The organism is Xanthomonas sp. 3793 (assembly GCF_024806835.1).
GTDB lineage: Bacteria > Pseudomonadota > Gammaproteobacteria > Xanthomonadales > Xanthomonadaceae > Xanthomonas > Xanthomonas arboricola_F.
In genome coordinates this window covers 1-182,027 of sequence record NZ_JANTYU010000005.1, presented here as the reverse complement: position 1 = coordinate 182,027, position 182,027 = coordinate 1, and the positions used below count along the sequence as shown (strand labels likewise).

Annotated in this window: 158 protein-coding genes, 1 tRNA gene, 1 other RNA gene and 3 pseudogenes; 77 read left to right on the top strand and 86 right to left on the bottom strand. The window is 65.2% G+C overall.

The genetic code is table 11. The annotated features are described in order from the left end of the window. Positions 1 to 563: 563 nt before the first annotated feature. The 3 genes from panE to FHY18_RS17465 form a co-directional block, all read right to left on the bottom strand. A complete protein-coding gene (gene panE, locus FHY18_RS17475) occupies positions 564 to 1,502 on the bottom strand; it encodes a 2-dehydropantoate 2-reductase (RefSeq protein WP_259157342.1) in 939 nt (312 codons plus the stop codon). Positions 1,503 to 1,702: 200 nt separating this feature from the next. Beyond that, positions 1,703 to 2,515: an ABC transporter permease gene (locus FHY18_RS17470; RefSeq protein WP_259157341.1), complete on the bottom strand. Its 813-nt coding sequence runs from the start codon at positions 2,513 to 2,515 to the stop codon at positions 1,703 to 1,705. After that, a complete protein-coding gene (locus FHY18_RS17465) occupies positions 2,512 to 3,507 on the bottom strand; it encodes an ABC transporter ATP-binding protein (RefSeq protein WP_259157340.1) in 996 nt (331 codons plus the stop codon). The genes FHY18_RS17470 and FHY18_RS17465 overlap by 4 nt, the downstream gene beginning before the upstream one ends. Positions 3,508 to 3,542: 35 nt before the next feature. Between FHY18_RS17465 and FHY18_RS17460 the strand changes: the two genes are divergently transcribed. Next, on the top strand, positions 3,543 to 4,370 hold the full coding sequence (locus FHY18_RS17460) for a ferredoxin--NADP reductase (protein ID WP_259157339.1): 828 nt from the start codon (positions 3,543 to 3,545) through the stop codon (positions 4,368 to 4,370). A gap of 78 nt (positions 4,371 to 4,448) precedes the next feature. Here the strand turns inward: FHY18_RS17460 and dmeF are convergent, their stop codons facing one another. After that, entirely contained in the window at positions 4,449 to 5,444 is a 996-nt protein-coding gene (dmeF, locus tag FHY18_RS17455; RefSeq protein WP_259157338.1) for a CDF family Co(II)/Ni(II) efflux transporter DmeF, read from the bottom strand. Positions 5,445 to 5,509: 65 nt separating this feature from the next. On the opposite strand from dmeF, the gene FHY18_RS17450 reads away from it, so the two are divergent. Continuing rightward, the gene (locus tag FHY18_RS17450) at positions 5,510 to 5,782 is read left to right on the top strand and encodes a metal/formaldehyde-sensitive transcriptional repressor (protein ID WP_259157337.1); all 273 of its coding nucleotides are present in this window, start codon (positions 5,510 to 5,512) and stop codon (positions 5,780 to 5,782) included. Positions 5,783 to 5,907: 125 nt separating this feature from the next. Here FHY18_RS17450 and FHY18_RS17445 read toward each other — a convergent pair whose 3' ends face one another. From FHY18_RS17445 to FHY18_RS17430, 4 genes are all read right to left on the bottom strand, one after another. Next, complete coding sequence (locus FHY18_RS17445) at positions 5,908 to 7,467, bottom strand: beta-xylosidase (RefSeq protein WP_259157336.1); 1,560 nt, start codon at positions 7,465 to 7,467, stop codon at positions 5,908 to 5,910. A gap of 533 nt (positions 7,468 to 8,000) precedes the next feature. Next, positions 8,001 to 8,411, bottom strand: a complete 411-nt coding sequence (locus FHY18_RS17440; protein WP_259157335.1) for a nuclear transport factor 2 family protein — start codon at positions 8,409 to 8,411, stop codon at positions 8,001 to 8,003. A gap of 4 nt (positions 8,412 to 8,415) precedes the next feature. Continuing rightward, the gene (locus FHY18_RS17435) at positions 8,416 to 9,315 is read right to left on the bottom strand and encodes an MBL fold metallo-hydrolase (RefSeq protein ID WP_259157334.1); all 900 of its coding nucleotides are present in this window, start codon (positions 9,313 to 9,315) and stop codon (positions 8,416 to 8,418) included. A 35-nt stretch (positions 9,316 to 9,350) separates the two neighbouring features. Continuing rightward, complete coding sequence (locus FHY18_RS17430; protein ID WP_259157333.1) at positions 9,351 to 9,989, bottom strand: DsbA family protein; 639 nt, start codon at positions 9,987 to 9,989, stop codon at positions 9,351 to 9,353. 78 nt (positions 9,990 to 10,067) lie between these two features. On the opposite strand from FHY18_RS17430, the gene FHY18_RS17425 reads away from it, so the two are divergent. After that, complete coding sequence (locus FHY18_RS17425) at positions 10,068 to 11,027, top strand: LysR family transcriptional regulator (RefSeq protein ID WP_259157332.1); 960 nt, start codon at positions 10,068 to 10,070, stop codon at positions 11,025 to 11,027. Here FHY18_RS17425 and FHY18_RS17420 read toward each other — a convergent pair. The 7 genes from FHY18_RS17420 to FHY18_RS17390 all read right to left on the bottom strand — a co-directional run bounded on the left by FHY18_RS17420 (position 11,012) and on the right by FHY18_RS17390 (position 18,769). Beyond that, positions 11,012 to 12,058 carry an LLM class flavin-dependent oxidoreductase gene (locus FHY18_RS17420; RefSeq protein WP_259157331.1) on the bottom strand — a complete coding sequence of 349 codons (1,047 nt, stop codon included), beginning with the start codon at positions 12,056 to 12,058 and terminating at the stop codon, positions 11,012 to 11,014. The two genes, FHY18_RS17425 and FHY18_RS17420, sit on opposite strands and share 16 nt — an antisense overlap. 102 nt (positions 12,059 to 12,160) lie before the next feature. Continuing rightward, positions 12,161 to 13,090, bottom strand: coding sequence for an amidohydrolase family protein (locus tag FHY18_RS17415; RefSeq protein WP_259157329.1), 930 nt, complete (start codon positions 13,088 to 13,090; stop codon positions 12,161 to 12,163). A 114-nt stretch (positions 13,091 to 13,204) separates the two neighbouring features. Beyond that, a complete protein-coding gene (locus tag FHY18_RS17410) occupies positions 13,205 to 13,951 on the bottom strand; it encodes an SDR family oxidoreductase (RefSeq protein WP_259157327.1) in 747 nt (248 codons plus the stop codon). 184 nt (positions 13,952 to 14,135) lie between these two features. Beyond that, positions 14,136 to 15,602: an aldehyde dehydrogenase family protein gene (locus FHY18_RS17405; RefSeq protein WP_259157326.1), complete on the bottom strand. Its 1,467-nt coding sequence runs from the start codon at positions 15,600 to 15,602 to the stop codon at positions 14,136 to 14,138. A gap of 107 nt (positions 15,603 to 15,709) precedes the next feature. After that, positions 15,710 to 16,477, bottom strand: a complete 768-nt coding sequence (locus FHY18_RS17400) for an SDR family oxidoreductase (protein WP_259157324.1) — start codon at positions 16,475 to 16,477, stop codon at positions 15,710 to 15,712. 156 nt (positions 16,478 to 16,633) lie between these two features. Continuing rightward, positions 16,634 to 17,056, bottom strand: coding sequence for a nuclear transport factor 2 family protein (locus tag FHY18_RS17395; protein WP_259157322.1), 423 nt, complete (start codon positions 17,054 to 17,056; stop codon positions 16,634 to 16,636). Between the two features lie 33 nt (positions 17,057 to 17,089). Further along, positions 17,090 to 18,769 (bottom strand): GMC oxidoreductase, encoded by a 1,680-nt coding sequence (locus FHY18_RS17390; protein WP_259157320.1) that lies wholly within the window; start codon positions 18,767 to 18,769, stop codon positions 17,090 to 17,092. A gap of 51 nt (positions 18,770 to 18,820) precedes the next feature. Between FHY18_RS17390 and FHY18_RS17385 the strand changes: the two genes are divergently transcribed. The 4 genes from FHY18_RS17385 to FHY18_RS17370 all read left to right on the top strand — a co-directional run bounded on the left by FHY18_RS17385 (position 18,821) and on the right by FHY18_RS17370 (position 23,982). After that, positions 18,821 to 19,747 (top strand): LysR family transcriptional regulator, encoded by a 927-nt coding sequence (locus tag FHY18_RS17385; RefSeq protein ID WP_259157318.1) that lies wholly within the window; start codon positions 18,821 to 18,823, stop codon positions 19,745 to 19,747. Positions 19,748 to 19,863: 116 nt separating this feature from the next. Further along, entirely contained in the window at positions 19,864 to 20,310 is a 447-nt protein-coding gene (locus FHY18_RS17380) for an Rrf2 family transcriptional regulator (protein WP_259157316.1), read from the top strand. A 148-nt stretch (positions 20,311 to 20,458) separates the two neighbouring features. Next, positions 20,459 to 21,103 carry an NAD(P)-binding domain-containing protein gene (locus FHY18_RS17375; protein WP_259157314.1) on the top strand — a complete coding sequence of 215 codons (645 nt, stop codon included), beginning with the start codon at positions 20,459 to 20,461 and terminating at the stop codon, positions 21,101 to 21,103. A gap of 1,061 nt (positions 21,104 to 22,164) precedes the next feature. After that, positions 22,165 to 23,982: a DUF885 family protein gene (locus FHY18_RS17370; protein WP_259157312.1), complete on the top strand. Its 1,818-nt coding sequence runs from the start codon at positions 22,165 to 22,167 to the stop codon at positions 23,980 to 23,982. 283 nt (positions 23,983 to 24,265) lie between these two features. Here the strand turns inward: FHY18_RS17370 and FHY18_RS17365 are convergent, their stop codons facing one another. Beyond that, the gene (locus FHY18_RS17365) at positions 24,266 to 25,174 is read right to left on the bottom strand and encodes a LysR family transcriptional regulator (RefSeq protein WP_259157310.1); all 909 of its coding nucleotides are present in this window, start codon (positions 25,172 to 25,174) and stop codon (positions 24,266 to 24,268) included. A 111-nt stretch (positions 25,175 to 25,285) separates the two neighbouring features. Here FHY18_RS17365 and FHY18_RS17360 point away from each other — a divergent pair, with 111 nt between their 5' ends. From FHY18_RS17360 to FHY18_RS17330, 7 genes are all read left to right on the top strand, one after another. Further along, the gene (locus tag FHY18_RS17360) at positions 25,286 to 26,206 is read left to right on the top strand and encodes an alpha/beta hydrolase (RefSeq protein WP_259157309.1); all 921 of its coding nucleotides are present in this window, start codon (positions 25,286 to 25,288) and stop codon (positions 26,204 to 26,206) included. Between the two features lie 333 nt (positions 26,207 to 26,539). Beyond that, a complete protein-coding gene (locus tag FHY18_RS17355) occupies positions 26,540 to 28,783 on the top strand; it encodes a glycoside hydrolase family 3 protein (protein ID WP_259157308.1) in 2,244 nt (747 codons plus the stop codon). Between the two features lie 591 nt (positions 28,784 to 29,374). After that, entirely contained in the window at positions 29,375 to 29,962 is a 588-nt protein-coding gene (locus tag FHY18_RS17350) for a hypothetical protein (protein ID WP_259157306.1), read from the top strand. Then, positions 29,959 to 30,159 carry a helix-turn-helix transcriptional regulator gene (locus FHY18_RS17345; protein ID WP_259157304.1) on the top strand — a complete coding sequence of 67 codons (201 nt, stop codon included), beginning with the start codon at positions 29,959 to 29,961 and terminating at the stop codon, positions 30,157 to 30,159. Before FHY18_RS17350 ends, FHY18_RS17345 begins: the two co-directional genes overlap by 4 nt. A 55-nt stretch (positions 30,160 to 30,214) precedes the next feature. Then, positions 30,215 to 31,798 (top strand): alpha/beta hydrolase, encoded by a 1,584-nt coding sequence (locus FHY18_RS17340; RefSeq protein ID WP_259157302.1) that lies wholly within the window; start codon positions 30,215 to 30,217, stop codon positions 31,796 to 31,798. Positions 31,799 to 31,829: 31 nt separating this feature from the next. Further along, a complete protein-coding gene (locus FHY18_RS17335; protein ID WP_259157300.1) occupies positions 31,830 to 32,576 on the top strand; it encodes an ATP-binding cassette domain-containing protein in 747 nt (248 codons plus the stop codon). Continuing rightward, positions 32,573 to 33,766 carry an ABC transporter permease gene (locus FHY18_RS17330; protein WP_259157299.1) on the top strand — a complete coding sequence of 398 codons (1,194 nt, stop codon included), beginning with the start codon at positions 32,573 to 32,575 and terminating at the stop codon, positions 33,764 to 33,766. The genes FHY18_RS17335 and FHY18_RS17330 overlap by 4 nt, the downstream gene beginning before the upstream one ends. Before the next feature lie 404 nt (positions 33,767 to 34,170). Here FHY18_RS17330 and FHY18_RS17325 read toward each other — a convergent pair whose 3' ends face one another. From FHY18_RS17325 to FHY18_RS17305, 5 genes are all read right to left on the bottom strand, one after another. Further along, positions 34,171 to 35,181, bottom strand: coding sequence for an energy transducer TonB (locus FHY18_RS17325; RefSeq protein WP_259157298.1), 1,011 nt, complete (start codon positions 35,179 to 35,181; stop codon positions 34,171 to 34,173). 136 nt (positions 35,182 to 35,317) lie between these two features. Beyond that, positions 35,318 to 36,883, bottom strand: coding sequence for a tryptophan halogenase family protein (locus tag FHY18_RS17320; RefSeq protein ID WP_259157297.1), 1,566 nt, complete (start codon positions 36,881 to 36,883; stop codon positions 35,318 to 35,320). 10 nt (positions 36,884 to 36,893) lie between these two features. Further along, positions 36,894 to 37,907, bottom strand: coding sequence for a cupin-like domain-containing protein (locus tag FHY18_RS17315; RefSeq protein ID WP_259157295.1), 1,014 nt, complete (start codon positions 37,905 to 37,907; stop codon positions 36,894 to 36,896). Further along, positions 37,897 to 38,598 (bottom strand): SapC family protein, encoded by a 702-nt coding sequence (locus tag FHY18_RS17310; protein ID WP_259157294.1) that lies wholly within the window; start codon positions 38,596 to 38,598, stop codon positions 37,897 to 37,899. The genes FHY18_RS17315 and FHY18_RS17310 overlap by 11 nt, the downstream gene beginning before the upstream one ends. A gap of 152 nt (positions 38,599 to 38,750) precedes the next feature. Further along, positions 38,751 to 41,762, bottom strand: a complete 3,012-nt coding sequence (locus tag FHY18_RS17305; RefSeq protein WP_259157293.1) for a TonB-dependent receptor — start codon at positions 41,760 to 41,762, stop codon at positions 38,751 to 38,753. A gap of 490 nt (positions 41,763 to 42,252) precedes the next feature. Here FHY18_RS17305 and FHY18_RS17300 point away from each other — a divergent pair, with 490 nt between their 5' ends. From FHY18_RS17300 to FHY18_RS17285, 4 genes are all read left to right on the top strand, one after another. Beyond that, complete coding sequence (locus tag FHY18_RS17300) at positions 42,253 to 42,942, top strand: glutathione binding-like protein (protein WP_259157292.1); 690 nt, start codon at positions 42,253 to 42,255, stop codon at positions 42,940 to 42,942. 690 nt (positions 42,943 to 43,632) lie between these two features. Next, complete coding sequence (locus tag FHY18_RS17295) at positions 43,633 to 45,870, top strand: S9 family peptidase (protein WP_259157290.1); 2,238 nt, start codon at positions 43,633 to 43,635, stop codon at positions 45,868 to 45,870. Between the two features lie 63 nt (positions 45,871 to 45,933). Then, positions 45,934 to 46,407: a cytochrome c oxidase assembly factor 1 family protein gene (locus FHY18_RS17290; protein WP_259157289.1), complete on the top strand. Its 474-nt coding sequence runs from the start codon at positions 45,934 to 45,936 to the stop codon at positions 46,405 to 46,407. Positions 46,408 to 46,475: 68 nt separating this feature from the next. Then, entirely contained in the window at positions 46,476 to 48,266 is a 1,791-nt protein-coding gene (locus tag FHY18_RS17285) for a DUF885 domain-containing protein (RefSeq protein ID WP_259157288.1), read from the top strand. A 73-nt stretch (positions 48,267 to 48,339) separates the two neighbouring features. On the opposite strand, the gene FHY18_RS17280 is transcribed toward FHY18_RS17285, so the two are convergent. Then, positions 48,340 to 48,795 carry a hypothetical protein gene (locus tag FHY18_RS17280; protein WP_259157286.1) on the bottom strand — a complete coding sequence of 152 codons (456 nt, stop codon included), beginning with the start codon at positions 48,793 to 48,795 and terminating at the stop codon, positions 48,340 to 48,342. A 275-nt stretch (positions 48,796 to 49,070) separates the two neighbouring features. Between FHY18_RS17280 and FHY18_RS17275 the strand changes: the two genes are divergently transcribed. From FHY18_RS17275 to FHY18_RS17265, 3 genes are all read left to right on the top strand, one after another. Continuing rightward, the gene (locus tag FHY18_RS17275; RefSeq protein WP_208621455.1) at positions 49,071 to 49,313 is read left to right on the top strand and encodes a hypothetical protein; all 243 of its coding nucleotides are present in this window, start codon (positions 49,071 to 49,073) and stop codon (positions 49,311 to 49,313) included. A gap of 88 nt (positions 49,314 to 49,401) precedes the next feature. Continuing rightward, the gene (gene hemB / locus FHY18_RS17270; RefSeq protein ID WP_259157285.1) at positions 49,402 to 50,391 is read left to right on the top strand and encodes a porphobilinogen synthase; all 990 of its coding nucleotides are present in this window, start codon (positions 49,402 to 49,404) and stop codon (positions 50,389 to 50,391) included. A gap of 374 nt (positions 50,392 to 50,765) precedes the next feature. Continuing rightward, entirely contained in the window at positions 50,766 to 53,312 is a 2,547-nt protein-coding gene (locus tag FHY18_RS17265; RefSeq protein ID WP_259157283.1) for a sulfite reductase flavoprotein subunit alpha, read from the top strand. 864 nt (positions 53,313 to 54,176) lie between these two features. On the opposite strand, the gene FHY18_RS17260 is transcribed toward FHY18_RS17265, so the two are convergent. Beyond that, positions 54,177 to 55,058 (bottom strand): TolB-like protein, encoded by an 882-nt coding sequence (locus FHY18_RS17260; RefSeq protein ID WP_259157282.1) that lies wholly within the window; start codon positions 55,056 to 55,058, stop codon positions 54,177 to 54,179. A 52-nt stretch (positions 55,059 to 55,110) separates the two neighbouring features. Here FHY18_RS17260 and aroE point away from each other — a divergent pair, with 52 nt between their 5' ends. The 7 genes from aroE (at position 55,111) to FHY18_RS17225 (ending at position 62,908) form a co-directional block, all read left to right on the top strand. Next, positions 55,111 to 55,962 carry a shikimate dehydrogenase gene (gene aroE, locus FHY18_RS17255; protein ID WP_259157281.1) on the top strand — a complete coding sequence of 284 codons (852 nt, stop codon included), beginning with the start codon at positions 55,111 to 55,113 and terminating at the stop codon, positions 55,960 to 55,962. A gap of 10 nt (positions 55,963 to 55,972) precedes the next feature. Continuing rightward, a complete protein-coding gene (locus tag FHY18_RS17250; RefSeq protein WP_259157280.1) occupies positions 55,973 to 56,326 on the top strand; it encodes a hypothetical protein in 354 nt (117 codons plus the stop codon). Next, on the top strand, positions 56,323 to 56,550 hold the full coding sequence (locus tag FHY18_RS17245; RefSeq protein ID WP_259157279.1) for a hypothetical protein: 228 nt from the start codon (positions 56,323 to 56,325) through the stop codon (positions 56,548 to 56,550). Before FHY18_RS17250 ends, FHY18_RS17245 begins: the two co-directional genes overlap by 4 nt. A gap of 281 nt (positions 56,551 to 56,831) precedes the next feature. Further along, positions 56,832 to 58,967, top strand: coding sequence for an ATP-dependent DNA helicase DinG (gene dinG, locus FHY18_RS17240; protein ID WP_259157276.1), 2,136 nt, complete (start codon positions 56,832 to 56,834; stop codon positions 58,965 to 58,967). Between the two features lie 531 nt (positions 58,968 to 59,498). Then, positions 59,499 to 61,004: a catalase KatB gene (katB, locus tag FHY18_RS17235; protein ID WP_259157275.1), complete on the top strand. Its 1,506-nt coding sequence runs from the start codon at positions 59,499 to 59,501 to the stop codon at positions 61,002 to 61,004. A 57-nt stretch (positions 61,005 to 61,061) separates the two neighbouring features. Further along, on the top strand, positions 61,062 to 61,646 hold the full coding sequence (locus tag FHY18_RS17230) for an ankyrin repeat domain-containing protein (RefSeq protein WP_259157272.1): 585 nt from the start codon (positions 61,062 to 61,064) through the stop codon (positions 61,644 to 61,646). Positions 61,647 to 62,683: 1,037 nt separating this feature from the next. Next, positions 62,684 to 62,908: a hypothetical protein gene (locus FHY18_RS17225; protein ID WP_029221791.1), complete on the top strand. Its 225-nt coding sequence runs from the start codon at positions 62,684 to 62,686 to the stop codon at positions 62,906 to 62,908. 34 nt (positions 62,909 to 62,942) lie between these two features. Here the strand turns inward: FHY18_RS17225 and FHY18_RS17220 are convergent, their stop codons facing one another. Beyond that, on the bottom strand, positions 62,943 to 63,248 hold the full coding sequence (locus FHY18_RS17220) for an NIPSNAP family protein (RefSeq protein ID WP_259157270.1): 306 nt from the start codon (positions 63,246 to 63,248) through the stop codon (positions 62,943 to 62,945). A gap of 125 nt (positions 63,249 to 63,373) precedes the next feature. Between FHY18_RS17220 and dusA the strand changes: the two genes are divergently transcribed. The 6 genes from dusA (at position 63,374) to FHY18_RS17190 (ending at position 70,185) form a co-directional block, all read left to right on the top strand. Further along, on the top strand, positions 63,374 to 64,378 hold the full coding sequence (gene dusA / locus FHY18_RS17215) for a tRNA dihydrouridine(20/20a) synthase DusA (protein WP_259157269.1): 1,005 nt from the start codon (positions 63,374 to 63,376) through the stop codon (positions 64,376 to 64,378). A gap of 335 nt (positions 64,379 to 64,713) precedes the next feature. Continuing rightward, entirely contained in the window at positions 64,714 to 65,016 is a 303-nt protein-coding gene (locus FHY18_RS17210; RefSeq protein ID WP_039427763.1) for a hypothetical protein, read from the top strand. 71 nt (positions 65,017 to 65,087) lie between these two features. Continuing rightward, positions 65,088 to 65,771 carry a response regulator transcription factor gene (locus FHY18_RS17205; protein ID WP_002808458.1) on the top strand — a complete coding sequence of 228 codons (684 nt, stop codon included), beginning with the start codon at positions 65,088 to 65,090 and terminating at the stop codon, positions 65,769 to 65,771. A gap of 75 nt (positions 65,772 to 65,846) precedes the next feature. Next, positions 65,847 to 67,217 (top strand): sensor histidine kinase, encoded by a 1,371-nt coding sequence (locus tag FHY18_RS17200; protein WP_211287651.1) that lies wholly within the window; start codon positions 65,847 to 65,849, stop codon positions 67,215 to 67,217. Between the two features lie 111 nt (positions 67,218 to 67,328). Next, on the top strand, positions 67,329 to 68,930 hold the full coding sequence (locus FHY18_RS17195) for a DUF1800 domain-containing protein (protein WP_259158300.1): 1,602 nt from the start codon (positions 67,329 to 67,331) through the stop codon (positions 68,928 to 68,930). Positions 68,931 to 68,997: 67 nt separating this feature from the next. Then, on the top strand, positions 68,998 to 70,185 hold the full coding sequence (locus tag FHY18_RS17190) for a DUF1501 domain-containing protein (protein ID WP_259157199.1): 1,188 nt from the start codon (positions 68,998 to 69,000) through the stop codon (positions 70,183 to 70,185). Positions 70,186 to 70,555: 370 nt separating this feature from the next. Here FHY18_RS17190 and FHY18_RS17185 read toward each other — a convergent pair whose 3' ends face one another. Together FHY18_RS17185 and FHY18_RS17180 are read right to left on the bottom strand one after the other, a co-directional pair. Continuing rightward, positions 70,556 to 71,311: a M90 family metallopeptidase gene (locus FHY18_RS17185; protein ID WP_259157197.1), complete on the bottom strand. Its 756-nt coding sequence runs from the start codon at positions 71,309 to 71,311 to the stop codon at positions 70,556 to 70,558. A gap of 8 nt (positions 71,312 to 71,319) precedes the next feature. Then, entirely contained in the window at positions 71,320 to 71,634 is a 315-nt protein-coding gene (locus tag FHY18_RS17180) for a hypothetical protein (protein ID WP_259157196.1), read from the bottom strand. 75 nt (positions 71,635 to 71,709) lie between these two features. Between FHY18_RS17180 and birA the strand changes: the two genes are divergently transcribed. The 4 genes from birA (at position 71,710) to FHY18_RS17160 (ending at position 74,608) form a co-directional block, all read left to right on the top strand. Beyond that, on the top strand, positions 71,710 to 72,690 hold the full coding sequence (gene birA / locus FHY18_RS17175; protein ID WP_276577330.1) for a bifunctional biotin--[acetyl-CoA-carboxylase] ligase/biotin operon repressor BirA: 981 nt from the start codon (positions 71,710 to 71,712) through the stop codon (positions 72,688 to 72,690). Then, entirely contained in the window at positions 72,687 to 73,415 is a 729-nt protein-coding gene (locus FHY18_RS17170) for a type III pantothenate kinase (protein WP_259157195.1), read from the top strand. Before birA ends, FHY18_RS17170 begins: the two co-directional genes overlap by 4 nt. Before the next feature lie 242 nt (positions 73,416 to 73,657). Next, the gene (locus tag FHY18_RS17165; RefSeq protein WP_259157193.1) at positions 73,658 to 74,500 is read left to right on the top strand and encodes an SPOR domain-containing protein; all 843 of its coding nucleotides are present in this window, start codon (positions 73,658 to 73,660) and stop codon (positions 74,498 to 74,500) included. 32 nt (positions 74,501 to 74,532) lie between these two features. Next, positions 74,533 to 74,608, top strand: a tRNA-Thr gene (locus FHY18_RS17160). 463 nt (positions 74,609 to 75,071) lie between these two features. Here FHY18_RS17160 and tmk read toward each other — a convergent pair. The 5 genes from tmk to FHY18_RS17135 form a co-directional block, all read right to left on the bottom strand. Beyond that, entirely contained in the window at positions 75,072 to 75,752 is a 681-nt protein-coding gene (gene tmk / locus FHY18_RS17155; protein ID WP_259157192.1) for a dTMP kinase, read from the bottom strand. Between the two features lie 476 nt (positions 75,753 to 76,228). After that, positions 76,229 to 76,768, bottom strand: coding sequence for a GTPase (locus tag FHY18_RS17150; protein WP_046965241.1), 540 nt, complete (start codon positions 76,766 to 76,768; stop codon positions 76,229 to 76,231). Continuing rightward, entirely contained in the window at positions 76,765 to 77,682 is a 918-nt protein-coding gene (locus FHY18_RS17145) for a hypothetical protein (RefSeq protein WP_259157190.1), read from the bottom strand. The genes FHY18_RS17150 and FHY18_RS17145 overlap by 4 nt, the downstream gene beginning before the upstream one ends. 94 nt (positions 77,683 to 77,776) lie before the next feature. After that, the gene (locus tag FHY18_RS17140) at positions 77,777 to 78,136 is read right to left on the bottom strand and encodes a roadblock/LC7 domain-containing protein (protein ID WP_259157189.1); all 360 of its coding nucleotides are present in this window, start codon (positions 78,134 to 78,136) and stop codon (positions 77,777 to 77,779) included. 68 nt (positions 78,137 to 78,204) lie between these two features. Continuing rightward, positions 78,205 to 78,657 carry a roadblock/LC7 domain-containing protein gene (locus FHY18_RS17135; RefSeq protein WP_259157187.1) on the bottom strand — a complete coding sequence of 151 codons (453 nt, stop codon included), beginning with the start codon at positions 78,655 to 78,657 and terminating at the stop codon, positions 78,205 to 78,207. 319 nt (positions 78,658 to 78,976) lie between these two features. On the opposite strand from FHY18_RS17135, the gene rocF reads away from it, so the two are divergent. From rocF to FHY18_RS17100, 7 genes are all read left to right on the top strand, one after another. Then, the gene (gene rocF / locus FHY18_RS17130) at positions 78,977 to 79,900 is read left to right on the top strand and encodes an arginase (RefSeq protein WP_259157185.1); all 924 of its coding nucleotides are present in this window, start codon (positions 78,977 to 78,979) and stop codon (positions 79,898 to 79,900) included. 109 nt (positions 79,901 to 80,009) lie between these two features. After that, positions 80,010 to 80,162 (top strand): entericidin A/B family lipoprotein, encoded by a 153-nt coding sequence (locus FHY18_RS17125; RefSeq protein ID WP_039421598.1) that lies wholly within the window; start codon positions 80,010 to 80,012, stop codon positions 80,160 to 80,162. A gap of 78 nt (positions 80,163 to 80,240) precedes the next feature. Next, positions 80,241 to 80,375 carry an entericidin A/B family lipoprotein gene (locus tag FHY18_RS17120; protein WP_005989324.1) on the top strand — a complete coding sequence of 45 codons (135 nt, stop codon included), beginning with the start codon at positions 80,241 to 80,243 and terminating at the stop codon, positions 80,373 to 80,375. 246 nt (positions 80,376 to 80,621) lie between these two features. Further along, a complete protein-coding gene (locus tag FHY18_RS17115) occupies positions 80,622 to 80,831 on the top strand; it encodes a CsbD family protein (RefSeq protein WP_016904514.1) in 210 nt (69 codons plus the stop codon). 173 nt (positions 80,832 to 81,004) lie between these two features. Then, positions 81,005 to 82,294 (top strand): tryptophan--tRNA ligase, encoded by a 1,290-nt coding sequence (locus FHY18_RS17110; RefSeq protein ID WP_259157164.1) that lies wholly within the window; start codon positions 81,005 to 81,007, stop codon positions 82,292 to 82,294. A gap of 199 nt (positions 82,295 to 82,493) precedes the next feature. Continuing rightward, positions 82,494 to 83,432, top strand: coding sequence for an MBL fold metallo-hydrolase (locus tag FHY18_RS17105; protein WP_259157163.1), 939 nt, complete (start codon positions 82,494 to 82,496; stop codon positions 83,430 to 83,432). Between the two features lie 551 nt (positions 83,433 to 83,983). Continuing rightward, entirely contained in the window at positions 83,984 to 85,636 is a 1,653-nt protein-coding gene (locus tag FHY18_RS17100; protein WP_259158284.1) for a M28 family metallopeptidase, read from the top strand. A gap of 112 nt (positions 85,637 to 85,748) precedes the next feature. Here FHY18_RS17100 and FHY18_RS17095 read toward each other — a convergent pair whose 3' ends face one another. Further along, positions 85,749 to 86,144, bottom strand: coding sequence for a Rap1a/Tai family immunity protein (locus FHY18_RS17095; RefSeq protein ID WP_259157162.1), 396 nt, complete (start codon positions 86,142 to 86,144; stop codon positions 85,749 to 85,751). Positions 86,145 to 86,278: 134 nt separating this feature from the next. On the opposite strand from FHY18_RS17095, the gene FHY18_RS17090 reads away from it, so the two are divergent. The 3 genes from FHY18_RS17090 to rarD all read left to right on the top strand — a co-directional run bounded on the left by FHY18_RS17090 (position 86,279) and on the right by rarD (position 88,469). Next, a non-coding RNA gene (locus FHY18_RS17090) (sX9 sRNA) lies at positions 86,279 to 86,355 on the top strand. Between the two features lie 303 nt (positions 86,356 to 86,658). After that, positions 86,659 to 87,555 carry a drug/metabolite exporter YedA gene (yedA, locus tag FHY18_RS17085; protein WP_046965234.1) on the top strand — a complete coding sequence of 299 codons (897 nt, stop codon included), beginning with the start codon at positions 86,659 to 86,661 and terminating at the stop codon, positions 87,553 to 87,555. Beyond that, positions 87,552 to 88,469 (top strand): EamA family transporter RarD, encoded by a 918-nt coding sequence (gene rarD / locus FHY18_RS17080; protein WP_259157161.1) that lies wholly within the window; start codon positions 87,552 to 87,554, stop codon positions 88,467 to 88,469. Before yedA ends, rarD begins: the two co-directional genes overlap by 4 nt. Positions 88,470 to 88,517: 48 nt before the next feature. Here rarD and FHY18_RS17075 read toward each other — a convergent pair whose 3' ends face one another. The 5 genes from FHY18_RS17075 to FHY18_RS17055 all read right to left on the bottom strand — a co-directional run bounded on the left by FHY18_RS17075 (position 88,518) and on the right by FHY18_RS17055 (position 94,622). Then, positions 88,518 to 89,633: an alpha/beta fold hydrolase gene (locus tag FHY18_RS17075; RefSeq protein ID WP_259157160.1), complete on the bottom strand. Its 1,116-nt coding sequence runs from the start codon at positions 89,631 to 89,633 to the stop codon at positions 88,518 to 88,520. 176 nt (positions 89,634 to 89,809) lie between these two features. Continuing rightward, positions 89,810 to 91,135 (bottom strand): ABC transporter permease, encoded by a 1,326-nt coding sequence (locus FHY18_RS17070; protein WP_259157158.1) that lies wholly within the window; start codon positions 91,133 to 91,135, stop codon positions 89,810 to 89,812. A gap of 7 nt (positions 91,136 to 91,142) precedes the next feature. After that, positions 91,143 to 92,303, bottom strand: coding sequence for an ABC transporter permease (locus tag FHY18_RS17065; protein ID WP_259157156.1), 1,161 nt, complete (start codon positions 92,301 to 92,303; stop codon positions 91,143 to 91,145). A 12-nt stretch (positions 92,304 to 92,315) separates the two neighbouring features. Beyond that, on the bottom strand, positions 92,316 to 93,005 hold the full coding sequence (locus FHY18_RS17060) for an ABC transporter ATP-binding protein (protein ID WP_259157154.1): 690 nt from the start codon (positions 93,003 to 93,005) through the stop codon (positions 92,316 to 92,318). Between the two features lie 372 nt (positions 93,006 to 93,377). Further along, positions 93,378 to 94,622: an efflux RND transporter periplasmic adaptor subunit gene (locus FHY18_RS17055; protein WP_259157153.1), complete on the bottom strand. Its 1,245-nt coding sequence runs from the start codon at positions 94,620 to 94,622 to the stop codon at positions 93,378 to 93,380. A 433-nt stretch (positions 94,623 to 95,055) separates the two neighbouring features. On the opposite strand from FHY18_RS17055, the gene FHY18_RS17050 reads away from it, so the two are divergent. The 3 genes from FHY18_RS17050 (at position 95,056) to FHY18_RS17040 (ending at position 98,076) form a co-directional block, all read left to right on the top strand. Then, on the top strand, positions 95,056 to 96,243 hold the full coding sequence (locus FHY18_RS17050; protein WP_259157151.1) for a sensor histidine kinase: 1,188 nt from the start codon (positions 95,056 to 95,058) through the stop codon (positions 96,241 to 96,243). Positions 96,244 to 96,331: 88 nt separating this feature from the next. Beyond that, positions 96,332 to 96,934, top strand: a complete 603-nt coding sequence (locus FHY18_RS17045) for a response regulator transcription factor (RefSeq protein ID WP_259157149.1) — start codon at positions 96,332 to 96,334, stop codon at positions 96,932 to 96,934. Between the two features lie 353 nt (positions 96,935 to 97,287). Continuing rightward, positions 97,288 to 98,076 (top strand): ThuA domain-containing protein, encoded by a 789-nt coding sequence (locus FHY18_RS17040; protein ID WP_259157147.1) that lies wholly within the window; start codon positions 97,288 to 97,290, stop codon positions 98,074 to 98,076. 325 nt (positions 98,077 to 98,401) lie between these two features. On the opposite strand, the gene FHY18_RS17035 is transcribed toward FHY18_RS17040, so the two are convergent. Together FHY18_RS17035 and FHY18_RS17030 are read right to left on the bottom strand one after the other, a co-directional pair. After that, the gene (locus FHY18_RS17035) at positions 98,402 to 98,944 is read right to left on the bottom strand and encodes a cytochrome b (protein ID WP_259157145.1); all 543 of its coding nucleotides are present in this window, start codon (positions 98,942 to 98,944) and stop codon (positions 98,402 to 98,404) included. Then, a complete protein-coding gene (locus FHY18_RS17030; RefSeq protein WP_259157144.1) occupies positions 98,941 to 100,032 on the bottom strand; it encodes a catalase family peroxidase in 1,092 nt (363 codons plus the stop codon). The genes FHY18_RS17035 and FHY18_RS17030 overlap by 4 nt, the downstream gene beginning before the upstream one ends. 148 nt (positions 100,033 to 100,180) lie before the next feature. Here FHY18_RS17030 and FHY18_RS17025 point away from each other — a divergent pair, with 148 nt between their 5' ends. Both FHY18_RS17025 and FHY18_RS17020 read left to right on the top strand, forming a co-directional pair. Beyond that, positions 100,181 to 100,711 (top strand): sigma-70 family RNA polymerase sigma factor, encoded by a 531-nt coding sequence (locus tag FHY18_RS17025; RefSeq protein WP_259157143.1) that lies wholly within the window; start codon positions 100,181 to 100,183, stop codon positions 100,709 to 100,711. Next, entirely contained in the window at positions 100,708 to 101,466 is a 759-nt protein-coding gene (locus FHY18_RS17020; RefSeq protein WP_259157141.1) for an anti-sigma factor, read from the top strand. Before FHY18_RS17025 ends, FHY18_RS17020 begins: the two co-directional genes overlap by 4 nt. A gap of 85 nt (positions 101,467 to 101,551) precedes the next feature. Here the strand turns inward: FHY18_RS17020 and FHY18_RS17015 are convergent, their stop codons facing one another. The 8 genes from FHY18_RS17015 to FHY18_RS16980 all read right to left on the bottom strand — a co-directional run bounded on the left by FHY18_RS17015 (position 101,552) and on the right by FHY18_RS16980 (position 108,245). Then, positions 101,552 to 101,911 (bottom strand): hypothetical protein, encoded by a 360-nt coding sequence (locus FHY18_RS17015; RefSeq protein WP_259157139.1) that lies wholly within the window; start codon positions 101,909 to 101,911, stop codon positions 101,552 to 101,554. A gap of 17 nt (positions 101,912 to 101,928) precedes the next feature. Then, entirely contained in the window at positions 101,929 to 103,299 is a 1,371-nt protein-coding gene (locus FHY18_RS17010) for a leucyl aminopeptidase family protein (RefSeq protein WP_259157137.1), read from the bottom strand. Positions 103,300 to 103,338: 39 nt separating this feature from the next. Continuing rightward, entirely contained in the window at positions 103,339 to 104,076 is a 738-nt protein-coding gene (locus tag FHY18_RS17005; protein WP_259157136.1) for an HAD family hydrolase, read from the bottom strand. 109 nt (positions 104,077 to 104,185) lie between these two features. Further along, complete coding sequence (locus FHY18_RS17000) at positions 104,186 to 105,292, bottom strand: AI-2E family transporter (RefSeq protein WP_259157135.1); 1,107 nt, start codon at positions 105,290 to 105,292, stop codon at positions 104,186 to 104,188. Between the two features lie 169 nt (positions 105,293 to 105,461). Continuing rightward, on the bottom strand, positions 105,462 to 105,845 hold the full coding sequence (locus FHY18_RS16995) for a hypothetical protein (protein ID WP_259157134.1): 384 nt from the start codon (positions 105,843 to 105,845) through the stop codon (positions 105,462 to 105,464). Further along, the gene (locus FHY18_RS16990; protein ID WP_259157132.1) at positions 105,842 to 106,327 is read right to left on the bottom strand and encodes a phage holin family protein; all 486 of its coding nucleotides are present in this window, start codon (positions 106,325 to 106,327) and stop codon (positions 105,842 to 105,844) included. The genes FHY18_RS16995 and FHY18_RS16990 overlap by 4 nt, the downstream gene beginning before the upstream one ends. 3 nt (positions 106,328 to 106,330) lie before the next feature. Beyond that, positions 106,331 to 106,693 carry a hypothetical protein gene (locus tag FHY18_RS16985; protein ID WP_046965216.1) on the bottom strand — a complete coding sequence of 121 codons (363 nt, stop codon included), beginning with the start codon at positions 106,691 to 106,693 and terminating at the stop codon, positions 106,331 to 106,333. 115 nt (positions 106,694 to 106,808) lie between these two features. Further along, complete coding sequence (locus FHY18_RS16980; RefSeq protein WP_259157128.1) at positions 106,809 to 108,245, bottom strand: Do family serine endopeptidase; 1,437 nt, start codon at positions 108,243 to 108,245, stop codon at positions 106,809 to 106,811. 242 nt (positions 108,246 to 108,487) lie between these two features. On the opposite strand from FHY18_RS16980, the gene FHY18_RS16975 reads away from it, so the two are divergent. Next, positions 108,488 to 109,327, top strand: coding sequence for a histidine biosynthesis protein HisIE (locus tag FHY18_RS16975; RefSeq protein WP_259157127.1), 840 nt, complete (start codon positions 108,488 to 108,490; stop codon positions 109,325 to 109,327). 456 nt (positions 109,328 to 109,783) lie between these two features. Here FHY18_RS16975 and FHY18_RS16970 read toward each other — a convergent pair whose 3' ends face one another. The 8 genes from FHY18_RS16970 to FHY18_RS16935 form a co-directional block, all read right to left on the bottom strand. Next, positions 109,784 to 110,446 carry a DUF3313 domain-containing protein gene (locus tag FHY18_RS16970; RefSeq protein WP_259157124.1) on the bottom strand — a complete coding sequence of 221 codons (663 nt, stop codon included), beginning with the start codon at positions 110,444 to 110,446 and terminating at the stop codon, positions 109,784 to 109,786. Between the two features lie 55 nt (positions 110,447 to 110,501). Beyond that, positions 110,502 to 110,792 (bottom strand): hypothetical protein, encoded by a 291-nt coding sequence (locus FHY18_RS16965; RefSeq protein WP_259157123.1) that lies wholly within the window; start codon positions 110,790 to 110,792, stop codon positions 110,502 to 110,504. A gap of 298 nt (positions 110,793 to 111,090) precedes the next feature. Further along, positions 111,091 to 112,281, bottom strand: coding sequence for an ATP-binding protein (locus FHY18_RS16960; protein WP_259157121.1), 1,191 nt, complete (start codon positions 112,279 to 112,281; stop codon positions 111,091 to 111,093). Further along, positions 112,278 to 112,943, bottom strand: coding sequence for a response regulator transcription factor (locus FHY18_RS16955; RefSeq protein WP_104612320.1), 666 nt, complete (start codon positions 112,941 to 112,943; stop codon positions 112,278 to 112,280). The genes FHY18_RS16960 and FHY18_RS16955 overlap by 4 nt, the downstream gene beginning before the upstream one ends. 147 nt (positions 112,944 to 113,090) lie before the next feature. After that, positions 113,091 to 113,978: a TIGR01777 family oxidoreductase gene (locus tag FHY18_RS16950; RefSeq protein WP_259157118.1), complete on the bottom strand. Its 888-nt coding sequence runs from the start codon at positions 113,976 to 113,978 to the stop codon at positions 113,091 to 113,093. Positions 113,979 to 114,262: 284 nt separating this feature from the next. Then, positions 114,263 to 114,856: a DUF4142 domain-containing protein gene (locus FHY18_RS16945; protein WP_259157116.1), complete on the bottom strand. Its 594-nt coding sequence runs from the start codon at positions 114,854 to 114,856 to the stop codon at positions 114,263 to 114,265. A 76-nt stretch (positions 114,857 to 114,932) separates the two neighbouring features. Then, on the bottom strand, positions 114,933 to 115,199 hold the full coding sequence (locus tag FHY18_RS16940; protein ID WP_259157115.1) for a hypothetical protein: 267 nt from the start codon (positions 115,197 to 115,199) through the stop codon (positions 114,933 to 114,935). Between the two features lie 44 nt (positions 115,200 to 115,243). Then, complete coding sequence (locus FHY18_RS16935; protein WP_003486531.1) at positions 115,244 to 115,525, bottom strand: hypothetical protein; 282 nt, start codon at positions 115,523 to 115,525, stop codon at positions 115,244 to 115,246. 408 nt (positions 115,526 to 115,933) lie between these two features. On the opposite strand from FHY18_RS16935, the gene FHY18_RS16930 reads away from it, so the two are divergent. The 3 genes from FHY18_RS16930 to FHY18_RS16920 all read left to right on the top strand — a co-directional run bounded on the left by FHY18_RS16930 (position 115,934) and on the right by FHY18_RS16920 (position 118,156). After that, positions 115,934 to 116,098, top strand: a complete 165-nt coding sequence (locus tag FHY18_RS16930; RefSeq protein WP_259157079.1) for a hypothetical protein — start codon at positions 115,934 to 115,936, stop codon at positions 116,096 to 116,098. An 88-nt stretch (positions 116,099 to 116,186) separates the two neighbouring features. Further along, positions 116,187 to 117,293, top strand: coding sequence for a DUF3182 family protein (locus FHY18_RS16925; protein WP_259157078.1), 1,107 nt, complete (start codon positions 116,187 to 116,189; stop codon positions 117,291 to 117,293). After that, positions 117,293 to 118,156, top strand: coding sequence for an alpha/beta fold hydrolase (locus FHY18_RS16920; protein ID WP_259157077.1), 864 nt, complete (start codon positions 117,293 to 117,295; stop codon positions 118,154 to 118,156). The genes FHY18_RS16925 and FHY18_RS16920 overlap by 1 nt, the downstream gene beginning before the upstream one ends. Before the next feature lie 225 nt (positions 118,157 to 118,381). On the opposite strand, the gene FHY18_RS16915 is transcribed toward FHY18_RS16920, so the two are convergent. From FHY18_RS16915 to fabR, 4 genes are all read right to left on the bottom strand, one after another. Next, positions 118,382 to 119,182 (bottom strand): hypothetical protein, encoded by an 801-nt coding sequence (locus tag FHY18_RS16915; RefSeq protein ID WP_259157076.1) that lies wholly within the window; start codon positions 119,180 to 119,182, stop codon positions 118,382 to 118,384. Positions 119,183 to 119,398: 216 nt separating this feature from the next. After that, on the bottom strand, positions 119,399 to 120,622 hold the full coding sequence (locus FHY18_RS16910) for an RtcB family protein (protein ID WP_259157074.1): 1,224 nt from the start codon (positions 120,620 to 120,622) through the stop codon (positions 119,399 to 119,401). A gap of 57 nt (positions 120,623 to 120,679) precedes the next feature. After that, positions 120,680 to 121,801 (bottom strand): slipin family protein, encoded by a 1,122-nt coding sequence (locus FHY18_RS16905; protein ID WP_259157073.1) that lies wholly within the window; start codon positions 121,799 to 121,801, stop codon positions 120,680 to 120,682. Between the two features lie 1,490 nt (positions 121,802 to 123,291). After that, on the bottom strand, positions 123,292 to 123,939 hold the full coding sequence (gene fabR, locus FHY18_RS16900; RefSeq protein ID WP_005989260.1) for an HTH-type transcriptional repressor FabR: 648 nt from the start codon (positions 123,937 to 123,939) through the stop codon (positions 123,292 to 123,294). A gap of 92 nt (positions 123,940 to 124,031) precedes the next feature. Between fabR and FHY18_RS16895 the strand changes: the two genes are divergently transcribed. Both FHY18_RS16895 and FHY18_RS16890 read left to right on the top strand, forming a co-directional pair. Beyond that, complete coding sequence (locus FHY18_RS16895; protein ID WP_259157065.1) at positions 124,032 to 125,108, top strand: ferredoxin reductase; 1,077 nt, start codon at positions 124,032 to 124,034, stop codon at positions 125,106 to 125,108. A gap of 9 nt (positions 125,109 to 125,117) precedes the next feature. Next, positions 125,118 to 126,239: an acyl-CoA desaturase gene (locus FHY18_RS16890; protein ID WP_259157063.1), complete on the top strand. Its 1,122-nt coding sequence runs from the start codon at positions 125,118 to 125,120 to the stop codon at positions 126,237 to 126,239. Positions 126,240 to 126,781: 542 nt separating this feature from the next. On the opposite strand, the gene FHY18_RS16885 is transcribed toward FHY18_RS16890, so the two are convergent. Further along, entirely contained in the window at positions 126,782 to 128,359 is a 1,578-nt protein-coding gene (locus FHY18_RS16885) for an EAL domain-containing protein (RefSeq protein ID WP_259157061.1), read from the bottom strand. A gap of 380 nt (positions 128,360 to 128,739) precedes the next feature. Here FHY18_RS16885 and FHY18_RS16880 point away from each other — a divergent pair, with 380 nt between their 5' ends. Next, a complete protein-coding gene (locus FHY18_RS16880; RefSeq protein WP_005989247.1) occupies positions 128,740 to 128,916 on the top strand; it encodes a hypothetical protein in 177 nt (58 codons plus the stop codon). A 472-nt stretch (positions 128,917 to 129,388) separates the two neighbouring features. Here the strand turns inward: FHY18_RS16880 and FHY18_RS16875 are convergent, their stop codons facing one another. Next, complete coding sequence (locus FHY18_RS16875; RefSeq protein WP_259157057.1) at positions 129,389 to 129,898, bottom strand: lipocalin family protein; 510 nt, start codon at positions 129,896 to 129,898, stop codon at positions 129,389 to 129,391. 383 nt (positions 129,899 to 130,281) lie between these two features. After that, positions 130,282 to 131,166: pseudogene (locus tag FHY18_RS16870) on the bottom strand (YifB family Mg chelatase-like AAA ATPase); the annotation flags it as partial. A gap of 33 nt (positions 131,167 to 131,199) precedes the next feature. Here FHY18_RS16870 and FHY18_RS16865 point away from each other — a divergent pair. Beyond that, on the top strand, positions 131,200 to 133,044 hold the full coding sequence (locus tag FHY18_RS16865) for a recombinase family protein (RefSeq protein WP_259157056.1): 1,845 nt from the start codon (positions 131,200 to 131,202) through the stop codon (positions 133,042 to 133,044). A gap of 399 nt (positions 133,045 to 133,443) precedes the next feature. On the opposite strand, the gene FHY18_RS16860 is transcribed toward FHY18_RS16865, so the two are convergent. Both FHY18_RS16860 and FHY18_RS16855 read right to left on the bottom strand, forming a co-directional pair. Beyond that, positions 133,444 to 134,139, bottom strand: coding sequence for a hypothetical protein (locus FHY18_RS16860; protein ID WP_259157054.1), 696 nt, complete (start codon positions 134,137 to 134,139; stop codon positions 133,444 to 133,446). A gap of 92 nt (positions 134,140 to 134,231) precedes the next feature. Beyond that, positions 134,232 to 134,453 carry a helix-turn-helix transcriptional regulator gene (locus FHY18_RS16855; RefSeq protein ID WP_259157053.1) on the bottom strand — a complete coding sequence of 74 codons (222 nt, stop codon included), beginning with the start codon at positions 134,451 to 134,453 and terminating at the stop codon, positions 134,232 to 134,234. 84 nt (positions 134,454 to 134,537) lie between these two features. On the opposite strand from FHY18_RS16855, the gene FHY18_RS16850 reads away from it, so the two are divergent. Beyond that, positions 134,538 to 135,485 carry a hypothetical protein gene (locus FHY18_RS16850; protein ID WP_259157051.1) on the top strand — a complete coding sequence of 316 codons (948 nt, stop codon included), beginning with the start codon at positions 134,538 to 134,540 and terminating at the stop codon, positions 135,483 to 135,485. A 785-nt stretch (positions 135,486 to 136,270) separates the two neighbouring features. Here the strand turns inward: FHY18_RS16850 and FHY18_RS16845 are convergent. The 3 genes and pseudogenes from FHY18_RS16845 to FHY18_RS16835 all read right to left on the bottom strand — a co-directional run bounded on the left by FHY18_RS16845 (position 136,271) and on the right by FHY18_RS16835 (position 140,498). Next, the gene (locus FHY18_RS16845; RefSeq protein ID WP_259157049.1) at positions 136,271 to 137,971 is read right to left on the bottom strand and encodes an N-6 DNA methylase; all 1,701 of its coding nucleotides are present in this window, start codon (positions 137,969 to 137,971) and stop codon (positions 136,271 to 136,273) included. A 1,540-nt stretch (positions 137,972 to 139,511) separates the two neighbouring features. Continuing rightward, positions 139,512 to 140,198 (bottom strand): annotated as a pseudogene (locus tag FHY18_RS16840) (magnesium chelatase domain-containing protein); the annotation flags it as partial. A 15-nt stretch (positions 140,199 to 140,213) separates the two neighbouring features. After that, complete coding sequence (locus FHY18_RS16835) at positions 140,214 to 140,498, bottom strand: accessory factor UbiK family protein (protein WP_259157047.1); 285 nt, start codon at positions 140,496 to 140,498, stop codon at positions 140,214 to 140,216. A 151-nt stretch (positions 140,499 to 140,649) separates the two neighbouring features. Between FHY18_RS16835 and FHY18_RS16830 the strand changes: the two genes are divergently transcribed. Beyond that, on the top strand, positions 140,650 to 141,024 hold the full coding sequence (locus FHY18_RS16830) for a P-II family nitrogen regulator (protein ID WP_276577329.1): 375 nt from the start codon (positions 140,650 to 140,652) through the stop codon (positions 141,022 to 141,024). A 706-nt stretch (positions 141,025 to 141,730) separates the two neighbouring features. Beyond that, positions 141,731 to 143,698, top strand: a complete 1,968-nt coding sequence (locus FHY18_RS16825; protein WP_259157043.1) for a beta-N-acetylglucosaminidase domain-containing protein — start codon at positions 141,731 to 141,733, stop codon at positions 143,696 to 143,698. A 27-nt stretch (positions 143,699 to 143,725) separates the two neighbouring features. Here FHY18_RS16825 and FHY18_RS16820 read toward each other — a convergent pair whose 3' ends face one another. Continuing rightward, positions 143,726 to 144,382, bottom strand: a complete 657-nt coding sequence (locus FHY18_RS16820) for an RIO1 family regulatory kinase/ATPase (protein ID WP_259157040.1) — start codon at positions 144,380 to 144,382, stop codon at positions 143,726 to 143,728. A gap of 612 nt (positions 144,383 to 144,994) precedes the next feature. On the opposite strand from FHY18_RS16820, the gene FHY18_RS16815 reads away from it, so the two are divergent. Next, positions 144,995 to 145,798, top strand: a complete 804-nt coding sequence (locus FHY18_RS16815; RefSeq protein WP_259158275.1) for a porin family protein — start codon at positions 144,995 to 144,997, stop codon at positions 145,796 to 145,798. Between the two features lie 189 nt (positions 145,799 to 145,987). Then, a complete protein-coding gene (locus tag FHY18_RS16810; RefSeq protein ID WP_259157039.1) occupies positions 145,988 to 146,599 on the top strand; it encodes a PH domain-containing protein in 612 nt (203 codons plus the stop codon). 412 nt (positions 146,600 to 147,011) lie between these two features. On the opposite strand, the gene speE is transcribed toward FHY18_RS16810, so the two are convergent. After that, entirely contained in the window at positions 147,012 to 147,869 is an 858-nt protein-coding gene (speE, locus tag FHY18_RS16805) for a polyamine aminopropyltransferase (RefSeq protein WP_259157038.1), read from the bottom strand. Positions 147,870 to 148,106: 237 nt separating this feature from the next. Between speE and speA the strand changes: the two genes are divergently transcribed. The 4 genes from speA to FHY18_RS16785 all read left to right on the top strand — a co-directional run bounded on the left by speA (position 148,107) and on the right by FHY18_RS16785 (position 157,784). Next, positions 148,107 to 149,993, top strand: coding sequence for an arginine decarboxylase (speA, locus tag FHY18_RS16800; RefSeq protein WP_259157037.1), 1,887 nt, complete (start codon positions 148,107 to 148,109; stop codon positions 149,991 to 149,993). A gap of 1,089 nt (positions 149,994 to 151,082) precedes the next feature. Then, positions 151,083 to 155,069, top strand: a complete 3,987-nt coding sequence (locus tag FHY18_RS16795; RefSeq protein WP_259157036.1) for an amino acid adenylation domain-containing protein — start codon at positions 151,083 to 151,085, stop codon at positions 155,067 to 155,069. Further along, positions 155,062 to 156,393: a glycosyltransferase gene (locus FHY18_RS16790; RefSeq protein WP_259157035.1), complete on the top strand. Its 1,332-nt coding sequence runs from the start codon at positions 155,062 to 155,064 to the stop codon at positions 156,391 to 156,393. The genes FHY18_RS16795 and FHY18_RS16790 overlap by 8 nt, the downstream gene beginning before the upstream one ends. 263 nt (positions 156,394 to 156,656) lie before the next feature. Beyond that, positions 156,657 to 157,784 (top strand): acyltransferase, encoded by a 1,128-nt coding sequence (locus FHY18_RS16785; protein WP_259157034.1) that lies wholly within the window; start codon positions 156,657 to 156,659, stop codon positions 157,782 to 157,784. Positions 157,785 to 157,949: 165 nt separating this feature from the next. Here FHY18_RS16785 and FHY18_RS16780 read toward each other — a convergent pair whose 3' ends face one another. The 5 genes from FHY18_RS16780 to radC all read right to left on the bottom strand — a co-directional run bounded on the left by FHY18_RS16780 (position 157,950) and on the right by radC (position 163,156). Further along, positions 157,950 to 158,705 (bottom strand): SDR family NAD(P)-dependent oxidoreductase, encoded by a 756-nt coding sequence (locus tag FHY18_RS16780; protein ID WP_259157032.1) that lies wholly within the window; start codon positions 158,703 to 158,705, stop codon positions 157,950 to 157,952. Between the two features lie 170 nt (positions 158,706 to 158,875). Beyond that, positions 158,876 to 159,409, bottom strand: coding sequence for a hypothetical protein (locus FHY18_RS16775; RefSeq protein ID WP_259157030.1), 534 nt, complete (start codon positions 159,407 to 159,409; stop codon positions 158,876 to 158,878). Between the two features lie 5 nt (positions 159,410 to 159,414). Continuing rightward, positions 159,415 to 160,281 (bottom strand): SPOR domain-containing protein, encoded by an 867-nt coding sequence (locus tag FHY18_RS16770; RefSeq protein ID WP_259157028.1) that lies wholly within the window; start codon positions 160,279 to 160,281, stop codon positions 159,415 to 159,417. Positions 160,282 to 160,449: 168 nt separating this feature from the next. Then, positions 160,450 to 162,138 (bottom strand): arginine--tRNA ligase, encoded by a 1,689-nt coding sequence (argS, locus tag FHY18_RS16765; RefSeq protein WP_259157026.1) that lies wholly within the window; start codon positions 162,136 to 162,138, stop codon positions 160,450 to 160,452. Positions 162,139 to 162,433: 295 nt separating this feature from the next. After that, a complete protein-coding gene (radC, locus tag FHY18_RS16760) occupies positions 162,434 to 163,156 on the bottom strand; it encodes a DNA repair protein RadC (RefSeq protein ID WP_259158272.1) in 723 nt (240 codons plus the stop codon). A gap of 60 nt (positions 163,157 to 163,216) precedes the next feature. Between radC and coaBC the strand changes: the two genes are divergently transcribed. From coaBC to FHY18_RS16745, 3 genes are read left to right on the top strand one after another with little or no spacing between them, the layout of a single operon-like run. Continuing rightward, on the top strand, positions 163,217 to 164,476 hold the full coding sequence (coaBC, locus tag FHY18_RS16755) for a bifunctional phosphopantothenoylcysteine decarboxylase/phosphopantothenate--cysteine ligase CoaBC (protein WP_259157023.1): 1,260 nt from the start codon (positions 163,217 to 163,219) through the stop codon (positions 164,474 to 164,476). Beyond that, positions 164,473 to 164,940, top strand: a complete 468-nt coding sequence (gene dut, locus FHY18_RS16750) for a dUTP diphosphatase (protein ID WP_228323229.1) — start codon at positions 164,473 to 164,475, stop codon at positions 164,938 to 164,940. Before coaBC ends, dut begins: the two co-directional genes overlap by 4 nt. Positions 164,941 to 164,956: 16 nt before the next feature. After that, complete coding sequence (locus FHY18_RS16745) at positions 164,957 to 167,302, top strand: phosphomannomutase/phosphoglucomutase (RefSeq protein ID WP_259157016.1); 2,346 nt, start codon at positions 164,957 to 164,959, stop codon at positions 167,300 to 167,302. An 82-nt stretch (positions 167,303 to 167,384) separates the two neighbouring features. Here the strand turns inward: FHY18_RS16745 and FHY18_RS16740 are convergent, their stop codons facing one another. The 10 genes and pseudogenes from FHY18_RS16740 to pyrE form a co-directional block, all read right to left on the bottom strand. Continuing rightward, the gene (locus FHY18_RS16740; protein WP_259157014.1) at positions 167,385 to 167,963 is read right to left on the bottom strand and encodes a hypothetical protein; all 579 of its coding nucleotides are present in this window, start codon (positions 167,961 to 167,963) and stop codon (positions 167,385 to 167,387) included. Between the two features lie 262 nt (positions 167,964 to 168,225). Next, on the bottom strand, positions 168,226 to 168,567 hold the full coding sequence (locus FHY18_RS16735; protein WP_005995568.1) for a lipid-A-disaccharide synthase N-terminal domain-containing protein: 342 nt from the start codon (positions 168,565 to 168,567) through the stop codon (positions 168,226 to 168,228). After that, positions 168,567 to 169,289, bottom strand: a complete 723-nt coding sequence (locus FHY18_RS16730; RefSeq protein WP_259157013.1) for a glycosyltransferase family 2 protein — start codon at positions 169,287 to 169,289, stop codon at positions 168,567 to 168,569. Before FHY18_RS16730 ends, FHY18_RS16735 begins: the two co-directional genes overlap by 1 nt. A gap of 245 nt (positions 169,290 to 169,534) precedes the next feature. Then, a complete protein-coding gene (locus FHY18_RS16725; RefSeq protein ID WP_259157012.1) occupies positions 169,535 to 170,500 on the bottom strand; it encodes an SDR family NAD(P)-dependent oxidoreductase in 966 nt (321 codons plus the stop codon). A 19-nt stretch (positions 170,501 to 170,519) separates the two neighbouring features. Then, positions 170,520 to 170,663, bottom strand: a complete 144-nt coding sequence (locus tag FHY18_RS16720; protein ID WP_259157011.1) for a hypothetical protein — start codon at positions 170,661 to 170,663, stop codon at positions 170,520 to 170,522. Between the two features lie 124 nt (positions 170,664 to 170,787). Continuing rightward, positions 170,788 to 171,075: pseudogene (locus FHY18_RS16715) on the bottom strand (helix-hairpin-helix domain-containing protein); the annotation flags it as partial. A gap of 26 nt (positions 171,076 to 171,101) precedes the next feature. After that, a complete protein-coding gene (locus tag FHY18_RS16710; RefSeq protein ID WP_259157010.1) occupies positions 171,102 to 172,031 on the bottom strand; it encodes a ParB/RepB/Spo0J family partition protein in 930 nt (309 codons plus the stop codon). Then, a complete protein-coding gene (locus FHY18_RS16705) occupies positions 172,031 to 172,828 on the bottom strand; it encodes an AAA family ATPase (RefSeq protein ID WP_064507740.1) in 798 nt (265 codons plus the stop codon). Before FHY18_RS16705 ends, FHY18_RS16710 begins: the two co-directional genes overlap by 1 nt. A gap of 114 nt (positions 172,829 to 172,942) precedes the next feature. Next, positions 172,943 to 173,608, bottom strand: a complete 666-nt coding sequence (locus FHY18_RS16700) for a hypothetical protein (protein WP_259157009.1) — start codon at positions 173,606 to 173,608, stop codon at positions 172,943 to 172,945. A 22-nt stretch (positions 173,609 to 173,630) separates the two neighbouring features. Then, entirely contained in the window at positions 173,631 to 174,290 is a 660-nt protein-coding gene (gene pyrE, locus FHY18_RS16695) for an orotate phosphoribosyltransferase (RefSeq protein ID WP_259157008.1), read from the bottom strand. A gap of 125 nt (positions 174,291 to 174,415) precedes the next feature. On the opposite strand from pyrE, the gene FHY18_RS16690 reads away from it, so the two are divergent. The 3 genes from FHY18_RS16690 to FHY18_RS16680 all read left to right on the top strand — a co-directional run bounded on the left by FHY18_RS16690 (position 174,416) and on the right by FHY18_RS16680 (position 177,039). Continuing rightward, a complete protein-coding gene (locus FHY18_RS16690) occupies positions 174,416 to 175,216 on the top strand; it encodes an exodeoxyribonuclease III (RefSeq protein WP_259157007.1) in 801 nt (266 codons plus the stop codon). A 241-nt stretch (positions 175,217 to 175,457) separates the two neighbouring features. Beyond that, entirely contained in the window at positions 175,458 to 176,753 is a 1,296-nt protein-coding gene (locus FHY18_RS16685; protein ID WP_259157006.1) for an MFS transporter, read from the top strand. A 58-nt stretch (positions 176,754 to 176,811) separates the two neighbouring features. Continuing rightward, positions 176,812 to 177,039 (top strand): hypothetical protein, encoded by a 228-nt coding sequence (locus FHY18_RS16680; RefSeq protein ID WP_259157005.1) that lies wholly within the window; start codon positions 176,812 to 176,814, stop codon positions 177,037 to 177,039. A gap of 214 nt (positions 177,040 to 177,253) precedes the next feature. Here FHY18_RS16680 and FHY18_RS16675 read toward each other — a convergent pair whose 3' ends face one another. Next, complete coding sequence (locus FHY18_RS16675) at positions 177,254 to 178,387, bottom strand: anhydro-N-acetylmuramic acid kinase (RefSeq protein WP_259157004.1); 1,134 nt, start codon at positions 178,385 to 178,387, stop codon at positions 177,254 to 177,256. A gap of 479 nt (positions 178,388 to 178,866) precedes the next feature. Then, entirely contained in the window at positions 178,867 to 180,285 is a 1,419-nt protein-coding gene (locus FHY18_RS16670; protein ID WP_259157003.1) for a M23 family metallopeptidase, read from the bottom strand. Between the two features lie 170 nt (positions 180,286 to 180,455). Between FHY18_RS16670 and tyrS the strand changes: the two genes are divergently transcribed. Then, positions 180,456 to 181,667: a tyrosine--tRNA ligase gene (gene tyrS, locus FHY18_RS16665; RefSeq protein ID WP_259157002.1), complete on the top strand. Its 1,212-nt coding sequence runs from the start codon at positions 180,456 to 180,458 to the stop codon at positions 181,665 to 181,667. Positions 181,668 to 182,027 lie beyond the last annotated feature (360 nt).

Below are 182,027 nucleotides of genomic sequence, written 5' to 3'. Positions count from 1 at the left end.
TAGGGAAGGGATCTGCGGGGAGCAGGCGGTGGGGTTGCGAGGAGGTCGCTGTGGCGGCGTGACGGCTGCGGCGAGCAGACGCGCCCTCATCCGGCGCCTTGCGCCACCTTCTCCCGCTGGCGGGAGAAGGGAAGGGATCTGCGGGGAGCAGGCGGTGGGGTTGCGAGGAGGTCGCTGTGGCGGCGTGACGGCTGCGGCGAGCAGACGCGCCCTCATCCGGCGCTTTGCGCCACCTTCTCCCGCCAGCGGGAGAAGGGAAGGGAGTTGCGGGGAGCACGCGGTGGGGTTGCGAGGAGGTCGCTGCGGCGGCGTGACGGCTGCGGCGAGTCGGCGCGCCCTCATCCGGCGCCTTGCGCCACCTTCTCCCGCTGGCGGGAGAAGGGAGCTGCGCCAGCGGGAGCAGGGATTTGTTGGTGCCAAGCGGCGCAGGAGCACCTGGGAGCGCTCGTCAGGTCACGCAGCGGTCGCTACTACCTTCCTTCTCCCGCCTGCGGGGGAAGGTGCCCGAAGGGCGGATGGGGGCAATGCATGCGCAACATGCGCACGGTCGCCCGCCCTACGTGTCAGCTCTGCCGCAACACCTGATACGCCTGCAGATGCACATTCGCCGCCATCAGCAGCGGCGCGTTGCGCCCTGTCTCGCGCACCCGCTTCAACATGTCGCCGACGATCTGCGCCGCTTCCACCTCCTGGCCGGCTTCCAGGTCGCGCAGCATCGAGGCCTTCAATGGCGAGTCGACCTGCAACAGCGTCTGCAACGCCTTGGCGCGCGCGGCTTCCGGAATCGACTGGCCGGCTGCGTCGGCGGCCCACAGGCATTCGTTGTACAGGCCATTGATCAGCGCACGTCCATCGTCGGTGGCCACAATCGCCCCGACCGGCGCACGCATCAGGCAGGTGGCCGCCGCCAGCGCGGTGAGGAAGCTGTACTTGATCCACTGTTCCTGCGCGATCTGCGCGCTGGCCACATGATCGATGCCTGCCTGCGCGCACAGCGCAGCAATCGCCTGCACGCGCGCCGATGCGGCATTGCCATCGCGCTCGCCGAAAGTGATCGCCGCCGGCTTGCCCAGGTGCAGGATCTCGCCGTGCGCGCCCTTGGTCGCGCTGATAAAGCACAGCCCGCCCAACACCCGCGCCGCACCGAAACGTTCGTCCAGTGCCGCGTAATGGCGCAGGCCGTTGAGGATCGGCAGCACCGTCGTGTGCTTGCCGACCGCCGGTGCAATCGCCTCGAGCGCGCTGTCCAGGTCGTAGGCCTTGCAGCTGAGGATCACCAGATCGAACGGACGCTGCGCCACCAGCGCCGGCAGATCCTGCGCGGTGATGGTTGCCACCGGCAGATCCGCATCGCCCAACGGACTGCGGATGCGCAGGTCATCGGCCTGCAGCTGCGCCGCCCGCGCATCGCGCACCAGGAAGGTGACATCGACACCTGCCTGCGCCAGGCGTCCGCCGAAATAGCCGCCGGTACCGCCGGCACCCAGGATCAAGATACGCATGAAAAATTCCTTTCAACTTAATTCGAACGCGCAGACGTCAGCTGTTATTTCAGCCGGATCGGGGATCCTCGGTCGGCATCAGGCTCTGGCGGAATCGCCGGAGCCTTTGTTTTTACGGGAAGCACTTCAACCCATAGCCGAGATAACGGCCAGCCGCATCCTTGGTCTAACTTCCACGATGTCGTCGCTGAACTGCACGCTCAGCTCCGCAAACCCACGCCACGGCGCAGCAGCCACAGCGCCAGTGCGCTGAGCACCGCGACAAAGCCCAGCATCAGCGCATAGGCCACCCAGATCGGCACGTCGGAGCTGCCGAGCAGGCCGTAGCGGAACGCGTTGACCATGTAGAAGATCGGGTTGGCGTGGGTGGCCGCTTCGGCCCACGGCGGCAGCAGCTTCACCGAATAGAACACCCCGCCCAGGTAGGTCAGCGGGGTCAGGATGAAGGTCGGCACGATTGCCACGTCGTCGAACTTCTTGGCGTAGACCGCGTTGACGAAGCCGGCCAGCGAGAAGATGGTCGCGCCCAGCAGCACGGTGGTCAGCGTGACCAGCGGATGCGGGATGCGCACCGGGGTGAAGAACATCGCGATGATCAGCACCAACGCGCCCACCATCACCCCGCGCAGCACCGCGCCGGACACGTAGCCCCACAGGATCACCCAGTTGGGCATCGGGCTGACCAGCAGCTCTTCCACATGCCTGCCGAACTTGGCGCCGAAGAAACTGGAGGAGATGTTGCCGTAGCTGTTCTGGATCACGCTCATCATCACCAGGCCCGGCACGATGAACTGCATGTACGAATAGCCGCCCATGTCGCCCACGCGCGAGCCGATCAGCCCGCCGAAGATCAAAAAGTACAGCGTCATGGTGATGGCCGGCGGTACCAGGGTCTGGCCCCAGATGCGCAGGATGCGCTGCACTTCGCGGCGCACGATGGTGCCCAGCGCAATCCAGTTGCGTTGGCGGGATGTGGCGGGCGTGACGGACATCGACGGCTCCGAAGGGCTCATGGGTGACCTGCCGGGCGCATAGGCGCCGCTGCAGCAGGGGCCGGGGTGGCGAGGGTCTCGCCGGGCCCGGTCAGGCGGACGAACAATTCTTCCAGCCGGTTGCTCTTGGTGCGCATCGAGCGCACCCGGATGCCGGCATCGCCCAGCGCGGCGAACACGCGGTTGAGGTCCATCGCGCGCGGCATGTCCAGATCCAGCGTGTGGCCGTCGATGGCGGTGAGCGTGGTGCCTTCGATCGCCGGCAACTGCGCCGGCAGCTCACCGTCGATATCGAACAGGAAGCCTTCCACGTCGAGCTTGGCCAGCAGTTCGCGCATCGGCCCCTGGGTGACGATCTGGCCGTGGTTGATGATGGCCAGGTTGCGGCACAGGTGCTCGGCTTCTTCCAGGTAATGCGTGGTCAGGATGATGGTGGTGCCCGACGCGTTGATCTCCTTGAGCACGCGCCACATGTCGCGGCGGATCTCGATGTCCACGCCGGCGGTGGGTTCGTCCAGGATCAGCAGGCGCGGCTGGGTCATCATGGCGCGGGCGATCATCAACCGCCGCTTCATGCCGCCGGACAGCGTTCGGCTCATCACCTGGGCCTTTTCCCACAGATGCGCCCGGCGCAGCTCCGCTTCGGCCAGGCGCTCGGCTTCCGCACGCGGCATGCCGTAGAAACCGGCGTAGTTCACCAGGATGTCGAAGGGTTTTTCGAACAGGTTGAAGTTGACCTCCTGCGGCACCAGGCCGATCAGGCGCATCGCCTCGCTGCGATGGGCGACCAGATCGGTGCCGAACACCTCCACCTGTCCGCCGGACAGGTTCACCAGCGAGCTGATGATGCCGATCAGGGTGGATTTGCCCGCGCCATTGGGGCCGAGCAGGGCGAAGAAGTCGCCCGGCGCCACATCCAGCGAGACGCCCTTGAGCGCCTGGGTGCCGTTGTCGTAGGTCTTGCGCAGATCGCACACGCGCAGGGCGGGCGCACTGGGAGAGGGTGAATTCAAGATGGTCCTTCGCGCCGGGGTGCCGGCGCAGCGAGTTGCAGCCCGTTATTATAGAAGCCCGTGGGGGTTCGCCCCGATCACAGACTGTCCCAAATACGTTCGTGCCCGTTCAATTCCCCCTCAAGCTTGTCGACCGGCGCATGATTGCGCCCACCGTGGCCCACTGCCAGTTCGTGCGTGACGACGGGCTGCCGCTGGATTTCCAGCCCGGGCAGTTCATCCAGATCCACTTCAACGGCGCCGATGGCACCCCGACCAAGCGCAGCTATTCGCTGGCGACCATCCACGATCACGCGTTCGGGCCGGGCGAGGCGGTGGATATCGCGGTGAGTTTCGTGCCCGGCGGCTCGGCCACCGCGCTGTTCGAAGGCCTGCAGATTGGCGACCAGGTGCAGGCAAGCGGCCCCTACGGGCGTTTCTGCCTGCCACCGGGCGATGCCAACCAGCGTTATGTGCTGATCGCCACCGGCACCGGCGTTACCCCGTACCGCTCGATGTTGCCGCTGCTGGCCGAGGCGATCGCCACCCGCGGCGTGCAGGTGCTGCTGCTGCAGGGCGCACGCACGCCGGCCGAGCTGTTGTACGGCGACGACTTCCGCGGGTTTGCCGATGCGCACCCGCAGTTCCGCTACGTGCCGTGCTTGTCGCGCGAGCTGCCTGCCGCGCCGCATGCCGATGTCCGGCATGGCTATGTGCAGCAGCATCTGCCCGAATTCGCGCCCGATGCGCAGACCGATATCGCCTACCTGTGCGGTAACCCGGACATGGTGGATACCTGCGTCGAGACGCTGAAGGCTGCCGGCCTGACGAATGCGCAGATCCGTCGCGAGAAATACGTCAGCCCGACGCCGCCGAAAACCTGAGCACCCAGGTCTTCGGCGCAGCGGTACCCTCGGCAACTGCACCGCATGCAACGTGCATGCGGTTGCGAACATGCGGTGCTATGCCTGCGCTGCATGCAGCGCAGGGCGCTGCAGCTCGACGGTGATGTGCACCAGTTCTTCGTGGATCTGCAAGGCGTTGCGCACCGTATCGGCGTCGATGTCGGCAGCAGTCACCAGGCTGACGATGCAGGCGTAGCGGTCGCTTCCGACCCGCCAGACATGCAGGTCGGCGATGTCGATCGCATGTGGGAGCTCGGCGATGACCTGCCTCACTTCCGCCACTACCGGCGCATCCATCTCCGCATCCAGCAGCACGCCGCCGGTGCTGCGCAGCAGCCCCCACGCCCACGCGGTGACCAGTACCGCACCGACGATGCCCATGATCGGGTCCAGCCACGTCACGCCCCAATGCATGCCCGCGACCAAGGCCACGATCGCCAGCACCGAGGTGGCGGCATCGGCCACCACGTGCAGATACGCCGCGCGCAGATTGAGATCGGCGTGACCGTGGTGGTGGGCATGATCATGCTCACCATGACCATGACCATGACCATGACCATGACCATGACCATGGTCGTGACCGTGATGATGCCCATGCGAGTCGCGCAACCACCACGCACAGATCAGATTCACCAGCAGGCCGACGACCGCGATGACCGTCGCTTCCTGATAGTGAATGGGCTTGGGCGAAAACAGCCGTTCCACCGACTGGAACGCCATCAGGCCGGCGACGCCCAGCAGCAGCATCGCGCTGGTATAGCCCCCCAGCACCTCGACCTTCCAGGTGCCGAAAGTAAAGCGCACGTCGCCGGCATGGCGCCGCGCGAAACGGTAGGCGAACAACGCCAGTCCCAGCGCAAGCGCGTGCGAGCTCATATGCCAGCCATCGGCGAGCAGGGCCATGGAGTTGAGCGTCCAGCCGCCGACGATTTCCACCACCATCATGGCCACGGTCAGGATCACCGCCTTGCGGGTGCTGCGCTCTGCCAACGGGTTGGTGCCGGCAAAGCGGTGCGACTGCGCGCAGTGGGGCGCGGTGTGCGTGGTCGACATCGGTGGGAGCTCTGGCTACGATACCCCCATAGGGTATCTGATATACCCCCATGGGGTATAGCGCGATGTCACATCTGAACCACGACAAATCCAAGCTGCTGGCGCGCGTGCGCAGGATCCGCGGCCAGGTGGAAGGGCTGGAGAAAGCCTTGGCGCAAGACGTGGACTGCACCGCGCTGTTGACCCAGGTCGCCGCTTTCCGTGGCGCGGCACAAGGGCTGATGGTCGAGCTGCTCAGCGAGCACCTGCGGCATCACGTGGCCGCGCCGGACGGGCTGGGCGACAGGGAGCTGGCGGTCGACGATGTCGCCGCCATCCTCAAGACCTATCTGAAGTGACCTCGCCGCTGGCGTGATGGCGCGCCACCGATTGCCTGCGCACCAGCGTCCATCGCTGCGCTGCCAGCCACAGCCACAGCCACAGCCACAGCGATGGCGTGGCTGCAGCCTCGATTGCGCATCGCTCAGCGCGGTTGCAAGGTCACCAGCACGACATCGTTGCTACGCATCGGCACGCTGACCTCCACCACGCCATCGGCGCCGACACGGATGCGTTTGTTCTGTTCGGGCGTGTCGCGCGTTGCCTGCTGCAGTTGGCTCAACTGTTTCTGGTTCAACGCCTTGGGCAGGCCCATGTCGATGTACAGCGACAGCGGGTCGTTACGCCGGTAGCCGGTCTTGCGCACCTGCAGCTGGTATGTGCCCGCTGGCACATGCGTCACGCGCATGCGCAACGGTGCGCTATCGGTGGCGGCGACCAGCTTGGTATAGAACGGGGTATTGCTCACCGCTTGCACCGGCTGCTGCCAATCCCACACCAGCGCGGCGATGCGCTTGCCATCCACCGCAGCCAGCGCATGCGCATCGGCCAGCGGAATCTCGCGGCCTTGCAGCGCGTTCAAATACTTGTAGGCAAACCATGCCGGCTTGCGAATGCCTTCGCGATTCATCAGCCCGAAACCGCCGTGGAACGGCGTCGGTGGCGGGCCAGGTTCTTCGAACAGATCGGTATAGGTCCAGTAACTCATGCCCTGCACCAGGCCTTGCACCTGCTTGAGCTTGGTCAGGATATAGGGCGCATTGACATAGCTGTCGTGGACATAATCGCGCGGCGTGTAGCTGCTGCTCCACTCGGTGAAATACAGCGGCAGATCCGGAAATGGCGAGGCCTGGATCTGCGCGTGCACGCGGCGCACATCGCCGACGATGGCATCCGGCGATGCGGACAGTTTGACGTCCTGCTTGCCGTCTTCATCGAGAAAACCGCCGTCCACGCCATAGGTATGCGTGGTGACGAAGTCGATGGGCAACTTGTTCCTGGCAACGAAAGTCAGCAGTTCCGGCACCCAGTCCGCACCGGCCGTCGATGGGCCGCCAACGCGCAGCTGCGGGTCGATCGCCTTGATCGTGCGTGCGGTGTTGGCATACAGATCGAAATAGGCCTGCTGGTCGGCGTTTTCCCAGAAATCCTTCAGATTCGGCTCGTTCCACACCTCGAAATACCACTGCCGCACCTCATCGGCACCGTAGCGGTCGCGGATGTGCCGCACATACGCATCGATCAACTGGGTCCATTTGGCCGGATCCGGATGCGAGGTATTGCCCTTCCAGTAGAACAGCGTTTGCTCGGAGGTCTTCATCGCAGCTGGGGTAAAGCCCAGCTCGACAAACGGGCGGATGCGCTTGGCCAGCAATGCGTCGTAGAGCTGATCCAGCTTGGTCCAGTCGTAGACCAGTTTGCCGTCCACTTGCTTGACGGTGCCAAGCGCATCGTGGAAGACATCGTGGAAGCGGAGATAGCGAAATCCCAATTCCTGCACGGCAGGCACCAGGTGCGCCTGCGTATCGGCGCGGATCAGCGTGCCCGGAAAATCCGAGCCTACCGACAGCGTGGCGAAACGATCCACCGGTGCGCCGGCGGTGGAAAGATCCACCTGAACGTCGCGCGCTGCGGCGGCGTGCGCGAGTGCCGGCAATCCGGTGCTACAGGCCAGTGTCATCGCAAGCAAGGTGCGTAACCGCATCGTCTCTCCTGATGTGTGTATGCAACGACCCATGCGCTACGTGCGTGCGCAAGGACTGCGCGTAGGCGTTCTGCGGGCGGTCGTCGCCGGAACTCAAGAATAACGGAATGCGTGGGATAACCATCGCTGCCAGCTGGAGTCCGCGTGCGCCAGCAGGCGCGCAGTCGCGTTCGTTCGCGGTCGCATCGGTTGCATGAGGCAAGCAGCGGCGGTAGCGGTGGCAGCGTGGCGCGACTGTGCGTGAGTGCAGCGCGGTCTGGCGCTCTTCGCAGGAACGAGTGCTTGGCAGCGGGGCCGCACCTGGTCGCAATCACTGCCGCAGTCCTGACGCAGCTGATCGATTTCCGCCACAGCAGTCAGTGCTCAGCGCCCAGGCGAGACATCAGCGCGATCCCGGGCGGGCATCACTTGCCCAGTGTGATCTGGCTGAGTCGGGCCCAGCTGCGCGCGGCCGTGGTGTTTCCAATGTGGTCTTGACGATGCGACACATCGTCAAGACCACTGCCTGCGTCAACGCATCCGCAGAGGGTTTGCTAGCCCTGCTGTTCTTCGACTCCTGCGATCGCTTGGTGAACCATCAGGCTATCGACATACTGCTCCATGCTCAGGATCTTGCCGTCCTTGAGCCGATACAGATGCGCGAAGGTGGCGCGCATGAACTTCCCGGTCTTGGCGTAGGTGCCGGAATAGGTACCAAACGCTGCGACATAGTCCCCGTCGGCCAAGTAAGTGTGGACCTCGGCCTTGTAGCCCACCCACTCGGTCGCGAGCCGATGAAAGACATGCTCGAAGACTTCTGCCGGACCGGTGTAGGTCCCTGCGTATGGGAAGCCGGCCGCCTCTGTCCAGGTGGCGTCAGGCGCTAACGCGGCAGACAGGTGCTTGCCGTTGTCTTCCGAAGAACCCTCATAGGTTGCTCGGATGATGTCCAGATTGGTCTTCATCGGATCAACCCCACTTCATCTCACCCTTGGCGACCTTGGCACCAATCTGCAGTGCCGTGCCCATGCCGGCTCCCGGATAGCGCTTGGTCATGGCCTCGATGAGCGCGGCACTATCGGATGCCTTGCCCAGCTCTTCCTCGAATGCCAGCAGGTAATCGCGCGTGTAGCGGATCGCCGAGGCGTCGGTCGCTGCGCCCGGTGCCATATGTCCAGGAATCACCACCGCCGGTTTGCGGGCCGCCATTGCATCGAGTGTCTTGATCCAGGCCTGGCGGCCCTGGGCACTCGGTGTGTCGGCTGTCCATACATGCACCCCAGAGAACACCAGCACGCCACCGAAGATCGCGTCCAGCGATTTGAGCGCGAGGTAACGGCGGTTGGCCAGGCCGTCTGCATCCACGATGGCGATGGACTGGCCTTCCAGCGAGAGCGCGTTGCCGTCGAATGCGTCCGGCATCACGATGTCTGCAAGCGTCTGCGGCCCGTTGTCCTTGAGCTGGGGCCCCCAGGTCGCAAGCTTCTTCTCGACGCTGCTCTTGATGGCCGCGACGGTGGCAGATGCCGCGATGATGCGCGCATCGGGAAACGCAGCCTTGATCGGGCCCAGGCTGAAGTAATAGTCAGGGTCGCTTTGGCTGACGTAAATCGTGGTCAGTGTCTTGCCACCGGCCTTGATTGCATCAACCAGCGCCTTGCCATCGGGTAGCGTGAAGCCGCCATCGACCAGCACGGCGTCGCGCTTGCCGGAGATCAGGACCGGGGCACGGAAAAACCCGTTCTCACCCGCGGGAAAGTGCTGCAGCTTTAAGGGCGCCTGTGCGGCCATGGCGCTGTTGACGGAAGGGGCAGCTGAGGCGATACCTGCCACGGCAATGGTTTTAATGACTTCTCTGCGTGTGGTCATGATCCGTTCCTTTTAGGAGAGATGAAGCGTTGTCTTCAAGCGGCCTGAAGTTGACGTTTGAATGCACTTGGATCGGTGTAGGCGGCATGTGCGTCTATCAGCCATCGCTTCCCGCCGGATTCAGCGATGAACGTCGGTACGCCTTGGGCGCCGAACTCACGCATCAGCGCTTGCGCACCTTCGATGCGCGTTCGATTCGCGGCCAGAAGCTGTGCATCTGCCTGCGCCAGCCGCGTGGCGGCGTCCGCAAGGTGCAGCTCTTCCAGAAGCCTGACCAGCCCGGCAGTGGTGGTCACGTCTTTCCCGTCCACGTAGCGAGCCTGCTGAATGGCCGTCAGCGTCTTCAGTTGCTGTGCCGGTGCTGCCAGGGACACAGCGGTCAGCGCCAATGTGGCTGCACCACTATCGAAGCGCTGCTGGCGATCGCCGAGAACCTCCTGGCGATAACGTTCGGTGAAGCGCTGCCCGGTCAGATGTTCAATGCGTTGATCGTTAGCCCAGGCAAAGCCGGCGAAGTGATCGCCCATCGCCCGCGCACCCATGCCGGCGAACAAACCGGAAGGCCGAAGCTCGATCGCGATGCCGGGCTCGGCGGCCAGTGCGGAAACGGTCGCCGCTGCGCCATAGCACCAGCCGCATAACGGGTCGAACAGATAGTGCAAGGTGGTGTTCATGGGCATTCCTTGTGACTGCCGGACACATCCTAGAGACCCATAATTGATCGATAAATACATACGTGATAAATACATCGTATGTTGAAAGCATCCAATCAAGCGGGGGACAGGCCAGGCGACCTTGGCAATCTTCGTCGCCTGGCCTACTTCGTCGCCGTGGTGGAAACCGGGTCGTTCACCGCGGCGGCCGAGCGCCTGGGCATCACCAAGGCGGTAGTGAGCCAACAGGTCGCCCGACTGGAACACGAGTTTCGGACCTCTCTACTGGTGCGTACCACGCGTAAGGTGCAAGCCACCGAGGTGGGGCAGGAGTTCTACGAGCGCTGTGCGTTGATCCTGCGCCAGGCGGAGCATGCATTTGACGGTTTGGCCGATCGATCTGCCGAGCCATCGGGCGTGTTGCGGCTTACCGCACCGTTCGACTATGGCGTGGGAGTGGTTGTGCCTGCGATCGCTGCATTCACTAAGCGCTACCCCGCCTGCAAGGTAGATGCCATGCTCAGCGACCAGACGCTGGATTTGATGTCCAGGAACATCGAGGTTGCCATCCGTGTCGGATGGCTGGCCGAAACAAGCGAACAAGCGCGAAAAATCGGTACCTTCCGCCAGCTGCTTGTCGCTTCCTCATCCATGGCAGCAGAGCTTGCAACGCTCCAGAGCCCGGCCGACATCGTCTCGTTACCCTTCGTCGCCAACACTGCGTTGCATGATCATTTGCGATGGACCTTCTCCTCGGACCAGCAGCACACCCAGGTGGTGCACGTGCAGGCATCCATTTTTCTCGATGCCACGATGGCTGTGCGCGAAGCGGTGTGTCAGGGCGCCGGGCTGTCCGTGCTTCCAGACTATGTGGTTGCTAACGACCTCGCCGCAGGGCGTCTGATTGAGGTGCTTCCGCATTGGTGCCTGCCGTCCGGAGGCATCCATGCGGTATTTCCTGCTGCACGGTATCGCCCGTCCAAGGTGCGTGCATTTGTGGATTTGCTCATCGAGCGAGAAGCCTTGCGACAAGCCACGCAAGGCTATATCCGCGGTTGAGCAAGGACGGCCTTGATGGCAGGCGCCACCTCGGTGCCCAGCAACACGATTGAACGTTGCATGGCCTCGGTCTGCAGCATGGCCGAGCTCATCTGGAAGGTAAGGCGCGCAATACCGCTGAGCGCTGCGTTTGCAGCAAGAATCTTCTCGCGCACCGTATGCGGGTCGCCGATGAGAAAGGCACCGCCAGGGCCGCACATCGCGTCGAACTGAGCGCGTGTGGCGGTCGACCAGCCCCGCTCGCGGCCTATCTCGGTAAACATGTGTGCCCAACCCGGGAAAAACGCATCTCGCGCATCGGCGTCGGTGTCGCCCACAAAACCCATGGCGTGGATGCCAACCTTGAGGACATCGGGTGCATGCCCCGCGTTGCGGCCTGCTTCCCGGTACAGATCGACGAGCGGACGAAAGCGCTCGAAGCTGCCACCGATGATCGCCACCATCAGTGGCAAACCCAGGCTGCCCGCGCGAACGAACGATTGCGGCGTGCCGCCAACGCCAAGCCAGATCGGCATCGTTGCCTGTTGCGGTCGCGGGAAGATGCCCTGGCCATTGAGCGGTGGTCGAAAGCGTCCGCGCCAGGTGAGGTGGGTGTCGGCGCGCAGTTTCAACAACAGGTCGAGCTTCTCGGCGAACAGCGCGTCGTAGTCTTCCATTGCAAAGCCGAACAAGGGATAGGCTTCGCCGAAGGAGCCGCGCCCCACGACGATCTCTGCGCGCCCCTTGGCGATCAGATCGATCGTTGCGAACTCCTGGAAAACCCGCACCGGATCAGCTGCACTGAGCACCGTGACGGCACTGGCGAGCCGGATGCGTTGCGTGCGTGCCGCCGCCGCCGCAAGAATGACCGTGGGCGCGGAATCCAGAAACTCCCGACGGTGATGTTCGCCGATACCGAAGACGTCGAGCCCGGCGCGATCGGCAGTTTCCACCTCTGCAAGCAGGGCAGCCATCCGCTCGGTGGGCGATACCATCTGTCCTGTCGCAGGGTTGGGGATGGTCGCGGCAAAACTGTCGATTCCGATTTCCATCGAAAATCCTCTTGGTCGAGTTGTACAGCCAATTTGCAACGCAGTGCGCACACCCCCACCTGCCATGTGACAGTGCGTCCGGCGGCAGGTGACCAGCAAGCATCACGGCGTTCTTCCAAGCAGGCGAGCTGCGTTCTGGCGGTAGATCGCCGGACGCGACAGCCCGGTGACGTCCATGGCTTCCAGCGCCGCGCTGAACGTGTCGAGTCCGAAGTCCGGTGCCATCGGGAAATCGGTCCCGAAGACGATGCGCTCAGGATCTGCCACCTGGGCCAGGGCGGCAAACGTCGCCGCGCCCGCCGCCAGTGCGGTGTCGTAATAGAACGCCCGAAATGCGCTGGCAGGGTCGCCGATCCGGTCGATGACGCCCGGCATCATCTGCAGGCTGAGCGCGATGCGCGGGAACAGGAACGGCAGCGCACCGCCTGCGTGCGACAGGATGAAACGGATCCCGGGAAAGCGCGACAGAACCCCGGTGATGATCAGGCTTGTCGCGGTCCGCGTGGTTTCGAACGGAAATTCCAGCACGGACGCCGGCGCAACGCGGGGCAAGCTGTAGGACGGCTCGTTGGGATGAATCAGCACCACCGCGCCACGGCGGTCGAGTTCTTCCCACAGCGGGGTGAACCGTTCGTCCCCAAGGTAGGCTCCCTCGTAACTTGTGAACACGATGAAACCGTCGGCCTTGAGCGTATCCAGGGCATAGGCGGCTTCGGCAAGGCTGGCGTCCATGTCGGGCAAGGGCAGGCTGGCAAACGCACCAAAACGGCCTGGATATTTCTGGCGTAGATCGGCCGCAGCGTCATTGCAGCCGCGTGCGATCGTTCCCTGATGGTCCGTCATCGGGACCGAGGAGACCGACAGGATGCCTTCGGCGATGCCGGCGGCGTCCATCATGGCGATCGCCTTGTCAGGCGACCATTCTGGTGCACGCTTGTTCGGCATCTGCGCTGCAAGCACGTCCATGCCGACCGCGTCGACATAGGCCTTGGGGAAGAAGTGCTGGTGCGTGTCGATCTTGTTGAATGACATGATGGCTCCCTGATTGGCATACGCCGCGACGCGCAGCGCTGGATGAATCGGCGCGGCCTGGCGTCGAGCATCCGAAGGGTCGTCACCTGATCGGTGGCGAGAAGGGCGGGCTGCTCAGGAAATCTTGTACTGCCCGCCGTCCACCGGAAGCGCCTGGCCAGTAATGAACGCTGCATCGTCGCTGGTCAGAAAACAGACCGAGCCGGCGATATCCTCAGGCTCGGCAAAACGCTTGATCGCCTGGTGCTGCCAGGTCTGGCGTTTCTCCTGCTCGGGCATCTCCCGGGTCAGGCGCGTATTGGTGATGGAGGGGAGCACCGCATTGACGGTGATGCCGGAATCGGCAACATCGTTGGCCAATCCCCGCACGAACCCGATGACTCCCATCTTCGAGGCCATGTAGTGGCTCATGCCCGGGATGGCCAGTCCGATGGAGTTGGACGATATGTTGACGAACCTGCCCCAGTTGTTCTTGCGCATCTGAGGCACGAACTGTTTGGCGCTCAGAAAGTGCGCGTCGAGATTGATGGAGAAGGTCCTTTTCCATTGCTCCCAGTCAAGCTCGTCGATCAGCTTCGGGCTGCCGATGCCGGCATTGTTCACCACGATGTCGGTGCGGCCGAAGCGGTGCTGTACCTGCTGGTCGATCCGCTCCCAATCCGCAGCGCTGGTGACATCGCCGGTAACGATCAGGCTGTCGCCGCCGAGCATGCCGGCGGTGTCGTGTGCTTGCTCGATGTCCACCAGCACCAGCCGGGCACCATGCGCGGCGAGCTTGACTGCAATGGCCTGACCAATCCCGCGGGCGGCGCCTGTCACGACGGCAACGCGGCCATCGTGGCTCAATTTCATCGGTGTCATGTCGGTTCCTTGAAAGTCAATTAGGTACGCAACGCAAGCGACGCGGTGGTGCTGTGCCTTCCGCCCGAGGGGCGGCCAACACAACACCTGCTCAGTGCGCGGTGCGGCACGCACCGCGCTGGCGGTGGGCGCCACATGTCCGCGACCTGACGCCGCGTGCGACGCTCTGCCGGTCGCGCTGCGCTCAGAACGGGTATTGCTCTTCGTTCTTGCTGTGCCGGGCGTTGATCCAGATCGTATCGGTGAAATCGTTCATGCAATCCGGCCCGGTGCGACCCCAGCCGCTGTCGCGCACGCCACCCATCGGCACATGCGCCTCGTCGTTGACGGTTGCGGTATTGACGTTGACCACGCCGGCCTGGATCCGCGGCGCCAGCTCCAGGCCACGGTAGGTGTCGCCACTCAGGATCGAGGCAACCAGGCCATACGCGGTACGGTTTGCGACCCTGACAGCGTCTTCGACGCTATCAACGGGTTCGACGATGACCACCGGACCAAAGGTCTCTTCATTGGAGATCGTCGCCTCATAGGGAACATTGGTCAGGATGGTCGGTTGATAGACCTGGCCTTCGAACGTCCCGCCTGTCTCTATCCGCGCGCCCATCGCGACGGCTTCCTGCACACCTTTATGGACTTTTTCGATCGCGGCCTTGTTGATCAGTGGCCCGATCAGGGTGGCAGGATTGGACGGGTCGCCCATGGGGAGCTTGCGGGCGCGCTGGACGAACTTTTCAAGGAATTCATCGTGCAGCTTGCGTGCAATGATGATCTTGCGCGTGTTCATGCAGATCTGTCCTTGATGGAAGAATGCTCCGAACGTCGCAGTGCGCACTGCGAAATCGACATCCACATCGTCCAGCACGATCAGCGGGTTGTAGCCGCCCAATTCCAGCACGGTACGCTTGAGCGTGCGCCCGGCACGCTCGGCCAGTATGCGCGCAGTCTGTACGCCGCCGATCAGGTTGATACCACGCACATGTGCCGATGCGAACACCGCATCGGAGATCGCGCCGGCGCCGCCAGGCGCATGCGGCACGACGTTGATGACACCGGCCGGAAAGCCGGCTTCTTCGGTAATGCGCGCAACCATCAACCCTGCCGAAACCGGCGCAAATTCCGACGGTTTGATAATGACCGTATTGCCGGCAGCGAGCGGCCCAAGCGCTGCACGCCACGACAGGATATTGGCCCCGTTCCAGGGCGTGAAGCAGGCGATTACGCCGAGCGGGCGGCGAATGCTGAAGGACAGGCGGCCGGTGACATCGCTTGGAAAGGTCTCGCCCTTGGGGTTGTAGATCCAGCCCGCCGCCGCTTCCAGGTTCTGGACGACCAGGCTTTGCTGGAAGCGCGCAAAGGAAATGGTGCTGCCCGTTTCGCGCGACAGGATATCGGCGATTTCTTCCGAGCGTTGGCGATAGATGGCGGCGGCCTTCAGAAACAACGCAGCCTTCTTCGCAGGCGGCATCGCTGCCCAGGCCGGAAACGCCTGCTGAGCCGCTTCGATGGCGGTATTGGCTTCCTCCGCGCCACAGTTGGCAACATGCGACATCAGTTTGCCGCTGTAAGGCTCGAACACATCGAAGCTGGTGTTGCCGGACGACTGTTTCCATTGGCCACCGGAAAAGTAGCCATGATCTTGAATCGTGCTCATTTCACACCTTTATTGGGTTGGTCAGATGCTTGATTGCGGACGTCGAGATCCATCGCGCCACGGGTCTGCCGCAGCGCGTTGGTTTTTTCCACAGTGATTGCGAGGTTTTAGATGAACATGCCGCCGGAGGCTTCGATACGTTGTGCGTTGATCCAGCCATTGCCGTCTGACAGCAGTCCGGCAATCACCGGTCCAATGTCATCTGGCAGGCCCACACGACCAAGCGCGGTCTGCGTGGAGATCAGCGTGTTGAGTGCTGCGTTGTCGCGCACCAAACCACCGCCAAAATCGGTCTCGATGGCGCCTGGCGCCACCGCATTGACGGTGATGCCGCGTGGGCCAAGTTCCTTTGCCAGGTAGCGGGTGAAGACCTCGATGCCGCCTTTCATCATCGCGTAGGCCGCATACCCTGGCAGCGCGAAGCGGGTCAGCCCACTCGACAGGTTGACGATGCGGCCACCGTCTGCGATGAGCGGCAGCAACGCTTGGGTCAGGAAAAACACGCCCTTGAGATGAACCGCCATCAATTGATCGAACATGGCCTCCGTGCTCTGTCCGATTGGCGCTGCCAGCCCGATACCTGCATTGTTGACCAGGAAGTCGATGTGGTCGCGCGACCAGGTTGCAGTGAGACTTGCGCGTAATCTGGCGACGAACTCGGGAAACGCGCTGATCTCTGCGGTATCGAGGCGAAGCACGGCTGCTTTTCTGCCAAGCTGCTCCACTTCGCGCGCGACCTCACGCACGCTGTGTTCCTGCGACGTGTAGGTCAGCACGACATCGACCCCGTTGCGTGCAAGAGCCAGTGCCGTACTGCGGCCGAGCCCGCGGCCGCCGCCGGTGATCATTGCCAACTTGGGTGTATTTTCCGCCATTGTCCTTTCCTTCGGGCGTGCGCCGTCACACCGCGGTGCCGCAGGCTACTTTGGCGCTGACATTCATGGAGAGACGTTGAATCCAGGCCGCTGCGGCCTGTGGCAACCTGCACGCCTTGCCTGGGCGATGCGTGCAGGCTCCCAGCGATCGCGCGCTTAGAACTTTGCGTCGCTCAATGCGGCAAGAAACGCCATCGGATTCCAGTACTCGCGGTAATTGACCACCAGGCCATTCTTGAACGTCACCACCGTGGCATAGCTCATTTCATACGGGTTGCCGTTGGAGATGACCGTACCCGATGCACTCCACTCGGCGATCGCCACGTTGGGGTCGTCGGTGGCATGGATCTTCAGGCTCGGGATGGTCTTGACGTCGATTACGTTCGGGTAATTGCGCAGGTACTCGTAGATCGCTGCGCGACCGACCAGTTTCCTGGACGACACATCGGGTGCGAACGGGAACTCGACGACGACATTCTCGTCGCACAGTTCTGACCAGCCTTTCATGTCCTTGGCCAGAAACGTGTCCAGGGTGCGCTTCAGAAGCTGGACGGCGGTGTGGGTGTCTGGGTGGCTCATGCGTTGCTCCGGTGGGTTTGTGGTGTGGCTGGGTCAGGCGTTGGGCCAGACCCAGTTGGACGCGATACGTTCGGCCAGCATCATGGTGGGAAACGCTGTCGCGACCGAAGGGACGTCTGGCCAGATCGATGCATCGACGACGCGCAATCGCTCGACGCCGCGGACGCGGCCATCGGTATCGACCACGGCAGTCGGATCGCGCTCACCGCCCATCGGCACAGTGGAGGTTGGATGTTGATAGGTCGCCACGCTGGCAGGCAGCGTGGCATCCAGAGCGGCGCGATCGCTGGCAGCCGCGCCGGGCGCGAGCTCGCCGCCGACGACATCTGCAAATGGTTGATGCCGCGCGATGTCGCGGATCATCTCCACGCCGTCGATCAAGCGTTCCCGATCGCCAGGATCACTGAGGAAGCCAAGATCGATGATGGGTGCCGCCTGAGGGTCGCGGCTGGCGATGGTCACAGAGCCGACCGACCGCGGACGCACCAAGGCCGCGAACAGCAGGAACATCGCGGTGTCGGATGACTGCCCATTGGCGGGCAACGCCGCGGTGCTGATATTGAGGTCGGCCTCATCCCCGACCGCATGCTGCGATTGCGTCCACAGCATGGCGCCGATGGGCGGGTACGGCAGCCCGACCGCCTCCTTTTTGATCGACCACACGGTCGGTACCAGCGGGTGGTCCTGCAGGCGACGGCCAACCGGCAGGTCGGCAACGACATCGATACCGAGGCCGCGCAGCGTGTCGCCAGGGCCGATGCCAGAGCGCATCAGGATCGCAGGACTGGCGTAGGTGCCTGCCGACAGAACGACGGTGTCAGCACGAATCACCTCGCCACCGGCCAGACGGACTCCGATGGCGCGCCTGCCTTCCAGCACGACGGCATCGACCAGCACCTGGTCGCGAATGGTCAGGTTGGTGCGCGCACGCACCGCCTCGCTCAACAGCGTCATACCGGTCGTCAGCCGCACCCCCATGCGCGTGTTCATGACATAAGGACCGACGCCCAGTGGATCTGCGGACGCAAACCCGGCCGAGCGTTGATGGCCGGCGGCGAGGGCGGAGGCAATGAAGGCGCGATGCTGGTCCGACACTTCCTCGTCGCCGAGCTGATGGACGGGGAAAGGACCGTCGTGGCCGGTGCCACCGCTGCCGGAGGTACGCTCCAGCGACTGGTAGAACGGCTGGGTGGCGTCCCAGCTCAATGCCTGCAGATCGTAGTCCCGGGCCCAGCGCTCGTGGTCCGACTTCGGCAACCGCATCGCCACTGCACCGTTGATCGCCGACGAGCCACCGAGCACCTTGCCGCGATTGAGCGGCATGCTTCTGCCAAGCAGCCCGGGCTGCGATTGAAAGCCCCAGTCGTGCTGCGAGTCGCCGCCCACCAGGTCCTGACGCCGCACGGCGTCCGGATAAGCGTCGGGTGCATAGGCCACGCCTGCCTCGATCAGCAGAACGCGACGCGAGGAATCGGCACTCAGCCGGTTGGCCAGCACGGCGCCGGCGGAGCCACCCCCAACGATGATCAGGTCGTAGGGGGAACCCGACGAATCGACGACGCCCGCCTTGTTGGAACGAGGCTGCGATAGCTCCTCACCGGTGCTTCCTGCGGCGTTACGATCGATCATCGGCAGTGGCTCCCAAACGTGTGGCGGCGATGCTGACATCCGCGCGTTGTAGTCAACAAGCCTGTATTTTTCGATGCGATCCATCGGTTAATCCGTTGGATGAGCCGGTAAGCACAAATCACAGAAGGCGCCAACATGCTGGATGGTCTATCGCTCGATCAATTGAGAACTTTCATCGCTTCAGCCGAAGAAGGCAGCTTTTCTTCGGCGGGCAGACGCCTTCGACGCACCCAGTCCGCCATCTCGGAAACCATGAACAATCTTGAACGGCAGCTTGGCGTGCGCCTGTTCGATCGGCAGGGGCGATATCCCAAGCTGACCCCGGAAGGGAAGGTGCTCCTGGCGGACGCGAGAACCATCATGGCGGGCGTGGAGAATCTGAAAGCCCGGGCGAAAGGGATATCCGCGGGGCTGGAGCCTGAGCTCGTTGCAGTGATCGACGTCTTTTTCCCGATCACTGCCATGGCAGAGGTTGCCCACGAATTTCGGATCCAGTTTCCGGATACGCCGCTGCGGCTATTTGTCGAGGCGCTGGGTGGCGCGATGCAGCCGGTTGTCGATGGACGGGCCAGCTTTGGTGTTGTCGGGTCCTTGCAGATGTTGCCCAGTGGCCTGGAGTCGGAACAAGTTGCCACCATCGACTTTGTCAGGGTGGCCGCCAGTCATCATCCGCTTGCCAGCTATGACGGGCCGATCCCGCGCGAGGAGCTTGCCAAGCATGTGCAACTGGTGTTGACGGACCGATCGAGCATCTCGGAAGGGCAGGAGTTCGGTGTGCTGTCTCCGCTGACCTGGCGGCTGGCGGACCTGTTTACCAAGCATGCTTTTCTTGTCAGCGGTCTGGGTTGGGGCGGCATGCCGTTTCACGCGGTTTCAAAAGACATCGCTGAAGGACGGCTGGTTGTGCTCCCGATCGAGGGGACGCCGGTAGGAGGGCATCGGATGCCCATCTCGGCGATCTATCGCATGAGCGCCCCGCCGGGGCCTGCAGGTCGCTGGATGATTGAGCGTCTGAAGCAGTGCACCAGGGGCCGGCAGGTCGCAACGGACCTGCCGCAGTAGCCGGGCATGGGCGATCGGTGTGTCGAATGACGCCCGGACGAGCAGAAAAAAGCTGGACACACCCAAAAAAGTGTATTAGTGTTTGTTACACACATTCACTAGATCGACCTCAGGACATGCCGACCAGCAGCCGTTTCGCCGTTGCCACCCACATCCTCACTGCGCTTGCAGTGGGCGACGGCACGCCGATGCGTTCGGACGATCTGGCGTATTCGGCCAACACCGGTGCTGTTGTCATCCGTGGGCTGCTGTCGCGCCTCAGCGAGGCAGGGTTGACGCGCTCGCAACTTGGCGCCGGTGGTGGCGCGATGCTGGCCAAACCGGCGAAACAGATCAAGCTGTTGGACGTCTATGCGGCTGTGGAGGACACGGAGCTGTTTTCGGTGCATCGGACGCCGCCCTGCGAGAACTGTGCAGTGGGCGGCAACATCCTGGCCGCGCTTGAACCGACATTGACCCGAGCTCGCAAAGCACTGGAAGGCGAGCTTGGGAAAACCACCATCGCGGATTTGGCCCGCGACGTCGCTCGGCTGGGAAACTTCTCGATTCCCCTGGTCTGGTAATGTTTTGGTCTTAAATGTCGTTAAGTCGACGACACACATGCACTTTGCGGAGGCAAGGCGACAACAGAGCTGCCAGTGGCTTGGGGTGCTGGCGACTTCACTCACTTCTACAACCCCTCACTTCAATCACTTCAACAGGATATAGATCATGAGCATCGGCATTATTGGTTCTGGCGCGCTGGGCGCCAACGTCGCACGTGCACTCGCTAAAAAAGGAATTGCAGCATCGATTTCAAACAGCCGTGGGCCGGCTTCGCTCGCTGCGCTGGTCAATGAGCTTGGCCCCTCGATCACCGCAGTCACCACAGCCGAAGCGGCGAGCGCCGACATCGTGATTGCTGCGATACGCTGGGTCGATGCCGAGAACGTCATGACTGGCCTGCCGGCGTGGAATGGACGCATCGTGATCGACGGCACCAATCCGGTGGAGTTTATCGATCCGGCTTCTCCGGACGCCAACGATCCGAACAATCCACTGGCAGCCTACGGCATCAAGGCAGTGGATCTGGCGGGCAAGCACTCGAGCGAGGTCTTCAAGCAGTTCGTGCCAGGGGCAAGGGTGGTCAAGGCGTTCAATCACCTCGACGTCAATGTCCTGGCCGAGCCCGAAGTCGCCGGTGGCAAGCGGGTGCTGTTCTATTCCGGGGACGACGCTGCCGCCAAGGCCGAGGTCCACGCACTCATCGACGCGATGGGCTTTGCGCCGGTCAACCTCGGATCGCTCGATGTCGGCGGGCCGCTTGCATCGCTTCCTTTCGGCTCGCTATCCGCACAGAACTTCGTAAAGCTCTGAGCGTATCGCACAAGGTTGCGGACGGATCGAGTTCCATTTCATCCGTCCGGGCTGTGTTGCAAGTCGCTAAGACTTGCACACAGCTGAGTCGCTGCTGAAATACCAACGCCCATCTGCTGCTGGCTGGAGCATTGCCAATATCTGTGACCCCTGCCGATCGGGCATGTCAGCGAAAAAAGCACTGTTCCCCTGCACTATGGCATCCAGGCTTCCCGGTATGCTCCGCTTGATGCCCTTGCCCGGGTTGGCAGGGCCTGCGGCCATCTGGCGTCGCTGAGATGGCCACACCATTTTGAGAGTGCATCTGTCAGCATGTCTGCCCGGAGCTGCGCGTCAACGCAGGTCTCTCTCAGCCGTCGATTCTCCTACGGTAGCTCTTCGAGCCGGGACACCATCGAGGCGTCCATGTCGCCAAAGCTGGTGCCATGTCTAAGACGTCAGCGAGCTGATCCCTTCTTGTCAGCATAGGGCAGACGGTAAGCCACCCTCGGCTGCTTGAAAGCGGCGATGATCTGGCTGTCGGTGAAGCAGACCTTTCATGGGATATGTTCGTTTCAGCCCGCCAAGGGATTGACCGCCGGCGTGGTCCAGATTTCCGCAGCAACCCGCTGCAGCGCCTGCAGACGCCGCCCACCGCCGTGCAACTGATCGACGCGCTAATTGGACCTTCGCAGCGCCCGCGCGCCATTGACGCGTTTTCGCGGTCAATGGCGCTCAACGCGAAGCTGCACCGAGGACGACCCGCCATACGATGGCACGGCCATATATGCTCCTGCGACCGAACACCGCATGCGGTGCTGCGACGATTGGTGCGTGTGAATGAACAGGTGTCTCAGGCAGGCGTGCGCTTGGTAGAACCCGGAAATGCACAGGTTGGAAGCAGAAATTGCATGCTCATTAGGTTGTACTGCGCCCGGCCGCGCATGGATCGTGCAGGGCGCAGGTCTGCCTTTATGAGGCTGCGCTCCAGCGCAGCGACAGGAGCAGATTCCATGCAATCAGCGACGTCGCCGTAATGCAAGGCTCGATCCAGCCTTTTTCTCGTCAATTGGAACGACTACATGAAGCTTGTGCGCCCTTTTACCATCGGTCTGCTTGCAGCTGCAGCGTTCACCGCCTGCAAGCCGGCGCCGCCCGCGGCGGACAAGGCGGCCACCGCAACGCTTGCACCCACTGCCGAACAAGCCGCCAAGGCCTTCGATGCGCTGCTCGACATGCAGTGGCAACAGCAGTTGAAACAATCGCCGGAGTTCGCAAGCACCATCGGCGACAGGCGCTATAACGACCGATGGAGTGACTATTCAGCGCAGGGAATGCAAAAACAGCGCGCCGACGTCGCGGATCTGCTCAGGCGGTTCGAGGCGGGGGATGGCCGAGTGCTGGACGAACAACGTCAACTCAGCCTGCAGATGATGATCGGGCAATTGCGCGATACGCTGGAAGGTATCGACCTGAAAACATACGAAATGCAGCTGGATCCCATCGTCGGCATCCAGCTGACACTGGCGGGGTATGCCGACAGTTTTCCCTTCGAAACCGTGAAGGACTATCAGGATTACATCAAGCGACTGCAGACGCTTCCCACCGTGGTCGATCAGATCATCGATGTCTCGCGCCAGGGTGCGAAGGATGGTCTGATGCAGCCGCGCTATTTGCTCGAGCGTGTGCCTGAGCAGATCGACAGCATGGTGGCCCAGGCTGGAGAGAAAAATCCGTTTGCCTCGCCGCTGAAGAATCTCGATGGCGTGGTGCCGGCAGAGAAGCGCGAGGCGCTGAGGACACAACTGGTGGCAGCCATCGATCAGCAGGTCCGGCCGGCCTATGCCAAGCTATCTGCCTTCGTCCGCAACGAATACGCCCCGCAGGGGCGTCTGCAGGAAGGACTGTGGTCGCTTCCCGACGGTGAGCGACGCTATCGTTACGCCATCCATACCGAAACCACTACCGATCTGTCGCCAGAGGAGATTCACCAGATCGGGCTGAAGGAAGTCGCGCGCATCGAACAAGAGATGACCGCGATCGCCAAGGCCCAGGGCTATGCGGATCTGGGCAGCTTCCGCAAGGCGGTGGCGACCGACAAGCGCCACTTCGCTACTTCCTCCGAGCAGATCTTGGAGCAGTACCGGCACTATGTTGCAGGAATGCAGCAAGAGCTACCCAAGCTGTTCGAGAAGTTGCCGGAACAGTCTCTCGGTGTTGAGGCCATGCCGGGATTCCGGGGCAGATCTCCCCCCGCCATGTACCTGCAGAGCAGTCCGGATAGCAGCAAGCCGGCAATGGTGAGTGTCAACGTCAGCGATGTCGCCCAACGTACCCTGATCAACATGGAGGTCATCGCTTACCACGAGGGCGTGCCGGGCCATCATCTGCAGGTCTCGCTTGCGCAGACCCTGCCGTTGCCGCCGTTCCGTCAGCAGGGTGGTTACAACGCCTACGGTGAAGGTTGGGCAATGTATGCCGAGCGACTGGGCAAGGACGTCGGGTTGTTCAAGGACCCCTATAGCGACTACGGCAGGCTGTCGGCCGATCTGTTGCGCGCCAATCGCCTGATTCTGGACACGGGCGTGCATTACAAGCGCTGGAATCGTCAGCAGATGATGGCGTTCTTTCACGCCCACCCGTCGGACGACGAGGGCAGCATGCAGGCCGAAACGGATCGTTATATCGCGTGGCCGGGCCAGGTGCTGGGATACAAGCTGGGCCAATTGCAATTCATGACGCTTCGTGAGGAAGCCCAAAAGGAGCTGGGCGATCGCTTCGACATACGCGCGTTCCACACAGCGGTGCTGGGCGACGGCGCAATGCCGCTGACGATCCTGCAACAGCGCGTACGCCAGTGGATTGCAGAGACCAAGGCCGAGCAAGAGCCGCGCCGATGAGCGGCAGCTCGGCCTTGGTACGGGAAGCCTCTGCGCAAGGCGCCACAGATCCGCCACACGATCTGCTCATGTCGGCGAGCGAGCCAAGCAACTGACGCTGGATGACGAGCAGGGCCTGATCGGCCATGTCGCGCAGCGCGATGCCGATCACCAAGGCCGCATCGCTCATCCTGCATTGGCGACCGTGTCCAGCGCCGCGAGCGCACTGCCAATGGATGGATACCCTTGGGCGCTAGCCACGCCCAAGGCTGCGACCTTAGCCATTGGGCAGGTGCCTGAGCCCTTAGCCCCCTGGTGGATCAGCTGTCCATTCGTCGCTCAGTAGATCAATGAAGCGACGGATCTTGGGCGAAAGGTGGCGCTTGCTCGGGTACACGATGCGGATGGGCTCAGGAGGGGGCTCGAATTTTTCCAACACCCTGACCAGCCTTCCCGATTCGAGGTCGTCTCGGATGAGATAGTCAGGAAGTTGGGCGACTCCCACACCTGCGCAGGCCGCGTGTTGCAAGGCTTCCCCGCTATCCATGACAAGCCTGCTTGCATCCGAAAAGGAGACATCGCCTTCTTCTGTTCGGAATGTCCACGGTCTTGGGCGTCCTTCGTCCAGGAAGAAACAGCAATGGTGCAGAGACAGATCAGCGGGGGTGGCTGGCTCGTCGTGCTTGGCCAAGTAACCGGGCGATGCGCAAGTGAGCATGCGTTGGTGAGTGACGGTGCGACTGAAGATGCGAGAGTCCTCGCGCGCAGGGCCGGTGCGTACCGCAATGTCGATACCATCTTCAATCAGGTCCACAAAGCGATCGGAATACTGCACAACTGCGCTGACGTTGGGCCACGCCTCGATGAACCGCTCCAGCACAGGAAGCACATACCGCACGCCTAATGTCACAGGGACACTCAGGGCAAGGCTGCCATAGGGGGCTTCCGAGCGAAGCGCCATCGCAGTCTCGGTCTCCTTCAGGTCCTCGAGGATCAGAGAGCTTCTGGCATAGAGCACTTGTCCATCGTCTGTCAGGCTCAAGCTCCTGGTTGTCCTGTTCAACAGCCGCATACCCAGTCGTTCCTCCAAGCGAACGACACGCTTGCCGACGGCCGAGCGCGTCAACCCCAGGCGTTTGGCGGCCAGCGTGTAATTGCCGCTATCGACGGCCGTAACGAACGCGATAATGTCGTTTATGTTTGTGAATTCCACGCAGGCCTCTAGGGATCGATCGCCGGAACAGTAGGGAACCCCATTCCCCAATCATGCGCCTAATCTTGGCATTCGGTTTTTTAAGAACCAATTACCAATGAGGGAAATCCCATGAACGAGAGCGTCAAGGCAAGTGTCAAAGATTGGGCTGAGAGCTTGGCAGAGCTTGCCCCGGTGGTGACCGGGGAAAACCAAGCGCTCACGATGGAAGAAATTCGCAAAAGCTACGTGAGCATGCTCGCCAGGCAGCTTCCGCCAGCAGGCGTGAGCTTTGAGAAGATCGAGCTGGGCGGCGTGCCCACAACCTTGGTGACGCCACCAGCGCAGACAACGGACGCGGTGCTGTTCTACATCCACGGCGGCGCCTACATCGTCGGTGCGCCTGATGGATATCATGGAATAGGTGGCAACTATGCGCAGATGCTGGGCGCCAGGGTCTACATGCCCGATTACAGGCTTGCTCCCGAATATCCTTTCCCTACGCCAATCGAAGACACGCTGGCGGCCTACAAGGGGCTTCTTGCGTTGGGCATCCCGGCGCAAAAGATCGTTTTTGCCGGCGAGTCGGCTGGCGGCGCCATGGTGGTTTCGGTCATGGTGGCGGCGCGCAACGCAGGCCTGCCTCTTCCTGCAGCCGGCACCGCCATTTCGCCGTGGGCGAATCTGGAGCACACCGGAGCATCGGTCACCAATCGCGAAGGACTCGATCCGCTGAACACCGCGGCGGGACTGCGTTTCCTGGCTCGCACCTTCCTGGGCGATGCGTTGCCCAATCATCCGATGGCATCTCCCGTATTCGCCGATGTCACCGGCCTGCCACCGATCCAGATTCAGATCGGCGAGAACGAGTTGATGCTGAGCGACGCGATGCGCCTGGCGACTCATCTTGGAGACAACCGTGTCCGGGTCGACCTCGAAGTCTGGCCGGGCATGTTCCATGCGTGGCACTTCTTTGCCAACGCACTTCCCGAGGCGCGCGAAGCACTTGCAAGCTCGGTGCGTTTCTTGAGTGCGCAGCTCGAAAGGAGCTGAGCCTAGCGATGTAGTGATGGCCTGGCAGAAGTGTCGGTACGCGCTATCTGCCGATGCTGTTCCTTGAACACTGTGCTATCGGCTACAAGGCAGATAGCACAGTGGCGTTGGGTAAGGCTGCTGCGAAGTCGCGTCGCTCGCCGTGTCGGCGACCCTCGCCATCTGCTGTTCGCCGGTCCGGGCAAGCGATCTTTCATTGAGTGCCAACGCGCAGCTTTGCCTTGCGCGTCAAGCGGTCCGATGCTCGCGTCAGGCGCGTATTCGAGAGCCGCGCTTCATCACCTCCATACTCCCGGAAGCGTATTTTTCAGGGAAATTTTCAGGAGTTCCATCTTGGACAACACCCGTCACCGCGATACGCCTGGAGCCACGGATAGCGCGAGCGTCACGCGCAAGGGCCATGCTCGATCGGTCGCTACCCGCGCGCAGCAATTTCCCTGGTCCGACGCAAGCCTGCCACCTGAGACGCGGGCGTCTCTGGTGGTTCAGGCGATGACCGAAGACGAAAAATTTGCATGGTTGTCCGGGCCAATGGCAATTCCGATTGCGGGCAGCGGCAAGCCGGAAGGTGCGCTCGGATCAGCGGCCTACTACCCGGCAGTGCCGCGTCTGGGGATTCCTGCGCAACAGCAAACCGATGCAAGCCTGGGTGTGGGAAATCTGGCGAATGTGCGTCCTGGCGATAACGCCACGGCGCTTCCATCGTCGTTGTTGCTGGGAGCCACCTTCAATCCCGTCATGGCGCGCGAAACGGGTGCGATGGTCGGGCAGGAAGCCAGGGCCAAGGGCTTCAATGTGCAGTTGGCAGGCGGGGCGAACCTGGTGCGGGAGCCACGCGGTGGACGCAACTTCGAGTATGTCTCCGAAGACCCGCTACTCACCGGTGTGATCGCCGGCAACTCGGTCGCGGGTATTCAGTCGCAAGGGGTGGTGTCCACCGTCAAGCATTTTGCGATCAATCCGCAAGAAACAGGGCGCGTGGTGGTGAGCTCGGACATCGCGGATCAGGCGCTCCATGAGTCGGACCTGCTTGCCTTCAAAATCGCCATCGAGATCGGTGAGCCAGGTGCCGTGATGCCAGGCTACAACCTGGTCAACGGAGAGTGGGCCAGCGAAAATGCTTACCTCATCAACACTGTGTTGAAAGGAGAATGGGGGTATCCGGGTTGGGTGATGTCCGACTGGGGGGCGACCCATTCGGTCGAAAAGGCCGCACTTGCCGGACTGGACGTCCAATCCGGAGCGAACCTGGACCCTGAACCGTATTTCGGCGAGCCGCTGCGAACGTCCGTCGGCAAGGGCCTGGTTCCCCAGCCGCGTATCGACGACATGGTGCATCGTCAGCTGCGAAGCCTCTTCGCTGTGGGGGTCATCGACAATCCGCCCCAGCCTGGCGCTGCAATCGACTACTCCGCGCATCGACTGTTGGCACAGCGGTCTGCCGAGCAGGGCATCGTGTTGCTCAAGAACCAGGCAGATGCACTGCCTCTTGCCAGAGGCGCCAGCCGCATCGTCGTCATTGGCACCCAGGCGGACATCGGTGTCGTGGCAGGGGGCGGCTCGTCTGCCGTCACTCCGGTCGGGAGTGTGACCAAGCCGGGCTTCGAGTTCATGGGAACGGTGATGGAGAAGGTCTACCACCCCAGTTCGGTGTTGCACGCGATCAAGGCCGAAGCGTGTGCGGCGCAGGTCGACTATGTGAGCGCGAACGATGCGGACGCCGCCGTCAAAGCGGCGCACGCTGCCGATGCGGTCATTGTCGTGGCCGAAGAATGGCGCTCGGAAGGTCAGGATGCCCAGGGTCTCTCATTGCCTGATGGGCAGGATGCGTTGATCGGTGCCGTGGCCCAGGCCAATGCAAACACGGTGGTGGTGCTCGTCTCCGGCGGACCGGTCACGATGCCTTGGCTTGCCGACGTCGTTGGCGTGGTCGCAGCGTTCTACCCCGGGCAGGGCGGCGGGGAAGCCATCGCTGGCATCCTGTTTGGCCGCGTCAACCCGTCCGGGCGGCTGCCGATCACCTTCCCACAGCGCGTCGAACAGTTGCCGCACCCTGAGCAGCGAGATCCGGCAACCACGACCTCCAATCCGGGGGAGCCGATCAAGGGTGAGATCTTTCATATGGATTACAACGTCGAGGGCGCGGACGTCGGTTATCGCTGGTTTGCCTCTCGCGGCCTGACCCCCCTGTTTCCGTTCGGATACGGGTTGTCGTATACGCGCTTTGAAACCCATGACCTGCACGTGCGCGATGAAGGTGGCAGGTTCGTGGCGCGGTTTGTCGTCTGCAATTGCGGCGACCTTGCCGGGGCGTATGTGGCGCAGGTGTACGTGGCGGGTGTGGGTGCGATTGAATTTGCGTACCGGCTTGGCGCCTTCGAGCGCGTCGAACTTGCGCCTGGCGAGAGCAGGCAGCTGGAACTGGAAATCGATCCCAGGTTTTTCGCCAGGTTCGATACGACATCGCGTCAGTGGGCGATTGCGCAAGGCACCTACAGCGTGCGCGTAGCGGACAACGCAGCCGATCCAGGGCTGTCGGTTGCGCTGGACGTGGTAGCTCGCACATTCATGCGTTAGCGAACTGTAATGGCTCGCGGTGTTCCGCTCAGGTCATGCGATCAATCAGCGGCTAATGCCGCATCGGGCCCGTCCTCCTCACTAACGGGGGGACGGCGCCTGCCGTTGTAGAACCCGGTCCCATACGTTCCAGCGCGATGGGCGGTGCTGCATGTCAGTCCTACCGGGAGCTCGGGCCGCCCCTGCCAGTGACGTGGTGCCGGCACGCGATGCACACGCAATCAACAAGCTCCCAAGGCGGGAATGGCAAGCTGCAGGCGTCACAGATGGGCCGCGCGACATGGGCTGCAGGCGCGCGTGTTGGGCGTATTGCATCGCCGAGTGGGGGTGTCCGGCAGATCTGCGGCGATGGTCCATCTCTGCATCCATCTGCTCTCGGGACGTTGTAAAGGACGCTTGACACATCGCAGATCTGCGCGCACTCTGCATGTCAAGGAAACTTGACACAGGGTGTGCGGTGAACAACAGCGCAAACATGTCGCCGGTGCAGGCAGTGTCTTGCCGTGCTGCGACGCTTGAGGAATCTGCTTGTGCTGCCGTGCAGTGCGCAGTGTTCCACGCGCAGGCATCCACGTTGCCGCTGGACGCACGATGAGCGCCAAGACAACGGCGTTGCGTGTACTGCCGGTCGGCAGCGTTGTCCTCATATTGCTGGGCGCCTTGCGGCGCTGGCTGCCGTGGCAGGTAAGCGACTACACCCAGGGGCTGCTGATCGGCTGCGGCTTGGGTGGTCTGCTGGTGGCGCTGGTGCTGCACGTCGCAGGCGATAGCCTGCGCGACAGTGCGCCGCCTGCGTTGGTCCGCCGCTACCACATGGAGCTTGCGCCGCCGATGCTGGCCTACGTGGTGGTGATGCTGTGCTGGCGGTATTTGCTGGCCAGCGTGCACGCCAACTGGATCCGGGTTCTGGTCGCGTTGCTGCCTGCATTGCTGCTGATGTTCGTGGTCCGCGCCGTGGCACGTTTTGTGCGCGATTCGGATGAAATGCAGCGTCGCATCGAGCTTGAATCGATCGCCATTGCCGCGGGTCTGGTGAGCTTGGCGTACATGACCGCCGGCTTCCTGGAATCGGCGCAGCTGATTGCGGTGCCGGCATCGGCGGCGATGATCTGGGTGTTTCCGGTGCTGTGCATCACCTATGGCCTGACCAAGGCCATCAATGCACGCCGCTATCAATGAACAGCCGTGTGCGTGCCTTGCGCGAAGCCAGCGGCTGGTCGCAAGGCGAGTTGGCCGAGCAGCTGGGCGTGTCGCGGCAAACCGTCAATGCGTTGGAGACCGGCAAATACGATCCCAGCCTGCCGTTGGCGTTCCGCATCGCACGCCTGTTCGGCGAGCCGATCGAGCACGTGTTTCTTTACGAAGATGGTCAGTAGTTGCGGCGGTCACACGCGACCGTCGGCAACGTCAGGGAATGGGCACCAGGAGAGGATGGACATGCTGAAACAACTGAATGTGGCCGCCGCGGTGCTGGCTGCGCTGCTGGCGGCAGGATGCCAGCGTGCAGAGCTGCCTGCTGCCGGCAATGCCGGCGCATCCAAGCCGGGTGTGGCACAGCCGCACACGACGGACACGCATGAAGGCAGTGCGGCCGGCAATCGTTATGGCCGCCTGCAATTTGCACCGTGCACGCTGAGTTCCGGCAGCGCGGCGGGCAACATCGAAGCGCAATGCGCGCAGTTGCACGTGGCGGAAAATCCGGCCGCGCCGAAGGGGCGGCAGATTGCCTTGAAGATCGCCTGGCTGGAAAGCGACGCCGGTGGCGGCAGCAAACCGGATCCGGTGTTCTTCATCGCCGGCGGGCCGGGGCAATCGGCGACGCAGGTCGCCGCGATCGTGGACATGGGTTTGCATGAGGTACGCAAGCAGCGCGACATCTTCCTGGTCGACCAACGCGGCACCGGCGGTTCGCACCCGCTGGAATGCCGCGATGCGGCCGGCAAGCCGCTGGAAATGGACGGTGGCGCCGCAGCCAGCGTGACCCAGCTCACCGACTACGCGCGGCAGTGCGCAGACGGTTTGCGCAGCGACGCCGACCCGCGTTATTTCACCACCACCGAGGCCATCGCCGATCTGGATGCGGTACGCGCAGCGCTGGGTGTTCAGCAGCTCAACCTGATCGGCGGCTCCTACGGCACGCGCGTGGCACAGCAGTACGCAATGCATTATCCGCAGCACACGCGCAGCGTGGTGCTCGATGGCGTGGCGCCCAACGATCTGGTGATCGGTGGCGAGTTTGCGCGCACCTTCGAAGATGCGATCGCGTTGCAGACCAAGCAATGCGCATCCACGCCGGCATGCGCCAAACGCTTCACGGTCGATACGCGCAGCCAGCTGCGACAGGTGGTCGAGCGCTTGCGCCAGGCGCCGGTGGTCGTGGACTATCGCGACCCGCGCACCGGCGCGCTGCGTCACGAGCAGGTGACCGCCGACACGGTGGTGGGGTTGGCGTTCGGATTTTCGTATGCACCGGAAACCGCGTCGCTGCTGCCGCTGGTGCTGGACGAGGCTGCCGCAGGCCGCTATGCGTCGCTGATGGCATTGGCGCAGATGAGTGCGTCGGGCATGTCCGATCAGATGAATCGCCCGATGCAATGGTCGGTGTTGTGCAGCGAGGACGCCGGGCGCTATCGCGTGCCCACGGACAAGGACGCCACGTTGCTGGGCAACGAGGTGGCCGAGATGTTCTTCGCCCCGTGCAAGGTCTGGCCCTCCAAGCCTGCACCGGCCGATGCCGCCAGGCCGTTCGTATCGACGCTGCCGGTCTTGCTGCTGTCCGGCGAGCTCGATCCGGTGACACCGCCACGCTACGCGCAACGCGTCTTGCAGGGTCTGCCCAACGGCCGCCACATCATCGCGCCCGGGCAGGGGCATGGCGTGTTCCGACTCGGCTGCATGCCCAAGGTGTTGAGCCAGTTCTTGCAGAGTACCGACGCCAAGGCGCTGGATGCCAGCTGTGTGGCCAGCCTCAACAACGTGCCCGCGTTCACCTCGTTCAACGGATGGGAACCATGAGCCGCATCGACCACGCCACGGAGGCGCACGTATGATCGTCGTCGAGAATCTGCACAAGTCGTTCAAGACCAAGACCGGGCTGGTGAAGGCGGTCGATGGGGTCAGTTTCAGCGCTGCCGACGGCCAGATCACCGGGCTGCTCGGTCCCAACGGTGCGGGCAAGACCACCACCTTGCGCATGCTCTACACCTTGATGTCGCCGGACCAGGGGCGCGTCGCCGTGGATGGCGTGGACGCCGCGCACGACCCGGTGACGGTACGCCGTGCACTGGGCGTCTTGCCGGACGCACGCGGTGTGTACAAGCGGTTGAGCGCACGCGAGAACATCGCCTACTTCGGCGAGTTGCACGGCATGTCGCGCAGCCAGATTGCAGAGCGCACGCGGGTATTGTCCAGCGCATTGGACATGGACGACATTCTCGACCGCCAGACCGAAGGGTTCAGCCAGGGGCAGCGCACCAAGACCGCCATTGCACGCGCGCTGGTGCACGACCCGCGCAACGTGATTCTGGACGAGCCCACCAATGGCCTGGACGTGATGACCACGCGCGCGATGCGTGGCTTTCTGCAGCAGCTGCGCGCAGAAGGGCGCTGCGTGATCTTTTCCAGTCACATCATGCAAGAGGTGGCGGCGCTGTGCGACCGCATCGTCATCATCGCCAAGGGCACGGTGGTGGCATCCGGCAGCGCCGACGAACTGCGCGCGGCGACCGGTGAAGACAACCTGGAAGACGCCTTCGTCAAGGCGATCGGCTCGGAAGAAGGACTGCACGCATGAGCAAGCGTTCCCTGTTGGCCACGTTGTGGACGGTGCTGCGCAAGGAACTGCGCGACATCTCGCGCGACCGCCGTACCCTGGCATTGGCGTTGCTGCTCTCGCCGTTGCTGTATCCGATCCTGATCCTGGGCATGGGCGCGCTGAGCGAAAGCCGCGTGCGCACGCAGATCGACAAGCCGCTGGACATCCCCACCCTCGGCCGCGAACACGCTCCCAACCTGGTGCGGTTTCTGGCCGCGCAGGGACTCAACGCGGTGGACGCACCGGCCGATCTGACCGCGGCGATCCGCAACCAGGATGTGGACGTGGCGCTGCGCATCAGCGACAGCTATGCCGACGATTGGCGCGAAGGCCGTCCGGCGCTGGTGGAAATCATCAAGGACAGCACCCGTCGCGAGGCCGACGTGCCCAGCATGCGCCTGCAGGCAGCGCTGAGCGGCTACAGCCAGCAGGTCGGTGCGTTGCGTCTGTTGGCGCGTGGCATCGATGCGCAGGTAGGCCGGCCGCTGGAAATCGCTGCGCAGGACCTGGCCACCGCCGAAGCCAAGCGCGGCCAGATGATGGCGATGCTGTTGCCGGTGTTGCTGGTGATCACCTCGTTTCTGGGTGGCGCCTCGCTGATCCTGGATGCCACTGCCGGCGAGCGCGAACGCCAGTCGCTGGAGCCGTTGCTGGCCACACCGGCGCCGCGCAGTGCGATCGTCAGCGGCAAGATCGTCGCCGCCTGCGTGATCGGCATGGTGTCGTTGTTGCTCACGCTGCTGGCGTTCAAGCTGAGTGCGCAGTTGTCCACCTCGAACCTGGGACGCCAGCTCAATGTCGGTTTTTTGCCGATGCTGCAGATGCTGTTCATCCTGGTGCCGATGCTGTTTATCGGCACCTCGCTGCTGACCTATCTGGCCGCCGCTGCCAAGAGCATGAAGGAAGCGCAGGCGCACATGACCTGGCTGCTGCTGCTGCCGATGCTGCCGGGCTACGCGCTGATGGCGTATCCGCTGAAGACCCAGCTATGGCACTTTGCGGTGCCGTTCCTGGCGCAGAACCAGATGCTGCTGAAGGTGATTCGCCACGAGCAGATCAACGCGCAGACCTGGGCGGTGTATCTGTTGGCGGGCTTCGGTGTGGCCGCAGTGTTGTGGTACGCGGCGGTGCGTCGTTATCACCAGGAGCGGCTGGCGATTTCCGGCTGATGTGTCCTTCTCCCGCCGGGAGAAGGTGGCGCGCAGCGCCGGATGAGTGGACGGATTGCCAATACGAATGCACGGTGACGCATGTTGATGTTGAATGATTGAACGTCCTTGTTGTCTGCTTGGGGCGTGACGTCCACTTGGTCGCCGTATCCTCACCCCAACCCCTCTCCCGCAGGAGAGGGGCTTTACTCCTTCTCCCCTCGGGAGAAGGTGCCCGAAGGGCGGATGAGGGGACGGATGCCCAGCCAACAAAAAGCCCGCATCGCTGCGGGCTTTTTGTTGGGCGCCTGGCATTTGCCAGAAGTGCAGTGCATCAATCGTCAGCAACCATCAATCATCAACTGTCAACAACCAACGCACCAACTCGGCCGCGTGCAGAGCCGCGCAATCGCCCAGCCACCCACTCAACCACCTGGATTGAACGACAACGTACGCCGCGTGGTCACCGGTGCGGCCACCGGCTCGAAGCGCCAGCGCTTGACCGCGTTGAGCGCTTCGCGGTCGAACACGCGCGGCGGGTTGGCGCGCAGCACGCGCGAGGCGGTGATCGAGCCGTCGGTACCGACCGTGAGCTCGACCAGCACTTCGCCCGATGTGCCGGCGCGCAGCGCTTCGGGTGGATAGCGCGGTGCCGGAGTGCTGATCGGACGCAGCGATTGCGCAGCCGGCGCCGCAGCGGCGGCGGCCGCTGCCGGGCGTGGTGCGGCCGGGGTCGGGGCAGGGGCCTCCGCCTGACGGCGGGCGGCGGCCTGGCGCTCGGCTTCGGCGGTCTGCTGGCGGGCGGCTTCCTGCTGGGCGGCAATCTGCTGGGCAGCGGCGGCTTCGCGGGTCTGCTGTTCGGCCAGACGCTTCTGCTCGGCGGCCTGCTTGGCCTTGTCCTCGACCAGCTTCTTGGCCTGCTCGGCGTCCTGCTCGGAGCGGTTGGCGGCGGTCTTCATGCCCGTCTCCAGGCCCGACTTCAGGCGCGGCAGTGCCGGTGCCTTGGGATCGACCTTTTCGATCAGTGCGATCAGGCGCTGCGCCTCTGGAAATTCTTCGCGGCTGATGCCTTGTTCGGCGGCGATCAGCGTGTACGGCAGCAGATCGGTCAGCGCGCTGTTGACGGTGGCGTCCTGCGGCTGCTTCTCGCGCAGGGCCAGGTAGTACTCCACCGCGTTGTCGCCGGCCGGGGCGTACATGCGGTTGTCCTGCAGCGCCTTGGTGGCCGATTCGCGCAACTGGTCGGCGGCCATCGACTGCACCTGTGGCGACACCGCGGTGGCGGGCGTCGGTGCCGCCGGTGCCGACGGCGTGGCGCCGGTGGCAGGCGCGGTGGTGGCGGCCTTGTCTTCCTGCTTGGAGCAGGCAGCCAGGCCAACCAGCAAAATGACCGGCGCGATCCGGCGTGCCATACGGCCCTGTGTCAGATCCAACATGCGTCCCCCTTACCCCGAGTGCGAAAGATAACGTTGCGGCGAGCGCCGGCCATTGTTCCCGCAATGGACGGCAATGCCGCAATCTAGCATTGCTGGGGCGGTGTAAGCCAAGGGTTGCCGCAGCCGGATGCGAAATTTATCCCGCCGGGGCCGCCAGCGCCGCATCCGATGGCATGCGCTGGGCCGGGTCGGGCAGCGGCGGGGCCGGGCAGTGGCGGCGCAGGAAGTCCGCATGCGGCGGCAACGTGGCCACGGTCGCGTCCACGCGCTGGCGGATGCTCTGCAGAAAATGGCTCAGCTCCGCATCGCCCATCAGGTCGGCGACCGGGTGGTGCTGCTGCGGGGTGATGCCCTGGCCCAGCATCACCTGCACCCAGGAGTTCTCCGCAAACAACTCGTTGCCCTGGTGGAACACGCGCCCGCTCTGGCGGAACAGCTCCATGCGGTGGCGCAGCGAGTCGGGAATCTCCATCGCCGCGCAGTCGCGCCAGAACGGCGTGTCGCGACGATCGGTGGCGTGGTAATGCAGGATCACGAAATCGCGGATATGCGAGATCTCGTTGGCCGCCTGGCGGTTGTACTCGGCGATGTCGACCGCGTTGACCACCTGCGGGAAGGTCTGCAGCAAGCGGACGATGCCGCGCTGGATCAGGTGGATATTGGTCGACTCGATCGGCTCCAGAAACCCGCTGGCCAGCCCCAGCGCCACGCAGTTCTTTTCCCATACGCGGTGACGCTGATTGGGGGTGAAGCGCAGCGCCCGCGGTTCGGTCAGCGCGCGCCCCTGCAGGTTGCGCTGCAGCACCGCCCGGGCACTGTCCTGATCGGTATAACGGCTGGAATACACGATGCCGTTGCCCACCCGGTGCTGCAGCGGAATGCGCCACATCCAGCCCGACTGGTCGGCACGCGACCGCGTATAGGTCACCGGCGGGCCCACCGATTCGGTCTGCACCGCCAGCGCGCTGTCGGCAAACAACCAGCGCGACCAATCCTCGCTGCCCACGCCCAGCGTCTTGCCGATCAGCAATCCCGCAAAGCCGGTGCAATCGATGAACAGGTCGCCTTCCACGCTGGTGCCGTCCTGCAGCGTCAGCGCAGTGAGATAACCGCTGTCCGGGTCGGTCTGGACCTGGCCGATGCGCCCTTCGAGACGCTTGACGCCAAAGCCTTCGCTGAAGCGGCGCAGGAAGCGCGCATACAGGCCCGCATCCAGGTGGTAGGCGTAATTCATGCCGCCGTTGGGCAGGTGCGCAAAGCGTCCTTCCTGGGCGGCGCGCAGTTCCAGGCAGTAGTCGCCGAAGTCGCGTGCCACCCCGCGCTGGCGGCCCTTCAACCAGAAATGATGGAACCCCGCGCTCCAGTGATCGGTGCCGGTGTGACCGAAGGAGTGGATGTAGTGCCTGTCCACATCGCGCCAGTGCTCGAAGCCGATGCCGAGCTTGAAGGTGGCCTGGGTGGCGGCCATGAAGGTCGCCTCGTCGATCTCCAGCAGCCGGTGGAAGGTGACCAGGCTGGGGATGGTGGCTTCGCCCACGCCCACCGTGCCGATCTCGTCCGACTCCACCAGGGTGATCTGCAACTGCCGGCCCAGCAGCTTGGACAAGGCCGCGGCAGCCATCCAGCCGGCGGTGCCGCCACCGGCGATGACCACGCGCCGTACCGGGCGCTGCTGGGGGGGCAAGGGGGCGGCGTGCGACATGGTCAGTCCTTCAGCGGTTCAAGCGTTGCAGCAGGCGCGCACGCAGGCTGCGGGCGCGGTTGTCGTCCATCGGGGCCAGCACACCGCGCGCTGCGTCGGGCACATGCGCGGCAGTGTCGGCATCGGCGTCGAACACGTAATGCCGGAACACCTCCTGCCAGGTGGCGCGTTGCTCGGCCGGCAGGTCGCGGACGGTCAGCAAGGCCAGCATCAGTGCGTTCATCGGCGAATCCATGTAGGCCGGGCTTTGTCGCCACCAGAAATTAACCAGCACGTTGAAGCTCTCCAGCGCCTGGACGTGGTGCCACCACATGCTGGGAATGAACAGCGCATCGCCCGGTTCCAGCTCGGCCACCAGCGCCTGCTGCAGCGCCTGCGCATAGCGCGGAAAGCGCTGCAGATCCGGTGCGGCGATATCCACCAGGCTGACCGGCTGCCCGGCCGGGGTCAGATCCAGCGGGCCGATGTACAGATTGCGCAACTGCTCGGGCGGAAACAGCGTGAAGCGGCGGCGCCCGGCGACCACGCAGGCCAGGTTGTCCGGCAGATCCTGATGCGCGGCGATACGGGTGCGGTTGCCGATCCAGATGCTGGCCAGCGGCTCGGCCTGCGGCAGCGCGATGGGATTGGCCGCACGCAGGCCGGGCAGGTAGGTGTCCAGCGTGGTGGAGCCGACATAGATCGCCGGCGGCTGCGCGTTGTGCAGGTCGCGCAACAAGGTGTCCAGCACCACCGCCAGCGGCACGCGCTCGGGGCGGAAATTGAAGCCGCTCATGTCCGGGTTATAGAAGAACCGCCCGTCGATCTCCGGCGGCCCGACCTGCGCCACCACTGCCTCGCCGCGATCGAACCCACGCAGGTACGCAGCGGCCGCCTGCGCGGATTGCGCACCGGCGCGAGCCAGCGGCCAGTCGCGCACCAGCCCGCGCAACACCAGCGGCGTGGTCGAGCGCAGCAGCGCCGGATCCAGCTGCTGCGGGTCCAGGCCGTGGCGCTCGTCGATGGCGCGCGGCTCAGCGGGCATGGCGGCGATTCAGGCGTTCGAGCAGGGGGCGGAATTGCGCCACCGAGGCCACCGCCATGTATAGCGGCTCCAGATCGCCATGCCGGTGCAGGTCCAGCAGCGCGGTCTTGCCGAGCGCGCGCAGGCGTTCTTCGTGCACGGTGTGCAGACCGGCCAGCCGGCAGTCCAGGCCGTTGTCGAGCGTGGCTTCGAACACGAACGGTTCCAGCAACTCGTAGCGCAACAGGCGCTCGACGAAGGCATCGCTCGCCGCCAGCCCGTCGTGCAGCGTGCGCAGCAATTGGCTGATGTGATACAGGAAATCGGTGGTGCCGCCGTGTTCGCGGAACAGTAGCTCGCCTTCCTGGGTGCTGACGCGCGGGCTGTCCAGATCCACGTGCACCATCGGCCCTTCCGGTTGCTGGCCGATCAGGAACGGTTGGCGCTGAATCGCCAGCGGGACATACGGCGCATCCCAGCGCGCGCCATCCAGAAACAGGTTCTCGCCCAGGCGCAATCCCAGCAGGGCCAGCGGCTGAAAACGCCCGCTATCGCTGCGGTGGAACACGATCGGGTACTGGCCCTGCAGCTGGCGGAATTCCTGCGGAAACGTCGCCGCCGACATCACGTCATCGCCATAGGCGGCGCCATGGGCGGTGATCACGCGCAGATCGCGGTGATCGAGATTGTTCAACAACACGGCATTGGTCATGGGGGTCGCCACATCACGCGGGGGCGCGTGGCCCATGCTTGGACAGTTACCCCTCGCGCGGCAAGTGCCGGTGCAGTGCTGCACCTGTCGCAGGAAGGTCGTGCAAGCCCCCCGGCAGACGCGCTGCCGGGGGGCTCGGTACCGCAGTTACATCACCAGAACTTGTAGCGCAGGCCCAGCATGTAGCGCGGGCCGGTCTGGGTGGCGTAGACGATCTGGTTCTTCTGCCTGCCGTGCTGGCGCTGCACCTCGTCGGTGAGGTTGATCGCCTCCAGGCTCAGCGACAGGTTCTCGTTCCACTGGTAGCCGATGCTCAGATCCAGCTGGCCATAGGCTTCGGTGTAGACCGGATTGGGCTGGCCGCTACCGTCGAAACGCGCGGCCAGGAATTCGTCGCGCCAGTTGTAGGCCGCACGCACCTGCCACTTGTCCTTGTCGTAGAAGCCGACCACGTTGGCCGAATCGCTGAGCCCTTCCAGCGCGAACTGCTCGCCGATCACCGCGTTGTCGTAGGTCAGCCCGGAATCGACCTTGGTGTAGTTGGCCGACACGCCGAAGCCGCTGGCGCCGAACATGTGCTGAAGGTTGAATTCCCAACCGTCCAGCGAGGCCGAGCGTTGGTTGGCTGGCGCGGTGATGGCGAAGTTGGCCACCGGGTCGCCCGGCTGCCCGCTGATCACACCGGTGGCGTTGCCGTTGGCATCGGCCGCGCGCACTACGCCCGGCGAACCGTTGCGATTGCGGAAGATGTAGTTGCGGATACAGGTCAGGTCGGCCGAGGCGCATCCATTGGCCAGCGCTTCGTTCCAGTAGGTGCCGCCAATCGGGGTATTCAAGCCCAGCGAGGTATCGTTGCGCGTGGTCACGCCGATGTAATTGTCGATGTTCTTGCGGAAGAAGCCTACCGAGGCGTAGCTGGCATCGCTGTAGTACCACTCCAGCGACAGGTCGATGTTGTGCGACAGCAGTGGCTTCAGGCCCGGGTTGCCTTCCCGGCCGGTGCCGCCTTCCACGCGCGCGATCTCGCTGAGCGTCTGCCCGCCCTGGATATCGCCCCAGCCGGGACGGCCGATGGTTTCGCCGTAGCTGCCGCGCAGCACCAGGTCTTCGGTGAGCTTGAAGCTCAGGTCCAGGCTGGGCAGCCAGTATTCGTACTTGCCGCTGTCGCTGGCGAACGCCGAATTGGCCACACGAATCGGCAACTCGTTGTTGGCGACCCAGTCGATGCCGACCGCCACCGGCACCAGCGCCTGTGCGTCCACCTTGGTTTCTTCGTAGCGCACACCGGCGGCCAGGCTGATCGGCACGCGCAGATCGTCCCAGCTGTTGTTCCACTGCAAATAGGCGTTCTTGGATTTTTCGGTCACGCGGCGGTCGGTGGTGAACACCGGCGAGGTGCGGTACAGCGCATCGTCGCCGGCGGCTTGCGCGGCGGCCTGACGTGCGCGCTCGAAGTCGAACAGGAACAGCTGGTTGAATTGCGCCGGGTTGCCGCTGCCGTCGATCGCGTCGAAGTACTGCGCAAACGCACTGGGGATCCACAAGTCGTCCGGATAGTCGGCTGCGGTGCCGTTGCCGTTCCAGGTATCGCGCTGCACGTTGGAGAACGCCGAGCGGTTCTTGACCTCGGTGCTGCCGATGCCGAACTTCAACTGCGAATAGTTTTCGAAGGTGAAGTCGCCGTTGACCTGCGCCTGGTCGATCTCGGATTTCATGTAGCTGTTGCGGAACGCCGAGCCGGTGACCAGCGTGCGCGAGGGGTCCAGCCCGTTCAGGCCGAAGCCCAGCTGCTGCTGCAATACCGGGAAATCCTTGCTGAAATCCACCACCGAGGTGCCGCGGTAGAAACCCGACACGCCCAGCGAGTTGCTCGACCCATACGGGCTGTCCGCGCCGGCTTCGGCGGTGGAGCGGTGGATGTCGAAGTTGAGCTTGAACTGGTCGTTCACCGCCCAATCCACGTTGAAGCCCAGCGACTTGTTCTGGTTGCGCGTGGCCGCGTTGGAGCCGGCGGTGGCCAGATCGCTGGTGGCCGGGTTGACGATTTCCGAATACGTGATCGGACCGGCCACCGGGCCGTTGGTCCAGGCGCTGGCCGACGGGCCGTAGTTGAACCACACCGACATTTCGTTGCGCTGCTGCTGGATCTTGTTTTCCGAATAGGTGTAATCCAGCGTGGTGGTGATGTTGTCCAGCGGCTTGTACTGCAGTACCAGCTGGCCGTTGGTGCGCTGGCGTTCGACGCCGACCACGCGGTAGTTGAGGTTCTGCGGCACCGAATAGATATCGTTCGGGCCGGGGCGGTTGACGATGTTCTCCGAACCCGGCGTACCCGGCTGCGGAATGGTGCCGTAGGCGGTGGAATCGCCACGGAATGCGCGCCAGCCATTGGGCACGCCGACCTGGCTGTAGCCGAAGTCGCGCTCCTGGTAGCTGCCGCTCAGCGACACGCCAAAGCGGCCATCGTCCGAGGTGGTGCTGAAGATGCCGGAGATTTCCGGCGTCAGCGAATCGCCCTGCAGGCGGCCGGGCAGGTTCTCGTTGGACGCATCGTGCACGCCCTTCAGGCCCACGTTGGCATGCATGCCCGGGTTGTCCAGCGGCCGGGCCGTCTTGATGTTGATGGTGGCACCGATGCCGCCGGTGGGCGTGCTGGCGCGGCTGGTCTTGAACACCTCGATCCCGGAGATCGACTCCGACGCCAGGTTGGCGAAGTCGAACGCACGCGAGTTGGAGGCGTTGGATTCTTCGATGCTGGCGCCCGGCATCTGCCGGCCGTTCAACAGCACCAGGTTGAAGTCCGGGCCGACGCCGCGCACGGTGACGCGCGAGCCTTCGCCCAGCGAGCGGTCGATCGACACGCCGCTGATGCGCTGCAGCGACTCGGCCAGGTTGGTGTCGGGGAACTTGCCGATGTCCTCGGCCACGATGCCATCGACGATGCCTTGCGCATCGCGCTTGACGTTCATCGACGAGGTGAGGCTGCCGCGGATACCGCTGACCTGGACGGTATCGAGCGTGGCAGGGTCGGCCTGGCTGGAGCCGGGGACAGTGGATGCCGACTGCGGCGCAGGCGCGGTCTGCGCGGCAAGCGGCGTCGACAATGCGAATAACAAGGCAGACGTCAAGCGCCGCGTGCGCGGCAGGGTGCGTAGCTCTCTCACGATGATTCCATCCCCAAGCAAGGAAAAGCCGGCCCCAGGCGGGACAGGCAAAAGGTCGACCAGCAATCGCGCATTTGTTAGCGCCGGCTTAACGAAGTCAATTTGCAGTGCAGCATCGGCCGCGAGCCACTGGCGTCACACATCGTTCCAGTCAGGGCATCGACCGATACACGCGCACGCAACGGCTTGGCCGTACCATCGAGCGGCGATGGGGCAGTGCCTCACCGCTGGGACGTGGCAGTGGTCATTCGGAATCGGCGACGGCTCGCAGCCCTTGGGCTCGCGCGAATCCCCGATTCCACTGCTGCACCCTGTTGCGAAGGACATCGCTGCGACCGACAGGACGGCCCCGCGTGCACCGGCGAACACGGCCGGCGCACAGGTCGGCCTGGCCGCAAGGTCGTTGCCGATCTCATGACGCGTGCCTGCGCGCGTCGATGGCCGCCTCGTTGTCCCTGTCGCGCATCACCCCTCACGTACCGGAGCACGCATGATCGACCTGTATTACTGGCCCACCCCCAACGGCCACAAAGTCACCTTGTTCCTGGAAGAATCCGGGCTGGACTACACCCTCAAGCCGGTCAATATCGGCAAGGGCGAGCAGTTCGAGCCGGCGTTCCTGCAGATCTCGCCCAACAACAAGATGCCGGCCATCGTCGACCATGCCCCGGCCGATGGCGGCGGGCCGCAGAGCGTGTTCGAGTCCGGCGCGATCCTGCTCTATCTGGCCGAGAAGACCAGCCGCTTCCTGCCGCGCGACGCCCGCGGCCGCATCGCCGCACTGGAATGGCTGTTCTGGCAGATGGGCGGGCTGGGCCCGATGACCGGCCAGATGGGCCACTTCAACGTCTACGCCCCCGAAAAGATTGCCTATGCAATCGACCGCTACAACGCCGAGGTACGCCGCCTGCATGGCGTGCTCGACAAGCGTCTGGCCGATCATGCGTTCCTGGCCGGTAACGATTACGGCATCGCCGACATGGCCAGCTATCCATGGATCGAGGTCTATGCCGACATTCGCCCCGATTACGCCGACTTCCCTCACCTGAAGCGCTGGCACGACGCCATCGCCGCGCGTCCGGCAACCCAACGCGCGTATGCGCTCAAGGAGCAGGTCAACCCCAACGCCGGCAAGCCGCTCAGCGACGAAGAGCGCAAGCACCTGTTCGGCAAGCGTTGAGGCAAAGCGGCAGGAGCGCTCGCGCAACAGGCCATACGGCGAGAGCGGCGACTGTTGCAGCTGCGCAGCAAGAACCAACGCAAAACCGCATCAGCAAGCAACAAAGACAAGCAGCAACAGCAAGCAGCAACAGCAAGCAGCAACAGCAAGCAGCAACAGCAAGCAGCAACAGCAAGCAGCAACAGCAAGCAGCATCACGGGTTGGTAGCGGCGCGCGCATGCATTATCCGCGCACGACGCAAACCCGGCAGCTCGAGCCCCTCTCCCCCGGGGAGAGGGGTTGGGGTGAGGGTACGCAAGTAGCGCCAGCAAGCAGCATCAAGCGTTTGCAGCGGCACGCGCATGCATCATCCGCGCGCGGCACAAGCCCGGCGCCTCGAGCCCCTCTCCCCCGGGAGAGGGGTTGGGGTGAGGGTACGCAAGTAGCGCCAGACCCACCGCCCCCGCAAGCTGCGCCGCATGAAATGCGCACCTCTCATCGGCAGCGCGCCAACTGCAACCACCAGTCCACAGGCACCTCTGCTCGCAGGAAAGCAGCGTAACCAACAACCCCAGCACCACGCTGCAGCACACGCGCACCGCCGCGCGTACATCCCTCATCGCGCGCGCGCGCCATCGCCGCCCATCGCCGCGCTTCTCAAACACCCCACGCGCCCGCATCCTGTGCGCTATCCCAAGACAGGATCTTCGATGCGCGCCCTGTTCGCCGCCCTTGCCCTCATGCTCAGCACCGTCCCCATGGCCCACGCCGAAAAACTCACCCTGGAGGCCATCACCGGCCCGTTGCCGCTGTCCGGTCCGACCTTGCTCAAGCCCAAGGTGGCTCCGGATGGTTCGCGCGTGACCTTCCTGCGCGGCAAGGACAGCGACCGCAACCAGCTGGACCTGTGGGAATACGACATCGCCAGCGGCCAGACCCGGCTGCTGGTCGATTCCAAGGTCGTGCTGCCCGGCACCGAAACGCTCAGCGATGTCGAAAAGGCCCGCCGCGAGCGCCAGCGCATCGCCGCGTTCAATGGCATCGTCGATTACCAGTGGGCGCCGGATGCGCAGGCGCTGTTGTTCCCGCTTGGTGGCGAGTTGTATCTGTACGACCTGCACAGGACCGGCGCTGCCGCAGTGCGCCAGCTGACCCACGGCGAAGGCTTCGCCACCGATGCCAAGCTCTCGCCCAAGGGCGGCTTTGTCAGCTTCGTGCGCGAGCGCAACCTGTGGGTGATCGACCTGGTCAGCGGCAAGCAGCTGCAGCTCACCAGCGACGGCAGCCAGACCATCGGCAACGGCGTGGCCGAGTTCGTCGCCGACGAAGAAATGGATCGCCACACCGGTTACTGGTGGGCGCCGGACGACTCGGCGATCGCCTTTGCGCGCATCGACGAATCCGGCGTGCCGGTGCAAAAGCGCCCGGAGGTCTATGCCGACCATACCGAGGTGATCAGCCAGCGCTATCCGCAGGCCGGCCAGCCCAACGTGGCGGTGCAGTTGGGTGTGATCGCACCACGCACCGGTGCGGCGCCACGCTGGATCGACCTGGGCGACAACGCCGATATCTACCTGGCACGCGTGGATTGGCGCGATGCACAGCGCCTGACCTTCCAGCGTCAATCGCGCGATCAAAAGACGCTGGAGCTGATCGAGACCATGCTGGCCAGCGGCAGGCAACGCACGCTGATCACCGAAACCTCGCCGACCTGGGTGCCGCTCCACAACGATCTGCGTTTTCTCAAGGACGGCCGCTTTGTCTGGAACTCCGAACGTAGCGGTTACGAACATCTGTACCTCGCCTCCGAAGACGGCGCCACGCTCACGCCGCTGACCTCCGGCGCCTGGGTGGTGGACGCGCTGCTGGCCGTCGACGAGCAGGCCGGCCTGGTGTACTTCGCCGGCAGCAAGGATTCGCCCACGCAAACGCAGCTCTACGCGGCGCCGCTGGCCGGGGGCGTCATCGAAAAACGCTCGGCCTCCAACGGCACGCATGCGGCCAGCTTCGCCAACAACGCCAGCGTGTATGTCGACAGCTGGTCCAACACGACCACACCACCGCAGATCGAGCTGTTCCGTGCCAATGGCGAAAAAATCGCCACGTTGCTCAAGAACGACCTGGCCGATCCGCAACATCCCTATGCCAGGTACCGTGATGCACAGCGCCCGATCGGTTTCGGCACGCTGACCGCAGCCGATGGCAAGACTCCGTTGCACTACCGGCTGACCAAGCCGGACAACTTCGACCCGAGCAAGCGCTACCCGGTCATCGTCTACGTCTACGGCGGTCCCGCGGCACAAACCGTGCTCGATGCCTGGCCCAGCCGTGGCGATGCGTTGTTCGATCAATATCTTGCGCAGCGTGGCTACGTGGTGTTTTCGCTGGATAACCGCGGCACCCCGCGACGCGGCCGCGACTTCGGTGGCGCGCTGTACGGCAAGCAGGGCACGGTGGAAGTGGACGACCAGCTGCAAGGCGTGGCCTGGCTCAAGGCGCAGCGTTGGGTGGACCCGGCCCGCATCGGCGTACAGGGCTGGTCCAACGGCGGCTACATGACGCTGATGCTGCTGGCCAAACACAGCGACGTCTACGCCTGCGGCGTGGCCGGCGCACCGGTCACCGATTGGGGCCTGTACGACACCCACTACACCGAGCGTTACATGGACCTGCCGGCCGGCAACGCCGCCGGCTATCGCAACGCGCGCGTCGCCACCCATCTGGATGGCCTGCACGCCAGGCTGCTGCTGATCCACGGCATGGCCGACGACAACGTGCTGTTCACCAACTCCACCGCGCTGATGAGCGAGCTGCAGCAACGCGGCACGCCGTTCGAGTTGATGACGTATCCAGGCGCAAAGCACGGCCTGTCCGGCAGTACTGCGTTGCACCGTTACAAGACCGCCGAGGCGTTCTTGCAGCGCTGCCTGATGCCGTCGCAGCAGTAGACGCTCGCCGCTTCGTTCCAGGTCTCGCCTGCCGTTTTCCCCTGCATCTGCGCAAGGAGTGCCATGTCGCTGCCGCCACCCATCCCCGCTGCATCGCCGCAGCGCCCGCGCGCTGTCGATGTCTGGAGCCGGCATTGGAAGTGGGTCGTGCCCGGTATCGGCGTGGCGTTGTTCGTGCTGCTGGCATTGGTGATCGGCGCGCTGATCTACGCGATTGCCGCGGTGGTGAAATCCAGCGATGTGTACCGCGACGCGCTGCGCATCGCCAAGGCCGATACGCAGGTCGTGCAGACCCTGGGCACGCCCATCACCGACGCGCTCCTACCCGATGGCAGCATCAGTTACGTCGGCGACATGGGCGAGGCGCATTTCAGCGTGGGCCTGCATGGGCCGCGCGGGAACGGCAGCGTGCAGGTGGATGCCACGCGCCGGCATGGCCGTTGGACCTACCAGACACTGACCTTCGCCGGCACCCATGGCGGCCAGATCGATATGTTGCCGGCCACACCATCGCCACCGCAGCCCTGCCTGCCATGACCTAAGGCAGATTGCCGCGGCCGTTGCAGATGGGTAGGGTCGCGCTACTCAATTCGCGGATCTGCCTCATGAAGCCACTCGTTCTCGCCGTTGCGCTGGCGCTCGGTTCCTCGTTGCCGTTGCAGGCACAGACCGGCAAGACAGCGCCGACACAACCCGCCAGCCCGGCCTGGGTACAGATCAGCAACGGCTACGCGCAGATCCTGCTCAACGCGCAGGCACCGTTCCAGCCCGAATACGCCAGTTTCTTCGGCGTGCCCGGCTATGACGACCAGGTCGTCGACCTGGGGCCGGACAACGCCGCGCGTTATCGCGATGCCATGCGCAAGGCGCGCGCCACGCTGCAAACCAAGCTGACCACCGAGCGCGATGCCAACGTGCGTCAGGACCTGCAGATCATGATCGGCGCCGCCGAGCAGAATATCGAAGGCAGCGAGCTCAACGAGCGCTATCTGTTGCCCTGGAGCGACGCGCCTGAGGCGGTCTTCAGTGGCCTCAACGGTCTGCTGTCCGACCAGACCGTGCCTGAGCGCCGCGCCAAGGCGCTGGACCGCCTCAAGCGTTACGTCGGCCTGGTGCCGGGCAGCACACCCACCACCACGCTGGCGCGCCAGCGCTACGAGGAAAAGCTGGGCAACAAGGCGTTGCTGCAGCCCACCCAGCGCGAAGTGGAGCAGGCGCTGGCCAACGTGGACACCTACGTCGCAGGCATCGGCGAGCTGTTCGCCAAGTACAAGATCGCCGGCGCCGACGAGGCGCTCAAGGCCATGTCCACCCAGCTCAAGGACTATGCCGCCTGGACTCGCAGCACCGTGCTGCCCAAGGCACGCAAGGACACCCGCCTGCCGGAACCCCTGTACGCGTATCAACTCAAGCAGGTCGGCATCGACATCGCTCCGCAGCAGCTGATCCAGCGCGCGCAACTGGAATTCATGGAGACCCGCTCGGCCATGCGCCAGCTGGCCCCGCTGGTGGCCAAGGCCAAGGGCGTGCAAGGCGAGGATTACGTGCAGGTGATCCGCGCGCTCAAGGGCAACAAGATCGCCGACGACCAGCTGGAAACCCACTACCGCGGCGTGATCGACCAGATCGACCCGATCATCCGTCAGCAGCGCATCGTCGATGTGCCCAACCGCCCGATGCAGATGCGCCTGGGCAGTGCCGCCGAAAGCGCTGCGCAACCTGCGCCGCACTTCCTGCCCGCGCCGTTGATCGGCAATACCGGCCAGCAGGGTCAGTTCGTGCTGCCGCTGGGCAACCCATCCGCCGAGGGCGGCAAGAAAGAGCAGTACGACGACTTCAACTTCGGCTCGGCCGCCTGGACGCTCAGCGCGCACGAAGGTCGCCCCGGTCACGAACTGCAGTTCACCGCCATGGTCGAACGCGGCGTGTCGCTGGCGCGCAGCATGTTCGCGTTCAACTCGGTCAACGTCGAAGGCTGGGCGCTGTATGCCGAAGCCGAAATGGTGCCGTACGAACCGCTGGACGGCCAGCTGATCGCCCTGCAGTTCCGCCTGTTGCGCGCTGCCCGCGCCATGCTCGACCCGATGCTCAACCTGGGCCTGATCGACCGTGAACGCGCACGCCAGGTGCTGGAAGACGACGTCGGCCTTTCGCCGGCGATGACCCGCCAGGAACTGGACCGCTACACCGTCCGCGCCCCCGGCCAGGCCGGCAGTTACTTCTACGGCTACACCCGCATCCTCGAACTGCGTATGCGCACCGAACTGGCCCTCGGCAAGAAGTTCGATCGCCTGGCCTTCAACAACTTCCTGCTCGACCAGGGCCTGCTACCACCAGATCAGCTGGCCAAGGCGGTGGAAACGCAGTTCATTCCGGCGCAGCAGAAAAAGCGCTGAGCAGGGGGCGTGACACGGGCATGAGGCAGCCGTCGCCAGCAGCCCCATGCCGCTGCCTGAAGCAGCTGGCGGGTTAGCGTGCTGGCGGCGGCGCGTCCGAGTCCGGCCCGGCCTGCGCTCCCGCCGGCACCCAGATCGCCATCCCGGCTGCGCGTTTTTGCGTGGTCGGGATGCCGATGCCCAGGCCGCCACCGACGCGGCCGCCGTAGCTGCCGCCGCCGACCGACAGGCCGCCGCCGGAGCGTTCCGAGCCGACGCCGACAATGACCACGCCGTTGGCGCCCAGCTTGGCGGCTTCGCGCTTGAGGCGCTGCACGGCGGCATCGGTCTGGCCCTGGGTGCCGAAACCGGCGGCGCTGGTGGATTCGAGCTGGGCGATCTCCACCGAGCCGACCGGGGCATGCGAATAGACCTGCACCTGGGCGGGGTCGATCGGGGCGCGTGCCTGGCCGAGCATCACCTTGGAGCTGCTGGCACAGCCGGCCAGCAGCAGGGCCAGCGCGGCGCCGACGACGAAATGCCTGTTCATGATGTGGCCCCCTGAAAGATGGTGATGACGGCGATGATCCGGCGCCCTAACTGAAGAGTGGCTAACACGACGCGGCAAGCCGACGTGCCACCTGGTGGCGGCGACGCCATGGTCCTGGCAGCACTCTGAAACCCATCGGACGCTGTCTCACACTAGCCACGCCCGTGTGAGGCTGCCGCCAAGCCGCCATTGGTCAGGGTGACCACCTGCCCACGCCGTGCGGACGGTCGCGCCGGTATGCTCGCGCTTTGTTCAAGGAGAGGTGGCACGTGGGATTGATCAGTCTGTTGTGGGGGATCGTGGCGCTGCTGTGGATGGTGCTGGCCTTCATTCCGCTGCTGGGCTGGGGCAACTGGTTCCTGATTCCGTTCGCGGCAGTGGGTGCGCTGATCGCGGCGATCGCGCTGTTGTTTACCTCGGCCGGCCATCGTGGCCGCGCCAAGACCGGCCTGCTGCTCAACGGTCTGGTGATCGTGGTCGGGGTGATCCGCTTGAGCCTGGGCGGCGGCGTGATCTAGCCGTTGCAGCGCTGCGACAGTGCGTCGCAGCGGCGTCTGCAGCAAGGTGGCGGGCGTAGACTTGTGGGCTGTCACAAGGAGCCTTGTCATGGCCCACCCGCACTATCGTCCCCGCCGCATGCGCCACGATGCGTTTTCGCGCCGCCTGATGCGCGAAAACACCTTGACCACCGATGACCTGATCTGGCCGGTGTTCGTGCATGAGTTGTCCGGCCGCGCGCCCATCGCCTCGATGCCGGGCGTGGAGCGGCTGTCGCTGGACGAGCTGCTGCGCGAAGCGGAAAACGCGCTGGAACTGGGCATTCCGGTGATCGACCTGTTCCCGGTGATCGACCCGGCCGGCAAGAGCCTGGATGCGGCCGAGGCCTGGAACCCGGATGGCCTGGCGCAGCGTGCGGTGCGCGCGCTCAAGGCGCGCTTCCCGGAGCTGGGGGTCATGACCGACGTGGCGCTGGACCCGTACACCACCCACGGCCAGGACGGCATCATCGACGCCAAGGGTTATGTGCTCAACGAGATCACCGTCGAAGCGCTGGTCAGGCAATCGCTGTCGCATGCCGAAGCGGGTGTGGACATCATCTCGCCGTCGGACATGATGGATGGCCGCATCGGTGCGATCCGTCGCGCGCTCGATGCCGACGACCATCTCAACGTGCGCATCATGGCGTATTCGGCCAAGTACGCCTCGGCGTTCTACGGCCCGTTCCGCGATGCGGTCGGCAGCGCCGGCAATCTGGGCAAGGCCGACAAGACCACCTATCAGATGGACCCGGCCAACAGCGACGAGGCCATGCGCGAGATTGCGCTGGACCTGGAGGAGGGCGCGGACATGGTGATGGTCAAGCCGGGCATGCCGTACCTGGATGTGGTGCGCCGGGTGAAGCAGGAATTTCGCGTGCCGACCTTCGCCTACCAGGTCAGCGGCGAGTACGCGATGCTCAAGGCGGCCGCCGCCAACGGCTGGCTGGACGAACGCCGCTGCGTGCTGGAAGCGCTGATGGCCTTCAAGCGCGCCGGTGCCGATGGCGTGCTGACCTATTTCGCGCCGCAGGTGGCGCGCTGGCTGCGCGAAGGCTGAGCGCGTCTAGACGTGCTGCGTGAGAGGCGTTGGGGTGGCATCTTTCCTGGATGCCGTTCAACGCGCATTCGATGCGGTGAAGAGGGCATCCGATGGTCGTGTCGGATCTTCCGCGTTGTTGCACGGACCGGCAGCGCCGGCCTGTTGTGCGCTGTAGCGGTTCGATCTGATCCACGCGATCTGCTTCTATTTCCTGGCACATCGCCGGCCTAGGGCCGCAGGCCAGCCACCAGGCGCCTGATCGCGATGCGCAAGCAGCGTGGCCGGCCAGGGCTGCCGGCAAGACGACGCATTCGCCATCGGTCCAGGCGCGCCGACTGCGATAACGATTCTCATCTACAATAGCGAGCCCTGCCGCTTCAGGTTGTTCGCGCGTGTTCAAGACGGTTCTGTTCCAACTGCACTGGCTGCTCGGCATCACGGCCGGCTTGGTGCTGTCGGTGATGGGCGTGACCGGCGCGCTGATGTCCTTCGAAAACGAGATCGTGCGGCTGGCCAATCCGGCCATCGCGCAGCTGGCCGTGCGGCATGCCGCCGGCGAGCGTGCGTTGCCGGTGGATGTGTTGTTGCAGCGGCTCGACCTGACTCCGCGCGATGCAGGAAAACAGCAGGCGGTGACACGCATGCTGATCGACCCCACCGGCGCGCGGCCTTCCACTGCACGTCTGGCAGGCAAGGGCGGCGGGCGCGTGTACTTCGACCCTTACACCGGCGAGCGCGTCGCCGCGCCGCGCTTGAGTGGCGCGTTTGCGTTTATCGAAGACCTGCACCGCCATCTGACTGCGGGCAAGCGCGGCCAGGCAGTGACCGGGGCATGTACCTTGATCCTGCTGTTTTTCTGCGCGTCCGGGCTGTATCTGCGTTGGCCGCGGCGCTGGTGGAGCCTGCGGACCTGGTGGGCGGTGGAATGGCGGCGGCAGGGGCGCAGTTTTCTGTGGAGCCTGCATGCGGTGTTCGGCACCTGGTGCCTGCTGGTCTACCTGCTGGTCGCGCTGACCGGGCTGACCTGGTCGTACGACTGGTATCGCGACGGCATGGTGGCCTTGCTCGGCAAGGAGCCGGCCATGCGCGGCGACGGGGGCGAGCATCGGCCGGCGACGGTGGATTTCGCGCGCGTGCAGCGCACTCTGGACGGTATCCCGGGCACCCACCACGCCGCGTTGGATCTGCGGGTCCCCACCCGTGCCGGGCAGCCGATGAGCGTACGGTTCTTGCCGGACCGGCCCGACCACGACCGCGCCTACGACAATCTGGAAATCGACGCCGCCAGCGGCGCCTTGCTGCGTCGCCAGGATTACGCGCAGTTGCCGCGCGGCCAGCAGTGGCTGGTGAGCATGTTCCCGCTGCACTCGGGCAGTTTTTTCGGATTGCCGGGGCGCATCGTGGTGATGCTGGCGAGCGTCGGCATGTCGGTGTTCTTCATCAGCGGCTGGATGCTGTACCTGGATCGCCGCCGCAAGAAGCGCGAGTTGCGCGCCGCGCGCGTGCTGCTGCAGGGCGCGCCGCCGGCCTCGCAGGCCGAGCCGTGGTTGATCGCCTTCGCCAGCCAGAGCGGTTTTGCCGAGCGGCTGGCCTGGCAGGCGGCCGGGCATCTGCAGGCGGCCGGCCTGCCGGTGCAGGTGCGCGCGCTGGCGCAGGTGGATGCGCCGCGGTTGCAGGCCACCCGGCACGCCTTGCTGGTGATCAGCACGTTCGGCGATGGCGAGCCGCCGGACGCGGCGCGCGGATTCGAGCGCGAACTGCTGCGCCAGCGCATCGCCTTGCCGCAGCTGGCTTACGCGGTACTGGCACTGGGCGACCGCCAATATGCGCAGTTTTGCGGATTTTCGCGGCGCATCGAGCAGTGGCTGGACGCGCAGGGCGCACGCGCGTTGTTCCCCGCCGTGGAAATGGACAACGCCGACCCGCAGGCGCTTGCGCAATGGCATGCGCAGCTGGCGCAGATTGCCGGCGCGCCGGTGGCCGCTGTCGCGCTGACGCGGCCGCGCCTGACGCAGTGGACGCTGTCCTCGCGCACGCATCTCAACCCGGGCAGCGAGGGGGCGCCGATCTGGCGCATCGACCTGCAGCCATCGCTGCAGGCGCACTGGCAGGCGCACTGGCAGGCGGGCGATATCCTCGAGGTGCAGCCTGCGCACGCCGATGCGCAGGTGCGTGCATGTCTGGCGGCGTGGGGCCTTTCGCCCGATGCATTGGTGCATGTCGATGCGCAGTTGCTGCCGCTGCATCAGGCCGCCGCCGAGCGGGTGCTGCCGCCGCCGCCGGCCGTGCCGCCAGCGCCGTGTCCCGATCCACAGGCCTGGCTGGATGCCTGCGACTGGCTGCCTACGCGCGACTATTCGATGGCCAGCGTGCCGGCCGATGGCGTGGCCACGGCGGTGGTGCGCCTGACCGCCCGCAGCGATGGCAGTCCAGGGCTGGGCTCGGGCTGGCTGATCTGCCATGCGCCGATGGGTGCGGCGGTGCGCGCGCGGTTGCGCACCAATCCCGGCTTCCATCGCGTCGAGGCGGCGCCGATGGTATTGATCGGCAACGGCACCGGCATCGCCGGTTTACGTGCCTTGTTGCGCGAGGCCGAGCTGGCCGGCGTGCACGGGCATTGGCTGCTGTTCGGCGAACGGCAGGCCGCGCACGATGGTCTGTTTGCCGACGAACTCCAGGCCTGGCATGCACGTGGCCATCTGCAGCAGCTGGACCGGGTGTTCTCGCGTGACCAGGCGCACAAGCGCTACGTGCAGCATCACTTGCGCGAGACCGGCGACACCTTGCGCCACTGGATCGATCGCGGTGCGGTGATCCATGTCTGCGGCAGCCTGGACAGCATGGCGCGTGAGGTCGATGCCACGCTGCGCGACTTGCTGGGCGAGACGCGGCTGGAGTCGCTGACCGCAGCGGGACGTTATCGGCGCGATGTGTATTGAGCGCGGTCATCGCCACTGCATCGCTGCGTTGGAGCGGCTAGTAAAACGTGGCGTGCGGTCGCTAAGCGGGTGCGAGCGGTTTGGAGAAATCGCGGTGAACGACCGATACATGCTGCGTCCTAGCTAGTCTCGACCATGCACTCCTTGCAGCGTGCGCGGTGGTTTTGTGAGCTGCCAACCATGGCGGCGTCTAAGCGCGGTCCGATGCTTGAATCGAAAGCCTGGTTGATCGAGGGCGCGATGCCCTCACCACTTCCGGGACACGCCGTGAATCCGTCCATGCAGGCTCCTTGGCGGCATCCATGCCGCCAAGGGTCCCGGAACCGGTAAGGACATCACGCCTGCCAAGTTGGTCGTGCGCTGATGGAACCGCACAAGCGGGATGACTTAAGCGAGAGGACTTAACGCAGCGGCCTGGCTGCTTGTATGCATGTGTGGATGACGATTAGCGATAGGGGGAAAACCCCATCCACTTGCTGCCCGCCTTCGACGGAAAGTTTTGGCAATCAGACCACGTCTGCCAGATCACAAGGATCATGCAACCACCGCTGCATCTGACCCGCTTGCTGCCGCTCCCGCTTTTGACCATGCACACCGACCATCTCGACTGGCCCTTGTCCGCCTACCGGCGCGGGACCTTACGCGGCACGGATGCCGCGCAAGAGCCTAGCAGGACGTACTTGCGGCGTATCCTGCGATGGTAGGCGGGCAAGGGCCCTGCGACCAAGCCTCAGATCAGCAGCCCTACAGTCACACCGCAGATCAGCGCCCTGCAGCGTGACCCAGATCATCCGCTCTGCAACAGCTTGGCGTGAAGTAGTGTCCCAGGCAGCCCCTGGCAAGAGTTTGCGCATCCATCCGCCTTCAACGGCAGCTGGCATCTCCCTCCACCGCCGGCGCCTTCATCCGGTAGATATCCAGTTGCCCCGCGCGTGGTGCGCGCGCGCTGCCGGTGACCAGCAGCTCGCCCGGTTTGGCCGCATCCACCACTGCGCCGAACGTGCGCTCCTGCGGCCCGTTGAACGACAGCGGCAAGGCCTGGTCCTGGGCGTAGTGCCCGTTGCTGCATGTGGCCAGCAACAACTGGCTGGGGCCATCGACTGCACCGCGCGCCCATACCAGGCCACGCCCGTCGCCAAGCCAGGCCGCATCCAGTTCGTCGGCACCGGTATTGATGTCGCGCAGTGGCGCAGGTGCGGTGAACGCGCGCCCATCCCAGCGCGCCACCAACACATCCAGGCCGCCGGCGCCGCCGTGGCCATCGCTGGCGAACAGCAGGCGCGTGCCGTCCAGCGACAGGCTGGGCGCGCGCTCGTTGCCGCGGCTGTTGATCGCCGCGCCCAACGATTGCACCGCGCCCAGGCCGCCCTGCGTATCGACCGGCACGCGGTACAGGTCGCTGCCACCGGTGCCGGCCGGCCGCGACGAGGCGAACAGCAGCCAGCGCCCATCGGCACTGAACAGCGGCGTGATCTCGTCCTGCGCGGTATTGAGCGGCAGCGGCTGCGCGTCCTGCCAGCGCCCGCCGCGCAGATGCGCCTGCCACAGGTCCCAGCCACCGGGGCCCCCGGCGCGGTCGCTGGCCCAGACGATGCGTTGCCCATCCGGGCTGAGCGTGGCGTGCGCCTCGTTGGCCGGTGTGGACACCACGCCCATGCCTTCGATGCCGAACTCGGCAAGTCCCGACGCGGACGGGACGAAGAGTAAACTCGCCGCCAGCGCGAGCGGCGTCCATCGAAGTTGCATGCGGTGTTCCTGCTCCAGGTCGCGCACAGTCTAGTCAACCAGAGAGCGTTTCATGCCCGTATCCCGTTATGCCGTGTTCGGTCACCCTGTCGCCCATTCGCTGTCGCCGGCCATCCATGCCGACTTCGGCAAGCAGACCGGCATCGCGCTGGACTACACCGCCATCGATGCGCCGCCGGAAGCGTTCGCCAGCACGCTGCAGCGCTTCGCCGACGAAGGCGGCAAGGGCGCAAACGTCACCTTGCCGTTGAAAGAGGCCGCCTTTGCGCTGGCCGCCAGCCTGAGCGATCGCGCGCAGCTGGCCGGGGCGGTGAACACGCTGGTGCGCAACGATGGCCAGTGGCAGGGCGACAACACCGACGGCATCGGCCTGGTGCGCGATCTCACCGATCGCCACGGCCTGGATCTGCGCGGTCGTCGCGTGTTGCTGCTCGGCGCCGGTGGTGCCGCCCGCGGCGTCGCGCCGGCCTTGCTGGAAGCGGGCATCACCGAAATGGTGGTGGTGAACCGCTCGCCCGAGCGCGCCGATGCGTTGTGCGATGCGCTCGGCGAACCCGCTAGGGTGGTATCGCGTTACATCGAAGACCTGCGCGAGCTCGGCGACTTCGAGCTGATCGTCAACGCCACCGCCGCCGGACGCGACCGTGACGCCGGTGCATTCGCGCTGCCGCTGGGCCTGGTCAACAGCCTCACTGCCGCGGTGGATCTCAACTACGGGCAAACCGCCATCGCGTTCCTGGCCTGGGCGCGCGCGGCGCAATGCCGTTACGCCATCGACGGCCTGGGCATGCTGGTGGAACAGGCTGCCGAAAGTTTCGCGCTGTGGCACGGCGTGCGCCCGGACACCGACCCGGTCTACGCCGCGCTGCGCGCACGCGATGCCGTGCTGGTCAGCGCGGACTGAGCCGTTGGCCATGACCACCACCGACATCCTGCTCAGCCTGATCACCGGCCTGTTGTCGCGGGTGCCGATGCTGATCGCCTTGTTGCTGGGGCTGGTACTGCTGTGGCGCGCCCCCTTCGGGCCGCTGCGGCGTGCCGCGCTGGCCGGGCTGTGGCTGCTGCTGGGCTGTGTGCTGGCCGAGGTGGGCCTGCAGGCGATTCCGATGTTGTTGATGCAGCAGGGCAACGTGCGCCAGATCGGTCTGGTGATGGGCGTCGGCCGCTTCGTGCTGACCGCCGTGCAAGGCGTGGGCATCGGCGTGCTGGTGTGGACCCTGGCGCGCAGCCTGCAACGGCTGCCGCCTGCTGCCGGTCCGCGCGCATGATCCCGCTCAAGGCGCTGGCGCTCACCCTGGTCGGGCTGATCTGTGCAGGGCAGGGCGGTTGGACATTGCTGCATCCGCAGTCCCTGGCGACCGTCAACCGTGCGGGCCTGCTGTACGAGCGCTTCGGTCCGTCCGGGGTGGGCATCGGCATGCTGGCGGTGGGCGCGATGATGGCGGTGATCGGCCTGGTCTGGACGCGTTACGCCTGGCCGCAGCGCGCCTGATCGCACTGGTCTGACAGTCTGGCGGTGCTTGCCGGGTGCCGGTCTCCGAGCGCGTCCACGCATTGCTGCCTGGCATTCAAAACAACCAGCAGTGCGCGACAGCGGCACGCGCGGCAGGCAGGCACGTGTCGAGCGCAGCGTTTGCCTCTGACCGCCGACGCCCCGCCGTTCTTCCGTTCCAGCGCTTGGGTCCCAGGCAATGCATCGGCAGTGCACAAACAGGTTCAGCTGCCCCGCGTATCGGTCGCAGGCGCTGCGCCGGTCCGTGCGAAAATAGGGCGATGAGTGATCTTGCCCCACCGGCTGCGCCGTCCGCGCCCGTTCCCACCCAGCGTGTGCTGACCGACCCGATCAAGGCCGGCATCCGCGACGCCTACGCCAAGCTGCAGGCCAACACGCCCGGCTTTGCCACCCGCCGTGCGCAGAGCCAGATGATCGGCCTGGTCTCGCGTGCGCTGGCCACTTCCGGTGGCATCGGCATTGCCGAGGCGCCTACCGGCGTCGGCAAGAGCCTGGGCTATCTCACCGCCGGCGTGCCGATCGCACTGGCCACCAAGAAGAAGCTGGTGATCAGCACCGGCACCGTGGCGCTGCAGTCGCAGCTGGTGGAGCGCGACATCCCGGCCTTCCTCAAGGCCACCGGGCTGGAAGCGACCGTGGCGCTGGCCAAGGGCCGCACCCGCTATCTGTGCACGCGCAATGCCGCCGAGCTGGAAGGCGACACCAGCCAGAACGCCATGTTCGAAGACGAGCAGGCGCTGTACGACCGCCCGCTCAGCCCCGTCGATGCGGACCTGGCCAAACGGCTGGCCAAGGCCTACGCCGCGCGCACCTGGAACGGCGACCTGGACGATGCTCCCGAGCAGGTTTCGGTGCCGTTGCGCATGCGCATCACCACGCCTGCCTCCGGCTGTGCGGGGCGCCGTTGCAGTTATGCCGCGCAATGCCCGGTACTCAAGGCACGCACCGATGTGCGCGAAGCGCAGATCGTGGTCACCAATCACGCCTTGCTGCTGTCCTCGCTGTCGCTGGGCGATGCCGAAAACGGTCAGCCGCTGATCGCCCCGCCGTCGGACATGCTGCTGGTGCTCGACGAGGGCCATCACATCGCCGGCGTGGCGATCGACCAGGGTGCGGCCAATCTGCCGCTGGACGAGATGGCCAAGCGCACTGGCCGCATGCAGATTCTCATCGCCGCTGCGTACCGCGCGGTGGACAAGGACAGGATCGGCAACCTGCTGCCCAACGAAGCCATCGACGTGGCGGCGCGAGTGTCCAAGCTGCTCAAGGCGTTCCATGCCGAGGTCGAGCGCGTCTGGAAGCCCGAGCCAGGCGAGCGCGATCCGTTATGGCGTGCTGCCAACGGCAAGTTGCCACCGCAGTGGGGCCCGGCCATCGAAGAACTTGGCGAAGAAACCCGCGCGCTGTTCAACTGGGTGCATGCCGCCCATGGCGCGGTGGCCAAGGGCAAGCAGGACGATGCCGCACGCGAGCGCCTGCAACGCAACCTGGGCCTGGCGCTGGAAATGGCCGAGCAGCAGCACAATCTGTGGAGCGGCTGGCGGCGCGAGGACAAGGAAGGCCAGCCGCCGATGGCGCGCTGGATCACCCTCTCGCGCGACGGCGACCTGGTCTGCCACTGCTCGCCGGTGTCGGCCGCGCAGGTGCTGCGCACGATGATCTGGAACGAGGTCGATTCGGTGGTGATGACCTCGGCCACGCTCACCGGCGGCGGCGATTTCCAGGCCTTCGCCATCGACAACGGCCTGCCCGATCACGCCGAAATGGCCTCGCTGGCCTCGCCGTTCGACCTGCCCAATCAGGCCGAGCTGATCGTGCCCAATTTCCCGGTCACCCCGGACGACCGCGAAGGCCATCCCAAGGAAGTGGCCAGGTATCTGGTGCGCGAACTGGATTGGAACGCCAAGGGCAGCATCGTGCTATTCACCTCGCGCTGGAAGATGGAAAAGGTCGCCGACCTGATGCCGCTGGCGCAACGCAACCGCGTGCTGGTGCAGGGCGAAGGCAACAAGTCGCAACTGATCACCGAACACCTGCGCCGCATCGCCGCCGGCGAGGGCTCGGTGCTGTTCGGGCTCAATTCCTTCGGCGAAGGCCTGGATCTGCCCGGCGAGGCCTGCACCACGGTGGTCATCACCCAGGTGCCGTTCGCCGTGCCGACCGATCCGCAGACCTCCACCTTGAGCGAATGGCTGGAGAGCCGCGGCCATAACGCCTTCAACCTGATTGCCATTCCGCACGCGCTACGCACGCTGACGCAGTTCGCCGGCCGTTTGATCCGCAGTTCCAGCGACCACGGTCGCGTCATCATTCTCGACTCGCGCCTGCTGACGCGTCGCTACGGAAAACGCATCATCGACGCGCTGCCACCGTTCAAGCGGGTGATCGGGCGTTGATCGACTACCAGGTGCCGCATCGGTGCAGGTTCTGCATCGATGCAGGCATCGGCCGATACACAAGCGGTGCCGCTGCGTCAGCATCGCTGTATGAGCGAGATCGCACCCTGCGTTCGTACACCGATCAGCGCATCGTCATGCAGGCAGTGATTGCTGCGGCGACAGCCGCGGCGGCAGATGGACAGCGCAGCGCATGCATGCCCGTGACCTCATTCCGCCCGCGAGGAGTGCGTTTGGAACGACGGCGCTCTGACAATCGCTCCAGGCGTTCCAACCTTGCATCGCAGCATTGCGCTAGGCCCATCCGCACTTTCTTCATGCACGGCGAAGTCCGCGTGGGGCGTTTGCGCGGACACAACCCGACGATCTGCAACCTACTGCCTGGGCATTTAGCGATACATATCACGCAACGCAGTCATCATCATGTTCGCCTATCGCTGCGATCATAACTAACGACTTCTCTCGCTTCGGCCCGCTCGCCATGATTCAGCTCCCTCAACACGAGCTGACGCCATGCGCCCTGGATCCCTCATGGTGCTAGCCCTGCTAGCCCCCACATTGATCGCCCCACCGGTCTTCGCCCAATCCGTGCTGACCCGCGACAACGGCGCCAAGGTGGGCGACAACCAGAACTCGCAGACTGCCGGCGCCACCGGCCCGACCCTGCTGCAGGACGTGCAGCTGATCCAGAAGCTGCAGCGCTTCGATCGCGAGCGCATTCCCGAGCGCGTGGTGCATGCGCGCGGCACCGGCGTCAAAGGCGAGTTCACTGCCACCGCCGATCTGTCCAACCTGACCAAGGCCAAGGTGTTCAGCGCCGGTGAAAAGACCCCGGTGTTCGTGCGCTTTTCATCGGTGGTGCACGGCAATCACTCGCCGGAAACGCTGCGCGACCCGCATGGTTTCGCGACTAAGTTCTACACCAGCGAAGGCAACTGGGATCTGGTCGGCAACAACTTCCCCACCTTCTTCATCCGCGATGCGATCAAGTTCCCCGACATGGTCCACGCGTTCAAGCCGGACCCACGCACCAATCTGGACGACGACTCGCGTCGCTTCGACTTCTTCTCACACGTGCCCGAAAGCACCCGCACGCTGACGCTGCTGTATTCCAACGAAGGCACGCCTGCCGGCTATCGCTTCATGGATGGCAACGGCGTGCATGCCTACAAGCTGGTCAACGCCCAGGGTGAGGTGCATTACGTCAAGTTCCACTGGAAGACGTTGCAGGGCATCAAGAACCTCGATCCCAAGCAGGTTGCCGCGGTCCAGGCCAAGGACTACAGCCACCTGACCAACGATCTGGTCGGTGCGATCAAGAAGGGCGATTTCCCGAAGTGGGACCTGTACGTGCAGGTGCTCAAGCCCGAAGACCTGGCCAAGTTCGATTTCGACCCGCTGGATGCCACCAAGATCTGGCCGGACGTGCCGGAGCAGAAGGTCGGCCAGATGGTGTTGAACAAGAACGTCGACAACTTCTTCCAGGAAACCGAACAGGTGGCGATGGCACCGGCCAACCTGGTGCCGGGGATCGAACCGTCCGAAGACCGTCTGTTGCAGGGGCGTATCTTCTCCTACGCCGACACCCAGCTGTATCGCGTCGGCACCAATGGTTTGAGCCTGCCGGTGAATCGTCCGCGCGTGGCGGTCAACAATGGCAACCAGGATGGCGAGGCCAATCACGGCCACACCACCAGCGGCGTGAACTACGAGCCGAGCCGCCTGGAGCCGCGTCCGCAGGACACCGCTGCACGCTACAGCGAATTGCCGCTGTCGGGCACCACGCAGCAGGCCAAGATCGCCCGCGAGCAGAACTTCAAGCAGGCCGGTGAGTTGTACCGCTCCTACAGCAAGAAGGATCGCGCCGATCTGGTGCAGAGCTTCGGCGAGTCGCTGGCTACCACCGATACCGAGAGCAAGCACCTGATGCTGTCGTTCCTGTACAAGGCCGACCCCGAGTACGGCACTGGCGTCACCCGCGTTGCCAAGGGCGACCTGGCGCGCGTCAAGCAGCTGGCCTCCAGCCTGCAGGACTGATCCACCCGACGGCATCGCGGCCATGCCGCGATGCCGTCCCCGTCTTGGGAGAGCGATATGCGCACCTTGCTGTTGGTCATGCTGAGCGCCCTGTGCGCGCCAGCCATCGCTGCCTCGCCGTCTGCCACGCCCGCAGCGCCCACGTCATCCACGTCATCCACGTCGAGCCCGGAGCAGATCAAGCTGCAGCTGCGTGAGTACTTCTTCGATGCCGCGCGCGAAGGCCGCCAGGACATGCTGGCCGAGTTCATTCGCTCGCATTACGACCTCAATACCCGCGACGAGAAGGGCTATACCGCGCTGATCCTGGCCGCCTACCACGGCCAACGCCCTGCGGTGGAACAGTTGCTCAGTGCCGGCGCCGACCCCTGCGCGCAGGACAAGCGCGGCAACACCGCGCTGATGGGCGCGATCTTCAAGGGCGAGCTCGGTATCGCCAAGCGCCTGATGCAGGCCGACTGTGCGCCCGACCAACGCAACAACGCCGGCCAGACCGCGGCGATGTACGCAGCGCTGTTCCAGCGCACCGACGTGCTCAAGGATCTGGCCGCCAAGGGCGCAGACCTCAGCCTCAAGGACGGGCAGGGCAACGATGTGACCAAGTTGCAGCGCGGCGAATTCGCTACTGCCCCGGCCCGCTGATCGGGTTTGGTCGAGCGCTTCGCATGCCTTGCGCGCTTTGTCAGTTGCGCGTCTGCTCAAGCTGCTCTTGATAGTGCGTGACACGTCGCGACGTGGACGGTGGTCTAGAGGGACACGCGCCGGCCGGCTGCTGGCGTCACGCGTGCTGATGCTCCCGGCGATATCGCGCTTGGCGCGCGGAAGCGGCCAACACAGCCATCGCGGCGTACTGCCGCGCAGCCCGCAGGCAGGCGCGACCGATGTCGGGACTTCGGGTCAACCGCGCAGACGCGGCGGCAGTTCCGGGGCGTACGTATCTACCTCATCCTTGCCGGCTACGGGTGTGAGCCGGTCCCGGTGCGTCGATAGCGCGCAATGATCGCGGCCGGTACGCGGTCGACGCAGGCGAGTAGGCAGGCAGTTCAGGGCAGCTCACACAGGGACTGTGCGCCCGCCAGGCGCGCGTCCGCGGCGTCGGTGCGCATGTATCGCTCGTACGACCCTGGGTGCGGGTGCCGTCCACGCCGATCCGATGACTGCCCGCCACATTGGTGCCGGCTGTTCTCTGTCCCTGCGCCAGTTGCGGACAGACGGCGGTAGATCATCCAGTCCGGGGCGCCCGTCCGGATGGCTCCGCATGTCACTGGCCACGGTGTCTCACGGTTCCGGCAAGCGCCCGGACGGATACGCCGTTGACCGGGCTGTCGCCCGCATCTGGACGTCTGTGCGGCGCGTCATCCCCTTGGGGGCGTGCACATCAGCAGTGCAACGACAGCCGCGATCGCGATGCCCGTGGCCTGGTTTCGAGCGCGCCAAACCGTGACGTCCATCCTGTCGGGTTTCCGTCGCGCCTGCGCTGGAAGTCTGGCGCCGGTGATGATTTTTCCGCCATCCCGTCAGGAGATTTCCGACGCGCAAAGCCTTGCGCGCCAAGGCTTTGACATAAAACTGAGCGCGCGCTGACTTGCTTAAAATTCGCTCAAAAAAAGCGCAGAAAACAGTTCAAGAACGGGCCGGGAACGCCGATGCTTCAGCCATCGCAGCCTGGAACCCCCGCCATGAAGATCGATCCCTCCATCCCTTTCCTGATGTCGCTGCTGGCCATGGTGCTGTGCACCGCAACCGCCGTCGTCGCGCTGGTGTTCGGCCAGGTGCATGTGCTGGCGACCTCGTGGAGCTTCTACGCGGTGATGGGGACCTCGCTGATCGTGCTGGCTGCCTCCTACCACGCCCTCGGCAAGCCGCTGAGCGCCGAAGAGCGTGTGGGTTTCCGTAACCCGTAATCGCATCAGCGTCCAGGTAGCGGGCGCGACGCGCCTATCCGAGCACCGGACGAAAGAAGCTGCGCTCGTAACTGATGATGCAACGCGTTCGCTCCGCATAGGCGAACGCAGCCAGGCACTGCGCATCCTGCAGCGATGCCTCCCGATAGCGCGCGTACTCGGCGAGCGAGGGAAACGAAAACAGCGCCAGGGCGATATTGTTCGCCCCTTCCGAAGGCAGGAAGTAGCCGTGATGCTGGCCGCCGAAGCGCGCCACCAGCGGGATCCACAAGCGAGCGTAGTGTTCGAATTCGGCCAACTGATACGGATCGATCACATAGCGCAGCGAACAGGTGATCATGTAACGCCTCCGGCAGGCAGGGCGCCCCAGCATGCCATGCCGCACCGCCGCAGATTCATCGACGCCCGTGTAAGCTGTTGATCCTGCTTCGCATTCCAATGGTCGCTCGCCGCGGCCAACCGTCGATGACCGTTTCCGCCGATCGCTACGCCGCCTCCCTGCGCCTGTCCGTTGCCCCGATGATGGACTGGACCGACCGCCATTGCCGGGTGTTCCATCGCCTGCTGGCGCCGTCCGCACGCCTGTATACCGAGATGGTGCATGCCAACGCGGTGATCCATGGCGATCGCGCACGGCTGATCGGGTTTGATACGGCCGAACACCCGCTGGCGCTGCAACTGGGCGGCAGCGATCCGGCCCTGCTCGCGCAGGCGGCCGGCATCGCGCAGGAATGGGGCTACGACGAAATCAACCTCAACTGCGGCTGCCCGTCCGACCGCGTGCAGGCCGGGCGCTTCGGTGCCTGCCTGATGCGCGAGCCTGCACTGGTGGCCGAGTGCGTCGCTGCCATGTGTGCGGCCACTGACCTGCCGATCACGGTCAAATGCCGTCTGGGCGTGGACGACGATGACGACTACGCGGTGTTCGCCAGCTTCGTCGACCAGGTGGTCGCGGCCGGCGCGGCGATGGTGGTGGTGCATGCCCGCAATGCCTGGCTCAAGGGCCTGTCGCCGAAGGAAAACCGCGAAGTGCCGCCGCTGCGCTACGACTGGGCATATCGCCTCAAGCAGGAGCGTCCCGGTTTGCCGGTGGTGCTCAATGGGGGCATCGCCGCCGTCGATACTGCGCTGGCGCATCTGCAGCAGGCCGACGGCGTGATGCTCGGTCGCGCCGCGTACCACGACCCATATGTCCTGCATCAGCTCGATGCCGCATTGACCCAGCGCCCGCAACGGCCACGCGAGGCGTTGCTGCGTGCGTTGCGCCCCTACGTGGAGTCGCAACTGGAACAAGGGCTGGCGCTCAAGCACATCACCCGGCACGTGCTGGGCCTGTTCCATGGGCAGCCAGGTGGGCGGGCGTTTCGCCAGGTCCTCAGCGAAGGCGCACACCGTCCGGGCGCTGGCTGGGAGCTGGTGGAGCAGGCGCTGCAGCGCACCGACAGCCGCCCCTGGCGCATTGTGGCGTGACTGGCCCGGCGCTTGCATCAGCTGAATTGGCAGATCGGCGCTGTTCCTGGCTGCGGTTTGACGGCCCGTCCTCCAGAGCGAAAGCCTTGCTGGCAGGGCGTCTGCCCGGCAGAGACATTCATTTCACTGAATGGCGTTAACACGAAGCTAAAAAGTTCAGATCGGATTCACCCCCAAAAATCAAGAATTTGGCTCAATTTCCGTCGCCCGGCCCTGTGTGATGCACCGCCGGTTTCACGAATTTTGAATGTTCCTGAACAACCCGCTAGGATCCAGTTGTGACCCATCCGCTCAGCCGCGCTCGCTATGTCGTCCTGGTCGCCCTGTGGGGTGCCATGGCCGCGCCGTCGGCGTGGAGCCAGGGGTATCCGATGGCGCAGGGTGGTCGCGAGGGCATGCCGGCGTCGGCGCGCGGCAATAGCCGCACCTTGTCCGACACCATCCGCCATGTGCAGCGGTCCACCGGTGGACAGATCCTGGGGGCCGAGCGCGTGCCGTTCGATGGCGGCAACCTCAATCGGGTCAAGTACATGAAAGACGGGCGCGTCCACACGGTGTACGAGCCGGAGCAGACGCAGGCCGCGCCACCGCGCAGCCCTCCGCCTCCCGACGCGCCACCACGCGACGATAACCACTGAACGTAGATAGTTCGGCGTTCAGTCTCATAAATTCCCCGGCCGTGGGCCGATAACGTTACTAGGGAGAGTGCATGCGTATTCTTTTGGTCGAAGACGAAGCTCCGCTGCGCGAGACCCTTGCCGCGCGTCTGAAGCGTGAAGGCTTTGCTGTCGACGCTGCACAGGACGGCGAAGAAGGCCTGTACATGGGCCGCGAAGTGCCGTTCGATGTCGGCATCATCGATCTGGGCCTGCCCAAGATGTCGGGTATGGAGCTGATCAAGGCGCTGCGCGACGAGGGCAAGAAATTCCCGGTCCTGATCCTGACCGCGCGTTCGAGCTGGCAGGACAAGGTCGAAGGCCTCAAGCAAGGTGCCGACGATTATCTGGTCAAGCCGTTCCACGTTGAAGAGCTGCTGGCTCGCGTCAACGCGCTGTTGCGCCGTGCCGCCGGCTGGAGCAAGCCCACGCTGGAATGCGGCCCGGTGGCACTGGATCTGGCGGCGCAGACAGTGAGCGTCAATGGCGCCAACGTCGACCTGACCAGTTACGAGTACAAAGTGCTCGAGTACCTGATGATGCACGCCGGCGAATTGGTCTCCAAGGCCGATCTCACCGAGCATATCTATCAGCAGGACTTCGATCGCGACTCCAACGTGCTGGAAGTGTTCATCGGTCGCCTGCGCAAGAAGCTCGACCCCGATGGTGAGTTGAAGCCGATCGAGACCGTGCGTGGTCGGGGCTATCGCTTCGCCATTCCGCGCACCGAAGGCTGAGTCCGCGCGTCGGCAGGCAGGAAGACTTAGGTGCCGATGCGCTCCAAGTGGTACAAACGCTGGCGCCCGCGCTCTTTGCAGGCGCGCCAGCTGCTGGCCGCCAGCCTCAGCCTGGTGGCCTTCCTGGCGCTGGCCGGGTACGCCCTGGATGTCGCCTTTGCCGACACCGCCGAGAAGAACCTGCGTGAGCGGCTGAAGAACTACGCCTCGGCTTACGCTGCCAACATCGACTTTGTCCGCGACGGCTCGATCTATATCGGCGGGCAACCACCCGACCCGCGCTTCGATGTGCCAGGCGGCGGTCTGTACGTGGAAGTGGTGCGTCCGGACGAAAGCTGGACCTCGATGTCGGCCGAAGGCCCGAACATTCCGCATGGCCGCATGCTGGAGCCGCGCCAGGAAGAATTCATCGGGCCGCTGGAGATGACCCAGATCGATGGCAGCCTGGGCCAGTTGTATCGCTATGGCCTGGGCGTCAGCTACGTCGAGCGCGAGCACGGCGGCGAGATCCCCTACACCATCTATGTGATGGAAGACGCGCGCTCGATGGGCGCGCAGCTACGTGTTTTCCGTGGCGCGGTATGGTTTTACCTCGGCAGTGCCGGCGTGGTGCTGCTGGTGCTGCAGGCCTTCATCCTGCAATGGAGCCTGCGTCCGCTGCGGCGCGTGATCAACGAGCTGACCAAGGTGCAGCGCGGCGAGATCCAGCGCATGAGCGAGCAGCATCCACGCGAGCTGGAGCCGCTGACCGACAGCATCAACGCCTTCATCGAGAGCGAGCGCGATAATCTGGAGCGCCAACGCAATACGCTGGCCGACCTGGCGCACAGCCTGAAGACGCCGATCGCGGTACTGCGCACGCAGCTCGACAGCGGCGCTTCCGAGCACGACCTGCACAAGGAGATGGACGTGCAGCTGCGGCGCATGAACGACCTGGTGTCGTATCAGCTGGCGCGTGCAGCCTCCAGCGGCCACAAACTGTTTGCCGCCCCCTTGCAGATCGAGCCGTCCGCCGAAGAAATCGTGCGCGGTCTGGAAAAGGTGTATTCGATCAAGGGCGTGCTGTGCGAATTCGATATTTCCCCGGATGCGCGCTTTCATGGCGAGCCGGGCGATCTGCAGGAATTGCTGGGCAACCTGCTGGAAAACGGCTTCAAGTGGGCGCGCAGCCGGGTGCTGCTGACCGCACAGCCCGGCCCGACCACCGGCAGCCGGCGTGCCGGCCTGATCCTGTCGGTGGAAGACGACGGACCCGGCATTGCGCCGGAAGATGTCGCCAAGATCCTGCAACGTGGCGTGCGTGGCGATGAGCGCGTACAGGGCCATGGCATCGGCATGTCGATCGTGCAGGACCTGATCAAGGCCTACCGCGGTGAGCTGCAGGTGGTGCGTTCGCAGGAGCTGGGTGGCGCCCGCTTCGATGTGACCCTGCCTCCGGGGTTGTGACACGCGCGCGTGTCCGGATGAACCCGTGGGCAATGGCCTGCACGGCTCCGACAACCGTTTAACGCCTCGAACGTTTGCTTGACCATACTGGTCCGGTTGCAGGTACCTGCGATGGAGAGCTGCATGAGCGAGCGCATTGCACAGGTCTCTTGCGCGCAGACGCGCCCTTTGCCACGGCGATGGCCGCGCACCTGGGGCCGTGCGTTGCTGCTTGCCGGCTGCGCGTTGGCTGCGGCCGGCCACGCTGCCGAAACGCCGCTGACACCGACCCAGACGCGCTGGCTGCAACGTGCCACCTACGGTGTGGATGCCGATGGCGCAGCGCAGTTGCAGCGGCTCGGCCCGAAACGCTATGGCGCGCTGCTGCTCCAGCCCAGCGACGATGCTGCGTTACCGGCGCCGGTGCGCGCGCAGCTGCAGGGCTTCGATGCGTTGCATACCCCGCTGGAAACCTTGCTGACCCGCTACGAGGCCGACAAGATCCGGCTTCAGGCCATGCCCGATGGCGATGAGAAAGTGGCCTTGCGCAAGGACTGGCAGGCGCGCGGCGGGCAGATGCTCACCCAGGCGCGTCAGGCGCAACTGCTGCGTGCGGTATATGCACCGGATCAGCTGCGCGAGCAACTGGTGTGGTTCTGGCTCAATCACTTCAGCGTGTACGCCGACAAAGGCCGCGTGAAGTGGATGGCCGCCGATTACATGGAAAACGCGATCCGTCCCAATGCCACCGGCAAGTTCGCCGACCTGGTGATGGCCACGCTGCAAAGCCCGGCGATGCTCGAGTATCTGGACAACGCCAAAAATGCCAAGGGTAAGGTCAACGAGAACTACGCGCGTGAGCTGATGGAGCTGCACACGTTGGGCGTGCATGGTGGCTACACCCAGCAGGACGTGCAGCAGCTCGCGTTGATCCTGACCGGCGCGGGCCTGGTGCCGATCAAGGCCGATGGTGCGCCGCCGGTGTCGGCGACCGTGCCTGGCCAGCCACAGGCGGTGCGCAAGGGAGTGTTCGAATTCAACCCGGCGCGCCATCAGCCCGGCGACAAGATGCTGCTCGGTCAGCAGATTGCCGGCGGTGGCCTGGATGAGATTGAACGTGCCGTGCAGGTGTTGGTGCGCCAGCGGGCATGTGCGCACTTCGTCTCGCAACGCATGGCCGAGTACTTCGTCAGCGACACGCCACCGCCAGCGCTGGTTGCGCGGATGGCCAGCGTCTTCCAGCGCAGCGACGGCGATATCGGCAAGGTCATGCAGACCATGCTGGCTTCTGCGGAATTTGCACAGGCGCAGCCGCGCAAGTTCAAGGACCCCAATCGCTTCGTGGTGTCGGCGATGCGGCTGGCCTACGAGGACCAGCCGGTGATCAATGCCGCCCCGATGGCCAGCTGGGTGCAGCAACTGGGCGAGCCGTTATTCGGCCGCATCACCCCGGATGGATGGTCGCTGCACTCGCAGGCCTGGACCAGCTCCGGGCAACTGGCGCGCCGGTTCGAAGTGGCGCGCGCGCTGGGCAGCGGCCCCAGACAATTGTTCCGGCGCGATGGCGACAACTACACGCCGATTCCGCCCCCGACGCGCATCGACACGCGCGCGGCGTATCGCTGGATCGCGCCATCGCTGGCGACAGGCACGCAGCAGGCGCTGGAGCAGGCGCGCTCGCCGGCGGAATGGAACGGATTTCTGCTGGCGTCGCCGGACTTCAACTATCGCTGACTCACATCACTGGTTCACCGACGCGGATTCACCGAGTGCGATGCAGTCATCGCCGTGGGAGTACACCATGCAACGACGTCAATTCCTGCTTGCTTCTGCCGCCGCGGCCACAGCGCTGCCTTGGGCCGGCCGCTTGTTTGCCGCGCCACGTGATAGCGCGCGCATGCTGGTGGTGTTCTTGCGCGGCGGCTACGACAGCAACAATCTGTTGGTGCCGCACGGCAGCGATTTTTATTATCAGTCGCGGCCCACGCTTGCGATTGCGCGACCGGATGCGGCCAATCCCGACAGCGCCATCGCGCTGGACGCACAATGGGGTCTCAACCCGGTGATGCGCGATGCCTTGCTGCCGTTGTGGCAGCGCAATCAACTGGCGTTCGTGCCGTTTGCCGGCACCGACGATGTGTCGCGCAGCCACTTCGAAACCCAGGACGACATCGAATCCGGCCAGGCCGGCAAGCATCGCGATTACCGTTCCGGGTTCATGGCACGCCTGTCGGGCGTGCTCAGCGGTGTGCCGGCGATTGCCTTTACCGATTCGCTGCCGCTGACCTTCCAGGGCGGCGGCGATCTGCCCAACGTGTCGTTGAGGGGCATCGGCAAGGGCGGACTGGACGCGCGTCAATCGCAGATCCTGTCGCAGATGTACGACGCTACGCCACTGGCGACGGCAGCGCGCGAAGGACTTGCGTTGCGCCAGCAGGTCACCGCCCAGTTGCGCGAAGAGATGGAGCAGGCCGGCCGTGGCGCTGCCAGCGCACGCAGCTTTGCCGATGAAACCCGGCGCATGGCGAGCTTGATGCGCGAGCGGTATCGGCTGGGATTTGTGGATGTCGGCGGCTGGGATACGCATGCCAATCAGGGCAGTGTTGCGGGCGGACTGGCCAATAACTTGCGCAATCTCGGCGAAGGGCTGGCTGCGTATGCCGATGCGTTGGGCCCGGCGTGGAACGAGACGGTGGTGGTGGTGATCTCCGAATTCGGCCGGACCTTCCGCGAGAACGGCAGCAAGGGTACCGATCACGGGCATGGCACCACCTACTGGGTGTTGGGCGGTGGCGTGCGCGGCGGGCGCATTGCCGGCGAGCAGGTTGCGGTGGATCAGGCGCAGCTGCTGCAAAATCGCGATTATCCGGTGCTGACCAATTACCGCAGCCTGTTCGGCGGCGTGCTGCAGCGGCTGTGGGGGCTCTCGCCGGCGCAGCTGGAGCGCGTGTTTCCGGGCGCGACACCACGGGATCTTGGCTTGGTGTAGGGCGCGCCGCCCGCCGATGGCAGGACCGTTGGGCGCGCAGGGCGGTGTTGAAATCGGCATGCACCGCGCAATGCAGCGGCTCTGGGCCGTGCGCATGAGCTGGCGGCCATGTGCTGTCGATCAGCCGCTCCCGGTGCGCGCCAAAACGATGCTGCTCTCAGGCAACCGAAGCGCCGCTGGCCTTGGGTGCGAGGTGCTGGCGCGTCCGCTCCCGTTGTCCAAGGTTCCGGACCATGCGCTGCTCCGCGATGACTCGTTGCGACACGCGGGTGCATGCGTGCGGGTGTCGAAGCGCCCGGCCGCACTATCTGCAAACCAAGGAATGCTTCAAGCGCTTGCCGCAGCCATGCACAGCCACCGCGCAGCACCATCAACGCGCCGGCGGTGATGCAAACGGCGATCGCCCATAAACACCGACCAGATGTGCGGCCACGGCCGGCATCAGGCGCTCCAGCACCTGCGGCGCGGAGAAGTGGTATTCGCTGACGACCGCGAAGAATTCCTCCGGTGCTTCGGCAGCGTACGGGTCGATCTCGGTGTCTTCGCCGGCATCCACACGTCGGCAGAACGCATCGAAGGCATGCTGGAAATCGCGTGCCCAGCGGCGCTGCACCTCGTGCGGCAGTGGCGGCGTGCCATCGAGCGCACCATCCAGGGCATCGAGCTTGTGCGCCATCTCATGCACGATCACGTTGAAGCCGGCGCACGGGTCGTGCAGGTCTGCCTGCACGTCGGCCCAGCTGACGATCAGCGGCCCCTGCTCCCACGCTTCGCCGATCAGGGTGTCGTCCCAGGTATGCATGACGCCGGCCGCATCCACATGGGTGCGCTGCACGCGGAAGGCGTCCGGATAGACGATCAGCTGCGACCAGCCGCGCCATCCCGCTGCGCCGATTTCCAGTAACGGCAGGCAGCAGGTGGCAGCCAGCAGGACGTGATCGTGCGGCTGCAGTTGCAATCCATCGACCGGCGAAATGGTCTTCTGACCCAGGAACTGCGCGGTGAGCGCACGCAGACGTTGCTGGCGCTGGGCACCGAGGGCGGCGATCCAGGCGCAGCGGTCACACACCGGTTGCCAGAGCGCGTCAGGAATCTCGAGCGGCGGCCGGCGTAGCCAGCGCGTCAACCACTGGATCAGCGGAACATACCCGGCAGAAAGCTGTGCCAGCGCGGCATCATGCGCATGCGCGGGAACAGGGCGTCTCCATCGCTGCCACCACCGCCGGTTGCAGGTGCCGGCTTGTGCTGCGGCGCGCGTGCCGGTGTTGCCGGTTCGCCACTGGGCGTTCTGCCGCGTGCGGCCGAGTTGGTGCTGACACAGCTCTCATGATCGCCGTCGACCAACTGGTCCGATGCCAGGGCGGCAAGCGGAGCCAACAAGAACAGCAGGCAAACCGTGAGTCGGCGCATCGTCCACATCCAGGGCAAGCGGCGTGAGTTCCCGATCATAACGCGCTTTTCACTCCCTCACGCAAGCCGCGCTGGGCGGCTGGGAAGGCTTGGCGCATACTTTCACGGATCGATTTGGGAACCGTTGCCGTGGACGACCGCGCGTTGCTGGCCAAACTTGCAAGCGGCCGGCTGTCCGGCGATGCGCTGGCGCGCGATGCCGGGTTGACCCGTGCCGCGGTGTGGAAGCGCATCCAGAACTTGCGCGCGGCCGGTGTCGACATCGACGGGCGGGCAGGCGATGGCTACCGCCTGGCCGCGCCGCTGGACCTGCTGGATGTTGCGCGTATCCTTGCCGCCATGGCGGCCGACGCGGCAGCGGGCCTGGCCGCGCTGGAGCTGGCCTGGACCCTGGAATCCACCAACACCACGCTGCTGGCACGCCCGGCACCCGAGCGCGGGGTGTCCGTGTTGCTGGCCGAGCGCCAGACCGGCGGGCGCGGTCGACGCGGCCGTCAGTGGACCTCGCCGCTGGCCGCACACATCTATCTATCGGCATCGCGCCGTTTCGGTGGCGGGTTGGGCCAGCTGGCCGGGCTGAGCCTGGCGGTAGGCGTGGCAGTGGCCGAAGCCCTGCGCGGGTGCGGGTTTGCCGATGTCGGTCTGAAGTGGCCCAACGACCTGCTGGCGCGCGGACGCAAGCTGGGCGGGCTGCTGATCGAAGGCGGTGGCGAGATGGCCGGCAATGCGCGCGCGGTGATCGGGCTGGGCTTGAACGTGCACATGCCGCCAGCGTCGGCCGCCGCCATCGACCAGCCCTGGGTGGATCTGGATACCCTGGCCGGCCGTGCGGTGGCGCGCGACACGGTGGTGGCCGCGGTGCTATCGGCGCTGTTGCCGGCACTGGACCTGTTCGAGGCGCAGGGGCTGGCGCCGTTTCTGGACCGGTATGCGGCGCTGGATGTGCTGAGCGGGCGCTCCGTGCAGGTCGAGGAAGCCGGGACTTTGCATCACGGCATCGCGCTCGGTCTGGCCGCCGACGGTGCATTGCGGGTGCAACTGGGCGAAACGCTGCGCCTGTTCCACTCCGGAGAAGTCAGTGTGAGACCTGCATGAGCGAGTGGTTGTTCGACCTGGGGAATTCGCGTTTCAAATATGCACCGCTGCACGGCAACCGCGCCGGCGATGTGCAGGCGTGGACGCACGGTGCCGAAGCGATGGATGCGACCGCGCTGTCGGCGCTGCCGTCCGGGCGCATTGCGCACGTGGCCAGCGTGGCGGCGCCCGCATTGACGCAGCGGATGATCGCTTGCCTGCAGGAGCGCTTCGAGCAGGTGCGCATCGTGCGGACCATGGCCGAATGCACCGGTATCCGCATCGCCTATGCCGACCCGGGCCGCTTTGGCGTGGATCGGTTTCTGGCCTTGCTGGGCGCACGTGGCGATGCGCCAGTGCTGGTGGCCGGGGTGGGCACCGCGCTGACCATCGACGTGCTCGGTGCCGATGGGCAGCACCACGGCGGGCGGATCGCCGCCTCGCCGACCACCATGCGCGAAGCGCTGCATGCACGTGCGGTGCAATTGCCGGCCAGCGGCGGAGCCTATGTCGAGCTGGCCAACGACACCGACGACGCGCTGACCTCCGGCTGCGATGGCGCGGCGGTGGCGCTGATTGAGCGCAGCCTGCACCACGCACAGCGTAGCCTGGGTGTGCCGGTGCGGCTGCTGGTGCATGGCGGCGGCGCGCCACCGCTGCTGCCGTTGTTGCCCGATGCCAGCTTCCGCGCGGCCTTGGTGCTGGACGGACTGGCGACCTGGGCGATGCATTCGTCCTCGCCGTAAAGCGCTGCCTTATGCGGGTTGGACGAGATGCGTGGGGCCCCCGTGGTCCGCATGGATATCCTGTGGTGGCGGGCTGCCTGGCGCGCCGGCGTCGTAGCCTCATGCAGAGCTGCGCGTTGCCGCCGGCCGGGGCAAGGGGAAGTGCGGTGGCGCGCCGAGCGTGCGTTGCGCGCATGCTGCAGTCGCGCCACGGAATACTTCGCACTCGCCCCAAGCCACATGACACGCTCTAAAATCGGCGCATGTACGTACGCGCGCTCATCGTTGTCCTGATCATCCTCAATGCCGGGGTGGCACTGTGGTGGGCCTTGCAGCCACCGCCGGCGCCACCGGCCGCGCCGCCGCAGCCGTCCGGGGTTGCCCGATTGGACCTGTTGCCGATGTTGCCGACCAGGGCGACAGCAGCGGTGCCGCGTCCCGAAGCGGCGACCGCCGCGACCCCGGATGCCGCTGCAGCGGCTGATTCCACTGCGCCGGCCTCTGCGGCGACAGCAGCAGCGGCGGTGCCTGTGCCAACGCCGGCGGTGGCCGAGACCGCCGCGCGTCCAGCGGCAGCGAACAGCACGACCAGATCTGTTGACGAAAGCACCGCCCACGCCAAGTCGGCTCCAGCGCCGACACCGCCGGCCGCCCCGGAGCGCTGCGTCAGCGTGGGGCCGTATGCGGCACGCAGCGAAGCCGATGCCGCACTGGCGCGTGTCCGCGGCCAGGCCAGCCGTGCCGGCGTGCGCGAGGACACCGACGCCGGGGTCAGCACGTTCCGGGTGATGTTGCCCAACGTGGGCGACCGCGCCGCGGCGCAGGCCCTGGTCAAGCGCATTGCGGCCGCCGGCATCGGCGACTACTACGTGATTGCGCAGGGCGAGGACAACACGGTTGCGCTGGGGCAGTATCAAAGCCGCGAGCGCGCGGAGCGGCGCCAGGCCAGTCTGGTCAGTGCAGGCTTTCCGGCGCAGTTGGTGCCCAGCGGCAACGGTCAATCGCGCTGGTGGATCGATGTGCGCAGCACGGCGGCGGCCGCTGCCTTGCAGAGCGCTGCGGGTGCAGCGCGTCAACGATCGCTAGACTGCGCCGCGCTGCGCTAGAATGCGCACCGGCGCGCAATGCGCCCACCAGTGCCGGCATAGCTCAGTTGGTAGAGCAACCGCCTTGTAAGCGGTAGGTCCCCAGTTCGAATCCGGGTGCCGGCACCATCTTGGACACTCCCATCAAGCTTTCGATCGCGCGTGCTGCTGGCGCGCTCGCTGCGTTGTGTCTGTGTCATGCGGGAGCGTGCGCGTGCCTGCGGGCAGGTTGACCTTCGCGTTGATGCCTGGCGGTGGCGTCGATGTCGTCGCATGCCGTTCTCCTACCCAAGGACTGTTCCGGCCAGAACAAACGCGGCGCGCGTTTCGATACTTTTCGCAAGGGCAGGTGTGTCGGGCGGACGGGGTAGTGGCGCGCGGGCGGGCAGGTCCATTCGCAGGACACCTGCGTGCGGCGATGTCCGCTGCGACGCTGTGGTTTCGACGTGGCTGCGTGCCCGGACCCTCCCCCCAGCGCCTTTCCCGGCGGGCGAGGGGCTGGGTCACCGGTAGGGCGCGTTATCGGTGTGAGGCGTGGGTGTCGTGTCGGATTGGGCCGCCAGGAGCACGCGACCTCTCCCTGGCGTGGCGATCAGGCAGGGCGGCCCGCTGACAGCAGGTCCAGCGCGGCCTTGCCGGCGTCTGCGTGCGCGTCGTTGCTCAGGCGCTCGGACAGGGCGGCAATGACGATGGTCAGAGCCTGACGCAGCACGCTATCGGCATCGGCGCTGGCGTCCACCACCTGTTTGCCGGGCAATTGCAGCCCGTTGAAGATCGCGCGGCAGCGTTCCAGGTTGTCCTGGGTTTCGAAGTGGTTGGGCGCGTCGCCGCGGGCGCGGATGCGGGCCAGGCCGGTGGGCGGCGGCAGGTCGAGCAGCAACAGCACGTCCGGGCGCGGGGCAAAGGCGTTGCGCTCCAGCAGCGCGTCCAGCGGCAAGCCGGCAGCGCCCTGGTAGGCCACCATCGACGGGAAGTAGCGGTCCAGGATCACGACCTCGCCGCGTGCCAGCGCCGGCGCGATCAAGCTGTCGACGTGTTCGTGGCGGTCGCGGATCAGCAACTCGGCTTCTTCATCGGCGCTGAGGCGGCCGGTGGCGGCGGATTGCCGCAACTGCGTGCCCCAGGGGCCGTTGGTCGGCTCCTTGCTGGAGACCACGCGTGCGCCAGCTGTCTGCAGGGCGGCCGCCAGGTTGCGCGCAAGCGTGGTCTTGCCGGCGCCGTCGATGCCTTCGATCGCGATCAATAGCCCGCCGGGCTTCAGTTCGATTGTCATCGCGCTACTTTATCTGATCGTGGCAATGCAGCAGTAGCCGGCGATCTGGCAGGGCGGTCACCAGGCAGTGGCTGCGGGCGTTGGATCGAGCAACTGCACCGCAGGGCGGGTGCACGACGACCTGACCAGACATGCGCACATTGCGGCGGCCAGCGGCGATGGCAGCACACCGGTGGCATGCAGCAGTCGTCGTCGCCGCTATTGCCGATGCTGTATCACGGGTATGTCTTGCGCGATGTCGGGAATGTCCCGATGTCCGCGCTTCTGTCCGCTGGGCATACTGAATAAGTCAGACGCAGCGCTCATTCGTAGTACGACTGAGTCGCGTTTCTGGCTTCAAGGAAGAAGGACGCGTCGCCGCCACCCTAGAGGCGGCATCCCCCGCGTGACGCCCGCTCAGGCCCGTCGTGACCGGATTCCTTGTTTATTTTTGCGCGGCTCACCGCCAGCCCGCCGCAGCGGACCCGCGCCGGTGATCAGCTTGCCGAGGTATAGCGATAGGACAGCAGCGATTTCACCAGGAAGGTGATCTGGGTGGCAGAGCGCGCATCCACGCGCATCACCGGAATACGAAAGCCTTCGGCCGCCAGCGCATCGCGAAATGGCGGCAGCAGAAAGTCCTCGACCTCGTCGGTCATGGTGATGCCCACCGCCAGGCTGGCGTCCGGTGCGATCTGCGAAAACTCACCCAGCAGCGCCAGGGTGGCCTGCAGCATCTGCGGGTCGCGCGCATTGGTCAGCACGATCACGCCCAATGCGCCGTCGCAGACCAGCGGCCACATGAAATCCAGATATTTCTGCCCAGGCACGCCGTAGACGTGCAGCAGCTCGCCGTCTTCCAGCTCGATGGAGCTGTAGTCCAGCGCGACCGTGGTGTAGGTCTTGTCGCCGTAGGCATCCTGGCTGAGCGGCATTTCGGTGCTGACCGGCTCCACGTCGGAGATGGCGCGCACCGCGGTGGTCTTGCCGGCACCCATGCCGCCAACGAACACCAGTTTGTTGGCTGGAAGACTCATGACTGCGCCTGAGAAAGAGAGAGGCCAAACCGACGTGCGACCCAGGAAAAGAACCGGGAATTGCTGCTGTCCGGACGACGCGGCGTTGAAGGCACGGAAATCTCCGCAGTCTGGGCAAGGCCGCTGGCAAGTGCAGCGGCGAACAGGCATTCCACCGTCTGCAGCGGCAGCTTGCAAGCATTGGCCAGCGCCTGCGGGCGCCACGGGCGCGCATGCAGGTGAGCGATGGCCAGCAGGTGCGCAGGCGAACTGGTCTCTGCGCTGAGTTCAGGCCACTGCCGTAGCTGCAACGCATGGCTGGGTTCCACTGCCGGCAGCGCGGGGCGCAGGTGCTCGGGCAAGGCGAAATACAGCGCTTCGAACGAGAGGCGTTGCGTCAGTGCGGCATCGGCGTCGTCGGCCACGCGCTGCCAACCGGGCCGATCCAGCGCGGCAACGAGCTCGGGCAGCGACACGCCGGCTGGCAGGTGCATGCAGCGACCGGATGGATCCACGCGCACCTGCAGGCGCGCATGCCGCAGCAGCACCGGTCCTGCGCCGAATTCGCCGCGGCAATGGCGCAGCAGCAGCGCCGGTTCGGCGACCTGTGCGGTGTGTGGCGAGGACAGCAGCAGACGCATCTGCTCGTTGAGTTCGCGCACGGTGGCACCGTGCTTGAGCCAGGCGCCGGCGACAGGCGTGCGCGAAACCACCAACACACGCACCGGCTGGCCTTGCAATGCCTGCCATGCGGCAAGACCGTCGGCCGTTTCCAGGCCCAGCACCACCACGTCGGCCGCGTGCTGCGGCCATTCGCCCAGCTGCACGTCGATGCGCTCGGCAAGCAGCAGCGAGCACGCCAGTTTCAGGCGCGTGGTGTGCAGCAGGTCCAGGCCGGCCGTGGCGACCCGCATGGCGTGGATGGGTGTGGTCATGGGAGGGCGCCGTCGGGGCGCAACAGAACGGCGACGCCTGCCGGTCCGCACCGGCAGGCAGGGTCGGCGACGCGGAGGCGCCGCCGGTCAGGCATCAACCGAAATCCAGGGTCTTTTCGAACGCCTTGAGCTCGTGGCGCGCCATGGCCAGATTGGCCTTGGAGCGGTCCAGCACGACATACAGAAACAGCGTGCCGTTGCTTTCGAGCGGACGCAGCAGGTGGTACTGGCGCGACAGCGTGATCAGGATGTCTTCGATCGTGTCGTGCAGACCGAGCTGCTCGGCGATGCGGCGCTTGGCACGTACCACTTCGGTGTTGCCGGCAGCAGCCAGCTCGAGGTTGAGTTCGGTGCCGCCGGTCATGCCCAGGGCCATGCCGCTGTCGCTGTCGACCAGCGCGGCGCCGACAAAACCGGCGAGCGAATGCAGTTGTTCCAGATTGAGTTTCGACATCGGTGGTCCCCTTCCAAACGGTGAGAAAAATCGGTGCGCTCGTGCAAGCACAAACAATGCCAACGGCATCAGCCGGCCGGCTGCGCCAGTGCAGTGGCCAGGCGGCCGGCGCAATCGCGCGCGTTGAACAGCAGTGCGGCGGCATTGAGGTCTGCGCTGCCCACGGCGGTCAGCGTCAGCGGTTTGTCGGCCCGGATGCGGATCAGCACCAACTGCCCGCCACGCGTGCTGATGGTGGCGTAATCGGCTTCGCTCAGGCTCGACTCGCGCGCCAGCGTCTCGCCCAGGGTCAGGAACGAATTGGCCATCGCGGCCAGGCGACGCCCGTCCACACCCAGGCTGGATTGCTCGGTGATGGCGCGGCCATCGGCGGTAGACAGCATCAACAGCCGGATACCCGGCTCGCGCTCGATGGTCTGCGCGAATTCGCGCCCGATCCGGTGCAGGTCGTACTGATGCGACGCCCGCGCGACCTCGCCCACGGCAGCCTTGACGACCTGGTTGACGGCGTTATGCGGCATGAAACTCCCCTGTTGCTGATGGCCCGAGCGCGTACGTGATGCGTGTCCTGCGCTGGCCGGCGCACCATACCATCGAGGTATTAGAGCGCAGTCACACCAGCCTCAGGCGCTTAACTGGGCGGTCAGACAAGCAGAATGTGCAAAGTCCAGCGCGCCACAAACTGCCGTGGCACGTCACTGTAGCGGCGCGTCGAGGCAGATCTAAACCTGTTCGTTTTGTCTGCAGACAGATGCAATCCCCATGCCGTGCTGCGCTGCCGCGCGTCACTGCGCGGGCGCGCCACTAGACTGCATGGCTTTATCGATGCTGGAGCAATACATGGCAACGCAGTACGTGCCGGTTTCCCTGATTGGCGTTCCCACCGACATCGGTGCCGGCCACCGCGGCGCACGGATGGGGCCGGAGGCGCTGCGCATCGCCGGCCTGCAGGAGGCCTTGATCGGCCGTGGCGTGGAGGTGCGCGACCTGGGCAACCTGGACGGCCCGCGCAATCCCTGGCAGGCGCCGCAGGCCGGTTACCGCCATCTGGACGAGGTGGTCGCCTGGAACCAGGCGCTGATGGACGCCAGCTACGCCGAGCTGCAGGCCGGACGCATGCCCATCATGCTGGGCGGCGACCACTGCCTGGGCATCGGTTCGATCACCGCGGTGGCCAGGTACTGCCGCGAGCAGGGGCGCCCGCTGCGGGTGCTGTGGCTGGATGCGCACTCGGATTTCAACACCAGCGAAGTGACCCCGTCTGGCAATGTGCACGGCATGCCGGTGGCCTGCCTGTGCGGGCTGGGCCCGCAGGCGCTGACGCACCTGGGTGGCAGTGCGCCGGCGCTGCTGCCCGAACAGGTGCGGCAGATCGGCATACGCTCGGTGGACCCGGAAGAAAAACGCCTGATCAAGCAGCACCGCATCGACGTCTATGACATGCGTTACATCGACGAAGCGGGGATGAAGCGCACCATGGAAGCCGCGCTGCAGGGCATGAGCGCCGACACCCACCTGCACGTGAGCTTCGATGTGGATTTCCTGGACCCCAGCATCGCGCCCGGCGTGGGCACCACGGTGCCGGGCGGCCCCAATTACCGGGAGGCGCAACTGGTGATGGAGATGATTGCCGATACCGGGCGAATGGGCTCGCTGGATATCGTCGAGCTCAATCCGGTACTGGACAACCGCAACGCCACCGCCGAGCTGGCGGTGGATCTGGTCGAAAGCCTGTTCGGCAAGTCGACCCTGATGCGAGATTGATCCAGCGCTGAACGCAGCGTGCCCTCGTTCACATCAAATCCACGTCCGCGCAGTCAGATTTGGCGCCAAGCGAGGTGCGTTGGCACCGGGCGCAGACCGAGGAAGAGCAATGAAACGACTGCTGACACTAATGGTGCTGGGCCTGTTCTCGGCCGGCGTGATGACGGGCTGCAACACCATGGCCGGCGCCGGCAAGGATATGCAGGGTGCGGGCGACAAGGTCGAAAAGACCGCCGATAAATGCAGCGACGGTAAATGCTGATTCGTCACCGTCGCGTGGCACGTGTTTGATGTGATTGATCTGCGGCAACACGCCGCTTTACCCACGAAGGAGTTTGTTATGAAGCGTGCAATTGTGCTGCTGGTGCTGTCGATGTTCTCGGTCGCGATGCTGTCGGGTTGCAACACCGTCGCAGGTGCTGGCAAGGACGTGCAGGGCGCCGGCGAGAAAGTGGAAGACGCAGCGCGTAAGTGATCTGACGCCGCATGCAACAAAAAACGGGCCGCAAGGCCCGTTTTTTTTGTCCGGCATCGGGCGCGCTTTGGCCGATGTGCACCGCATCGCCGGCGTCGCCCCGCCTGCCTGCGGATGTGGCACAACGCTGCACGCGCCTGTTCAGTGCGGTGATCGCCAGCTTGACACCTCTTGATGCACAACAAACGCGCGCGTGGGCAACCTGCCGGCACGGTCAATCGCGGCCGCATCAGCGGAGTCAACGCAATGAACACTGACATCATTTCCGGCAAGTGGACCCAACTCAAGGGCAAGGCACAGGCCAAGTGGGGCGACCTCACCGACGACGATTTCAAGGTTGCCGAAGGCAATGCGGAATATCTGCAGGGCAAGCTGCAGGAACGCTATGGCTGGGACCGCGACCGCGCCCAGACCGAGGTCCGCGCGTTCGAGAAGTCGCTGCGCGACGACACCTGATCGGCAGGCACTCGCGCTCCCGCAAGGGTGAGCGAGAGTGCCCAGTACCGATGCACGCAACGGGCCGCCCTATGCGGCCCGTTGCGCGTCTGGCAGGGGCGCCGTTGATGGTGATGGGATGGGCAGCACGCGGAACCGTTAAACTCGCGCGCTGACTCCCTGGCATTACGCAGATGACCACTCGCGTTCTCACCGGCATTACCACCTCCGGCACCCCGCACCTTGGCAACTACGTCGGCGCGATCCGCCCGGCCATCCAGGCCAGCGCTGGCGACGACGCGGAGAGCTTCTATTTCCTGGCCGATCTGCACAGCCTGATCAAGGCGCAGGATCCGGCGCGCACGCAGCGCTCCACCCTGGAAATCGCCGCAAGCTGGCTGGCCTGCGGCCTGGACCCGGACAAGGTCTGGTTCTATCGCCAGTCCGATGTGCCCGAGACCACCGAGTTGATGTGGTTGCTCACCTGCGTGGCCGGCAAGGGCATCCTCAATCGCGCCCATGCCTACAAGGCGGCGGTGGACAAGAATCGTGCCGACGGTGAGGACGACGATGCAGGCGTGAGTGCGGGCTTGTTCATGTACCCGGTGCTGATGGCGGCGGATATCTTGATCTTCAACGCGCACAAGGTGCCGGTGGGGCGCGATCAGATCCAGCACATCGAAATGGCGCGAGATTTTGCCCAACGCTTCAATTATGTGTACGGCCGCGACTTCTTTACCCTGCCCGATGCGGTGATCGACGAGCAGGTGTCCACCTTGCCGGGCCTGGATGGCCGCAAGATGAGCAAGAGCTACGGCAATACGATTGCGCTGTTCGCCCCGCGCGAGGAACTGCGCAAGCTGGTGTTCTCGATCCTGACCGATTCGCGTGCGCCGGGCCAGGCCAAGGACACGCAGGGGTCGGCGTTGTTCCAGCTGTATCAGGCTTTCGCCACGCCGCAGGAAACCGCTGCATTTGCCCAGGCATTTGCCGACGGCATCGGCTGGGGCGATGCCAAGCAACAGCTGTTCGAGCGGATCGATCGGGAGATCGCGCCGCTGCGCGCGCGTTACGAAGCATTGATGGCCGAGCCGGCCAAGATCGAAGCGATTCTGCGCGCCGGTGGTGCGCGCCTGCGTGCGCGCTATGCCACGCCACTGCTGGCCGAGCTGCGCAATGCGGTGGGTCTGCGCGATCTATCCGATCAGGCCGGTCCTGCGGCCGCGCAGGCGGGCGAGAAGATCGCCTTGCCGGTGTTCAAGCAATACCGCGAAAACGATGGCCAGTTCTATTTCAAGTTGAACGATGGGGCCGGTGCGCTGCTGCTGCAGAGCGACGGTTTTGCCTCGCCGCGCGATGCAGGCCAGTTGATCGCGCGGCTGAAACAGGCCGGGCAGGCCAGCGATCTGCAGCTGCCGGGCGTGCATGCGCATGCGCACGTCGATGCGATTCTTGCGGCGATCCAGGTGTTGCGCGACGCGTGACCGAGGCACGCGCGCAAGCGGCGGCGGCAGCCTTGCATGCGTGCTGATCGCATCCCGCGTGCGGCGCCGAGATCGATCACGGCGCCTGTCAGGTGTTTGAATCACTTGCGTTAATTCATCGTTGCCTGGAACCGTCGGCACACCGCGCACGCAGTGCCTGCGCCTACACTGCGGCTGTCTTCATCGTCACGGGGCAGGAATGACAGCACTGGCCGATTCCAGCATCCACACCATCGACACCGGCTTCGGCGGCGTGCGGTTCGACGCGGCGTATCTGATTGTCGAGGCGCAACGCGGGGCGTTTGTCGATTGCGGGACCTCGCTGTCGGTGCCGCACATGTTGGCGGCAGTGCAGGCGGCCGGATTGACGCCTGCGCAGGTGGAATGGTTGATCCTGACCCATGTGCACCTGGATCACGCCGGCGGTGCCGGGGCCTTGCTGCAACATCTGCCCAATGCGCGCGTGCTGGTGCATCCACGCGGTGCGCCGCATCTGATCGACCCCGCACGCCTGATTGCCGGCGCTACCGTGGTGTATGGCGAGGCGGAAATGGCGCGCAGCTACGGCGAGATCGTGCCGGTGCCGGCCGAGCGCGTGGTGGAGGCGGTCGATGGTCAATCGGTGCTGCTGGGCGAACGTGCGCTGCGCACGATCGATACGCCCGGACATGCGCGCCATCATCTGTGCGTGTGGGACGCGCGCAGTCGCAGCTGGTTCACCGGCGACACGTTCGGACTGTCGTATCGCCAGCTCGATAGCGCGCAAGGCGCCTTCATCGTGCCGACCTCCTCGCCGGTGCAGTTCGAGCCGGATGCGATGCTGCAGTCGATCGCCCGCTTGATGGAGGTTGCGCCGCAGGCGATGTATCTCACCCATTACGGTCGGGTCACCGCGCCCGAGCCGCTGGCGCGCGCATTGACGCAGCAGATCCATGCGATGACCGAGATTGCGCTGGGCTGCGCAGCACGTGCCGACCGTCATCGCTGCATGGTGGCGGCGTTGACCGAGTTGTATCTGGAGCGCGCGCGCCAACATGGTTGCCGCCTGGACGATGCGGCGGTGGAGCAGTTGCTGGCCATCGATATCGAGCTCAATGCACAGGGCCTGGCGTGCTGGCTGGATCGCGCGACGCGCTAGCCTCTTGGAGTAGCTGGCACTTGCAGGGTGTCCCGCGATGGTGGGTGGGTAAGGCCCTGCAGCAAGTGACAGACCAACTGCCCCACAACTGCACCATCTACGCTAGCCAATCATTTCAGGATGCCGAGATTTCGCGCCTTGCGGGCGCGGGCTATCTTCAAGCCTGGTGAGTCGAGGGCACCGCACCAGACAGGTTGTCGGTGACCCTCTTCAACGCTCCATCATTGCTCGGCTTGAAGCGGGAAGCTCACAGCGCACGCAGCCATATCGACAGTGTCAGTGATGGCCAGATCACAAACACGCACACCGTCCATTTCGACGGTCGTTGCCCGCGCGCACCATCGCGGAAGGTCCTATCGGGACGTACGGGCGGGGTGCTCTGCGATGGCGTGCTGGACAGCGTCCTGGCGCCAAATCGGGAATCGTCTGCTCTCAGCCAAGCGTCCAGCTCCTCCGATTGGATGCAGTGTCCTGGCATACCCCTCCAGTGTTGGCCGCGCGCTTGTAAACTGTGTGTCATCTACCTGTTGCAAGGCCTTGCCGTGAACCCGATGCGCATCCTGTTGTTGTCTGCCTGCCTGTTCGTGGGAGGTGTGGCGCAGGCCGCCAACGATCTGCCCGGTGGCGGCATCGATGCCGAGGCGTTGTCGCGGCACGTGCGGCTTCTGGCATCGGATGAATTCGAAGGCCGTGCGCCGGCCAGCTCCGGCGAGCAGCGCACGGTCGATTATCTGGTCGAGCAGTTCAAGGCCGCGGGCGTGCAGCCGGGTGGCGAGCAGGGTGGCTGGACCCAGGCCGTGCCGCTGGTCCGTGCGCAGGTGAATGGCCCGGTCGGTGCGATGTTGCGTGTGGGCGGCAAGACGCAGGCGTTGGTCAACGGCACCGATGTGACCTTGCAGAGCCTGCGGCCGATCGACAAGGTGGCGTTGAAGAATGCGCCGCTGGTGTTCGTCGGCTACGGCATCAGCGCGCCGGAGCGGCAGTGGGACGACTACAAGGGCGTGGACCTGCGCGGCAAGATCGCCGTGGTGCTGATCAACGATGCCGACTTCGACACCGCACAGCCCGGTGCGTTCGACGGCAAGGCGGTCACCTACTACGGCCGTTGGACCTACAAGTACGAAGAAGCCGCGCGCCGCGGCGCCGCCGGTGTGCTGATCGTGCACGAGACCGCGCCGGCCGCGTATGGCTGGGCCACGGTGCAGAGCTCGGGCCTGTCGCCGTTGTTCGATATCGAACGCAGCGATGCCGATGCCCGCGCGCAGCATGTGACGGTGCGCGGCTGGATGCAGCGGACCCTGGCCACGTCGCTGTTCAAGCAGGCCGGGCTGGATTTCGAACAGGCCAAGCAGCGCGCGCAGCAGCGCGACTTCGTACCGATGCCGCTGGGCGATGCCACGTTGTCGGTGGACTTCAAGCTCAAGCGCGAACGCGTGGTGACGCATAACGTGGTGGCCAAGCTCACCGGCAGCCAGCATCCGGACGAGACGGTGATCTTCTCCGCGCACTGGGATGCGTTCGGGATCGGCAAGGCCGATGCCGGCGGCGACACGGTGCGGCGCGGAGCGGTGGACAACGCCACCGGCGTGGCCAGCGTGCTGGAACTGGCGCGCGTGTTCGCCGCCGGCCCCAAGCCGCAGCGCACGCTGTATTTCATTGCATTGACCGCCGAAGAAAAGGGCCTGCTCGGCGCCAATTATTACGCCGCCCATCCGCTGGCGCCGTTGGACAAGACCGTGGCGGTACTCAACATGGAGATGTTCAGCCCGGATGGCCCGACGCGCGATATCGCGTCGTGGGGCCGTGGCCGCGTGTCGCTGGAAGGCGATCTGGAACAGGCGGCCAAGGCGCGCGATCGCACCTACTCGCCGGACCCGAATCTGGAAGCGGGCTTCTTTTACCGCGCCGACCATTTCGCCTTCGCGCGTATGGGCGTGCCGGCGATCACTGCAGGCCCGGGTCTGGACATGCGCAAGGGCGGCGTCAAGGCGGGCAAGGCATTGCGCGATAAATACTTTGCCGACTGCTACCACCAGCCCTGCGACCGCTGGACCCCGCAGTGGGATGCCACCGGGCATGCGGCCGATACCACGCTGGTCTACGACGTGGGCGTGGCGCTGGCCAACGGCCGGCAGTGGCCGAGCTGGCAGGATGGCTCGGAGTTCAAGGCCATCCGCGCCAGGAGCGATGCCGCGCGCAAGTAAGGCCTGACTGGTGTGACGCCCTGCGCGGCTTTACCGGCCCGGGCGTTGCGTGGCCATCGCTGGCCGTGCACGCTGCCTGCAACGGCCCGGGCGCGGAGCATCGGCTGCGGCTTTACGTGTTGCGTTTGCCACATGGATAGCGCTTGCGCAGTGCCTCGATGATCAGGCCGGGGGCCGCCTCGTCCAGGCGCGCATCGGGTAGCGCGACAAGGTCGGCGATGATGGCCTGCAGGTCCGGCAGGTCTGCCTGGCCCGCAGGCAGGCACCATTGCGTGCGATAGCTGGTGCTGGCCACGCCGAGCACATAGGCGCCGGCGCGACTGGCCGACACCATGACCTTGAGTTCGGGCTGGTTCGGCGCGTCGATCTCCGGCGCCAGCGAGCCGTCCAGCCCGGCTTCGATCAATTTGCGTCCACTGAGCTCCCACGGCTCGAGCGTACGTGCCGCTGCAGTGGTGGATAAGACGGTCAGGGCGGCCATGGCCAGCCAGGGAAGGCGACGCTGCATCTGCGCTCCGGCACGAGGGTTGAGCTGCACGATAGCGCGCGAAGCGGGCAAGGGCATGCATGCAGCGGCTCAGGGCAGCTACCGAAACGACTGTGCCTTTGCGCCAGGCGGGCGCGGCCGGTGCTTGGTGCGGCATGTGCCGCGCCTAGACTGCGGTTCCGAGCGCGCCTTGCACACCCACCTGACGATTGCCCGCTACGTGTTGGTAGCCGTTGCTGGAGCGACCAGCACAACGCGTGCGCGACCAGCAACGCGCGCGGCCGGTGCCCGGCAGTGGCAGGGACGGTCGATCGGTTACAGTCCCTGCGCATGGTCCACATCGCGCCTGTCGGCCGGCTCTTGCGTCGCGTCAAACAGCTGCTGCGGTTGCGCGCATCGACACGCCAGCGCTGCCGTGGTGGTGCCGCATGCCGTCCCTGCGCCTGGTACACGCTTGCCAGCTGCCCCCCAGCCGTCTTCGGGTTTGGGCAGGTGCTCTAGAATGGCGGCTTCCGCTGCACTTGGCTCTGTCCCGATGTCTTCCTCTCACGACGCTGCAGCGCCTGCGCGCAGCGGGCTGGTCGCTGTTGCGTTGCTGCTGGTCTATGTGGTCTGGGGCTCGACCTATCTGGCGATCCGGTTTGCGCTGGAAGGCGGCGCGCAGCCGCTGACGATGGTGTCCGGCGCGCGCTTCATCATCGCCGGCAGCGTGCTCTACAGCGTGCTGCGCTGGCGGGGCGTGGCGGCGCCAACGCGTGCGCAATGGAAGAACGTGGCCTTGATGGGCGCAGCGTTGCTGCTGCTGGGCAACGGCATGGTGGTGCTGGCAGAGCGCAGCGTGTCCTCGGGCTTGGCCGCCACGGCGGTGGCGTCGGTGCCGCTGTGGATGGCGCTATTCGGCGCGTTGCGCGGGCAGCACGCCAGCGGCGGCGAATGGCTGGGCATCGTGATCGGATTCGTGGGCGTGGTGTGGCTCAACGCCGGCAGCAGCCTCACCGCAACGCCGGGAGGATTGGTGTTGCTGCTGATCGCGCCGATCGGCTGGGCATTCGGCTCGGTGTGGTCGCGCGGACGCGATCTGCCGTCGCCCTTCATGACCGCCGCCGGGCAGATGCTGTGCGGCGGCGTGTTGCTGGTGAGCACCGGCCTGCTGATCGGCGAGCGCCCGCATGCCTGGCCAACGCCGCATGGACTGATGGCCGTGGCGTATCTGTGCGTGTTCGGCTCGATCGTGGCGTTCACCGCGTACGTGTGGCTGCTGCATCACGTACGCCCGGCGCTGGCCGGCAGCTATGCCTACGTCAATCCGGTGATTGCGGTGGCGTTGGGGGCGTGGCTGGGACATGAGCGCTTCACCGCGCACGACATCGGCGCGATGGCAGTGATTCTGGGTGGCGTGCTGGTGGTCACCCTGGCCAGGGCGCGGCGATGAGCGCGCCTGCGCCGGCGTCGGCGGTGGAAGCGCGGCGCGGTCTGCTGATGACCGCCGCGAGCTTTGTGATCTGGGGCCTGGTGCCGTTGTATTGGCATCTGCTCAAGGTGGTGCCGTCGCTGCAGATCATTGCGCACCGCATCGTGTGGAGCGCGGTGCTGGTGGTGGCTTGGCTGGTGGCGAGCTCGGGGCTGCGTTGGTGGCGCACGATCGCCGCGCAGCCGCGCGCGTTGTGGATGCTGGCCGCCAGCAGCGTGGCGATCGCCTTCAATTGGGGCCTGTATATCTGGGCCATCAACGCCGGGCATGTGATCGAAGCCAGCCTGGGCTACTTCATCAATCCACTGCTGAGCGTATTGCTGGGCGTGCTGGTGCTGAAAGAGCGCCTGCGCGGCATCCAGTGGCTGGCGGTGGCGTGCGCCGCCATCGGCGTGCTGTGGCTGACCATCGATGCCGGCGCACCGCCGTGGATCGCGCTGGGGCTGGCGGTCTCGTTCGGCCTCTACGGATTGCTGCGCAAGCTGGTGGCAGTGGACCCGGTGGCCGGCCTGGGCGTGGAAAGCGTGTATCTGTTCGTGCCGGCACTGCTGCTGGCGGCATGGGGCGAGCAGGGCCACGGCGGCGCGTTCTTCAGCGGCTGGGATCTGCGGACCGATCTGCTGCTGATCTTCGGCGGCGTGGTGACGGCAGTGCCGCTGATCGGATTTGCGTACGGCGTGCGGCGCATCCCGCTGTCGCTGGTGGGCATCCTGCAGTACATCGGGCCGAGCCTGCAGTTGTTGCTGGGGGTGTGGTTCTTCCATGAGCCGTTCGACCAGGGGCGTGCGATCGGCTTCGCTGCGATCTGGATCGGGCTGTTGCTGTTCGTCGGCGATAGCGTGCTGCGTGCGCGGCAGCCGGTACCGGCGCGCTGAGCGCGTGCCGGGCGGCGTCCTGTACACAGGACGCAGCGGCTGCGGCGATCAGCTACTGGGCACCGGTACCGGCATCGCAACCGCCAGCGTGGAGGTCGGCAGTGCCTGCGGGGCAGGGCAGTGGCCCGGGCTTTGTTGAACCTGCGCCAGCCAGTGGTCGATCGGTGCGCCGAGCAGGTCCAGCCGCAACGGCAGGCTCAGATGCGTTTCGCCGGGCAACTCGACGTAATGCGCGCGCGTGCTGGCCAGCGCCAGCGCGCGGCCATGCGCCACCGGAATGTGCTGGTCGGCATCGCCATGCAGCAGCAGCACGCAGCTGCGCGTGTCGGCTAGCGCCTGCGCCACATCGACGTGGTCCAGATCCAGCTTGAGCTGGGTGTCGGCGGCGGCGATCACCGCATCCAGATTCTGGTCGGCATAGCGCCAGCGCGCATACGCCGCCACCGCGTGCCCGCGCCAGCCGCTGGGCTGGCTGGTCAGCAGATGCGGCACCATGTCGCGGATGCCGCGCCCGGCGTTGGCGAAGGATTCCATCGCCACCACGCCGGCCACGCGCGGCCCAAGCTTGTCGGCAGTGAACAGCGCGGTGGCCGCGCCATAGGAAATGCCGAACAGATACAGTGGCCCGTGGATTTCGCCGCGCGGCTGCAGTGCGTTGATGACATCGATCACGTCGTCGGACTCGCGCGTGCCGTAGCCCGACGGCCCGCCGCCGGAATGGCCGTGGTTGCGCAGATCGATGGTGATCACCCGGTAGCCGGCCTGTGCCAGTTGCAGCGACCACGGCAACAGCGAATCGCCGTCCATCATCCAGCCGTGCAGCACCACCACGGTGCCACGCGGCGCTGGCGGCGGCACGTGGGGTACGCTGAAGCTGAAATCCACATCCAGCGCATGCGCCGGGTCGTTGCGCTGGCCCAGGTAGCGGTAGCGCATGGCGTACTGACCCGGATCGATCGCACGCCAGAAGATCGGCACCTGATCGCGCGTGGTCACGTGGCCGCTGCGGCTGGGCACCGTGGCGATGGTGGCGGCGATGCGTTCTTCGTCCAGCAACGGCGACACGCCACCGGGCGCGACCAGGCGCTCGCTGAGCGAGGTGGAGGACGAAGAACAGCCGGCGAGCCACAGGCAGGCGCAGGCCAGCAGAAACAGGCGCGTCATGGCAGTACATCGCTGGATCAAACGGCCGAGCAGGCTACGGCCTGCCCGGCCCGCGCATCTACCGCACTGCGGTGACAAAACGATGACAGCCTGCAATACATTCAGATACCGCGAGCACGCGCCTTGCTCGACTCTACGAATCCCGAATCCCGAATCCCGACGGGCCAAAGGCCCGCCTACACCTCACGCAATGCCGTGGTGATCGGCAAGCGCGCCGCCCGCAACGCCGGGAACAACCCCCCGACCAGGCCAATGCCCAGCGCCCATTTCAAGCCGCTCCACAGCAGCTCCGGCGACACCTTGAACTGGAACACCACCTGGCTGAAGTTGTTGCCCAGCGTGGAGACGGTATAGCCGTTGAACACCGCCCAGGCGATCAATCCGCCCAGCAACCCGCCCAGCAGTGCCAGCAACATGGTTTCCAGCATCAGCGCCATGATCACCGGCGTGCCGCGAAACCCGATCGCGCGCATCGTGGCGATCTCGCGCGCACGCGTGGCCACCGCCGCATACATGGTGTTGAGCGCGCCGAACACCGCGCCCACCGCCATGATCGCGCCGATCACCGTGCCCAGGATGCTGATCAACCTGTTCAACCCGCCGCCCTGCTTGCCGTAATACGCGCGGGTGGTTTCCACATCCAGCTTGAGCCGCGGGTCGGCCGCCATGGCCGTCTTGAACTGATCGAAGCCGGCCTTGCCGGCGGTACGCACGGTGATCGACTGGTACGCGCGGCGGTTGTAGGTGGTGGCCAGCGTCTGCGCATCGGTCCACATCTCCGAGTCGTGCGCATCGCCGGAGGCGAACACGCCCACTACCGTCCATTGCTGGCTGCCCAGGGTCAGCGTCTTGCCCAGCTCCAGGCCGCGGAACTGGTTCAACGCGCCCTTGCCGACCACCATCTCGCGCAGGCCGGTGGTGAAGCGGCGGCCCTGCACGATCTTGACCTTGTCGTGCACGCCCCAGGCCTGCTCGCCCACGCCACGCAACTGCGCGTTGACGTCGGTGCCATCGGAGCGCGAGGCGATGTTGACCACCTGCGACAACTCCGGCGATACCATCGGGCGCCCGTTGGCATCGGCGGCAATGCCGGGCAGGCTGCCGATCAGCGGCACCAGGTCGCGGGTGATCACCGAGTTGGTTTCCGCCTGCGAGCCGCCACGCAAGACGATCGCGGTGGTGTCGTCGCCGGTGCTGTTGAGCGTGGCCTGGAAGCCCTGGCCCATCGCCAGCATCGCCACCAGCACGCCGACCACGCCGGCAATGCCGACCACGATCACCGACGTGGACCCCCAGCGTTGCGGCAGGCTGGCGATGCCGATGCGCGCGGCCGCCAGCGACAGGCGGCCCGTGCGCGTGACCGCCAGCCACACCGCCAGCAGCACCGCGATCGGCAGCAACCACATCCACGGCAGCACGATCCACAGCCCCAGGCCGAGCGCCAGCAGCACGATGGACAACAAGGTAACGCCACGATCTTTCCATTTGCGTTGCATGTGCATGCTCCTGTCAGCGGCTGGCGAGGGCATCGACGATCTTCAAGCGCTGCGCGCGTAACGCCGGCAGCACACCCACCACGATGCCGATGCCGGCCATCAGGCCAAACGCCACCAGCCAGGTCTGCAGCGGCACGGTCTGGGTGGGCATCAGCCCGCCGCTGCGCGCGGACACCGCAGGGATGACCAAGGCTGCCAGGCCCATGCCGATCAGGCCGCCCAGGCCGATCAACAACACCGATTCGATCATCACCAGGCTCAGCACCGTACGATCCTGAAAGCCCAGCGTCTTGAGCGTGGCCAGCTCCGGAATGCGCTCGCGTACCGCCTGCGCCATGGTGTTGCCGGTCAGCAGCAGCAAGGTGAAGAACACCGCGGCCATGATCGAGGTGACGATCAGCCCGATATCGGCAAACTGCTTGACGAAGGCCTGCTGAAACGCCGATTCGGTTTGCGATTTGGTCTCGTGATCGGAATTTGCCGACAACGCATCGATGGCCTGCGCCACGCGCGAGGCCTGGTCGGGGTTGCTCAGGGTCACCGTCAACCAGCTCACCTGGTTCTTGATGTAGTCGTTGGATTCGTCGAAGTATTTCCAGTTCATCATCAACTGGCGCTCCTGATTGGCCGCCACGGTGCGGTCTTTCACACGAAAGATGCCGACCAGTTGCAGCGGCCAGTCGTTGCTGCCGCCGCGCGGGAAGATGGTGGCCTGCAACGGGATGGTGTCGCCGAGCTTCCAGCCGAATTCCTTGGCCAGGGTTTCGCCGACCACCGCGCCGGTACGCGTGGTCTGGAACGCCTTGAGCTGATCCTTGGGCAGCGCGTATTCGCTGTAAACATCGAAAAAGTTCGGCGCCACCGAAAAGTTGGCGAAGAAGTTCTTCGGGTCGCGATAGATGCCGCCGAACCACATCGCCGAGGTCACATCGCGTACGCCCGGCACGCTGCGCACCTGCGCTTCCAGCCGGATCGGTAGCGACTGGGTGATCGACAGGCGCGAGGCCACCACCAGGCGGTCGACGCCGCTGACGCTGCCGCCGGAGTTGAAGGCCACGCGTACCGAATCCAGCATGCCGAACAATAAGAACGCAGCCACCACAGACAACAAGGTCAGCAAGGTCCGCGTCTTGCTGCGGAACAACTGCGCCCATACCAGCGAGAAATACTTCATGGCAGCGCTCCCTTAGAGCGCGAGTGGCGCGTCGGCCAGCTCGCCCTTGTCCAGATGGATGGTGTGGGTGGCGTACTCGGCAGCCTTGGGGTCGTGGGTGACCATGACGATGGTCTTGCCGTGCTCGCGGTTGAGTTCCTGCAGCAGGCGCAGGATTTCTTCGGCATTGTGGCGGTCCAGATCGCCGGTGGGCTCGTCGCAGATCAGAAAGGTCGGGTCGGACACGATGGCGCGCGCAATCGCCACGCGCTGCTGCTGGCCGCCGGACAACTCGCTGGGCTTGTGGTTGCGGCGTTCCTGCAGGCCCACCAGGGTCAAGGCGATCTCCGCATTGCGCTTGCGCTGGCCGGCATTGAGCGAGGTCAGCAGCAGCGGCAATTCCACATTCTTCTGCGCGGTGAGCATCGGCATCAGGTTGTAGAACTGGAACACGAAGCCGACGTGGTGGCTGCGCCAGGTGGCGAGTTGCCCACCACTCATGCGGTCGATGCGCTCGCCTTCGATTTCGATCTCGCCTCCGCTGGGGGTGTCCAGCCCGCCGATCAGGTTGAGCAAGGTGGTCTTGCCCGAACCGGACGGGCCCATCAACGCAACGAAATCGCCGGCGGCGATTTCCAGATCGATGCCGTGCAGCACCTGCACCTGCTCCGGGCCGCGTTGGTAGGTCTTGGTGATGTTGCGCAAGCTGACGAGAGCGGTCATGGCGACTCCTGGCGATGCAATGGGATGAGGAAGCGGTGCGGCACAGCGACTGCGACTGCAAGAGCGGCGATGCGATGCACGACGACGGTAAGGCGATCAAGCGGCAGCGCGTTGCTGCGCGGTGTGCGAGGCGAGCCAACCCAGCCGGATCGCCGTATGCAGCACTCGCGGGTAACCTCGTGTTCGATGCCGTTCGAAGCCCTTCAAACAGCACAACAACCTGCTTCAGGCCGATGGGCTGGATCGCGTTCGGCTCTCCAGCGAGGATGTTTCATTGCAGCAAGCCCATCCGGATGCAGCGTGGTGGGGACAACATCGCTACGGTGCTGCGAGCGATAACGCGGACCGGCGCTGTGTTCGCCGGGCCAGCCATTACTGCGCAGCGTCCGCATCCGCTTCGGCCACGGTGTCGCCATCCTTCAATGCCGTTGGCGGGTTGAGCACCACACTGTCGCCGGCACGCAATCCGGACACCACCTGGCGGTCTTCGCCCATGGTCATGCCGGTGGTGACGGCGCGCTCGCTGACCGCGTTGCGCTCGCCGACCACGAAGGCCACGGTGCGCGTATCGCGTTGGACCAGCGCCGCTGCGGGCACGCGCACGCCTTGCGGCTTGGCGGCTTCCTGCGGCTTGGCCTGCTCCAGAAAGCTCACCCGCACGCCCATTTCCGGCACGATGCGCGGGTCCTTGACCTTGAGCGCCACGCGCACTTTCACCGTCGCCTTGCCGCGGTCTGCGGTAGGGATGATGGCGATCACCTCGCCAGGAATCTTCCATTCCGGGTAGGCGTTGAGCACCGCTTCCACGGGCATCTTCGGCTGCACCCGGCCGATATACGACTCTCCCACTTCTACTTCGATTTCCAGCGATTCCATGTCCACGATGGTGCCGATGCCGGTGCGGGTGAAGCCGCCACCGGCAGACAGTGGCGAGACGATTTCGCCCGGTTGCGCCGCCTTGGCGGTGACCACGCCGGCAAACGGCGCGCGCACCACGTTGAAGTCCGAGCGGATGCCGGCGATGGCCAACTGGTCCGATGCCACCTGCACGTTGCGTTGCGCGTTCTGCAACTGCGCGCGCAATGCGTCGCGCTGCGCGGTGGCCTGTTCGTACTGCGAGCGCGACACCAGTTGCGCACCCACCAGCGATTGCAGGCGTGTGGCATCGGCATTGGCCACGGCCAGTTGCGCCTGCATGTTGTCGACCTGGCTGCGCGCGGCCGACAACTGCGATGCAGACAGCGTGCGCTGCGCATCGGCATCCAATGGGTCGAGCGTGGCCATCACCTGGCCCTGTTCGACGCGCATGCCTTCTTCGATCATCACTTCGCGCACCTTGCCGGTCACCTGCGCCGACACCGTGGCCATGCGGCGCGCCACCACATAGCCCGAGGCATCCAGCACCGAGGCGCTGCTGCTACCGGCGCTGATCGCCACCACCGGCGCGGTCTGCACCTTCAGCACCGGTGTGCGCGTGAACCACCATGCGCCCACAGCCAGCACGATGACCACGACGATGGTGGCAATGATCCAGCCGGTGCGGCGCGCGGGCGGCGGCGTGGCAGGACGCTGGCGGTCGATGCGGAGTTGCTTGAGCAGATCGGCGGATGTGTTCATCGATAACCAGGACAGAAGGCTGCGCAGAATGTGACCGCCTGCAGGGCGCGCCGCAAGCTGCCGGAAGTCACCAACTGCAGCGAGGCGACCAACGGTCAGCCGGTACGGTGCAACTGCAAGGTGCTGCGCAGCATGCGGCTGGCCGGCCGCCGCGACCAGTGACAGCTGTCACCTGCATGCCATGACAGGCGCGACTGTGGGTGGCCGGCGCGAGCGAGCATGCTTGCGCCGAGGCCTGACTACCGACTTCGTCTGCGTTACGGGTGCCGCTCCACCATCGATGCGCTGGCTGCCGCGCCGCCGCAAGGCGTGCCATCCGCAGCCAGCTTCACTCCACATGCATGAGGCCGCTCACCCATCTCGTCCCGCCACGCAGCACGCCCAGGCGAGCACGGCGGTGGCAGAATCCGCTCACTCCCACGGATCCATTCCGATGCACCTGAGTCTCCCGGCCTGGCTTCGTCCCGCCGCAAATTCGCAAGTGGCCGCGCGCCTGGCGCAGGGCCAATCGCCGTGGATGGATGCGGTGCATCTGCTGTGGTCGGCCTGGGTGTTTGTGGTGCCGGTGTTTTCCACGCGCGGCTACGACAGCACCTGGTGGCTGTGCACGTTGCTGTCTTACCCGGTCTTCCTGTTGTTGTACGCGCGCATGTTGCTGGCGCCGCGCGGCACGCTGTACCGCTATGCCTGGGCGATGGGGGTACTCAGCGCCGCGCTGCTGCCGGTGTACGCGTCGGGCATCAGCTACTTTGTATTTGCCTGCCTGAGCCTGCGCCCTTCCACGCGGCATGCGCTGTGGCGGCATTTCGCCATGCTGCTGCTGATGAACGCGTTGTACCTGGCCTGGGCGCGCTGGCTCGGAATGGCCTGGCAGGGGTTGGTGTGGTTTCCAGTGTCGGTGCTGGGCATGTCCGTGGTGATGGCGGTGTACAGCATCAACGAACGCAAGGATGCGCTGCTGCGGCTATCGCAGGACGAAGTGCGCCGGCTGGCCGCCACTGCCGAGCGCGAGCGCATCGGCCGCGATCTGCACGACCTGCTGGGCCACACCTTGTCGCTGGTGGCGCTCAAATCCGACCTGGCCGCGCGCCTGATCGAGCGCGATCCACAGGCTGCACGGAACGAGATCGATGCGGTGGCGCAGATCTCTCGCGATGCACTGGCGCAGGTGCGGCGTGCGGTCACCGGCATCCGCGCCGCCGGGCTGGTGGCCGAGCTGGCATCGGCCAGGGTGCTGCTGGACATGGACGGCATCGCGCTGGAGCACACGTTGGAGCCGCTGCCGCTGCCGCCCGAGCACGAAACTGCGTTGGCGCTGGTGGTGCGTGAGGCGGCCACCAATGTGCAGCGTCACGCACAGGCACGGCGCGTGCGGGTGAGCCTGCGTGCCCATGGCCAACACGCGTTGCTGGAAATCACCGACGACGGACGCGGTGGGGTGATCGTGCCCGGCAACGGCCTGGACGGCATGCGCGCACGCGTGCAGAGCGTGGGCGGTGCGTTGGAGGTGGAGGCCTTGCCGCGCGGCATGCGCCTGCGCGCCAGCGTGCCATTGCCGCAGTCCGCGTCGGAGCCGGCAAGCGCGCCGCTGTCCGCGCCGCTGATGCCGCAACCGCGCTGATCGCTCCTGGCTGGCACAGCGCTGCCATGCACGTCATGCGTCAGCGCTGTTATCGTGCTCAGCCGTTGCACACAGACGAGCGCGCGCGATGATCCGGGTGTTGTTGGCCGAAGACCAGGCGCTGCTGCGCGGCGCCCTGGTGGCCCTGTTGGGGCTGGAAGAGGACATCGACGTGGTCGGCAGCGCCGGCGATGGCGAAGCCGCCTGGCGCGAGCTGCAGCGGCTGCAGCCGGATGTGCTGGTCACCGATATCGAGATGCCCGGGTTGAGCGGCCTGGAACTGGCGCAGCGCATCCAGCGCCAGGCACTGCCGGTGCGGGTGATGATCGTCACTACCTTTGCCCGGCCAGGATTCCTGCGCCGCGCGCTGGAGGCCGGCGTAGCCGGCTATCTGCTCAAGGACGCGCCGGCCGAACAGTTGGTCAGTGCGCTGCGCCAGGTGTACCGCGGCGGCCGGGTGATCGACCCGCAACTGGCGATGGATGCCTGGGTGGAAGCCGACCCGTTGAGCGAGCGCGAACGCACCGTGCTGCGGCTGGCCGGCGAGGGCCGCTCGGCCAGCGAGATCGCACAGCAGCTGCAGCTCTCGCATGGCACCGTACGCAATTACCTGTCCGAGTGCATCGGCAAGTTGGGCGTGGCCAATCGCATCGAAGCGTATCGGTTGGCACGGCAGAAAGGCTGGTTGTAACTGCTGGTGGACGCCGCAGTACGTGATCACCTTCGGCGTGTTTAGCTTGCGGCATCGGCACAGTGCTGCTGAGCGCAGAGCGAACACGGCCAGGGCGGTGAATCGGCAGAGATCCTGCGAGCGGTCGGTCGCCGCACTGCAGCCATGCATCTGGTGCGTGTGCGTGCGGCATCGTGTAAGCAAGCGCACTGCGACGTTGCACGCAGTGCGTGCTTTGCGATCGCGTCGGTAAGCAGCCGCCTGCATCGCCCATGCGCTCTGGCGCGAATCACAGCTATTCCAAATGCGTGCGAAGGCATGCCGTCGCCGCGCAGGTACACTGCCCGGCGATCGTCACCACCACGAGTAACTGCATGAAACCTGTGTGGCTGTTGGGCTTGCTGCTGATTTGCGCATTCAATGCATCGGCCGAGCAATTCAAGATTCTGGTGGCGGCTATCCCCAACCAGTACCACCACGATTACATCCCGGTGGCCAAGCCGCAGTTCGAAGCAATGGCGCGCGAGCATTACGTCGAGATGGTGTGGGCATGGAATGCCAAGGCCTTCGATGGCGACCTCTCGCAATACGCAGCCATCGTGCTGCTCAACACGCCGGCCACCGATCTGGATCCTGCCCAGCGGGCCAACTTCCAGAAATACGTGCGTAATGGGGGCGGCGTGGTCGCGGTGCACAAGGCATTTGCGATCAGGCGCGGCGAGTGGGAATGGTACGACCATCTGATCGGCCGCTCGTTCCGCACCCATCCGTACATGCAGACCGCGATGGTGGACGTGGTAGAGGCCAATTTCCCCGCCACCGCGGGCCTGCCCAAGCGCTGGGTGTGGAGCGACGAGTGGTACGAATACGACCCGCCCTACAGCGACGATCTGGTCACGCTGCTGACGGTGGATGAAACCAGCTACGACCCAACGCTGATCTGGCCGGGCCAGGTCGCCAAGGGCATGGGCAAACACCACCCGGTGGCGTGGTACCACCACTTCGAAGGCGGCCGTGTCTTCGCAACGGCGCTTGGTCATCTGGCCGAGGCGTACAACGACCCGCGCTATCTGGATCATCTGTACGGCGGGATTTACTGGGCAGCGACCGGCAAGGGCATCGCAGCGCCGGAATCTGCGACAAAAGCAAAACGCGCCCGCTGAACCACCGCGCTCTTGCACACATGCAGGACGAAACCGAGCCGCGCTGCGTCAATGCGAAGCGCAAGACTGGGTTGCGCAGCTCTCTGCCAACCGAAGTGCCGAGCGTGATAAAGCCCCTCTCCCACGGGAGAGGGGGTGGGGCGAGTGGACGGGGCGAAGCCACGCGTGTGGCTCCAACCGCAATAGGCTCCGCCCCTCCCCTCATCCGCCCCGTGGGGCATCTTCTCCCGGCGGGAGGAGGGAATTTGGCGCTGCCGCTCAATGCAGCCGACCATCTGCCGATCTCTCGCAGCTCTCCGTCAATCCACGATCAACCTAAACCCTGTCAACGCGCAGACCGCTCCCCACGCGCCATGCTCGAAAACACGCCGTCGCGGCGCACCCACGCATGGAACAGCGCCGCACTCAGATGCCCCAACACGGTGGCGAACAGCAGATACGCCAGCCAGCCATGCGCCGTGCGTAGCCACGCATACAGCGCCGGATCATGCGGAGCGATCGCCGGCAGGTTCGCGCCGGGCCACAGCACGATCGGGTAGCCACCGGCCGACAGCATCGCCCAGCCGATCAACGGCATGCCCAGCATCAACGCATACAACAGCCAGTGCGAGGCGATCGCGGCGGCCTTCTGCCAGGCAGGCAAATCCGCAGGCAACGCCGGCGGTCGATGGCGCAGGCGGTTGATCAGGCGCAGCACCGCCAGGACCAGGATCGCGATACCCAACGGGCGATGCAGATCGATCAACCACGGCCGTTGCGTCACCGAGGCGACCATGCCGACACCGACGAACAGCATGGTCAGGATCATCACGGCCATCAGCCAATGCAGCACGCGCGCGGGCAGGTTGAAGTGCGTCGGACGGCTCATTGATGTGCTCCCTGGCCGGTGGCGGCACTGCCCTTGCCGCTGGCGATCTCGCGCTCGCGGCGGTTGAACGACTGCGAATACACCGACGAGCGCGCGGCCAGGATCGGATCGTTGGAGGCGGCAAGGCCCTTGGGCAGGATCAGCGGATCGTAGTTCAGATCGCGGCACGGCCCGTTGGCCTGCGGTTGCGCATGATCCAGGGTCAGCGTCCCGGCCACGATCTGCTTGCGGCTCTCCGGCCACGGCTGCGAGGGATCATCCACCGCATCGCCGGGTTCGGCCACGGTCAACACCATGTCCCAGCGCAACGGCCCCTGCGCCAGCCGCGCATCCAGGTCGGTGGCGAGAAAATCGCCATCGGCCTGCTTGCGTTGCTCGGCGCTCAATTCCTTGAACGGCGTATGCGGGCGCATCGACCAGCGGATGTAGCGCTCGCGCCCATCCGCTGCGATCGCGCGGAACGCATTGACGCCGTTGTACTGCGTGTTGGCCCAGCTATCCGACCACGGTGCGGTCTTGGCCCACTGCTGGAACTTGGCGGCCTCTGGATATTGCTTGCCGAAGGCGGCCAGTTTTTCCGGATCCGGTTTGCCAGTGGCCGGGTCCGGCTTGGAGGCCACATTCAGGGCCTGGAAGCCGGCCGGCGTGGCCACCACGAAGAACGGAAAGCTGTTCATCGCGGTGCGCCATTCCTGCCCGTCGTCGCTGCGCAACAGCAGCGCCATGCTGCGCACGCGCGCCGCGCCATCGGCGCCATGCGGGTCGCCGCCGCCGATCGACATACGCCCCAGCACCGGCGTGCTGGCCTGGCTGAAGATGCGCGCCGACGACAGCCAGCTCGCCTTGCCGCTGGACTGGAATTGCCCGCTCACGCACACGCCCTTGGTATGCGCACGCCGAAAGCCCGGATGCGGCGGCCCGCTGGATTCGATGGTATCGGTCATGCGCGCGGCGGTGAGCCGGTCGCCGCCGATCCAGCCGGCGGTCCAGGCAAAGGCGATGGCGATCCCACCGGCGATGGCAGCAATGCCCAGCAACGGGAGCACCGGGCGGCGCGTGTGTCCGGGGGAGGGAGGTGGCAACGTCATGGCTGGCTCCGAGTGGATGGATGGAGTGAGACGGCGCGTAGACCCATCTATTCCACGACCGTGCATGCGGTGCGAGACGTTCGCTGCAGGCAGGGAATAATCCTCCTCCCGGCGCGTCCATATCGTGATGCCACTGCCACCACTGCCCATGCATGAGCTCGACGACACCCAGCTACAGGCGGTGCTGCCCCCGTTGCGGCGTTTTGCGCGTTCGCTCGCCGGCGACCCGGCCGCTGCCGACGATCTCGTGCAGGCCACCCTGGAGCGCGCACTACGCCGCTGGCGCACCCGCCATACCAGCGATGCCTTGCAGCCCTGGCTGTTCGCCATCCTGTACCGGCAGTTCCTGGACGGAAAGCGGCGTGCCGCGCGCTGGCAACGCGTGCTTGGCCTGTTCTCGGCGCAACAGGAGGGCCAATCCGCCTCCGCCGAACGGGTGCATGCCGGCAGGACATTGCTCGCCAGCCTTGGTCAGTTGCCACCGGAGCAACGCGCACTGCTGTTGCTGGTCAGCGTGGAGGGTTTCAGTTACCGCGAGGTGGCCGATACCCTCGGCATCCCGATCGGCACGGTGATGTCGCGTCTGTCGCGGGCCCGCGACCGCCTGCGGCTGCTCAATGAAGGTGCGACGGCACCGAAGACCGTCTCGCCGGAACCGGCGTTGAGGATCCTGAAATGACGCGCCCGACGCCCACCGAGCACGATCTGCACGCCTACGTCGATGGTCGCCTGGACGCCGATGCGCGCGCCTGGGTGTCGGCCTGGTTGCAGGCGCATCCCGACACCGCCGCACGCGTGGCCGGCTGGAAGCGTGACGCCGAGGCATTGCGCGCGGCCTATGCAGGTCCGCAGCCGGTTGAGTCCACTGCCTTGGTGACACCGGCAGCCGTGCGTCGCCGCCTGCAGCAGCGACGGCGCACCATCGCCGGTGTGGCAGCCAGCTGCGTCCTGGCGCTGGGTCTGGGCACCGGGCTGGGCTGGCAGCTGCGTGAGCGCCAATTGGCCAGCCAGCGTGTTCCGATGGCCGATGCCGTGGCCGCGTATCGCCTGTTTGCCGATGCCGAGGTTGGCGCGCATCAGGGCGTGGCATTGGACGTGCGGCGCCGCAGCGAGCTGGAGCCGTGGTTACGCGCGCATTTCGGCCGCGCCGGCGCCGTGCCGGATCTGCGTGCGCAGGGCTATACGCTGCATGGGGGGCAGTTGCTTTCCACACCGGAAGGCGCGGCCGCGATGCTGGTGTATGGCGATGCCGACGGCGCGCGCATTGGTCTGTATCTGCGTCCACGCAGCGGGCCGATGCCGACTGGCGAACGTCGCGATGGCCGGCTGTTGGCGCAGTACTGGGCTGAAGGCGAAACCGCATTTGCCTTGGTCGGCCCGGCCACCCAGACACGCATGCGCACGATTGCGCCGTTGTTGCGCTCGCCGGGGTAGTGGCTGGTGGGAACGCCTGCTACATCGCCAGCGACCAGCAAGGAGTCAGTCGCCGCCGAGGCGGGTCTTGCTGCCGATGTCCGGATCAAGGCGGCAGTAAGGGAGCGGAGTGTGCCGGCTCAAAGGCAATGTACTGGATCATGCCGTCCTTCAGCATCACCCAATAGCCCGCGTCGTCGATCGGGTAATACCACGCTTGAAGCGTTTGCCCTTTGGAGACCGCAAAGCAGTGCGCTGGGCCGCTCTTGAGATAGGTAGTCGGGTTGCTGACAAGCAGCTGTTGTGTGATGGCAGGGGTACCAAGAAGATCAACCAACCGCGACCGACTTCCGCCATTCTCGCCGAGGAGGTGCAGGTTTTCCCGCCACGCGTTCGAACGCGGCGTCTCGGCATGCAAGAGAAACGAAAACGTCGCTATCGTCAGTGCGAGAAAGGCGCGTTTCATTTCCCGGCCGATGCCGCTCAGCCGCCGTAGCGCTGCTGCAGCATCGCAAATGCCGAGCGCAGCGCCAGCGCCTCGCCGCCGGCGGGGCGGCCTGGGCGGTCGCTGTCGTTCCAGGCGTAGACGTCCAGATGCGCCCATGGCTGGCCTGGTGCCACGAAGCGCTCCAGATACAGCGCCGCGGTCACCGCGCCGGCCATGCGCGAGCCGGCATTGGCCATGTCGGCCACATGGCTGTTGAGATAGCGCAGGTACGGCCGCCACAACGGCATGCGCCAGACCGGGTCGCGGGTCTGCTCGCCGGCGCTGATCCAGGCCTGTGCCAATGCATCGTCGTTGGCGAACAGGGCTGGCAGATCCGGGCCCAGCGCGATGCGTGCGGCACCGGTGAGCGTGGCGAAATCCAGGATCAGGTCCGGGCGCTGTTCGGTGGCGTAGCTCAGCGCATCGCACAGCACCAGGCGGCCTTCGGCATCGGTGTTGTCCACTTCCACCGTGACGCCGGCGCGGGTGGTGATGACTTCGCCCGGGCGGAACGCATCCGGGCCGACCGCGTTTTCCACCGCGGCGATCAACAGGGTCAGCCGCACCGGCAACTGCTGCGCCATCACCAGGCCAGCCAGCGCCAACGCATGCGCCGCGCCGCCCATATCCTTCTTCATGTTGCGCATGCCATCGGCGGGCTTGAGATCCAGCCCGCCGGTGTCGAAGCACACGCCCTTGCCGACCAGCACCAGATGCGGATGCGCGGCGTCGCCCCACTGCAGCTGGATCAGCCGCGGCGCACGATGCGAGGCGCGGCCCACGGCGTGGATGGTGGGGAAGTTCTGCGCCAGCAGCGCATCGCCCACGATCGCCTCCACCTGCGCGCCGTGGGCCTGCGCCACTGCGCGGGTGGCGTCTTCCAGTTGCTGCGGGCCCATGTCTTCGGTCGGCGTATTGACCCAGTCGCGCACCTGCAGGCACGCAGCAATCAGTGCGCGCGTGGCGGCCGATGGCGTGGCCGCCAACTCGGCCGGTGCGCGCGGCACCTTGCGGTAGCGCGCGAAGCGATAGGCACCCAGCCCCCACCCCAGATGCAGCAACCCCAGTTCGGCGTCGCTCAGGCTGTTGGCCAGCGTCCAGCGGCTGGCTGGCGGCAGCGCCATCGGTGCATGCGCATAGGCATATGCATCGGCGCGGTCGCCGACGCCCACGATCGCGCCGGCCAGGCCCTGGTCGCCGGGCAGCAACAACACGCTACCGGGCGCGGCATCGAAGCGCTGCGCCTGCGCCCACGCCAGCACCCGCGTGGGCTGCTCGGCGCACCAGCGCGCAAAGCCCTCGCGGTCGAGCACATACAGCGGCAGCGCGGCGGCGGCGGGATCGGTGAAACCGGTGAGGTGCGACATGGACATCCTTCAATGGCGGTGTGCGCGGTCGGATTGAACTCAGGCGGGAATGCAGACGCCGTCGCGCGCGGCGCCTGGGTGCGGTTGCTGCGCGTCCAGCCAGTCGGCCAGCCCGGTCATGCTGTCGAACTCCAGGTCCGGCTGCTGGGTCGGGTGCGACCACGCTGCGCCGTCGCGATTGATCCAGCAGGCACGCAAGCCGGCATCCAGCGCGCCCAGCACATCCATGCGGATGTGGTCGCCCACATGCAGCACCTGCGCGGGCGGCACCTCCAGCCGCGCGCAGGCCGCCAGAAAAATGCTCGCATCGGGTTTTGCGCTGCCGTGTTCGCGCGAGCCCAGCTGAAACGCGAAGTGGTGCATCAGCCCGATGCGCTGCAGATCGGCATTACCGTTGCTGAGCGCGGCCACCGGCACATGTGCGGCGATGCGTGCCAGCGCGTCGAGCGCATCCGGATAGCATTCCACCTGGTTGCGCGCGGCATAGAACACCTCGTAGGCCGGTTCCAGCAGCTCCAGATCGCCGCCGCTTTCGCGCAGGGCCATTTCCAGCGTCAACCGGCGCAGCGCGCTGAGGTCGTGATGCAGCTGCGGGTTGTCGGCAAAGCTGCGCTCGCGCAACTCGCGCATCGCCTCCACCGGAAACCGCTCGGCAGTGACCGGGCTGTGCTCGCGCATCCAGTCGTACAGCACCTGATCGATGCGCGCACCGATCGGTGCGAAGGGCCACAACGTATCGTCGAGGTCGAGGGTGATGGCGCTTATTGGGAAATTCATCGCGAGATTTTACGGTCTTGCGTTGGGATTGGGGAATCGGGATTGGGGATTGGCAGCTGCAGCTGCGTGTTGCGTTTACCAATCCCGAATCTCCAATCCCAAATCCCGGCTACTCAAGCAGCCTGGCCCAGCGCTGCATTCCCTCCACCCGGCTCAGCACCATCTTGATGCAGACCAGCAGCGGTACCGCCAGCAGCAGGCCGATCATGCCCCACAGCCAGCCGAACAGCATCAGCGCCAGGATCAGCATCAGTGGCGAGATCGCCATGCGCCGGCCCAGTACGATCGGGGTGACCACCTGGCCTTCGATGGTGTGCAGCGCCAGATACAGGATCGCCGGCAGCATCGCCGACAGCGGGGTGCGAAATTCCACAAAGCCCATCAGCAGCATCAGCATTACGCCGATCAGCGGGCCGACGTAGGGCGCGAAATTCAGCAGCGCCACCACCGTGCCCCAGAGCAGGGCTTCGGGCAGCGGAATCTGCAAGACATACAAAATGCCGGCAAAAATCAGCCCGACCAGCGTATTGATCACGCTGATGGTGAGCACATACCGCGAGACCTCGCGCTCGATGTCGAGCATGATCTCGGTGGTGAAGCGTTGCTGCTGCCGGTTGGGCAACAACGCAATCGCATGCCGTTGCAGGCTTTCGCCATAGACCATGAAGAAAAACGTCAGCAGCACCACGGCAAGCACCGAGGCGGCCAGCTTGGGTGTACGTACCAGCGCCTTGTACGGGTCGTCCATCTGCGTGCGCACGATCTGCACGCCGCGCTGGCCTTCGCCACCGGCCGCGCGTGCAAAGTTTTCCGCCGCCTGATTGGCCTGCATCACCGGCTTGGTGAAATCGCGCACATCGCGTGCGATCTGCCGCATCTGGCGCGGCGCCTGTTGCACCCATTCGGCGGCAGGGCCGGCCAATTGTGCGGCCAGCGTCACCGTACCGGCCAGGCCCAGGCACAGCACCAGCAGGGCGCCGAGAAAGCGCGGGATGTAGAGCTTGCGCAGTCCACGCAGGATGGGATTGCCGATCAGTGCGAAGAATGCCGCCAGCATGATCGGCAGGATGATCGTCTGCGCCGCCCATAAGGTGTAGCCCACCGCAAGCGTTGCCAGCACCACCAGCGAGGCCGGTGCCCGTGGGCGAGGCGCCGGAGGCGGGGGGAGCGGATCTGCCGGAATGGCAGTGTCCAAGGAATCAACGGGGATAGACATGCGCGCCCTGGCAGCAGACTGGCGTGCTGCCAGCGGTGGGCCATTATCGGCACAATGCGTCAACGGCGCGCACAGGGCCTGTGCGTGCGGTGTCAGTGCGAGGATGCAGAGCTGGCGGCCTCGACCATGCCAGGACGCGGCGCAAGAGCGCCGCATCCAATAGCGACGATCAGGCGGCGCGTTCGGCGGGTACCTGTACCACCGTGACCGTCGGTTCGGCCGCCACTTCTTCGGCGTTATCGGCTGCACGCTCGGCCTGCTCGGAGGCTTCCTGCGCGCGGTGCGCCGTAAACAACGCAGAGATCGTGCTGATCATCTGCAGAATCTTGGGAATGCCGCCCAGCTTGCTGGCGATGCTGCCCAGCGCGGCCTGCGGTTCGTTACGGCCGGTGACAAAGCCCAGCCCGAAGCCGACCAGCATGATGCGTGCCGGCGACCAGCCTGCACGCCAGGTCTGGCGCAACTGGCCCCAGTGCGTGCGCGTTTCCTGCGCGCGCCCTTCCACCAACAATTCAGCGCGTTCCACGTGTTGACGCATGGTGCCGAACTTCATGGATGTCCCCCACTGACAGGTGCGGCGGCGGTATCGTCCTCGTTGGAATCGTCGAAGATGCCCAACTTGATCAACTGACGCCGCGTTGCGTTCATGCCGGTGTGATCGAAATAGAAGAACACTCGCCATGCCGCGATGCCGGTGACCAGCAAACTGGCCAGGGCGGTGAAAAACATCGCCTGAAACCACGACAAGCCGGCGCGTTGCAGCAAGGCGATGATGGCGCCTGCCAGCAACAGCCATGACGACGCGCCGAACACCACTGCCACGCACGCCCACGCCAGGCCACGTCCGAATGCACTGCGTGCCAGCCGTAAGTCGGCCGACACCAACCGGCGCAATGCGCGACCGGTGTCCTTGGCCGAGCCCAGCGTTGCGCGGCCTGCAGCGCCGACCGCACGTACGCTTTCATCCAGGCCCGGCGTTTCCGGACGCGCCTCTGGCGCGCCGGAACCGGCAACTGTAGAAGCCTGATCGCTCACGACTTAGTTATCGTTGCTACGTGCCAGCTTGGCGATGACCCAGCCAGCGGCAAACGCAACGCCGAATGCGGCCAGCGGACGCTCGCGGATCAGGTCGGTGGCGCTGTCGAGCAAATCGTTGCCCTTGGCGACCAGCACGTCCATCTGTTCCTTTGCTGCTGCGCCGCCGAACTCGGCCGCGGCCATGCCAGCCAGTGCGGTGTCGGACAGTTCGGCCTTGACGTTGGCACGACCGAGTTTGAGCTCGTCGCCCGCAGCGCTGGTGGCGCCCTTGACGGCTTCACCGGCGGCGCTGGCGGCCGACTTCAGGTGGGTGCCGGCTTCGCTCAGGTTTTCCTTCAGCTGATCGGTATTGGTGGGGCTCATGCGATATCTCCTTCGGTCATTGATGGCAGCCGCCACTTACGTGCGGTCGTGCAGTAGCAATAGCATCGGGGGGGTGTAGGAGGCGTTAGTGGAAACAGCGTGCAGTCACGGCGCCTCAACGCATCAGCGCGTCGTATTGCGCGTTGCCGCGCAGGATCCGCACCACCAGCTGCTGCGGTCTGCGCTGGAAATTGGCGCGCCAGCTGGCCAGGTCCGCAAACTCGCCCACGCTGCTGGCCACGATCACATCGCCGGACACCAGGCCGTTGGCCGCTGCGCGTCCGCCGCGTTTGACCTCGCTGACCATGACACCGGTGATGCCGGACTGACGTAGCGACTCTGGCAGGTCCACGAACGTGGCGCCGCCCAGCCGCGGGTCGAGCATGTCGCCGGTGACCGCACGGTCCTGTTCCTTCAGCGTGGCCTTGAGCTTGAGCGGCTTGCCGTCGCGACGGATGTCCAGTGTCACCGCACTGCCAACCGCTTGCAGGCCTTCGTAGTTGTGCAGCGCTTCTGCGCTGTCCACGCGTTGATCGTTGGCGGCCACCACGACGTCGCCGGGCTGCACGCCGGCCGTGGCCGCCGCAGAGCCTGGCAACACGCGCGTCACCAGTGCGCCGCGCAGCGAATCCACACCCAGGCCCTGCAGCATCTGCTGGGTGAGGTTCTGGGTTTCCAGGCCGAGCGTGCCGCGCACCACCACGCCCTTGGTCACCAGTTGCTCGACCACGTTGCGCGCAAGGTTGGAGGGAATCGCCAGCCCCAGGCCGATATTGCCGGCCATGCTGCCCTGCGGGTTGAAGCTGGCGGTGTTGATGCCGACCAGCTGACCCTGCAGGTTGACCAGCGCACCGCCGGAATTGCCGGGGTTGATCGAGGCATCGGTCTGGATGAAGTTCTGGTAGCCCAGTCCGCGAATACCGCTGCGTCCCACCGCCGAGACGATGCCGGAGGTCACGGTCTGGGTGAAGCCGAACGGGTTGCCGATCGCCACCACAAAGTCGCCTACGCGCAAGGCGTTGCTGTCGGCCAGCTTGATGTCGGTGAGGTTGTCGGCCTTGATGCGGATCAGTGCGATGTCGGTGTCGGCATCGGAGCCGATGAAGTCGGCCTTGACCGTGCGTCCGTCGCCGAGCGTCACCTGCACGTCGTCGGCATTTTCGATGACGTGATGGTTGGTCAGCACATAGCCTTTTTGCGCATCGATGATCACGCCCGAGCCCAGCGATTCGTTGATGCGGTCCTGCGGAATCTCCGGAAACAGCCGGCGCAGGATGGGATCGTTGAAGAAGGGGTTGCGCACGCGCACCACCTGCTTGGTGTTGACGCTCACCACCGCCGGCATCGCCTGCTGCAGCATCGGTGCCAGCGAGGGCACCGGTTGCCCGGCAACCGCGGCCGGTAACGCGGCTGCTGCCGGCAAGGTGAAGTTGGTGGTGCCGGCCGGCGTGGCTTCGGCGCGGTTGTCCAGCCACGCGTTGATGCCGGTGGCGGCAAAGCCGCCGAAGGCGGCGGCCAGGGAAAGCGTCAGCAAGGTGGGAAGCGGTCGCATGGAACGGATTCCGGGTTATGCGGTGGAGGAGGAATAGGGGGTCTGGCTGCGTAAATCAAGCTGAACGAGAGTGCCAGCCAGCAATTTAACTGCCGGTGAAAGAGCCGCGCATGCCTTGCCGCCATTGCGTTGACAGCCCGCCGAGCCGGGCGTAGCGTCCGCTTGATCCGATGCCTGTTCAGCATATGCATGCCGTCGTGCATCGCCCACGTTTCCCGCACTGACGCCCCTAAGGAGGGTCTATGAGCAACGGCAATGGTGTGACGGCAACCCTGTCCGACGCCGTCGATAGCGTAAAGAGCACTGCAACCGAGCTGACCGACACCATCGCCAGCACCACCAGCGAGGCGGTGACCAGCGCGCAGGAAGCTGCAGGCGTGGCTGTGGCAGAGGTCAAGACGCGCGTCGCCAAGGCCCGCAAGGCGGTGGTCAAGGCGGAGAAGAACGCGGTTGCCAAGGCCGGCGAAGCGGCGACCGCAGTCAAGCGTAGCGTTGCCAAGACCAAGCGCTCATTGACCGCGACCAAGGACGCTGCCAAAGACAAGCTGACGGCGACCAAGGATGCAGCCAAGCAGAAGTTGCTTTCCACCAAGGATGCGGCCAAGCACAAGCTGACCTCGACCAAGGATGCCGCCAAGCAGAAGTTGAGCAGCACCAGCGCGGCGGCCAGGAAGAAGATCTCCGATACCAAGGCCAACACCAGGCAGAAGCTGGAAACCGCCAAGGCCAACGCCAAGGCCGAAGCCGCTGCGCTGAGTGCCAAGACCGTCGCCAAGAGTGCGGCGCGCAAGACCGCCGTGGCAACGGTGAGCGCGCGCACCGCCGCGAAGAAGGCCGCAGCCAAATCGGCCTCGCTCAAGAAGTCGGTGGCCAAAGGCATCGCCAAGAAAGCACCGGTCGCCAAGCAGACCGCGACCAAGCAGGCGGCAGTGAAGAAGGCCCCGCTGAAGAAGGCCGTGACCAAGACCGCCTTGAAGAAGGCGGCCAAAGTCACCAAGACGCCGGCAACCCGCGCCGTGGCCAAGACTACTGCGGCTCGCAAGGCCGTGGGCAAAAAGGCCGTCAAGCGCGTCACGCGCTGAGGGTTGAGGGTGGCACTGCGTCGCGTCGCTCGTGCTGTCAGCGCAGATGTGTGCGGCCACTTGGACGTACGTGCAGGACGAGATAGACGTGCAAGTTGAGATTTACGTAACGAGATTTACGTAAAAGGTGATGCATATCGAGAGAGGCCGGCGCGGTCGTAGAGCGCCGGCCTTTTTCATGTGCGTAGCAGACGCGTTCGCCGCGGTGGGTAAGCCGGCGTCGAGCTCAAGACCCTCTCCTGCGGGTGGGGTGAGGGCACGGGGCGAAGCGCTCAGGGTGATTCGATTACGGCGCGTGATGCTCCAAAGGGATTTCGACTCCACGTCGCGTTGCGACAACTGCACAAGGCCGCGCGCCCACGCTCATCACTCGCGGTGCTGCGCGCGTACCCTCATCTGCCCCTGCGGGGCGCCTTTTTCTCCCGGTGGGGGAAGGGAAGCAGCTCCTGCTCTTGGCTACTCTAGCCCTTCAACGAGCTGCTCGGCCCCCTTGCGGATTCCCGCCTTTGCCGCATCGTATGCGCCCAGGCTGGCCTTGATGTTCATTGCGCTGGGATACTGCTTCTCGACATACGCGGCGAGCAGACGATCGCTTTGCGCATCGAAGATCTCCACCGCATAACTGACCGACCCGGAGAATGCGCCTTCCTTGCCGCGTGCGGCCTGTACGGCGTTGTACGAACCGCCGCCCAGATCCACCTTCATGATGGTGCCCAGCACGCGCTTGCTGGCCTTGGCGCCGGTCAGGGTGATGCGTACCCGCAATGTCTCGCGATCGGCCGACGTCGTCGGGCGCCAGCGCCGCGCAATGGCATTGCCGAATTCCTGCTGCATGACGTCGGCCAGCATGCGCTTGTCCTGCTCCGGCACGTTCTCGAACTGCGCGTCCGGACCGCGGTAGATGGCGACCGGCTCGACAATGGCTGCGCGGTAGTGCGTCCAATCCACATCGCTGTGATACGCGTACGGCATGCGGCCGCCGCGGCTGCCGTCGTGCGGACGCAGGTAACCGGACGATGGCAACTGGCGATACGGCATGGGGCCGGTGCTGGCGCAGCCGATCAGGGTGATGCCGACAACGGCAAGCGTGCAGCAACGGGTGATGACATGGACAGGCATGACTGGGTCCTGTGAGACACAAAACGGTTGTGAAGGAAGCGGCGTGCGCGAATGCTCAACGCAGCAGAAGACGTGCCAGCGCCAGCGCAAACAGCGCACCGGCAGCCGTGAACAACACACCGCGCGTGGCCCAGCGTTGCAGGCGATATGTCTGGCGTGCGCTGCGGATGTCCGGTAACGCACACCAGATGTCGCGGTTGCGCGTACCGGTGCGGCCGCAGCGAAATTCCGCTGCCGGTGCCAACGCCGTGCTAGACGCGATCACACTGTCGTCGGCGGCGCGTTGCATGGCCAATTGCGACAGCGTGGTCGAAACCTGTGGGGTGGAGCGGGTCGGGCGAATCATCACCATGCATCCTGGATGCGTGCGGTGAGTGCACTCTAGGCAGGCAGGTTTAGAAAGTTATTGGAAGCCAACAGCACCCCGCCACAGCGCGCATGACCTCTTGCTGGGATCGGCAAATCCCCTGCGCCCATCGGATGAGCGCGGGCGCTTACGCTGGCGACGTCGTTGTGCGCTGGGTCCTACAGCGAGGTCAGGCCTATGCGATCTCCCCGCTCGCGCAGGGAAGCGGCAAGGGGCAGCCGTTCATCCCGGTTTCCAGGCGCCGGCCACACCTGCGTGGCGGCCGCGCCATGTTTGGTTAGCTGCGCTTGGCAGTTGGCGCGCTGGTGCCGGCAAACACCACGCGCACGCACAGGCCGCGTCCTTCGGTGCCTTCGCAGGTTTCGATCGTCGCGCCATGCAGTCGGGCAATGCCGGCGACCAACGACAGCCCGATTCCGCTGCCCTGCACTTCGCTGCCGGGCACGCGATAAAAGCGCTCGAAGATCGACGCATGCGCGGCCTCCGGTACACCGGGGCCGTCGTCGCTCACCTGCACGAAGGGGTGGAGCACATCGGCACGCAGGCAGTAGCCGCAACTCACTTCCACCGTGCCGTGGGTGCGCCCGTAGCGGATGGCGTTGTCGACCAGGTTGCGGATCAGGATGCCCACCGCATCCACATCGCAGCGCAACAGGCACGGCGATGCCTCCACCTGCAGGTTGATCTGACGTGCGTCGGCCTGCACGCTGAACTCGTCCAGTACATGCGAAATCAATTCGCCCATGTCGACCTGGTGATAGGCGGCCGAATTGATGCCCGCATCCAGGCGCGCCAGATCCAGCAACTGTTCGGCCAGGCGGTTGCTGCGGCGTGCGGTCTCCAGCAACTGATGCAGCGCCGCGTCCTTGGCCTCCAGCGTGGGCGCACGCAGGGCGACCTCTGCATACGCATGCAGCGCCGACAGTGGCGTGCGCAGCTCGTGTGCGGCATCGGCAACGAAATCGCGCTCGGCCTGCACGGTTTTTTCCACGCGCGCCAGCAAGGTGTTGAACGAGGCGATCAGCGGGCGGATTTCATCCGGTACACGCTCCAGCGGCACCGGCTCGGTGTCCAGCCCGGTGCGCTGCGCAATGGCGAGCGAGACCGTGCGCAGCGGCCCGAGCGAGGTGCGTACCGCCCACCACACCAGCACGCCCAGGATCGCCAGCTGCAAGGTGTTGAGCACCACGGCGGTCAATGTCTGGTTGAGGCTCATGCGCGAGGACATGGCACCTGTCGTGGCGACAACGCCCGGCGTGCCGGTGGCATCGCTGGCCATATCGAAGCGCCGTTCCAGCGTATCGGGCAGCGCGCTGACCAGGCGGTCGCCAAGCAGGTTGAGTTCCTGCTCGACCACGCTGTGATGGCCCTGGGTGACCAGCGCGATCAGGATCCATAGCGAGGTCGACCAGCTCAGCAGGACGATGGCCGCCAATGCCGCCAGCATGCGCGCCTGCAAGGAGGTCATTCCGGTGCCTTGCCGATCATGTATCCCTGGCCGTAGACGGTGGAGATCAGCTCATCGCCGAGCTTGCGCCGCAACTGATGCACATACACCGCAATCATGTTGCTGCCGCCTTCCGACGGGCCGCCATACACGCCTTCTTCCAGCTGATCCTTGGTGACCACGCGCCCGGCACGCTCCATCAATGCCAGCAGCAATCGATATTCATGCGCGCTCAATGCCACCCAGGTACCTGCACGGGTGACCTTGCGGCTGCTCGGATCCACGCAGACATCGCCCTGGCTGAGCACCGGTACCACGCGGCCCTGGCTGCGCCGGGTGATCGCGCGCAGCCGCGCCATCAGCTCATCGAACTGGAAGGGCTTGACCAGGTAATCGTCGGCGCCGGCGTCCAGGCCGCGGATGCGGTCGGTGAGCTGGCCGCGTGCGGTCAGCGCAATCACCGGGGTGGCGTCGTAGTGGCTGCGCAAAAAGCGGATCACCGTCAGCCCGGACTCGCCGGGCAGGCCGATATCCAGCAGCACTGCGGTGTAGCGGTGATCCACCAGGGCGGTCTTGGCCGCGTTGGCGCTGCCGACATGGTCGATGGTCCAGCTCTGCTGGCGTACGCCGTCGCAGATGGCATTGGCCAGCATGGTGTCGTCTTCGACGAGGAGCAGGTGCATAAGGGGTCCGCTGGGCATCGGGCAATCCGAGATCCGCAGCACTGTCGAAGATGCGCGTTAGGGAAATATTAGTGCATGCCCCGTCCGGCGCGGCTGCGTCCCCGATGGGCGGCCCAGGCGCCCGAACCGCAGGGTTCGCCGGGCGGCTCAGTGCTGCAGGATGGCGCGCAGCGCCGGCTCCAGTTGCGTGTACTGGAAGCGGAATCCGCCATCGAGCGCACGCTGCGGCAGCACGCGTTGACTGATCAGCAGCAGGTCGGCCATCTCGCCGAATCCCAGCCGCAGCAGCCCGGCCGGCAGCGCCAGCAGCGCGGGGCGATGCAGTACCTTGGCCAGCGTGCGCGCGAACTCGGCATTGCTGACCGGGTTGGGCGCGGTGGCGTTGTAGGCGCCGGGCTGGCCGTGCTGCAGCAGCCAGACCAGCAGCGCGACCATGTCGGCGCGGTGGATCCAGCTCATCCAGTGCCGGCCGTTGCCGAACGGCCCGCCGCCGCCCAGCCGAAACGCCGGCAGCATGCGTGCCAGCGCGCCGCCGTTGCGGTCCAGCACGATGCCGGTGCGCACCCAGCTCACGCGCGGGCCAAGCGCGCCGATACGTGCGGCGTCCGCTTCCCAGTCGCGGCACAGCGCGGCCGAGAAGTCATCGCCTGCGGCATCTGCTTCGGTCAAGGTGATGTCGCCGCGCTCGCCGTAATAGCCCACCGCCGACCCGGAGATCAGCACCGACGGCCGCTGCGCAGCTGGCTGTTGCGCAATCCAGTCGTGCAGTTGGCGGGTGATGCCCAGCCGCGAATCGCGAAAACGTTGCTTGCGGGCGGCGGTCCAGCGGCCGGCGGCCAATGGTTCGCCGGCCAGGTTGATGACGGCATCGGCCTGCACCCCGTCCAGTGTGTCGACGGCGGTCACGCCGGGCAGGGTACGGCTGGCCCGGCGGATGTCCCGCGTCAGCACGCTGATCTGATGGCCGGCATGCAGCAGCGCGGGGCACAAGGCCTGGCCGATGAAGCCGGTGCCGCCGGTGATGAGCAAACGCATGTGAGGATCCTGGGTCGAGTCGATGCGGCACCATAGGCCAGGACGGACCCAGGCGCAGTGAAGTGAAGCGGGCGCGCGGAGCGCAGGCAACCTTACCGATGCTGCGGCCGATGTCTTGGTGCAGATGGCTGGGGACGGCGGCGTCCAAGGTGGTGACGTGCAACCGCACCTAGCGTGTCGGGCCCGCGAATGCAGCCGCGCTGCAATGCGCTCGATGCATTGCGACGGTCAAACGCAAACGCGCCGGACAGGCCGGCGCGTTGCAGGGTGCAGCGGCGGTGCGCTTACTTCGACGACGAGACCGCGTGGGCGCGTTCGAAATGTGCCGACACCACGCGACGGGTCTCTTCCAGGTGCTGCTTGACCGGCGCACTCTCGGCGGCGGGCAGCAGTTCGGCGTCGATGATCTTGATGGTGTCGCCATGGTCGATGACCATGTTGCGCATGAAGGCGTTGCGGTACGCGTCCTTGCCGTCGGGCAGGGTGAGCGTCTTGGACAGCGCTTCCACGGCGGCCTTGCCCCTGGCGCGCATCGCATCCGCACGCGCGCTGTCTGTTGCCCCCAGCGCCTTGGTCTTCTCCAGGTTGGCTTCGTGGTCGCGCAACATCTGCTGGGCGAACTCGCCGGTAGCGCCGCCCAGGTCTTGCTCGACGGCCTGCTTGGCTAGTGCAATCTCGTTTTCGTCGATCGCAGCCAGCACGCCCAGCGCACCGCCATCGCCCTTGGCCAGTTCGGTTGCTCCGCTCCCGCTCACCGGTGCGGCGGTCGGCTCCGGCGATACTGCCGGTGCAGTGCGCGATGCGTCGCCACCGGGGCGATCGCAGGCGGTAAGGGTCAACATGGCCAGCAACGATGCAGCAACAAGAGTGGATTTCATGAATGTCTCAGGGTGAGTCGGCAATGCCGACGGTGAAATGCAAAGGAGCCGCTACGCGGCTCCGGTACGACGTTGATCAGGCCCACTGCGGCTGGGCGGCCGGTGCCATGCCCAGGGATCTGATCGGTGTGCGGATCGCATCCTGCGCGGTGCGGCACTGGCGTGCCATGCGCACGGTACGTTCGCGAATCATGGCGTGCTCGCTGACTGGGGCGCTGCCCAGCAGGCTGGCCACATGGAAGCCAAGGATTTCCTCCGCGCGGTCGCCCTGGTCGCTGATGATGTGCGGCACCAATCGCTCCAGTCGTTCCAGCTCCTGCTGCACTTGATACGGGGTTTTCATGACGATCTCCAATGAGTAACGGGTCTTGCGTACGACGGATGTGCTCAACTGTTGCGCGCACCCAGGCGCTGCCAGCAATCGGTTGCCAGCTGCTCGTAGTTGGACTGTGTGCTGGACGAAATGAAGTGATGCTCAAGGCGGTCGCGAAACAGACGCAGACGTTCCTGGTCGCTTGAACGCGGTGCCTGCAGATAGATATCGCAGGCCATCTTCACCACCGGAGACAATTCGCTGAACTTGCCTGCACCCAGATTTCCCTGGGCATGCCGCGCCTGCCAATGCGCGATTTCGGCTTGTACATCGATGACGGAGGGGTCTCTGCTCATGACTTGGGGCGTTCCGGGGTTAAACAAACTTGACCCGCAGAGTAACTGCGGGTATGTCAACGAATGATCATCGAACCCGACCATTGGCCTGCACCCACGCAACGCGACGCTTAACTGGTCAGCTTGTTTCCGCGCTTCTACACGCGTTGCATGCAGGCGCATTGGCTTGATCTGTCTCAATGCCGCCGAGCAAACGCGATGCACAGGCCAGCACATGCGATCGGCCAGCTGCAGCGCGCCAAGATGCGGCGTGTCAGTCGCTATCGTGTCGACCGCCACTGCGCGTGCGGTGCTCGCGAGAAGACTGGCGTGCAGTGCCGCATTTTACGGAAGATTCTGAACCGCTCCACACTTGTGTAACGTCTGATCCTTACTCTATGCCATGACGTAATGGAGAGAGCAGACAGGATGCAGGAGAGCGAAAGCAGTCGTCGTAAGCCGCACCACGCCAGCGGTACACCCGAAGCGCGCGTGTGGTGGCAGGCCTTGTTGGAGCTGCGTGGTGGGCGCATGGCCATCAGCCTGATCGTGGTGGTGCTGATCGTGGTAGGCCTCTATCTGGCCATGAAATAAGCGCAGACGCGCACCTGCAACATCGCACTGCGCCGTCCGGCGGTCACGGGATCGGCGCCGGGATGCGGCCTTGCCGCAAGGGGATGTGATGGCAGATCCGCCTTATGGGTTGGTGCGTGGATACACCCTGCGTGCGGTGCCTGCGGATGGACACGAACGTGTCACGCATGCCTGGGTGTGCAGCGACATTGCACGCCTGCTAGGTGCCCGTGATGGCGGGCTCCGCGATCCGGTGATGTGTGAAGAAGGCGCCGAGCATCGCATCTTGCATGTGCCCGACGATACCTTGACCGCGGAACAGGCACGCGCATTGGCCATTGACGATGCGGTCGACCTGTTGGGCGGTATCGTGCCGTACGCATTTGTCGCCACCAAGGTCATCGGCCACCCGTTGATCGGCGAGACAGCCGCGCAGATCCACGGCTGGAACCAGGCACTGGCCACTGCATTGATGCCGGCCACGTTGCCGGGCTACACCGTGTTTTCGCGCGAAGACGCGCTGCTTGCGCTGGATCTGCTGCTGGCCGACGGCGGGGTGCGTCTGAAGCTGCCCACCGGCGTGGGCGGCAATGGGCAATGGCGCATCGCGGACAGCGGCGCGCTGTTGCAGGCGTTGGACACGTTGCCGGAGGATTACCTGCGCACCCACGGCGCCGTCCTGGAGCGCAACATCCTGCAGCCAGTGACCCATAGCGTGGGCGAGCTGTGCGTGGCCGGTATCCAGATCGCGTATTACGGCACGCAATGCAGTGTGCGCAATGCGCAAGGCGATGAGGTCTACGGCGGATCGTCGTTGCATGTCCATCGCGGATCGTTGGAAGCGCTGTTGGCCACCGCATTGCCGCCGTTGCAGCGGCGCGTGGTGGAACAGGCATGCCGCTACGATCGCTGCATCGTTGCCGCCACTGCCGGCTTGCACATTTCGCGTCGCAATTACGATGTGGTCAGCGGCGAAGATGCATCTGCGGTGGCTGTCTGCGGTGTGCTGGAGCAATCCTGGCGGATTGGCGGTGCGACGCCGGCCGAGCTTGCGGCGATCGCCTGTTTTCAGCAATACCCCGACCTGCACTGGGTGCGCGCATCCACGCACGAAATCTATGCGGGTCAACCACCGGCCGATGCGCAGGTGTATTACCGTGCAACCCAGCCCGGCGCCGGTCCGCGCTACAAATACCGAAGGGTCTCAACCGACTGATGGAAGCAAAACTTTCCAGCATCGACATCCCGGTCGATCACGACGCGCTCAGCGGCACCTTGCTCACGCCGACCGGCATTCCGGCGGTGCTGTTCGTCCATGGCTGGGGCGGCAGCCAGCATCACAGCCTGGTGCGCGCGCGCGAAGCGGTGGGTCTAGGATGCATTTGCATGACCTTCGATCTGCGCGGTCACGAGGGCCATGCCTCGATGCGACAGACCGTGACCCGCGCGCAGAACCTACAGGACATCATCGCCGCCTACGATCAGCTGGCAGCGCTTGCGTACGTGGATCAACAGTCGATTGCCGTGGTCGGCCTGAGTTATGGCGGCTATCTGTCGGCATTGCTGACCCGCGAGCGCCCGGTGGAGTGGCTGGCATTGCGCTCGCCAGCGCTCTACAAGGACGCGCACTGGGACCAGCCCAAAGTCAGCCTCAATGCCGATCCGGATCTGACCGCGTACCGCCAACGTGCGCTGACGCCCGACGACAACATCGCGCTGGCAGCCTGCGCTGCCTATACCGGCGACGTACTGCTCGTCGAAGCCGAAAACGACGTCATCGTGCCGCATCCGGTGTTGCGCAACTATGCCAATGCCTTCGTCAAGGCGCGCTCGCTGACCTCGCGCGTGATTACCGGAGCGGACCATGCGTTGAGCGTCAAGGAGCATCAGCAGGAATACACCCGCGCGTTGATCGATTGGTTGACCGAAATGGTGGTGGGCCGCCGGATTGCCCTGGCCAAGGAGGTGGTGGCCGCGCGCAAGCAGATGCTGAGGCAGCAGGGCGACGCTACGCGGTCGGGACAGGATTCACTCGCGTTTCGCGGCGATATCCGGGCGGTGGAGAACTCGTCCGGTTGATCTGCTGTGGGTTGCCTCCCCGCACAGGTAAGCGCGGTGTGTCGCTTACCCACTGGCCATGCGGAAATCCCGCAACCCAACGGGATACCGCGCGACGATACCCAGGCGTTGCACGTCGGCCGGTACGCGGCCAGACCACAACAACCCCCCTACGCAAACGGGCCCTCGCGGGCCCGTCTGTTTTCTTCCTGGTTACTGGCGCTTGGCGCGGCCGGTGTGCTCGGATTACACGCGCGGATCGGTCGGGTTGCGACGTGCCGCATCGCCATGATGATCCGAATCGAAGGCCTCACGCACGGCGTGCTTGGCCTTTTCCCAAGTCAGACGCGAGTCGGCCTTGAAGCGGTCCCAGCCATCGCCCAGGTCGCGTTCCAGATGGTCGTCCCACTGGCGGCCGGCATGCTGCTGACGGGCCTGCATGCCATAGCGATAAGCGGGGCGATAGTCGTCATACGAGTATTCGCTGTCGCGGTAGCTGGCGCTGTCGAAACGGCCGGCATAGTGCGTGTCGCCATCGCGATACACGCTGTGGGTGCGATCGGCACGTTCCCATGCATCGCGTGCGGCCAGGCGCGCTTCATCCCATTCCAGACGCGATTCGCCGCGATTGCGCGGCCACTCGCCAGCCAACGTGGCCTCGGTTTCTTCCCAGGTGCTGGTCGGGCGCGTTTCGCGTGCCTGCAGCCCGAAGCCGTAGACGGTGGCGTAGTCGCGGTCGTAGTCGGTGCCTTCTTTGTAGTACGGGCGGTTCTGATGCTCCTGGCGCCAGTATTCGGTTTCCACCGTCGGGTCGAGGCGTTCGGCCACGCCCTTGCCTGCCGCAGCACCTGCCAGGACGCCGGCAGCCGCACCGATCAAGGTGCCGAGCGGGCCGAATACCGTTCCTGCCAATGCGCCAGCTGCCGCACCCCCGGCGATGCCGCCCACGCCCACGCCAACCGGATGCGAGCCGGGAGCACCGGAGATCGGGTCGCGGTTCAAGTCCTGTGCTTCTGCCTTGCGTTCCTGCTTGTCGAGATTGCTCATGCCGCCTCCGGTTACCTGATGGATGCCGCCTGCGAGGGCAGGCCGCGAATGTGGCGCAACCATGGCGGCGCGGGAGTGAAACGCTTGTGCTTTGATGTGAGTGGCGTCGCGACATGCCTGAACTGTGCATGCGCGCTTGCGGATGAGGCCGCCGACATTCTGCAGTGATGCCATCGCACAGTGTCGCGAAACAAAGGCCGCTATTGCGGCCCTTGGTCACCCCTTGATACACACCACCTGGCGCAGCGTGTGCAGCACCTCGACAAGATCCTGCTGCGCAGCCATCACCGCATCGATCGACTTGTATGCCGCAGGCGATTCGTCGATCACGGCCGCGTCCTTGCGGCATTCCACATGTGCGGTTGCCTCGCGGTGCTGGGCCAGGGTGATCTGCGCACGCGCTGCGGTTCGGCTCATCACCCGTCCCGCGCCATGGCTGCAGCTGTGGAAGCTCTCGGCGTTGCCCAGCCCGCGCACGATATAGCTGCGCGTTCCCATGCTGCCGGGAATGATGCCCAGCTCGCCTGTCCGGGCGCTTACCGCGCCCTTGCGGGTGATCAGCAATTCCTCGCCATGGTGCGTCTCCTTTTGCACATAGTTGTGGTGGCAGTTGACCGCCAGCTTCTCCAGCTGGAACTTCGGCAGGCGGTGGCGCATTTCCGCCAACACCCGAGCCATCATCGCTTCACGATTTTCGCGGGCGTAATCCTGTGCCCACGACACCGCTTCCACGTACTCATCGAACAACCGCTCGCCCTGCATGAAAAAGGCCAGGTCCTTGTCGGGCAGATGAAAGCCCAGCACGCGGTGCGCCAGTTGCTCGCGCGCCCGCTCGATGAAGTAGGTGCCGATCAGGTTGCCGGTGCCACGCGAGCCGCTGTGCAACATCACCCACACCGCGTCGGTCTCGTCCAGACAGACTTCGATGAAGTGGTTGCCGCCACCCAGCGTGCCGATCTGGCATGCCAGCTTGTCGGTACGGATGCGCCGGTGCTGCTGCTTGATCGCCTCCAGCCGCTGCACCAGCCCCGATTGCGCGATCCGCGTGTCGATGCTGTCGGGCAGATTGCGATGCTCGCCACCCCGGCCGTTGCCCACCGGCACGCTACGCTCGATGCTGGAGCGCAGTTGCGCCAGATTGTCGGGCAGGTCGCTGGCCCGCAGCGTGGTACGCACTGCCGCCATGCCGCAGCCGATGTCCACGCCGACGGCCGCCGGGATGATGGCGCCGCGGGTCGGGATCACCGAGCCCACGGTTGCGCCCTTGCCCAGGTGCACGTCGGGCATCACCGCCACCCACGGCCCGACGAACGGCACCGCGGCGATATTGCGCAACTGCGCATGCGCCTGTTCTTCCAGCGGTACGCCACGCACCCAGCCCTTGATCGGAGTGGTGCTGCCTTCGGCGTGCAGCCATTCGAACTGTTGTGAAGTACTCATGGTGTTGATTCCTTTGCGCGGGTGCGCGGCCAATCCCTTGGCCGCACACCCGCATGGCTATCTGAGCGTCACCAACTGCTTCAGCACGCCATCCAGGCCGCCGAACACGGTGAGCTTGTCGATCTTTTCGGTGACCTTTTCCAGCGCCTCCAGCTCCTTCAATCGCATCAGTACCGGGCTGTCTTCGATCAGCTTGGCGGTGTTGAGCAACGAGCGGGTGGCATTGGCTTCCTCACGCCGACGGATCACATTGGCTTGCGCCTGCTTCTCCGCCTGCACCACTGCATTGAGGATTGCGCGCATTTCGCCGGGCAGGATCACGTCCTTGACGCCAACGCCGAGCACGTCGATGCCGAACCCGCCGACGCTGCCACGCACATAGCCGAAGATATCCGCGTCCAGCGATGCCTTGTCGCCCAGCAATTCGTCCAGCGTCTTGGACGCAACGGCGCGGCGCAACCCATACTGCAATTGGCGGTACAGGTAGTCGCCCGCCTTCGCCACGCGCGTGCGCATCGCCACGGCATCGGTGACGCGCATGCTCGCTGCCAGATTGACCCGCAGCGAGACCTTGTCGCGCGTCAGCAGTTCCTGGCCGGAGACCTCGACCGACTGCACGCGTAGGTCGATCACCTCGATGACCACGTTCTTCTGGAAATTCCAGAACGCGTAGGCGCCGGGGCCGAAGGGTGCCATCAGCCTGCCGTCGACGAACACCAGCCCCTGCGACTCGGCGGGCACGTCCATGCACACGGCAACGCGCGACAACGTGCCGAGCTGACGCAGGCGTCGCTGCACGTCACCCGGCACCTGCAGGCCATCGGCCAAGGGCAGGCTCAGCACCTCGATGGTGGCTGCGCCGCGCCAGTACAGCGCGCGGGTGCCCGGTGGCAGTACCTGATCGAGCTTGCCGTTGCGGCTCAGCAGGCCCACCTGCGCGCTGCCGATGTCCGCCAGCACGAAGTGCTGCGGCAATGCGGCGCCCAGCGTGTCGATCAGCCTGTCGGCATCGCGGCCGACCTCCTCGCCGCTGTGGATGGTGTGGACGCTGACCTCGGTACGGCCCAGCGGGTCGAACAGGCGGTAGACGCCGGGCGCGAGCACGCGCGCGAACCGGCGATTCCGATACACCAGGCCGCGCTCGCCGTCGCCGATCACGACCCTCTTGCTCCAGAACATGACACTTCTCCTTGGGTTGGCTCTGGTGGTCCGATCCGCAGGGACTGCCGTCGCGCCGCCCGGATCGGACTGGTGGCGAACGTGTGCCGATGCAACGCGGCGTTGGAGGGTGGAAACGCCGGTGACGGCGGCCGTGCGGGGCACGCTGCGCTGTTGGCGCCTGCCGATGCGTTGCCGCAGCTCCGCGATGGTTTGCGAAGTCACGGACGAGCGCAGGGCGACGCGTCCAGGGCAACCGCCCGGCGAGGCCGCCGCTGCCGCGTGCATTCAAGCGATGCATTGCGTGATTGCACGCGGCATGGGCGTTTCCGTAAAGGGACTTGCGTCCCCGGAATGACCGGGAAGGTCATTGCTTGGAGCGGGAATCGAACCCGCGACAGACAGATTTGAAATCTGTTGCTCTACCCTCTGAGCTATCCAGTGGTGGGTAATGCGGAATTGAACCGCGCCTGCGGATAGTGCCGCCGCTCGACCACGAGCCGTTACCCAAAACGAGAAACACGAGAAAGATATCGATATACGCCACGGCACAGCCGCACGCACCGGTTGGAATAAACTCCACTCCGCTGAAGATCTTCCGCATTGTTTCCGATTACCGTTTTATTAAAACGGCAATTCAGTCGGTGCATGACCACGCACCACCCGTGCCCGAAACCTGGGCACAGCGCTGTCGCGCCTCGTGGCAATCCAACATCCCTGTTGTCGGGCAGTCCATGCCCGGGTTTCAACTGCGGTCATTCACAGGTTCGCTGCGAACGCATAACGAAAACGCCCCCGGATGCAGCATCCGAGAGCGTTCGCGTGCCTCGGAGATCGGGTGACCGATCTCCTTGAATCAGGACATCAGCCGATGATGGTGCGCACGTCCTGTTTGGCCGTGCACGCAAACGATGCCGCGCCAAGGGCGCCGGGCAGTCGATTGCGTTGGATGGAATGGCTGGTGTGCATGAGAGTGCGTCAGGTCCGGGTGCAGGCAGTGCTGCGTAGGGCGCGAACATTACCTGCAGGTTTTTGGTTATGCAAGCACTTTATGAAAATAATTGATTATGTTTTTTCAGGTGCTGGCAGTTTGGCGATTGAAAGTGCGGGCCGGGGATGGATAAGGCTTGGAGTGGTTGGATAATCGTCTGCATGTTTGGTGCTGGGGTTGTCGATGCGTGGCTGTGCACACGAGGCCGATGTTGCGCGAGTAGGGCGCCGGGGAATGGGCGATCAGTGTGCTTCGGTGGATGGGTTGCCGTGATGACCTCGCGCCAATCGCGCGCCTGCCGCGCACAGCCGCCCGGCCGGCCATTCACTGCGCAGGGTGCAAGACGTAAGCCGCCAGCAGGCTGCCGTCCGAAGAATGAGAGCGGCGAACAAGCCGATGGAGCGCAACGCCAGGCGGATGCGCCTGGTTTGCGATGCGGCGTGCAGCATGGATCGCTGTGGTGATGAGCACCCGGTCAGCAGCCGCCTGACAACTGCGCACGAGGTGCCGTGAGCCGCGCTCAGCCGCCGTGGGTGCCCAGCGTACGCGCGCCGGTCAGAATCATGCGCAGCATCTGCGAGATCTGTTCGATCAGTTCCGGGTCCTTTTCCGGCGGTGAGTCCATCGCCACCGCTCCCATCGCAAAGACCAGGCGGGTGATCGCCTTGGACACCAGCGCCGGTGCGTGCAACTTGGCGTTGTCGGCGGCGGCCAGGCGGATCAGGTCCACGCGCAGTTCGTCTTCGAAATAGGTCAGCTCGCGCTCCACCGCCTGCTTGAAGGCATCCGAGCCCACCGCGCCTTCGCGCAGCAGCACGTGCAGCAGCTTGTCGTCGGCGCGCAGCTGCTCCATGAACGCCTCCACGGACACGCGGATCACGCTGCGGTCGGTGGAGGTGGCGCGCTGGCGGGCCTGCCCGATGATGGTGCGCAGCGAGCGGCCGGCCAGATCGATCAGCGCTACCGCGAGCTCATCCATGTCGCGGAACTGGCGGTAGAAGCTGTTTGGCGCAATGCCGGCCTCGCGTGCCACTTCCCTGAGGCTCAGCGTGGACAGGCTGCGGTGCGGGCCGATCAGCGACAGCGCCGCGGCAATCAGGTCCTCGCGTGAAATCGCCGGCTTGCGTGACGGCGGCGCGTCGTGGGAAGGCAGGGCGATGGAGGTCATGGGGCGGCGGCCGGGCGAGGGGATGAATCATAGCCCTTCTGGGAATATACAACTGTATACACGCATGTGCATGCATGCGTATAGTGCGACCTATGAGTCTGGCATCCACTCCAAAGAGCAAAGCCCCGCTGTCCGCACGGCTGGCGCGCCGGCTGGTGTCGCCACAGCTGTTCGATTTCTGGGCAACCCGGATCAATCCGCTGTGGACGCTGGATCGGCCGATGGCCCGTCTGGTCGAGCGCAGCACCGCCAGCCGCGACGCGGTGACCTTGGTGCTTCAGGCCAACGGCCACTGGCAGGGCCTGCAGGCCGGCCAGCACGTGAGCCTGGGCGTGGAGATCGACGGCCGCCGCCTGCTGCGCAGCTACAGCCCGACCGTGCTGGCCGATGGCCGCCTGGCGATCACCGTCAAGGCGATCGAGGGCGGGCTGGTCAGCCGCTACCTGGCCGGCGATGCGCCGATCGGGACGGTGGTGTCGCTGGATCCGGCCTTCGGCGACATGTTGCTGCCGACTGCCCCGACGCCGCTGTTGCTGCTGGCTGCCGGCTCGGGCATCACCCCGATGCGCGCGCTGCTGCAGGCCGCCGCGCAGGCCGGCATGCCGATGGACGTGGACCTGCTGTACTGGGTGCGCCAGCGCGACGAAGCCTGCTTTGTCGACGAATTCGAGGCGATGGCCGCTGCATATCCGCGCCTGCGCGTGCGGCTGCTGACCACTCGCGAAGGCGCCGCGCCAGCGGCGCGCATCGATACCTACCCGTTGCAGCAGGTCGCCGATCTCTCCAGCCGCCACGTCATGGTCTGCGGGCCGGGCGGCTTCGTGCAGGCAGCCCGCGCGCGGCTGGAAGGCCAGGTGGCGGCGTTTCAGGCCGAAGCCTTCAGCGTGCCGGCGCTGGATGACGGCGAAGCCGGTGAGGTGCAGGTCCAGCTGTCACGCAGCGGCCGTACGCTGACCCTGCCGCGCGGCCAGTCGCTGCTGGAAGGGCTGGAAGCGCAAGGCCTGCGGCCGAAGCACGGCTGCCGCATGGGCATCTGCAACAGCTGCGCCTGCGCGCGTCAGTCCGGCACCACGCGCCACCTGTTGACCGGTGAGCGCAGCAACGAACCCACCGCACAGGTCCGCCTGTGCATCAGTGCCCCGAGCACTGACCTGATCCTGGATCTGTAAGGAATCCTCATGAGCCGAGTCCATAACCGCGCCCTGTCCGCTGCCGAACTGCAGTCCTTCGGCGACGAACTCGATGCCATCCGCGCCCGCGTGCAGTCCCAGGTCGGAGCCGCCGATGCGCGTTACATCCGCCGCATCGTGGCGGCGGTGCGCTGGACCGGCGTGGCTGGCCGCGCGCTGCTGTTCCTGGGCGCGTTCGTGCACAGCGTGCTGATTCCGGCCTGGATCGCCGGCGTGGTGCTGCTGACCCTGTCCAAGATCCTGGAGAACATGGAGCTGGGCCACAACGTCATGCACGGCCAGTACGACTGGATGGGCGACCCGCAGCTCAACGGCAACACCTACGAGTGGGACATCGTTGCCACCGGCGACAACTGGCGCAAGACGCACAACTTCAAGCACCACACCTATACCAACGTGCGCGGCATGGACGACGACATCGGCTACGGCCTGCTGCGCATCTTCCCCGAGCAGCGCTGGCGCCCGTTCTACCTGCTGCAGCCGTTCATTGCGGTGGTGTTCGCGTTGCTGTTCGAATGGGGTGTGGCAATCCAGGACCTGCGCCTGGGCCGCTGGTTCGCGGGCAAGATGAAGGCGGCCGAGTTGCGCGCCTCGTTCCTGCCGGTCGGCCGCAAGATCGGCCGCCAGATGCTCAAGGACTACATCGTGTTCCCGCTGCTGGCAGGCCCGTTCTTCCTGACCGTGCTGCTGGGCAACCTGGCCGCCAACGTGCTGCGCAGCATCTGGACCTTCGTGATCATCTTCTGCGGCCACTTCACTGCCGATGCGGAAGTGTTTCCGAAGGAGTCGATCCGCAACGAGTCGCGCGGTCACTGGTATCTGCGTCAGCTGCGGGGATCCTCGAACCTCACAGGCGGCAAGCTGATGAACGTGCTGTCGGGCAATCTGAGCCACCAGATCGAGCATCACTTCTACCCGGACCTGCCGGCCAATCGTTATGCGCAGATCGCGGTCGAGGTGAAGCAGATCTGTGCGCGCTACGGCCAGCACTACAACACCGGCTCGCTGCCGCGTCAGTTCGGCCAGGTGATGTGGCGGATCGTGCGGCATGCCTTCCCCAGCCGGCCCAAGCCGGTGCGCCAACGCAGCGCTGCGTTGCAGGGCGCTTGAGTGATACGAAAAAGGTCGCCCTTGGCGGCCTTTTTTCTGGATGTGAGGTAATCGAAGCAGCGGCACGCAATGCAGCAAGGTGAGCGTGGCGACGCGGCCACGTGTCTGCCTGCAGCCTGCCAGCGCATTTGGCGCGGGCAACGCTAGGCACCTGGCCGGCGTGCGGGTGAGATTGGCCGAGCGACGACGCAGTGGTCGCGGTCGCCGTCTCAATACGGGCCAGGGCCGACATCGGCGATGCGGCCACTTGCCTGCATGCAACACGCATGCGTCACTGGCGTAGGTAACCAGGGCACCGAACGGTGTCCCAACGCGGTGGGCCGGGCAACAGCGCAGTGGTTGCGAGCGTCACTTCGACGCCACGCCATGGTGTGAGTGCTTGCCCGGGTTGCAGCATGTCAGCCCGACGGCGGCGGTAAGCCTGAGCGTTTCAATCGGGCCAGGCGAGGCCAGGGATCGCGACGACGCAGCCTTGGCCCTGCATGGTGTCTTCAAGGCATCGACGCGGCTTGTCGGCCGGATGCCTTGAAGGCGGCGGTCGCCTACTTGAATCCGTGCGCCGAGACGGTGCGCGCCTGCGCGTGATACGCGATGAAGCCGGTCGCCGGCAGCGCGCGCGAGAACAGCCAGCCCTGCGCAAGGTCCACGCCGTGGGCGCGCAGGTAGTCCAGTTGCTCCTGGCGCTCCACGCCTTCGGCGATGGTGCGCAGCTGCAAGGTCTTGGCCATTTCGATAATGTGCGCGGTCACCGAGCTGGTGGCCGAGTGGGTGCCGATGGTGTCCACGAACGACTTGTCGATCTTCAGCGCATCCAGCGGCAGGCCTTGCAGGTACTGCAGGCTCGAATAGCCGGTGCCGAAGTCGTCGATCGACACGGTGTGGCCGGCCCCGCGCAGATGGGTGATGGTGGTGCGCGCCGCGTCGATGTCCATCAGGCTGCGCTCGGTCGCCTCCACCCACAGCTGCCCGCTGTCCACCCCGGTGCCCTGCAGGGCCTGGGCCAGCACCGACTGCACACGGCCGCTCTTGATGTCGTCTGCCGAGACGTTGATGGCCACGTGCAGCGCCGGATCTGCAGCCAGGGTGGGGCCCAGGTCGCGGATGACTTCGGCCACCACCAGATCGGTGATCGGCAGGATCAGGCCGCTTTCTTCTGCCAGCGGAATGAAGGCATCCGGCGGCACCAGCACGCCGTCTTGCTGTTGCCAGCGCACCAATGCCTCGGCGCCGACACAGCGGCCGTCGTCGAGCGCAATGATGGGCTGGTAGTGCACGATGAATTCGCCGCGCTGCACCGCAATCTCCAGCCGCGCCAGCGGCGACAGGCGGCGCCGAGACACCCACAGCACCACGCCGACCAGCAGCACTGCCAGCACGATACCGCCGGGTACCACTTGCAGCCGTGCGGCCGCCAGCGGCCCGCGCAGGTACGCCATCGGCTCGGTGACCACCGCGACCCAGTCGCCACGCCGGTCGCGGCCGGACAGCACCTGCGGCTGCGCGGCGGCGGTGCCGGTGTCGGTGTCCTCGAGCGGCGTCACCAGCAACTGCTCGGCTGCCGTGCCGGTGCTGCTGAGCACCTGCCCGTCGGGGGTGCCGATCGCCAGCTGCAGGCCCGGCGGAATATTGATATCGGCCAGCGTATCGGGATTGATCAGGACGTTGTAGTCGCCAAGCTGCAGCGCCATCAGGGGGTGCTGCGGATTGGCCAGCGGCAGCAGCCGGGTGGTCACCGCGATGCCGCGCTTGACCACGAAGTCCGGGCGGGTCTGCGGGATGCTGTTGGGCAGCAACCCCCACGACGTGCAGTGCAGGCGGCGTTGCTCGAAATGCCCCAGCTCGACGATGTAGTGGCTGGTCAGCACCAGCGCGCGCATCTGCGCCAGATGCGTGGGCGAGCAGGGCGGTAGCCGTGAGGCGGCCATGCTCAGCAGGGCGCCATGCGCCTCGTCGAAGGCGGTTTCGGTCCGCCGGATCGACAGCGCCGCCAGTTGGCTGAGCCTGCTTTCCTCGCGCGACAGCGCCAGCCTCCAGGCCAGGTAATAGGACAGGCCGATCGGGAGCGTTGCGCAGAGCAGCACCAGCAGCACGGTCAGACTGATGATGCGTTGACGCTTCACGTCACCACCCGCATCGGCATGGGGGCCAGCTCATGCGCGCGGCCTGCCGTGCGGTCTGCACGCCACGGTCTGCGCGTCTGCCACGGCTGCGTCGCCACACGCAGCAGCTCGCCTTACCGGCGTGATGTGGACCACAGATATGGACTGATGAGGCTGCACGTCGCGAATGTACGACACACGCGTGCATTGCGCGCGTCTGGCGAGCGAAGTGGATGTGATTTTCTACCGGAAGCTGCCCCTGCACTGCAGCAATTGACGCGGCCGATGGATTCACGCGCCTGCACGCAGTCGCGCGCTAGGGTCATTGTGTCTGCGCTCGCCACGGCGGGCTGTGGGGCCATCCGGTCCCCGGCAAGGCGCTCTCACTGGAGGAATCACCCATGACAACGCAGAAAGAACGCGTCGGCGGTACCGATGCGGTACCGATCTTCAAGATGCACGAAACCACGCGCGACGGCGAACTGGTCAAGTACGTTGTCGGCGACACCGGCGTGGCCTTCGACAGCCTGGAAGGCGCGCAGGCCGCCGCCAAGGATCTGGGCACGCTCAACGGCTGAGTCGCAGGATTGAACGCCGCCAATGGGGGAGTCCGCAGCGGATTGCGACGCTCGATGCAGTCGACAGCCGGGGCATCCCAGCAACCACGGGCCGAGACGGCCGGAGCAACCAGGCGGGTGCATCATGTGTACTGCGGCCTGCATGCTCCGGCCGTCGTTGTATGAGGGTGGCGGAGTCAGGATCGGTGTGACGCGGCTGGGTCGATCGCGGTGTGGGGCCGGTCGTGTTGCTGCGGGCGAACAGGCCGGTCTGCGGACGTGAGTCCGCGATCGGGCCGCTCGGTCACGGCACGGCCGTGCCTGACTCGTCTCAACGCGCGGAGCCATCTGGTGTGCGCGACGCACTGCCCGGCATCGCGCAGCGGTGTGTATGGAATCGAGGCTGAGGCGGACATTGCGGCGCGCGTGCTCGTGCGCAGTCGGCCTTGCCTGGCGCAGTCGCAGCGGCCGTCGCAGCGGCCGCCAAGCGTCCTCAGGGCAGCGGTTGTTCGGTGAGCCGGCCGGTGTGCGGGGTGTGGATCAACGGTGCCAGGTCGAACCCCTGTTCGCGTGCCTGCGCCAGATAGGCCTGCGCAATGTTTTCGTCCAGCTGCGGCAGGCGCGCGAGCAGCCACAGATACTTGCGATCGGGACTGCCGACCAACGCGGCGGTGTAATCTGCGTCGATGCGCATCACCCAATAGTCGCCCTTGGTGAAGGGAATCCAGCGCAAGCCCTCGGGCAGGAAGGTCACTTCGAGCCTGGCATTTGTCGCGTCGATGGCGCGCGCCTGACCGACCGCTTCCTCCAGCTCGCCGGCTGCGGTGAGGCAGCGGTTCTGCACGCGTACGCTGCCGTCGTCCTCCAGCGAATAATGCGCGGACACATCGGTGCAGTCGGCGTCCTCGAAGCGGATCGGCAACCTGGCGATCTCGTACCAGGTGCCGAGATAGCGGTTCAGGTCCAGCGATGCAACGGTGATCAACTCGGGAAATCGGCTCATGACGGCCTCTGCGCAAAGGGATGGCAGTCGTTTTACGTGCAGGGCCATGAAGTGGATGTTGGCACGCGCAGGCCGGCTGCCAGCTGCGCGCCATCGCTTGCGCTGTCACTGCCGTCGCCCGTTGGTCATCGACGCGGCATGCGAGCGATCGGCTGCCGGTATGGCCACACCCTGACCTGCCATCGGTGCACGGCATCGCAGACACCGCACCGCGCGGGATCTGCCGTGTCGGCCAAGCCAGCCAGGAGCGGCTCACAGAGCCACGGCGCACCAACATGCGGGCACGGCCGGCGCTCGATGCGGCATGGGCCACTCGGATACGCCGGTTTCAAGTGCGCGATCCATCTCCAGCTGACGACTGCTCGACAGGGTGTGTCGCCTGACTACGCCGCGCTTGCGGCGGTCAGTGCGCGATCCAGCTTGCGATAGCCGATTGCTTCGGTCAGATGGCGCGTGGCGATGTCCGCGCTGTTGTCGAGATCGGCGATGGTGCGCGCCACGCGCAGGATGCGATGCATCGAGCGTGCGGACAGCTGCAGATGCTCGATCGCACGCTCCAGCAGCAGTTGGTCGTCGTTGTGCAGCCGGCAATGGCGATCGGTGTCGGGTTGGTCGAGCTGCGCATTGGGCAGCGGCCCACGGGCGAGCTGGCGTTGCCGCGCGGCGACCACGCGCGCACGCACACTGGCGCTGTCCTCGCCCACATTGCCGGTCCGCAATGCTTGCGGTGGCAGACGCGGCACGTCGACATGCAGGTCGATGCGGTCCAGCAGCGGACCGGAGATGCGGCTGCGATACCGGCGGATGCTGTCGCTGCTGCAGCGGCAACGCCCGCTGCCATCGCCGGCCCACCCGCAGGGACACGGGTTCATCGCCGCCACCAGCTGAAACCGTGCCGGGAAATCCACGCTGCGCGCTGCCCGCGAGATCGTGACCAGACCCGACTCCAAGGGCTCGCGCAGCACTTCCAGCGTTTGTCGCTGCCATTCTGGCAGTTCATCCAGAAACAGCACGCCGTGATGGGCCAGCGAGATCTCGCCGGGACGCGGATGGGTGCCACCACCGACCAGGGCGACCGCGCTGGCGGTGTGATGCGGGGCGCGGTAGGGGCGCTGCCGCCAGCGGGCAAGATCCAGTCCGCGGCCGCTGATGGAGGTAATTGCGGCAGTTTCCAGGGCTTCGCCTTCGCTGGCTTCCGGCAGCAGGCCAGGCAGGCGCGAGGCGAGCAGGGTCTTGCCGCATCCGGGGCTGCCGACCAGCAACATATGATAGCTGATTAAATTAGGGTAAAATATGTGGCTATGAACCGCCCAAAGGCTTACTCCTACACGCGTTTTTCAACCCCGGAACAGCGGAAGGGGTCGTCCATGTGGCGTCAAGAAGAGCGGGCAAAAGCTTTTGCCGAAAGGCATGGGCTGGAAATCGTTGACCGCTTCGATGACTTCGGCGTCTCAGCCTTTCGGGGCAAGAACGCACACGTTGGCGCCCTCGGTGACTTCATTAAGCATGTGGAGCGAGGCGAGATCGAGAGAGGGAGCTACCTCCTCGTCGAATCTATGGACCGGCTCTCTAGAGCCGACGTACATCAGGCGCTTACGCTGCTCCTCAACTTGATGGCGCTCGGCGTAAGCGTAGCCATCCTCGACGATGGGCAGATTTACAGGCATGGCGTAGACAATGCGCAGACCTCGCTGCTAATCGCGCTTGTCTCTATGACCCGTGCACATGAGGAATCCAAGCGAAAGTCAGAGATGTTGTCAGCTGCTTGGAAGCGTAAGCGAGAGTACGCGCGCGCTGAGGGCAAGGTGACGACCAGCCGAGTTCCAGGTTGGCTCAGGGTAGTTGACGGGAGAGTCGAACAGATTCCCCAAAGATGCGTGGTGGTCCGAGAGATCTTCACACTCGCGCGCGACGGCTATGGCGCCTATTCGATCTCGCGGTTGCTCAACGAGAGGAAGGAGAAGCCCTGGAGCACGCGGAAGAACGCCGTATGGCGTGAGTCATATGTCAAGAAGATCCTGATGAGTAGGACTGTGCTTGGTGAGTACCAACCGCACATCGTCTCTACTGAATCAGGGAAGCAGAAACGGGTTGCATCAGGAGCGCCGCTTCGTGACTACTACCCAGAAATTGTCTCACCTACACTCTTTCAGGAAGCCAACAACGCGGTAGACGCTAGAAGGATCATAGGCAAGGGGCGAAAAGGCGCGAGATACGCGAATGTTTTCACTGGGTTGCTTCGCTGCTCATGCGGCGCGGGTGTCAGGTTCATCGACAAAGGCGATGGTCCAAAGGGCGGAACCTATTTGCAGTGCAGCGTCTCTCTCGCGCGTGGATCGTGCGGGGCGCGAACTTTCGCCTATTCGTTAATCGAGGAGCTGTTGCTCAACACTCTCGATAAGCTTGACGTTTCCGAACTCATCGGAGGTACCAGTGCTGCGACCAAGGCATCAGCACTTCGGGCTCAACTCGCGATGTGCGAGGCTGAGGAGGCTGGAATCAAACTTGCCTTGGAGAGGATCAAGGGCAGTTTCATGAGCCCCTTCGAAATGAATCCGTCCGGCGACAGTGCGAATCTGCTTACTTGGCTGAGAGAAACGGAGGCGCGTCAGAGTGAGGTTCTCAGTCGTCGCAAGCTTATTGAAGAAGAGCAGATGAGCCTCACTCAGGTCGATCCTCAGCAATGGCGAGAGACTGTGGCTCAACTTAAGACAGCTATCGCCGACGATCGGGATCCTGAAGTTGGCAAGAAGAGGCGAGCTCTTGGCGCTGAGCTGCAGCGAGTCCTGAAGAAGATCACCTTGGCAGACATCCGGCGGGAAGGATTTGAAATCGCGCAAGAGTATGAATCAGACGTCGAAATAGACCCTGAACCTAGTTTGGAACCTTTGGCTAAAGTAGCTACTGGCACAACCATCTGGCGTGATCTGGGCGAGACGCGAGGTTGGAAAGAGGTCTTTGGCGTCAGGAGTCTTAGCGGGTTGAACAAGCTTGCGCGGCAGCGCTCGTTCGATCTACGGATTGAGTACAAGTCTGGAGAGGTGGTCCATTTAGATCCGCTGCTTGGTCAGTGGTATCGCTCTAAGAAGTCGATCAAGATGAAGAATTTAGAGTTCAAGGCGAAGGGTGTCATCGAGAACAACTAGCGCGTTTTTATAGCTTTTTGATGCACGCTTACTTTTTGCAGAACGAAGCCCCCGCCCCGCCGCTCACTCAATTTCTTTACAAGTCCCAGCGTTGGGCTGGACGCCTTGGCGACAACAACATCGGGGCGATCGTAGCCGCCCCGATAGATGTGTCCAAGTCGCATCATGCGTATTCCGTGGACTGCATGTGTAGAGGGGCGACTAGTTGAAGTCCGCCGGGTGGGTGGGCACAGAGCCGACGATAGCCCATGGCGCACTTTGCTTCATCATCCATGGCGTCAAAGTTGACGATGGTCGGCTCTTGGGTTGATACGGCGTTATGGGTGTGTGTCTGGGCTGGCTTTGATCCACAGCGGAGCTATCAAGGGTCCCGGAAGACCCTTGATAGCTCATCAAAGTTCAGTCGCCACCAGAGCACTTGGCAATCGGGTGGGGCGAGACGTGCGTGTTGATCCAGTCGATCGAGTCTGCATAGTCTTGCTTACTGCGCTTCTTCAATATGTAGCTAACCCATCCATCATCCGACACCGGTTCGATCCGGTTTTCTCGCTGACTAGCACCTTTTAGCCTGACCCAATACTGCTCGATTTTTGAGGCAATGTTTTCGCCGGTCATATCGGGTGGGATCTCGACCTTGAGGTGATAGTGGAGACGTACCCGATCTTGGGCTCGAGTGCCTCCTTCTCGGATTGCGATGACATAGAGGGGCTTATTGGAAGATCGACCGCGAGCGAACTTGTTCAGCCGTTTGATCAGTTCACCAACAGTTGCTTGAGCGATCTCTTCAGTGAGGCGCTCACCCGGACGCCTAGGTTGGAAAGTCAAAGTCACTGCCACGCCCGGGAAGTCGCGTTCTTTCAAGTAGGCAGTGATGTCCTTCTGGATGCGTTCCGTAGTGATGTATTTCAGAGCCGGGTCGGTAAGCGCGGTCGCGCTCTGACGCTTCGCCTCCGGCGCACTCCTGATCGCAGTGACTACCGGCGGTGCATCCTCCAAAGGAGTGGGCGGGCGGACTTCAGGGGGGACGAGGCTCCGCAGGCGGAGTCGCTGCTGAGCGGACAGGTTCGAGTACGAGAAGGGACTAAAGATTGGCATGGCTGCTCCATTTCAAAGGAGCTTCCAGTTTTGGAGATCGTGAACCTAATGTTTTGCACCGGTTCGCGTCAGCTACCAATCGCCTCGACGGACTAGCCGTCAGCGTCGCGAAGAACTTCCCACGGCTTGCAGCCGAGTCCTTTGCAGATCTTCTCCAGGGTGTCTAGTTGCAAGTTCTTCTCGCCGCGTTCTATGGCGCTGTAGTACGTCCGATGCATGCCGATGTAGTCGGCGAAGCTCTCCTGACTGTAGTCGGCTGCTATACGACGCTTGCGTAGCGCTGTTCCCAGCTGTTTTAGGAGGGGAGAAGTCATCAGCTCACCCTAGAAGACCGCTCCTTTTACCTCTACAGATTCACAGGTAGACTACTTATAGGTATCTTTTCTGGGTGGGGTCGTATGAGCTTCAAGCGCGTTGGGGTGTTAGCTCTTGGCTTGTTGAGTTTGGTGGGTTGCTCTGCGGAGGACTCTAAGGTCACTTACCCGGATGCCCAGAAGGCGTTCTTCGGACTGAATCGTGAGTGCAAGTACGCTTACAACAGCGGGATCAATGACATCCAGCGGTCTCGCGCGTTCAATGAATGCAATAGCTCCCGAGTGTCTTTTTCCAAGCAAGGCGTCAGGGGATGGGTAGGTAACATCACTGACATCAGTACGGATCAAGGAGGAGATGTGGTGTCTGTGGACATCAGCGCGACCATTGATGGCTTCGAAGCTGCCTTTGGCACGGTAGGCAATCGGATTTCAGACGTCGATACCGGGTCGTTGATCACCCCAAACCATCCGCTCTTCAATGTTCTCTCCAACATGAAGGTGGGGGACCGCGTTAGATTTAGTGGCAAGTTCCTTATGCATCCGGAAACTGATAGAGGCGTTTGGGAATCAAGCCTGACAGAACGAGGGTCAATGGATGATCCGACGTTCAAACTCCGCTTTACTGATATTGAGCCGTATGAGCAGGTTAAGGGCGGTCAGGCTGAGTCGCTCCGTGGAGTTGAGGTGCGTTCGCAGGAAAGCCAGGGTAAGCAAGATGTGCAAGAGGCGATACAAGACATCGCGCAGCCCGGTGCCACGTCCAGTCCACGGGTCGAGTCCTCAGCTTCTTTCCGCGAAGGAAGCTATGAGCAGGTGAGAGAGCAGCTTGTCTCGGCTGGTTATTTACCACTGGCAGCGCCGTCCGAAGAGTACTCATCCTCCGTAGACGGTGATCCGGCTTCGTGTGGAAATTCCGGATGTTCCGTACCGTGGCGAAGCGCAACTGTGGTCGCTTGCGTTGGAGTTTCCGTAAACGACAATCTGGACGAGCGCCAGTGGGCATCGCATGTTAATGAGGGCATGTGCGAGTAAGGCTCAATGTGCCCTACAAGCGCCGCCTTCCGCCGCAGCTTAGGGCGGCAGCCTCCGTCGCGCTTGCGGGTTTATGTTATATGAAAACAATACGGGCGTTTGGAAACCATACGAATGACAAGTTTTATCGGGTACTACAGGGTTTCGACTCAGGTGCAGCGACGTAGCGGGCTTGGATTGGCGGCTCAGTCAACAAGTGTCATTGACTACGTGCGCACCGTGTCTGGAGATCTAGTGGGGGCGTTTGAGGATGTGGAGTCAGGAGGACGCTCGGACAGAACTGGGCTAGCAAATGCGTTGCAAGCGTGTAGGCAGCAGCGCGCGACTCTAGTGATTGCGAAACTCGACCGTCTGTCCCGCAACTTGAGCTTTATCGCGCAACTGATGGAATCAGGCGTCGAGTTCGTTGCGGCGGACATGCCGTCCGCCAACAAGTTCACGATACATGTGATCGCTGCCATGGCGGAGTATGAGCGTGACCTGGTATCTCAACGGACTAAGGCTGCACTACAGGCAGCAAAGTCACGGGGAACGAAGTTAGGAAACCCGGGCATCAGGTCTGCCGGTGTGCTAGGAACTGCCGCTAGGGTCAAGCAAGCAGACGAGTTCGCGGCTCGAATGGCGCCTGCGGTCACCGCTCTTAGAGCAAGCGGGATGACCTCTTTCAGGCGTATAGCCGCTGCACTGAACCAATCGGGTAGCCGCACAGCAAGAGGGAAGGAGTGGACCGCAGCTGCGGTCCGCTCCGTTGAGCAACGTTCGGGTGCTAGGCAACGCGAAAAGATTTAGCTAGAGCAGATCTCTTCTCGAGCCGACCTCGCAAGCTCTCGAGCTTCTACACGGTCAACGATGCACTTCTTCACCATCTTCTCAACGCTCTTCCTCTTAGCCGCGTCTTTGGGAATGGGTAGAACAAGCTCGTAAACCCGGTTACCCAATGTGTCGATGATGTCCTGAGTGAAACGTTTGGCTTGGATCTGCTTAATTACTGGCTTGCAACTGAGTGCGGCAAGAAGCAGGTAGGGCGAGATCACGTCTGGCTTCTTCACGCGGATCTTGTAGATGTGGCTCTGATAGACGATTCGCTCATCGTACTTAGAGATGAATCCACAAGTGCCAATCAAATATGTTCCGTCCCTAACCATGAGGATGTCGCCTTCCTTGACATCCAGCTTAGCGCGCGAAGCCTCGTAGATCTCCTCGGACACACCCTGCTTTGCATCAAGCTTGATCTCCCAGTTGGAGATGTCCGAAGTACGTACAAACGGGATGTCGCCGGTTCCGTAAGCGAGCTTGCCCACCTCAATGCCAGTGTCAAACTCAAGCACGCCGTCCTTTACGAGTTCTGAGATCAGGACAAGGTCGTGCGTAGCTTTGAGTTCAGATAAGCCCTTCGCCGAGCTCGGCTCATAGTAGCGTGGCGAAATGACGTTGGAGACTATGTCTGACTCTTTGAGTCGGTATCCGAGAGGCGAGCTCTTAAGTGATTTCTCGCTCTTCCTAAAGTTCTTCAAGATCTCAGGAATGTCGTTATTGGGGATGCGAGAGCCCCGGCTGTCATGACCGCACCACTTCGCTTCAGCCATGAACACGCTCGTGCTCTTGCTGCTACGCGCCTTCTTTTTCGCAATTACAAGGCAGGTCTTTGTGTGGGTGCCGCCACTGCCGGACGTCTTGAACAAGTTTTCGGGCATGCCAACAACTGCCTCAAGGTGCGCCTTGTCTAGGAGGTACTGGCTGATGTATCCCGACGATGTGTTGGATAGCATGCTTTCAGGAAGAACCACACCCATCCTGCCACCTGGCTTCAGCAATCTCAAACATAGCTCCAGGAAAAGGATCTGAGGCATAGGGCTGGGAGCCATCTTATCGGTACGAGTAAAGATCGTACTGTCTCGCTTCCTCGACCACTTGTGAGCGAGATCAAACCCACGCAGGGTAGCTTCTGTACCAACTTTGATTTTAGAGCCGAACGGAGGGTTCGTCACGACTACGTCGAACGTTCCGTCAAGCTCAAAGGGGATCGACGCTCCTGACTCCATGCGTCGCTCAATAGAGTCCGCGCACACTACATTGCCAGGTACAAGCGACGTAAGAGCGATGTGGGTAGAGGCTAGGTCTGCGAGGTAGCGATCCTTCTCAATGCCATGCAGCGACTTCACAATTTTTTCTCGTGGGGCGCCGTTTGCTCGCATATGCCGAGCTGCATAGCTCAGGAAGCTTCCCGCACCACAGGCGGGATCGATGATCCGTTCGCCCAGTTGAGGGTCGAGTGCTTCCACGATCCACTGGACGGCTACGGTGGGAGTGAAGAACTGCCCCTCTCTTCCTCGTACCTCATTCGACACAAAAACTTGATAAAGCTCACTAAGCGGATCTTGCTGTTCACTCTCAAAGTCGAAGCGCGACAGCACTTTGTCCACCTGATGGATAGAGCCTGGGTCCAGCAGTAACTCTTCATCGCGCTTAAAGACGGTCTGACGCATTGCAGCCACCTTGCGGAAAGCTTCTCGATAAGCCGTAGCGCAATCTTCCGGAGATGTCTTACCAGCAAGATCCGGGAATACGGAGACGCAGAACATGCACTTCACGATCTCGTGCATCAGCGAGGAGTCGCGACTAATCCCTAGCGCTCGCCCAGCCAGGTAGTTTCGTAGCTCCGCGAAAGCCTGGCTGGGCTGGTACGAAGAGTCGGGGGTAGATTTCATGAACTGGTTGGCTCTAGCCGAAAAACAGATCATGGAATGATAGCGTTGCCTGTCCGCGCCGGCTATCCCTAGCCTCTTCGGATCACGTCGCTGCAGCCGGGCTAGAGGCGGGCAAGTCGGTTGGCGATGGTACGTATGAGCAGGTGGGCATCATGGAGCGATAGATCGCCCTGGATTCGATTACCGTCTCGCGAGAGCCACGCCACGTTGGGTCCCACGTGCCTACCACCTGTCTTCAAAGGATGGAGGTGTCCTACATGAAAGTCCGATTTACCTATCGACATTTGTGTGGAGAAGTCAGCAAACGCATGCACCTGTAGCGTGACGGGGCAGCATCGCGTGTTCCACACAGCTAGCGCGAGACCATGCGCGACTAGCAGTGCACGGGCGTGCGAAGGAAATCCAGAGAAGTCAGCAAGTGACTCGAGTAGTGCCCTCTCAACCGACCAGCATGACTCGACATTTGCATACTGATAGTCGTGAAAGGATGCCTCCCATCGCTTTGCGCGGTTTGTCTGTGTACTACCAGTTTGAGCTCTGTCTGTACGATATGCCTTAGTTCGGATCTTCTTGACTGTGTCCATATCAAGGACAGGAGCGACCCCGGGGCTAGATGCTTGCATCAAGAGACCTTCGACCTTCAATAGCCAGTTCAGGTCGGTGAGGTCAGCTTTCCGGACGTTTGTGCTGGTGTGAACGTGGGGAGCGCCCTCCACTTGGTAAGTCAACGGGTAGGTCCACTCTCCATTGCGACCAGCAAGAGTGAGAGCCGTGGCTCGGAACTCCATGTCGTTAAGAAGAAGTTGGAGCACGTCACCGAACATCTGATAGCAGTCTGCGTAGCTGGAAGCGCGTGGATCGTGAGCCTGATCGAAGGGTGGCGTTAATCCAAAGCTCATAGAAGTGTTCGGACTTGTGGGGACCGGAATCCAACGCGTCTTCTTCTTTGTTGACGAGACCCGGATGTTGGTCAGCTCAATCAGGAATGCGAACCGCATTGCATCGCAGATCAGCCACCGGAAGAGGCGGGACTCGTGCACTTGTCGTCCTAGGTCCACCAGAAGCGCGCCGAGAGGGTCCGACGGGTAGTCGGCGACGCCACGCATCAACGCCTGGTACGCCGGTTCGAGGCTGAAGACCGAGCGAGCACCGGTCCCTCCAAAGCTGTCCCCTACCGATCGACGCTCTTCTGCTTCAAGAGCGTCCTTCAACTCATCGTACATGCCCATCTTACCGTCCTTAGCCTTTGGGCTTAGGAGGTTTGCAGTTCTGCCGGGGTGTTGCAACCAATGACGCCGGGCGCGGAGCTTCAGTGATACCGGGGGGCGTCCGCCGTCTGCCGGTTAAACGGCTATCATATGAACAGGTGGTGGCCGCCGGCTGCGGCGATCTCCAGTGCGCGGCGCGCATGTGGCTGGCCACGCACGTCGGCCATGTCGGGTAGTGCAGGTGCGCCCACGGCGGCAACCGCCAGCTCGGCAGCAGGCGCCTGCCGGGTGCCGTTGAGCGCGGCGCAGACTTCCAGCAGGGTGCGCGCGGTAAAGGCCTGGACGTGCCCGGCAATGGCGGCCTCGGCGCCATTGGCCAGCGGCACGATGAGCCGCCGCCCGGCCTGCGCGGCAGCCAGGGCGGCCGGCAACACGCCATCGACGCCACGCAGCTCGCCGGTCAGCGCGAGTTCGCCGATGAATTCGTAATCGGCCAGCGCCTGCCGATCGATCTGGCCACTGGCCGCAAGAATGCCGAGTGCGATCGGCAGATCGAAGCGGCCGCCGTCCTTGGGCAGATCCGCCGGCGCCAGATTGATGGTGATCCGACGGGCCGGGAATTCGAATTGTGCGCAGAGCAGGGCGGCACGTACGCGCTCGCGCGATTCGCGCACCGCCGCCTCGGGCAGGCCCACGATCTGGGTGGAGGGAAGGCCGCCGGAGAGATGCACTTCCACCCGAACTTCAGGTGCGTGCACCCCCACGCGGGCACGGCTGTGCACCAGCGCCAGACTCATGGTGGAAGGCTCGGGTCAGGGAGTGTCGGAACCGGGCACCGCACTGGGCGATGCGCCGGATGCGCGCGCTTCCAGTGCGGCAACGGCCTGCTCCAGCGCGTCGAGCTTTTCGCGCGTGCGCAGCAGTACCGCGCGTTGCACGTCGAATTCTTCGCGGGTGACCAGGTCCAGCTTGCCCAGGCCGGCCTGTAGCGCGCCCTTGAAGGTGCTCTGCAATTCTTCGCGCGACTGGCGCAGGCCCGGCGGCACCAGGTCGCTGAGGCGGCGGGCGAGGTCGTCGAGCTGATTGAAATCGATCATGGTGTTCTCCGCAGGTCCGTAGGAAGCCTAGTGCAGGCCGTCACTCACGGGACATCGGCAAGGCAGTCGGCAGGCGGTAAGGATAGTCCCATTCGGCTGTGGGCCGAGGTGACGGCGGCCGGCAGGGGTGAGTGTTGCAGCCGTCCACGGTATGCTGCGCGCCCGTCATGCCCTGGGACCCGCACCAATGAAAATGATCATGGCCATCGTCAAACCGTTCAAGCTCGACGATGTGCGCGAAGCGCTCGCCGGCTGTGGGGTGGCGGGCATCACGGTGACCGAGGTAAAGGGCTTCGGCCGGCAGAAGGGCCACACCGAGCTGTATCGCGGCGCCGAGTACGTGGTCGATTTCCTGCCCAAGGTGAAGATCGAAGTGGCGGTGAGCGACGACCAGGCCGAGCGCGTGGTCGAGGCCATCGTGGCCGCCGCCGGCACCGGCAAGATCGGCGACGGCAAGGTGTTCGTCTACGACCTCGGTACCGTGGTGCGCATCCGCACCGGCGAGCTGGATAGCGACGCGCTGTAAGCCCTGTCGCGCGTGGCGCTGCGTTGCGGCGCCTCTGCTGCTTGCTGAAAGATGCTGACGGCAGTGCGGCGCGCATCAGGACTTCTCAACGCTGACAGTGCATGCGCCGATTGATGGATGCGTTGGGCAATCCCGCGGTGCAGGCAAACCGGTGCGGCCGCAACGCCCCTGCCACTGGCGTAGCGGCGGCGTCATTCACGCACGCATGAGTTCCTGCGCCGCACACGCCGATCGATCGATGCATGCGGCGACGCCGTGTTGCGAGCAACACGGAACTGCGGGAATAACTGCCCCTGGCCGGCAATGACGCGGCGCAGACGCGTCTGCCCATGCGATCAACGCCTTAGACGGGCCATGGACCCAGGTCGGTTCCTGCGCAGCGTGAGGCCTCGGCGGGTCACGTTCTGCTAGCCGCTCTCTGATCGAGCGTCGAAGACGCCCACGTGCCATCTGAAGAGGTGGCCTGGCGGCGGGGTCGCTGATACCGGAACCGTAGTCCTGACAAAGCCAAGCGTCCCGCTTGGCATACCATTTCAATACCGCACCGACGAGCGGCGCGCCTGGTTCCATTCCACCCACGCGGCGCAGACGCGCTTGGCAAGCAGGCCAAACCAGGCTCGACCCCCAAAGGCCAAGACACGCTTGTCGCCGCGCAACGAGTTGCCTACTCTAGGCTGTAATACCATTCCAATACCGGAGTTCGGACATGAAGCGACGCAACAGGAAGTCGGGCCTGCGCCTGCTCTCGGTCTTGGTGGCGGCAGGACTGGCCGCACCTGCGCCGGCCGAGCCGGTCACCCAGCCGGCGCTGTTCCCGACCCCGGTGTCGATCGCGCTGGACGGGGAGACGATCGCCTTGGGCCAGTCGGTGGTGCTGGTCGTCGCGCCGGGCGCGGACCCGACCTCGGTCGCGTTGGTGCGCAGCCTGCTCGGTGCGGCCGGCGTCCGCAAGATCGCCACCGCTTCGCGCCTGCCGGCCACGCTCGACCGTCCGCACATCGTCATCGGCACCGGCGAGGCGGCTGTGGTGCGCGATGCATTGACGCGCAGCAAGGCGACGCAGGACACCCATGCCGAAGGCTACACGCTGACCAGCGTCGCGCTGGGTAGTGGCCTGATCACGCTGGCCGGGCAGGACAGCGATGGCCTGTTCCATGCGGTGCAGACGCTGCGTCAGCTGCTGGAGCGGCCAGCCATTCCGGCGCTGACCATCCAGGATTACCCGGCCATGCCGATCCGCGGCACGATCGAAGGCTTTTACGGCGCGCCCTGGTCGATGGCCGATCGCAGCAAGCACATCGATTTTCTGGCGCGCACCAAGGCCAATACCTACATCTATAGCCCCAAGGACGACCCGTACGCGCGCGACCGCTGGCGCGATCCGTACCCGAAAGCGACCTTGAAGGCGCTGGGCAAACTGGCGGCCAACGCCAGGCGCAACCATGTCGATTTCGTCTATGCGATCTCGCCCGGGCCCAGCGTGTGTTTTTCCGATCCCGCCGATGCCAAGGCGCTGCTGCGCAAGTTCGATGCGTTCCGCGCACTGGGCGTGCGCAGCTTCTATGTGGCGTTGGACGATATCGAATACACCAAGTGGAACTGCGAACGCGACAAGACCACCTTCGGCGATTCCGGTGCGCAGGCGGCGGGCATCGCGCAGTCGCATCTGCTCAATCTGGTGCAGGCCGATCTGGTCGCCCGCCACGACGCGGCATCGGAACTGATCATGGTGCCCACCGAGTATTACGACGCCAAGGAAAGCCCGTACAAGGAAGCGCTGCGCAAGCACCTGGACCCGAAGATCGTGGTGCAGTGGACCGGCACCGACGTGGTGCCGCCGGCCATTTCCATCCCGGACGCGCGCGCCGCGACCAAGGCGTTCGGCCGCAAGACGCTGCTGTGGGACAACTACCCGGTCAACGATTTCGAAACCTCGGCCGGGCGCTTGTTGATGGCACCGTATGCGCGGCGCGAGGCCGGGCTGTCGGCCGAGCTGTCCGGCATCGTGTCCAACCCGATGAACCAGGAAGTGCCCAGCCGCGTGGCGGTGATGGGGCTGACCGCGTACGCCTGGAACGACACCGGCTACGACGCGCAACGCACCTGGCATGCAGCGGCGCGCGATCTGGCCGGTGGCGATGCGCGGGTGACGGCGGCGTTGCTGACCTTCTTCGATACCCAGCATCTGGCGCCCACCTTCGGCAGCCAGCCCTGGCAGGAGCAGGCACCACGCCTGAAGGCCGTGCTGGACCAGGTGCGCGAGGCGATCGCACTGGGCGATGCCGCAGCGCGCAGCCAGGCGATTGCAACATTGGCGCGTACCGCCGACGACATCGCTGCCGCGCCGCAGATCATTCGCGCTGGCGTCGCTGACAAGGGCTTTGCCGAACAATCACGCCCCTGGCTGGAGGCGATGGAGGGTTGGGGCCGCGCGCTGCAGAAGACTGCGGCCGGGCTGGAGGCCGCCAATCGCGGTGACGCGCAGGGCTCAGTTGCATTCGCCGATGCCGGGCGGATCGCCGCCGAAGCCGCAGCGATCCCCTCGATTCCCGGCGCCACGCGTTTCGGCGGGCCGGTCAAGATTGCCGACGGGGTGCTGGATCGCTTCGTGGCAGACGCCCCGACGCTGATCGCCTACAGGGGGCCAGCCGCGTCGGCGGCGGTGGAGCACTGACGACGGCGCTACTGGCTCTTGAGGGAGTCACGCGCCGCGTTTGAGACGGCGATAGAGCCGCTTCCAGCCGCCGCGCAGGCCACGCACCCAGCCCGGCTCGGCGCTGCGCGCGGCCTCGTCGGCGGTGGGTGCGATACCGGCCAGGCGCTGGCGCATCTTGTGGAAATTGGCCACGTCGCTGCGTTGCAGCTGGCGGGCCAACGTGCCACGCCGCAGCCAGCGCGGGAAGCGCCAGGCCGAGGTGAAATCGATCAACACCGGCACCCCGGCACTGACCACCACGTTGGTGCCGTGCAGATCGTTATGGGTGATGCCGAAGGCATGCAGGCGACGCAGCGCCTGCTGCAACTGTTGAAAGACTTCCTGGCCCACCACCGCACTGGCGCTGAGCGTGTCGCCCGGGATGAACTCCATGCCCAGCGCCAGACCGCCCAACGTGCCGAGCAGGGCCGGGGCATGCCGCCAGCCGTGCAAGCGGCTCAGCATGCGCGCCTCATGGCGGACCATCAGCCGTGCGATCGGTGCCAGCAGCGTGCGGCGATACCGGCCGTAGTCCTTGACCACGGCCAGCTGCCCGTCCAGATGGGTGCGGTAGACGTCGGGTTCGAGCAGCCGCGTGCCCTGCTTGAGCAGAACGGGAGTGACGACCTGCAGGCTGGACACAGCCAGCGGTTGGTAATGCATGACAGTTCTCCAGACCCTGGCGGCGCGGAGGTGTCACGCGGGACGCAGGTCCATGGGGATCACGATGGATCGGGATCGCTCAATTTTAGAACTTGCGAGTATTGAAATTACATTTGTTTAACAAATGTAATGTTCCGGACATGGAACAGCCTTTCAATTCAGTCGGTTGAAGCGCTCGGGCCTTGCGAAATTACCGGGGAAGAGGCCATGCGGGAGCACTGTGCCGGTGCGCTGGGCGGCCGCACGCGGCACCACGGCCGCGGTGCGATCTCGCCCGACCGGGGCCGAAGCTGGCGATCGGCTCGCGGTGGATCGGCGGGGGTGCGGCACATGTCGAAGCCGCTTGCGGCTGCGTGCGGTCGGATACGCGTCGCGCCGCTTCTTGACAGTCAATGAGACTCCAGACACTGTGCGCGCTGCGGTCAGGGGGCTGCATCACACGCGCGTCGCGCACATCCACGTCGGTGTGCCACGGTCGGTGCCTTGGGCATTGCGGTGATGCGGGGACGCTCCCGAAGAGATGACGGCAACTGCGCCACTTCCAGACGCCGTCGGGTTCGCCTGCGCGCGCACGGATGCGGGAACGATGGAGGACCACTCATGGGGAATGCGATGAAAAGGACTGCAACACTGCTGTTGGCCTGCACGGCGCTTGGCGTCACGGCACAGGCCTCGGCGCAATCGTTGTCGCGCGGCTGGGACAGCTACCGTCAGCAGCAAAAGCAATCGCAGGCCGGTACGCAGGGGGCCCCTGCGCCGGCAGCGCCGCCGTCGCGTCCATCGCAAGCCGGCAGCGGCGGCGCGCCCACCGCCGTCGGTGGAAGCGGAAGCGCGAGTGTGGTCGACCAGACCGGCGGATTTGCCACCGTCACGGCGCAGACGCCCGCGGTAGATGCGCCGCCTGCGCCGGCATATGTGCCGCCAATACCGCACGAAGAAGATCAACGCCTCAAGAGCGGCATGTTCCTTGGCGTACAAGGCGGCAAAGCTGAAGTGTTTGAGGGCACCAAGCAGGACATGCTCGGCGCTACTGTGGGCTATCGCTGGCGTGCTGGCCCAGTCACGTTGGTGGGAATCGAGGCCTTCGCGGGACATCTTGAGCGCGTAAGAACCGACGATGCTTTTGCTCCCTCCGCACGTTTCGGTGGCCTGGGAGGCAATGCGCGGTTCAATTTTGGCGATAGTCCAGTATTTGCTTCGGTTCGCTTGGGCTATTGGGGCGGAGAGTCCGTGGGTTACGACGGAGAACGCTTCTATGGCGCTTACCTGGGCGCAGGTTTGGGCGTAGATCTCGGCCGACATTTCAGTTTGAGTGCGCAGTACACGCGCTACCTCTACGCTGACGACTACAGCGACGAAGACATCACCGTCAATCGCGCCGACGTTGTCAACATCGGCGCTGAAGTCCGCTTCTGATTGAAGTGGTTGTTCTCAGACGGGCGGACGGCAACGTCCGCCCGTCTGCGTTGAGGCGACGCATTCCAGTGGCATCGTCTGGGCACGCGTGGCCACTGCGCCCACCGGGGCGGCTTGCGTTGCGCAGGTGTCCATGCAGCTTGCTGTAGTGTCGTGCGCGACGCGGTGATCAGCCGATGGTGAGAGCAGATGGACGCAATGGCGCAGTTTTTGACAGACGAGCAGGACCCGACGGCAGTGGGCAAGATCCTGCCCAAGGTCACCGAGTTGCTGACTCGCGACGAGCAGGTCGAGTACATCGCCGTGCAGAAGAAGATGGTGATGAACCTGTCGCCGGACGCGGTGGTGCTGACCAACCGCAGGTTCATCGTGGTCTCCCCGAAACTGTTCGGCATGACGTTTCGCGATTTCCCCTGGCGCGAGGTGCTCGATGTGCACATGAGCGAACAGATGCTCGGTGCCACCATCATGTGCCGCACCACGCAGGGTGCGTATGCATCCATCGATAGCCTGCCCAAAAAGCAGGCGCGGCGCGTGTATGCCTATGCGCAGCAGGTGGAAGAATCGGCCTACGAAAAACGCCAGCAGCTGGAATTCGACAAGTTGCGCGCCTCTGCCGGCGGTGTGGTGGTGCACGCTCCTGCGGGGCCGGGTACGGTGCCGTCGGCCCCGCCGATCGCGGTGGCCGTCACCGATGATCCGATGCAGGTGCTGAGCAAGCTCAAGCAGCTATTGGATGCGGGTTTGGTCACGCAGGAAGAATTCGATGCCAAAAAGGCCGAGGTATTGGCACGGCTGTAAGGCTGCTGGCAGATGCAGCAGGTAGTCGTCAGCTGGCGGGGATTGCGCGGACCCAGGAATGCCTGACGAAACCTAGCGAGCAATCGTAAGCCGTGCGGACGGTGCGCCGAGAACCGGAGCGTAAAGCGTGGTGCATGCCGATTCCGAGCACCGGCCGCGCCAAGCGGTGCATGCGTGGGTTCGGGAAGTCACTTCAGGCGGCACTCTGCGTGCTCTGCGCTTGCCGCAGCCGGCGCGCAGACCGCTGCGCCGGTCGTGGGGTGCCAAGCTACGGCAGTCAAAACCGGCACGTGGTCGTCAGGCGGGCGGACGCAGCTTCGCTTGCCGCTTCTCTGTTTGCCGCATGGACATGGCGGCTGCTCCGCCTGCCATGCCCATCTGACGAGCGTTCACCTTGGTGCCGCTGGCAGTCTTACTCGCCCAGCGCCTTGGCCACAAACGGCGGGGCAACCAGCACGCCGGTATGCAGGTGCGCGGTGTAGTACAGCGTCTCGAAGCCCTTGGCTTGCGCGGCGTCCTGGCGGAAGGCGAAGTCGGCGTTGGCCTGCTTGCTGGCCATGGTCACGCTCCACCAGCCGGTGGGGTAGCACGGCTGCGGGAACGGCAGGGTCTTGAACGACTGGAAGCCGGCCTTGCCCATTTCGGTGCGCATTTCGTTGATCAGCGCCAGCAGTGCCAGCGGCGATTCGGACTGCTGCACCAGGATGCCGTCGTCCTTCAGCGCCTTGAAGCAGCTCTCGTAGAAGGCCTTGTTGAACAGGCCCTCGGCCGGGCCCACCGGGTCGGTGGAGTCGACGATCACGATGTCCACGCTGCCGGCCGGGCAGTTGGCCATGTAGGCCACGCCGTCGTCGAACAGCAGCTCGGCGCGCGCGTCGTGGTTGGAATCGCACAGCTCGGGGAAGTACTTCTCCGACATGCGGGTGACCTGCTCGTCGATATCGCACTGGGTGGCGCTTTCCACGCCCGGATGCTTGAGCACCTCGCGTAGCGTGCCGCAGTCGCCGCCGCCGATGATCACCACCCGCTTGGGCGCGGCGTGGGTGAACAGCGCCGGATGGCTGATCATCTCGTGATAGAAGAAATTGTCGCGGCTGGTCAGCATCACCGCGCCATCGATCAGCATCAGCTTGCCCCAGTCGGTGGTCTGGTAGATCTCGATCTTCTGGAACGGGGACTGCACCTCGTCCAGCTTGCCACTGATGCGGAAGCCGATCGCCGAGCCGGTGGGCTGGAAGTGTTCGATGTACCAGTTGTCGTTGGTGCTCATGCGGACGTCCTAATTCTGGAAGAAGCGGGCTGTTCCTTCTCCCTGCGGGAGAAGGTGGCGCGTGGCGCCGGATGAGGGTCGGGCGCAGCCTCATGCAGTCGGACTGCGTGGCGGCTGACCCTTGCTCGGCCCCGCTCCGACCAGGAGCAGGGCGTGAAGTCGGCGCGGATTGTAACGGACCCTGCGCGTGCCAGGCGTTACACTTCACGCCCTTTTTGCCCCAGCCGAGACAACGAAATGAGCGATTGGTCCCTCGACCAAGCCCGCAAGACCTACTCGATCCCGCATTGGGCCGATGGGTATTTCGATGTGAACGCCGCCGGCCACGTGGTGGTCACCCCCACCGTCGACGGCCCGTCGGTGTCCTTGCCGGAGGTGGTGGATGCCGCGCGTGCGGCCGGCGCCAAGCTGCCGCTGCTGGTGCGTTTCCCCGACATCCTCGGCCAGCGCCTGGGCAAGCTGCAGGCCGCGTTCGTGCAGGCGCAGTCCGAGTGGGATTACGCCGGCGGCTATACCGCGGTGTACCCGATCAAGGTCAACCAGCACCGCGGCGTGGCCGGCACGCTGGCCAGCCACCATGGCGAGGGCTTCGGCCTGGAAGCGGGCAGCAAGCCGGAGCTGATGGCAGTGCTGGCGCTGTCGCGTCCGGGCGGACTGATCGTCTGCAATGGCTACAAGGACCGCGAATACATCCGCCTGGCGCTGATCGGCCGCAAGCTCGGCCTGCAGACCTTCATCGTCATCGAAAAGCCCTCCGAGCTGAAGCTGGTGCTGGAAGAGGCGCGCGCGCTGGACGTCAAGCCGGGTCTGGGCGTGCGCATGCGCCTGGCCTCGCTGGGCGCGGGCAAGTGGCAGAACAGCGGTGGCGACAAGGCCAAGTTCGGGCTGTCGCCGCGTCAGGTGCTGGACCTGTGGAAGACGCTGCGCGACACCGAGTACGCCGACAGCCTGAAGCTGCTGCATTTCCACATGGGCTCGCAGATCTCCAATGTGCGCGACATCGCCAACGGCATGCGCGAGGCCACGCGCTATTTCGTGGAGTTGTCGCGGCTGGGCGCGAAGATCAGCCACGTGGACGTCGGCGGCGGCCTGGGCATCGATTACGAAGGCACGCGCTCGCGCAGCTATTGCTCGATCAACTACGGCCTGCATTCCTACGCCAGCAACATCGTGCAGCCGTTGGCCAGCGCCTGCGAAGAACACGGCCTGACCCCGCCGCGCATCGTCACCGAATGCGGCCGCGCGATGACCGCCCACCATGCGGTGCTGATCGCCAACGTGTCCGAGGTGGAGCAGGCGCCGGAAGGCCGCGTGCCGGACGCGCACGACGACGAGCCGGCAGCGATCCGCCACCTGCGCGAGATCCACGACGAGCTCGATGTCCGCCCGGCGGTGGAATTGTTCCAGGAAGCCCAGCACTTCCATGCCGAAGGCCTGAGTGCGTACGCACTGGGCCAGATCGACCTGACCCACCGCGCACGCATCGACGACCTGTTCTATGCGATCGCGCACGGCGTGCGTGCACGCCTGAGCTTCGACGAAAAGAGCCACCGCCCGGTGCTGGACGAGCTCAACGAGCGGCTGGTGGACAAGTACTTCGTCAACTTCAGCGTGTTCGAGTCGATCCCGGATGTGTGGGCGATCGATCAGGTGTTCCCGATCGTGCCGATCGAGCGCCTGAACGAAGCCCCGCAGCGGCGCGGCATCATCGCCGACATGACCTGCGACTCCGACGGCATGGTCAAGACCTACGTCGAGAACGAAAGCCTGGACAGTTCGATGCCGCTGCACACGTTGAATCCAGGCGAGAGCTACCGCATCGGCTTTTTCCTGGTCGGCGCCTACCAGGAAATCCTTGGCGATATCCATAACCTATTCGGCGATACCGATGCGGTGGAAGTTGCCGTGGACGGCGAGGGCTATCGCATCGCGCAGCAGCGCCGTGGCGATACCACCGATGTGATGCTGGACTACGTGGGCTACCAGCTGGACACGCTGCGCGCGACCTATGCCGAACGCATCGCCGCAGCGCAACTGTCGCCCGAGCGCGCGCAGGAGCTGCACGACGCGCTGGAGGCCGGCCTGACCGGCTATACCTATCTGTCCGACGAGCCGTTGGGCTGATGCATCGCGCGCTGCGGGCCTGCCCCGCAGCGCGTTGATCCTTGTCATCGAGCAATCCGCTTCGTGCGCTGCAGGTGTGGAAGCCCGCGCGGGGCACTGGCTCGCCGCATTGCCCAACGGCGCAGTGCGGCGACCGGCATCCGCCACGTCGCACGCGATCTTCATCGCACGGTGGCGTCTTGATGGCGCGGCTTGGGGTCGCGTGTCAGGCGGGCTCAGCTACACCATGCACTGCGGTCTGCGCAGCGTCGCAGCACCAGCACCAGCAGCGAAACCCAGCGACGCTTCATGCCGATGACACGCAGGCGACGCTTGGGTGATCGTGCGACCACCGGCGAGGTTGCTGCAGAAAACAGCGTGTTTCGTGCAGTGATTTGCACACGACGCAGGCGCATCAACGCCTGCATGCGCACTGGTCTTATACGTGGCGATCGTCGAAGCGGGGCGGGCGCCGCTTCTTATCCATTAATGCGCTCAGGAAATCGACATCCCATGCGCTGTGGTTGCAGATGGCGCATGTTGCCAAATGCCCGCCGTTTTACGCAGTGATTGGCTAGAAATACAGCCGTATCAACGCTGGCGCGCGCACTGGTCTTATGCGCGCTGCTCGCTACGAGTAACCCGATAAGCGCAGCGTCTGTTCGCTGTCCGGCGCAGAGCGTTGTGCATTTGATGCTGCATTCCAGGTGCTTTTCTTGCAATGCGCATCGGTGTGGCATTGCGTTTGCCTGCAGCTATGCACCCAGAACACTAGTTGAAATCACACTTCAGTAAAAAAATTTTGCACCTCACGCGCAATTCGTGATTTTTGCACGGTTCTGTCCGAAGACGAATTGTTAGTGTCTGTTTAACTTGTCGGGATGCAAGTTGCTCCAATCAGACATCTGCACATCGGGGTTTCGATCGTGCCTGTCGCCTCGTAGTTGCCTGTCCATTGTGCGTTTCCACTGTGTATTGCCGGCATCTGCCGGCAGTCGATGGTGTTTTCTATCTTGCGTTTCATTACCAGGTGCTGATCCGGCGTCACTTTGACCGCAATGCGGCCAGGGCGCTCCGGGCGACCGCGCGCCACACAAAAGGAAGCTTGCAATGCACGCCGATGCCGCCCCGCTGTTTCCCTTGACCAGAGCGCAACGCGGCCTGTGGGTGGCCAGCAAGTTGCATACCGACAACACCTTGATGTTGTCCGAGGCACTGGAGATGTTCGGTCCACTGGACCCTGCGCTATTGATCCGCGCCACGTTGCAGCTGGCGCGCGAGTTCGACACGCTGCGGCTGTGCATCGTGGAGCACGACGGCGTGCCGCGGCAGGTGATCCTGCCCGAGTACACGGCGCCGGTTCCCTACCTCAACGTCAGCGAAGATCCCGCACCGCGCAATGCCGCCGAGCACTGGGTGGACGAACAGATCCGCCAGCCGGAAAACCTGGAGCATGGGCCGCTGTGGCATTGCGCGGTGTTCCGGCTCGGCGAAGACCACCATATGTGGGTGCAGTGCGTCAGCCATCTGGTGATGGACGGTTATTGCGCATCGATCATGATGCAGCGCATGTCGGTGCTGTACAACGCGTACGCCGCAGGCGTGGAGCCGGAACCTGCGCACTACGGCAGTGCGCTGTCGCTGGTGGAGATGGAGCAGCAGTATCGCGCCTCCGACCGCTTCCAGCGCGATCGCGATTACTGGATGCAGCAGCTGGCCGATCTGCCGCCACCGGCAACCCTGGCACGCCCGGGCAATCATCTGTCCACCGGGCTGTTGCGCGGCACCGGGCAGTTTTCGCCGCAGCAGGTGGTGCGCCTGCGTGCGATGGGCAAGGACTACGGCGCCAGCCTGCCGCAGATGCTGATCTCGCTGATCGCCGCCTATTACTACCGCTGCACCGGTGCGGGAGATCTGGTGCTGGCGATGCCGGTGACCGGCCGCATCAATGCGCGCTACCGCCAGACTGCCGGGTTGGTGGCCAATGTGATCTCGCTGCGCCTGAAGATGGACCCGCAGCAGCCGATCCATGCGTTGTTTGGGCAGGTCGCGTCGGTAGTCAGGCATGCCTTGCGGCATCAGCAATATCGCTTCGAGGACGTACGCCGCGACATCGGCATGTTCGGCATCGACCAGAAGTTCGCCCGCCTGGCCGTCAATATCGAAGCCTTCGATTACGCGCTGCGCTTTGGCGAGGCGTACGCGATACCGCATAACCTGTGCAACGGCCCGGCCGACGATCTGACCATTTTTTGCTACGAGCGTGGCGACGGCGCGGCCCTGCGCTTCGATCTGGACGCCAATCCGGCGTTGTACGACAGCGACGAGCTGGCCGAACACTGCCGTCGCCTGACCCATCTGGCCGATGCCGTGCTGGCAAACCCGGAATGCGCGCTGGGTGAAGTGGACGTGCTGGGCGAGCAAGAGCGCCACCGGTTGCTGCACACCTGGAATCACACCGCCGCAACGCTGCCGGAACCGGCCACGTTGTTGCACGGCATGTTGCAGCGTGCCGAGATCATGCCTGCGGCCGTTGTCGTGCAATACGAAAACCGCACCCTGGACTACGCCACGCTGTGCGAGCTCGCCTCGCGGATCGCTGCGCAATGGGTGGCCGATGGGGTGCGCCCTGGCGATGTGGTCGCTGTCGCGTTGCCGCGCAGCGAGCATCTGTTGGTGGCCTTGCTGGCCATCATGTGGAGCGGCGCGGCCTACCTGCCGCTGGACCCGGAAAGCCCGGCGGCGCGCAATCGGCAGATGCTCAACGATTCCGGTGCGATTGCGCTGGTCTGCGAGCCGGCATTGTGCGAGCGCTATCTGCTTGGCGGCATGGTCTGGCTGGACCCGCGCCCGGCGCAGCTGCCGGCCGCGATCCCCCCAAGGGCGACTCCGGATGGGACGGCGTACGTGCTGTACACCTCCGGCTCCACCGGCACGCCCAAGGGCGTGGAGATCAGCCATCGAAACCTGTTCAATTTCCTGCATGCGATGGAACACGAGCTGGCCTTGCGTCCGCGCGACCGCGTGCTGGCGGTCACCACCATCACCTTCGACATCGCCGGGCTGGAGCTGTATCTGCCATTGCTGGTGGGCGCGCGCGTGGTCATCGCACCGGCCGGCATCAGTCACGATCCGCGCAGTCTGTCGCGCCTGATCGTCTACGAGCAGATCAGCCTGGTGCAGGCCACGCCGTCGCTGTGGCGCATCCTGCTGGCCAATCAGGATCTGGCGCTGGATCGCATCCATGCCCTGGTCGGTGGCGAGGCCCTGGTGCCCGAGTTGGCGACGCAATTATTGAGCCGGGTCGGGCGCCTGACCCAGTTGTACGGGCCGACCGAAACCACCATCTGGTCGACCATCATGCCGCTGCAGTTGACCGATGCGGCCGCGCCGCCAATCGGCAGGCCGCTGCTCAACACACGCGTCTATGTGCTGGATGCGCAGCGGCAGCCGTTGCCGACCGGTGCGATCGGTGAGCTATACATCGGCGGTGCCGGCGTGGCCAAGGGCTATCGCGGCAAGCGCCAGCTCACCAGCGAGCGTTTCCTGCGCGACCCGTTCGCCGACGACGGCAGCACCATGTACCGCACCGGCGACCGCGTACGTCAGCGTCGCGACGGCCTGCTGGAATTCATCGGCCGCGCCGATGCGCAATTGAAGATCCGCGGCCACCGCGTGGAGCCGGCGGAAATCGAAAATGCATTGCTGCTGCATGCGCAAGTGGCGCAGGTGGCGGTGGTTGCGCACAACGATGGCGACAACGCCGTGCAACTGCTCGCCTACGTGGTGGGCAAGCATGGCAACACGCCATCGAGCGAGTTGCTGCGCGCCCATCTGCAACAGCGTCTGCCGGCCTCGATGATTCCCAGCCTGTGGATGCCACTGCCCGCGTTGCCGCTGACGGCCAATGGCAAGCTGGATCGCCGCGCCTTGCCCGCGCCGGGCGCGTTACCCAAGCGTGCGCATGTGGCGCCGCGCGATGCACTCGAACATCAACTGGCGGCCCTGCTGCAGGAGGTGCTGGGCATCGAGGTGGTGGGGGTGGACGACAACTTCTTCGAGCTCGGTGGCGATTCGCTACGGGCGGCAGAGATGGCGGCACGCTTCCCGCAACTGTTCGGCGTGGAGCTGCCGCTGGGCGCGCTGTTCCATGCGCCGACGATTGCCGGCCTGTCGGAGGTGATCAAACGCAGCGCGCAGGTACCCAACGACCCGCTGAGCGTGCTGTTGCCGATGCGCGCAGGCAGCGCGGGCGTCACGCCGTTGTTCTGCATCCATCCAGTCATCGGCCTGGGCTGGTCGTATCTCACCCTGCTTGGCCAGCTCGATCCGCAGTGGCCGGTGTACGCATTGCAGTCGCCGGCATTGAGCGACCCGCAGCACCGTCCGGAAAGCATCGAAGCGATCGCCCGCGATTATCTGGCGCGTCTGCGCAGCGTGCAGCCGCATGGCCCGTATCGCTTGATGGGCTGGTCGCTGGGCGGCCTGATCGCGCACGCCATGGCCGCCGAATTGCATGACCTGGGCGAACAGGTCGAGTTGCTGGCGATGCTCGACAGCTACCCGCATCTGGAACAGGCCGCCGCGCTGCCCGAAGCGGAAAACGTACGTGCATCGGTACATGCGCTCGGGCTGACGCTGGCGCACGACCAACCGATGCCGACCACCGTGGCTCAGCTGGCCAGCCTGTTGTGCGATCACTACGGCTTGACCACCTTGCCGGCGGTGCAGCAGTTGCTGAAGCAGCGCCCCACGCTGCTGGACGACCTGGGCGCAGTGACCCAGCATCACCTGCACCTGGCGCGGCGTCACCGGCCGCGCACATTGAACCAGGATGTGCTGTTCGTCGAAGCCAGCGTGCGTATGAGCTCCGGCGGCGACGAGGCGCAATGGGTGGATTACCGGCCGCAGGCATGGCGTCCGTATGTGCGCACGCTGCATCTGCACGCCCTGGACAGCGATCATCATTCGATGCTGTCGGCCGCGCACTCGGCAACGCTGTGTGCGCTGCTGCACCAGGCCACTGCACAGGTGCCGCAGCGCGATGCCAGCATCGCCAGCGCCAGTGCCAACGACGGGGTAGCCGAATATGCCTGAGTCTCTCGCTTCGGCTGCAGCCAACCGCCCGGTCGTCATCGCCACCCTGGGCACGCACGGCGATGTGCGCCCGATCATCGCACTGGGCCGCGGTCTGCAGCAGCGCGGTTACCCGGTGCGGGTACTGACCAGCACCAACTTCGAGGCATTGATTCGCGCCAACGGGCTGGAGTTTTTCCCGCTCAGCGGCGACCACCAGAAGTTGCTGCAGGGCAACCCGGACGTTGCAGAAATGCGTGGCGGCTGGCGCGGTATCTGGGGCACCCTGCGCGCACAGCTGCTGAGCTGGGCACGCGACTGGGCAGAGCAGGGCCGGGCGGCGTGCGCCGATGCCGGCTTGATCCTGGGCGTGGGCAGCGCAAGTTTCCTTGCGCATAGCCTGGGTCAGGCCTATGGGGTGCCGGTGTGCTTTGCACAGCTGCAACCGCTCACGGCCTCGCGCCATCTGCCGTTGATGGTGATGCCCAACGTGCGTCTGCCCGGGCGGGTGAGCGTGGCCTTGCACCACGCGGTGCGGTTTGCCGGCTGGCAGCTAATGCGCCCGGCGCTTAACGATATCGTGCGGCCGGCGCTGGGGTTGCCGGCGTATCCATGGCGCGGCCCGGACCGCAGTGCGCTGCGTGTGATCTACGGTTACAGCGCGCAGCTGTGCCCTCGTCCGCCGGACTGGCCGCAAAGCGCGCAGGTCTGCGGATTCTGGCAACTGCCGCAGCCGCAATGGCAACCGCCTGCCGCATTGCAGGCGTTTCTGCAGGCCGGGCCGCCGCCGTTGTATATCGGCTTCGGCAGCATGACCAGCCGCGATGCGGTGCAGCTCACCGCCACGGTCAAGGCCGCCGTGCGCCTGACCGGGCAACGCGCCTTGCTGGCCAGTGGCTGGGGCGGGCTGGAAACCGCCGACACCGCCGCTGCGGATGACGCCGGGCGTTTCTTCCATCTGGACCAAGCGCCGCACGATTGGTTGTTTCCACGGGTGACCGCTGCCGTGCACCACGGCGGCGCCGGCACCACCGGTGCTGCGCTCACGGCCGGGATTCCGTCGGTGGTGTTGCCGTTCGGCTACGACCAACCGTTCTGGGCGCACTGCCTGGCACGACGTGGCGTGGCGCCACCGGCCCTGGTGCGTGCCGGCTTGCAGCCGGAGACGCTGGCCGAGGCATTGCGCCAGGCCAGTGCCCCGGCCATGCGTGCGGCGGCACGCGCGCTGGGCCAGCGCATCCGCGACGAAGACGGCGTGCGCAGCGCAGTCGATCAACTGGAAGCGTGGGGGCTGTTGCATCCAGGCGCGCGGATGACACGAATCGAGCAGGCGGCGGTGGCCTGAGGCCGGGAGTGCCGTGTCGGCCTCAGCGGCGCGCGGCGTGCCCGCCGACGGGGCAGTGTCATGCATGCGCCAGCGGGTAAGCGCGGCCAACACAACGCCGCGCTCGCCGTCAGGCCGCACAGCCGGTGCTCGTTGCGGCACGTGTCACTGGCACACGCTGGTTCTCTGAGCGTGCGTTGCCTACCTCCAGACGGGTGCGCGCAACCTGCGCATGGGCGTGGGGCATACGGCACAATCGGTCTTCCTCATTGCCGATCGCCCCTATGCGCTATCCCGCCCTGGACCTGCTGCGTGGTATCGCCATCGTCTGGGTGATGCTGTTCCATTCGTTTGTGGTCGGTGGGCTGGGGCCGGACTGGGCATGGCTGTCGCGCTATGGCTGGATGGGGGTGGACCTGTTCTTCGTGCTCAGCGGGTTTTTGATCGGCACGCAGGTGCTGAGGCCGCTGGCGCGCGGGCAACGCCTGGATTTCAAGGAGTTCTATCTGCGCCGCGCGTTGCGCATCCTGCCGGCGTTCTTGCTGGTGCTGGTGATCTACATGGTGTGGCCGGATTTTCGCGAGTCGCCCGGGTTGGCGCCGTGGTGGATGTTCGTCACCTTCACCCTGAACCTGTTCGTCGACTACGGCCGTGATGCCGCGTTCTCGCACGCCTGGTCGCTGTGCGTGGAAGAACATTTCTATCTGGTGTTTCCGTTGCTGGCGACGCTGCTGCTGCGTCGACCTTCTGCAGCGCGGTTTGTGATGCTGTGCATGGCGGTGGTAATCGCGGGCATCGCGCTGCGCGCCGGCTTCTGGTTGCACAACACTGCCCTGGACAGCGCTGGCCTAGGTCTGCAGCGCAACTGGTTTATCGAAGACATCTACTACCCGACCTGGAATCGTCTGGACGGCCTGCTGGCCGGTGTCGTACTGGCGGTGCTGAAGGTGTTTCGCCCCGCGCTGTGGCAACGGCTGCAGCAGCACGGCAACGCCATTCTGTGTGCCGGCGTGGCGATTCTGGCGCTGGCACTGTGGCTGTTCCGCGAGCGCACCGGCCTGATCGGCAATGCGGTGGGCTGGCCGGTGCTGTCGCTGGGACTGGCCTTGCTGGTGCTCGCCGGCACCGCCAGTAGCGGTGTGCTTGGCGGTTTGCGCGTGCCGGGCGCGGCTTGGCTGGCAGCCATCTCCTACAGCCTGTATCTGACCCACAAGGCCGTGTTCCATCTCACCCAGGGATGGTTCGGCCCGGCGCTGGAGGGGCGGGGCGTGCTGGCCTTTGCGGTGTATGGCCTGGCGGCAGTGCTGGGCGGCGCGCTGTTGCATTACGTGGTGGAGCGCCCGTTCCTGCAACTGCGCGACAAGCTGCTGCGGCCAGCCCCGCGGCCGTTGACTGCCGCCGGTCGCGGCTGACCGGGCAAAGCAAAACGCCGCGCAATGCGCGGCGTTTTCGTCATCCCTGGCGGTGCGCCGGTTGCAGGGCCGCACCGAGCTTGGATGCTGCGCAATCTGCCCACGCGCCGACCAACCCACCATCGGATCGCGGCGCGACCGGGGCATTGGCGTTGCAGGCCATCGTCACTGCGCGTCGCGGGCTACCTGGAAACCGGCGAACGACTGCGTCACCGGCATGATTTCCAGCCGGTTGATGTTCAAGTGCGCCGGCAGGCTGGCGACGTAGAAGATCTGCTCGGCGATGTCCTCGGCGGTCATCGGGGTGGCGCCGCGGTACAGCGTGTCCGAGGCGGCCTGGTTGCCGCCGGTGCGCACCAGGGTGAACTCGGTTTCGGCCATGCCCGGTTCGATCGAGGTTACGCGCACACCGGTACCGTGCAGGTCTGCGCGCAGGCCCAGCGAAAACTGCTGCACGAAGGCCTTGGTGCCGCCGTACACGTTGCCGCCGGTGTAGGGGTAGGTCGCCGCGACCGAGGCGATGTTGATGATGGCGCCACGGCGTGCGATCAGCGCCGGCAGCAGGCGGTGGGTGAGGGTGACCAGTGCGGTGACATTGGTGTCGATCATCTGCTGCCACTGCGTCAGGTCGGCCTGCTGCGCGGGCGCGGTGCCCAGCGCCAGGCCGGCGTTGTTGACCAGCACATCGATATCGGCGAATGCGGCAGGCAGCGCGTCGATGGCCGCCGACAAGGCCTGCGCATCGCGCATGTCGAACGCAGCGGTGTGCACCTGGCCGGCGGGCAGGTCGGCCGCCAGTGCGTCCAGGCGATCGGCACGCCGCCCGGTGGCGATGACCTTCCAGCCGGCGGCGGCAAAGCGGCGTACCGCAGCGCTGCCGAAGCCGGAGGTGGCACCAGTGATCAGGACGGTCTTGGACATGGGAACTCCAGGGGATAGGGGAAAGCTTGAAGTGGGTCGAAAACGTGGCGAGCGATGGTCGGGTGGGTGCTGGCGGCGCGCTCGGACCCGAAGTGTACGAGGGGTCCGGGCCGCGTCGAGCATCGTCCGCGCCCGCCTGGCGGTGGGCGCAGTCGTTGTGTTTGCCGTTCCTAGGGGACGCGAACCGGACGGGCAGCTGCGTCCTGACGTGCGCGCAACATGTCTGCGGTGAGCGCTTCGCGGGCGATCACATGCCCTCGGCGCAGCTGCAGCAGCACATAGCCAGCCGGCGCGTCGGACGATGAGTTCTCCGCAGCTGGCAGCGCGGCGATCACCTCGCCATCCACCCACACCGCCGCGACCGGCGCGCGCTGGCCGGGGAACAGCACCGCCAGCGGTAGTTCCGGTGGCGCCTCGGCGCAGGCACCCAATACCACGCGATCGAGCACCAGCTGCTGCGCGTCCACGCGCCAGAACGCCTGGTAGCCACGCCAGTTTGCGCTGCAGCTGCCCAGGGCGTCGCCCGCCTGCGCCACGAAGCGCTTCCAGGTGGCGGGGTCGTCCAGCGGTCCGGACAGCGGCTCGGCCAGCAGCGTTGCCTGCTGGCCATCGATCTGGATCTGGTCGGGAATCTGCTCGGTGGCTTGCGCCGTGCCGATCAGCCCAAGCAGTCCCAGTACCGTGCTGGCGAGGCGGCGCATCACCGCGCTTACTGGGCCTTGATCGCGATGGCAGGCAAGCCGCTGCCGGTAAGCTTCTGCTTGGCTTCGGCCAGTTCGCTTGCAGTGCCGTACGGCCCCATGCGCACGCGGTAGACCGTCTTGCCGCTGATGTCGGCCGATTCCACGCGCGCGGCCAGGCCCATCATCGCCAGCTTGGCCTTGGTCGACTCGGCGTCGCCGGAGGCGCCGAACGAGCCCGCCTGCAGGATGTAACGGGTGTTGTCGGTGGCCGCCGGTGCTGCCGCCGCCGTCGCAGGCTTCGGAGCCGTCGCGGCCGGCGTGGCGAGTGCCACGCTGCTGGCCGGTGCCGGCGTGGCTGCCGGACGTGGCTGGGTGGCTTCCGGTAATGGCTTGGGCGCGCTGGCGGCGGTTTCTTTCAGGGGCATCGGCACGCTGGCCGCCGGCGTGGCCGCAGCGACGCTGGCGGCGGCCCCCGGCGCCGGCGCGACGGGTTTGCCTTCCAGCGCCGCGCGCGCGCGCGCGGCCTCTTCGGCACGCGCGCTGGCGGCCAGTTCGGCATCGGACATCTGCACTTCCTTGCCGGGCAGCAAGGTGTAGAAGTCGTACTGGGTTTGCGCATCGCCCGGCTTGGGCTGCGGTTTGGGCTGGGGGGTGCTGGGCTTGGGCAACTCGGCCGGCGTGTCTGTGTCGGCATCGGCCACCGGTTCGGGCTGCGCGTCCGGATTGGCGCGGGGGCCGACACGGAGGAAGCCGTCGCCATCCTTCTTGAACAGATTGGGGGCGGCCAGGAAGATCACCGCCGCAATCGCGGCGCCCGCCACCAACCACACCCAACCGGGCGTGCCATTGCTGGTGTTGCGTCGTGCCTGACTCTTACCGCGTCGTGCTGCCATCTACCACTTCTCCGAATCGTGTCGTTGCGGGCGGTGCGCCCGGCTTGGTGCGGCGATCGCTGCCGCTGCGTCTGCCTTGGGCGGCGCAACGGACGCGCGGGGGGGGGAGGCCGCCGCTGACCGCGCAGGCAGGCGTGCGCTCCACGCCTGCCCGGTTGCTTGCAGTGACTACATCTTTTCCGGGGCGCTGACGCCGAGCAACTCCAGGCCGTTGGCAAGCACCTGCTGGGTCGCGACGGCGAGGGTGAGTTTGGCGTCGCGCTCTGCGGCATCGTCCACCAACAGCTTGGTGTTGTGATACCACGTGTGGAAGGCATGCGCCAATTCACGCAGGTACTGCGCGATCTGGTACGGCTCCAGTGCCTGGCCGGCGATTTCCACCACTTCCGTATAGCGCGACAGCTCCAGCATCACGTTGAGCGAATGCTCGTCGTCCAGCCGAGCGAGCTGTGCAAGACCGTTGGCCTGCTCGTACTTGAAGCCCTTTTCCTGCGCCTGGCGCAGCACGCTGCACACCCGTGCATGCGCGTACTGCACGTAGAACACCGGGTTGTCGTTGCTCTGCGCGCGGGCCAGGTCGATGTCGAAGGTGAGCTGCGAATCGGGCTTGCGCGCGATCAGGAACCAGCGCACCGCATCGGCGCTGGTCTCTTCGATCAGGTCGCGCAAGGTGACGTAGCTGCCGGCACGCTTGGACAGCTTCACTTCCTCGCCGCCACGCATCACCGTGACCATCTGGTGCAGCACGTATTCCGGCCAGCCCTGCGGGATGCCCAGCTCCAGCGCTTGCAGGCCGGCGCGCACGCGCGTCAGCGAGCCGTGGTGGTCGGCGCCCAGTTCGGTGATCGCGCGCTCATAGCCGCGCTGCCACTTGGTCAGGTGATAGGCCACGTCCGGCACGAAGTAGGTGTAGGTGCCGTCGGACTTGCGCATGACGCGGTCCTTGTCGTCGCCGAAGTCGGTGGACTTCAGCCACAACGCGCCGCCTTCCTCGTAGGTATGGCCGGAGGCGATCAGCTTCTGCACCGCTTCTTCGACCTTGCCGTCCTTGTACAGCGAGCTTTCCAGGAAATAGATATCGAAGTCGACGCGGAACGCGGCCAGGTCGTGGTTCTGCTCGTTGCGCAGATACGCCACCGCAAAGCGGCGGATCGATTCCAGGTCGGCCGGATCCTTGGTGCCGGAGACCAGGTGGCCTTCCAGGTCGACGGTGTCGCCTGCCAGGTAGGCGTTGGCCACATCGGCGATGTAGTCGCCGCGGTAGCCGTTTTCCGGCCAGCCCTCGCTGTCGGGGGTGAGCCCCTGCGCGCGCGCCTGCACCGACAGCGCCAGGTTCTCGATCTGCACGCCGGCATCGTTGTAATAGAACTCGCGCTTGACGTTCCAGCCATTGGCATCGAGCACACGCGCCAGGCTGTCGCCGATCGCCGCAGCGCGGCCATGGCCGACATGCAGCGGGCCGGTGGGATTGGCCGAAACGTATTCCACCCCGACCGAGCGGCCGTTGCCGGCCAGGCCGCGACCGTAGTCGTTGCCCTGCTTGATCACATGGGCCACCTCGCGCTGGTACGCGGTGGGCGCCAGATGGAAGTTGATGAAGCCGGGCCCGGCGATCTCCACCTTGGCCACATCCTCGCTGGCCGGCAATGCGGCCACCAGCGCCTGCGCCAGGGCGCGCGGATTGCTGCGCGCGGGCTTGGCCAACAGCATCGCGGCATTGGTGGCGAAGTCGCCATGTTCGCGTGTCTTGGGTCGCTCGACCACAAAATCCGGCGGCAGGGTGTCGGCGGGCAGGGTGCCGTTGGCGCGCAAGGCTTCGATGCCTTGGCCGATCAGTGCGCGGAGTAGGGCTTTCACGTGGGATCTGCTTGGAACCAAACCAGCGATTTTACCCGACCGCGCGGCACACGGTCCGGCCGATGGTTCAGGTCGGCGCGGCGGTGTGACCCGATCCACCCAGATGCCGCGCGACGGCCGGGCGAGCGCGGCCGGTGTTTGCCGCCGGCAGATGCCGTGCGCTGTGGCTCACCCGTGGCACAGGCTGCTTCGCGTCCGGATTGGCTGATCATCGCACGCCGCTGCCCCGGCACCGCGCGCCATCGCCCCGGCTGACCACGGCAGCTACCCGGATGGCATCGCTTCCGATAGGGCATCAGGCGCGCCAGTCCAGCCAACCGCGCTCGGCCAGCGAGACCGGTCGGCCGTCGCCGATCACGAAGTGGTCCAGCAGGCGAATATCCACCAGGTCCAGCCCTTGCAGCAGACGTTGGGTGACGGCGCGGTCGGCCTCGGACGGCTCCGGATTGCCGGACGGGTGGTTGTGCCCGACGATCACCGCCGCGGCGTTGTGCAGCAGTGCCCGCCGCACCACTTCGCGCGGATGGATGTCGGCGCCGTCGATGGTGCCGGTGAACATTTCCTCGAAGGCGATCGCGCGGTGGCGGTTGTCCAGAAACAGTACCGCGAACACCTCGTAGGTCCGTGCGCGCAGCCGCTGCGAAAAATAGCGGCCCACGCTGGGCGGGTCGCTGAGCGCCTCGCCGCGCTCCAGCCCGCTCATCAGGTGGCGGTGCGCCAGTTCCAGCGCCGCGTTGAGCTTGCAGGCCGAGGCCGGGCCCAGGCCAGGCAGGCGCGCCAGGGCCGAGGCCGGGCGGTCCAGCAGCACGCGCAGCGGCCCGTGCCGGTGCAGCAGCTCGCGCGCGGTCTTGACCGCGTCCTGGCCGCGCAGCCCGGAGCCGACAAAGATCGCCAGCAGCTCCGCATCGGACAGGGCAGGGGCTCCGCGCGCCAGAAGTTTCTCGCGCGGGCGTTCGTTGGTGGGCCAGTCATGTATGTGCATATGGCGAGATTGCCGGTGCTTATCGCGCACGCCCATCAGGCCGGACGGGGGCATCGGCTAATCTAGTTGTCCTTGTAACCGTAGGACGACTCCGACGTGACCGGCTCCACTCAGGCCCGCCCCCTGGACGGACAGCGTTTGCTGCTGTGCGTCGGCGGAGGCATTGCCGCTTACAAATCGCTCGAACTGGTCCGTCGCCTGCGCGACGCCGGCGCACAGGTGCAGGTCGCCATGACCGGCGGGGCGCAACAGTTCGTCACCCCGCTGAGCTTCCAGGCGCTGTCCGGGCAACCGACCCGCACCACGCTGTGGGACAGCGCCGCCGAGCAGGCGATGGGGCATATCGAACTGGCCCGCTGGGCCGACCGGGTGATCGTGGCGCCGGCCACCGCCGATCTGCTCGCGCGCCTGGCGCACGGGCTGGCCGACGACCTGGTCAGCACGCTGTGCCTGGCCACGACCGCGCCGCTGACCGTGGCCCCGGCCATGAACCACCGCATGTGGCTGCATCCTGCCACCCAGGCCAACATGGCGACCCTGCGCGCGCGTGGAGTGGCGGTGATCGGCCCCGACGACGGCCCGCTTGCGGAAGGCGAATCCGGACCCGGCCGCCTGGCCGAGCCGGCGGCGATCATTGCGGCGCTGGTCGGCACCGCCGCCGCCGATGCGTCTCCGCCCACTGCTGCGCCGGCCTTCGTGCCCAGCAGCGCCGAACTGGAGGGCCTGCGCATCGTCATCAGCGCCGGCCCGACCTTCGAAGACCTGGACCCGGTGCGCTACGTCGGCAACCGCAGCAGCGGCAAGATGGGCTATGCGCTGGCCGCCGCCGCCGCGCGCCAGGGCGCGGAGGTGGTGCTGGTCAGCGGGCCGGTGCACCAGACCACGCCAGTGGGCGTGCAGCGCATCGATGTGCGCTCGGCTGCGCAGATGCGCGATGCGGTGCTGGGCGCGTTCCCGGCCGACATCTACATCGGCGCTGCGGCGGTCGCCGACTACACGCCCAAGCGGGTGGTCCCACAGAAGATCAAGAAGACCGGAGAAACGCTGACCCTGGAGCTGGTACGCACCCCGGACATCCTGTCCGAGGTCGCCGCGCAGACCGGCGCACTCAAGCTGGTGGTCGGTTTTGCCGCCGAAACGCACGACGTGGAGCACTACGCGCGTGGCAAGCTGGCGGCCAAGCGGCTGGACCTGATCATCGCCAACCAGGTAGGGATCGCCGGTGGCGGCTTCGAAAGCGACAACAATGCCGCCACCGCCTATTGGCAGGGCGGCGAGCGCGCATTTCCCACTAGCAGCAAGACCGAACTGGCCGACCGACTGCTGGCCCTGATCGCGGAGAGATTGCAGGCATGAGCCACCCGACCCACTCCTTGCAGGTGAAGTTGCTCGACCCGCGCTTCGGCGATCTGTGGCCGCTACCGGCCTATGCCACCGAGGCCAGTGCCGGCATGGACCTGCGCGCGGCACTGGAAGCGCCGATGACGCTGGAACCGGGCGACGCGGCGTTGATTCCCAGCGGCATCGCGATCCATCTGGCCGACCCGCAGGTATGCGCGGTGATCCTGCCGCGCTCCGGGCTTGGCCACCGCCACGGCATCGTGCTCGGCAACGGAACCGGACTGATCGATGCCGATTACCAGGGGCCGCTGCTGATCAGCACCTGGAATCGCGGTCGAGAGGCCTTCACCATCGAGCCGGGCGACCGGATTGCGCAATTGGTGATCCTTCCGATCGTGCGCGTAGGCTTGCAAGTGGTGGATACTTTCGTGGACAGCGCGCGGGGAGCGGGTGGATTCGGCCACACCGGCGTGCGCTGACGGGGGGAGCTTGACGATGAGCAAGGCGAACGAGCGCAGGCAGGGGATGTCGAGCGTGCGTACGAGTGGTCCGGTGTTGGGGGGCGTGTTGTTGCTGCTGGCCGCCTGGTTCGGCTGGAACAGCTACGCGCAGTGGCGTGAGGATGCGATCTCCCAGGACCTGGAACAGGCGCGCGATCGTGCCGTGCAGGACGTCGGCAAGGCGATGGCTGCGCAGGCGAGCCAACTCGACGCCGTGCTCAAGCAGCCGCCGGTCGTCAGTGCATTGGCCAGCGGCGACGCGCTGGCGGCCGCCTCGGCGATCCGCGAGCGCTTCAAGGGCGCCGAGGACGTGCAGGTACTGCCCGGCGATCTGGCCGCCGCCTACGCCAATCCCAAGGATTTCGGCTACGCCCGGCTGAGCCTGCTCGAATCGGCGCTGGTGGCCGAACGTGCGCAGGTGCACGTGGTGCGCGATGCCAAACAGGTGCGGCTGGGTGTGGCCGCTGCGGTGCGCCTGGGCGCGCAGCCTGCGGTGGCCTATGCACGGCTGCCGCTGCTGCGCCTGACCGGCCCCCTGGATGCGATCGCGGTGCCGGGCAGCGCCTATCTGGCGTTGCGCCAGGGCAGCTACAACGTGGCCCAGCAGGGCGATGCGGGCTTGGCCGATGCCGCCGAAACACTGGCAAAACCGCTCGGCAGCAGTAGCCTGCGGGTGGCCGCTGCAGTCCCGCAGAGCGACAGCGGCCCGCTGGGTCTGGAGGCGCTTGGGTGCGCCATCGTGGCCGGCTTGCTGGCCATCATCGCAGTGTTGCTGGTGTTCGCCAGCCGCGGCCGGGTGGCGCTGCCGCGCCGGCGCGTTGCCGGCGACGCGGCCACCGACGAGCCGACCTTCAGCCAAAGCCTGCAGCACGACGCCAGCCTTGCCAACGAAGCGCGCGCGCTGGATGAGCCGACAGCGCCTGCGTCGCCACCGGTGGTCCCGGTGGTGCAGATCGCCACCGAGATGTTCCGCGCTTACGACATCCGCGGCGTGGTCGGCAAAGACCTCAACCCCGGCGTTGCCGCATTGATCGGCCAGGCCATCGGCAGCGTGATGCAGGCGCAGGGGCTGCGCGATGTGGTGGTGGGGCGCGACGGGCGTCTGTCCGGGCCTGAGCTCAGCAACGGTTTGATCGAAGGCCTGCGGCGTGCGGGCTGCCACGTGACCGACATCGGACTGGCGCCGACGCCAGTGGTGTATTTCGGCGCCTACGAACTGCGCGCCGGCAGCTGCGTGGCGGTGACCGGCAGCCACAACCCGCCGGACTACAACGGCTTCAAGATTGTGATCGGCGGCGAGACGCTGTCCGGCACCGCGATCGCCGAGCTGCATCAGCGCATCAACGAAGGCCGCCTGCATACCGCCGCCACGCCGGGCGAGCTTGAACAGCGCGACATCAGCGATGCCTACATCCAGCGCATCGCCGACGACGTGCAGCTGGACCGCCCGATCAAGGTGGTGGTGGACGCCGGCAACGGCGTGGCCGGCGAGATCGCGCCGCGTCTGCTGGAGGCGATCGGCGCCGAGGTCGTGCCGCTGTATTGCGATATCGACGGTACCTTCCCCAATCATCACCCCGACCCGAGCGAGCCGCACAATCTCGACGATCTGGTGAAGATGGTGCAGCGTTTCGATGCCGACATCGGCGTGGCCTTCGACGGCGATGCCGACCGCCTGGGCGTGGTGACCAAGGAAGGCAGCGTCGTGTTCCCGGACCGCCTGCTGATGCTGTTTGCCGCCGACGTGCTGCAGCGCAATCCGGGCGCATTGGTCATCTACGACGTCAAATGCACCGGCAAGCTGTCCGACTACGTGTTGCGCAACGGCGGCAGCCCGCTGATGTGGAAGACCGGACACTCGCTGATCAAATCCAAGATGCGCGAAACCGATGCCGAACTGGCCGGCGAGATGAGTGGGCATTTTTTCTTCAAGGAACGCTGGTACGGCTTCGACGACGGCATTTACGCCGCTGCGCGCTTGCTGGAAATCCTGGCCCAACGCGAGGAAACCCCGTCCGAGGTGCTGGATGCCTTGCCGGAAAGCGTGTCCACGCCGGAGATCAAGGTGCCGGTGGAGGGCGATGCACATGCGCTGGTGGCGCGCTTTGTCGAGCGCGCCCAGGCCGGGGACGAGTCGCCGTTCGAATCGGCGCGCTTGTCGACGATCGACGGCCTGCGCGCGGATTTTGTCGATGGCTGGGGCCTGGTGCGTGCGTCCAACACCACGCCGATCCTGGTGCTGCGTTTCGAGGCCGACACCGACGCCGCGCTGGAGCGCATCCGCGCGCTGTTCCGCAGCCAGCTGCAGACGCTGCTGCCCGACCACCCGCTGGCGTTCTGAGCCACGCACGCTGGTGAGCGCGCGCCCACGTGGGCCGCGCTCACACCAGCGGTGTTGCCGGTAAGTGGCCAAACGTTACGCATCAACCGGGTGCCTGCTGTTCGCGACCGAGCGAGCGGGCACGGTCATTTGCCGTGCCGGCCATGCTTGTCAGGCGCGCGCCAGCAAGCGGCGCAGGTTGCCGCGCCGCGCCGGGCGCGTCGGGCAACAACCACACCGCGTCCCAGTACGGGTATGCGCCGATTCGCTCCGCCAGGCCGGTACGTAGCGGCAATGCGATCAGGCGGCGGGCGAACTGCCGGCAATCGATGTGCGATGCCAGCGCGCTCGCGTCCAGGGCCGGCTGCCAGACGGTGCCTCCGCGCCCGCGCGCCCGATTGATCGCCTCGCCAGCGACCTGCCGCGCGGCAGTCGCCGTCCGCAGCACGGTGGCTTTGTCAGGCGCCTGCAATAAGGCGCACCACATCTCTGGCAACAGCACCCAACACAGCACCTGCGCACCCGGCCAGGTGCGTGGCATCGCCAGGATGGCGGCCGCCGCCCGCGCGCAGCGCCAGTCCGCAAACAACGGCACGTGCTGATGCGTGTGCAGCCGCAGGTGCCAATGCGGTGTGGCAGGCGTGGAGACGGCGAACGGGCGATGGAGCAGGGCGCTGGGCATGACGACAGCGTGCCTGCGGCCTCAGTGCGGCGACATCGGCCGCTGGCGCGGTCTCAGGTCAGTCAAGCGCGCACCGCCATGTCCGGACAAATGCATCGCCTTGGGCACCGCTGCGGCCGCTGTCAGCTGTCCAGTGACGCAACGGCACCACGCATCGAATGAGCGGCAATACCTCAAAAGCCTGATGCTTCCCGAACCCCGAACCCCGAATCCCGAATCCCGAATCCCGAATCCCGAATCCCGAATCCCGAATCCCCGCCCCTCAATGCTCCGCCCGGTCCCGCTTCCAGCCGCGATGCTTCACATCCAGATACAGGCTGTAGAACGCGGTAAACGCCGGGAACAGGTTCTGCAGCACGCCCACCGAATCCTGCTTGGCCGAGAACACGAAGTAGCTCAGCGTCATCAGGCTGCCGACCACGCTCATGTACCAGAACAACCGCGGGATCACCGGCTTGCCGGCGCGCTTGGAGGCGACGAACTGCACCAGCCAGCGCCCCCCGAACATCAGCGCACCCACATAGCCGATCAACTTCCAGCCGGTGACATGGATGCCGGTCCAGTACAGCCAGGTCAGTTGCTGATCCAGCAGGCTCGTTTCCATCAACGTTCCTCCACCGCGGTGCGCTTGCTGCGGGTGATCAGCCACGCCACCCCGCGCAGGTCGCGGATGCCCACCAACGCGCGATTGAGATTGTTGTACTTGGATACGCCGGCGGTGCGATGGCGGTGGTTGACCGGCACACTCACCGTGCGCCAACCGGCGCGCTGCATCAGGGCCGGCAGGTAGCGGTGCATGTGGTCGAAATAGGGCAGGTCCAGAAACGCCTCGCGTTCGAACAGCTTGATGCCGCAACCGGTGTCGGGCGTGTTGTCCTGCAGCATGCGCGAGCGGATCGCGTTGGCCCATTTGCTGGCCCAGCGCTTGGACCCGGAATCCTGCCGGTTGACCCGCCAGCCGGCGAACAACTTGACCTGCGCGTCGGCCTGGCTGCGCGCGATCAGCAACTTGGGGATGTCGGCCGGATCGTTCTGACCATCGCCATCGAGCGTGGCGATCCAGCTGGCGCGTGCGGCCTTGACCCCGCTGCGCACCGCCGTGCTCTGCCCGCTCTGGGTGACGTGGTGCAGTACCCGCAGTTCCGGCGTAGTGGCCTTGAGGCCTTGCAGCACCGCCAGGGTGTCGTCGCGCGAATGGTCGTCGACGTACACGATCTCGAAGGCCACCAGGCCACGCAAGGCGGCGACGATTTCGCCGACCAGCGCGGCGACGTTATCGCGTTCGTTGAACACCGGGACGACGACGGAAAGCTGAGGTTGGCTCATGGATTCGTGCTGGCCCGATGATGGCTGTGCGAAAAAGATCGCGCATTGTGCCCTGAGCGTCTGAGCCAGGCATGAAGCCGACGCGCGTTATGTGCAGTGGAGCGATCGTAAAACGGCCTGTAGCGGATGGAGCAGCCGATCGGCGGCGGTTACCGGCCGGCGCGTGTCCGCATCAGCTGCCCCGAATCCGGGCGACATTGCAGTGCACGCCTCCGCGCAGCCTGCCGGCCACGCGGCTGCAAGGCTCAGGCGCGCTCGCCGAAATAGCTGCGGCACCAGTCCACCACCTGTGGCAGGCCGCGCTCCACCGGGGTGGCCGGATCGAAGCCGAACGCGGCCTGCGCGCGCTGCGTGTCGGCCATGGTGCGGATCATGTCGCCCGGTTGCATCGGCCGGTAGACCTTCTCGGCCGGGCGGCCGGCGGCCCGGGCGATCACGTCGATGAAATATTCCAGCTCCACCGGGGTGTGGTTGCCCAGATTGAACACCCGGTGCGGGATCGCCTCATCGCTGGGCGTGTCCAGCGCGCCCAGCACGCCGGCCACGATGTCGGCTACGAAGGTGAAGTCGCGCTGCATCCTGCCGTGGTTGAACACCTCGATCGGGCGACCGGCCAGCACCGCGCGGCTGAAGATCAGCGGCGCCATGTCCGGCCGGCCCCATGGGCCGTACACGGTGAAAAAGCGCAGCCCGGTGGCGCGCAGGCCGTACAGCTGCGCATAGGTGTAGCCCATCAATTCGTTGGCCGCCTTGGTGGCCGCGTACAACGAACGCGGCTGGTCCACCCGCTGGTCCTCGGAAAACGGCGGGGTGGCCGAATCGCCGTAGACCGAGCTGCTGGACGCATACACCAGGTGCTGCACGCCGCGGTGTCGGCACAGCTCGAGCATGTTGACGAAGCCGACCAGGTTGCTGTCGACATAGGCAGAGGGGTTTTCCAGCGAATAACGCACCCCGGCCTGCGCGGCCAGATGCACCACGCGGGTAGGCTGGATCTGTTCGAACAGCGCCGCCAGGCCATCGCGGTCGGTCAGGTCCAGCGTGCGGATGTCGAGCTGCGGGCACAACGCCGCCACCCGGTCGCGCTTGAGTTGCGGGTCGTAGTAGCTGTTGTAGTTGTCCAGGCCCACCACGGTCTCGCCACGCGCAGCCAGTGCGCGGCAGGTGTAGGCGCCGATGAAACCGGCGGCGCCGGTGACGAGGATGGTCATGGCAATGATCCTGAAAACATCAAAGGGAGGCGGGCAAGCAACGCTCGGAACACCCCGAAGCGCGCCTTTTCGCAACGTTGCGGCGGCGCAGGTCGATGTCGTCCCGAATGTTGCCGGCATCGAAGCGATCCAGCAGCCCATCGCTGCCCTGGCTCAGCTTCAACGCCAGTGCTCCGAAGACATCGTATCGTCGGCGTGGCTCATGGGCGGCGTTTGCCGTCGCTGCCGGCGCCGGGATTGGCGACACGGCGCCCCGGCAGCTGAGCAGTTGCCCGCACCCCGGTACGCTCAGCTGCCAGCGTTGCCTTGCGCTCGGCGCTGAAGTCCCACCAGTTGCGGGCCGGCTCGCCTTGCATGAAGCGCACCAGCGACAGGAAGACATCGATCACGCACTGGTCATGGGTGACGCCGGTGCGCAGGCAGAGCTGTGCGTACATGTCGTAGGCATCGCGGCCCTGCAGTTGCGCCGGCATGCGGATGCCGATCCGCTGCAGGTCCTTTTCGCAGGCCGGCCCGACGTTGGGCAGGTCGGTCAGGCGCAGCAGATGCGCGCGGTCCACTTTGGCGGGATGCATCGCTGATCCTCCTGCGCTGGCCGCATTCACCCCTTGCGGGTGCGCAAGCGTTCCAGCACGCCTTCCAGGGTATCCAGGTCGGTGTAATGGATCACCAGCTTGCCCTTGCCACCGCGGCCATGGTTGAACACCACCTTGGTGCCCAGCGATTCGGACAGCTCGGTCTGCAGCGAGACGATATCGGCCTGCGGTGCAGCGGTCACCGGCTTGCCCTTGCGCAGCGAGCCCGGCACCTTGCCGGCGGCGAACTGCTGCGCGCGGTGTTCGACCTCGCGCACCGACCAACCCTGGTCGGCCGCTTCCTGCGCCAGCTTGCTGGCCAGCTCCGGCGCCAGGGTGAGCAGCGCACGCGCATGGCCCATTTCCAGGCGGCGGGTTTCCAGCAGCACGCGGATCGCCACCGGCAGTTCCAGCAGGCGCAGCAGGTTGGACACCGACGCACGCGAGCGGCCCACCGCTTCGGCGGCCTCGGCGTGGGTCAGCGAAAATTCGTCGATCAGCCGCTGCAGCGCCTGCGCTTCTTCCAGCGGGTTGAGGTCTTCGCGCTGGATGTTTTCGATCAGCGCCATCGCGATGACGGTGCGGTCGTCCAGCTCACGCACCACCACCGGCACCTCGCTCAGCCCGGCCAGCTGCGAGGCGCGCCAGCGGCGTTCGCCGGCCACGATCTCGAACTGCCCCGGCGCCAGCGCACGCGCCACGATCGGCTGAATCACGCCCTGCGCCTTGATCGACTCCGCCAGCTCGGCCAGCTTGACCTCGTCCATCTCGCGGCGCGGTTGATACTTGCCCGGCTGCAACTGGTCCACCGGCAACTGGCGCAGGGTATCGCCCGGCTGCAGCGCGTCCTCGCTGCTTGCCTCAGGTGCCGCTGCCGCTGCTGCGCCCTTCGGTCCCAACAGCGCTTCCAGGCCACGGCCCAGACCGCGTTTCTTTGCCAGGGGCGGCTTGCTCATCAGACGGTCTCCACGGGCCGGACGGCCTTGTTGCGGTCGTTCTGGCGGCGCACGATTTCGCCGGCCAGCCCCAGGTAGGCCACGCCGCCGCGCGAGGTGCGGTCGTAACCGACGATGCTCTGGCCATGGCTGGGCGCTTCGGCCAGGCGCACGTTGCGCGGCACGATGGTGCGGAACACCTTGTCGCCGAAATGCTCGGTCAGCTCGGCCGACACCGCGTTGGCCAGGTTGTTGCGGATGTCGAACATGGTGCGCAGCACGCCTTCAATTTCCAGCGCCGGGTTGAGGTTGGCGCGCAGCGCTTCGATCGTCTCCAGCAGCGCGGTCAGCCCTTCCAGCGCGTAGTACTCGCACTGCATCGGCACGATGATCGAATCGGCCGCGGTCAAGGCATTGAGCGTCAGCAACGACAGCGCCGGCGGGCAGTCGATCAGGATGAAGTCGTACTCGTCGCGGATCGGCGCCAGCGCGCGCTTGAGCCGCTGCTCGCGCTCGCCCTGGTCCATCAACTGGATCTCGGCCGCGGTCAGGTCGATGTTGCCTGGCAGCAGGTCGAAGCCTTCCGGCGCGGTCACCCGGATCTCGGCGGCGCTGTTCTCGCCCAGCAGCAGATCGCAGGTGGAGGCGGCCACATCGCGCTTGTCGATGCCGCTGCCCATGGTGGCGTTGCCCTGCGAGTCCAGATCCACCAGCAACACACGCTTGGGCGCGCGCGCCAGGCCGGCCGCCAGATTGACTGCCGTCGTGGTCTTGCCGACGCCGCCTTTCTGGTTGGCAATGGCGATGATCCGGGCCATGCGGGAGAGCCTCGTGGGCAAGGAGTAAGACCGGCCATTATGCGGGCAGGGCGTCGGATCGGGAAATGCCGCCAGCGGCGGGGCATCGGACAAGCGGGAATGACGCCGTGCGGTTCAGCCCGCGGGCGAGGCGGCGCCGGGCGGTTCCTTCATGGCCCGGTAGCGCTGCAGGATATCGGCGATTTCGCCGTCCAGCGCGGTGCGCTGTTGTTCGAAGCTGGTCTGCAGTCGCAACTGCGCCATCAGTTCGCGATGGCGTTGCTGGATGTCGCCGGCCAGCTTGTCGGCCACGGCCTGGCCGGCCAGCTCGCGGTCGCCGGCGGCGCGCAACATGCTGGCCAGGCCTTCGCGCAGGCTGGTCACATTGAAGCGCGCGGTGTGGATGTTGTTGTCCACGATGGCAATGCGCTCGTTGAACACCCGGCGCAGGTCGTCCTCGCTTTGATACGACATCAACATGGCCTGGTCGGTGCGCTTGCGCATCTGCTCGGCGGCCAGATCGGCCTGGCGTTGTTGTTCATTGGCCGCTGCCGCAGCACGCTCGTCGCTGCTCATCGCGCGTTGCACCTCGGCGCTGCGCATGCCACTTTTGACGTTGAACTCGTCGCGCGCCTGGTTCACCGCTTCCGGTGGCAGCGTGTCGCTGCACACCCGGGCGCCGTTCTGGTTCCAGCAATACAACTTCTTGGCGGCAGGCTTGTCCTGCGCACCGACCGGCACCGCCATGACAGCGGCCGTCACGGCGGCGAGTAACGCCAAACGTTGGTGTCTCGGCATCATCGCAGCCCCCTGTCGCCTGCCGTCAGCCTGTGGTGTCGGTTCCGTAGCGGCCACGATAGGCCAGCAGCGGTTCCCGGTAGTCGACAAGGTCGGCGTTTCCTGCCGCAAAAGCAAGCAGGTCGGCGAGGTTGGCCACCGCGATCACCGCAATGCCGGCCTCGGCCGCCACCGCCTGCGCCGCCGAGCGGCGGTCCTGCTCGGAGGCGATCTCCTGCCGGTCCAGCGCCACCACGATCCCGGACGGGATGCCGCCGGCGCCACGGATGATGCCCAGCGCCTCGCGGATCGCGGTGCCGGCGGTGATCACGTCATCGACGATCAGGACCTTGCGCCCGGCCAGCGGCGCACCGATCAGGCTGCCGCCCTCGCCATGGTCCTTGGCCTCCTTGCGGTTGAACGCCAGCGGCAGATCGCGCCCGCGCCCGGCATAGGCACAGGCCAGCGCCGTCGCCAGCGGGATGCCCTTGTAGGCCGGGCCGAACAGCAGGTCGAAGTCCACCCCGGCCGCATCGATCGCATCGGCATAGCACTGCGCCAGCTGCGCGGTCTTGGCCCCGGAATCGAAGCGCCCGGCGTTGAAGAAGTACGGGCTGAGCCGCCCGGACTTGAGCGTGAACTCGCCAAAGCGCAGGGCATCGGCGCCCAGGGCCAGCTGCAGGAAGCGGGTGCGGTGATCGGTCATGGTGACGAGATGGGAGTGGGGATTCGGGATTGGAAAGCATAGCCGGTCGCGCCTTGCGGCATCCGCCGATGCGGTACGCTTTCACGAATCTCCAATCCCCATTCCCGAATCCCGGCTCTTCATCCATGCGCATCATCAGTTTCAACGCCAACGGCCTGCGCTCGGCCGCCAGCAAAGGCTTCTTCGATTGGTTCGCCACCCAGAACGCGGACGTGTTGTGCATCCAGGAGACCAAGGCGCAGGAACATCAGCTGGCCGGCCCGGAGTTCCTGCCTGCCGGCTACAAGGCCTGGTTTCGCGACGCCAGCACCAAGAAGGGCTATAGCGGCGTGGCGATCTACGCCAAACAGGCGCCCGACGAAGTGCGCACCGCACTGGGCTGGCCGGAGTTCGACGAAGAAGGCCGCTACATCGAAGCGCGTTTTGGAAACCTCAGCGTGGTGTCCTTCTATATCCCGTCCGGCTCCTCCGGCGAACTGCGCCAGGGCTACAAGTTCCAGGTGATGGAATGGCTGCGGCCGATCCTGGACGAATGGCTAGCCAGCGGCCGGCAGTACGTGCTGTGCGGCGACTGGAACATCGTGCGCTCGGCGCTGGACATCAAGAACTGGAAATCCAACCAGAAGAATTCCGGCTGCCTGCCGCCCGAGCGCGATTGGCTCAATGGCCTGTGCGCCGACGCGGCAAGCGACGCCAGCGCTGCCGATGGCCGTGGCTGGGTCGACAGCTACCGCGTCCTGCATCCGCAGGGCGAGGACTACACCTGGTGGAGCAACCGCGGCGCCGCGCGCGCCAACAATGTCGGTTGGCGCATCGACTACCAACTGGTCACCCCCGGCCTGCGCGACGCACTGCAGGCCTGCGCGATCTATCGCGAGCAGCGCTTCTCCGACCATGCACCGTATGTCGTGGATTACGCGCTGTGAGTGAGGCCGCGCAGTGGGTCGGCGCGAGACGGGGCGGGAGTGTCGCTACTCAGAATTGGCGTACTCCCAGTGGCGTGGCGCAGTCAGGCATCACGTGCATGCGGGCGGTAGCCCGCCGCAGCGCGAGGGCTGCAGATCCTTCAGGGAGCCGATTGTGCGTTTGCGTCAGCCCGGCCCGCGCCGCGGTCGGTAACACTGCCCGCACTGCACCGACCAGCATCCGATCCCACCGGCCGCACGCATGAGCAAGCCCGCACCCAAGTACAAAGGCCTGCGTGGCATCCGGCAAGCCTTCGCCACGCCATCGGCGGCGACCATGGCATTGCTGGGTTTCGGCAGCGGCCTGCCGTTCTTGCTGATCGCCTCGCAAACGCTGTCCACACGGTTGCGTGATGTCGGGCTGGACCTGGGCAGCATCGGCCTGATCAGCCTTGCCAGCTTCTTCTATCTGCTCAAGTTCCTGTGGGCGCCGCTGATCGACCGCTATGCGTTCCCGATCACCGCGTTTCTGGGCCGCCGGCGTTCCTGGCTGCTGGTCTCGCAACTCGGCGTCACCGCCGGCCTGTTCGCACTGGCGTTTTCGCGCCCGGACATGAGTGTCACCGGCCTGGTCGCCTGGGTGCTGTTCGCCTCGTTCTGGGGCGCCACGCAGGATTCGGTGGTGGATGCCTACCGCATCGAAATTGCCCCGGACACGGCGCAGGCGGCCTTGGCGGCGACCTACACCCTGGGCTATCGGGTCGGCCTGATCCTCGGTGGCGCCGGGGCGCTGTACCTGGCCGAATACCTCAACTGGACTTCGGCGTACCTGGCCATGTCGGCGCTGATGCTGCTGCCGATCATCACCACCCTGGTATGCCGCGAGCCGGACCGGCCGCTGGTCACGGTGGTGCGTCGCATCGACGTGGCCGGCGCATTCTGGCAGCCCATTTCCAGTTTCTTCTCCAGCAATGGACTGGTGCTGGGCATCGTCCTGCTGGCATTTGTCGGCCTGTTCAAGTTCCCGGATCAGGTGATCGGCGTGATGGCCGGGCCGTTCTATATGGATTCTGGCTACACCAAGGCCGACATCGCCACCGTGTCCAAGCTGTTCGGTGTATGGATGGGCATCGTCGGCGCGTTCGCCGGCGGTGCGGCGGTGGCGGCGTTCGGTTTCCGTCGCATGCTGCTTGTGGCCGCCCTGGGCGTGGCGCTGTCCAACCTGGCGTTTTTGCTGATGGCGCAGAACCCTGGCAAATTGTGGGCGTTCTACGCCGCACTCAGTGCCGACAATCTGTTCCAGGGGTTCGCCGGTACCGTGCTGGTGGCCTTCATGTCATCGCTGACAAATCGCAATTTCACCGCCACTCAGTACGCCCTGCTGGTGTCGCTGGCCAATCTGCCGGGCAAATTCGCCGGCGGTGTGTCCGGGTTCCTGGTCGAGGCCACCTCCTACAGCACCTTCTTCATCCTCAGTGCCCTGACCGTGGTTCCCACGCTGGCCCTGCTCGCCTGGCTCTGGCCACGCCTGCTGGCACACGACAGGCAACCGGATTGAAACCGCCGTCAAGGTTGTCGATGATGCCGACGGGGCACTGCATCGCACGAGGAAGGGCATGACCGATCTGGTGTTGCGTGACATCGATCCGCTGCTGGTGGACCGCATCCGCCGCATTTCCGCCGCACGCGGCTGGACCCAGCACCAGACCGTCATGCATCTGCTCGAACAGGGCCTGTTCGCCAGCGAATACGAAGTCACCGGCGGCCTGCAGCATCCGGAAGTCGATGCCCTGGCCGAAGCGATTGCCGCACTCAAGGCGTTGCCGGCCGGGAATAATCCCTAGCGACAGGCGAGCTGCGGCGGCTGTCAGGCAGAGTTGGAAGGGCCGATTCGCAACACATGCAGTGGTGAAGCGCTTCCGGCCCTTGCTAGCGGGGCCAGAAAATCGGCGGCAGGCAAGTCCGTTCCATGCCCGGACGGCAGCCGGCCCCAGCGCACGTTCGCCCCAACCGCCTAATCCTCTTGTGCCGGCTGCTGGCAATGGCCTGGGAGGACCCTCATGCCGGATGGATCGCCCCCAGCAACCGCGGTCCCGCCGCGCCGGTGACCGACGGCAGGTTTGCCGGGCGCCCGGCCAGGAGTTCGGCCGCCAGCCAGGCAAACCCCATCGCTTCCAGATAATCCGGATCCAGCCCATGCCGCGCGCTGGATTCCACCACCACCCCCGGCAGCCGCGCCGCCAGGCGAGTCATCAGCACCGGATTGCGCACGCCGCCGCCGCACACCAGCACGCGGCGGGTCTGCGGTTGCAGTCGCAGCAAGGCGTCGGCCACGGTGGCTGCGGTGAGTTCCAGCACGGTCGCCTGCACATCGGCCGGGCGCAGGCGCGCATCGCCCATCGCCTGCATCACCCAGGCCAGGTGGAACTGCTCGCGCCCGGTGCTCTTGGGCGGCGCCAGCGCAAACCATGGGTCGGCCAGCAACGCCTGCAGCAGGCGCGCATCCACCTGGCCGCTGGCCGCAAACGCACCGTCGGCATCGAACGCGGTGCCGTGATGCTGCTGGCACCAGCTGTCCAGCAGCGCGTTGGCCGGCCCGGTATCGAAGCCCAGTACCGTGCCGTCGCGCGGGATCAGCGTCAGGTTGCCGATGCCGCCCAGGTTGAGCACCGCGCGGTCTTCATCGCCGGCCCCCAGCATCGCCAGATGAAACGCCGGCATCAGCGGCGCGCCCTGTCCACCGGCAGCGACATCGCGGCGGCGGAAATCGGCCACCGTGGTCAGGCCGGTGTGCTCGGCGATCCGGCTGGCATCGCCGATCTGCCAGGTAAAGGCCGGATCCCCGTTCGGCCGGTGGCGGATGGTCTGCCCATGCGAGCCGATCGCGCGGATGCGCTGTCGCGCAATGCCACTGGCATCGATCAGTTGCTTGGCCGCCGCCGCAAAGGCCAGACCCACCTGCGCATCCAGCCGGCCCAGCGCATCGATGGCGATGGTCTCGGCGCCCTGGCCCAGCGCAACCAGCGTCTCGCGCAGCTGCGGCGCCCACGGCACCGTCATGCCTGCAACCAGTTCGCAGCGTCGGTGGCTGTCATCGGCAAAACGTACCAGCGCGGCATCGATGCCATCGGCGCTGGTGCCCGACATCAGGCCCAGATAGAGCGCGGAGTTTTCGTGTTCCAGAACGGTCATGCCAGGGCCAGATGCGCAGCGGTCGTGCAGCTTGTGCAGCCTGGACGAGGCCGTCAACTGGCTGCCGATGGGTCCGGCCGAAAGGACGGCGCCCCTGACCGAACGAAGGCCGCCAGTAACCAGGAATCCGCGCGACCATCTGGGAGCAGCCAACAAAGCGTCGCGAGTACTCGTCAGATACGCGGACGGCGCGCTGGGAACTCGCAAACCAGTGATACGGGCCGCAGCGAGCACCGGCAGCGTCTACCTGGTCGCTGCATAGCGGGTGTGCTGGCCGCTCTAAAGGCGTCGCCTACGTGTTTACCGCTTCGCGCCGATGCGACAGTTTGCTGACAGGCGGATGGGTGCGGACATTCGTACCGAATGCGGTCACTGCCAAGAGCGACGCGCAGTCTCAAGTCAACTTGTCCAGCTGCATTCGCCTGGCGCGGCGGTGCCCGGACCAGTGCGATCGCGCCGGTTAGGGCTCGCCGGAGCCCTCAACCGCGCGGCTTGCCCCTGGCAGTCTTGCCGGCATCGGCATAGATCATCTTTTCCATGCCTTCGATACGCGCCATGGCCGGTGCAGTCTGTGCACGGAAGGCGGCCAACTCGGCGCCTTGCAGCGGCTCCGGCGGCGGCATCGTCACCGACATCGGGTTGCGCTGCTGCCCGGCGACGCGGAATTCGTAGTGCAGATGCGGGCCGGTCGCCAGGCCGGTCATGCCGACATAGCCGATCACCGTGCCCTGATTGATGCGCTGCCCGGCCTTGATCTTGCCGAAGCGCGACATGTGCCCATACAGCGTGCTGTAGTTCTTTCCGTGATCCAGGATCACCACATTGCCATAGCCGCGCTGGGTGCCGACGAACACCACCCGCGCATCGCCGGCCGCCATGATCGGCGTGCCCGATGCGGCCGCGTAATCCACACCCTTGTGCATGCGCATCGTGCCCAGAACCGGATGCTTGCGTGCACCGAAGGTGGAGCTGATGCGGCTATAGGCCACCGGCATGCGGATGAAGCTCTTCTTCAACGGCCGTCCGGTGATGTCGTAGTACTCGGCCGGCTTGCCGGCGCGCTCGAAGCGGAAGCCGGTATAGGTCTTCCCGCCGGTGGTGAAGGTCGCCGCCAGGATGTCGCCGGTGTTGATCCGCTCGCCCTCGCGCCAGGTCTCGTCCATCACCACGCTGAAACGGTCGCCCGGCTGCAGATCCTTGTCGAAGTCGATGTCGTACTTGAAGATCTCGTCGGTCATGATTGCCACCGCGGCCGGCGACAGCCCCGACTTGCCGGCCGATGCGTACAGCGAGCTGCTGATTTCACCGCTGGCCACCACGGTGCGCGTGGTGGTCGCGCGCTCGGTCACCTTCTCGCGCACGCTGTCGCCCAACAGGCGCAATTCCACCCGATGACTGTCGTCGCGATCGAAGCGCAGTGCCCGCAACTCACCCGGCGTCGGCATGTCGAACGCAATCTCGGTCCCCGGACGCAGCTTGGTCAACGCCTCCTTGGTGCCAGGATGCGCCAGCACCTGATACATCACCGCGGTCGGAATTCCCAACTCCCCGAACAACGTGCTCAGCGTCTGCCCCGACTTGACCTGCAGGATTTCCCATTCCGTGCTCGGCGCCAACTGCTTGCGGCTGGGCACCAGTGGCGGCAACGGCAACGCCAGCGTGGAATGGCTGGAGAGCGGGGTGTCGATGGCGTTGGAAAAGCCTGGCACGATCGTCGCCACCATCGCACCGATGGTCGCGAACAAGCTGGCGTGGATCCAGTGACGGCGCGTCCAGCGGTCATTGAATGCGGCCGGCAGGTGCTGCTTGAGCTTGCGATGCAGTGCAGTGTCGTGGAGGACGTGGAGGCGTTCTTGGAAGCGCCGCTTGCGTGCACGGCCCTGCTCTGAGTTCTGCATCGTTGGATTTCCTCGCTGGCTCGAAGTGCGAGCCCAATCGCCGGTACCATAGACAGCCTGTAACAGCGCGTCAAACCATTGAGCCTGTTCATTATTTTCACTTGGCGCGGAATTAACCCGCGTTTAACATCATTCACGTTGTTGACGGCAAACGCCGCTGGAGTCCGTGGTTGGCCACTATTGAAGAATCCCTCGCACTCATCGGCCGTGGCGCCGACGAGATCCTCAAGCCCGATCAGCTCGAGGCCCGCCTGAAATCGGGCGTGCCGCTGCGGGTAAAGGCCGGGTTCGATCCCACCGCGCCGGATCTGCATCTGGGCCATACCGTACTGCTCAACAAGATGCGGCAGTTCCAGCAGCTAGGCCACCAGGTGATCTTCCTGATCGGCGACTTCACCGGCATGATCGGTGATCCGAGCGGCAAGAACGCCACCCGCAAGCCGCTCAGTCGCGACGATGTGCTGGCCAACGCGCGCACCTATGAAGAGCAGGTCTTCAAGATCCTGGATCGCGAACGCACCGAGGTACGTTTCAACTCCGAGTGGTTCGGCCAGATGAGCGCAGCGGACATGATCAAGCTGTCCGCGCAGCACACGGTGGCGCGCATGCTCGAACGCGACGATTTCGCCAAGCGCTTTGCCGGCCAGCAGCCGATCGCCATCCACGAATTCCTGTATCCGCTGGTCCAGGGCTACGACTCGGTGGCCTTGAAGGCGGACGTCGAACTGGGTGGCACCGATCAGAAGTTCAACCTGCTGATGGGGCGCGGCCTGCAGGAGCACTACGGCCAGGCTCCGCAGGTCGTGCTGACCATGCCGCTGCTGGAAGGCCTGGACGGGGTGGCCAAGATGTCCAAGTCGCTGGGCAACTACATCGGCATCAACGAGCCGGCCATCGACATCGTCACCAAGACCATGAAGATCGGTGACGAGCTGACCTGGCGCTGGATCGATCTGTTGTCCTTCGACATCGGTGTTGCCGAGGCCGCGCGCCTGAAAGAACAGGTCGCCTCCGGTGAGTTGCACCCGCGCGATGTCAAATTACGCCTGGCGCGTGAACTCACCGCACGCTTCCACGATGCCGCCACTGCGGAGCAGGCCATCGCCGGTTGGCACGCCGTGGTGACAGGGCAGGGCGACACCAGCCTGTTGCCATTGCAGGAGGTCGTGGTCCCCGCGGAGGGACTGCGGATTGCCAGTTTGCTGACGGCTACCGGACTCACGCCGAGCAATTCGGAGGCCAATCGCAAGCTCAAGGAGCGTGCAGTCAAGATCGACGGAGAGGTCATCGAGGATGCCGGTCGTGTGTTCGCTCCAGGATTCGAGGCAGTCATCCAGGTCGGCAAACGCAATTTCGCCCGCGTATCGTTGATCACTGGTTGAGCCTTCGGCTGTGCTGCATAGCCGCAACGTCGTGTCGCTGTTGTGGCGCTCTATATAGAGTGCAGCAGCGGCCGGATCGGTCTGCATGCATGTCCTGCAAGACCAAACGAGTGCCTGTGCAAGCATTTGGCAATGCCGTGAAATTTTTTTCACAAAAAGCTTCCCAAAATCCTTTTGCAGGCATATAGTTCGCCTCCCCCGACGCAACGGACGCCGCAAACGCGGAGCCAGAGCGAAAGGGTTCGAAAACTCCTTGAAATTGAGGGTTGACGAAACGAAAAAGCCGGCTATGATGGGCGGCTCGCTACACGGAAAGACGCTACGGCGGATTGAGGTGCAGCGGCGGCAACTTCCTCTTCA

Coding starts and splice junctions, on each gene's coding strand:
- FHY18_RS16915 (WP_259157076.1), bottom strand. CDS start 119,182: ATGAGCAATCTCGACAAGCAGGAACGCAAGGCAGAAGCACAGGACTTG.
- FHY18_RS17320 (WP_259157297.1), bottom strand. CDS start 36,883: ATGTCGCACGCCGCCCCCTTGCCCCCCCAGCAGCGCCCGGTACGGCGC.
- FHY18_RS17205 (WP_002808458.1), top strand. CDS start 65,088: ATGCGTATTCTTTTGGTCGAAGACGAAGCTCCGCTGCGCGAGACCCTT.
- aroE (WP_259157281.1), top strand. CDS start 55,111: ATGCCCGTATCCCGTTATGCCGTGTTCGGTCACCCTGTCGCCCATTCG.
- FHY18_RS17095 (WP_259157162.1), bottom strand. CDS start 86,144: ATGCAGCGTCGCCTTCCCTGGCTGGCCATGGCCGCCCTGACCGTCTTA.
- FHY18_RS17040 (WP_259157147.1), top strand. CDS start 97,288: ATGAAACCTGTGTGGCTGTTGGGCTTGCTGCTGATTTGCGCATTCAAT.
- FHY18_RS17075 (WP_259157160.1), bottom strand. CDS start 89,633: ATGACGCGCCTGTTTCTGCTGGCCTGCGCCTGCCTGTGGCTCGCCGGC.
- FHY18_RS17415 (WP_259157329.1), bottom strand. CDS start 13,090: ATGTCATTCAACAAGATCGACACGCACCAGCACTTCTTCCCCAAGGCC.
- FHY18_RS17050 (WP_259157151.1), top strand. CDS start 95,056: ATGCACCTGAGTCTCCCGGCCTGGCTTCGTCCCGCCGCAAATTCGCAA.
- FHY18_RS16875 (WP_259157057.1), bottom strand. CDS start 129,898: ATGAGCCGATTTCCCGAGTTGATCACCGTTGCATCGCTGGACCTGAAC.
- FHY18_RS17315 (WP_259157295.1), bottom strand. CDS start 37,907: ATGCCCGCTGAGCCGCGCGCCATCGACGAGCGCCACGGCCTGGACCCG.
- FHY18_RS17180 (WP_259157196.1), bottom strand. CDS start 71,634: ATGATCGGGAACTCACGCCGCTTGCCCTGGATGTGGACGATGCGCCGA.
- FHY18_RS17285 (WP_259157288.1), top strand. CDS start 46,476: ATGAAGCCACTCGTTCTCGCCGTTGCGCTGGCGCTCGGTTCCTCGTTG.
- FHY18_RS17310 (WP_259157294.1), bottom strand. CDS start 38,598: ATGACCAATGCCGTGTTGTTGAACAATCTCGATCACCGCGATCTGCGC.
- FHY18_RS16780 (WP_259157032.1), bottom strand. CDS start 158,705: ATGTCCAAGACCGTCCTGATCACTGGTGCCACCTCCGGCTTCGGCAGC.
- FHY18_RS17010 (WP_259157137.1), bottom strand. CDS start 103,299: ATGTCGCACCTCACCGGTTTCACCGATCCCGCCGCCGCCGCGCTGCCG.
- FHY18_RS17350 (WP_259157306.1), top strand. CDS start 29,375: ATGAGCGCCAAGACAACGGCGTTGCGTGTACTGCCGGTCGGCAGCGTT.
- FHY18_RS17395 (WP_259157322.1), bottom strand. CDS start 17,056: ATGAGCCACCCAGACACCCACACCGCCGTCCAGCTTCTGAAGCGCACC.
- FHY18_RS17120 (WP_005989324.1), top strand. CDS start 80,241: ATGAAGCGTGCAATTGTGCTGCTGGTGCTGTCGATGTTCTCGGTCGCG.
- FHY18_RS16725 (WP_259157012.1), bottom strand. CDS start 170,500: ATGACCATCCTCGTCACCGGCGCCGCCGGTTTCATCGGCGCCTACACC.
- FHY18_RS17360 (WP_259157309.1), top strand. CDS start 25,286: ATGAACGAGAGCGTCAAGGCAAGTGTCAAAGATTGGGCTGAGAGCTTG.
- FHY18_RS16855 (WP_259157053.1), bottom strand. CDS start 134,453: ATGACTTCTCCCCTCCTAAAACAGCTGGGAACAGCGCTACGCAAGCGT.
- FHY18_RS17030 (WP_259157144.1), bottom strand. CDS start 100,032: ATGACGTTGCCACCTCCCTCCCCCGGACACACGCGCCGCCCGGTGCTC.
- hemB (WP_259157285.1), top strand. CDS start 49,402: ATGGCCCACCCGCACTATCGTCCCCGCCGCATGCGCCACGATGCGTTT.
- FHY18_RS17220 (WP_259157270.1), bottom strand. CDS start 63,248: ATGATCACCTGTTCGCTGCGCTATGTGATCGATCCGTATCAGTTGGCC.
- FHY18_RS17055 (WP_259157153.1), bottom strand. CDS start 94,622: ATGAACACATCCGCCGATCTGCTCAAGCAACTCCGCATCGACCGCCAG.
- FHY18_RS16825 (WP_259157043.1), top strand. CDS start 141,731: ATGAAGCGACGCAACAGGAAGTCGGGCCTGCGCCTGCTCTCGGTCTTG.
- FHY18_RS17000 (WP_259157135.1), bottom strand. CDS start 105,292: ATGTCTATCCCCGTTGATTCCTTGGACACTGCCATTCCGGCAGATCCG.
- FHY18_RS17330 (WP_259157299.1), top strand. CDS start 32,573: ATGAGCAAGCGTTCCCTGTTGGCCACGTTGTGGACGGTGCTGCGCAAG.
- dusA (WP_259157269.1), top strand. CDS start 63,374: ATGACCGTTTCCGCCGATCGCTACGCCGCCTCCCTGCGCCTGTCCGTT.
- katB (WP_259157275.1), top strand. CDS start 59,499: ATGGTGCTAGCCCTGCTAGCCCCCACATTGATCGCCCCACCGGTCTTC.
- FHY18_RS16850 (WP_259157051.1), top strand. CDS start 134,538: ATGAGCTTCAAGCGCGTTGGGGTGTTAGCTCTTGGCTTGTTGAGTTTG.
- FHY18_RS17380 (WP_259157316.1), top strand. CDS start 19,864: ATGCCGACCAGCAGCCGTTTCGCCGTTGCCACCCACATCCTCACTGCG.
- FHY18_RS17125 (WP_039421598.1), top strand. CDS start 80,010: ATGAAACGACTGCTGACACTAATGGTGCTGGGCCTGTTCTCGGCCGGC.
- FHY18_RS17280 (WP_259157286.1), bottom strand. CDS start 48,795: ATGAACAGGCATTTCGTCGTCGGCGCCGCGCTGGCCCTGCTGCTGGCC.
- FHY18_RS16930 (WP_259157079.1), top strand. CDS start 115,934: ATGCAGGAGAGCGAAAGCAGTCGTCGTAAGCCGCACCACGCCAGCGGT.
- dut (WP_228323229.1), top strand. CDS start 164,473: ATGAGCCACCCGACCCACTCCTTGCAGGTGAAGTTGCTCGACCCGCGC.
- FHY18_RS17250 (WP_259157280.1), top strand. CDS start 55,973: ATGACCACCACCGACATCCTGCTCAGCCTGATCACCGGCCTGTTGTCG.
- FHY18_RS16860 (WP_259157054.1), bottom strand. CDS start 134,139: ATGCCAATCTTTAGTCCCTTCTCGTACTCGAACCTGTCCGCTCAGCAG.
- FHY18_RS17425 (WP_259157332.1), top strand. CDS start 10,068: ATGTTGAAAGCATCCAATCAAGCGGGGGACAGGCCAGGCGACCTTGGC.
- FHY18_RS17435 (WP_259157334.1), bottom strand. CDS start 9,315: ATGACCACACGCAGAGAAGTCATTAAAACCATTGCCGTGGCAGGTATC.
- FHY18_RS16685 (WP_259157006.1), top strand. CDS start 175,458: ATGAGCAAGCCCGCACCCAAGTACAAAGGCCTGCGTGGCATCCGGCAA.
- FHY18_RS17290 (WP_259157289.1), top strand. CDS start 45,934: ATGTCGCTGCCGCCACCCATCCCCGCTGCATCGCCGCAGCGCCCGCGC.
- FHY18_RS17295 (WP_259157290.1), top strand. CDS start 43,633: ATGCGCGCCCTGTTCGCCGCCCTTGCCCTCATGCTCAGCACCGTCCCC.
- FHY18_RS16730 (WP_259157013.1), bottom strand. CDS start 169,289: ATGAGCCAACCTCAGCTTTCCGTCGTCGTCCCGGTGTTCAACGAACGC.
- FHY18_RS16785 (WP_259157034.1), top strand. CDS start 156,657: ATGCGCTATCCCGCCCTGGACCTGCTGCGTGGTATCGCCATCGTCTGG.
- FHY18_RS17335 (WP_259157300.1), top strand. CDS start 31,830: ATGATCGTCGTCGAGAATCTGCACAAGTCGTTCAAGACCAAGACCGGG.
- FHY18_RS16905 (WP_259157073.1), bottom strand. CDS start 121,801: ATGTTCTGGAGCAAGAGGGTCGTGATCGGCGACGGCGAGCGCGGCCTG.
- FHY18_RS16790 (WP_259157035.1), top strand. CDS start 155,062: ATGCCTGAGTCTCTCGCTTCGGCTGCAGCCAACCGCCCGGTCGTCATC.
- FHY18_RS17020 (WP_259157141.1), top strand. CDS start 100,708: ATGACGCGCCCGACGCCCACCGAGCACGATCTGCACGCCTACGTCGAT.
- FHY18_RS16935 (WP_003486531.1), bottom strand. CDS start 115,525: ATGAGCAGAGACCCCTCCGTCATCGATGTACAAGCCGAAATCGCGCAT.
- FHY18_RS16945 (WP_259157116.1), bottom strand. CDS start 114,856: ATGAAATCCACTCTTGTTGCTGCATCGTTGCTGGCCATGTTGACCCTT.
- FHY18_RS17005 (WP_259157136.1), bottom strand. CDS start 104,076: ATGAATTTCCCAATAAGCGCCATCACCCTCGACCTCGACGATACGTTG.
- FHY18_RS16830 (WP_276577329.1), top strand. CDS start 140,650: ATGCTGCGCGCCCGTCATGCCCTGGGACCCGCACCAATGAAAATGATC.
- FHY18_RS16820 (WP_259157040.1), bottom strand. CDS start 144,382: ATGCATTACCAACCGCTGGCTGTGTCCAGCCTGCAGGTCGTCACTCCC.
- FHY18_RS17245 (WP_259157279.1), top strand. CDS start 56,323: ATGATCCCGCTCAAGGCGCTGGCGCTCACCCTGGTCGGGCTGATCTGT.
- FHY18_RS16965 (WP_259157123.1), bottom strand. CDS start 110,792: ATGATTCGCCCGACCCGCTCCACCCCACAGGTTTCGACCACGCTGTCG.
- FHY18_RS17210 (WP_039427763.1), top strand. CDS start 64,714: ATGGCCGCGCCGTCGGCGTGGAGCCAGGGGTATCCGATGGCGCAGGGT.
- FHY18_RS16810 (WP_259157039.1), top strand. CDS start 145,988: ATGGACGCAATGGCGCAGTTTTTGACAGACGAGCAGGACCCGACGGCA.
- FHY18_RS16895 (WP_259157065.1), top strand. CDS start 124,032: ATGAGTCTGGCATCCACTCCAAAGAGCAAAGCCCCGCTGTCCGCACGG.
- FHY18_RS17410 (WP_259157327.1), bottom strand. CDS start 13,951: ATGACACCGATGAAATTGAGCCACGATGGCCGCGTTGCCGTCGTGACA.
- FHY18_RS17165 (WP_259157193.1), top strand. CDS start 73,658: ATGTACGTACGCGCGCTCATCGTTGTCCTGATCATCCTCAATGCCGGG.
- yedA (WP_046965234.1), top strand. CDS start 86,659: ATGTCTTCCTCTCACGACGCTGCAGCGCCTGCGCGCAGCGGGCTGGTC.
- FHY18_RS16955 (WP_104612320.1), bottom strand. CDS start 112,943: ATGCACCTGCTCCTCGTCGAAGACGACACCATGCTGGCCAATGCCATC.
- FHY18_RS16815 (WP_259158275.1), top strand. CDS start 144,995: ATGAAAAGGACTGCAACACTGCTGTTGGCCTGCACGGCGCTTGGCGTC.
- fabR (WP_005989260.1), bottom strand. CDS start 123,939: ATGACCTCCATCGCCCTGCCTTCCCACGACGCGCCGCCGTCACGCAAG.
- FHY18_RS16700 (WP_259157009.1), bottom strand. CDS start 173,608: ATGATGCCGAGACACCAACGTTTGGCGTTACTCGCCGCCGTGACGGCC.
- FHY18_RS17140 (WP_259157189.1), bottom strand. CDS start 78,136: ATGTCGAAACTCAATCTGGAACAACTGCATTCGCTCGCCGGTTTTGTC.
- FHY18_RS16960 (WP_259157121.1), bottom strand. CDS start 112,281: ATGACCTCCTTGCAGGCGCGCATGCTGGCGGCATTGGCGGCCATCGTC.
- FHY18_RS17450 (WP_259157337.1), top strand. CDS start 5,510: ATGTCACATCTGAACCACGACAAATCCAAGCTGCTGGCGCGCGTGCGC.
- FHY18_RS17100 (WP_259158284.1), top strand. CDS start 83,984: ATGCGCATCCTGTTGTTGTCTGCCTGCCTGTTCGTGGGAGGTGTGGCG.
- FHY18_RS16975 (WP_259157127.1), top strand. CDS start 108,488: ATGAGCAACGGCAATGGTGTGACGGCAACCCTGTCCGACGCCGTCGAT.
- FHY18_RS17260 (WP_259157282.1), bottom strand. CDS start 55,058: ATGCAACTTCGATGGACGCCGCTCGCGCTGGCGGCGAGTTTACTCTTC.
- FHY18_RS17190 (WP_259157199.1), top strand. CDS start 68,998: ATGCAACGACGTCAATTCCTGCTTGCTTCTGCCGCCGCGGCCACAGCG.
- FHY18_RS17065 (WP_259157156.1), bottom strand. CDS start 92,303: ATGAAGTATTTCTCGCTGGTATGGGCGCAGTTGTTCCGCAGCAAGACG.
- tmk (WP_259157192.1), bottom strand. CDS start 75,752: ATGACAATCGAACTGAAGCCCGGCGGGCTATTGATCGCGATCGAAGGC.
- FHY18_RS17385 (WP_259157318.1), top strand. CDS start 18,821: ATGCTGGATGGTCTATCGCTCGATCAATTGAGAACTTTCATCGCTTCA.
- FHY18_RS17025 (WP_259157143.1), top strand. CDS start 100,181: ATGCATGAGCTCGACGACACCCAGCTACAGGCGGTGCTGCCCCCGTTG.
- FHY18_RS17230 (WP_259157272.1), top strand. CDS start 61,062: ATGCGCACCTTGCTGTTGGTCATGCTGAGCGCCCTGTGCGCGCCAGCC.
- FHY18_RS16735 (WP_005995568.1), bottom strand. CDS start 168,567: ATGGAAACGAGCCTGCTGGATCAGCAACTGACCTGGCTGTACTGGACC.
- FHY18_RS16845 (WP_259157049.1), bottom strand. CDS start 137,971: ATGCGTCAGACCGTCTTTAAGCGCGATGAAGAGTTACTGCTGGACCCA.
- FHY18_RS16705 (WP_064507740.1), bottom strand. CDS start 172,828: ATGGCCCGGATCATCGCCATTGCCAACCAGAAAGGCGGCGTCGGCAAG.
- FHY18_RS17325 (WP_259157298.1), bottom strand. CDS start 35,181: ATGTTGGATCTGACACAGGGCCGTATGGCACGCCGGATCGCGCCGGTC.
- FHY18_RS17110 (WP_259157164.1), top strand. CDS start 81,005: ATGACCACTCGCGTTCTCACCGGCATTACCACCTCCGGCACCCCGCAC.
- FHY18_RS17195 (WP_259158300.1), top strand. CDS start 67,329: ATGGAGAGCTGCATGAGCGAGCGCATTGCACAGGTCTCTTGCGCGCAG.
- FHY18_RS17015 (WP_259157139.1), bottom strand. CDS start 101,911: ATGAAACGCGCCTTTCTCGCACTGACGATAGCGACGTTTTCGTTTCTC.
- FHY18_RS17400 (WP_259157324.1), bottom strand. CDS start 16,477: ATGGCGGAAAATACACCCAAGTTGGCAATGATCACCGGCGGCGGCCGC.
- FHY18_RS16910 (WP_259157074.1), bottom strand. CDS start 120,622: ATGAGTACTTCACAACAGTTCGAATGGCTGCACGCCGAAGGCAGCACC.
- speA (WP_259157037.1), top strand. CDS start 148,107: ATGAGCGATTGGTCCCTCGACCAAGCCCGCAAGACCTACTCGATCCCG.
- FHY18_RS16675 (WP_259157004.1), bottom strand. CDS start 178,387: ATGACCGTTCTGGAACACGAAAACTCCGCGCTCTATCTGGGCCTGATG.
- FHY18_RS16745 (WP_259157016.1), top strand. CDS start 164,957: ATGAGCAAGGCGAACGAGCGCAGGCAGGGGATGTCGAGCGTGCGTACG.
- rarD (WP_259157161.1), top strand. CDS start 87,552: ATGAGCGCGCCTGCGCCGGCGTCGGCGGTGGAAGCGCGGCGCGGTCTG.
- FHY18_RS16985 (WP_046965216.1), bottom strand. CDS start 106,693: ATGAGCCCCACCAATACCGATCAGCTGAAGGAAAACCTGAGCGAAGCC.
- FHY18_RS17470 (WP_259157341.1), bottom strand. CDS start 2,515: ATGAGCCCTTCGGAGCCGTCGATGTCCGTCACGCCCGCCACATCCCGC.
- FHY18_RS17440 (WP_259157335.1), bottom strand. CDS start 8,411: ATGAAGACCAATCTGGACATCATCCGAGCAACCTATGAGGGTTCTTCG.
- FHY18_RS16710 (WP_259157010.1), bottom strand. CDS start 172,031: ATGAGCAAGCCGCCCCTGGCAAAGAAACGCGGTCTGGGCCGTGGCCTG.
- FHY18_RS16770 (WP_259157028.1), bottom strand. CDS start 160,281: ATGGCAGCACGACGCGGTAAGAGTCAGGCACGACGCAACACCAGCAAT.
- FHY18_RS17375 (WP_259157314.1), top strand. CDS start 20,459: ATGAGCATCGGCATTATTGGTTCTGGCGCGCTGGGCGCCAACGTCGCA.
- FHY18_RS17170 (WP_259157195.1), top strand. CDS start 72,687: ATGAGCGAGTGGTTGTTCGACCTGGGGAATTCGCGTTTCAAATATGCA.
- FHY18_RS17115 (WP_016904514.1), top strand. CDS start 80,622: ATGAACACTGACATCATTTCCGGCAAGTGGACCCAACTCAAGGGCAAG.
- FHY18_RS17370 (WP_259157312.1), top strand. CDS start 22,165: ATGAAGCTTGTGCGCCCTTTTACCATCGGTCTGCTTGCAGCTGCAGCG.
- FHY18_RS16865 (WP_259157056.1), top strand. CDS start 131,200: ATGAACCGCCCAAAGGCTTACTCCTACACGCGTTTTTCAACCCCGGAA.
- FHY18_RS17430 (WP_259157333.1), bottom strand. CDS start 9,989: ATGAACACCACCTTGCACTATCTGTTCGACCCGTTATGCGGCTGGTGC.
- FHY18_RS16980 (WP_259157128.1), bottom strand. CDS start 108,245: ATGCGACCGCTTCCCACCTTGCTGACGCTTTCCCTGGCCGCCGCCTTC.
- FHY18_RS17340 (WP_259157302.1), top strand. CDS start 30,215: ATGGACATGCTGAAACAACTGAATGTGGCCGCCGCGGTGCTGGCTGCG.
- FHY18_RS16890 (WP_259157063.1), top strand. CDS start 125,118: ATGAGCCGAGTCCATAACCGCGCCCTGTCCGCTGCCGAACTGCAGTCC.
- FHY18_RS16880 (WP_005989247.1), top strand. CDS start 128,740: ATGACAACGCAGAAAGAACGCGTCGGCGGTACCGATGCGGTACCGATC.
- FHY18_RS17445 (WP_259157336.1), bottom strand. CDS start 7,467: ATGCGGTTACGCACCTTGCTTGCGATGACACTGGCCTGTAGCACCGGA.
- FHY18_RS17060 (WP_259157154.1), bottom strand. CDS start 93,005: ATGACCGCTCTCGTCAGCTTGCGCAACATCACCAAGACCTACCAACGC.
- FHY18_RS17300 (WP_259157292.1), top strand. CDS start 42,253: ATGATCGACCTGTATTACTGGCCCACCCCCAACGGCCACAAAGTCACC.
- dinG (WP_259157276.1), top strand. CDS start 56,832: ATGAGTGATCTTGCCCCACCGGCTGCGCCGTCCGCGCCCGTTCCCACC.
- FHY18_RS17405 (WP_259157326.1), bottom strand. CDS start 15,602: ATGAGCACGATTCAAGATCATGGCTACTTTTCCGGTGGCCAATGGAAA.
- FHY18_RS17150 (WP_046965241.1), bottom strand. CDS start 76,768: ATGAGTCTTCCAGCCAACAAACTGGTGTTCGTTGGCGGCATGGGTGCC.
- FHY18_RS17420 (WP_259157331.1), bottom strand. CDS start 12,058: ATGGAAATCGGAATCGACAGTTTTGCCGCGACCATCCCCAACCCTGCG.
- radC (WP_259158272.1), bottom strand. CDS start 163,156: ATGGGCGTGCGCGATAAGCACCGGCAATCTCGCCATATGCACATACAT.
- FHY18_RS16835 (WP_259157047.1), bottom strand. CDS start 140,498: ATGATCGATTTCAATCAGCTCGACGACCTCGCCCGCCGCCTCAGCGAC.
- dmeF (WP_259157338.1), bottom strand. CDS start 5,444: ATGTCGACCACGCACACCGCGCCCCACTGCGCGCAGTCGCACCGCTTT.
- FHY18_RS16740 (WP_259157014.1), bottom strand. CDS start 167,963: ATGCCCAGCGCCCTGCTCCATCGCCCGTTCGCCGTCTCCACGCCTGCC.
- panE (WP_259157342.1), bottom strand. CDS start 1,502: ATGCGTATCTTGATCCTGGGTGCCGGCGGTACCGGCGGCTATTTCGGC.
- FHY18_RS17145 (WP_259157190.1), bottom strand. CDS start 77,682: ATGACCACACCCATCCACGCCATGCGGGTCGCCACGGCCGGCCTGGAC.
- FHY18_RS16670 (WP_259157003.1), bottom strand. CDS start 180,285: ATGCAGAACTCAGAGCAGGGCCGTGCACGCAAGCGGCGCTTCCAAGAA.
- FHY18_RS17105 (WP_259157163.1), top strand. CDS start 82,494: ATGACAGCACTGGCCGATTCCAGCATCCACACCATCGACACCGGCTTC.
- FHY18_RS16970 (WP_259157124.1), bottom strand. CDS start 110,446: ATGCCTGTCCATGTCATCACCCGTTGCTGCACGCTTGCCGTTGTCGGC.
- FHY18_RS16950 (WP_259157118.1), bottom strand. CDS start 113,978: ATGCGTTTGCTCATCACCGGCGGCACCGGCTTCATCGGCCAGGCCTTG.
- FHY18_RS17070 (WP_259157158.1), bottom strand. CDS start 91,135: ATGCACATGCAACGCAAATGGAAAGATCGTGGCGTTACCTTGTTGTCC.
- FHY18_RS17045 (WP_259157149.1), top strand. CDS start 96,332: ATGATCCGGGTGTTGTTGGCCGAAGACCAGGCGCTGCTGCGCGGCGCC.
- FHY18_RS16940 (WP_259157115.1), bottom strand. CDS start 115,199: ATGAAAACCCCGTATCAAGTGCAGCAGGAGCTGGAACGACTGGAGCGA.
- FHY18_RS16925 (WP_259157078.1), top strand. CDS start 116,187: ATGGCAGATCCGCCTTATGGGTTGGTGCGTGGATACACCCTGCGTGCG.
- FHY18_RS17345 (WP_259157304.1), top strand. CDS start 29,959: ATGAACAGCCGTGTGCGTGCCTTGCGCGAAGCCAGCGGCTGGTCGCAA.
- FHY18_RS16995 (WP_259157134.1), bottom strand. CDS start 105,845: ATGAAGTTCGGCACCATGCGTCAACACGTGGAACGCGCTGAATTGTTG.
- FHY18_RS17135 (WP_259157187.1), bottom strand. CDS start 78,657: ATGCCGCATAACGCCGTCAACCAGGTCGTCAAGGCTGCCGTGGGCGAG.
- FHY18_RS17035 (WP_259157145.1), bottom strand. CDS start 98,944: ATGAGCCGTCCGACGCACTTCAACCTGCCCGCGCGCGTGCTGCATTGG.
- FHY18_RS16795 (WP_259157036.1), top strand. CDS start 151,083: ATGCACGCCGATGCCGCCCCGCTGTTTCCCTTGACCAGAGCGCAACGC.
- FHY18_RS16920 (WP_259157077.1), top strand. CDS start 117,293: ATGGAAGCAAAACTTTCCAGCATCGACATCCCGGTCGATCACGACGCG.
- rocF (WP_259157185.1), top strand. CDS start 78,977: ATGGCAACGCAGTACGTGCCGGTTTCCCTGATTGGCGTTCCCACCGAC.
- FHY18_RS17225 (WP_029221791.1), top strand. CDS start 62,684: ATGAAGATCGATCCCTCCATCCCTTTCCTGATGTCGCTGCTGGCCATG.
- FHY18_RS16680 (WP_259157005.1), top strand. CDS start 176,812: ATGACCGATCTGGTGTTGCGTGACATCGATCCGCTGCTGGTGGACCGC.
- pyrE (WP_259157008.1), bottom strand. CDS start 174,290: ATGACCGATCACCGCACCCGCTTCCTGCAGCTGGCCCTGGGCGCCGAT.
- speE (WP_259157038.1), bottom strand. CDS start 147,869: ATGAGCACCAACGACAACTGGTACATCGAACACTTCCAGCCCACCGGC.
- FHY18_RS16690 (WP_259157007.1), top strand. CDS start 174,416: ATGCGCATCATCAGTTTCAACGCCAACGGCCTGCGCTCGGCCGCCAGC.
- FHY18_RS17390 (WP_259157320.1), bottom strand. CDS start 18,769: ATGGATCGCATCGAAAAATACAGGCTTGTTGACTACAACGCGCGGATG.